This window comes from Corynebacterium sp. MSK074 (assembly GCF_030229735.1).
GTDB lineage: Bacteria > Actinomycetota > Actinomycetes > Mycobacteriales > Mycobacteriaceae > Corynebacterium.
The window spans coordinates 1-229,308 of the sequence record NZ_JASPIX010000002.1 but is presented as its reverse complement, the minus strand read 5'-3'; the positions used below and the strand labels follow the sequence as shown (position 1 = coordinate 229,308).

General features: G+C 59.9%; 213 protein-coding genes, 3 tRNA genes and 3 pseudogenes (1 of these 219 only partly in view). 103 read left to right on the top strand and 116 right to left on the bottom strand.

The window, feature by feature from the left end; all coding sequences use genetic code 11:
* The 3 genes in view from putP to QP965_RS03095 are tightly spaced (at most 44 nt apart) and all read left to right on the top strand, a layout consistent with a single transcriptional unit that may run on beyond the window.
* A protein-coding gene (gene putP, locus QP965_RS03105; RefSeq protein WP_284844035.1) for a sodium/proline symporter PutP crosses the window boundary here: on the top strand, positions 1-1,087 show its 3' portion. Its footprint begins 479 nt before the window's first position; 1,087 of the gene's 1,566 nt are visible here — the last part of the coding sequence; its start codon lies beyond the left edge, outside the window; the stop codon is at positions 1,085-1,087.
* Between the two features lie 37 nt (positions 1,088-1,124).
* The gene (locus QP965_RS03100) at positions 1,125-1,703 is read left to right on the top strand and encodes an HNH endonuclease family protein (protein WP_284767505.1); all 579 of its coding nucleotides are present in this window, start codon (positions 1,125-1,127) and stop codon (positions 1,701-1,703) included.
* A gap of 44 nt (positions 1,704-1,747) precedes the next feature.
* Positions 1,748-2,197: a DUF2269 domain-containing protein gene (locus QP965_RS03095; protein ID WP_239277928.1), complete on the top strand. Its 450-nt coding sequence runs from the start codon at positions 1,748-1,750 to the stop codon at positions 2,195-2,197.
* Positions 2,198-2,217: 20 nt separating this feature from the next.
* On the opposite strand, the gene QP965_RS03090 is transcribed toward QP965_RS03095, so the two are convergent.
* Together QP965_RS03090 and QP965_RS03085 are read right to left on the bottom strand one after the other, a co-directional pair.
* The gene (locus tag QP965_RS03090; RefSeq protein WP_284844036.1) at positions 2,218-3,444 is read right to left on the bottom strand and encodes an HNH endonuclease signature motif containing protein; all 1,227 of its coding nucleotides are present in this window, start codon (positions 3,442-3,444) and stop codon (positions 2,218-2,220) included.
* A gap of 148 nt (positions 3,445-3,592) precedes the next feature.
* Complete coding sequence (locus tag QP965_RS03085) at positions 3,593-5,452, bottom strand: DEAD/DEAH box helicase (protein WP_284844037.1); 1,860 nt, start codon at positions 5,450-5,452, stop codon at positions 3,593-3,595.
* Between the two features lie 373 nt (positions 5,453-5,825).
* Here QP965_RS03085 and QP965_RS03080 point away from each other — a divergent pair, with 373 nt between their 5' ends.
* The gene (locus QP965_RS03080) at positions 5,826-6,440 is read left to right on the top strand and encodes a hypothetical protein (protein ID WP_284844038.1); all 615 of its coding nucleotides are present in this window, start codon (positions 5,826-5,828) and stop codon (positions 6,438-6,440) included.
* On the opposite strand, the gene hutI is transcribed toward QP965_RS03080, so the two are convergent.
* The gene (gene hutI / locus QP965_RS03075; protein ID WP_284844039.1) at positions 6,437-7,606 is read right to left on the bottom strand and encodes an imidazolonepropionase; all 1,170 of its coding nucleotides are present in this window, start codon (positions 7,604-7,606) and stop codon (positions 6,437-6,439) included. The two genes, QP965_RS03080 and hutI, sit on opposite strands and share 4 nt — an antisense overlap.
* The gene (gene hutU / locus QP965_RS03070; RefSeq protein ID WP_284596961.1) at positions 7,607-9,283 is read right to left on the bottom strand and encodes a urocanate hydratase; all 1,677 of its coding nucleotides are present in this window, start codon (positions 9,281-9,283) and stop codon (positions 7,607-7,609) included.
* Positions 9,284-9,471: 188 nt separating this feature from the next.
* Between hutU and QP965_RS03065 the strand changes: the two genes are divergently transcribed.
* Complete coding sequence (locus tag QP965_RS03065) at positions 9,472-10,257, top strand: SGNH/GDSL hydrolase family protein (protein ID WP_284836446.1); 786 nt, start codon at positions 9,472-9,474, stop codon at positions 10,255-10,257.
* Here QP965_RS03065 and QP965_RS03060 read toward each other — a convergent pair.
* The 3 genes from QP965_RS03060 to QP965_RS03050 all read right to left on the bottom strand — a co-directional run bounded on the left by QP965_RS03060 (position 10,240) and on the right by QP965_RS03050 (position 13,314).
* The gene (locus QP965_RS03060) at positions 10,240-10,902 is read right to left on the bottom strand and encodes a flavin reductase family protein (RefSeq protein ID WP_239277922.1); all 663 of its coding nucleotides are present in this window, start codon (positions 10,900-10,902) and stop codon (positions 10,240-10,242) included. The two genes, QP965_RS03065 and QP965_RS03060, sit on opposite strands and share 18 nt — an antisense overlap.
* A 1-nt stretch (position 10,903) precedes the next feature.
* Positions 10,904-12,457: a histidine ammonia-lyase gene (gene hutH / locus QP965_RS03055; RefSeq protein ID WP_239277920.1), complete on the bottom strand. Its 1,554-nt coding sequence runs from the start codon at positions 12,455-12,457 to the stop codon at positions 10,904-10,906.
* A 104-nt stretch (positions 12,458-12,561) separates the two neighbouring features.
* Positions 12,562-13,314, bottom strand: coding sequence for an IclR family transcriptional regulator (locus tag QP965_RS03050; protein ID WP_239277919.1), 753 nt, complete (start codon positions 13,312-13,314; stop codon positions 12,562-12,564).
* 199 nt (positions 13,315-13,513) lie between these two features.
* Between QP965_RS03050 and QP965_RS03045 the strand changes: the two genes are divergently transcribed.
* The 4 genes from QP965_RS03045 to hutG are packed head-to-tail and all read left to right on the top strand — an operon-like array spanning position 13,514 to position 18,169.
* Positions 13,514-14,680, top strand: a complete 1,167-nt coding sequence (locus QP965_RS03045; RefSeq protein WP_284791843.1) for an acyl-CoA dehydrogenase family protein — start codon at positions 13,514-13,516, stop codon at positions 14,678-14,680.
* Positions 14,681-14,705: 25 nt separating this feature from the next.
* Positions 14,706-15,854 carry a CaiB/BaiF CoA transferase family protein gene (locus QP965_RS03040; protein WP_284844040.1) on the top strand — a complete coding sequence of 383 codons (1,149 nt, stop codon included), beginning with the start codon at positions 14,706-14,708 and terminating at the stop codon, positions 15,852-15,854.
* A gap of 18 nt (positions 15,855-15,872) precedes the next feature.
* Complete coding sequence (locus QP965_RS03035) at positions 15,873-17,213, top strand: YjiH family protein (protein WP_284844041.1); 1,341 nt, start codon at positions 15,873-15,875, stop codon at positions 17,211-17,213.
* Between the two features lie 23 nt (positions 17,214-17,236).
* Positions 17,237-18,169, top strand: coding sequence for a formimidoylglutamase (hutG, locus tag QP965_RS03030; RefSeq protein ID WP_284844042.1), 933 nt, complete (start codon positions 17,237-17,239; stop codon positions 18,167-18,169).
* 37 nt (positions 18,170-18,206) lie between these two features.
* Here the strand turns inward: hutG and QP965_RS03025 are convergent, their stop codons facing one another.
* Positions 18,207-18,644 carry a hypothetical protein gene (locus QP965_RS03025; RefSeq protein WP_284844043.1) on the bottom strand — a complete coding sequence of 146 codons (438 nt, stop codon included), beginning with the start codon at positions 18,642-18,644 and terminating at the stop codon, positions 18,207-18,209.
* Positions 18,645-18,742: 98 nt separating this feature from the next.
* Positions 18,743-20,089: a YjiH family protein gene (locus QP965_RS03020; protein ID WP_284844044.1), complete on the bottom strand. Its 1,347-nt coding sequence runs from the start codon at positions 20,087-20,089 to the stop codon at positions 18,743-18,745.
* A 133-nt stretch (positions 20,090-20,222) separates the two neighbouring features.
* On the opposite strand from QP965_RS03020, the gene QP965_RS03015 reads away from it, so the two are divergent.
* Positions 20,223-20,618, top strand: a complete 396-nt coding sequence (locus QP965_RS03015; protein WP_284836440.1) for a (deoxy)nucleoside triphosphate pyrophosphohydrolase — start codon at positions 20,223-20,225, stop codon at positions 20,616-20,618.
* Here the strand turns inward: QP965_RS03015 and QP965_RS03010 are convergent.
* Positions 20,605-20,949: a hypothetical protein gene (locus QP965_RS03010; protein ID WP_284844045.1), complete on the bottom strand. Its 345-nt coding sequence runs from the start codon at positions 20,947-20,949 to the stop codon at positions 20,605-20,607. The two genes, QP965_RS03015 and QP965_RS03010, sit on opposite strands and share 14 nt — an antisense overlap.
* Before the next feature lie 224 nt (positions 20,950-21,173).
* Here QP965_RS03010 and QP965_RS03005 point away from each other — a divergent pair, with 224 nt between their 5' ends.
* Positions 21,174-24,296, top strand: coding sequence for a DEAD/DEAH box helicase (locus tag QP965_RS03005; RefSeq protein WP_284844046.1), 3,123 nt, complete (start codon positions 21,174-21,176; stop codon positions 24,294-24,296).
* A gap of 93 nt (positions 24,297-24,389) precedes the next feature.
* Entirely contained in the window at positions 24,390-25,682 is a 1,293-nt protein-coding gene (locus QP965_RS03000) for an Nramp family divalent metal transporter (RefSeq protein WP_284836438.1), read from the top strand.
* Positions 25,683-25,696: 14 nt separating this feature from the next.
* Here the strand turns inward: QP965_RS03000 and QP965_RS02995 are convergent, their stop codons facing one another.
* A complete protein-coding gene (locus tag QP965_RS02995; protein WP_005323494.1) occupies positions 25,697-26,938 on the bottom strand; it encodes an MFS transporter in 1,242 nt (413 codons plus the stop codon).
* 112 nt (positions 26,939-27,050) lie between these two features.
* Here QP965_RS02995 and QP965_RS02990 point away from each other — a divergent pair, with 112 nt between their 5' ends.
* Complete coding sequence (locus tag QP965_RS02990; protein WP_239191617.1) at positions 27,051-27,569, top strand: hypothetical protein; 519 nt, start codon at positions 27,051-27,053, stop codon at positions 27,567-27,569.
* Here the strand turns inward: QP965_RS02990 and QP965_RS02985 are convergent.
* The 3 genes from QP965_RS02985 to QP965_RS02975 form a co-directional block, all read right to left on the bottom strand.
* Complete coding sequence (locus tag QP965_RS02985) at positions 27,566-28,408, bottom strand: hypothetical protein (protein WP_284844047.1); 843 nt, start codon at positions 28,406-28,408, stop codon at positions 27,566-27,568. The genes QP965_RS02990 and QP965_RS02985 overlap by 4 nt on opposite strands.
* 174 nt (positions 28,409-28,582) lie before the next feature.
* Complete coding sequence (locus QP965_RS02980; RefSeq protein ID WP_005323497.1) at positions 28,583-29,431, bottom strand: hypothetical protein; 849 nt, start codon at positions 29,429-29,431, stop codon at positions 28,583-28,585.
* An 81-nt stretch (positions 29,432-29,512) separates the two neighbouring features.
* Positions 29,513-31,216: a carboxylesterase/lipase family protein gene (locus tag QP965_RS02975; RefSeq protein ID WP_284844048.1), complete on the bottom strand. Its 1,704-nt coding sequence runs from the start codon at positions 31,214-31,216 to the stop codon at positions 29,513-29,515.
* A gap of 117 nt (positions 31,217-31,333) precedes the next feature.
* Between QP965_RS02975 and QP965_RS02970 the strand changes: the two genes are divergently transcribed.
* Positions 31,334-32,068 (top strand): hypothetical protein, encoded by a 735-nt coding sequence (locus tag QP965_RS02970; protein WP_005323499.1) that lies wholly within the window; start codon positions 31,334-31,336, stop codon positions 32,066-32,068.
* Between the two features lie 177 nt (positions 32,069-32,245).
* Positions 32,246-35,968, top strand: coding sequence for a multifunctional oxoglutarate decarboxylase/oxoglutarate dehydrogenase thiamine pyrophosphate-binding subunit/dihydrolipoyllysine-residue succinyltransferase subunit (locus QP965_RS02965; protein WP_502869236.1), 3,723 nt, complete (start codon positions 32,246-32,248; stop codon positions 35,966-35,968).
* 453 nt (positions 35,969-36,421) lie between these two features.
* Here the strand turns inward: QP965_RS02965 and QP965_RS02960 are convergent, their stop codons facing one another.
* The gene (locus QP965_RS02960; RefSeq protein ID WP_284844050.1) at positions 36,422-37,162 is read right to left on the bottom strand and encodes a hypothetical protein; all 741 of its coding nucleotides are present in this window, start codon (positions 37,160-37,162) and stop codon (positions 36,422-36,424) included.
* A 105-nt stretch (positions 37,163-37,267) separates the two neighbouring features.
* On the opposite strand from QP965_RS02960, the gene QP965_RS02955 reads away from it, so the two are divergent.
* Entirely contained in the window at positions 37,268-38,398 is a 1,131-nt protein-coding gene (locus QP965_RS02955; RefSeq protein WP_040425048.1) for an Mrp/NBP35 family ATP-binding protein, read from the top strand.
* 4 nt (positions 38,399-38,402) lie between these two features.
* On the opposite strand, the gene QP965_RS02950 is transcribed toward QP965_RS02955, so the two are convergent.
* From QP965_RS02950 to sigE, 3 genes are all read right to left on the bottom strand, one after another.
* Entirely contained in the window at positions 38,403-38,957 is a 555-nt protein-coding gene (locus QP965_RS02950; protein WP_284844051.1) for a twin-arginine translocase TatA/TatE family subunit, read from the bottom strand.
* A 23-nt stretch (positions 38,958-38,980) separates the two neighbouring features.
* A complete protein-coding gene (locus QP965_RS02945) occupies positions 38,981-39,430 on the bottom strand; it encodes an anti-sigma factor family protein (RefSeq protein ID WP_284844052.1) in 450 nt (149 codons plus the stop codon).
* A 100-nt stretch (positions 39,431-39,530) separates the two neighbouring features.
* Positions 39,531-40,160 (bottom strand): RNA polymerase sigma factor SigE, encoded by a 630-nt coding sequence (sigE, locus tag QP965_RS02940; RefSeq protein ID WP_284836430.1) that lies wholly within the window; start codon positions 40,158-40,160, stop codon positions 39,531-39,533.
* 151 nt (positions 40,161-40,311) lie between these two features.
* Here sigE and QP965_RS02935 point away from each other — a divergent pair, with 151 nt between their 5' ends.
* Positions 40,312-40,959 (top strand): O-methyltransferase, encoded by a 648-nt coding sequence (locus QP965_RS02935; protein ID WP_284836429.1) that lies wholly within the window; start codon positions 40,312-40,314, stop codon positions 40,957-40,959.
* Here QP965_RS02935 and glgC read toward each other — a convergent pair.
* On the bottom strand, positions 40,956-42,173 hold the full coding sequence (gene glgC, locus QP965_RS02930; RefSeq protein WP_239277895.1) for a glucose-1-phosphate adenylyltransferase: 1,218 nt from the start codon (positions 42,171-42,173) through the stop codon (positions 40,956-40,958). The genes QP965_RS02935 and glgC overlap by 4 nt on opposite strands.
* Positions 42,174-42,282: 109 nt before the next feature.
* Here glgC and glgA point away from each other — a divergent pair, with 109 nt between their 5' ends.
* Positions 42,283-43,437, top strand: a complete 1,155-nt coding sequence (gene glgA, locus QP965_RS02925; protein WP_284844053.1) for a glycogen synthase — start codon at positions 42,283-42,285, stop codon at positions 43,435-43,437.
* 12 nt (positions 43,438-43,449) lie between these two features.
* Positions 43,450-44,892, top strand: a complete 1,443-nt coding sequence (locus tag QP965_RS02920; protein WP_284844054.1) for a GH32 C-terminal domain-containing protein — start codon at positions 43,450-43,452, stop codon at positions 44,890-44,892.
* 340 nt (positions 44,893-45,232) lie between these two features.
* Here the strand turns inward: QP965_RS02920 and QP965_RS02915 are convergent, their stop codons facing one another.
* From QP965_RS02915 to dapE, 7 genes are read right to left on the bottom strand one after another with little or no spacing between them, the layout of a single operon-like run.
* The gene (locus QP965_RS02915; RefSeq protein ID WP_284844055.1) at positions 45,233-46,099 is read right to left on the bottom strand and encodes a methyltransferase domain-containing protein; all 867 of its coding nucleotides are present in this window, start codon (positions 46,097-46,099) and stop codon (positions 45,233-45,235) included.
* A 9-nt stretch (positions 46,100-46,108) separates the two neighbouring features.
* Positions 46,109-46,276 carry a DUF3117 domain-containing protein gene (locus tag QP965_RS02910; protein ID WP_005323535.1) on the bottom strand — a complete coding sequence of 56 codons (168 nt, stop codon included), beginning with the start codon at positions 46,274-46,276 and terminating at the stop codon, positions 46,109-46,111.
* Between the two features lie 12 nt (positions 46,277-46,288).
* Positions 46,289-46,582 (bottom strand): DivIVA domain-containing protein, encoded by a 294-nt coding sequence (locus QP965_RS02905; RefSeq protein ID WP_284813818.1) that lies wholly within the window; start codon positions 46,580-46,582, stop codon positions 46,289-46,291.
* 3 nt (positions 46,583-46,585) lie between these two features.
* The gene (locus QP965_RS02900; RefSeq protein ID WP_284844056.1) at positions 46,586-47,308 is read right to left on the bottom strand and encodes a glucosyl-3-phosphoglycerate synthase; all 723 of its coding nucleotides are present in this window, start codon (positions 47,306-47,308) and stop codon (positions 46,586-46,588) included.
* On the bottom strand, positions 47,305-48,117 hold the full coding sequence (gene folP, locus QP965_RS02895; protein ID WP_284844148.1) for a dihydropteroate synthase: 813 nt from the start codon (positions 48,115-48,117) through the stop codon (positions 47,305-47,307). The genes QP965_RS02900 and folP overlap by 4 nt, the downstream gene beginning before the upstream one ends.
* Positions 48,118-48,131: 14 nt before the next feature.
* The gene (locus QP965_RS02890; protein WP_200435137.1) at positions 48,132-48,896 is read right to left on the bottom strand and encodes an LOG family protein; all 765 of its coding nucleotides are present in this window, start codon (positions 48,894-48,896) and stop codon (positions 48,132-48,134) included.
* Between the two features lie 3 nt (positions 48,897-48,899).
* Positions 48,900-49,988 carry a succinyl-diaminopimelate desuccinylase gene (dapE, locus tag QP965_RS02885; RefSeq protein ID WP_284844057.1) on the bottom strand — a complete coding sequence of 363 codons (1,089 nt, stop codon included), beginning with the start codon at positions 49,986-49,988 and terminating at the stop codon, positions 48,900-48,902.
* A gap of 89 nt (positions 49,989-50,077) precedes the next feature.
* Here dapE and QP965_RS02880 point away from each other — a divergent pair, with 89 nt between their 5' ends.
* The 6 genes from QP965_RS02880 (at position 50,078) to QP965_RS02855 (ending at position 55,735) form a co-directional block, all read left to right on the top strand.
* Positions 50,078-51,436: an amino acid permease gene (locus QP965_RS02880; RefSeq protein WP_284813811.1), complete on the top strand. Its 1,359-nt coding sequence runs from the start codon at positions 50,078-50,080 to the stop codon at positions 51,434-51,436.
* 17 nt (positions 51,437-51,453) lie between these two features.
* Positions 51,454-52,425 carry a 2,3,4,5-tetrahydropyridine-2,6-dicarboxylate N-succinyltransferase gene (gene dapD / locus QP965_RS02875; RefSeq protein ID WP_284844058.1) on the top strand — a complete coding sequence of 324 codons (972 nt, stop codon included), beginning with the start codon at positions 51,454-51,456 and terminating at the stop codon, positions 52,423-52,425.
* Positions 52,426-52,524: 99 nt separating this feature from the next.
* Positions 52,525-53,856 (top strand): amino acid permease, encoded by a 1,332-nt coding sequence (locus QP965_RS02870; protein WP_336620580.1) that lies wholly within the window; start codon positions 52,525-52,527, stop codon positions 53,854-53,856.
* Positions 53,857-54,135: 279 nt separating this feature from the next.
* Positions 54,136-54,996, top strand: coding sequence for a DUF559 domain-containing protein (locus tag QP965_RS02865; RefSeq protein WP_284844059.1), 861 nt, complete (start codon positions 54,136-54,138; stop codon positions 54,994-54,996).
* A gap of 54 nt (positions 54,997-55,050) precedes the next feature.
* Complete coding sequence (locus QP965_RS02860) at positions 55,051-55,260, top strand: helix-turn-helix transcriptional regulator (RefSeq protein ID WP_049377975.1); 210 nt, start codon at positions 55,051-55,053, stop codon at positions 55,258-55,260.
* Entirely contained in the window at positions 55,253-55,735 is a 483-nt protein-coding gene (locus QP965_RS02855) for a transcriptional regulator (RefSeq protein ID WP_284844060.1), read from the top strand. Before QP965_RS02860 ends, QP965_RS02855 begins: the two co-directional genes overlap by 8 nt.
* Before the next feature lie 198 nt (positions 55,736-55,933).
* Here the strand turns inward: QP965_RS02855 and QP965_RS02850 are convergent, their stop codons facing one another.
* From QP965_RS02850 to QP965_RS02820, 7 genes are read right to left on the bottom strand one after another with little or no spacing between them, the layout of a single operon-like run.
* Complete coding sequence (locus tag QP965_RS02850) at positions 55,934-56,497, bottom strand: GtrA family protein (protein WP_239277884.1); 564 nt, start codon at positions 56,495-56,497, stop codon at positions 55,934-55,936.
* 30 nt (positions 56,498-56,527) lie between these two features.
* Positions 56,528-57,403 carry a pseudouridine synthase gene (locus QP965_RS02845; protein ID WP_284844061.1) on the bottom strand — a complete coding sequence of 292 codons (876 nt, stop codon included), beginning with the start codon at positions 57,401-57,403 and terminating at the stop codon, positions 56,528-56,530.
* Positions 57,360-58,448: a succinyldiaminopimelate transaminase gene (gene dapC / locus QP965_RS02840; protein ID WP_284844062.1), complete on the bottom strand. Its 1,089-nt coding sequence runs from the start codon at positions 58,446-58,448 to the stop codon at positions 57,360-57,362. The genes QP965_RS02845 and dapC overlap by 44 nt, the downstream gene beginning before the upstream one ends.
* Before the next feature lie 3 nt (positions 58,449-58,451).
* Complete coding sequence (fdxA, locus tag QP965_RS02835; protein ID WP_005327491.1) at positions 58,452-58,775, bottom strand: ferredoxin; 324 nt, start codon at positions 58,773-58,775, stop codon at positions 58,452-58,454.
* A gap of 53 nt (positions 58,776-58,828) precedes the next feature.
* Positions 58,829-59,206 (bottom strand): hypothetical protein, encoded by a 378-nt coding sequence (locus QP965_RS02830; RefSeq protein ID WP_284844063.1) that lies wholly within the window; start codon positions 59,204-59,206, stop codon positions 58,829-58,831.
* On the bottom strand, positions 59,206-60,075 hold the full coding sequence (locus tag QP965_RS02825) for a PIG-L family deacetylase (RefSeq protein ID WP_225747162.1): 870 nt from the start codon (positions 60,073-60,075) through the stop codon (positions 59,206-59,208). Before QP965_RS02825 ends, QP965_RS02830 begins: the two co-directional genes overlap by 1 nt.
* On the bottom strand, positions 60,065-61,696 hold the full coding sequence (locus tag QP965_RS02820; protein WP_284844064.1) for an ABC transporter family substrate-binding protein: 1,632 nt from the start codon (positions 61,694-61,696) through the stop codon (positions 60,065-60,067). Before QP965_RS02820 ends, QP965_RS02825 begins: the two co-directional genes overlap by 11 nt.
* An 89-nt stretch (positions 61,697-61,785) precedes the next feature.
* Between QP965_RS02820 and QP965_RS02815 the strand changes: the two genes are divergently transcribed.
* The gene (locus QP965_RS02815) at positions 61,786-62,448 is read left to right on the top strand and encodes a GOLPH3/VPS74 family protein (protein ID WP_284813797.1); all 663 of its coding nucleotides are present in this window, start codon (positions 61,786-61,788) and stop codon (positions 62,446-62,448) included.
* 11 nt (positions 62,449-62,459) lie between these two features.
* Here the strand turns inward: QP965_RS02815 and typA are convergent, their stop codons facing one another.
* Complete coding sequence (typA, locus tag QP965_RS02810) at positions 62,460-64,370, bottom strand: translational GTPase TypA (protein WP_284766354.1); 1,911 nt, start codon at positions 64,368-64,370, stop codon at positions 62,460-62,462.
* 273 nt (positions 64,371-64,643) lie between these two features.
* Here typA and QP965_RS02805 point away from each other — a divergent pair, with 273 nt between their 5' ends.
* The 3 genes from QP965_RS02805 to QP965_RS02795 are packed head-to-tail and all read left to right on the top strand — an operon-like array spanning position 64,644 to position 66,860.
* A complete protein-coding gene (locus QP965_RS02805) occupies positions 64,644-65,372 on the top strand; it encodes an Rv1157c family protein (RefSeq protein ID WP_284836417.1) in 729 nt (242 codons plus the stop codon).
* Positions 65,373-65,909 carry a ribonuclease FAU-1 family protein gene (locus QP965_RS02800; RefSeq protein ID WP_284821916.1) on the top strand — a complete coding sequence of 179 codons (537 nt, stop codon included), beginning with the start codon at positions 65,373-65,375 and terminating at the stop codon, positions 65,907-65,909.
* A gap of 3 nt (positions 65,910-65,912) precedes the next feature.
* Positions 65,913-66,860, top strand: coding sequence for a DUF808 domain-containing protein (locus QP965_RS02795; RefSeq protein WP_284844065.1), 948 nt, complete (start codon positions 65,913-65,915; stop codon positions 66,858-66,860).
* Between the two features lie 28 nt (positions 66,861-66,888).
* On the opposite strand, the gene zupT is transcribed toward QP965_RS02795, so the two are convergent.
* Together zupT and QP965_RS02785 are read right to left on the bottom strand one after the other, a co-directional pair.
* On the bottom strand, positions 66,889-67,686 hold the full coding sequence (gene zupT / locus QP965_RS02790) for a zinc transporter ZupT (protein WP_049377962.1): 798 nt from the start codon (positions 67,684-67,686) through the stop codon (positions 66,889-66,891).
* Positions 67,687-67,720: 34 nt separating this feature from the next.
* Entirely contained in the window at positions 67,721-69,658 is a 1,938-nt protein-coding gene (locus QP965_RS02785) for a BCCT family transporter (RefSeq protein WP_284852683.1), read from the bottom strand.
* A gap of 194 nt (positions 69,659-69,852) precedes the next feature.
* Between QP965_RS02785 and QP965_RS02780 the strand changes: the two genes are divergently transcribed.
* Positions 69,853-70,938, top strand: coding sequence for a hypothetical protein (locus QP965_RS02780; protein WP_284844067.1), 1,086 nt, complete (start codon positions 69,853-69,855; stop codon positions 70,936-70,938).
* A 27-nt stretch (positions 70,939-70,965) separates the two neighbouring features.
* Here QP965_RS02780 and selB read toward each other — a convergent pair whose 3' ends face one another.
* The 3 genes from selB to QP965_RS02765 form a co-directional block, all read right to left on the bottom strand.
* Positions 70,966-72,738 carry a selenocysteine-specific translation elongation factor gene (selB, locus tag QP965_RS02775; protein WP_225747169.1) on the bottom strand — a complete coding sequence of 591 codons (1,773 nt, stop codon included), beginning with the start codon at positions 72,736-72,738 and terminating at the stop codon, positions 70,966-70,968.
* Positions 72,739-74,055 (bottom strand): L-seryl-tRNA(Sec) selenium transferase, encoded by a 1,317-nt coding sequence (gene selA / locus QP965_RS02770; RefSeq protein WP_284844068.1) that lies wholly within the window; start codon positions 74,053-74,055, stop codon positions 72,739-72,741.
* Between the two features lie 25 nt (positions 74,056-74,080).
* Positions 74,081-74,175 (bottom strand) — tRNA-Sec (locus QP965_RS02765).
* A 171-nt stretch (positions 74,176-74,346) separates the two neighbouring features.
* Between QP965_RS02765 and selD the strand changes: the two genes are divergently transcribed.
* The gene (selD, locus tag QP965_RS02760) at positions 74,347-75,330 is read left to right on the top strand and encodes a selenide, water dikinase SelD (protein ID WP_284844069.1); all 984 of its coding nucleotides are present in this window, start codon (positions 74,347-74,349) and stop codon (positions 75,328-75,330) included.
* Between the two features lies 1 nt (position 75,331).
* Entirely contained in the window at positions 75,332-75,922 is a 591-nt protein-coding gene (locus QP965_RS02755; protein WP_284844070.1) for a hypothetical protein, read from the top strand.
* Here QP965_RS02755 and nrfD read toward each other — a convergent pair.
* The 5 genes from nrfD to QP965_RS02730 form a co-directional block, all read right to left on the bottom strand.
* Entirely contained in the window at positions 75,919-77,034 is a 1,116-nt protein-coding gene (gene nrfD, locus QP965_RS02750) for an NrfD/PsrC family molybdoenzyme membrane anchor subunit (RefSeq protein ID WP_284844071.1), read from the bottom strand. The two genes, QP965_RS02755 and nrfD, sit on opposite strands and share 4 nt — an antisense overlap.
* Entirely contained in the window at positions 77,031-78,089 is a 1,059-nt protein-coding gene (locus QP965_RS02745) for a 4Fe-4S dicluster domain-containing protein (RefSeq protein WP_284767589.1), read from the bottom strand. Before QP965_RS02745 ends, nrfD begins: the two co-directional genes overlap by 4 nt.
* Entirely contained in the window at positions 78,090-81,356 is a 3,267-nt protein-coding gene (fdnG, locus tag QP965_RS02740) for a formate dehydrogenase-N subunit alpha (RefSeq protein ID WP_284844072.1), read from the bottom strand.
* 47 nt (positions 81,357-81,403) lie between these two features.
* Complete coding sequence (locus tag QP965_RS02735) at positions 81,404-81,991, bottom strand: pyroglutamyl-peptidase I (protein WP_284810626.1); 588 nt, start codon at positions 81,989-81,991, stop codon at positions 81,404-81,406.
* A gap of 104 nt (positions 81,992-82,095) precedes the next feature.
* The gene (locus QP965_RS02730; protein WP_284813779.1) at positions 82,096-83,166 is read right to left on the bottom strand and encodes a thermonuclease family protein; all 1,071 of its coding nucleotides are present in this window, start codon (positions 83,164-83,166) and stop codon (positions 82,096-82,098) included.
* 281 nt (positions 83,167-83,447) lie between these two features.
* Here QP965_RS02730 and QP965_RS02725 point away from each other — a divergent pair, with 281 nt between their 5' ends.
* Positions 83,448-84,809, top strand: coding sequence for a dicarboxylate/amino acid:cation symporter (locus tag QP965_RS02725; RefSeq protein WP_284766368.1), 1,362 nt, complete (start codon positions 83,448-83,450; stop codon positions 84,807-84,809).
* Positions 84,810-84,877: 68 nt separating this feature from the next.
* On the opposite strand, the gene QP965_RS02720 is transcribed toward QP965_RS02725, so the two are convergent.
* The 4 genes from QP965_RS02720 to ychF form a co-directional block, all read right to left on the bottom strand.
* A complete protein-coding gene (locus QP965_RS02720) occupies positions 84,878-85,807 on the bottom strand; it encodes a PRC and DUF2382 domain-containing protein (protein ID WP_284844073.1) in 930 nt (309 codons plus the stop codon).
* Between the two features lie 514 nt (positions 85,808-86,321).
* On the bottom strand, positions 86,322-87,233 hold the full coding sequence (locus tag QP965_RS02715) for a cation diffusion facilitator family transporter (RefSeq protein ID WP_284844074.1): 912 nt from the start codon (positions 87,231-87,233) through the stop codon (positions 86,322-86,324).
* Between the two features lie 228 nt (positions 87,234-87,461).
* Positions 87,462-87,995 (bottom strand): type 1 glutamine amidotransferase domain-containing protein, encoded by a 534-nt coding sequence (locus QP965_RS02710; RefSeq protein ID WP_284844075.1) that lies wholly within the window; start codon positions 87,993-87,995, stop codon positions 87,462-87,464.
* A gap of 130 nt (positions 87,996-88,125) precedes the next feature.
* The gene (gene ychF, locus QP965_RS02705; RefSeq protein WP_225747179.1) at positions 88,126-89,211 is read right to left on the bottom strand and encodes a redox-regulated ATPase YchF; all 1,086 of its coding nucleotides are present in this window, start codon (positions 89,209-89,211) and stop codon (positions 88,126-88,128) included.
* Between the two features lie 47 nt (positions 89,212-89,258).
* Here ychF and QP965_RS02700 point away from each other — a divergent pair, with 47 nt between their 5' ends.
* The 3 genes from QP965_RS02700 (at position 89,259) to QP965_RS02690 (ending at position 92,701) form a co-directional block, all read left to right on the top strand.
* On the top strand, positions 89,259-90,728 hold the full coding sequence (locus QP965_RS02700) for an AI-2E family transporter (protein ID WP_284844076.1): 1,470 nt from the start codon (positions 89,259-89,261) through the stop codon (positions 90,726-90,728).
* A gap of 36 nt (positions 90,729-90,764) precedes the next feature.
* Entirely contained in the window at positions 90,765-91,835 is a 1,071-nt protein-coding gene (locus QP965_RS02695; protein WP_250409696.1) for a DNA recombination protein RmuC, read from the top strand.
* A gap of 62 nt (positions 91,836-91,897) precedes the next feature.
* Complete coding sequence (locus QP965_RS02690) at positions 91,898-92,701, top strand: DUF6542 domain-containing protein (protein ID WP_284844077.1); 804 nt, start codon at positions 91,898-91,900, stop codon at positions 92,699-92,701.
* A gap of 65 nt (positions 92,702-92,766) precedes the next feature.
* Here QP965_RS02690 and QP965_RS02685 read toward each other — a convergent pair whose 3' ends face one another.
* Positions 92,767-93,717 carry a 4-hydroxy-3-methylbut-2-enyl diphosphate reductase gene (locus tag QP965_RS02685; protein WP_239277857.1) on the bottom strand — a complete coding sequence of 317 codons (951 nt, stop codon included), beginning with the start codon at positions 93,715-93,717 and terminating at the stop codon, positions 92,767-92,769.
* A 141-nt stretch (positions 93,718-93,858) separates the two neighbouring features.
* Between QP965_RS02685 and xseA the strand changes: the two genes are divergently transcribed.
* From xseA to QP965_RS02670, 3 genes are read left to right on the top strand one after another with little or no spacing between them, the layout of a single operon-like run.
* The gene (gene xseA / locus QP965_RS02680; RefSeq protein ID WP_284844078.1) at positions 93,859-95,100 is read left to right on the top strand and encodes an exodeoxyribonuclease VII large subunit; all 1,242 of its coding nucleotides are present in this window, start codon (positions 93,859-93,861) and stop codon (positions 95,098-95,100) included.
* A 21-nt stretch (positions 95,101-95,121) separates the two neighbouring features.
* Positions 95,122-95,391: an exodeoxyribonuclease VII small subunit gene (locus QP965_RS02675; RefSeq protein ID WP_005327444.1), complete on the top strand. Its 270-nt coding sequence runs from the start codon at positions 95,122-95,124 to the stop codon at positions 95,389-95,391.
* A complete protein-coding gene (locus QP965_RS02670) occupies positions 95,391-95,759 on the top strand; it encodes a hypothetical protein (RefSeq protein ID WP_239277854.1) in 369 nt (122 codons plus the stop codon). Before QP965_RS02675 ends, QP965_RS02670 begins: the two co-directional genes overlap by 1 nt.
* On the opposite strand, the gene QP965_RS02665 is transcribed toward QP965_RS02670, so the two are convergent.
* Positions 95,743-96,312 (bottom strand): DUF4245 domain-containing protein, encoded by a 570-nt coding sequence (locus tag QP965_RS02665; protein ID WP_239277853.1) that lies wholly within the window; start codon positions 96,310-96,312, stop codon positions 95,743-95,745. The genes QP965_RS02670 and QP965_RS02665 overlap by 17 nt on opposite strands.
* Before the next feature lie 188 nt (positions 96,313-96,500).
* On the opposite strand from QP965_RS02665, the gene glpX reads away from it, so the two are divergent.
* From glpX to QP965_RS02640, 5 genes are all read left to right on the top strand, one after another.
* Positions 96,501-97,514 (top strand): class II fructose-bisphosphatase, encoded by a 1,014-nt coding sequence (gene glpX, locus QP965_RS02660; RefSeq protein ID WP_239277852.1) that lies wholly within the window; start codon positions 96,501-96,503, stop codon positions 97,512-97,514.
* Positions 97,515-97,599: 85 nt separating this feature from the next.
* Complete coding sequence (locus QP965_RS02655) at positions 97,600-99,000, top strand: class II fumarate hydratase (protein WP_284844079.1); 1,401 nt, start codon at positions 97,600-97,602, stop codon at positions 98,998-99,000.
* 174 nt (positions 99,001-99,174) lie between these two features.
* Positions 99,175-99,798, top strand: a complete 624-nt coding sequence (locus QP965_RS02650) for a TetR/AcrR family transcriptional regulator (RefSeq protein ID WP_284844080.1) — start codon at positions 99,175-99,177, stop codon at positions 99,796-99,798.
* The gene (locus tag QP965_RS02645) at positions 99,792-101,360 is read left to right on the top strand and encodes an MDR family MFS transporter (RefSeq protein WP_284844081.1); all 1,569 of its coding nucleotides are present in this window, start codon (positions 99,792-99,794) and stop codon (positions 101,358-101,360) included. Before QP965_RS02650 ends, QP965_RS02645 begins: the two co-directional genes overlap by 7 nt.
* Positions 101,360-101,569 (top strand): hypothetical protein, encoded by a 210-nt coding sequence (locus tag QP965_RS02640; protein ID WP_284844082.1) that lies wholly within the window; start codon positions 101,360-101,362, stop codon positions 101,567-101,569. Before QP965_RS02645 ends, QP965_RS02640 begins: the two co-directional genes overlap by 1 nt.
* A 152-nt stretch (positions 101,570-101,721) precedes the next feature.
* On the opposite strand, the gene QP965_RS02635 is transcribed toward QP965_RS02640, so the two are convergent.
* From QP965_RS02635 to QP965_RS02620, 4 genes are all read right to left on the bottom strand, one after another.
* Positions 101,722-102,291, bottom strand: a complete 570-nt coding sequence (locus QP965_RS02635) for a GNAT family N-acetyltransferase (RefSeq protein ID WP_049378460.1) — start codon at positions 102,289-102,291, stop codon at positions 101,722-101,724.
* 78 nt (positions 102,292-102,369) lie between these two features.
* Positions 102,370-103,734 (bottom strand): RNA 5'-3' helicase PhoH2, encoded by a 1,365-nt coding sequence (gene phoH2, locus QP965_RS02630; RefSeq protein ID WP_225747193.1) that lies wholly within the window; start codon positions 103,732-103,734, stop codon positions 102,370-102,372.
* Positions 103,735-103,918: 184 nt separating this feature from the next.
* Entirely contained in the window at positions 103,919-104,554 is a 636-nt protein-coding gene (locus tag QP965_RS02625) for an LGFP repeat-containing protein (protein WP_239277847.1), read from the bottom strand.
* A gap of 146 nt (positions 104,555-104,700) precedes the next feature.
* Positions 104,701-105,375 (bottom strand): LysR family transcriptional regulator substrate-binding protein, encoded by a 675-nt coding sequence (locus QP965_RS02620; RefSeq protein ID WP_239277846.1) that lies wholly within the window; start codon positions 105,373-105,375, stop codon positions 104,701-104,703.
* A gap of 71 nt (positions 105,376-105,446) precedes the next feature.
* Here QP965_RS02620 and QP965_RS02615 point away from each other — a divergent pair, with 71 nt between their 5' ends.
* Positions 105,447-105,776, top strand: a complete 330-nt coding sequence (locus tag QP965_RS02615; protein ID WP_023021891.1) for a DUF5997 family protein — start codon at positions 105,447-105,449, stop codon at positions 105,774-105,776.
* Here QP965_RS02615 and glyA read toward each other — a convergent pair.
* Entirely contained in the window at positions 105,773-107,056 is a 1,284-nt protein-coding gene (glyA, locus tag QP965_RS02610) for a serine hydroxymethyltransferase (RefSeq protein WP_236882514.1), read from the bottom strand. The genes QP965_RS02615 and glyA overlap by 4 nt on opposite strands.
* Before the next feature lie 118 nt (positions 107,057-107,174).
* On the opposite strand from glyA, the gene coaA reads away from it, so the two are divergent.
* A complete protein-coding gene (gene coaA / locus QP965_RS02605; protein ID WP_239277844.1) occupies positions 107,175-108,101 on the top strand; it encodes a type I pantothenate kinase in 927 nt (308 codons plus the stop codon).
* 3 nt (positions 108,102-108,104) lie between these two features.
* On the opposite strand, the gene QP965_RS02600 is transcribed toward coaA, so the two are convergent.
* From QP965_RS02600 to mca, 3 genes are read right to left on the bottom strand one after another with little or no spacing between them, the layout of a single operon-like run.
* On the bottom strand, positions 108,105-108,881 hold the full coding sequence (locus QP965_RS02600; RefSeq protein WP_284766380.1) for an isoprenyl transferase: 777 nt from the start codon (positions 108,879-108,881) through the stop codon (positions 108,105-108,107).
* A gap of 12 nt (positions 108,882-108,893) precedes the next feature.
* Complete coding sequence (locus QP965_RS02595) at positions 108,894-109,205, bottom strand: hypothetical protein (RefSeq protein ID WP_204609642.1); 312 nt, start codon at positions 109,203-109,205, stop codon at positions 108,894-108,896.
* A 3-nt stretch (positions 109,206-109,208) separates the two neighbouring features.
* The gene (mca, locus tag QP965_RS02590; RefSeq protein ID WP_284844083.1) at positions 109,209-110,099 is read right to left on the bottom strand and encodes a mycothiol conjugate amidase Mca; all 891 of its coding nucleotides are present in this window, start codon (positions 110,097-110,099) and stop codon (positions 109,209-109,211) included.
* Between the two features lie 95 nt (positions 110,100-110,194).
* Between mca and QP965_RS02585 the strand changes: the two genes are divergently transcribed.
* The 3 genes from QP965_RS02585 (at position 110,195) to QP965_RS02575 (ending at position 111,627) form a co-directional block, all read left to right on the top strand.
* Positions 110,195-110,665, top strand: a complete 471-nt coding sequence (locus tag QP965_RS02585) for a DUF4307 domain-containing protein (RefSeq protein WP_239277841.1) — start codon at positions 110,195-110,197, stop codon at positions 110,663-110,665.
* A 120-nt stretch (positions 110,666-110,785) separates the two neighbouring features.
* Entirely contained in the window at positions 110,786-111,307 is a 522-nt protein-coding gene (greA, locus tag QP965_RS02580; RefSeq protein WP_005323614.1) for a transcription elongation factor GreA, read from the top strand.
* Positions 111,308-111,348: 41 nt separating this feature from the next.
* Positions 111,349-111,627, top strand: coding sequence for a thiamine biosynthesis protein X (locus tag QP965_RS02575; RefSeq protein WP_239277840.1), 279 nt, complete (start codon positions 111,349-111,351; stop codon positions 111,625-111,627).
* A gap of 44 nt (positions 111,628-111,671) precedes the next feature.
* On the opposite strand, the gene QP965_RS02570 is transcribed toward QP965_RS02575, so the two are convergent.
* The 7 genes from QP965_RS02570 to QP965_RS02540 form a co-directional block, all read right to left on the bottom strand.
* Entirely contained in the window at positions 111,672-113,591 is a 1,920-nt protein-coding gene (locus QP965_RS02570) for a hypothetical protein (RefSeq protein WP_350309232.1), read from the bottom strand.
* A complete protein-coding gene (locus tag QP965_RS02565; RefSeq protein ID WP_284844084.1) occupies positions 113,552-114,271 on the bottom strand; it encodes a DUF3558 family protein in 720 nt (239 codons plus the stop codon). Before QP965_RS02565 ends, QP965_RS02570 begins: the two co-directional genes overlap by 40 nt.
* A gap of 364 nt (positions 114,272-114,635) precedes the next feature.
* Positions 114,636-115,406 (bottom strand): Bax inhibitor-1/YccA family protein, encoded by a 771-nt coding sequence (locus QP965_RS02560; RefSeq protein ID WP_284844085.1) that lies wholly within the window; start codon positions 115,404-115,406, stop codon positions 114,636-114,638.
* Positions 115,407-115,595: 189 nt separating this feature from the next.
* A tRNA-Leu gene (locus QP965_RS02555) sits at positions 115,596-115,672 on the bottom strand.
* Between the two features lie 40 nt (positions 115,673-115,712).
* Complete coding sequence (locus QP965_RS02550) at positions 115,713-116,678, bottom strand: Ppx/GppA phosphatase family protein (RefSeq protein ID WP_284844086.1); 966 nt, start codon at positions 116,676-116,678, stop codon at positions 115,713-115,715.
* 10 nt (positions 116,679-116,688) lie between these two features.
* Positions 116,689-117,237, bottom strand: coding sequence for a DUF501 domain-containing protein (locus tag QP965_RS02545; protein ID WP_284844087.1), 549 nt, complete (start codon positions 117,235-117,237; stop codon positions 116,689-116,691).
* Positions 117,238-117,245: 8 nt separating this feature from the next.
* A complete protein-coding gene (locus QP965_RS02540) occupies positions 117,246-117,806 on the bottom strand; it encodes an FtsB family cell division protein (RefSeq protein ID WP_150850942.1) in 561 nt (186 codons plus the stop codon).
* A gap of 98 nt (positions 117,807-117,904) precedes the next feature.
* On the opposite strand from QP965_RS02540, the gene QP965_RS02535 reads away from it, so the two are divergent.
* The 3 genes from QP965_RS02535 (at position 117,905) to QP965_RS02525 (ending at position 120,348) form a co-directional block, all read left to right on the top strand.
* Entirely contained in the window at positions 117,905-118,435 is a 531-nt protein-coding gene (locus QP965_RS02535) for a ribonuclease (protein WP_284767619.1), read from the top strand.
* Between the two features lie 35 nt (positions 118,436-118,470).
* The gene (locus QP965_RS02530) at positions 118,471-119,055 is read left to right on the top strand and encodes a hypothetical protein (RefSeq protein WP_284844088.1); all 585 of its coding nucleotides are present in this window, start codon (positions 118,471-118,473) and stop codon (positions 119,053-119,055) included.
* A gap of 117 nt (positions 119,056-119,172) precedes the next feature.
* A complete protein-coding gene (locus tag QP965_RS02525) occupies positions 119,173-120,348 on the top strand; it encodes an HNH endonuclease signature motif containing protein (RefSeq protein WP_284844089.1) in 1,176 nt (391 codons plus the stop codon).
* On the opposite strand, the gene eno is transcribed toward QP965_RS02525, so the two are convergent.
* From eno to QP965_RS02510, 3 genes are all read right to left on the bottom strand, one after another.
* A complete protein-coding gene (gene eno, locus QP965_RS02520; protein WP_284766904.1) occupies positions 120,338-121,615 on the bottom strand; it encodes a phosphopyruvate hydratase in 1,278 nt (425 codons plus the stop codon). The genes QP965_RS02525 and eno overlap by 11 nt on opposite strands.
* Before the next feature lie 90 nt (positions 121,616-121,705).
* Complete coding sequence (locus QP965_RS02515; RefSeq protein ID WP_239277828.1) at positions 121,706-122,467, bottom strand: lytic transglycosylase domain-containing protein; 762 nt, start codon at positions 122,465-122,467, stop codon at positions 121,706-121,708.
* An 11-nt stretch (positions 122,468-122,478) separates the two neighbouring features.
* Positions 122,479-123,066 carry a MazG nucleotide pyrophosphohydrolase domain-containing protein gene (locus tag QP965_RS02510; protein WP_284844090.1) on the bottom strand — a complete coding sequence of 196 codons (588 nt, stop codon included), beginning with the start codon at positions 123,064-123,066 and terminating at the stop codon, positions 122,479-122,481.
* A gap of 57 nt (positions 123,067-123,123) precedes the next feature.
* On the opposite strand from QP965_RS02510, the gene QP965_RS02505 reads away from it, so the two are divergent.
* Entirely contained in the window at positions 123,124-124,599 is a 1,476-nt protein-coding gene (locus QP965_RS02505; protein WP_284844091.1) for an amino acid permease, read from the top strand.
* Here the strand turns inward: QP965_RS02505 and mfd are convergent, their stop codons facing one another.
* The 3 genes from mfd to QP965_RS02490 all read right to left on the bottom strand — a co-directional run bounded on the left by mfd (position 124,600) and on the right by QP965_RS02490 (position 129,720).
* The gene (gene mfd / locus QP965_RS02500) at positions 124,600-128,238 is read right to left on the bottom strand and encodes a transcription-repair coupling factor (protein ID WP_284844092.1); all 3,639 of its coding nucleotides are present in this window, start codon (positions 128,236-128,238) and stop codon (positions 124,600-124,602) included.
* On the bottom strand, positions 128,239-128,844 hold the full coding sequence (locus QP965_RS02495) for a TetR/AcrR family transcriptional regulator (RefSeq protein ID WP_239277823.1): 606 nt from the start codon (positions 128,842-128,844) through the stop codon (positions 128,239-128,241).
* Between the two features lie 159 nt (positions 128,845-129,003).
* On the bottom strand, positions 129,004-129,720 hold the full coding sequence (locus QP965_RS02490; RefSeq protein ID WP_225747260.1) for a trimeric intracellular cation channel family protein: 717 nt from the start codon (positions 129,718-129,720) through the stop codon (positions 129,004-129,006).
* 122 nt (positions 129,721-129,842) lie between these two features.
* On the opposite strand from QP965_RS02490, the gene QP965_RS02485 reads away from it, so the two are divergent.
* From QP965_RS02485 to QP965_RS02435, 11 genes are all read left to right on the top strand, one after another.
* A complete protein-coding gene (locus tag QP965_RS02485) occupies positions 129,843-131,039 on the top strand; it encodes an MFS transporter (RefSeq protein ID WP_284814622.1) in 1,197 nt (398 codons plus the stop codon).
* A gap of 67 nt (positions 131,040-131,106) precedes the next feature.
* Positions 131,107-132,552 carry a bifunctional UDP-N-acetylglucosamine diphosphorylase/glucosamine-1-phosphate N-acetyltransferase GlmU gene (glmU, locus tag QP965_RS02480; protein ID WP_284844093.1) on the top strand — a complete coding sequence of 482 codons (1,446 nt, stop codon included), beginning with the start codon at positions 131,107-131,109 and terminating at the stop codon, positions 132,550-132,552.
* 15 nt (positions 132,553-132,567) lie between these two features.
* Complete coding sequence (locus QP965_RS02475) at positions 132,568-133,542, top strand: ribose-phosphate diphosphokinase (protein ID WP_239277820.1); 975 nt, start codon at positions 132,568-132,570, stop codon at positions 133,540-133,542.
* A 242-nt stretch (positions 133,543-133,784) separates the two neighbouring features.
* On the top strand, positions 133,785-134,435 hold the full coding sequence (locus QP965_RS02470; RefSeq protein WP_284767628.1) for a 50S ribosomal protein L25/general stress protein Ctc: 651 nt from the start codon (positions 133,785-133,787) through the stop codon (positions 134,433-134,435).
* 91 nt (positions 134,436-134,526) lie between these two features.
* Positions 134,527-135,057, top strand: a complete 531-nt coding sequence (gene pth, locus QP965_RS02465; protein WP_284844094.1) for an aminoacyl-tRNA hydrolase — start codon at positions 134,527-134,529, stop codon at positions 135,055-135,057.
* A gap of 5 nt (positions 135,058-135,062) precedes the next feature.
* On the top strand, positions 135,063-135,923 hold the full coding sequence (locus QP965_RS02460; RefSeq protein WP_284844095.1) for a fumarylacetoacetate hydrolase family protein: 861 nt from the start codon (positions 135,063-135,065) through the stop codon (positions 135,921-135,923).
* A 76-nt stretch (positions 135,924-135,999) separates the two neighbouring features.
* Positions 136,000-136,887, top strand: a complete 888-nt coding sequence (ppk2, locus tag QP965_RS02455) for a polyphosphate kinase 2 (RefSeq protein ID WP_284821648.1) — start codon at positions 136,000-136,002, stop codon at positions 136,885-136,887.
* Between the two features lie 29 nt (positions 136,888-136,916).
* Complete coding sequence (locus QP965_RS02450) at positions 136,917-138,095, top strand: sensor histidine kinase (protein ID WP_284844096.1); 1,179 nt, start codon at positions 136,917-136,919, stop codon at positions 138,093-138,095.
* Positions 138,088-138,747, top strand: coding sequence for a response regulator transcription factor (locus QP965_RS02445; protein ID WP_284844097.1), 660 nt, complete (start codon positions 138,088-138,090; stop codon positions 138,745-138,747). The genes QP965_RS02450 and QP965_RS02445 overlap by 8 nt, the downstream gene beginning before the upstream one ends.
* Positions 138,748-138,833: 86 nt before the next feature.
* Positions 138,834-139,547 carry an ATP-binding cassette domain-containing protein gene (locus QP965_RS02440; RefSeq protein WP_284844098.1) on the top strand — a complete coding sequence of 238 codons (714 nt, stop codon included), beginning with the start codon at positions 138,834-138,836 and terminating at the stop codon, positions 139,545-139,547.
* Positions 139,540-141,030 carry an ABC-2 family transporter permease gene (locus QP965_RS02435; protein ID WP_284767635.1) on the top strand — a complete coding sequence of 497 codons (1,491 nt, stop codon included), beginning with the start codon at positions 139,540-139,542 and terminating at the stop codon, positions 141,028-141,030. The genes QP965_RS02440 and QP965_RS02435 overlap by 8 nt, the downstream gene beginning before the upstream one ends.
* A 140-nt stretch (positions 141,031-141,170) precedes the next feature.
* Here the strand turns inward: QP965_RS02435 and QP965_RS02430 are convergent, their stop codons facing one another.
* Together QP965_RS02430 and QP965_RS02425 are read right to left on the bottom strand one after the other, a co-directional pair.
* The gene (locus tag QP965_RS02430; protein WP_502869239.1) at positions 141,171-142,625 is read right to left on the bottom strand and encodes a glyceraldehyde-3-phosphate dehydrogenase; all 1,455 of its coding nucleotides are present in this window, start codon (positions 142,623-142,625) and stop codon (positions 141,171-141,173) included.
* Between the two features lie 64 nt (positions 142,626-142,689).
* The gene (locus tag QP965_RS02425; protein ID WP_284767636.1) at positions 142,690-143,673 is read right to left on the bottom strand and encodes a nitronate monooxygenase; all 984 of its coding nucleotides are present in this window, start codon (positions 143,671-143,673) and stop codon (positions 142,690-142,692) included.
* A gap of 34 nt (positions 143,674-143,707) precedes the next feature.
* On the opposite strand from QP965_RS02425, the gene pth (QP965_RS02420) reads away from it, so the two are divergent.
* Positions 143,708-144,355 (top strand): aminoacyl-tRNA hydrolase, encoded by a 648-nt coding sequence (gene pth, locus QP965_RS02420; RefSeq protein ID WP_239277809.1) that lies wholly within the window; start codon positions 143,708-143,710, stop codon positions 144,353-144,355.
* Here pth (QP965_RS02420) and QP965_RS02415 read toward each other — a convergent pair.
* Positions 144,352-145,044 carry a potassium channel family protein gene (locus QP965_RS02415; protein WP_239277808.1) on the bottom strand — a complete coding sequence of 231 codons (693 nt, stop codon included), beginning with the start codon at positions 145,042-145,044 and terminating at the stop codon, positions 144,352-144,354. The genes pth (QP965_RS02420) and QP965_RS02415 overlap by 4 nt on opposite strands.
* Positions 145,037-146,389, bottom strand: coding sequence for a TrkH family potassium uptake protein (locus QP965_RS02410; RefSeq protein WP_284767640.1), 1,353 nt, complete (start codon positions 146,387-146,389; stop codon positions 145,037-145,039). The genes QP965_RS02415 and QP965_RS02410 overlap by 8 nt, the downstream gene beginning before the upstream one ends.
* Before the next feature lie 80 nt (positions 146,390-146,469).
* Here QP965_RS02410 and QP965_RS02405 point away from each other — a divergent pair, with 80 nt between their 5' ends.
* Together QP965_RS02405 and QP965_RS02400 are read left to right on the top strand one after the other, a co-directional pair.
* On the top strand, positions 146,470-147,306 hold the full coding sequence (locus QP965_RS02405) for an SDR family NAD(P)-dependent oxidoreductase (RefSeq protein WP_284844100.1): 837 nt from the start codon (positions 146,470-146,472) through the stop codon (positions 147,304-147,306).
* Positions 147,307-147,330: 24 nt separating this feature from the next.
* Positions 147,331-148,965 (top strand): peptide chain release factor 3, encoded by a 1,635-nt coding sequence (locus QP965_RS02400; protein WP_239227990.1) that lies wholly within the window; start codon positions 147,331-147,333, stop codon positions 148,963-148,965.
* 72 nt (positions 148,966-149,037) lie between these two features.
* Here the strand turns inward: QP965_RS02400 and QP965_RS02395 are convergent, their stop codons facing one another.
* Entirely contained in the window at positions 149,038-150,603 is a 1,566-nt protein-coding gene (locus QP965_RS02395) for an aspartate-alanine antiporter-like transporter (RefSeq protein WP_284844101.1), read from the bottom strand.
* A 153-nt stretch (positions 150,604-150,756) separates the two neighbouring features.
* The gene (locus QP965_RS02390) at positions 150,757-151,626 is read right to left on the bottom strand and encodes a patatin-like phospholipase family protein (RefSeq protein WP_179386257.1); all 870 of its coding nucleotides are present in this window, start codon (positions 151,624-151,626) and stop codon (positions 150,757-150,759) included.
* Between the two features lie 25 nt (positions 151,627-151,651).
* On the opposite strand from QP965_RS02390, the gene QP965_RS02385 reads away from it, so the two are divergent.
* Positions 151,652-151,993, top strand: a complete 342-nt coding sequence (locus QP965_RS02385) for a hypothetical protein (protein ID WP_236587068.1) — start codon at positions 151,652-151,654, stop codon at positions 151,991-151,993.
* 197 nt (positions 151,994-152,190) lie between these two features.
* On the opposite strand, the pseudogene QP965_RS02380 reads toward QP965_RS02385, so the two are convergent.
* From QP965_RS02380 to QP965_RS11575, 3 genes and pseudogenes are all read right to left on the bottom strand, one after another.
* Positions 152,191-152,670: pseudogene (locus QP965_RS02380) on the bottom strand (gluconokinase).
* Between the two features lie 93 nt (positions 152,671-152,763).
* Positions 152,764-153,150, bottom strand: coding sequence for a hypothetical protein (locus QP965_RS02375; protein WP_284844102.1), 387 nt, complete (start codon positions 153,148-153,150; stop codon positions 152,764-152,766).
* A gap of 231 nt (positions 153,151-153,381) precedes the next feature.
* Positions 153,382-154,320, bottom strand: a pseudogene (locus QP965_RS11575) (IS1634 family transposase); the annotation flags it as partial.
* A gap of 141 nt (positions 154,321-154,461) precedes the next feature.
* On the opposite strand from QP965_RS11575, the gene QP965_RS02365 reads away from it, so the two are divergent.
* Positions 154,462-154,839, top strand: coding sequence for a hypothetical protein (locus tag QP965_RS02365; protein WP_284844104.1), 378 nt, complete (start codon positions 154,462-154,464; stop codon positions 154,837-154,839).
* A 19-nt stretch (positions 154,840-154,858) separates the two neighbouring features.
* A complete protein-coding gene (locus QP965_RS02360; RefSeq protein WP_284844105.1) occupies positions 154,859-155,398 on the top strand; it encodes a gamma carbonic anhydrase family protein in 540 nt (179 codons plus the stop codon).
* Here QP965_RS02360 and QP965_RS02355 read toward each other — a convergent pair.
* Positions 155,395-156,048 (bottom strand): hypothetical protein, encoded by a 654-nt coding sequence (locus QP965_RS02355; protein ID WP_284767650.1) that lies wholly within the window; start codon positions 156,046-156,048, stop codon positions 155,395-155,397. The genes QP965_RS02360 and QP965_RS02355 overlap by 4 nt on opposite strands.
* Before the next feature lie 232 nt (positions 156,049-156,280).
* Between QP965_RS02355 and QP965_RS02350 the strand changes: the two genes are divergently transcribed.
* From QP965_RS02350 to QP965_RS02330, 5 genes are all read left to right on the top strand, one after another.
* Positions 156,281-158,659, top strand: a complete 2,379-nt coding sequence (locus tag QP965_RS02350; protein WP_284767652.1) for an MMPL family transporter — start codon at positions 156,281-156,283, stop codon at positions 158,657-158,659.
* A complete protein-coding gene (locus QP965_RS02345) occupies positions 158,652-159,251 on the top strand; it encodes a TetR/AcrR family transcriptional regulator (RefSeq protein WP_284844106.1) in 600 nt (199 codons plus the stop codon). Before QP965_RS02350 ends, QP965_RS02345 begins: the two co-directional genes overlap by 8 nt.
* A 123-nt stretch (positions 159,252-159,374) precedes the next feature.
* Entirely contained in the window at positions 159,375-160,577 is a 1,203-nt protein-coding gene (locus tag QP965_RS02340; RefSeq protein ID WP_284767654.1) for an NAD-dependent epimerase/dehydratase family protein, read from the top strand.
* A gap of 17 nt (positions 160,578-160,594) precedes the next feature.
* Positions 160,595-161,743, top strand: coding sequence for a glycosyltransferase family 4 protein (locus tag QP965_RS02335; protein WP_284844107.1), 1,149 nt, complete (start codon positions 160,595-160,597; stop codon positions 161,741-161,743).
* A complete protein-coding gene (locus QP965_RS02330; protein ID WP_284844108.1) occupies positions 161,740-162,918 on the top strand; it encodes a DUF6882 domain-containing protein in 1,179 nt (392 codons plus the stop codon). Before QP965_RS02335 ends, QP965_RS02330 begins: the two co-directional genes overlap by 4 nt.
* Here QP965_RS02330 and QP965_RS02325 read toward each other — a convergent pair.
* Complete coding sequence (locus QP965_RS02325; RefSeq protein WP_284844109.1) at positions 162,895-163,938, bottom strand: 3-hydroxyisobutyryl-CoA hydrolase; 1,044 nt, start codon at positions 163,936-163,938, stop codon at positions 162,895-162,897. The genes QP965_RS02330 and QP965_RS02325 overlap by 24 nt on opposite strands.
* A 24-nt stretch (positions 163,939-163,962) precedes the next feature.
* On the opposite strand from QP965_RS02325, the gene QP965_RS02320 reads away from it, so the two are divergent.
* Both QP965_RS02320 and QP965_RS02315 read left to right on the top strand, forming a co-directional pair.
* Positions 163,963-164,805 carry an HAD family hydrolase gene (locus QP965_RS02320; protein ID WP_284844110.1) on the top strand — a complete coding sequence of 281 codons (843 nt, stop codon included), beginning with the start codon at positions 163,963-163,965 and terminating at the stop codon, positions 164,803-164,805.
* A 120-nt stretch (positions 164,806-164,925) separates the two neighbouring features.
* Positions 164,926-168,678, top strand: a complete 3,753-nt coding sequence (locus QP965_RS02315) for an acyltransferase family protein (protein ID WP_284844111.1) — start codon at positions 164,926-164,928, stop codon at positions 168,676-168,678.
* Between the two features lie 190 nt (positions 168,679-168,868).
* Here QP965_RS02315 and QP965_RS02310 read toward each other — a convergent pair whose 3' ends face one another.
* On the bottom strand, positions 168,869-169,192 hold the full coding sequence (locus QP965_RS02310) for a putative quinol monooxygenase (protein ID WP_005323747.1): 324 nt from the start codon (positions 169,190-169,192) through the stop codon (positions 168,869-168,871).
* Between the two features lie 88 nt (positions 169,193-169,280).
* Positions 169,281-169,871, bottom strand: a complete 591-nt coding sequence (locus QP965_RS02305; RefSeq protein ID WP_284844112.1) for a hypothetical protein — start codon at positions 169,869-169,871, stop codon at positions 169,281-169,283.
* A 163-nt stretch (positions 169,872-170,034) separates the two neighbouring features.
* Between QP965_RS02305 and QP965_RS02300 the strand changes: the two are divergent.
* Positions 170,035-170,774, top strand: a pseudogene (locus QP965_RS02300) (AEC family transporter); the annotation flags it as partial.
* Between the two features lie 14 nt (positions 170,775-170,788).
* On the opposite strand, the gene QP965_RS02295 reads toward QP965_RS02300, so the two are convergent.
* Complete coding sequence (locus QP965_RS02295) at positions 170,789-172,522, bottom strand: alpha/beta-hydrolase family protein (RefSeq protein ID WP_284844113.1); 1,734 nt, start codon at positions 172,520-172,522, stop codon at positions 170,789-170,791.
* Positions 172,489-174,297: an ABC-F family ATP-binding cassette domain-containing protein gene (locus QP965_RS02290; protein ID WP_284844114.1), complete on the bottom strand. Its 1,809-nt coding sequence runs from the start codon at positions 174,295-174,297 to the stop codon at positions 172,489-172,491. The genes QP965_RS02295 and QP965_RS02290 overlap by 34 nt, the downstream gene beginning before the upstream one ends.
* Before the next feature lie 92 nt (positions 174,298-174,389).
* Between QP965_RS02290 and QP965_RS02285 the strand changes: the two genes are divergently transcribed.
* Together QP965_RS02285 and QP965_RS02280 are read left to right on the top strand one after the other, a co-directional pair.
* The gene (locus QP965_RS02285; protein WP_284844115.1) at positions 174,390-174,674 is read left to right on the top strand and encodes a hypothetical protein; all 285 of its coding nucleotides are present in this window, start codon (positions 174,390-174,392) and stop codon (positions 174,672-174,674) included.
* Between the two features lie 34 nt (positions 174,675-174,708).
* Positions 174,709-175,728, top strand: coding sequence for a hypothetical protein (locus tag QP965_RS02280; protein ID WP_284844116.1), 1,020 nt, complete (start codon positions 174,709-174,711; stop codon positions 175,726-175,728).
* Here the strand turns inward: QP965_RS02280 and QP965_RS02275 are convergent, their stop codons facing one another.
* From QP965_RS02275 to QP965_RS02260, 4 genes are all read right to left on the bottom strand, one after another.
* Positions 175,729-176,709 (bottom strand): 4-(cytidine 5'-diphospho)-2-C-methyl-D-erythritol kinase, encoded by a 981-nt coding sequence (locus tag QP965_RS02275; RefSeq protein WP_204609749.1) that lies wholly within the window; start codon positions 176,707-176,709, stop codon positions 175,729-175,731.
* Complete coding sequence (gene rsmA / locus QP965_RS02270; protein WP_284844117.1) at positions 176,710-177,570, bottom strand: 16S rRNA (adenine(1518)-N(6)/adenine(1519)-N(6))-dimethyltransferase RsmA; 861 nt, start codon at positions 177,568-177,570, stop codon at positions 176,710-176,712.
* A gap of 72 nt (positions 177,571-177,642) precedes the next feature.
* A complete protein-coding gene (locus QP965_RS02265; protein ID WP_284766866.1) occupies positions 177,643-178,824 on the bottom strand; it encodes a resuscitation-promoting factor in 1,182 nt (393 codons plus the stop codon).
* Positions 178,825-179,109: 285 nt separating this feature from the next.
* Positions 179,110-179,964, bottom strand: a complete 855-nt coding sequence (locus QP965_RS02260) for a TatD family hydrolase (RefSeq protein WP_284844118.1) — start codon at positions 179,962-179,964, stop codon at positions 179,110-179,112.
* On the opposite strand from QP965_RS02260, the gene QP965_RS02255 reads away from it, so the two are divergent.
* Both QP965_RS02255 and QP965_RS02250 read left to right on the top strand, forming a co-directional pair.
* Positions 179,963-180,457 carry a GNAT family N-acetyltransferase gene (locus QP965_RS02255; protein ID WP_284844119.1) on the top strand — a complete coding sequence of 165 codons (495 nt, stop codon included), beginning with the start codon at positions 179,963-179,965 and terminating at the stop codon, positions 180,455-180,457. The two genes, QP965_RS02260 and QP965_RS02255, sit on opposite strands and share 2 nt — an antisense overlap.
* Positions 180,458-180,467: 10 nt before the next feature.
* On the top strand, positions 180,468-180,968 hold the full coding sequence (locus QP965_RS02250) for a GNAT family N-acetyltransferase (protein WP_284766863.1): 501 nt from the start codon (positions 180,468-180,470) through the stop codon (positions 180,966-180,968).
* Between the two features lie 124 nt (positions 180,969-181,092).
* Here the strand turns inward: QP965_RS02250 and metG are convergent, their stop codons facing one another.
* The 3 genes from metG to rsmI all read right to left on the bottom strand — a co-directional run bounded on the left by metG (position 181,093) and on the right by rsmI (position 186,036).
* The gene (gene metG, locus QP965_RS02245) at positions 181,093-182,925 is read right to left on the bottom strand and encodes a methionine--tRNA ligase (protein WP_284767683.1); all 1,833 of its coding nucleotides are present in this window, start codon (positions 182,923-182,925) and stop codon (positions 181,093-181,095) included.
* 152 nt (positions 182,926-183,077) lie between these two features.
* Positions 183,078-184,934, bottom strand: coding sequence for a BCCT family transporter (locus tag QP965_RS02240; protein ID WP_284767685.1), 1,857 nt, complete (start codon positions 184,932-184,934; stop codon positions 183,078-183,080).
* Positions 184,935-185,181: 247 nt separating this feature from the next.
* On the bottom strand, positions 185,182-186,036 hold the full coding sequence (gene rsmI, locus QP965_RS02235) for a 16S rRNA (cytidine(1402)-2'-O)-methyltransferase (RefSeq protein ID WP_284766860.1): 855 nt from the start codon (positions 186,034-186,036) through the stop codon (positions 185,182-185,184).
* A 24-nt stretch (positions 186,037-186,060) separates the two neighbouring features.
* On the opposite strand from rsmI, the gene pmt reads away from it, so the two are divergent.
* Positions 186,061-187,680, top strand: a complete 1,620-nt coding sequence (pmt, locus tag QP965_RS02230) for a protein O-mannosyltransferase (RefSeq protein WP_198492750.1) — start codon at positions 186,061-186,063, stop codon at positions 187,678-187,680.
* 17 nt (positions 187,681-187,697) lie between these two features.
* Here the strand turns inward: pmt and QP965_RS02225 are convergent, their stop codons facing one another.
* Positions 187,698-188,399 carry a zf-HC2 domain-containing protein gene (locus tag QP965_RS02225; RefSeq protein ID WP_198492749.1) on the bottom strand — a complete coding sequence of 234 codons (702 nt, stop codon included), beginning with the start codon at positions 188,397-188,399 and terminating at the stop codon, positions 187,698-187,700.
* Positions 188,386-188,799, bottom strand: a complete 414-nt coding sequence (locus tag QP965_RS02220; protein ID WP_049379053.1) for a DoxX family protein — start codon at positions 188,797-188,799, stop codon at positions 188,386-188,388. Before QP965_RS02220 ends, QP965_RS02225 begins: the two co-directional genes overlap by 14 nt.
* Positions 188,800-188,956: 157 nt before the next feature.
* On the opposite strand from QP965_RS02220, the gene QP965_RS02215 reads away from it, so the two are divergent.
* Positions 188,957-189,673: a DNA-3-methyladenine glycosylase I gene (locus tag QP965_RS02215; protein ID WP_239277777.1), complete on the top strand. Its 717-nt coding sequence runs from the start codon at positions 188,957-188,959 to the stop codon at positions 189,671-189,673.
* A gap of 14 nt (positions 189,674-189,687) precedes the next feature.
* Here the strand turns inward: QP965_RS02215 and sepX are convergent, their stop codons facing one another.
* The 4 genes from sepX to QP965_RS02195 form a co-directional block, all read right to left on the bottom strand.
* On the bottom strand, positions 189,688-191,085 hold the full coding sequence (gene sepX, locus QP965_RS02210; RefSeq protein WP_284844120.1) for a divisome protein SepX/GlpR: 1,398 nt from the start codon (positions 191,083-191,085) through the stop codon (positions 189,688-189,690).
* Between the two features lie 143 nt (positions 191,086-191,228).
* A complete protein-coding gene (locus tag QP965_RS02205) occupies positions 191,229-191,939 on the bottom strand; it encodes a GNAT family N-acetyltransferase (protein WP_284844121.1) in 711 nt (236 codons plus the stop codon).
* Positions 191,939-193,249, bottom strand: a complete 1,311-nt coding sequence (gene glp, locus QP965_RS02200) for a molybdotransferase-like divisome protein Glp (RefSeq protein ID WP_284844122.1) — start codon at positions 193,247-193,249, stop codon at positions 191,939-191,941. Before glp ends, QP965_RS02205 begins: the two co-directional genes overlap by 1 nt.
* Positions 193,250-193,304: 55 nt before the next feature.
* On the bottom strand, positions 193,305-194,231 hold the full coding sequence (locus QP965_RS02195; RefSeq protein WP_239279244.1) for a UTP--glucose-1-phosphate uridylyltransferase: 927 nt from the start codon (positions 194,229-194,231) through the stop codon (positions 193,305-193,307).
* 67 nt (positions 194,232-194,298) lie between these two features.
* Between QP965_RS02195 and QP965_RS02190 the strand changes: the two genes are divergently transcribed.
* The 3 genes from QP965_RS02190 (at position 194,299) to mscL (ending at position 196,227) form a co-directional block, all read left to right on the top strand.
* Positions 194,299-194,874: a 5-formyltetrahydrofolate cyclo-ligase gene (locus tag QP965_RS02190; RefSeq protein WP_284844123.1), complete on the top strand. Its 576-nt coding sequence runs from the start codon at positions 194,299-194,301 to the stop codon at positions 194,872-194,874.
* Between the two features lie 48 nt (positions 194,875-194,922).
* Positions 194,923-195,624, top strand: a complete 702-nt coding sequence (locus tag QP965_RS02185; protein WP_284844124.1) for an SAF domain-containing protein — start codon at positions 194,923-194,925, stop codon at positions 195,622-195,624.
* Positions 195,625-195,735: 111 nt separating this feature from the next.
* Positions 195,736-196,227, top strand: a complete 492-nt coding sequence (gene mscL / locus QP965_RS02180; protein ID WP_284844150.1) for a large conductance mechanosensitive channel protein MscL — start codon at positions 195,736-195,738, stop codon at positions 196,225-196,227.
* Positions 196,228-196,337: 110 nt separating this feature from the next.
* Here the strand turns inward: mscL and QP965_RS02175 are convergent, their stop codons facing one another.
* The 7 genes from QP965_RS02175 to QP965_RS02145 all read right to left on the bottom strand — a co-directional run bounded on the left by QP965_RS02175 (position 196,338) and on the right by QP965_RS02145 (position 201,721).
* The gene (locus tag QP965_RS02175; RefSeq protein ID WP_284844125.1) at positions 196,338-196,556 is read right to left on the bottom strand and encodes a hypothetical protein; all 219 of its coding nucleotides are present in this window, start codon (positions 196,554-196,556) and stop codon (positions 196,338-196,340) included.
* A gap of 16 nt (positions 196,557-196,572) precedes the next feature.
* Complete coding sequence (locus QP965_RS02170; RefSeq protein WP_284844126.1) at positions 196,573-197,181, bottom strand: MogA/MoaB family molybdenum cofactor biosynthesis protein; 609 nt, start codon at positions 197,179-197,181, stop codon at positions 196,573-196,575.
* 85 nt (positions 197,182-197,266) lie between these two features.
* Entirely contained in the window at positions 197,267-198,733 is a 1,467-nt protein-coding gene (locus tag QP965_RS02165; RefSeq protein ID WP_284844127.1) for a S1C family serine protease, read from the bottom strand.
* Between the two features lie 109 nt (positions 198,734-198,842).
* Complete coding sequence (locus QP965_RS02160; protein WP_284844128.1) at positions 198,843-200,402, bottom strand: HAMP domain-containing sensor histidine kinase; 1,560 nt, start codon at positions 200,400-200,402, stop codon at positions 198,843-198,845.
* Positions 200,399-201,097 carry a response regulator transcription factor gene (locus tag QP965_RS02155; RefSeq protein ID WP_284844129.1) on the bottom strand — a complete coding sequence of 233 codons (699 nt, stop codon included), beginning with the start codon at positions 201,095-201,097 and terminating at the stop codon, positions 200,399-200,401. The genes QP965_RS02160 and QP965_RS02155 overlap by 4 nt, the downstream gene beginning before the upstream one ends.
* A 165-nt stretch (positions 201,098-201,262) precedes the next feature.
* Positions 201,263-201,436: a 50S ribosomal protein L32 gene (gene rpmF, locus QP965_RS02150; protein ID WP_005279913.1), complete on the bottom strand. Its 174-nt coding sequence runs from the start codon at positions 201,434-201,436 to the stop codon at positions 201,263-201,265.
* Positions 201,437-201,451: 15 nt separating this feature from the next.
* Entirely contained in the window at positions 201,452-201,721 is a 270-nt protein-coding gene (locus tag QP965_RS02145; RefSeq protein ID WP_005323793.1) for a type B 50S ribosomal protein L31, read from the bottom strand.
* 473 nt (positions 201,722-202,194) lie between these two features.
* Between QP965_RS02145 and rpmB the strand changes: the two genes are divergently transcribed.
* The 6 genes from rpmB (at position 202,195) to QP965_RS02115 (ending at position 205,014) form a co-directional block, all read left to right on the top strand.
* Entirely contained in the window at positions 202,195-202,431 is a 237-nt protein-coding gene (gene rpmB, locus QP965_RS02140) for a 50S ribosomal protein L28 (protein ID WP_005279911.1), read from the top strand.
* A 2-nt stretch (positions 202,432-202,433) separates the two neighbouring features.
* Positions 202,434-202,598 (top strand): 50S ribosomal protein L33, encoded by a 165-nt coding sequence (gene rpmG / locus QP965_RS02135; protein WP_005279910.1) that lies wholly within the window; start codon positions 202,434-202,436, stop codon positions 202,596-202,598.
* A 3-nt stretch (positions 202,599-202,601) separates the two neighbouring features.
* Positions 202,602-202,907: a 30S ribosomal protein S14 gene (gene rpsN, locus QP965_RS02130; protein WP_005279906.1), complete on the top strand. Its 306-nt coding sequence runs from the start codon at positions 202,602-202,604 to the stop codon at positions 202,905-202,907.
* Positions 202,908-202,922: 15 nt separating this feature from the next.
* Positions 202,923-203,177 (top strand): 30S ribosomal protein S18, encoded by a 255-nt coding sequence (gene rpsR, locus QP965_RS02125; RefSeq protein ID WP_005279904.1) that lies wholly within the window; start codon positions 202,923-202,925, stop codon positions 203,175-203,177.
* Positions 203,178-203,415: 238 nt separating this feature from the next.
* On the top strand, positions 203,416-204,195 hold the full coding sequence (locus QP965_RS02120; RefSeq protein WP_284844130.1) for a putative nucleotidyltransferase substrate binding domain-containing protein: 780 nt from the start codon (positions 203,416-203,418) through the stop codon (positions 204,193-204,195).
* Between the two features lie 102 nt (positions 204,196-204,297).
* Positions 204,298-205,014 (top strand): TetR/AcrR family transcriptional regulator, encoded by a 717-nt coding sequence (locus QP965_RS02115; protein WP_204609795.1) that lies wholly within the window; start codon positions 204,298-204,300, stop codon positions 205,012-205,014.
* Positions 205,015-205,030: 16 nt separating this feature from the next.
* On the opposite strand, the gene QP965_RS02110 is transcribed toward QP965_RS02115, so the two are convergent.
* From QP965_RS02110 to QP965_RS02090, 5 genes are read right to left on the bottom strand one after another with little or no spacing between them, the layout of a single operon-like run.
* On the bottom strand, positions 205,031-205,663 hold the full coding sequence (locus tag QP965_RS02110) for a hypothetical protein (RefSeq protein ID WP_239279234.1): 633 nt from the start codon (positions 205,661-205,663) through the stop codon (positions 205,031-205,033).
* Positions 205,664-205,687: 24 nt separating this feature from the next.
* Positions 205,688-206,620, bottom strand: coding sequence for a hypothetical protein (locus QP965_RS02105; protein WP_284844131.1), 933 nt, complete (start codon positions 206,618-206,620; stop codon positions 205,688-205,690).
* A 15-nt stretch (positions 206,621-206,635) separates the two neighbouring features.
* A complete protein-coding gene (gene purH / locus QP965_RS02100) occupies positions 206,636-208,168 on the bottom strand; it encodes a bifunctional phosphoribosylaminoimidazolecarboxamide formyltransferase/IMP cyclohydrolase (protein ID WP_284814555.1) in 1,533 nt (510 codons plus the stop codon).
* Between the two features lie 27 nt (positions 208,169-208,195).
* A complete protein-coding gene (gene purN, locus QP965_RS02095) occupies positions 208,196-208,816 on the bottom strand; it encodes a phosphoribosylglycinamide formyltransferase (RefSeq protein ID WP_284814554.1) in 621 nt (206 codons plus the stop codon).
* 10 nt (positions 208,817-208,826) lie between these two features.
* Complete coding sequence (locus QP965_RS02090) at positions 208,827-210,518, bottom strand: cell division protein PerM (protein WP_284844132.1); 1,692 nt, start codon at positions 210,516-210,518, stop codon at positions 208,827-208,829.
* Positions 210,519-210,949: 431 nt separating this feature from the next.
* Here QP965_RS02090 and QP965_RS02085 point away from each other — a divergent pair, with 431 nt between their 5' ends.
* Both QP965_RS02085 and QP965_RS02080 read left to right on the top strand, forming a co-directional pair.
* Entirely contained in the window at positions 210,950-211,699 is a 750-nt protein-coding gene (locus QP965_RS02085) for a M23 family metallopeptidase (RefSeq protein ID WP_284844133.1), read from the top strand.
* A 645-nt stretch (positions 211,700-212,344) separates the two neighbouring features.
* Positions 212,345-213,103: a M23 family metallopeptidase gene (locus QP965_RS02080; RefSeq protein ID WP_284844134.1), complete on the top strand. Its 759-nt coding sequence runs from the start codon at positions 212,345-212,347 to the stop codon at positions 213,101-213,103.
* On the opposite strand, the gene pcrA is transcribed toward QP965_RS02080, so the two are convergent.
* A complete protein-coding gene (gene pcrA / locus QP965_RS02075) occupies positions 213,100-215,613 on the bottom strand; it encodes a DNA helicase PcrA (RefSeq protein ID WP_284844135.1) in 2,514 nt (837 codons plus the stop codon). The genes QP965_RS02080 and pcrA overlap by 4 nt on opposite strands.
* A 97-nt stretch (positions 215,614-215,710) precedes the next feature.
* On the opposite strand from pcrA, the gene QP965_RS02070 reads away from it, so the two are divergent.
* From QP965_RS02070 to pgi, 3 genes are all read left to right on the top strand, one after another.
* A complete protein-coding gene (locus QP965_RS02070) occupies positions 215,711-216,034 on the top strand; it encodes a chorismate mutase (protein WP_239279227.1) in 324 nt (107 codons plus the stop codon).
* A 47-nt stretch (positions 216,035-216,081) separates the two neighbouring features.
* Entirely contained in the window at positions 216,082-217,428 is a 1,347-nt protein-coding gene (locus QP965_RS02065) for a Na+/H+ antiporter family protein (RefSeq protein ID WP_284844136.1), read from the top strand.
* A gap of 86 nt (positions 217,429-217,514) precedes the next feature.
* Positions 217,515-219,152: a glucose-6-phosphate isomerase gene (pgi, locus tag QP965_RS02060; protein WP_284844137.1), complete on the top strand. Its 1,638-nt coding sequence runs from the start codon at positions 217,515-217,517 to the stop codon at positions 219,150-219,152.
* 166 nt (positions 219,153-219,318) lie between these two features.
* Here the strand turns inward: pgi and QP965_RS02055 are convergent, their stop codons facing one another.
* From QP965_RS02055 to QP965_RS02045, 3 genes are read right to left on the bottom strand one after another with little or no spacing between them, the layout of a single operon-like run.
* Positions 219,319-219,732 carry a YccF domain-containing protein gene (locus QP965_RS02055; RefSeq protein WP_284844138.1) on the bottom strand — a complete coding sequence of 138 codons (414 nt, stop codon included), beginning with the start codon at positions 219,730-219,732 and terminating at the stop codon, positions 219,319-219,321.
* Between the two features lie 18 nt (positions 219,733-219,750).
* A complete protein-coding gene (locus QP965_RS02050; RefSeq protein ID WP_284844139.1) occupies positions 219,751-220,569 on the bottom strand; it encodes a DNA-formamidopyrimidine glycosylase family protein in 819 nt (272 codons plus the stop codon).
* 18 nt (positions 220,570-220,587) lie between these two features.
* Positions 220,588-225,387, bottom strand: coding sequence for an ATP-dependent helicase (locus QP965_RS02045; protein ID WP_284844140.1), 4,800 nt, complete (start codon positions 225,385-225,387; stop codon positions 220,588-220,590).
* A gap of 35 nt (positions 225,388-225,422) precedes the next feature.
* On the opposite strand from QP965_RS02045, the gene QP965_RS02040 reads away from it, so the two are divergent.
* From QP965_RS02040 to QP965_RS02020, 5 genes are all read left to right on the top strand, one after another.
* Positions 225,423-226,181: a 3'(2'),5'-bisphosphate nucleotidase CysQ gene (locus tag QP965_RS02040; protein WP_284844141.1), complete on the top strand. Its 759-nt coding sequence runs from the start codon at positions 225,423-225,425 to the stop codon at positions 226,179-226,181.
* Positions 226,144-226,989, top strand: a complete 846-nt coding sequence (locus QP965_RS02035) for a thymidylate synthase (RefSeq protein ID WP_284844142.1) — start codon at positions 226,144-226,146, stop codon at positions 226,987-226,989. Before QP965_RS02040 ends, QP965_RS02035 begins: the two co-directional genes overlap by 38 nt.
* Positions 226,989-227,519 carry a dihydrofolate reductase gene (locus QP965_RS02030; protein ID WP_284844143.1) on the top strand — a complete coding sequence of 177 codons (531 nt, stop codon included), beginning with the start codon at positions 226,989-226,991 and terminating at the stop codon, positions 227,517-227,519. Before QP965_RS02035 ends, QP965_RS02030 begins: the two co-directional genes overlap by 1 nt.
* Entirely contained in the window at positions 227,519-227,800 is a 282-nt protein-coding gene (locus QP965_RS02025) for a glutaredoxin domain-containing protein (protein ID WP_284844144.1), read from the top strand. The genes QP965_RS02030 and QP965_RS02025 overlap by 1 nt, the downstream gene beginning before the upstream one ends.
* Before the next feature lie 70 nt (positions 227,801-227,870).
* Positions 227,871-227,943: transfer RNA gene (locus tag QP965_RS02020), tRNA-Arg, on the top strand.
* Between the two features lie 26 nt (positions 227,944-227,969).
* Here the strand turns inward: QP965_RS02020 and QP965_RS02015 are convergent.
* Entirely contained in the window at positions 227,970-229,154 is a 1,185-nt protein-coding gene (locus QP965_RS02015; RefSeq protein ID WP_284844151.1) for an IS481 family transposase, read from the bottom strand.
* Positions 229,155-229,308 lie beyond the last annotated feature (154 nt).

Genomic DNA, 229,308 nt, shown 5'->3' with positions numbered 1-229,308 from the left:
CCTCACCGGCATGCTCGTTATCGCCGCGGTGACCATCTTCTACACCTTCGTCGGTGGCTTCTTGGCGGTGTCCTACACGGACGTCGTCCAGGGCGTGCTTATGTTCGTCGCCCTGATGATCGTGCCGATTATGGCAATCGTCTCTCTCAGCGATCCTGCTTCCATCTTCTCTTTCGCAAGCAATAATGCCTACGGCACCGATGGCGTAGTGGAAAATGACAACTACTTCTCCATGTTCGCGGGCGTTTCCGCTGGCGTTATCATCGGCAACCTTGCCTGGGGCCTGGGCTACTTTGGCCAGCCGCACATCATCGTGCGTTTCATGGCGCTGCGCAAGCCTTCCGACGCCCGCCAGGGCCGCTTCTACGGCGTCACCTGGATGGGCCTATCCGTCATCGGCGCTATCTTCGTCGCCCTATCCGGTACCGTTTACTTCACCCAGACCGGCCACAGCATCACCGACCAGGAGAACTTCGAAACCATCTTCCTGGATATGGCGCAAGCCATGATGCACCCACTGCCCGCAGGCTTCGTCCTGACCGCGGTTCTGGCCGCCATTATGTCCACCATGTCGTCCCAGATGCTCGTCGTCTCTACTTCCCTCATCGAGGACCTCTTCCTCATCTTTGCTAAGAAGAAGCCAGGCGAGCAGGTCCTCATTAATCTCTCCCGCACCGCCATCGTCGCCATCGCGGTCATCGCCGCCCTGCTGGCAATCAACCCATCTGACTCCATTTTGGGTCTGGTTGGCTTCGCTTGGGCAGGCTTTGGTTCTGCCTTCGGCCCGATCATCTTGCTCTCCCTGTACTGGAAGCGCCTCAACTCCGCCGGTGCCATTGCAGGCATGCTTACCGGTGCAATCGTTGCTATTGGCTGGGGCATGTCTCCGCTTTCCGACGTCCTCTACGAAATCGTCCCAGGCTTCTTCCTGGCCCTCATCGTGGCGGTTATTGTCTCCAAGCTCACGAAGGAGCCTAAGCCAGAGGTTGTTGCCGAATTCGAAGAGTCCACCAAGCTGGCCAAGCTCGTGGAAAATGACTCCAACCTCGACTTCGAGGAAGCCGCAGAAAAGGTCACCGATAAATAGTCGGAACCACCCTGCGCTCCGCGCAGTCCAATAGGACATGAAGTCCTATTACTTGGCCGCGCTATCATGCATTACCGTTCTCATCGGCGCATGGTATGCGTGGCCTTTTCCACGTTTTGATGTTGCCACTCTCCCAGCTCGCCCCGAGGCCACCGGCTACGACCGCGAAGACTTCGGCATCTGGCAGCCCCACGGCGCCTGCACCACCCGCGAGGTCATTCTAGAAAGCCAATCAAGCGATCCCCTCCACGCCTGCCACGCCCGCAGCGGGACTCTTTATGACCCCTATAGTGGCACCACCATTCCCGCTACCTCTCCCATTGAGATCGACCATATCTTTCCCCTCTCCGCGGCCTATGACCTTGGCGCTTCCGAGTGGGACCGCGAAACCAAGGTCCGCTTTGGCAACGACCCGCTCAATCTCGTAGCTACCAGCCGTGAGCTCAACCAAGAAAAGTCAGACTCCCTCCCTGCGGATTGGCTTCCTCCCGCCAACCGCTGCGGTTATTCCCGGCGCCTCGCCGACATCGCTCGAAAGTACTCCCTTCCCCTGCCTTCCAAGGACGTGCGGGTTATGCAAAGGCAATGTCGGTTAGCCGTACTCACCGGGAATTGATTAGGGTTGACGTGGCAACTTTCCGCGATTGAAGGGTTCTTTCAATGACTTCTTTCCTTGTATTCCTCCACGTGGCCGCAGCCATTCTCTTGATCGGCCCAGTATGCGTATCCACCTCCAGCTTCCAGACCCAAATGGCCAAGGCGGCACAAGGCGACCACGCGGCGCTCGGTTCCGCTCGCGCCCTGTATAACATCACCAATACCTACGGCTACATCTCTGCCATCGTGCCTATCCTCGGCCTCGGCGTATTCCTGTCCGATATTGACGCTTACAAGTCCGCGGTCAATTTCCACATCGCCATCTTGGTTGCCATCGTCGCATGGTGCCTGCTCTTCTTCGTCATTCTGCCAAAGCAGAAGAAGGCAATGGCCGCCCTCGAGTCCACTGAATCCTTCGACTACGCGGCAGCAAAGAAGCCGCTGTCCGCATTCGGCGGCGTGTTCAACCTGCTGTGGATTGTCTGCCTTATCCTGATGTACGTCAACTTCTAAGTGGCCTTTTAGAGAGCCATTTACTCCTCTGGGACAGTATCTTCACTGTCCCCTTTCTCGTTTTTGAGCTCCTCCTTCAACTTTTGTGCTTCCTCGTGCGCATTTTGCCGACGCCGCTGCGTCGCCTGTGCCACAGTCTGCGCCCATCTCCGATTCTTCGGCGCGAGCGGTCCGCTGGCTTCGTCATAGACCCAAGTCGAGTCTTCAAAGAGCCAGACGACGTCCCCGCTAATCGGGTCTTTGATATAAAACGCCCGCCCATCAGTCTTAATGTTGTGGTGATGTTGACACAGGCAGGTCAAGTTCGCCGCCGAAGTAGGTCCTCCGTCAGCGAAATCATGCCGATGGTCCATCTGGGAAGCCATCGCCGGCCGCGTACATCCGGGCCACCGGCAGGTTCCATCGAGCCCTTCCACAAAGGCGCGAATATGCGGCGGAGTTACATAGTTTCCGCTTTCATCCTCCGCTGCTGCATCCATGTCGCGGACGGTCGTGGCCCGCGATTGCATGTCATCGGCAACCTCCGGTGAAACCCACCCCAAGCTTTGGACGAAGGCCGGAGCATCCGGCAGATCGCAGCGGTACATATTGAGCACCACCTTCGCCTTGGCTTCGGCCTCGCCGGTGAGCAACTCGACCGCAGCCTGAGCCAAGGAAATGTCCTTCTCCGTGGCCACACCGCGAATATTTCGGTCGATGATTTCGGCAGTCTCTAAGCCCACATCGAGGCACACTGCGGCCCACTCCCCGCCCGTAGGCTCGAGGTGATAGGACTCCTTGCGCCGCGGGTCGCGTGCGGCGATGGTGGGATCAAGGCGGACAATGAGCTCCCGCAGCTTTCGCCGCAGGTTGCGATGGGACGGTAATTTTTGGTTGGGACGTTTGGGGGTGAGGTAGGTGGTTAATTCGGCGTCGATAAGCAGGCATTGTTCGGTGCCAATCTCGCCCAACTTGGACAGCGTCTGGTCGATGGTAATTAAGCGGTCTAAATCTAAGTGGTAGTGCTCTTCCTGCCGGGCTTTAAGGCGCGGCAGCTCCTGTAATCGCTCAAAGGCGAAAATGATATTTCTAATTCGGGACTGCCGCGTTCCGGTGAGATCTGACAGTGATTGGCTAATTATTTCGATATCATCATCCGGGTCTGGATGCAGGCGCTTCCAGAGGAGGTATTCGGCCTTGCGGATGTCTGTTGCTGCTTGTGAGGTGGAATTTGCTGGATTGGTATTGGCAAAGTAGGGCGCATTCATGGACTTCCCCCGCAGAAGTTTCTCTAGAACATGTTTGCGCTTTCAGTATACAAAACCCCTCCGACACACTACCCCCGTTTATAGTAAAACCGCAGGTCAAAAGGCACGAAAAAATGGGCCTCCGAAAAGGCCCATTCAGTCGAAAATGCTAGTCTCGCCAGCGTCCACCGCGCTTGCGTCCGCCGCCGTGGTCACGGCGTGGCGGGCGGCCGGTGTCCTTTTGAATCTTGATCAGCTGGCCGGAAATACGGGTATCCTTCAGGCGGTCCAGCACTGCCGGGTCAAGGTTCTTTGGCAGGTCAACCAGGGTATGGCCCACCGCGATGGTGATGCGGCCGAAGTCCTTGGCCGACAATCCGCCTTCATTGGCGATGGCACCCACGATAGCTCCCGGGCGCACATTTTGCCGCTTGCCGACGTCCAGTCGGTACGTCTCAAAGTCTCCGTCCGGCCGCTTGGGGCCGCGGCCCTTGCCGCCGCCCTTGAAATCACGCTTGCGATCGTCGCGGCGTTCGCGGTCGCGCTTCGGCTTGGGAAGCGGCTTGTCTTCCATCAGGAAGTTCTTGCCGCCCTGCAGCATGACGGCGAGGGCTGCGGCAATGTCATCCATGGCCGCGTTATTGTCCTCGGAGTATTTGCGCACCAAGGTGCGGAAGAAATCCGCCTGCTTATTGTCCATGGAGTTGGTAATGGACTGCGCAAACTTTTCCTTGCGCTTTTCATTGACCTCATCGACGGACGGCAGGTCCATCTCTTCCAGGCGGGCGTTGGTCACGCGCTCGATGGAGCGCAACATGCGGCGCTCGCGCGGGGTGACGAACAGGATGGCTTCGCCGGAGCGGCCCGCGCGGCCGGTGCGGCCGATGCGGTGCACGTAGGACTCGGTATCGTTCGGGATATCGAAGTTGACCACGTGCGTGATGCGCTCGACGTCGAGGCCACGGGCGGCGACGTCGGTAGCCACGAGGATGTCTAGGCGGCCATCCTTGAGCTGATCGACGGTACGCTCACGCTGCGCCTGTGCAATATCGCCGTTGATGGCGGCGGCGCTGAAACCGCGGTCACGCAGGGTCTGGGCTACCTCTTCGGTCTCGTGCTTGGTGCGGCAGAAGACGATGATGGCGTCGTAATTGATGACCTCAAGGATGCGGGTGAAGGCATCCATCTTTGCGCGGTGCGGGATAAGGAGGAAGCGCTGCGTGATGTTGTCATTGGTGCGGCGCTCGGACTTCACCGTGACCTCGGCGGGGTTGTCGAGGTACTGCTTAGAAAGGCGCCGGATAGCGTTCGGCATGGTGGCCGAGAAAAGCGCCACCTGCTTGCGGTCCGGGGTGTCTTCCAGGATGCGCTCGACGTCTTCTTGGAAGCCCATGTTCAGCATCTCATCGGCCTCATCGAGGACGAGGAACTGCAACTGGGACAGGTCCAGCGAGCCCTTCTCCAGGTGGTCGATGACGCGACCCGGGGTGCCCACGATGACCTGCGCACCGCGGCGCAGACCGGATAGCTGAATGCCATAGGCTTGGCCGCCGTAGATAGGCAGCACCTCGACACCCTTGAGAGACTCGGCGAAGGACTGGAAGGAGTCCGCCACCTGCAGGGCCAGCTCGCGGGTTGGGGCGAGCACGAGTGCCTGCGGATGACGGGCCTTGGTGTCAATCTGCGACAGAACCGGCAGCGCGAAGGCTGCGGTTTTGCCGGTACCGGTCTGGGCAAGGCCAACTACGTCGCGGCCTTCCATCAAGATCGGGATGGTTTCTTCCTGAATGGGGGAAGGCTTGGTGAAGCCTACTTTCGCAACGGCCTCCAGAATTTTCTCTGGCAGGCCAAGATGCGCGAACCCCTGGGAGTTGTCGTTGGCTGAATCTTCGGACTCAGCGCCGGTGTCCTCAGAAGTATTCGCAGCCCTGGTGTCCTTGGTGACACCTTGCGAGTTGTCCTGAGATTCCGACTTATTAAAATCTTCCGGCTCGTTGACGCCGCCGGTGGCGTTATCGGTAATGCTCATTGCTTCACCAACCCTACGCGATTGCAGCCACAAACTCCATTGCGCAGCTCCTCGGCTTTCCTAGCCCAGATTTCCTGCAATGTTCGAAGCAGTTCGAAAACACCGAAGCGTGGCGTCGCGTCCTTCTTCTAAGGTGCAGTTCATGTCTCATCCACGCCCACGGTTCCTTTACGACCAAGCACGTATCCGTGCCAAGCTAAGTTCGTATCCAGGGTTCAGCACGGAACTGGACCCTCCGGTAGATCTTTATCTGTCCTCGCTGTCTACGGGCCTGATCTACCCCACTAGGCGCAGCCGTCGGCCACAGCATGGCGAGTTTGTACACATTACAGACCGCCGCTTTCACCTAAACCCCGTTTTTCGCATAACTAAGGTGGAGGACAATTTTGAGTTTTATGTGGTGGAGCTAGATCCAGTGCGCTTTCACCGCACTGAATACGCCGCACGTCCTAAGCTTCTTAGCCTTGGCAGCGTGGTGGACAACGAGAAAACTACTTACTTTCCGGTGGAGTTTGATTTCGCATCTCGTGCCAAGTTTGTGACTTTTAGTGCTGTCGATAAGCCTAAGGTAGGCCGCCTATACTCCTGCTTTACTTCACGGCCTCGGCACCCTTTATGCCTGCGCATAGAATCCACGGAGGACAACAATGGGCTGGTGCGCGCCCAGGTGAGCGAGCTCTATAGCGACTTTGAGCGCGGAGAAAGAAAAGGACCGCGAAAGGACTACGGCCCCGATAACCTCCCCTACCGGCCACCGGCTATCACCCGCACGGACGTAGAGATAGAGCTAGGGCGCTTCCGTCGCCTCTACGACCCAGAGTCATGGACTGTTCATGGTGCACAAGACGAAGAAACCCTCTTTATGGTAGAAGATCCGGATGGATCGCGGGCGGTCTTTATCGGCAAAAAAGACGCGTGGCTGCATATGACAAAAGAAAAAGGCCGCCGACTATATCAGATAGCGGCGACCTTTCTAGAGGAGCGCTAGGCTCCGGCGATAAAGGCGCGATAGCTCAGTGGCATGCCTGGGCGGTAGGCCAGGTGCACGGCGCTGGGTGCGTCGAGCACGTGCAGGTCCGCGGCGGCGCCCTCCACGATCGTGCCCTTAGCGGGGCGGCCCTGCGGGTCGAGGCCGTTGCCCACGTTGTGGCGGCGCAGGGCGGTCGCTCCGCCGGTGGTGGCGGCGTGGATGGCCTCATCGACGGAGAGGTGTTGCTGCAGGACCGCGGTGGTCACGCAGTAATTCATCGAGGAGGTATAGGACGTGCCGGGGTTGAGGTTGGAGGCGATGGCGAGGGTAGCGCCGGCGTCGAGAAGCGTGCGGCCCGGGGCGAGCGGTTCGCGGGTGGACAGGTCGCATGCCGGCAGCATGGTGGCCACGGTATCGGAATTGGCCAGCAGCTCCACGTCCTCGTCGGTTAGGTGATTGACGTGATCCACGGACGCTGCGCCGAGCTCCACGGCTAGGGCAACGCCTGGCCCCTCGCCCAGCTGGTTGCCGTGCACGCGCAGGCCGAGGCCCAACTTCTTACCGGCCTCCAGCACGCGGCGGGATTGTTCCTCGTTGAAGGCGCCGCGCTCGCAGAAGACGTCGATCCACTGCACGTAGGGAGCAACGCCCTCGAGCATGGGGCCAACGACCTCGTCGAGGTACTCCTCTGCGTCCGCTCCCGGCGGGACCAGGTGCGCGCCCAAGAAGGTCACGTCATCGACGTGGCGGGAGGCTACCTTGGCGGCCTCCACCTCGGACTCGGTATTGAGGCCGTAGCCGGTCTTGGTCTCAAAGGTGGTGGTGCCTCCGCGGCGGCCGGCGGCCACGCGGTCCGCCACCAGCTTGTCTAGGCGGTCGGTGCCGGCCTGACGGGTAGCGTCCATGGTCACGGCGATGCCGCCTGCTTCATAGGAACCGCCGGAGATGCGGGCCTCGAATTCGGCGGAGCGGTCACCGTCAAAGACCATGTGGGTGTGCGAATCTACCCAGCCGGGCAGGACGGCGCGGCCGCCCAAGTCCACCTTTTCGTCGGCCGCCGGCGCCTCGGAGGCTGGGCCGACCCAGGCGATGGTGCCGGATTGGGCGATAATGGCGGCGTCGTTAAGCGTGCCACGCTCGCTGACCGTACGGAGTTCTGAAATGCCGGTAAAAAGTGTGCTCATCTAGTCCCTTGCCTTGAATTCCATCGGAATGCGGACGCCGCGCTCGTCGGCGACCTCCTTTGCGCGAGTGTAGCCGGAATCGACGTGGCGGATAACGCCCATGCCCGGGTCATTGGTGAGCACCGCGCGCAGCTTGGCCGCGGCGAGCTCGGTGCCGTCTGCAACGGTGACCTGGCCGGCGTGGATGGAGCGGCCCATGCCCACGCCTCCGCCGTGGTGGAGGGAAACCCAGGTAGCGCCGGAAGATACGGCGGTCATCGCATTGAGCAGCGGCCAGTCAGCCACGGCATCGGTGCCATCGAGCATGGCCTCGGTTTCGCGGTACGGGGAGGCCACGGAGCCAGAATCCAGGTGATCACGGCCGATGACGATCGGCGCCTTGATCTTGCCCTCGCGCACTAGGTCATTAAAGAGCAGGCCGGCCTTGTGGCGTTCGTTGTAGCCCAGCCAGCAAATGCGAGCCGGCAGGCCCTCGAATTCGACGTATTCTTCGGCGGCGTCGAGCCAGTTGTGCAGGTGCTCGTTGTCCGGGAAGAGCTCCTTGAGCGCCTGGTCGGTGACCTTGATGTCCTCCGGGTCGCCGGAAAGCGCGGCCCAGCGGAAGGGGCCCAGGCCCTCGCAGAAGAGCGGGCGAATATAGGCCGGAACGAAGCCCGGGAACTCGAAGGCGCGCTGGTAGCCGGCCTTGCGGGCCTCATCGCGGATCGAGTTGCCGTAGTCGAAGACCTCGGCACCCTCATCCTGGAACTCGACCATGGCCTGGACCTGGGCGGCCATGGACTCGCGAGCCTTCTTGGTAAAGGTGGTCGGATCCGCCTTGGCCTCGTTGTGCCAGTCTTCCATGGTGATTTCAGAAGGCAGGTAGGACAGCGGGTCATGTGCGGAGGTCTGGTCCGTGACGATATCTACGGTAAATTCCCCGGCGCGCTGGCGGCGCAGGATCTCCGGAAAGACTTCAGCGGCGTTGCCCACGAGGCCGACGGACAGGGCCTTCTTGTTTTCCTTGGCATCCAGGACCAGCTTCAGGGCCTCGTCGAGGTCGGTGACAACCTCATCTAGGTAGCGCTTGTGCTGACGACGCTTCAGGCGGGTCTCGTCCACGTCCACGATAAGGCAGGCGCCGCCGTTGAGGGTGACGGACAGCGGCTGTGCGCCGCCCATGCCGCCGCAGCCACCGGTCAGGGTAAAGGTGCCAGCCAGGCTGCCACCGAAACGCTTCTTCGCCACGGCCGCAAAGGTCTCGAAAGTGCCCTGCAGGATGCCCTGGGTGGCGATGTAGATCCACGAGCCGGCCGTCATCTGGCCGTACATCATGAGGCCTTCATCCTCGAGCTTGCGGAAGTGCTCCCAGTTAGCCCAGTCTCCCACGAGGTTGGAGTTAGCGATGAGCACGCGCGGTGCCCACTCGTTGGTCTTCCAAATGCCCACCGGCTTGCCGGACTGCACCAGCAGGGTCTCATCGGACTCGAGGTCCTTGAGGGATTCAACGATGGCGTCGAAGGCTTCCCAGCTGCGTGCTGCGCGGCCGGTGCCGCCATAGACCACGAGGTCCTCGGGGCGCTCGGCAACCTCCGGGTCGAGGTTATTCATGAGCATGCGCAGGGGCGCTTCGGTCTGCCAGGACTTGGCGGACAGTTCGGTTCCGCGCGGCGCGCGTACTTCGCGTGGTTGAGACATGGCTTCCTTTCGTCGTGCTTTTCTGACGCCTTCCCAAGCCCCCTAGGCCGGTGTCCCGGGGCTGTCCCCGAGGACTTGTTCAGCGTCACATGCCACAAGGTACTGTGACCTAGCCCTATGTACCATGCCACACAAACCCGAACTGTCTCGTATATGAGACACCCGCGGAATGATCTACGATGGCCTGCATGCGTCGGTTCATCCCCCTCCTTTCCGTGGCCCTCCTCGCCGCTTGTTCCACCCCCGCCGAGGAACCGCAGCCACCCCACTATGTAGCGCTGGGAGATTCCTATGCGGCCATGGGCTCGACCACGCTGCCACTAGATCCGCCCAATACCTGCGTGCGCGCACAGGATTCCTACCCCGAGCTCGCGGCCAAGGAGATGGGCGCAGAGCTCACCAATGTCGCCTGCCAGGGCGCTAGCACCCTCGACGTGCTTTCCTCGGCCGGCGAGCACCCCGCCCAGGTGGACGCCCTACGCGAGGACACCGACCTGGTGAGCCTATCCATCGGCGGCAATGACGCCAGCTTCGTGCGCCTTACCCAGTGCGCCACGGACGATATCTGCCAGGCGCAATCCGGCGCGCAGATTGACCTGGAAATCCGCGATCTGCCCCGCCGGCTGGACAAGGTTTACGAGGAGATTCGCCGCCGCTCCCCTAATGCGAAGATCCTCGCCACCGGCTACCTTCCGCTGATAAAGCGCGGGGAGACCTGCCCCTACATAGAAAAAATCCCGGCCAGTGACCGGGAATGGTTGGCAGGCTCCATCGAGCGCATCAACCAGGCGGTGCGCGAGGCCGCCGAGCGCAATGGGGCTACTTACGTGCTTGCCGACGCCGCCCTAGACCACACCGCCTGCTCCCCCTCGCCGTGGGTGGATTTTACGGGCAAGGACACCAATTCCTTCCCCATGCACCCCACCCACGCGGGCCAGCAGGCCATGGCCAAGGAGCTACGCGCTGCCCTCTAGCCCGGCGCGCGCGGCGTCATCGGAACCGGGAACGCGCATCTCGAACCGCTCTGTGACCACGGTGTAGTCAAAGTAACCCATGCGCGCAATGGGCTTAATCTTGAGGATATCGAGCTTGCCGTCCTCATCGATGACGGATTCATCGATGTGAATGGTCTTGACATCCGCCACCACAAGGTCGATGGTGCCCACCTTGGAATTGCCGGGCACCCGCAAGGAGGTCTTGTACTGACACTCGAACTTCACTGGCGATTCCTTCACCATGGGAATGCGGTGGTTGTCCGCGTATTCCTTGGTCACGGAAAGGCGATCCCATTCGCTTTCGCCGTAATCCAGTACTTGGGCGGATTTATTGACCTCTTCACGCAGGTCATAGGTAGCCATATTCCATACGAACCAGCCGGTTTCCTCGGCATTGAGGACCGTGTCCTTGCGGCGGCCATCCGGGTACTGGTTAGCCGAGAACATCACCATAGGTGGATCGAAGGTGAGGTTTTGCCACTGGCTGTAGGGGGCGATATTTTCGCGCCCTTGGCCGTCGACGCTAGAGAGCCAACCAATGGGCCTTGGAACCGTGCTCGCCTTAAAGGGCGAAAATGGCAAGGGGTTAGGTTCGGTCTGTGGATGCCAAGAAATGGTCGACATATTAACCACGCAGCTTTCCAGTAGCGTCCTCGACGGCGTCGATAAGAGCGCCCTCCTTGACTAGGCGTACAGTCTCCTCGATTTCCGGGGACAGGTATCGGTCTACGCCGGGGCCTTCGACAGTCTCGCGCAACTTCTCAATCACCGCGCCGGTGCCCTTGGCCGGGGTGCCCTCGCGCATGTCGATGGCGCGGGCGGCAGTGAGGATCTCTACGGCGAGCACCCGCTGCAGGCCATCGACAGCCTTGCGCAGCTTGCGGGCAGCGGACCAGCCCATGGACACGTGGTCTTCCTGCATGGCCGAAGACGGAATGGAATCAGCCGAGGAGGGGTTAGCCAGGTGCTTCATCTCACTGACGATGCCAGCCTGGGCGTACTGCGCGATCATGTGGCCGGAGTCCACACCGGGGTCATCAGCAAGGAAAGCATTCAACCCGCGGTTGCGCGCTGGGTCCAAGAAGCGGTCGGTGCGGCGCTCGGAAATGGACGCCAAGTCCGCGGTGACGATAGCGAGGAAATCGAGCGCATAGGCCACCGGTGCACCGTGGAAATTGCCATTAGAGACCACGCGGCCGTCCTTGGTCACCACCGGGTTATCCACCGCGGCGGCGAGCTCGCGCTCCGCCACCTGGACGGTGTGGGCCAGGGTATCGCGGAACCCGCCGGCAACCTGCGGGGCGCAGCGCACGGAGTAAGCATCCTGCACCTGGTTCTTCTTGAACTCCTCAAGCGCGGCCTCCAGGATCTCCGAGCCTTCAGCCACCTGGAGGATATTCGCTGCGGCATCGGCCTGGCCTGGGTGCGGGCGCAACTGCTGCAGGTCATCGGCAAAGACCACGAGGGTGCCGAGCAGTCCTTCCACGGTCATGGCGGTGGCAATATCGGCGGTCTTGGCTGCCGCGCGTAGATCCGTAATGGCCAGGCAGAGCTGGCCGAGCATGCCATCGGTGCCGTTAATAAGCGCGAGGCCTTCCTTCTCGCGCAGCTGCAGCGGTTCAATGCCGGCCGCGGCCAGGGCGTCGCCCGCATCCTTGAGCTCGCCGTTGACACGCACCTCGCCCTCGCCCAGCAGGGCCAGCGCGCAGTGAGCCAGCGGCGCCAAGTCGCCAGAGCAGCCGAGCGAGCCGTACTCGCGCACCACCGGAACGATGCCAGCGTTCAGCGCCTTGGCATAGGTTTCTACCACCACAGGGCGCACGCCGGTGCGACCGGTACACAGGGTGGACAGGCGCAGCAGCATCAGTGCACGGATAACTTCTTCTTCCACCTCCGGGCCAGTTCCCGCAGCATGCGAGCGGACCAGGGAAAGCTGCAGCTGGGCGCGCATTTCCTCTGGAATGTGGCGGCGGGCAAGTGCACCAAAGCCGGTGGAAATGCCATAGACCGGGGTGGGATCCTGCGCTAGTTCTTCCACGCGCTCACGGGTCGCGGCTACCTCTTCGAGAGCCTCGGGCGCAATCTCCACCTTCGCCCCATAGCGGGCAACAGCAACGACGTCTTCGATGCTCAGCGCACCAACGTTGACGGTCACGGTGGATGGGTAGGCGTTAGGCATGACAATCTCCTTGTTCTGGATCAATAGCTAAAAATGTGTCGCGCGACAGCCCAACGCGATAGATGTATGCTACATCATATTTTTGCCATGTGAGGATGGGAAACCTAACCGGCGGACTTTTTGCCATAGATACGGCGAGAAAGATCCTTAGCCAATATCGTTAGGCGGTCCACCACCACCCCCTCTTTCGCTAGGTTTTCCTCGTTTATGGAAAAGGTCACGGCCAGTGACGCGGAAGGGCGTCTGAGGTGATCCATAACGGCTACCGCGACCGTTGCTTGCCCTTTAGAAATTTCTTCCCTTTCCTCTGCCCACCCACGAGCACGAAAGACATCCACCTGCTTCTTATAGGGAGAGAAATAGGCAGATGCCCCCTTATCGGAAAAGGCGGCACGCACCTCACTGTCTGACTGGTAGGCCATCATAATCTTTCCGGAAGCAGTCTTATACGCAGGCAAGCGCACCCCCTTATCCGTCACCAAGGAAACGGCCCCCGGTGCTCGCACCTCTTGCAAATAGACAATCTCTGATCCAGACATGCGCGCAACGTGGCCCGAGCCGGCCACCACCGTTGCTATATCGCGCAGTTGATTAGTGGCTAGTCGTACGAGTGGCTGTTGCGTGGAATATGCCGAAGCCATGGCGTATGCAGCAAGCCCAAGACCGTAAGTTTGGTTTTCCTCGATGTGGACTACAAAGCCAGACTCCACCATTTCATTAAGCAGGTGATAGGTAGACGAGCGCGGTAGATCCAGCTCAGAACGGATACGACTGGCAGAAATGGGGACGTCAATAGTAGAAAGCAACCGCAAAATAGCGAGCACGTTTCTTGCCGCTGGGACCTGAGATTTAGCCACTGTCACCCATCCTCCGCTACCAATAACTGTTACTACACAGAAATAACTTACTTTTTAACAGTCTCACATACAAGACTTTCCACACGGTTCAGCTAGTGCTCCGTCTTGCCGCACTCCGTAACCTATCCCCCACAGAGTGTCACAGATTACATTCTGAAACCAATTGTGTGTCAGATTACCTATGAGATTGGAGGACCCTATGACTGGCCGCTACCCGGACGGAGACTTCTATGGATTTGAAAAGGACCTTCCCGCCGAGGAGCTAGAGATACTCCACAAGGTGCGCGAATGGACCCACGAGAAGGTTCGCCCTATCGCCACCGACTACTGGAACCGTTCGGAATTCCCCCATGAATTACTCCCCTCGATTCAAGACCTCGACATCATCAGCCTCGTACGCCACCAAGGCCGCTCCCACCTATTAGCTGGGCTCGTCACGGCAGAAATCCATCGCGCTGATGCCTCGGTTGGCACCTTCTTTAGCGGCCAGGATGGGCTGTTTACCGGTTCAATCGAGCTACTAGCCTCCGAAGAACAGAAAAAGCGTTGGCTCCCAGATATCTATGCGGTGAAAAAGACCGGCGTCTTCGCAATCACCGAGCCAGATGCTGGCTCCGATGTCGCCCAAGACATGTCCACCACCGCCAGGAAGGTCGATGGCGGATGGATCCTCAACGGCGCCAAGCGTTGGATCGGCAACGCTACATGGTCTGACTACGTCATCATCTGGGCTCGCGACCCAGAGGACAACCATGTCAAAGGATTCCTGGTGGATACCTCCTGGGAAGGCTACAAGGCCACCCTCATGGAAAACCGCATCGCGCTTCGCGCCGTCCAAAATGCTGATATCACGCTAAACGACGTCTTTGTTCCAGACGATTACAAACTGGCTCATGCCAATACCTTCAAAGACACCAACAAGGTATTAAAGTCCGCCCGCTCCACGGTGGGCTGGCAAGCAGTGGGACTACAAATGGGTGTGCTCGATACCGCCTTGGAATACACCGCTAATCGCAACCAATTTGGAAAACCACTGGCCAGCTTCCAAATAAACCAGTCCAAGCTATCCACCATCCTGGGCAATCTCATCGCCTCCGAGTCCATGATGGCAGCCCTATCGCGGTTGGAGGCTCGCGGAGAGACCCGTGGTGAACACTCTGCTCTAGCAAAGGCACACGTATCCAAGCTGATGCGCGAATCGGCTGCTCTTGGCCGAGAGCTGCTTGGCGGAAACGGCATCATTTCTGACTACACCGCCGCCAAGCACTTCTGTGATGCTGAGGCCATCTACTCCTACGAGGGCACTTTCGATATCAACCAACTGGTCGCGGCTCGATCCATTACAGGCCTTTCCGCTTTTGTCTAAACCACCTTCCCGAAAGGAGTTCCCTATGGTCACCACCGGACACCCACACTCCCTCGAAGGCCTGCGCGTACTGGATATGTCACGCGTACTGGCAGGTCCCTTTTGCTCAATGATTCTGGCTGACCTAGGGGCCGAGGTCATCAAGATCGAAACGCCTTGGGGCGATGATTCACGCAACTTTGGCCCAGACTTCAATGGTGATTCCGCCTATTACCGGCTGTTCAACCGATCCAAAAAGGGCATCACCCTAAACCTGAAAGAGGATTCGGATCTGGCTACTCTACGCGAGCTAGTCAAACGCGCAGACGTCCTCGTAGAAAACTTCCGCCCGGGAGTAATGGAAAAGCTGGGCATTTCTCCCGAATCCCTCATGGAGCTCAACCCGCAGCTCATCGTCACCAGTATTAGCGGTTTTGGTCAAACCGGATCGATGAGCAAGGCACCAGCCTACGATCTCGTCGCGCAAGCTATGAGCGGCATCATGTCCATTACCGGCTGGCCGGGAGGGCGCCCAACCCGCGTAGGAATCAGTCTGGGAGATCTAATCCCCGGACTCTACGGCGCCATTGGCACACTCGGCGCCTTGCAAGAGCGCCACCGAACCGGCTGCGGGCAGCACGTGGACGTCGCTATGTTTGACTCCCTTGTCTCCATTCTAGAGTCGGTGGCCATGCGCGACCTCTACGAGGACGAGGTACCTACGGCCGTCGGCAGCGACCATGCCATGACGGTTCCCTTCAGTACTTACCGTGTAGACGATGGCGAGGTGGTCATTGCCATCTTGAATGAGAAGCTCTTCGGCTGCCTCACGCGTGCCTTGGGCTTGGAGTACATGGTCGATGACCCGCGATATCACTCCAACGCCGCTCGCAAGGAGCGCCGCGAAGAGGTCCGTTCCATCATCGAGGACGCCCTGCGGGGCAAGACCGTCGAGCAAGCGCTCGCGCTGTTCCAGGAGCACGGAGTCCCCACTGCGCCGGTGCATTCCGTCGATGAGGCCTTGCACGGAGAAGTTGGCACCGAGCGCGACGTGCTTTTCACCGAATCCGATGGGTTCACCACCTTAAGCTCTCCTCTGCGCTTGACCGGCTCCCGCTCACCAGAGCCAGCTCCGCAGCTAGGCGAGCATAACTCCCTTATCCCCGAGTGGCTTGCTGAGCCGGCCCGCGGATGATTCTGAAATGGAGACACCATGACTGACACCAAGAATCCCCGTGCTGAAATCGCCACCCCTCCGGTGAAAAACACCTGGCGGTTCTTTGTCTATAGCGGGCTCGGCATTTTTGCATTCTTCGTTCCCTTCCCTATTGGGGAAGAAAACACCATCTTGCTGGATCACTTAGTGGGCTGGATTTCTGATTCCCTGGGCACTGGCTCGAAGTATGTAGTACTGCTGCTTATCATCGCCGGCGCCGTCACGCCCTTTATCACCGGAGGGTGGAAGACTTCTGCAGCCCGCGCGGTCTTTTCATTTCTGAATATCTTGGCAGTTGTCATCACGGTCATGCTGGTGTTCGACTTTGGTCCGGATTTTATTTTTAGAGAAGACCTTGGCCGCTTCCTCCTCAATAAGCTGGTCATTCCCGTTGGCCTTTTAATCCCAGTGGGTGCTATTTTCCTCGCGCTGCTCGTCGGTTTCGGCCTCATGGAGTACATGGGCGTATGGGTCCAGCCCATCATGCGTCCTCTCTATAAGACACCGGGCCGCTCTGCTATCGATGCAGTGGCCTCCTTCGTGGGCAGCTACTCGCTGGGGCTACTCGTAACTAACCGCGTCTATAAAGCCGGTGGATATACCGGCAAGGAAGCTGCCATTATCGCAGCCGGCTTTTCTACCGCCTCCGCCACATTCATGGTGGTCATTGCCCGCGCCCTTGACCTCATGAGTGTGTGGGGTATGTATTTCGGAGCCACCCTCATCGTCACCTTCCTGGTGACAATAATCATGGTGCGCATTCCACCCATCGCTACCATCCCAGAAGACTACTACCCCGGCGCGGAACCCAACCCGGAATCCGAGGTCGATGACAGCCGTGCGCACGCTGCCTGGGAAGAAGCTAAGACAGTTCTCCGTGATTCGCCACCGCTCTGGAAGGTACTTTGGCACAACTTTCGCGATGGCTTGCTCATGACCATGCAGGTTCTACCAGGCATCATGTCCGTAGGTTTCCTTGGCTTGGTAGTCGCCTTCTACACCCCGTTCTTTACTTATTTTGGCTACCTGTTCTACCCAGTGCTGTGGATTTTGGGAGTACCGGATCCGGGCCTTGGCTCCGAAGCACTTGCCATTGGCCTATCTGAGCTCTTCCTGCCAGCCACCTTGGTTGCCGGCGCGGAGTCCGATGTCCTAAGGCTTATTATCGCCATGGTGTCAGTCTCCCAGGTATTCTTCTTCTCCTCTATGGTGCCTTCCGTGCTGGCCACGGACATTCCACTGAGCATTAAGAACATCATCATAATCTGGTTCGAGCGCGTCATATTGTCCACCGTCATCGCCGCACCGTTTGCCTACGGCATCGCTGCGCTGATGTAATTCCCCGCCTAACATCGATAACCATGAACACCGAAAAAGCTGAACTTTTCACCCCCGCCCCCGAATGGTCCGGCCGCTCCGATGGCCCTGGCCCAGAACATGCCCGTTGGCATAGCGTTATCAATCAGTCCACCGACTCCCCCGCCCCGGTAACCCTCCTGGGCTTTGCCTCCGATGAGGGTGTGTTGCGCAATGGCGGCCGCCAAGGTGCAGCCGCAGGCCCGGCCGCGCTGCGTTCCGCGCTGGGTTCCTTGGCGGTGCACCATGCGCATGCGCTTGCCGACGCCGGCACGATCACCACCCAAGCCGACGACCTCGACGGCGCCCACGATGCGCTCTCCGATAAGGTGCAGGAACTCGTCGAAGCCGGCACCCTCCCCATCATTCTGGGCGGCGGTCACGAAACAGCTTTCGGCTCACACCGCGGCCTTTACCGTGCGGTGGGCGCCACCAAGATCATCAACCTAGACGCCCACTTCGATCTGCGCCGCGCCGATCAAGCCACCTCCGGCACCCCGTTCAAGCAGATTTCAGAGCTCACCGATGACTTCGACTACACCGTGCTGGGCATCTCCCTCCCCAATAACACCGCGGTGCTTTTCGACGAAGCCGAGTCCCTCGGCGTGGCCATCACCCTAGACGAAGAGCTGGTCAACCTCTCCCCAGCCGAGTGCGGCGAGCTTGCCGCCCGTGCTACCGAGGGCAAGGACAAGGTCCACCTGTCCATCGACCTCGACGTCCTGCCAGCATCCACCGCGCCGGGCGTATCCGCACCGGCGTCGCTGGGCGTCAGTTATGAGCGCATCCGCGCCATGGCCGTGGCTATTGCGCAAACGGGCAAGCTGGCCCTGGTGGACGTCGTCGAACTCAACCCCACCTTTGACATAGATAACCGCACCGCCAAGGCAGCGGCGCGGCTTATCGACGACATCGTAACGGCCCACCTCACTAGCTAAACCCCAACGGCGTTTGGTTTTACCTGGGCCGTGCAGTTTAACGGGTAGCTTTCTTACTCATCCAACGTTGGACTCCCCACCACATAGCGGGAGTAAAGGCGACGGCGATGAGCCAGTAGACAAGCCAGAAGCTACCCGCTAAGCCAGTCACTACAATGCCTATGAGCAGCAAAAGCGCTGCGCCAATACTAGCGACGACGCACTGTTTGAGACTACGTCGGTCGTCCTTAGGGCCGTTGTGGTGGCTGGCGCCAGAAACTTTCTGGTCTACGAATTGAATAATGTCTTTGCCAAAGACAACTGAAAAGGCAATATAAAAGGCCGCGAAACCGTGCATAAACTGCGCCGTACCACCTTGGCTCAGGCTCACATAGAAAAATACTAAGAGCAGCAGGTCGATAATTGGGGTCGCGGCCATAAGTATCAAGCCGAGTTTGCGCAGATTAAACACATAGCGCAAGAGGCAGCCAGCCACTAAGCACAGCCAAAAAGCTACCTCAGCTGCGATAGTGGCTATAAGCATCATTTCCCTCCAGCGATATCGATCCTCTTACCCGTCTTGGGTTCAACTTATCAAAACAGCAGGTGGGCAATCGGCGTGGCGATAAGAATGGTCAGCGCCACGCGCTCGAACCAGATGATGACCAGGTGGGTCAGCTTCACCGGGATCTTGGTTGCCAGGATGCACGGCACCAGCGCGGAGAAGAAAATGATGGCGGAGACTGCTACTACGCCGATGACGAACTTGAGCACCATGCTGTCGCTATCTGCCACTGCGGTGGCGGGCAGGAACATCTCCGCAATACCCATGGCCGCGCCCTTGCCGGCCTGGACCGGCTCCGGCAGCTGCACTACCCACGCGAATGGATAAAACAGGTAGCCAATCCACTCGAAGATGGGCGTAAAGCGCGCAAGCAGTAGGCCAATAAGGCCCACCGACATGATGGAAGGTACGATGGCCGCCGCCATGCGGACACCATCACGCAAGTTCTCCCAAATTGCTGCGGGCAGGGATGGCGCGCGCTGTAGCGCCAACATCGCCTCGCGCCACGCATTTTTCACTCGCGAGCCCTCTATCGACTTCTCCGGATCCGGTTTTACGCCCTCGCAATACTCATCAGGAATGGTGCGCAGCGGCGGAATACGCACCGTAATGGCCGTCACCAAGAAGGTCACTATCAGCGTGACCGCAAAGTAGGTGCCCCAAATGTTCATCAGGTCTAGCTGCTTGGCGACGATCACCATAAAGGCCGCAGAGACCGTCGAAAACCCGGTGGCAATAATCGCTGCTTCCCTACCGGTATAGCCACCTTTTTGATAAACGCGGTCCGTGACCAAAATACCCAGCGAATACGAGCCCACGAACGAGGCCACCGCATCAATCGCGGAGCGCCCCGGTGTCTTCCACACCGGCTGCATGATTGGCTGCATGAGCACACCGACAAATTCCAGCAGGCCAAAGCCAATCAAAAATGCCAAGAAAGCACCGCCAATCGGCACGATGAGGCCCACCGGAATCGCAATGGAGTTCCAGAGGAACGGCACCAGGTCTTCATCGCCCAGGACCCACGGCAGCGCATCGATGACCATAAGGAAGGAGACCACCGCGCCCACAATGTTGAGCACCGCAAAGACCGCCTGCAATACGCTTTCCTTAAACGCCCCAGTGGTAAAGCTGCGCACCGTGCCATAGACAGCAAGGGCAAAGATAATCCACGGCACCAGCGCCGGAATCCCCTCGCGCACCATGGTGACCATGTGGTCCAAAGGAATGGAACGCTTATCCTGGTACGTCACCGGCAGGAAGAATACGAACGCGCCGATGGCGCTATATAAAAAGAGTTTCCACCGTCCCCCAGGCTGCGGGATTTCCCCGTCGTGGCTCTGGTGCGAGGTGTAGACAGATTCGGTAGAAGTCACAGTAAAACCGTCCCCTCAAGCTTGCATACAAAAATCAAGCCCGCGTGACAGCCTTACGCGAACATTGGGGATATGTTATCTAAGTAACAGCTCACTGTCTAGATGTTTCCGAGATCCAAGGCACAATGGAGTCATGTCTAACCCCATTCGCGTCGTTGGCGCCGTCTTCCACGACGGCGAGCGGTTCCTCGCCTGCCGCAAGAAACCAGGCAAGCCCCTAGAAGGCCATTGGGAATTTCCGGGTGGAAAGATCGAGCCTGGCGAAACTCCTGAGCAAGCTCTAGCGCGAGAAATTCGCGAGGAGCTCAACCTCATCGCCGAGGTCGGCCAGAAAGTGACGACAACAACCTATGAGTACGATTTTGCGACCATTGAGCTAACCACTTTCTACTGCACGCTTGTCGACGGCGACCTACGCCTGACCGACCATGACGATACAAGATGGGTTACCTCCGCAGAGGCCGCGCATCTGACGTGGGCCCCCGCTGATATCCCGGCAGTAGAAGCTATTACTTCTAGTCACAGCTAAGAAAAGAAAGATTCTTCCTTTCGTATTTGCCTTCTGCCAGCATGCGGCGGATATCCTCTGCTAAACGCACTACCAATTGCGGGTCGGATTCCGCTAATGCTGCGATTTCCTGCGTTGCCTTCCCTCCGTTTGTCGTTTGTCCTTCATAGGAGGGTGGCGCCGAGTAAAGATCAAAATATTTCCGGCTCACGCCATTGACATTCCTAAATTTAGGACCTGGCTGGAACTCGGCTCCATACATGACTCCCCTGGCCAGAAGATTGGAAACCCGAGATATTTCCTCCTTAGGTCCTGAAGCCGGCCATCCTAAACGGATTCCGATTTCAGCCACCAAAAGAATCTCATCTCGTAGCCACTTTGGACTTCTCAATCCATTCTCCAATCAAAAGGGATAAAAATTTAGACTGCAGGGATTGCACTTCTTAATCGAGTTCAAAGTCTCTGAGGAATGCAAACAATGAAGATCACTTTAGGACAACACCGTCTGGAGAAAATTAATTCGCCAATCCTTGAATCAGCCAATTTGCATTCCGAAGCCTTTAAAATTTGGTCATTATGAGTACTAACCCCGACTCTTCCCTACCTTTCGGCGTTTACGAGACCCCTATTACGGCCCGAATCCGTGAACGCATGAACGAAACGTTAAGCCAACATCCTGCTGCAGGATTCGGTATTGGAAGAAGCTCCGACGAAGAAGCTCATGGCCGCTATACCTCGGCGGTTTCACACCACATTGGTTCACTTCTAGAACGACGGCTATACGCTTTGAAGTCACCCGAAGATCGGATTGCCCTAATCAATAACATCGCGCTTCTACTGGGCGAAGATGAGGAAATTGATTCCGAGGAACTCCTCTTCGCCGTATATAACTCCGGATTGGCGGAACCTCCCCTGCTCCCGGATGTTTCGCTCACCAAGAGTGCACTATTCACCAATGCCCAGGGAGAATCTAGTTTAACCAGCGAAATCGAGAGAGAAATCAAAACTGCTGATTCGGTTGATCTGCTCTGTGCGTTCATCAAGAACTCCGGCATCAGCGTTCTTGATAGACAACTCGAGTACCTTCGCGATAACGAGATCCCTTTCCGTCTACTCACTTCTACCTACTGCGGTGCGTCCGACGCAGCCGCACTCAAGCGATTGGTTGAGAAGTATCAGGCCGATGTAAAGATTTGCTATGAGCATAAATCGACTCGCCTTCATGCCAAAGCTTGGCTATTCCGCCGAAAATCCGGATTCGATACTGCCTTTATCGGCAGTTCCAACCTTTCACGATCTGCTCTCGTCGATGGTTGGGAGTGGAATGTCCGCGGGTCTAACACTGCGACTCCGGAAGTAATCGATAAGTTCATCAAGACATTCGATAGCTACTGGCACGACAGCCATTTCAAGACCTTCGAGCCAAATCGCGACATGGAGAGACTCGAGCGGTCTCTCCGCGTTGCCAAGGGTGGTGAGGCCTCCGGAGCACTTCGTCAACTGGAGCTATCTGGACTAGAGGTGACGCCTTATCCCTACCAAGAAGAGATGCTCGAGGCTCTACGGTCAGAACGAGAAGTAAAAGATAGGCATCGGAACCTACTGGTTGCTGCGACAGGAACAGGAAAAACGGTAGTTGCCGCATTGGACTACCGAAACCTATGCGAACAATGGAAGCGACGTCCTCGGTTGCTTTTCGTTGCACACCGAAAGGAAATTCTTCAACAAGCCCGTCGTACATTCCAGGAAGTGCTCAAAGACGCGGACTTTGGTGAGCTACTAGTCGACGGCGCTGAGCCCCGCCGATGGGACTATGTTTTCGCCAGCGTGCAATCTCTCAGTGCTTCTCGTTTACAAAAGCTAAATTCAGAGCATTTTGATGTCGTAGTAATCGACGAGTTCCATCACGCACAGGCCCCCACCTATAGAGCACTTTTGGACCACTTTCAGCCACAAGAGCTCTTGGGTTTAACAGCAACACCAGAACGTGGTGATGGCGAAAACGTCCAGAAATACTTTGACTATCGCGTAGCTCATGAACTGCGTTTGTGGGACGCATTGCGTCTACAGCTTCTAGTCCCCATGCATTACTACGGGATTGCCGATGGAACGGATCTTTCCTCATTGACATGGAGCCGAGGAAAAAAGGACTACAACACCGAAGAGCTCTCCGAGTTCTACATCAAAGCGGGAGAAAAGCGCACCCGCTTCATTGTTAACGAGCTAAACCGACGCATCTTCGATCTCTCAGATATGAAGGCTATCGGGTTTTGCGTCACGATTGCTCACGCAGAATATATGGCGCGCCAATTCCAGCAATTTGGCATCCCAGCGCGAGCGGTCACAAGCGATCTCACCGCCACCGAGCGTGCTCAGGCCATTAAAGATCTGGAGACTGGCGACGTCAAAGTCCTGTTCTCAGTAGATATATTTAATGAGGGCGTTGATATCCCTGCTGTAAACACCCTTCTTTTGCTCCGCCCGACACAAAGCCCTGTGGTCTTTCTACAACAACTGGGTCGCGGTCTTCGTCTATCTCCAGGCAAGGACTCCTGCGTCATTCTCGATTTCATTGGCCAGCAGCATGTCGATTTTGATTTTGAGAGAAAGTTCCATGCCTTAACCAGAAAACGCGGCAAGCGCTTGGTTGAAGAAATTGAACAGGGCTTTCCCACCGTCCCACCGGGTTCGCATATTCAATTCGATCAATCGACGACCGAGCAGGTTCTCCGAAACGTCAAGAAGGTCTCACGAAATTCCTTACGCAAAGTGCGGGCATTGCTCTCGGAAATTCGAACCACAAATCTCAAAGAGTTCCTTGAGGATTCTAACCTGCAACTAGAGGATATCTACCGCCCGTCGAAATATTCGTGGACACGGCTTCTTCGAGAAGAAGGCCTACTAGAGCAAAACGCCGATGAGACCGAATCATTTCTACTTAACCGAATTCGAGTCTTCCTTCACGTCAACGATCCACACCGAATCGATGCCTATCTGCGCATCCTTTCCACCCCAAGTCTTCACTACGCCGACATGGAGCCATCCGACCAGGCCTTCACCCGAATGCTCGTACTCGGATTCTGGGCAAACTCAAATTCTCCGCACCCTGGTTCCTATGACGCGGCCCTGACGATTTTGCGCCAATACCCACAAGTTGCTTGGGAGTTGAAACAGGTTATGCAACTGAGCAGTGACTCCTCGCGTATCGTTCCACAGCATAGCGATAGTTCAGTTTTGGAAACGCATGCGGATTACTCGTTGGCCGAGCTTATTGGCGCTTTAGAGTCAGGAAGCCTTCAGCAGCTTGTAAACCTGCCACGCGAAGGTGTGAAATATTTTCCCGATATCAACACTGATCTTTTCTTGGTGACGTTCCAAAAGGACGAACAAGTTAGTGCCTCCACGAACTACCGAGACTATCCAATATCACCCGATCTCTTGCACTGGGAATCTCAATCAACAACGACTTTGAAATCAAAGGCGGCTAGGCGATATATCGGCCATCAGGAACGTGATGGGAAAATCCTCATTGCCTCGCGCTTTACCAAGAAAAACGAAGTAGGGACAGCGAGCGCATATACCTACCTCGGTGCAGTGGATTATGTTTCCCACCATGGAGAAAAGCCGATTCAGTTTGAGTGGAAGCTCCAAAGGTCGATGCCCAAGGCTCTCTATACTGCGGGAAGAACGGTGGCTTAAATCTCCGCTCGGGGAATTGAATTTCTCGTTTTCCTGATACTAGGCAGCACTCTCCCTATAGTGATTAGAAACACAATGAATCGAGAGGGTGCTATGAACCAGACCAGCGAATCGAGTTCCGCCCGGCCTGCAGGGGGCAAGCACGACACAGAATCAACCGACCAGACAAGAGTGAAATGGACCCTGATCGGTCCGGGGCTAGTTGCGGCAGCGACGGGTGTCGGCGCAGCCGACCTAGTTGCCACCATGATTGCCGGTCAACGCTATGGCTACGCTCTCCTGTGGGCGGTCATTATCGGAACAATAATGAAAATTGTGCTGGTCGAAGGTGTCGGGCGGTATAGCCTTGCTACCGGAAACACCATGTTCCATGGCTGGCGCGAGTTGGGACGGTGGACTTCCTGGTATTTTGCCCCTTATATCGTTATTTGGGGCCTTGTCTACGGTGCCGCATCGATGTCCGGCGCTGGCCTCGCCCTCAGCGCTCTTTTCCCAGGTACCAGCCTAGAAATGTGGGCAATTTTTGCCGGAATAACCTGCTTCACTCTAACTTGGCTTGGGCGGTATCAGCTTTTTGAGAAGCTATCAGCCATCTTGGTCGGAATCATGTTTGTCACCGTGGTGGGTATCGCAGCCATTACGGCCCCGAACCTTCCCGAAGTCATCGGTGGTTTGGTACCACAGATTCCAGATGGCTCCTTCGTCTATGTGTTGTCCATCGCTGGCGGAGTCGGCGGCACAATTACGCTTGCCGCTTATGGCTACTGGCTGAGAGAAAAGGAATGGTACACGCCAAAATGGATGCAAGTTATGCGCATGGACAATGCGGTGGCTTACGCTGTTACCGGAATTTTTGTCTTGGCCACACTCGCACTGGGTGCCGAACTACTCTACAGCGCCAACGTCGCGGTCTCCGATAATGATCAGGGGCTCGTTGATATGGCAGACGTTCTCGAGGACCGCTACGGAACGTTCATGTCTAAGTTGTTCATCGTCGGGTTCTTCTCCGCCGCGTTCTCTTCCTGCCTTGGTGTTTGGAACGGTGTATCCCTGATGTTTGCCGACTACATAGGTCACCTCAAAAAGATCCCGCAAGGCGATCCCCGAACCAGTACTGGTGGAAAGTACTACCGCGCTTACCTCATCTGGTTAACCTTCCCACCAATGCTGCTTTTGCTCCTTGGAAAGCCAACCGGCCTTATCATCGCCTACGGAGTCCTGGGCGCTTTGTTTATGCCGTTCTTAGGCCTTACGCTTTTGGTGCTGCTGAATACCAAACACACCCCAAAGCAATGGAGAAACGGTTGGATCGTCAACACGTTGATGGCGGTAATCTCCGTTGCCTTCGTTTATCTATGCGTTTCCCAATTGGCTGAAATTCTCTAGCCGAGAATAAGTGCCTACTTCCCCTGCGGCACTCGCTTCGGCTTGTTCCCCACCCCGGCGTGCGGGTCGCGGCCGAATGCCCAGGCAATGATGCCGATGAAGGCGATGGCACCGCAGACGGTGAAGGCGAGGGGGAAGCCGGAGGCGTCGGCAAGCAGGCCAATGAGCATGGGGCCCAAGATTTGGCCGAAGTCTCCGGCCATCTGGAAGGTGGATAGCACCTTGCCGCCGGAGCGGTCATTTCCCACAATGTCTCCCACCGCGGCCTGTTGGGAGGGGTTGATAAGCCCGGAAGAGGCGCCGGCGAAGGCGGAGACGAGCAAGAGGAACCACACGCTGGTGGCCATGCCCATAAGCACCATGAAGATGGCGGAGCCAACGAGGCCGATGAGGATAAGTGGTTTGCGGCCGTGGATATCGGACCACTTGCCGGAGAACTGCAACACGATAGCGTTGCCGGCCGCAAAGACTGCAAGCGCCAGGCCGGAGGCGGCCGCGCCATTGTGGAAGATGGAAGCGGCAAAAAGCGGCAGGACAGATACGCGCACGCCCATGTTGATCCAGCTATGGGCGAAGTTGGAGGTCAGCACCGCGCGATAGGCGGTATCGCCCCAGGCCTCCTGCAGGCGCATGGGTGGCAGCTTATCCTTGCTGGCTTGTTTGTGGTTGACGCGGGGCATTTGCCACCAGACGACGAACGCGGCCAGCGCCACGCCCACGCCGTAGATGAAAAATGGCCAGCGGAACCCCAGGAAGGACAAGCTGGCACCAAGAACGGGGCCGGCGACGTTACCGAGCAGGAAGGCAGTGGCGTAGGTGGCAGAGCACTTGCCGCGAATCGTCGGCGGGGACATGCGCACGATCAGACCCATGGCGGAGACGGTGAACATGGTCGAGCCAATGCCGGCTAGGGCGCGCAGGGCCACGATGTGCCAATAGCTTTGGGCGATGGAGACTAGGCCCGTGGTCACCGCGACGGTCATGAGCCCGATGAGATAAACGCGGCGCGAGCCGACGCGATCCACAAGCGTGCCGGACATGGGCGCGAAGATAAGGCGCGAAGCGGCGAAGATGGAGACCACAAGGCCCGCGGCAGCCATGGAGACATCGAAGCTCACCACGAACTGCGGAAGCAGCGGGGCGATGAGGCCATAGCCCAAAGCGATAATAAAGGCGGCGGTAACCATGACCCAGATTTCGCGCGGAATCTTGGGCGCTTCCTCGTGTTCTACTTCCCCACTGCGTGTATTCATCATATCGGCTGCAACTCTAATCCTTGGTGTCAGGGAAAGCCATTTGCGGTTTATGTTCGAACAAACGTTTGTTTGTGGTGGGGTTGTGTCCGCGTTGGGTTCTAGTGTGATGGCCATGCACAACGTACAAAAGAAGTTTCCCCAGCCCACCGCAATGAACCTACCCCAGTCCGCTTCCGAGATTGCGGCGGACTTGCTCTACCACGAATATGACACCATCAATTCCATCGCTGCCATCATGCACCATCCGCGCTCCCTGGCGCGCCCCACTCCCACCTGGCGCCCACCGATAAAGCAACTGCCGACGCCCGCCGGTGGACCGGGCGGAGAGTATTGCATGAGCATTACCCGCCACCGCGTGGGTGCGCGCGTGAAGGCCCGCGTGCGCGGCTTTGGGCAAGACCGCATTCCTGCCTATCTGATCACCATCCGCATTACCGAGAACTTTGGTCAGCCGGTAGATCCGGCCGTGGCCGAGGGCTGGGTGCGCACGCTCGTGCCGGCAGAGATGGTAGGTGCAGTCCACGAGGTCTCCCGTGGCCCGAATGCCACTTATGTGTGGCTCGTGGATAGCTCCTATCAGCCGGTCCACTCCCCCGAGTCGCTCTTCGCCGGCTTCAGCCAAGCCGCCTAGGCGGTCGCGCGCTGTTGTGTTGACTGCGCAGATGCGTCTGACTCTGCATGCGGGTCAGGCGCGTGGAGCACCTTCCTCATCACCTCGTGGTTGAAGGTCACCGTGTAGTGCCGGGCAATTACCTTTGGCATAAAGCGCAGGACCAAGCAGGCGATGAGGACGGTAAAGACCTTATCCAAAATGTCCGAGGTAAGGCCCTGCAAGATGATGGCCAGGCGCTCGTCTTGGAAAATCATCTCGTAGAACTTGGTGAGGTTTTGTGGCCCCTTGCGTGGGTGACCACTGAAGGAAAAGATGAGTACGTACACGCTCATCACGCCGGAGCCGATGCCTATTCCGAGGCCGGAGAAAATGATCCAGGACAGCTTGTTGAATACCCCGCGGCGAGCCAGCAGGCCTACTGCGGCACCGATTAAGATACCTACGGGCGCAAAGGCGAGATTATAGGCAAAGTACGCTCCGCCCAATACGGTGGTGGTAAGCCCCGTGGCCATGCCGAGCACGGGACCGGCGATGATGGCGACGATGGCGGTGCCGACAGCATCGAAGAACATCGGCACCTGCGTGCGCACCGTCAACGAGCCCAACAGCAGGTTGATGGAGGCGCCGAAGATCGGATACAGGAGGATGCAGTTAGGCACCAGCCCATGCTGCGAGGTATATAGCAGCACCGCGGCCGCTAGGAGGAGAACCCAGACGCTGGCGGTCAGGTAGGACTCGAAAGTCATATTTACCGTGGAGTACACCCCAAAGACGGTGCAAAACCACGCGGCAAGCGAGAGTGCCACGGCTACTACAACAAGGACGTAGCGCCACGTGGTATCGCGGGTCATCGCCATGGTCTTCTCCTCCTCACAGAGCTAGGTTTAGGGCGGATTTCCAGCTGCAGGCTGGGGACGCCCTAAAGCCTAATTGGCGGCGCGCGAAAGTAGCAACACAAAAGGGCCCCTAAAACGGGAAAGGCCCAGCCCGGCCGCGGAAGGCGGCGGGGCTGGGCTATGGGGAGGCGGGGATTATTTTTCGTCGGCTGCGGGGGCGGCGGATTCGTCGTCCAGGTCGGCATCGTCGCCGTCGAAGAAGTCCTCGTCTTCGTCCTCGTCGTCTTCGCCGAAGATGTCGTAGACGTCAGGTTCTTCGTAGTCTTCGTCATCGAAGGAAACGAGCTGTGCTTCCCAGTCCAGGGCCTGCTCGGAGACGAGGCCTAGGACATCAAAGAGGCGATCGAAGTCGGTGTAGGTGCCAAGCTCAAGGGCCTCGGCGGGAACCTCCACGATGGGAACGTCATCAAACTCGGCGTTATCAAAGAGGGCGAGGCGGTCAGCCTCGTCGAGGTCCTCATCCTCTTCGTCCACTTCCCACGCGAGGGCGACTGCCTCATCCTCCATGTCATCGAGATCGTCTTCGTCGAAGTCGAAGGCAAGGAAGCGCACGATGGCGGACGGGACGCCGTCGATGGTTTCCACGAGCACGCGCAGCTCCGAGTCGTTGGCCACTTCAGCCACGACGAGGTGCGGGTTGAGCTCATCTTGGGCAAATTCTAGTTCCGCGATGCGCTCATCGGTGCCTTCCAGCAGGTCCCGCAGGACGGTGACCACCTGGTCGGTAGCGATGTGGCGGGACACCGCCTCCACGGCATCATCTACAGAGAAGGCGACGGAGACGAGGACTGCCTCGAATTCCTCATCGTCTTCATCAACATCCGCCGCGGCAATGTAGACGTTCGCGGCGGGAAGAAGCGGATCGATTTCAATAAATTGGATTTCCAGATCAGAGGTGATTGGAACGAACATGACGTCATCGTTGACGCGGGACTCGATGCCCTCGGCATCCAATGCAGAAGCAATATCTTCGAAAAAGCTCATGGTGGTTTAAAATCCATCCTTCGGAAGCAGAGGTTCCCACGGTAGGCAAGCCGCCGCCCGCGGTCACTGTGGAGTCTACCGTTATTCCCACCCGGATGGTTGGAAGCCCAAGGATCTCACCAGCTCCGGGCGCCCACTTCCCCACTCCAACATATGGTATCCCTCCCAGGCTTGCCGCTTGAGCTCGTGCGGCGCGTGCTCAATATAGGCCTCGGCATCGAAGATCATGGTGGCGCGCTGAGTGGACCCGTAGCGCGGCCAGCTCATCTCCGGGCGGCCGCCATGGATGAAGGCAGACCAGTGTTGCTGCATGGTGGCGGTAAGTTCTTCCATCTCCGCACGCGAGCCCCAATTGGTAAGGAAAGACGCGCGCGAGGAGTAAGGGTCACCGAAGACATTGCCCAGCTCCATCGAATGCATGGCTCCTAGGCCCAGCCACTTGAGCACGGCAGAGGCGAAGTCGAAGCGATACATCCACGTTGGTGCCGCCTGCGCATGCGCGGTGGCGATGCGGGTGGAGGGTGCCCAAAAGAGGGCGTCGGCAAGCAGGTGCGCAAAGTCCTCCCGGGCCACCGCGCCGTCATAGGCGGCGACGACTTCGGGGGCGTGCTGGGGATCGAAGGAAGCCAGGAGGCGCAAGGCGGCGCGCTCGCGGGAGCTTTGACGCTGGAAGAGGAATTTACCAAAGCTAGCCTCGTCCGAGTTCGTGCCGATGAGCAGCGGAACCTGGTGCTGGTGCCCATTTTCAAAGGCAGCTATGGGGTGTTCCGGAATGAGCTCATCATCCACCGTGGGCGCGTAGCAGGAATTGAGGTGAATGAGCTCGCCGGCCCGCCACATCATGGATTGGCCCGAGCGCACCAGATCGGCAAAGTTTTCCTGGCGCAGGTCCTCCACCGAGGTGCGCCGGGGCAAGGCCATGCGGTGGACCAGCTCGCGCGCCCACAAGGTGGACTGGGCGCGGGAATGGATCATCGCAATCGGCGGGGACTGGGCGATGGCGCGGTGAAAGAGTCCCTCCGCGGCCGGGCTCGTCATGAGGGTGAGAACCGCCGCGCCCCCGGCCGATTCCCCCATGAGGGTGACGGATTCAGGATCGCCGCCAAAGGCCGCAATATTGTCGCGCACCCACTGCAACGCCAGGATCTGATCGGCCACCGCCGGGTTAGCACTGCAGTCCCCACCCAGGCTGCGCAGATCCAAATAGCCCAGGGAGTTGAGGCGGAAGTTAATGGATACGTAGACCACCTCCATGCGGGTAGCCAGCTCAAAGCCGCGGAGCATGAGCATGTGCGACGAGCCCATGATGAAGCTGCCTCCGTGCAGGTAGACCACCACAGGAAGCTTCTCTTCGGTGCGCGGGCGCACGATGTCGAGGTGCAGGCAGTCCTCGGAGCCGATAATGCGATCAGTCCAGGAGTACGTGGGCTGCGGGGCCGGTGGGCCGAATTGGCTGCAATCGCGCACGCCATCCCAAGCCGGTGCAGGCTGCGGGGCGCGGAAGCGGTTGTCCCCGGCGGTGGTATCGCCAAAGGGGATGCCGCGCCAGGTGAGCACCGGACCGGCGCTAATGGGGCGATCGGTGCGCAGGTCCTCCTCTATAACGCCGCGCACCCACCCGGAGGTAGTGCGCACGGTGAGCTCATCTGCCAGGGCGTTTTGGGCCTCTTCGTGCGCGCGGCGGGCGCGTTCGTGAGCCTGCTCCGCTTTCAGGCGCGCCGCCGCGAAGGATTCCTCCAGAGGGAAACCCCCGGAATCGCGGTTGTTCTCGTGCGGCGTAACCATACCCACTAGCTTAGGTCGCTTGCACGCCCTCGGCGATCTCATTACGGCGCAGCGGCGCATAAATAGAGCCTTTACTATGCTGGGCGCAGATAAGTTTTAGCAAAAGAGAAGGAAAAAATGGGGCTATTTACTAAAGACAAAAAGGACAACTCCGCCGAGGTCGATACCGTCGATACCTATGACATCGATCCGGAAGATACCAACCGCTTTACCTCCGCGCTCCTCAATTCCCTGGACCGCGCAGTGGCCGTGCAGTCCGGCGTCATCATCAAGTACGTCGAGAACTTAAAGAAGCGTAATAAGGACGCGAGCCCGCAGCAGCTACAGGAGCTCATTGACAAGCACTTCCTTAATATCACCTCCGGCACGGGTGCGGCCGCGGGCGCTTCCGCTGCCATCCCAGGTGTTGGCTTGGTAACCGGCGCAGCTACCATCGCCGGCGAATCCGTGGTCTTTTTGGAGGCGACCGCGTGGTACATCTTGGCTTCGGCCTACCTGCATGGCGATGACATCAAGTCCCCCGAGCGCCGCCGCGCCCTTGTACTTTTGGTGCTGACCGGTTCGAAGGGCTCCGCTTTGGTGGATACCTTTGTGGGTGATCTCAATAGCGTGGCGGGCATGCGCTCGGCCGCTAGCCTGTCCCGTTTCTCCGGCCCGACGCTGTCTGGAATCAACGGCCGCCTGACCAAGCTTTTTACCAAGCAGATCACCAAGCGCCTGGAGTGGGCGTGGATCAGCAAGCTCATGCCCATGGGCATCGGCGCCGTGCTCGGCACTACCGCCAACCGCAAGCTGGCCAAGCAGGTCATCGAGCACGCCAGCGAGCAGCTTTCTCCCCTCACCCAAGCCTAGGGGTAGCCGGGAACCGATAAGTGGGGCAATTGATACCCCTAACATAGTGAGTTTAGGGGTATGACCCGTATCATGTAGGCAGACTCTTTGGCGAGTGACGCATGCGCTCGTGCAAAGGCCGCACTAAAGTCGAATAAACGACCATTTTAAAGCAGAGAAATGAGGCGAATACCTGCCGTGAGCACATCGAATATCTTCGGCCCCAATGCGTGGCTGATAGACGAGCAGTTCCAGCAGTACTCCAAGGACCCTAGCTCCGTAGATAAGGAGTGGCGCGACTACTTCGAAGCAAACGGCGCGCCCAAGTCTGAGGCACCTGCCAAGGAAGCCCCGAAGAAGCCGTCTAAGCCTGCCGCGAAGAAGACTGAGGGTACGACTACCGCCCGCAAGCAGGAGGCCCGCGAGACCAACGTGGATAAGTCCGTGGCCAAGGCGCAGGAAAAGTCCGCTAAGGCCAAGCAGTCCGTGAAGAAGTCCGAGTCCCCGCTCGACCGCATCGAAGACTACAAGGGCGGCGAGGAGCACCAGCTCAAGGGCATGTTCAAGGCCATTGCGAAGAACATGGAGGAATCCCTGGAGATTCCTACCGCTACCACCGTGCGCGATATGCCGGTCAAGCTCATGTGGGAAAACCGCTCCATGATCAATGACCACCTCAAGCGCACTCGCGGTGGCAAGATCTCCTTTACCCACATCATCGGCTACGCCATGGTTAAGGCCGTACAGCTGCACCCTGACATGAACGTGCGCTACGAGGAAAAGGATGGCAAGCCTTATGTCATCCAGCCGGAGCACATTAACCTGGGTCTGGCCATTGACCTGCCGCAGAAGGATGGCTCCCGCGCGTTGGTCGTCGCCGCCATCAAGGAGTGCGAGACCAAGTCCTTCTCCGAGTTTGTTGAGGCCTACGAGGACATCGTTACCCGTTCTCGCAAGAACAAGCTCACCATGGATGACTTCTCTGGTGTGACCATTAACCTCACCAACCCAGGCGGCATCGGCACCCGCCACTCCATCGCCCGCCTGACTAAGGGCGCCGGCTCCATCATCGGCGTGGGCTCTATGGATTACCCGGCCGAGTTCGCTGGCGCTTCCGCGGACCGCTTGGCAGACCTGGGCGTCGGCCGCCTGGTTACCCTGACCTCCACCTATGACCACCGCGTCATCCAGGGTGCAGAGTCCGGCGAGTTCTTGCGCACCATTGGCCAGCTGCTTGTCGACGGCGCCTTTTGGGACGACCTCTTCTCCTCCATGGGCGTGCCTTATGAGCCGTTCCGTTGGGCACAGGACGTGCCGAACTCCGGCGTGGACAAGAACACCCGCGTCATGCAGCTCATCGAGTCCTACCGCTCCCGCGGCCACCTGCTGGCCGATACCAACCCGCTGGGCTGGGTACAGCCGGGCCTGCCTAACCCGGACCACCGCGACCTCGACATCGCGACCCACGGCCTGACCATTTGGGATCTGGACCGCACCTTCAACGTCGGTGGCTTTGGTGGCAAGGAGCAGATGACCCTGCGCGAGGTGCTGTCCCGCCTGCGCGCCGCCTACACCTTGAAGGTCGGCTCCGAATACACCCACATCCTGGACCGCGATGAGCGCGGCTGGCTGCAGGACCGCCTGGAGGCGGGCATGCCGAAGCCGACCAACGCGGAGCAGAAGTACATCCTGCAGAAGGTCAATGCCGCAGAAGCATTCGAGAACTTCCTGCAGACCAAGTACGTGGGCCAGAAGCGCTTCTCCCTCGAGGGCGCCGAGACCCTCATCCCGCTGCTGGATTCCATCATTGATACCGCCGCCGGCCAGGATCTGGACGAGGTCGTCATCGGCATGCCGCACCGCGGCCGCCTGAACGTTTTGTTCAATATCGTGGGCAAGCCGCTGGCCGATATCTTCGGCGAGTTCGACGGCAACTACAAGGGCGGCCAGCTCGGCGGCTCCGGTGACGTGAAGTACCACCTGGGCTCCGAGGGCCACCACCTGCAGATGTTTGGCGATGGCGAAATCAAGGTCACCCTCGCCGCCAACCCATCCCACCTTGAGGCCGTGGATCCGGTCATGGAGGGCATCGCCCGCGCTAAGCAGGACATCTTGGACAAGGGCCCAGAGGGCCACACCGTTGTTCCGGTCATGCTCCATGGCGATGCCTCCTTCACCGGCCTGGGCATTGTTCAGGAGACCATCAACCTGTCCCAGCTGCGCGGTTATACCAACGGCGGCACCGTCCACATCGTGGTCAACAACCAGGTGGGCTTCACCACCACCCCGGACTCCGGTCGCTCCACCCACTACGCCACCGACCTGGCCAAGGGCTTCGACTGCCCGGTCTTCCACGTCAACGGCGACGACCCAGAGGCAGTTGTCTGGGTTGGTCAGATGGCAGCCGAGTACCGCCGCCAGTTTGGCAAGGACGTCTTCATTGATCTCATGGTCTACCGCCTGCGCGGTCACAACGAGGCCGATGACCCGTCCATGACTCAGCCGGAGCTCTACTCCGTCATCGACGAGCACAAGGCAGTGCGCGAGCACTACACCAACGACCTCATCGGCCGTGGTGACCTTTCCGCTGAGGACGCCGAGGCTGCCGCACGCGACTTCCACGACCAGATGGAATCCGTCTTTGCTGAGCACAAGGAAGCCGGCAAGGCCCGCCCGAAGGAGCAGACCGGCATCACCTCCTCCCAGGAGCTCACCCGCGGCCTGGATACCTCCATCACCGCCGAGGAACTCGCCGAGCTGGGTGCCGCTTATGGCAACCCACCAGAGGACTTCGAGTACCACAAGCGCGTGGGCAAGGTAGCCAAGGAGCGCGAGAAGTCCTCCCGTGAGGGCGGCATCGACTGGGGCTGGGGCGAGCTCATCGCCTTCGGTTCCCTGGCCGGTGAGGGCAAGGTTGTCCGCCTGGCTGGTGAGGATTCCCGTCGCGGCACCTTCACCCAGCGCCACGCCGTCACCTTCGACCCGCGCAACGGCAACGAGTACAACCCGATGCACGCGGTCGCCACCTCCAAGGGCAACGGCGGCAAGTTCATGGTTTACAACTCCGCTCTGACCGAGTACGCCGGCATGGGCTTCGAATACGGCTACACCGTGGGCAACCCAGACGCCCTCGTGGCCTGGGAGGCACAGTTCGGTGACTTCGCGAACGGCGCCCAGACCATCATCGACGAGTACATCTCCTCCGGTGAGGCCAAGTGGGGCCAGCTGTCCAGCCTGGTACTCCTCCTGCCACACGGCTACGAGGGCCAGGGCCCGGACCACTCCTCCGCCCGCATCGAGCGCTACCTGCAGCTGTGCGCTGAGGGTTCCATGACCGTGGCTCAGCCTTCCACCCCGGCTAACCACTTCCACCTGCTGCGCCGTCAGGCCCTCGGTGAGATGAAGCGCCCGCTGGTCGTCTTCACCCCGAAGTCCATGCTGCGCAACAAGGCGGCCACCTCTGCTGTGGAAGACTTCACCGAGGTCAAGCGCTTCCAGTCCGTTATCAATGACCCGAACTACGTCGACATCGACGGCAATAAGGTCGGCGATACCGACAAGGTCAAGACCATCATGCTGGTCTCCGGCAAGTTGTACTGGGATCTGGAAAAGAAGCGCGAGGCCGACGGCCGCGATGACATCGCCATCGTCCGCGTGGAGATGCTCCACCCGATTCCGTTCAACCGCCTGCGCGAGGCATTCGAGGCTTACCCGAATGCCACCCAGGTCCGCTTCGTTCAGGACGAGCCGGCCAACCAGGGCCCATGGCCGTTCTACAACGAGCACCTGCGCACCCTGATTCCGGATATGCCGGAGCTGGTTCGCGTTTCCCGCCGCGCACAGTCCTCGACTGCCACCGGTAACGCCAAGGTGCACCAGATTGAGCAGAAGAACCTGCTGGAAGAGGCCTTCGACATCTAGTCGCCTCTACCCCGTTTAAACCCCAGTGAGGACCTCCTCACTGGGGTTTATTCATGCCGACACCAGCATTAGTAAAGCTTCTGTTCTTGCTTCTGCCGGACCACTCCCTCGGCGTTCTTGCCCTCTCACGTCTTTTCTCATCTCCGATTCCTTCGCGCTCACCAGCGGAACACTATTGTCTTGGCGGTCGCTTTCCCATGAGCGCCAAGGGAGCGGGTTAAGAATTAGCGCGCTTACTCGATATGTCCAATCGTGACACGTATGCATGTCGCTCAAACCAGGCTGCAATGAAAAAGCACTAGCGTCGGTATTCACGAGCCCAGAATGGTTCCATATCGAGTCACACGTGTCCTTGATCCTGTGGAGGTGTTGGTCTGCCGGTTGCTAACCATCTGGAACTCCAAGTCGTCAACAAGCCCCGGGAACTCACACAAATCTGCCAACGATCAATCATTAAGAACCAGTGAGATTCGACCCGCCGGAAGAATCGGAGTCGCCTTCTTCATGGGCGATGTCGCCACCGGAGGAATTCATCCAGGAGCGTACGACCTTCTCCGCGCTGGAGTCGTCGTTTTCTACCTCTTCGACCATGTCAGAGAGGTCTTTTTGGGTAATGAACTTAGTCAGCGAGGCCACGGCCTGGCGCTCTTCACGGTCGAAAAGATCGTCTTGATAGAGCACCACGAAATTTTCTGGCAACTCGGGCTCGGCGTCCTCGCAGCCGCTGGCACCGGAAGGCTCGACCGTGGAGGTATCCGTGGGCAAGCTCGACATGAGCGCAATGTGGGTGCGGGCCAGGTAGTCCTCGCCGCCGGGCTCGGAGGCTTTCTGTGCCTTTTTGTAATCCTTAGAAATCGCCCGCGCCTCACCGGGATTGAGGATATTAAGGAACGCGCCGGTGCAGCCCACATAGAAATTGCCGCCCGGGTTCATGGAACGCCCACCCTTGGTCTCTTGGAAGATGTCTTCCTTCACAATGGACGCCTCGCGGCCCTGCCCCATCAGCTCCTGGCGGAAGATTTCCGCAAGGACAAGCTGGTCGGTCTCATTGGTATCCACCAAAATGCCAATGGGCTCGCTCTGGGGACTCTCGGCAAAGGGGTTGGTATCGAACTGGGAAGAGCAGCCGGAAAGCAGCGTTGCGGACAGCACCACACCGACAATGGCGCGGGCGGGACGGGCAAAGCTGCGCATAGCGATACTCTTCTCCTTTTAGTTAGCGGCGCGTGAGCGTCTAGCTGATTCTACACCGAGGGTGTGTTTACCTCCTGTTGCGGCGTGACTAAGATGGCAAGAGTTATGTCTAGCGTTATTACTGAATCCGCCGTACGCGAGGCACTCTCCCGCGTCGAAGACCCCGAAATCGGCCGCCCCATCACCGAACTCAACATGGTGAAGTCCGTTACCGTCACCGGTAATGACGTGGCCGTGGAAATCTACCTCACCATCGCTGGCTGCCCCATGAAATCCACCATCGAGTCCAATACCCGCGCTGCGGTAGAGGATATCGAGGGCGTTGGAAACGTCACGGTGACGATGGAAGCCATGAGCGACGAGCAGCGCCGCGAGCTGAAGAAGAAGCTGCGCGGTGGCCAAGCCGAGCCGGAAATCCCATTTGCAAAGCCAGATTCTACCACTCGCGTTTTCGCGGTGGCCTCCGGTAAGGGCGGCGTGGGCAAGTCCTCCATGACCGTCAACCTTGCCGCGGCATTGGTCCAGAAGGGCCTCAAGGTTGGCATCGTGGACGCCGATATTTACGGCCACTCCGTACCCAACCTGCTGGGCTGCACCGACGGCCCCACCGTGCTCGATGATGAGATGCTGCTGCCGCCGATTTCTCATGGCATTAAGCACATTTCCATCGGTCAGTTTGTGGAGGGTAATGCCCCGGTAGTCTGGCGCGGCCCCATGCTCCACCGCGCGCTACAGCAATTCCTGGCTGACGTTTTCTGGGGCGACCTCGACGTGCTGCTCTTGGATCTGCCTCCGGGCACTGGCGACGTCGCCTTGTCCGTAGCCCAGCTCATCCCGAATGCGGAGCTACTCATTGTCACCACCCCGCAGGCCGCGGCGGCCGAGGTGGCAGAGCGCGCCGGATCCATCTCCCAGCAGACCCGCCAGCGCGTGGCCGGCGTAATTGAAAACATGGGCGCCATGGTGATGCCGGATGGCTCCACCATGGATGTCTTTGGCTCTGGCGGCGGACAGATTGTGGCCGATCGCCTAGGCGTCATCTTGGGCCATGAGGTGCCACTGCTGGCCTCCGTGCCGTTGGATCCCACCCTGCGCAGCGGTGGCGATGCCGGCACGCCGATTGTTCTCGATTCTCCCGAGTCCCCTGCCGCCCAACAGATCCAGGCGGTGGCCGATAAGCTGGCCATCCGCTCCGATTCCCTGGTGGGCAAGAACCTCAACTTGGGCGTGAACTAACGCCTTAGGTTACATCGCCCCACAAGCCGCCGCCGGTGGATTCTTCCCCACCGCGTGGCGGCTTTTTCTCGGGCGCGGGCTGCTCCGTCGGCTGGGGAGCTTGGGGGCGTTGCTGCGGCTGGGGCTCTGGCTGCGGCTGCTCAGCGTAGATCTGGGAGTAGTCGAAGCTCGGGCGCTGCTGCTGCGGTTGAGACTGCGGCTGCTCCTCCGGCTCCTGTGGAGCGGTAGCGGTCTTGACGTTTTCTGCCATTTTCTTGGGGTTGAAATCGTCCCAAGCGGAATCGTCGCCGTCGAAAAGCGCCTTGGTAATAGCGCCTTTCGGGCCGAGGCGCGTCCACTGGGCTGCTTGGGTGAGCGGGCCGCGGATATCATCGAATTCCGAGGTAATCGAGCCCATCTCGCCGTTGAGCTCTGCCTTAGCGTTATTGATGGCCTTGCGCGCCGCGTAAATGGCCGCGCGCACATCCTTAATCACCTCGGGCATGCGCTCCGGGCCGATGACGATGATGCCCAAAACCACGATGACGAAAATCTCGGGCCAACCAATGGAAGAAAACACGGTTAAATACTAGTCCCTCACTCTTAGCCGCGCTGATTGTGCTTGATTGCGCGAACCATCATCTCCACCTTGTCCAAGAAATCCTGCTGCGGCCGGTGCACGGGCGTTGCCGCATCCGGCCCGGGCGCAACCTCTTCGGTGGCAATGCCCGCGAGCTTTGCCAGCAGGGATTGCGGCGCCTTGACCTTAGCGGAATCCGCGCAGTGGCGAACCCACTCTGAGGCATGGCGCTGCTGGTGCACATCCGCGCGGCACTCGGCGCAGTGCACCAAGTGGATGCGCACGCGGTGCATGAATTTCGGTTCCATCTCCCCATCTACGAAGGCAACGACAGCCTCAGGGCCAAGGTGCCCGATGGTATCGCTGCGCCGCGCCTTGGCTTTCGCCTTATCGCGGGCCTTGGCCTGGGCGGCATCGAATCCGCCGTGCACGCTCAGCGTGGACACGGGCCGGCGTCCTCGCAGCGAGTCCATCGACACCCTCCTCCACTAGTTGCTTGGCCTTCAGTGACACGGAAAGTCCCCGCCGGCAGCGGGGACTATGCAGTTTCTTTAGAGTTTAGCGCGCGATGGTTTAACGCGTGCGCAGCAGCATGCGGGTTTCCGCATTGGTTTGTGCTTCCTTTTCGAGTGCCGCACGCAGCTGCGAGCGACCACGGTGGATGCGAGAGCGCACCGTACCCATCTTGACGCCTAGGGTTTCTGCAATTTCGTCATAGCTCATGCCAACCACATCACACAGCACCACGGCCACGCGGAAATCGGGAGCCAGACCATCGAGCGCAGACTGCAGCGCCGGGTCCAAGTTGGCCACAGTATAGGCCTGCTCCGGGGTCATATCCGTGCCGGGCACGCGCTCATAATCCTCCGGCAGGGCCTCCATGCGGATCTTGGAGCGGTGGCGAACCATATCCAAGAAGAGGTTGGTGGTAATGCGGTGCAGCCAGCCTTCAAACGTACCGGCCTGGTATTTATCCAGGGAGCGGAAGACGCGCATGAAGGTTTCCTGGGTGAGATCCTCTGCATCGTGCTGATTACCAGAGAGTCGGTACGCCAAGCGATAAACGCCATCGGCGTGTTCGGCCACGAGATCACCCCAAGCGGGCATGTCGGCTTCGCCGGCATCGAACGCCGCGGTACCGGTCAACGCCGCCTCAGGGGTGGCGGGCTGAAGGGATTCGGCATCGCGCTTCGTTGTTGTCATGCATGTCATCTTTCTATACTTCAAAGTGAAACTCCAGCCACAGTGCTGATAATTTCCTGTGAGTCCGTCACATTATCCCCACCTACCACAACCTTGCTGGCTAGGCGCGTTTTTGCCACATCGACGGACACTTTTCCCTAAGGTTTATTACGTGACTACTACCGCATATGAAGCACTGCGTTCTTATATCGAGACCACCAGCGAGCCTTCGGCGGCCCTGCGTGGCGCGCGCGACCACGCCGATGAGTACGGTCTGCCCGTTCCTGATGAATCAACGGGCCAGCTGCTCGCCACGCTGACGGCCGCCTCGTCCAGCTCTACCGAACGCCCCCAGTCCGTGGCGATCACCCCAGCCGCCAATGTGGTAGGCCTCTACCTGCTTGCCGGCATGCCCGATAATGGCATTTTGACCTGCATCGACCCCGAGGCTGAGCACCAGCGTAGCGCCAAGACCGCCTTCCGCGAGGCGGGCTATCCACCTTCACGCGGCCGCTTCCTGCCGTCTCGCCCACTCGAGGTCATGGGCCGCTTGGCTAATGATGCCTACCAGGTCATCTACGCCGACGTCGCCGCGCTCGAGCTCCCCGCCATCATCAAGGCCGCGTGGCCATTGCTGCACCAAGGCGGCACCCTGGTCTTGGCTAATTCTTTGCTCGATGGCACGCTTGCCGACGTCTCCCGGACCGACCGCGACACCGCCGCCGCCCGCGAAGCAGACGAGTACCTGCGCGAGCTCGAGGGCGCGAACGTCACCCGCTTGCCGTTGGGGTCCGGGCTCACCCTCGTAACGAAACTCTAGACCTTCTGGTTTTTGCCGACGACAACCACGCCGCCGTCAGAAACCTTGAAGCGCTCCTCATCACGCTCGCGGTCCACGCCGATAATTGCGCCATCGCTGACGACGACGTTCTTATCGAGGATCGCGCGGCGCACCACCGCACCACGGCCGATGCGCACGCCCGGCAAGATGACCGATCCTTCGACCGTGGCGCCATCGGCCACGTGGACATCAGACGCCAGCACGGAATTGCGCACCGTGCCGCCAGAGACGATGCAGCCCGGCGCCACCATCGAAGACTGCGCGATGCCATTTTGCACGAACTTCGCCGGAGGGAAATTGGAGTCATCCGTGGAGTGAATCGGCCAATTCCGGTTATAGAGGTTAAAGATCGGATGCACCGAAATCATGTCCATGTGCGCTTCATAGAAGGAATCAATGGTTCCCACGTCGCGCCAGTAGCCATGATCGCGCTCGGTAGACCCCGGCACCTCATTGGCCATGAAGTCATAGACATGCGCCTGCCCACGCTCCACAAAGTACGGGATAATATCGCCGCCCATATCGTGGGCCGAGTCCTCGTTCTTTTCGTCCTCCAAGAGGGCGTCAATAAGCGCCTGCGCCGTAAAGACATAGTTGCCCATCGAGGCATAGCTCATATTCGGATCATCCGGCGTAGCCGGTGGGTCCGCAGGCTTTTCCACGAACTCCGTGATGGTTCCCATGCCATCGGCCTGGATGCATCCGAACGCCGTTGCCTCCGAGCGCGGCACGCGAATGCCGGCCACCGAGCAATCCAGCCCCGTGGCAATGTGCTCTTCTACCATCTGCGCCGGATCCATGCGATAGACATGGTCTGCGCCGAAGACGATGACGTAGTCCGGATTCTCGTCATAGATGAGGTTAAGCGACTGCACAATGGCATCCGCGGAGCCGTTGTACCACCGCTTGCCGCGGCGCTGCTGGGCAGGCACCGAGGCAATGTACTGCGGCGTCGGCCCTGCTAAGTTCCACGCCTGGGAAATGTGGCGGTCCAGGGAGTGGGACTTGTACTGGGTCAGCACCGCAATCTTGAGGAAACCGGCGTTGACCAGATTGGACAGGACAAAGTCAATGAGGCGGTAGGAACCGCCAAAAGGCACGGCGGGTTTAGCGCGGTCTTCGGTCAGGGGAAAAAGACGCTTTCCCTCGCCGCCGGCGAGGACGATGGCTAGGACATTTGGCAGGCTTCTCACGTTTCCAAACCTAACCGCAAATCCCACATTTCGCAGCAGATATATGCACATTTCTACCCCCATCCCGTATTTCTGCACGCGGCACCAGAGATACGTATTCTGGGTGGGCATGAGAGCCGGAATCTTTTCCAAAGAATACCCGCCGGAAATCTACGGCGGGGCCGGAGTTCACGTAGCTGAACTCACCCGTTTTATGCGCGATATCATCGATGTCTCCGTGCACTGCATGGGCTCCCCGCGCGAAGAAGAAGACGTATTTGTCCACGGCGTGGACCCCGCACTTGAGGGTGCTAATGGCGCGCTTAAGACTTTGTCCACTGGGCTTCGCATGGCCGATGCCGCCTCCGATATCGACATCGCCCATTCCCACACGTGGTACACGGGTCTTGCCGGCCACCTCTCCGCCCAGCTCTACGATATTCCGCATGTGGTCACCGCCCACTCGCTGGAGCCGCACCGCCCGTGGAAGCGCGAGCAGCTCGGCGGCGGCTATGACGTTTCCTCGTGGTCCGAGAAGAACGCCATGGAATATGCCGACGCCGTCATCGCCGTCTCCGCCGGCATGAAGGACTCCATCCTTGATGCTTACCCACGGATCGACGCCTCCAAGGTCCACGTTGTCCTCAACGGCATCGACACCGAGCTGTGGCAGCCACGAGAGGGAGATGTGTTGGACAAGCTGGGCGTCGATAAGCAACGCCCCATCGTTGCCTTCGTCGGCCGCATTACCCGGCAAAAAGGCGTGAAGCACCTGTTGCAGGCGGCGCAGAAATTCGACCCGGATATCCAGCTGGTGCTGTGTGCCGGCGCGCCCGATACGCCCGAAATCGCGGCGGAGACCGAGGCGCTGGTGGATGAGCTGCGCGCCCAGCGCGATGGTATTTTCTGGGTCAAGGACATGCTCCCGCGCAACGAGGTCCAGCAGATTTACTCCGGTGCGGATGTGTTTGTTTGCCCGTCCATCTACGAGCCGCTCGGCATCGTCAACCTGGAAGCTATGGCCTGCGGCACGGCCGTTGTCGCCTCCAACGTAGGCGGCATTCCGGAGGTTGTGGTCGATGGCGAGACCGGTGTGCTGGTGCCATACGACGCCGCCGCTACCGCCGCCTTCGAAGCCGACCTCGCCGCCGCCGTCGATGACCTCGCCGTCGATAAAGAGCGCGCCGCCGATTTCGGCCGCGCCGGCCGCGAGCGCGCCATTCGCGATTTCTCTTGGGCTACCATTGCCGCCCAGACCGTCGATATCTACCGCAGCTTGATTTAAGGAAGGATAGCCGTGACAACTCACCGCCCCGAACTGCATTTTGTCCCCGAAGACGGCGTCCTCGACGCCCCCGCTGGTATCCTGCGCGACGGCGATACCTGGCACCTGTTCTACCAGTACCGCCCCACCGCAGACTCCCCTGCCCGCTGGGGACACACCTACTCCGAAGAGTCTCCCTTTGACTGGTTGGACTGCGACGATGTCCTCGCCCCCGTCGGCGGCGAGCTCTCCCTGCGCGCAGGTTCCGTAGCCCAAGGCCCGGACGATATCCATCTCTACTTCACCTCCGTGACCGCCGCCGGAATCGCCGTTCACCTCGCCCGCTACGCTGACGTGGACGAGATCTGCGAGGTCTCCGACGACCCTCAAGCGCTCGACCCCAATGTTGTTCGTTTTGGCGAGGTCGTAGGCAATACCCGCAACTTTGATCACTTCCGCTCCCCCTGCGTGGTGCCCGATTGGGCCTCCGAGGACCGCGATGACGGCCACGACGGCTGGCTCATGCTCGCGCTCACCGGCCACTCCGACGCCCCGGTTCCCGTCATCCTCGAATCCACCGACGGCGTGTCTTGGCGCCTGCGCGGCGGCCTCAAGTTCGACGGCGACCCTGGCTTCCTCGAAGGCGAGGTCCCCGTTACCTCGCCCATCCCGCCGGTTGTCTCCCCGCGCCTGGTTCGCCTGCGCGATGAGGTTGACGGCAATATCTACGACGTCCTCTTCGTCACCCTAGAGCGCGGCGGCCGCGACGTCTCCGGCTACCTCGTCGGCCGGCTGGAGGGCACCACCTTTACCGTGGTCTCCGGCTTCCGCCGCGTGGACTTCGGCCACGATTTCTCCCGCCCGCGCAGTACCAACACCACTACCGGCACTCTCACCCCAGAGCAGCGCTACGAGCGCGCCGTCATCGTCGGCCTCCTCAACGGCAACGGCCGCGGCGACGACGCCACCGCGCACGCCTCCTGGGAGGCCGAAGGCTGGGCCAATGCTCTGTCCCTGCCTCGCCGGGTCACCCTCGAAGGCGGCGTCCTCTACCAAGCACCCGCCCCCGGTTTGCCCGATGCCGTCAAGCTCTCCGATTACGCCCGTTCCTGGACCGGCGTTATGGAGGTCCCTTCCGGTTCCTGCGTAACGGTCACGCTTCTCGACGGCGCCGGTGACCCCGCCGCCACCATCTGCCACTCCGGCGATGACATCAGTCTCGATCGCTCCATGAACAAGGCCTTCGACCACTGTTTCGCTGATTCCAAACCCGCCACCGCCACGCTTGCCGAAGGCGACTCCGATACCCTCACCATCATCCAAGACGGCTCCACCGTTGAGGTATTCGTCGACGGCGGCCTCATCGCGATGGCCTCCCGCGTCTACTTCGAAGGTGGCTGCTCCGGCCTGCAAGTCGAGACCTCCGGCGATGCCGTCATCGAGCAGGACTGGCAGCGCTCCGGCTCCAAGCTTTAATCCTCCTGGCTCGCCCCTCCTCACCCAACCCGTCTCTCTCCGTCCCTCCCCCCGCCCTTCGCGCTCACCGGCGCGGCCGCCCACCGCGGTTCCGCCTCTCCTGGTGAGCGGCAAGAGCGGGGATTTCGTTTTCAATCCACATCGCTGGGCTGCGTCTCCCCTAGCTCCCTCACACGCGTCCTTCGCGCTCACGGGGAGAAGCTGGGGCGTCGGAAAGCGTGTGCCGGTGAGCGGCAAGGGGGAAACCTCCCCTCGCGCTCACTGGGGAGACGAAAAGAACCGCCCCACGCGCTTCCGGTGAGCGCGAAGGGCGGTGGAGGTGGCTGTGGCCGGCCGGGAGCTAGACGGCGCGGAGGCGATCCAAGCGGGCGCGGGCGGTGACCGTGAGCGTCGGGGGCAGTGCGGCCATGCGCTCGGCGAGTTCGCCGGCGCTGATGTGGCGCGCGGACGGGCTCATGCCGACCTGAGCGGCGACGGAGGCCTTATCAAGCTCGATGGGGAACGAGATATCCACCGGGTCGGCCGCCTGCTCGAGAAAGCCCTCGGCCTGCTCATACATGCGCTCCACCTTGCCTTCTTCCACGCCAAGGATGCCGAGCGGCTCGCGCAGCTCATCCAGGTGTCCGGCGCCCGGGGTCAAGACGATGACCTGGCCACCCGGGGCGAGCACGCGTTGGAACTCGGCTGGATTGCGCGGGGCAAAGACGACGGAGATTGCGTTGACGGACTCATCCCGGATGGGCAGGCGCTCCCACACATCGGCCACGACGGCGCCGACGCGCGAGTGGCACTTAGCCAAGTGCTTCGCGGCGTGCGGGGAAATGTCGAGGCCGACGCCGCGGGCCTCCGCGATGGAGTCCAGAGTATGCGCCAGGTAGTAGCCGGTGCCGGCACCCACCTCGAGGAGGGAGGCGGGCGTGGACTCGGCCAGGGAGGCGGAATCCAGTGCGTCCTGGACGGCCCCGGTTACCGCCTCGACGAAGGGCGCGAAGTGGCCCATGGCCAAATAGGTCTCGCGGGCGTTGACCATATCCATGTCATCGCCCTTGTGCTTGAGTCCGGCGCCGGCGGCCAAGGTGACATAGCCCTGCTTGGCCACATCATAAGAGTGGCCGGATTCCGAAACGAGGCGAGAGAAATCATCGGCACCAGAAAGCGCGGTGCCATCGTTGGGATCGGCCAGAATGTCGACGATATGAGAAAGCATGTACCTAGACTAGCTAGAAACCTCGGTCAACAGGGAACCGAGCTCGGCGGCTTCGTCCTTGCTCAGCTCGATGACGATGCGACCGCCGCCATCCGAGGGGATGCGCATGACAATTTTGCGGGACTCCTCTACTGCTTCCATTTCTCCGCCCGTGGTGCGCGGCTTCATTGCTGCCATAGTGAGTCTCCTTTAGTTAACTTCTTTTCTTTCCAGCTTAGACCTTTTCTGCGCGGAAGATAGTTGTTCCTCCAATTGCGTGAGGAGATCGTCCACCTGATCCTGGCGGTATCCACGGGGAACTACCTCGAATTTCACCTGGTCAAGGCGGCCTTCGCGGAGTGCGGCGCGGTTATTTTCGCGCACCTTCTGCGGCTCGTCGAGCGGGTGCATGACCTCGCCGCGGCCAAAAATGGAGCCCCATACCCAGGTGCCGATGACGGTCAGGGCGATAAGGACTAGGAGGAGCATAATCCAAGACAGCATGGCTTAAACCTTACCTTTTAGCGGCGGGCGTTGAGCAACGGGCGCGATGACCCCGGCGCGGGCGAGCAGCGTGCGCGCGACTACCTCGGCCATCGGCGCCAGCTCGTGCAGCGGCCGGTTGCGGTGTACCCGCGTGCCCAGGTCTACCTGTGCGATTGTGCCCCGCTTGCCGACGTCCACCATTAGCCCCGCTTCCACCCCATAGCCCTCCACGAAGGGCAGTTCTAGGGCGGTGGCGCGGCGCAGGGCGTATTCGCCTCCGAGGGGTTGATCGATGTGAGCGAGCTCGGGAAAGAACTGCTTGATGAGCGGCTTGGCGGTCAATTCGGTCACGCGGCCACCGCCGGTGGGCTGGCCGTTGAGGCTGCGGCGGTAGCGGGCTTTGACCATCTCCACCGCTGGGTCGGCGAAGGGCGCGGCCAGGGCCGAGACCATGCCGGGTGCGGCGGATTCAAGGTCGGCGTCGACAAAGACGACGATGTCTCCCTTCGCTGCGGCAACCCCGCGCCAGAGGGATTCGCCCTTCCCGGGGCGCGGTTCCTCTGGAAGGATATCGCGCCAATTGCGCACGTCCGCTCCGGCGGCGGCAGCGCGGGAGGCGGTGGCGTCGGTGGAGTCGGCGTCGATGACGAGCACCTCAAACGGTTCATCGGCGAGGCAGGCGCGCACGACGTCCGCGACAGTGCCCTCCTCGTTGAGCGCTGGAATGATAACGGAGACGTTCATGCAAGGCCTCGCGTGGTTACTAGCGGGGCGACCTCGCCTTGGATGGCGGCGGTCATGCGTATGACATCGGCGGTCTCGGCCACCTCGTGCACGCGAAAGGCGGCCACGCCGCGGGCCGCGGACCACGCGGTGGCGGCCAGGGTGCCGGCCACGCGCTCTCCTACTCCGCGGTCGAGCGTCTCGCCCACGAAGTCCTTATTGGATAGCGCCATAAGCACCGGCCATCCGGTGGCCACGACCTCGTCGATGCGCCGCAGGAGCTCGAGCCCATGGAAGGTGTTCTTGCCAAAGTCATGCGTCGGATCGATGAAGGTCATATCCTCCGGGCAGCCGAGGGAGGCGGCGCGCTCGGCCAGTTGGGTGGTTTCCGCGATCACATCGGCCACCACGTCGTCGAAGTGGACGCGATGCGGCCGGGTGCGCGGGGTGATGCCGCCGGTGTGCGAACACACATAGCCCACACGGTGGTGGCCGGCGACCTCGATGAGCTCGGGGTCCCAACCGGCCCAGGTGTCATTGACCAGGCCGGCGCCGGCTGCGATGGCGGCCTCGGCCACCTCGCTGCGCCAGGTATCGACGGAGATGAGCACATCCGGGTGGCGCTCGTGCACCTTCTCGATGGTCGGCACCACGCGGTCGATTTCCTCCGTCGCGTCCACGGCCTTGCCGGGGCCAGCCTTCACGCCGCCGATATCGACGATCGATGCACCGGCAGCGATCACCTCATCACAACGGCGCAGCGCCGGGTCAAGGTCAAAAGTTGCGCCCTTGTCATAGAAGGAATCCGGGGTGCGATTGACAATCGCCATCACACGCGCGAGGCTCAACGCGGCTCCCTGATGCGCTTATCGCTCATGACTTGGTGGCGTTGGATGATGTGGGAGAGGGCCTCATCGGGGTCGTCGGTAAGCAGGAAAAGCTCCCGGTCGCCCTCGTTAATATAGCCATTGGCCGCGAGCGTGTTGTCCATCCATTCCAGCAGGCCGGACCAATACTCGGTGCCCATGAGCACGATGGGGTAATTGGTCACCTTTCCGGTCTGCACCATGCACATGACCTCGAAGAACTCATCCATCGTGCCCATGCCGCCTGGCAGGCAGATGAAGGCCTGCGAGTATTTCAAGAACATCGTCTTGCGGGCAAAGAAGTAGCGGAAATTCAGGCCCAGGTCCACATACTCGTTAAGGCCCTGCTCGTGGGGCAGCTCGATGCCCAGGCCCACGGAGAGCCCGCCGGCCTCGTGGGCGCCGCGATTGGCTGCCTCCATGATGCCGGGGCCGCCGCCGGTGATGACGGCATAGGAGTGCTCGGCCAGCTTGCGGCCGACCTCGACGCCCAACTGGTAGCTCGCATCCTCCGGCGTGGTGCGTGCGGAGCCGAAGACGGTAACGGCCTTCGGCAGCTTGGAGAGCGCATCGAAGCCAGCGACGAATTCGCCTTGGATGCGCAGGACGCGCCACGGATCGGCATGCTGCCACTCATGGTCCGCGCCGGACTCCAAGAGCCGTTGGTCAAAGGTGGAGGCCTGCTCGCCTTCGGTGCGCAGCAGCATCGGGCCACGCAGGGTGCGCATCTGCTCAGGGGTCATGGTCTATCCCTTCAGGTAGTTCAAGAGGGCGGTGGATACTTCGGTGATCTGCGCGGTGGGGACCTGCTCGTCCTTCTTGTGCGCGAACCCGGGGTCGCCGGCGCCAAAGTTTACGGCCGGGGTGCCCATTTCGGAGAAGCGGGCGACGTCGGTCCAGCCGTACTTGGCGCGGACGTTGCCCCCGACGGCGTCGATAAGAGCCTTGGCCGCTGGCTGGCCCAAGCCAGGCTGGGCGGCGGGGGCGATGTCATCGATTTCGATGGTGACATCTTCTTCTTCGCCGATGATGGACTTCATGTACTCCAGCGCCTCGTCGCTCGTGCGGTCCGGCGCGAAGCGGAAGTTTACAAACATCCACGCCTCATCCGGCAGCGTATTGGTGGCCACGCCGGACTCGAGGTGGACGATGTTGAGGCCCTCGCGGTAGGTGCAGCCATCGATGGTGACATCGCGGGACTCATAGGCGGCGATGCGGCTCATGATGGGCGCGAGCTTGTGTGCTGCGTTGGATCCGAGCCACGCGCGGGCCGAGTGCGCGCGGGTGCCGTGGGCGGTAACGCGCAGGCGGATGGAGCCCTGACAGCCGGCCTCCACCATGGCACCGGAGGGCTCGCCCAGCAGCGCGAAGTCGCCCTCGAGCCACTCCGGGTGGTCTTTTTGCAGGTGGCCCAAACCATTAAATTCAGTAGCCACCTCTTCCCCCTCGTAGGCGATGACGGTGAGGTCATGCTTTAGCTCGTTCGCTTCGTGCAGCTGGGCAAAAGCATTGAGGTAGACGGCCATGCCGGACTTCATGTCCACAGTGCCACAGCCCCACATAATCTCCACCCCGTCTTCAGAGGTTTCCATGTGATGCGGTACATTTTCTGCCAACGGAACGGTATCGATGTGGCCGGCGAGCACCACGCGGGAATCTAGTCCGCGGTTCGTGCGGGCACACACGGTATTGCCGTAGCGGGCAACCTCGACGTCCAAACCGCGCAGCGCCTCTTCGATGGCGTCTGCGATGGCCTCCTCATGGTGGGAGGGGCTCGGAATATCCACGAGCGCCTTGGTCAGTTCGATGGGGTCTGCATATAGATCTAAAGTCACAAAGCGCCATGCTAGCGCTCCGCGCAGCTCACCGCATTGTGTAAAGTTCACTTCACTGCAAATAATTCGTCCTCCCTAAGGTGATAACAATGGCCGAAGCCACTCAATTGAAATCCCGTCATCTCACGATGATGGGTCTTGGCTCTGCCGTAGGCGCCGGTCTTTTCCTCGGCGTCGGCCTCGGCATCCAGATTTCCGGCACCTCCGTGCTCATCTCCTATGCCGTGGCCGGCGCGCTCATCGCACTGGTGATGTGGATGCTTGGTGAAATGGCCGCCGCCCGCCCCTCTTTGGGGTCGTTTTCTACCTACGCCGGCCAGGCCTTCGGTCACTGGGCGCGCTTTACCATGGGGTGGATTTACTGGTTCATGCTGATCATGGTCATGGGTGCCGAAATCACCGGCGCGGCCGCCATCATTTCCAACTGGTTCGATATTGCCCCGTGGATTCCAGCGTTTATTGCTGTGGCCTTCTTCGCGGTGGTCAATTTCGCGGCCGTGGGCGGTTTTGGTGAGTTCGAGTTCTGGTTCGCCATCATCAAGGTCGGAGTCATCGTCGCTTTCCTCGTCATCGGCGCACTTATGGCGCTGGGCATCCTGCCGGGCATGGATGTCTCCTTGGCCGGTAGCAACTTCACCGATAATTTCCTGCCCAATGGCATGCCTGGATTCGCCGCCGGATTGCTGGCCGTCGCCTTTGCCTTTGGCGGCATCGAACTGGTGACCATCGCGGCGGCCGAGTCCGAGGATCCGGCGCACAACGTCGCCACCGCGGTGCGCGCCATCATCGTGCGCATCATGATTTTCTACATCGGCTCCATCGTGGTGATCACCATGGCACTGCCGTTTAGCTCCATCCAGGACGCCGATGTCGCGGCCGATTCGCCCTTCACCCTGGTGCTAGCGGCCGCCAAGATTCCCTTCGCGGCCGGCTTCATGGAGGCGATCATCGCTCTAGCGCTGCTATCTGCCTTCAACGCGCAGATTTACGCCACCTCCCGCTTGGTCTTTGATATGGCCAAGGACCACTGCGCCCCGGGATTCTTCCTCAAGCAAAACCGCGCCGGCTCCCCCATCAACGCAGTCATGTTGTCCATGGTCTTCGCCTTCGCTTCGGTGGGCCTGCAGTTCTGGAACCCGCCGGGGCTTCTGGCATTCCTCTTCAACGCGGTCGGAGGGTGCTTGCTAGTCATCTGGGCCTTCATCGTCGCGTCCTTTATCAAGTTGCACCCCGTGCTGCGCAAGAACGGCGAGCTGACCGAGATCCACGTACCCGGCTTCCCCTGGCTTCCGTGGGTTACGGCCGCCGCCCTGGCCGGACTGACCCTGCTGATGCTCTTTGATCCGGCCGCGCGCAACCAGGTCATCTCGGTGCTCATCCTGGCCGCGGTGCTCGTCATCTTGTCTTTCGTGCTTCCCACCGGCCAGCGCGCGGGGGCGCGGAAGTAGTTGCTAAGCTAGCGGGCATGACTTCTGCATCCGCACGTGGCCTAGCAACCATTACCCATGACGGCACCGTCTTGGACGTATGGTTCCCGGCCGTATACACCGATAAGAACGTAGAGACCACCGAGACCAAGCGCTTGGAGGAGGTTCCCCAGCAGTTCTCCGCGCTGGCGGGCCCGGACGAGGAGCGTGGCGTGGCCCGTGTTGCCGTTGAGACCTCCATCAAGGATCTGGATGACGTCCCCGTCGATACCTACGATGCTTACCTGCGCCTGCACCTCCTCTCCCACCGCGCCGTCAAGCCGCACGGCCTGAATATGGATGGCATCTTCGGCCACCTCAATAATGTGGTCTGGACCAACTACGGCCCCTGTGCGGTTTCCGATTTCCAGATGGTGCGCGGCCGCCTCGCTTCCCGTGGCCCGGTCGTTGTTTACTCCGTGGACAAGTTCCCCCGCATGGTGGACTACGTTGTGCCGTCCGGCGTCCGCATTGGTGACGCAGACCGCGTTCGCTTGGGCGCCCACCTGGCTGAGGGCACCACCGTCATGCACGAGGGCTTCGTCAACTTCAACGCCGGCACCCTGGGCGCCTCCATGGTGGAAGGCCGCATCTCCGCGGGCGTCGTCGTGGGCGATGGCTCCGATATCGGCGGCGGCGCGTCCATCATGGGCACCCTATCCGGCGGCGGCAAGGAGGTCATTTCCATTGGCGAGCGGTGCCTCCTCGGCGCCAACTCCGGCATTGGCATTTCGCTTGGCGACGACGCCGTGGTCGAAGCCGGCCTCTACGTCACCGCCGGCACCAAGGTAGCCGTCTTTGGCAAGGTCGCGGAAGCACTGGGCGTCGGCAATGGCGAGAACGTCAAGGGTTCTCAGCTCTCCGGCGCCTCCGGCATGCTGCTGCGCCGCAACTCCGTCTCCGGTGCGGTTGAGGCCGTGGAGTGGAAGTCCGAGGCCGTCGCGCTTAACGACGAGCTGCACAAGAATTAACACCCCCGATTCCTATAGCCCAATCGGGCAAAATAAGATGGAGGGGTGACTGATAACTCCTCCACCCTCGGTTCTGGCCTGAAGGTCCGCCACCTGACGATGATGGGGCTAGGCTCCACCATCGGTGCCGGACTTTTCTTGGGCACCGGCGTCGGCATTTCCGCCGCCGGCCCCGCCGTGCTCCTCGCCTACGTCATCGCTGGCTTTCTGGCCATTTTGGTGATGCAGATGCTGGGCGAGATGGGCACCGTTATCCCCGCCTCCGGCTCCTTTTCCGAATACGCCGAACACGGCATCGGCCGCTGGGCGGGCTTTACCCAGGGCTGGATCTATTGGCTAGCCACCGTCGCCGTGCTCGGCGCCGAAATCACCGGCGCGGCCGGCTTCATTGGCTCTTGGTTCAACGTCTCGCCGTGGATCCCCGCCGCCATGTGCGTGGTCCTCTTCGGCGTCGTCAACCTGCTGCGCGTGCGCAGCTTCGGCGAATTCGAGTACTGGTTCGCCCTCATCAAGGTCGTTGTCATCGTGGCCTTCCTCATCATCGGCGCGCTGCTCATCCTGGGTCTCCTGCCCGGCCATTCCTTCATCGGCACCTCCGTCTTCCTAGAGGACGGCTTTATGCCCAACGGTCTCGGCGGCGTCGCGGCCGGCCTGCTCGCAGTAGCCTTCGCCTTCGGCGGCATCGAGGTGGTGGCCATCGCTTCTGCCGAATCCGAAGACCCCGAAAAATCCCTAGTCAACGCCGTGCGCTCCACCATCTTGCGCATTTCCGTGTTCTACCTGGGCTCCGTCCTCGTCATCACGTTCCTCCTGCCCTATTCCATCCTGGGCGGCGCCTCCACGGCCGCAGAATCGCCCTTCACCATGGTTCTCGAGCGCGCCGGCATCCCGGGCGCGGCCGGCATCATGGAAGTCGTCATCGTCCTCGCGCTACTGTCCGCCTTCAACTCGCAGATTTACGCCTCTTCCCGCATGATGCATTCGCTTGCCTCCCGCGGCGAGGCCCCGCGCATCTTCACCACCACCAATAAGGACGGCGTTCCCACTACCGCCATCGGCCTGTCCGTCCTCCTCTCGGCCGTCATGGTGGTGCTCAACTACGCCGATACCGGCTGGCTGCTCACCTTTATGCTCAACGCCGCCGGCGCCTCCCTGCTCATCGTCTGGGTCTTCATCGCCGTCAGCCAACTGCGCCTGCGCCGCCAGCTCGAGGCCCTCCATCCCCTCCCCATCCGCATGTGGGCCTTCCCCTACCTCACCTGGTTCGCCCTCGCCCTCTTTGCGGCCATCGCGGTGCTCATGCTTACCGACGCCACCGCCCGCACCCAACTCCTCTCCGCCGCGACCATGTTCGTGGTGCTCGCCATCGCCGGTGTCATCAATTCCAAGGTTCGCGGCATCAACCCGACCTCGACGCTGCCCCTCACCTAGCCCCTCGGCCACTCCCCGCCCTTCGCGCTCACCGGCGCGAGGCTGGGTCTCTCTTTTCGCCCCCTCGTGAGCGCCAAGGGCGAGCTTTCCCACGCCCCTCCCGCCGCGCTCACGGGGAGCACAAATCAGGGCAGCCCGGGGCCGCCGGTGAGCGCGAAGGGCAGTTATCCACAGCCATCCGGACCACGCAGCGGAAAATCGCCCCCGAACCCCGGGTTATCCACAGGATGCTGCGACGCGCATAGCTCCAGCCCAACACGACCGCTTAGGTTAAGTCCCATGGGGGAATGGACTACCGCGGAACTGCGCGGGCAAGGTTTGAGCAAGGACGCGATTCGTCGCAAGGTGCGCGATGGGAAGCTCTATCGCGTGCATCGGGGGATCTATACCGATGAATGGACGCCCTGGGCGGTGGCGCGGACGCTGGCGCATGGGCTCAGCCGCATCCATTTCACGGGAAAGACAGCGCAGGAGATTTACCTCGGCCGGCAGCTGTCGTTTCCTCTGGAAGCGGAGGGACCGCGCACTTTGAAGGGGAAGAACTTTCGCGTTTCACACTCGCGGCTTCGGGCTACACACAAGGTCAACGGCCTTCCGGTGGTGCAACCGTTGTGGGCCGCGCGCAAGATTTCGCGGGCCTGCAGGCCTCTTTTGGAAGAACACTACCGGGGAAAGCACGGACCCGGCCGTCTAGAAAAGGACCGTCGGCGAATGCGGCGCGTCCCGAGGTCCCTAAAGGAGACGATTCGGCACGCAGCGATTGGAGCGGATAGCCCACCGGAGCGCACTTTAAGCAGAAAGCTGCGCACTGAAGGAATTCTCCCAGAACACAATGCTCTCATTGCGGGGTACCGCTTTGATCTCAGGATTGGAAGGCTTCTTGTGGAAGTCGATGGCTGGGAATACCACAAACACAGCGTGGCCTTTCAAGCCGACCGCTCCAAACAAAACGCGGCCGTCGCCCACGGATATACGGTTTTGCGCTTTACTGCCGATGACATCAACTACCACCTCAGCGAAGCCATACTTCTCATCAAAGCGACTCTTGACGTGCTAAAAGGCCGCAACCCTGAGCTTCCGACCTCAGCAACTCAGCCTTATTGGAAGTGGCATCTGTGTGTGAGACATTTGCCCCAATGACAACTATCCTTTACACTAAGGCATGTAAGAACGACAAACAGTAAAGGAGTCCAGATGGCAGACCACCCCAACATGGTCCGCAAATGGCGCCGCTGGCTCGAATTATCACAAGCCGAACTCGCTGAAAAAGCCGGCGTCTCCCGCCAGACCATCGCCAATATCGAACGGGGCAATTACTCCCCTTCCGTGCACCTCGCACTGGACATTTGCCACGAACTAGGTAAATCCGTCGAAGAAATCTTTGGAGCTGAACAACATGATTAACGCCATTGCCAACTACTCCCTCAATGAAATCGAGCGCACGACTCGCGATGAATTCGAACGCGACACGCTCTACAAAGCCTGCGCAATTGGCATCACCCTCATCTCATTCCTCGAGCTCGCCGTCGCCGCAATCCTCGCCTGGGTCCTCCCCGGCCAAATGAGTATGCTGTGCTTCCTCGCGCTCATACCATCCATCATCGGCAATACGATCGGCACCGCGTGGATGCGCCAACGCGTCGCCACCCCACCGGTGGGCCGCGACTGGACGGCAATGGCCGTCTACTTCATCCCGCTCATTGCCATGTTCACCGGCATAGCCTATAACGCCTACGCGCCTGCCGACGGTCACAGCCCCGCCTCTTACCTCCTCGGTACCGCCGTCGGTGCTATCACCGCCCTCATCCTCACCCCCTTTATTCGTCGCCGCCAGCACCGCCGCGACCAGGCTCGCCTGGATGCCGAGCTCGAAGACTAATCCCCCTCCCACCCCTTCCCTTCACCCGCCCTTCGCGCTCACCGCGGACGGCGGGTTCTCTCGTTTTCACCCCCGCCGTGAGCGCGACGGTAGGTTCCTCCCCTTTGCCGCTCACCGAGAGCAAGAAAAAGCCCCACCACCGTGCGCTGGTGAGCGCGAAGGGCGATGGGGTGGGGCGAAGCTTGACAGAGGGCCAGGCTAGGCAGGCTCGGTTTCGTGAATAACCTGCGGCGTCTTCGGCTTCGAGCGGAAGGTCCACAGCTTATTCAAAATGAAATTGATCGGCATGGCAACAATGATGGAAATTGCCGATGCCCAGTACACCTTTGTACGCAGACCGGTTGAATCATCCAGAATGTCTGAGGGCAAATGCAGCGGCGAAGTCGGGTTCATCAACAATGTCGCCACGACTTGGCTTACGAAGAAAGCTCCAACGCCAGCGAGCAGGAATGGGAAGAAGCCACGCAGCCAGGACACTTTCGTGACTGAGCGGAAGGTCCACATTCGGTTGAGTTGGTAGTTCCAAGTGTTCGCGACCAAGAAGGCAATAGTCAGGAACACGTGATACCAGCGGATATGAAAAACGGAACCAAAGAGGTTGATAAATGGATCGTCCGCATCAATGCCGCCGGACCACCAAGTAATCTTTCTGCACAAGTAAACTACGAAAAGATTGACAACGGTACCGGAACCGCCGACGATGCCGAATTTGAGAAACTGCCCAAAATTGGACACAAAGCGCGCGACGCTGAGGTCTGCCATGGGCCGCCTTTCTAGCCAGTGATTTAATAACTACTCGATTGTAGTTCTTAAGGCCTGGGAACTGAAAAATTGACGCTCGGAATGTGATAGAGGATCTATAAAAGTTATAGCCTCGTGGAGCAGGGCGAGCGGGGTTCGAAAGTCATAGAGGTCGAGCTCGCGCGGGGTGGGATAGGTATCGTCGCCAAGCAGCGGGTGGCCGAGGTGATTGAGCAGCACCCGCAGCTGGTGGGTATGTCCGGTGCGCGGCCACATGGTCACCTCCCGGCCGGCGGCGCGCACATACGTGGAGGTGGGCGCGCCTTCGGGGGCCACGAGCACCTGGCGCGACCCGCGGGGCTTGTGCATGCGCAGGGCAATTTCCCGGTCCACGAAAAGCGGCTGCTTGACGATGCCCCGATACCCCTTCACCGCACTCCCCTCCAGGAAGATGCGCTGGTAAGCGGCGCGGGTTTCGGGATTGCGGGAGCAGATAACGAGGCCAGCGGTCAGGCGATCTAGGCGGTGCAGGGGTACGATGTCGTCTTCGCCAAAATCCACGCGCAGGCGGGTTTGCAAAGTTTCGCGCTGGAGTCGGCCGTTGGTGGTCGTGGGGAGGAAGTGCGGCTTATCGGCCACGATGAGGTCGCGGTCGACGTGGACCACGGAGTAGTCGAAAGGAATCGGGCGCTCCGGAGGAACGGAGGGGTGGTACCAAGCGGGCACGGGGTGCGGGAGCGCGGCGCCGGGCGGCAGCACGGTGCCGGGCGAAAAGGGAGAGTCGCCGGCACGGGCGGCGAAGTACTCCCCTTCCTCGGGCACGCGGCCGCGCAGGACCGTTTTGCGCGGCGAAATGCCCGCGCGGCTGGGAGGCCTGCCGGAATTAGGCACCGGCGAGGCGGTCGACGGCGGCATCGATGCGCTCATCGGTGCCATTGAGGCCGATGCGCACGTGCTTCTCGCCGGCCGGGCCGTAAAAGTCACCCGGGGCCGCGAGGATGCCCCGCTCAGCAAGCCAGTCGATGGTATCGCGGCAATTCTCGCCGCGGGTGGCCCACAGGTACATGCCGGCATCGGAGTGATCGATGGTAAAGCCGGCGTCGACAAGCGCGTGCATGAGCACCGCACGGCGGGAAGCGTAGCGGTTGCGCTGGAGCGCCTCGGTGTCGTCGTCGTTTAGCGCGGCGACCATGGCGGCCTGGATGGGACCTGGAACGATGAGGCCGGCGTGCTTGCGCAGCTGGAGCAGCTCGGCGATGAGCTCGTTATCGCCCGCGAAGAAGCCGGCGCGGTAGGAGGCCATATTCGCGGTCTTAGACAACGAATGCATGGCGATGAGCCCGGTGTTATCTCCATCGGTCACGCGCGGATCAAGGATGGATACCGGCGGATTATCGTCGTTCCACCCCAGGCTCATATAGCACTCATCGGAGGCGATGATGGCGCCGGTCTCCCGCGCCCACGCCACGATGCGGCGCAGTTCCTCCACGCTGAGGACGCGGCCGGTGGGATTGGACGGCGAGTTCAAAAAGACCAGGGAGGCATCCTGGAAATCGGAATCCGCGCGCAGCGGCGTGGCGCCGGCGAGCAGGGCGCCCACCTCGTAGGTGGGATAGGCCACCGACGGGAAGGCCACGGTCTCGCCGCGCATGCCCAGAAGCGTGGGCAGCCAAGCGATGGCCTCTTTGGTGCCGACCACCGGTAGGACGCGGTCTACCTGCATGTTATAGCGGCGGGTGAGCGCGGCGGCGATGGCCTCGCGCAGCTCCGGGGTGCCGGCGGTCTGCGGGTAACCAGAGTTCTGCGCGGCTGCGGTCAACGCAAGCTGCACGCCTGGGGATACAGGGTCAACGGGGTTGCCCACCGAGAGGTCAACGATTCCACCCGGGTGGGCCTGGGCTTTCTTCTTGGCGCCAGCCAGCGAATCCCAGGGGAAGTCTGGAAGCGTCTTTCCTAGCGGTGTGCGTGCCATGTCTTACTCCTGATTCTGTGGCGGAAGCGCGGCAATCATCGGGACGTCAAAGTCCTGTGGGCCGAGGGCCGCCGCGCCGCCTGGGGAGCCCAGGTCATCGAAGAAGGCTGCGTTGGCGTCGTTGTAGTCCAGCCACTCATCGGGAACGTCATCCTCGTAGAAGATGGCCTCGACCGGGCAAGCTGGCTCGCAGGCGCCGCAGTCCACGCACTCATCCGGGTGGATGTAGAGCATGCGCTTGCCCTCGTAGATGCAGTCAACAGGGCATTCCTCAACGCAGCCGCGGTCCATTACGTCAACGCAAGGCTGTGCGATCGTATAAGTCATGGAGATTCCTTGAAGCTTCCTGATTTCTCGGATTTGGGGTGATTAATAGTATGTCACTTCTGCTTGAAAAATGGCCAAACGCCCCCGCCTATCCCGGCCAAAAGCAGGAGCAGGCTGAGAATATTATTGGCCAAGAGCATGTCTCCTGTCATCGGTACGAGGAGCATGAAGGCGAAAAAGCCCAGGCACCAGACGATGAGCGGGATGGCGCCGACCGCCGGCGCGGGACTCCATAGCCGGGCAGTGCGGGTAAGCACGGAATTAAACCACCACGCAAGCAGGATGGTGATGGGAAAGGCCACGCTCGCCCCATTGGATAGCGGAATTCGCGCGGTGAGGTAGATGACCTCGAGGAAGACCGATAGCAACGCGCCGATGGCCAGCCACACTAGGCCGGTGACCTGCTCGCTGCGACTAAAATCCGTGCGCATTACAGGCCGCCCAGCAGGTCATCGGCCGGCTCACCCTGTCCCAGCTGGAAGTACTCGGCGCGCAGCAGGGGCATGACCAGCAGATTGGATAGTCCATAGGCCCCGGGCACCTGCTCGGGTTCGTGCAGCGCGGCCACGGCGGCCTCGGGGTTGGTGCGGGTGGTGGAGCCATCGGCCACCCAGATTTGGGAGGCGTGGGCGCGCATGGCGCAGCGCTTGGCGTCAAGGGCGGCGTCGGAAAGAGCGACGGTGACATCGGCGCCCTCGTTGGTGAAATTGTCTAGGTACTCCTGGCTGGGCTTGGTCCACCCGGCCGGCGCATCCAGGGTGTCCAAGCCGGCATAGTTGGCGGCGCGTTCAAAAATGCCGTACCAAATGCGCGTGCTTGGCGCAGCCGCCTTCATCACCGCCTCATGCACCGCAATGTGGTCCGGGTGCCCGTAGCCGCCATCGGGCCCGTAGGTGAGGATGGCGTGGGGCTGGATGGCTTCGAGCTCGTCGCTGAGAAACTCGGCGGCCTCCTCGATGCGATTGACCAACGCACGGGGGTTATCGTGCGAGGGAGAACCCGCCATGCCAGAGTCGCGGAAATGCCCGAATCCGCCCAATTGAACTCCCTTGACGCCCAGCGCATCGAGGGCATTGGCCAATTCGCGGGCGCGGAAACCGCCGAGCTGATCATGATCGGCCAGGCCTTGGTAAGGCTCGCCGATGACCTCGCCATCCTCGCCCAAGGTAAGCGTAATGACGGAAACTTCGGCGCCGCGTGCGGCTAGAGTGGCCAGGGTGCCACCCATAAAGAGGGTTTCATCATCCGGGTGGGCGTGCACTGCCACCACGCGGTAGCCGGTTAAGTCCTTAGTCTTCATCTATCCTCCAGCGGGGCGCGGTGATAAGACCCTCGTCCCAATCATCAATGCTCTGGCCGGGGCCTACAATACCCTGCCCGAGCGCGTGGATACGCGTCTCATCCACCAAAGGCACGTAGAGGGCCTCCTTAGAGTTCACATCTCGAATGCGTCCGAGCGCTTCCTTCGGGCTCATGGCGCCGGACAAAATCTCCTCGCGAATCTCATCCGCGTTCTCCGGACAGATTCCGGACAGGTCGCCGGCGAGCGGCTGTTTGTCATCGCAGCTGAAGATATTCGCCGCGGACACCGAGTTCAGGGAGATATCCTCCCAGGTCACTACCGCATCCACCTCGCCTTCGGGCAGGAGCTTGGAGGTGATCGTGGTCAGGCGCTCGGACACCACCTCGGCAGCGATCCCGTGGGCTTCGAGGACGTCATAAAGCGTATTGGCCGCGGCCAAGGCGGTGGGGCTGGTGGGGTCTACCGCAAAGCGAATCGGCTTCTTACTAGCGCGGGTGCGCAGCGCAGTGAGATCCGCGTCCTTACTTATAGGGTTATTCCCCGGTTCAAGGTTGGATGCGCGGCCGGTGGCCAAGCGCGCGACCTGGTCCGTATCAATCAGCGAGGCCAATCCGCGGCGCGCTGCCCTTTCTTCTAATGATCCATCCGCGGTGGACATATGCAGGCGCAGTTGGCGCGGGCGGGTCAGTGCTTTATCGGAAACATGCCCTAAAAGGCCCAGTGCCTCCTGCGAGGTTTGATCCGGGGTGAAGTCCGCGAACCCAATCTGCCCAGAGCGCAGCATATTAAGCGCCTGGGTGCTATCGCGCACCTCGCGCAGCTGAATGACGTCCACCTGGGCCGGATTAGCGCCCCAGAAGCGGTCGTTTCGGTTCAAGGTAATAACTCCGCGGCTGCGGTCCACGCTATCGACGAGGAAGCGCCCGGCCGATGCCGGAATCTTATCGGCTAAAGCAGAGCCAAAATTATCGTCCTGCAGCAGGTGGGAAGGCAACAAATTGTGGAAAAGCAAGTGCCAATCTTTCACCTTCTGGGAAAAGTCCACGGTTACTACGCGGCCGCCATCGGAGGTATTGACGGCCGATATGGCGTGGTAGCCGGCGGGATCGCGCACACCGGCGGTGGTGGTCATCTGCTTCCACAGGTAGCTAAAGTCCGCGCCGGAAATGGGGGTGCCATCGGACCATTGTGCGGGCGAGGCAATGACGTAGCGCACCCGCTGCGCCACGCCCTTAGGCGCGGTGACCTCAGAGGCGGATTCGAGGATATCGGCATCCCTTTGCCCATCGTGGAACGCCGAGGGCAGCACCAGTTCTGCAATCTGGTCGACCAGCTCGGAATTATTGGCCACCAGGTGCGGGTTCAATCCCGCGCGCAAGGGGTCCACGCCCACCGAGATGGTCGGTCGCTTGTCGGAGTCAGCATCCTGCGGCTGCTCTTCGTCCGGGGTAGCCGTGGTGGTGGTCTGTTCTTCTTGCAGCGCGGAGGAATTTTCCTCCACCACCGGTGGTGGGCCGGGGTTAGCCGCGCAGGCGCTAAGTATTGCAAGGCTGGCGGTGCTGAGTACCGCTGCGATTGCCGACGCCGCGCGCCTTGGTGAAGCCGGATTCTTTTTCATCGCGGACTACTTTAGTCCCTCCACCCCGCCGAAACGAAGATTTTTGGCGCTAGACTTGGCCACAGACCGCAACTATTAAGGAGACCCCAATGCTCATCTGCCAAGAAATGTTTCTTCTACTGACCAAGGACAACGGCAAGAAGGAAGACTGGGTGTCCAATAATGAGGCCGCTCTGCGCGCCACCGTACTCGCGGACCTGCTACTGGGCGGGCACGTAGAGCTCGGTGAGAAAAAGAAGGTAGAGACTACTCCACAGCGCCCGGAGCACCCCGTGTTGGCTTGGGCTTGGGAAGAGCTGCAGCAGCACAAGGCCACCAGGATGCAGAGCCTGTTGGAGGCTTCGTGGTTTACCCCGCGGGAAATCATCGCCTTGGATTTCCACGCGAATGGACAGCTCGATGTGGAAAAGGCCAAGTGGTGGCAGATTAGCGGCGACCGCTACATCATGACGGACCTGGAGCTGGAAAAGGAACTGCGCGAACGGTTGGTTGCAGTCCTGGAGGCGCAGCGACCAGCCACGGTCAATGACGTCATCATCCTGGATATCCTCCGCGAGGTCAGCGGCGCCTATACCCTGCTGAAAAACGACGCGGAGGGAATGAAGCGCCGCGAGATGCGGGCACGCATTCAGGAGATCAAAGAAGAGGTCGAGTACGACAAAACCGCCTCCTCTGCGGTCAAGGCCGTAGTTGAGGAGGCGGCAGCGGTTGCGGCGATGGTGGCCACGACAGCGGCAATCACCACCACCTAGGGTGCGGCTTTTTACTTATTCATCTGCTTCGCGCGAGCAGCAGCACGCTTGCGGTCGGTAGCGGAAAGCTCCACCTTGCGCACGCGCAGAACGTCCGGGGCGACCTCGACGCACTCGTCGTTGCCACAGAACTCCAGCGCCTCTTCCAGGGAAAGGGTGTGTGCCTTAGCAAGGGTGACCGTGGCATCCGCGGTGGCGGAGCGCATATTGGTCAGCTTCTTTTCCTTGGTGATGTTGATGTCAATATCCTCATCGCGGTTATTGGCACCAACGACCATGCCCTCATAAGCCTCGGCGCCCGGCTCGACGAAGAAGTTGCCGCGGTCAGCCAGCTGCATCAGCGCGTACTGGGTGATCTGGCCGGTGCGGTCAGCCACCAGGGAACCGGTTGGGCGGGACTTGATCTCGCCGGCCCAGACATCCAGGCCGTCAGAAATGGAGTTTGCGATGCCGGCACCGCGGGTCTCCGTCATGAACTGGGTGCGGAAGCCGATGAGGCCGCGGGCAGGAACACGGAAGATCATGCGTACCCAGTCGCCCTCGCGCACGTCCATGGCCTGCATCTGGCCCTTGCGGGAGGCCAGCAGCTGGGTGATAGCACCCTGGTGCTCGGACGGGGCGTCAATGGTGAGGATCTCGTATGGCTCGTAGGTCTTGCCGTCGATTTCCTTGGTCACAACCTGCGGCTTGCCGATGGTCAGCTCAAAGCCCTCGCGACGCATGGACTCGATGAGCACGGACAGCGCCATCTCGCCACGGCCCTGGACCTCCCAAGCATCGGGACGCTCGGTAGGCAGCACGCGCAGGGAAACGTTACCGATAAGTTCCTGCTCCAGACGGGCCTTGACCATACGTGCGGTGAGCTTATCGCCGCCGCCCTGGCCTGCCATCGGGGAGGTATTAACGCCGATGGTCATGGAGATGGCCGGCTCGTCCACGGTGATGCGCGGCAGGGCCTCAGGGTGCTCCGGATCGGCGATGGTGTCACCAATCATGACGTCAGAAATGCCGGAGATCGCCACGATGTCTCCGGCGATGGCTTCCTCGGCCGGCTGACGCTCGAAGCCGACGGTGCGCAGCAGCTCGGCGACCTTCACGGTCTTGGTGTGCTGGTTGCCATCCTCGTCGTAATGGATCCAGGCCACCTGCTGGCCCTTCTTAATGCGGCCGGCGTAGATACGCAGCAGCGCGATACGGCCTAGGAAGTCGGAGGCGTCCAGGTTGGTCACGTGCGCCTGCAGTGGGGCGTCGACGGTAGCGGAAGGCTCTGGGAGGACGTTATAGATGACGTCGAAAAGCGGCTGCAGATCCTCGCCCTCAGGGACGTTGCCATCGCCTGGGTTTTCGGTGGAGGCAACGCCAGCACGGCCGGAAGCGTAGAGAACCGGCAGGTCCAGCAGCTCCTCGGCGGCAGCCGCAGCTTCCTCGTCCTCTAGACCGGCGGCGATTTCCAGCAGCAGATCCTGGGACTCGGAGACAACCTCGTCGATGCGGGCATCCGGTCGGTCAGTCTTGTTCACGCAGATGATAACCGGCAGCTTGGCTTCCAGTGCCTTGGTGAGCACGAAGCGGGTCTGCGGCAGCGGGCCCTCGGAGGCATCAACGAGCAAGACGACGCCATCCACCATGGAAATACCGCGCTCAACCTCGCCACCGAAGTCGGCGTGGCCCGGGGTGTCGATGACGTTAATGATCAGGTCCTGGCCGTCCTTGCCCAGGCCCTTGCGGTGAATAGCCGTGTTCTTGGCCAGAATGGTAATGCCGCGCTCGCGCTCCTGATCATTGGAGTCCATGACGCGGTCCGTGTGTTCACCGTGGTCACCAAAGGCGCCAGACTGCTCCAGCATGCCGTTGACCAGGGTGGTCTTGCCATGGTCAACGTGCGCGACGATGGCAACATTACGGAACTCGGTATTACTCACTAGTGGGGTTCTCCTTCGGAGGATCTACAGCGCTTGCGCGCGCGAAATTGATCTTGAACGAGCTCCCACGATACCCCCTTAAAGGGCCAAGTGCAGCATTGGGGATGGCTTTACCCCGTAACGCACCGTATGGGACGGGCGAAAAATCTTATAGATTGCCAATGCACTTGACACTCCCCCAGCCATCACTATCGTTACTGTAGGTAATATTGTTACAAATGTGACAACTGGGGTTTAACCCCTTCCCGAGACCGCACCCAAGGAATTGATAACGTGAGCCACGCCCGCACCACTTGGCGCCTGTCCGGCCGTACCGGTTATATCGCCGCTGCCACGGCCGCGCTCATTGGCCTCGCCTCCCCCCTCGTCGCCCCAGCGCAGGCTTCCGCACCGGATCTTTCTTCCTTGGTGCAGCAGGCATCCTCGCATAGCCCGCTGGACGAGCTCGGCCGTCCCAACCAGGAAACCCAAGACCGCATCCGCGCTTTTGCAGCACAACCGTGGATTCCCGAGGATGTTCGCAACGCCATCTTGTCGGGCCTCGCGTTCTTCGCCGGCGGCGGCGATGGCAAGGGCGGCGTAGCCATGCCGGAGGGCAATAACCCGAACTTCCGCCAGTTCTACTGGCCCACAGTTTCCGCACACTGCATTGGCGGCACCAGCGATGCCATGGGCTCGGCCATCGCTGTTCCTGGCCCCACCGAAATGCCAGCACCGGGAGCAAAGCCTGGCGAAACCGTCTTCCTCTTCACCGCCCTCGGCACCCCACCGGCCGCACGCGAACAAGGCGGGATGAACGTGCAGTGGTTCAACCTTGACACCCTGCGCAGCGGCGTCACCCCACTGAATAACAACGGCATCAATCAAGACGGCCCTACCACCTTGTCCGGCACCGCCCAGACTGGCAAGGGCACCGTCATCGCGCTGCTTTCTGGCGGCGTGAACACCCAGGAATCCCGCTGCAATTTTGCCCCCACCGCCGCCTTCCTTGAGGTGAAGTAGATGCCGGTGGATCTCCATCCGGTCAAGCGCGAGACCTTTAATACCGCCGAGTACACCAATACCGACCCCAAGGGTTTCCTGCGCGAGGTTGACACGTACACCGAGACGGATTTCGGCCTCTACATGGCTCGCGGCGCCGATCACCCGCGCTTTGGCTACCTGGAATCGTGGCTGCTGCCCGATCTCAACCTGCGCGCCAATATCTTCCATTTCCGCCCTGGTGTAGACGTCCACCAGGACTTTTATATTGATGTGGCCGAAATCCAGCGCGATGGCGCGGTGTGGACCACCCGCGACCTTTATGTGGATCTGGTTGCCACGCGCGGCGAGCCCATTTCCGTGCTCGATATTGATGAACTCTCTGCCGCTACCTCCGCCGGCTTGATTTCCGCCGAGGACGCCGAGAAGGCGATCGACACCACACTTGCCGCGGTCGAGGGCATTACTCGCAGCGGTGATGATGCGATGGCTTGGCTGGCGCATCAGGGGATACACTTAACGTGGTCCGATAACATCACCTTAACCCCAGAAGGATAATTTATGGCCGGTGGCCTTTTTGCCCTGCTTGACGACGTCGCCCTGATCGCCCGCTCCGCTGCCTCTAGCGTTGACGATGTGGCCGCCCTTGCGGGTAAGACCTCCGTGAAGGCCGCAGGTGTGGTAGTCGACGATGCTGCCGTAACCCCACAATACGTGGAGGGAATTAAGCCGCAGCGCGAGCTGCCGATGATCTGGCGCATTACCAAGGGCTCGCTCATCAATAAGCTCGTTATCATCTTGCCCATCGCCATGATCCTCTCCTGGATTGCGCCGTGGGCGCTCACCCCCATCCTGATGTGCGGCGGTACTTTCTTGTGCTTTGAAGGTGCGGAGAAGATCTTGCACCACGTTCTCCCCCACCGGGAAAAGGAGACCGAGTCAGTCCAGGAAAAGGGCGCCGATGCCGAGGACAGCCTAGTTAAGTCTGCTATCACCACCGACCTCATCTTGTCTGCTGAGATCATGGTCATTTCCTTGAATGAAGTCATCAACGAGCCATTCTGGATGCGCCTCGGTGCCCTCATCTTCGTCGGCATCATGCTGACCCTGGGTGTCTACGGCGCCGTTGGCCTCTTGGTCAAGATGGATGATATCGGCTTAGCCCTCAATAAGCGCCACAATGGCAACTCCACCATCGGCACCGCTCTGGTCAAGGGCATGCCGATCGTACTCGATATCATCGGCGTCATCGGTACCGCCGCTATGCTGTGGGTCGGCGGCCATATCGTGGTCAAGGGCCTGCACGAATTCGGTATGGATCAGCCACACGAGTTCATTGCCTCCGTGACCGAAAATATTTCCAACGGTGCCCTGGCGTGGCTGGCAGATACCGGTATCTCCATGGTCTGCGGCCTGGTGCTTGGCGTAGTCGTTGCCACCATCGTGATGGCGGTCAAGGCCTCCTTTGGCAAGACCTCGGCCACCTCCGCCCAGCCGGCGGAGGCTTAAAACGCCGTAGCCCGGCTGCATAGCCGGGCTACATAAATAGCATCAGCGAAACCGCCATCACGGCCATGCCGGCAATCAAGCCGTAGATAGCGTGATGGTGCTCGCCGGTCTCCTCAGCGGTGGGCAATAGCTCATCCAGCGAGATGAAGACCATAATGCCGGCGATGGCGGCGAAGCTAATGCCCATCGTCGCCGGCCCAATAACCGGCAAGAGAAGGCCGAAGCCGATGAGCGCGCCGAGCGGCTCGGCCAGGCCAGACAAGGTGGCCCACCAAAAGGCCTTCTTGCGGGAGCCAGTGGCCTCGCGCAGCGGAACAGCCACCGCAATGCCTTCCGGGATATTGTGAATGGCGATGGCCACCGCCACCGGCACCGCAACTTCCTTAGAATCCAGGCCGGATAGGAAGGTGGCAAACCCCTCGGGGAAATTGTGCAGGCCCAGCGCGCAGGCGGTAAATACGCCGGTTTTCATTAGCTTTTTGCGGCGGGCTTCTTCGGCCGTGGTGGCCGGCTCATGGGGGTTAATCTCCTCCGGCACGAGCCGGTCAATGATGGCGATGACGGCGATGCCAGCAAAGAACGCCCCGACGGCGGCCCAGGTGCCGGTGGTTTCCTCGCCGAGGGCGTCGGAAAGCTGCGCAATGCCTTCCGGCAGGATCTCCATAAAGGAGACATACAGCATCACGCCGGCCGAAAGCCCCAGTGCAGCGGCCATAAAAGCCGGCCCCGGCTGGCGCCTTCCCACCGCCAAAGCGCCGCCAATCGAGGTCGATAGACCCGACAGCAGCACCAAGGCGAAGGCAAAGGCAAAGGTACTAAAAGTCATAGCTGGCACCCTACCAGCCAATAATTGTCAAGTATTAATTTTCTTCCTTATCTTCCGGTACCGGAGAGATGAACTCGCCATTCTTGATAGATGGATCGTTGTCCACATACTCGCCTGCCTCATAGTCATAGCCCACGGCGCGGCCCTCTTCGTCCGTGCGCGCGTACCAATCGGTCACCTCTGCTGCAGTGGAGTTAAAGTGCGCGCCCGTTGCGTAGTCGCCGTCCGTCGGCTCGATAGACAGGGCAAAGTTATCGCCATAATCGCGCACGCCGCGCACGATCGCATTAGAGACAGCTTCGTCCTCGTAGAAATGACGGATGGAGGCAGGATCATGGCGCAGCTCGCGCACCAACGCGATGCACATGAGCACGATGATGACCGCGAAAGGCAGGGCCGTCACCGTAATAAGATTCTGCAGGCCCTGCAGCGCATTACGGCCACCGGCAAGCAAAATGACCACGGCAATGCCAGCCATACATACCACCCAAAAGACCGTTACTGCCGGGTTGGGCTTGGGGTTGCCGCGCTGGGTGAGCTGCGAGTTCACAATGGATGCGGAGTCAGCCGTGGTAATGAAGAAGACCACCAGCATGACGATGACGATGGGCGCCATCCACTCCGCTCCTGGGAAGTGATCCAAGACCTTGAAAAAGATGTCTTCTGCCGCCGGCATGGAATCAATGGTGCCATCTGGGGCGATATCGCCATCGCGGCGCTGCAGCCAAATGGTGGTGCCGCCCAGGATGGTAAAAGCGGCAACAATGATAGCCGAGGGAATAAGCAACACACCGAGCACGAACTGGCGGATGGTTCGCCCGCGGGAAATCTTGGCTACGAAGACGCCCACGAATGGCGACCAGGATACCCACCAAGCCCAGTAGAAGGTGGTCCAGGAGGACAGGAAGGCCACCATGTCTTCCCCCTCGCCCATGTTGGCCGAGAGCATCTGTGGCATTTCATCGAGATATTCAATCACTACGGCCGGCAACATATTGGCCAAGAAGGCGGTCGGCCCCACGACGAAGAAGAACAAGGCCAGCGCCATGGCCAGCACCAGGTTGATATTGGAGAGCCACCGAATGCCCTTGGCCACGCCGGAGACGGCCGAGAAGATCGTTCCGATGGACAGCACTACGATGATTACCAGCGCCGCGGTGTTGCCGGTGGTAGACCAGCCGCTGACCAATTCCACGCCGCGACCGATCTGTAGCGCACCGATGCCCAGCGTGGCGGCGGTGCCGAAGAGAGTGGCAATAATGGCTAAGCCATCGATGATGCGCGCGGGCAGGGAATCAGAGGAGCGATTGCCAAAGAGCGGCATCAGGATGGAGCTCATCAGCGGCACACGGCCGCGGCGGAAGGACACGTAGGCCACGCATAGACCCACGATGGCATAAATCGCCCAGGCATTAAAGCCCCAGTGCATGGCGGCCTGCGCCATGGCCCCCAGCACCGCTTCATCGCTCGCGGCCTCATAGGCACCAGGGCGCGGCGAAAGGTAGTAGCTCAGTGGCTCGAAGGGGCCGAAGAAGATAATGCCGATGCCAATGCCGGCACCAAAGAGCATCGCGGCCCAGCTCACCGTGGAAAATTCCGGCTTCTCCCCATCTAGCCCGAGAGAGATTTTGCCATACTTTGAAAAAGCCAAGATGATGAGCAAAAACATCAGGAACGTCGCCAGGGCGGTAAAGATCCAGCCCAAGTTACGCATCACCCAATCGAGCGCTGTCGAAGAAGCATCGAAGACCTGCTCGGGCGCAATCACACCCCAGATTACGAAGGCGACGACCAGTCCGCCGACCACAAAGAGGATCGGTTTATCCACGCCATACTTGACCTTCTGGTCCTCAATGGAGACGCCCGGCACCAGCGCAGGGTGGATATTATGCGGGTACATAATGTCCTTTAAGATGCGCTTGGCATTGCGGGTGCGCTTTTTGCTTTCCTCCGAATTATTCACCCCACGCACAGGGCGGGATGAGGAAGACGGTGAAGAAGAGATGGTTCTACTCCTATTCTGTTTTCCGGGTTTCACTTTTAAGAGAGCTGTCTATACGTTAATAAAAACCCGCAGGATATAAAGCTGGCGTCAGCCCTATCCCCCATATGCGTAAAATGAGCTACGCATTGTTTACCGGCCTTTAACCTTGGGAGTGACTTTCTATGGCGCTTTACCCGCTCGCGACTAGTTACTTCGGTGTGGAGCATGTTGCGGTCCTCGAGCATCCAGTGCTCGGCACCGCGTTGAGCATCCCCGGCGTGGCAGAGCACGCTGCGCTTGTCGACGTCTCCCTAGAACCCGATACCTACACCAACGGCTGGCGCGTTCGCTCGGACTTCGGCTTCTTGGGGTTTCTGGACGAGGTCGAGGCGGCGGAGTATCCCGCCTTGGAGCGTTTAAAGGCCTCCTCCGCACAGCCGCAGACGATCGCCACCGTGGAAGTAGTAGACGGCGAGGTTGAGGTTGCCGTGTCACTGGGCCTGTGGCCGTGGATGGTGCCGGTCAACGACCAAACGCAAGGAACCGCACTGCTCTCCGGTGGGCAAGGCGTGCTCATCGATGCCGCCGCCGGCGACCTATCGCCCGCCCAGCTGGAGAGCATGGGCACGCAGCAATTCTTCGTCACGCTGGAAGACCTTGCCGGCACCGCAGTGGCCACCTGCGACGATATGGTGCTCGGCCCCATCGGCGACATTCCTGCGTTCCCCGGCCTGCGCGCCGCTTTCGCCGCGGCCAGCGGCTCTGGAGCGGGGCTTTCCGCCCGCGCCTACGCGAGCCACGGCATGCTTGCCGTCGATATCCCCGCCGATGAGGCTACCCCCGCAGAGCTCTTCTCCCCCGCCGTTCCGCCACTGCGCGTGCCCGCGCCTCAGCCGGCGATCCCCGCCAATGCGCCCGTCGCCGCGCCCGCACAGCCCGAGGTCTGGGAGCACACGCTCTCCGCCGAGGCCATCGTGACGGCGCTGCCCACCGGCTCACGCCGCCCGAAAGGGCCACAGGCCCAGCCGCCTGCACCCGCTGAGCCAGATGCGCCAGCTCAGCAGCACAATGAGCGATCACAACAACCGCAGGCCAGCGCCAAGCTGGCGGAGTTGGTCTCCTCCATCCCGGGCGATCAGAATTTCAGCTGGCGTGCGCTGCCGGTAGCCGAAGAACCGGGCCGCTTTTCCTCCGAATCCGCGCGCGTGCGGGCCCGGCGCGTAGCCCGCGAAACCTCCCACCACCGCGGGGGCAATCACCGCAAATAGGTGCGATGCTCAGCCACAGAGGCCACGCTAGCGCAATGTGCGTTGGCCCCCGTCGCCGCGGCGGGTAATCCGCTGGGCGTCGAGGTATTCCAGCAGCGGGATGGCTACCCGCCGCGTGGTACCTAGCGCCTGGCGGGCAGCCGAGAGAGTAAAGGGTTGTTCCAGTCCGGCAAGGCGCCGGCGCGCCTCCTCAGGAGCTGAGGGCAAGAGCACGATTCCCTGCTTGAGGCGCAGGAGGCGCCCGGCGCGCTCGGCGGCGGCAAGCTCCTTGGGCCCCAGGCCTAGCTCCGTGAGGTCATCTGCTTCGGGTGCCGCAAACGGTTCTGCCTTGAGTCTTTCCTCAATGGCAGCGACCCCGCGCTCCGCCGCGCCGAGGTCCGCCCGCTGCCCAGGAAGGCGCAGCACTCCCTCACTGCTTTCCGCCTTCGCAGCGGCGATGGCAAGGCCCAGCAAGCCTTCTTCTTGCAGGCCGAGGGCGTCCATGGCCGCCTTGCGGGGCATTCCCGGCGCTAGGGGATGGGCGGCGGTGTGGGCATGCAGGGCGTCGGTAAGCGTGTGCTTCCACCGCGTAACTTGGGAGGCGGCAATCCACCAGTCGCGGAAAGCAATAATGCCTTGCGGCGGCGCTGCGGTAGTAAAGCCATCGCGGGCTAGGTCATCCACCCGGGCGAAGCCGACCCGGCGCAGGTAGGAGGCAGGATCACGGAATGAGCCCTGGGCACTGAGCTCCTTTGCGCGGCGGCGGGCGGCTCCGCGCCGGTTAAGCTCTGGCGGGCGCAGGTCTACTGCCTCTACGCCGGCGACGACGTGCCGGCCGCCAGGGCTGCGCACTACGAAGCGATCAAGGAGCCGCAGCGGCAGCGGGTGCGCCAGGCTGATGCGCGCGAAATCGGCAGACAGGGGACGCAGGTGGGCCTCTACCCCGGCGGTACCGGTGTGCACGACGAGGTTATCGGGCAGCCCGTCGAGCTCCGCGCCAAAGGTGCGGCGGACATCGAGGTGGTCCACCAAGCGCCACGCACTCGGGGTAAGCAGCACGTCGCCGCGGTGGATATCGGTGGCATCCGCCCCACGCAGGTTGACGGCCGCGCGAGTGACGGGGCCGAGTGAATCCTGCGCGCGATTTTCACTATGCAGGCCGCGGACTTCCACGTCCCTTTCCCCACCAGCCGTGGCTATCTTAAGGCTATCGCCTACGCGCAGAGTGCCCGCGGCGAGCGTTCCGGTAACCACGGTGCCCGCGCCTTTCACGCTAAAGGCGCGGTCCACCCACAGGCGCACGGGTGCCTGTGCATCGGGAACGGGCACAGCGGCCAGGACCTCATCGAGCGCCTGCCGCAGCGCCGCAATGCCGTCGCCGGTAGGAGCGGATACGGGGATAATGGGGGCGTCGGCAAGCGGGGTGCCGGCCAGCTGCGTTCGGATTTCTGCGGTGCGGTCCACGGTGGCGCGATCGCTGCGAGTGAGCGCAATAATGCCGTGCTCTACTCCCAGCGCACGCAAGGCATCGCGGTGGTCGGTGGACTGGGCCTGCCATCCCTCATCGGCCGCAACCACAAAGAGGACCACCGGGGCTGGGCCCACGCCAGCGAGCATATTGCCTAAGAATTTTTCATGGCCGGGCACATCTACGAAAGCCACATCCGCGCCAGAAGGCAGCGTAGTCCAGGCAAATCCCAAATCAATGGTGAGCCCGCGGCGCTGTTCTTCCTCCCACCGGTCCGGGTCCATCTCCGTAAGTGCACGCACCAGGGTGGACTTGCCGTGGTCCACATGGCCGGCAGTAGCGACGACGTACACCTAGCTCACCGCCTTAATAGCGGCAATAACTGCGGCGTCGTGGTCGACAGGAACGCAGCGAATATCCACCAAGCAGCGGCCCTGATGCACGCGACCTACCACGGGCGGGTCCTGGCGGCGCAGCGCGTCCGCATAGCGCTCGGGCAGGCTCACCGCGAAGCCGGGCAGCGGGTATTCGGGCGCCCCGCCACCGCCCACGCGGCCATCATGAGACACCACTTCTGCCCCGACTGCCTGTGCAATGGCTTCCGTGCGCTCGCGGTGTGTCTGGGGATCGAGGTGGAGGGCGTCCTGCACCGCATTCGAGGGCGTCGAAATGGCCGCCTCCAACGCGTTGAGGCGCAGCTTATCTATGCGCACCGCACGCGCCAGCGGGTGCTTCTTCACCGCAGCAATCGCCTCCTTGGTACCGAGTAAGATTCCTGCCTGCGGACCGCCAAGCAGCTTATCGCCGGAGGCTATGACGATATCGGCGCCGGCGCGCAGCTGGGCCTGGATATCTGGTTCTTCTGGCAGCGCCGGGTCATGGGTGAGCAGGCCGGAGCCCAAGTCCACGATGAGTCGCGTATCGTGCTCCACCGCTAGGCGGTGCAGTTCTTCTACCCCGACTGCGGAGGTAAAGCCCTCGATGCGGAAATTAGAAGGGTGCACCTTCAAAATAGCGCCGATGTTATCGCCCAGCGCGCGCTCGTAGTCGGCCAGGTGCGTGCGGTTAGTCGCCCCAATTTCTTTAAGGCGCGTGGCCGTGGACTCGATGAGCTCCGGCAGGCGGAAGCCAGCTCCTATCTCAATGAGCTCGCCGCGCGAGATGATGACCTCTTTGCCGGGAGCGAGCGCGGCGGTGGCCAGGAGCAAGGCGCTGGCGCCGTTATTGACCACTAAGGCATCTTCTGCACCGGGGCAGGCCGCGAGCAGCGCGGCCGTGGCGCCGGCACCGCGATTTTTTGATCTCTTGCCCGAGTCCAGGTCCATTTCCACATCCGTATAGGAGGCAGCGGCGTGCAGGGCCTCTACCGCGGCGCTGGGAAGCGGGGCACGCCCTAAGTTCGTATGAATGATAACTCCGGTGGCGTTAATGACCGGCCGCAAGGAATGCGCATTCTTTTGTTCCAGGCGCTGCGCAATTTCTGCGGGTATCTCGCTAACAGGCAGCTGACCGCGGCGCGCTCGGGCGACTGCGCCCTGGAGTATCGCGCGGATGGTGTGCTCGGCTAGGCGCTGGCGCGCGGATTCTACTTCCGGCAGCTGGAGCAGCTCGTCCATGCGGGGAATATCCCTGCGGGGATCCGGGCTGGCAGCAGGCGTGGGCGTGGGCACTGTGGCATTCCTCCTTGCGCGCGGGTGGCGGAGACGGACAGGAATCGAACCTGCCAGACCGAGATGCTCGGCCTCACCGGTTTTGAAGACCGGGGCGCCCACCAGGACACGTACGCCTCCGTATGCTCACCTTACACGGGCATTCCTCGGTACCGAGACACCTACCAGACGCTACATTCACCACGGTGCGCCACGGTGGCTCCTGCGGCGCCCGAGGAGATTCCTTTCCTGCGCACTATTCCCCCGTTAATACGCAGCAAGAAGCTCCCGTAGAACTAGTAAAATAGCCGTATGACCGAAGATATTAAACTCACCTCTTTCGCGGCCGGTGGCGGCTGCGCCTGCAAGATTCCCGCTGGACAGTTGGAATCCGCCGTCGAAGGCCTCATTGGTAAGGCCGACCCCAACGTGCTGGTCGGCTTGGACGATGGCGACGACGCCGCGGCCGTAAAGATTCAAGATGGTCTGGCGGTCATCTCCACCGCGGACTTTTTTACGCCCATGCTCAATGATCCCTATGACTGGGGACGGGTGGCCGCGGCCAATGCGCTGTCTGATGTCTATGCCATGGGTGGCACCCCAGTTACCGCCATCAACCTCGTGGGCTGGCCCAATGAGAAGCTTGGTCTGGATGTGCTGCGCGAGGTCCTGCGCGGCGGCATGGATATAGCCACCGAGGCCGGCATCTCCGTTACCGGTGGCCATTCCATCACCGCGCCCGAACCGCTGTACGGCATGGCAGCTACCGGCATCGTGGCCCCCGACAAGCTCATGCGCAATGACGCCGCCGAGCCCGGCCTGCCCATCACCCTGACCAAGCCCATTGGCGTGGGCATCCTCAACAACAAGCACAAGGCCACCGGCGAAGTCTCCCAGGCCGCGGTCGATTCCATGACCACCTTGAACCGTGAGGCCGCCCGCGCCGCGGTGGAGGCGGGCGTGCGTGCCGCCACGGACGTCACCGGCTTCGGGTTGCTCGGCCACCTGTACAAGATGTGCCGAGCCTCCGGCATCGCCGCGGAGCTCGACTTTTCCGCCGTGCCCACCATCGAAGGCGCAAAGGAGGCGCTGGCGGAGGGCTTCATCCCCGGCGGCTCTCGCCGCAATCTCGACTGGGTGCGCCCACACCTCGATTCCTCTTTGAGCGAGGAAGAGCTAGTGCTGCTTGCCGACGCCCAAACTTCCGGCGGCCTCCTCCTCATCGGCGAGGTTCCTGGCTACCCCATCATCGGCCACACCACCGAGCGCACCGGCGATGCGTTCATTAAGGCTTAAAATGCGCCGACGCCTCCCCGCTTTCCTCGCCCTCGCCTCCACCGCCCTTGCCACAGCAGGGCTGGTGGGGTGCTCGTCCGAGGGGGCATCGCCAAGCGGATGCTCCCCTGTTGATAGTGCCGCGGTGCGCGAGGCCCTGCCAGATTCGCTCGGCAAGTCGAAGCTCGACCCACACTCCACCGACAAGGATGAACATTCCTTCTCAGTGCTCTACCGTGCACAGGATAAGGAGCAGGTCAGCCTGCTGGGGACGAAGTATGAGGCCGAAGGCTCACCCGTCTGCCCCGATGACCCCGATGAGGCGGCGCAGCGCTACTTAGAGCTGCTACACGACGACCTCGATGCCAAAAACGCCGCCCAACAGCGCCCCGCCAATGAGTACTCCCCCTTCGAGTTCACCGCCGCTGACAGGCGCTTTTATTGCTCCGCCTGGCCGGTCGAAGATTCAGTGTCGACCACCTGCGTCACCACCGTGGGCGATGTGGCGCTGAACTACTACCTCCACCGTGATGGCCGCGACTCCGCAGCCGAGCAACAACGCATGGAAGACATCGGCTCGGAGCTCGCCCCCGCCCTGCAGGACCTGGACTAGTCCGGGCTCACCACATCGTGGTCGAGCCCCTGCTCGCGCCGGCGCTTCTCCGCCCGGCGCTTCTGCGGCCCGATGGTGGTCTCCGGGTTCTTCACCGCTTCCAAGCCGGCGTTGAGCATGCCAAAGCGCGTGCACGCCGAGCCTGCCAAGAGCGATAGCCCAGCAACCACCGAGACTGCCCGCGACTTCGTCACCGCAGCCACTGCACTACCGACACCGCCAGCCGCGATGAAGTATTCCGAGGCCTTCATCAACGCGCCCGGCCTGCCCTCGTGCAGCGCCTCGCGCGGCTCCGGCTCCATGCCTTCCTCCAGCACCTTGGTCGCCACCAGATCGCTGGCTGCCGCGGCCATACCCAACACACGGGCCGGTCCCGCGTGCTCGACCGGAGTGGTCACCATAGCCAGGCCTGACGACGCCGCGCCCGCCGAGGAAACGAAGACATACGGCAGGTGCTTTTTCATGTCATTCCACACCGGGTTCGAGGTATTGGACAGCAATACCGCGGTATAGCCCGCGAGCGGGCCGCCAAGCACGCCGGCGACCGCGCCCGCCGGCCCGGCCGATTGCTTCAGCGCCGTACGCACAAACTTCGGCAGCGGCAGCTTGTGGCCAGTCGCCGCATCCACTTCCGCGGCGGCAGGCAGCGCGGCCGCGCTGGCAAAGCCCGACAAAATCCACGAGCCTATGGACATTGGCGAGGTCACCTTGAAGACACGGAACATGTTCAGGGCGCGCTCCGGGCGACCCAAATCCAGAATCAAAAAGACCGATCCCACGGCCGCCGCGCCAAAGGCAGAGATCCGCGTGGTGCGACGCAGCGGCGCATTGCCCACGGCCTGTGCACCAGCGGCCAAGAGTCCCGAGCCACCGCTCACACCGCCCAGAAAGAAGTAGGCGCCGATGGGCCATTCCCACGGCGGTGCCTTCACCACTGGGCGGCCATAGTAAGACGAGAACTCGAAGTCTTGCGCCATGCGCTCCTCTTTGGAGCCGTCCTGCGCGCCGGCGCCCGGCCGCTTCCGCTTCTTCTTCGGCTTTGTACCGTCGAACTTCCGGTAGCGATTGCGGCGCTCCGGCTGCGGTGGACGGTATTCATCAAAGTTGCTCATTTGCGTCCCCCAATCAGGAAGGAACCGGCCACGGCCAACGCCATGCCGCCGATAGCCTTGGCTGCGGTCTTATACATCTGCGGCAAATCGGCCGTCGGCACGCGCGGATCCGGCGGCAAACCGTAGACCTCAGGTGAATCCAAAAGCAGGAAGATGGAGCCGGTTCCGCCCACGCCATCGTCCTGGTTGGCACCGTAAAGGCGGGCCTCGGTAAGCCCTTGCTCGTGCAATACGCGCACGCGTTCCTTGGCTGCGGCCACCATCTCCTCGTACGGGCCGAACTGAATGGAATCAGTAGGACAGGTCTTAGAACATGCTGGCTGTTCGCCCTGCTTCAGGCGGTCGTAGCACATGGTGCACTTTTGGGCGACGCCCAAGTTCTTAATCGGCATTGACTCGCCTGGTGTATGGTCCGGCCCTTGTGGGGCAAGCTGCTTAAGCTTTTTCAACACGTTCACGCCGGCATGGGAATTATCCACGTAGTCCACCGTGGCCGTCTTGTCATACTTCAGCGCCACACCGCCGTCATCGCGGCGCTCGATGACGCCAAACGGGCAGCCGGCCACGCAAGTGCCGCAGCCATTGCACACATCATCCTGGACCACCACAGTGCCAAACTCGGTGCGGAACAGCGCGCCCGTAGGACACACGTCCAAGCAACCCGCATGCGTGCAGTGCTTACACACATCCGAGGACATGAGCCACCGGAACGTATCCGTATCCGGCGGGGTGGTATCAACCTCTGGGTCCTGCGCCCCTACCGAAGGCATGCCCAAGGAAATGAGATTCTTTCCCTCCTCGCGGGCCTGCTCGATGCGGTCATTGTTTTGCTCCACAAAGGCCACGTGCCGCCAGGTATTTGCACCCAGTGCGCCGGTGTTGTCATAGGAATCACCCGTGACGTCATAGCCTTCTACCGGGTTGCGGTTCCACTCCTTGCACGCCACCTCGCAGGCCTTACACCCGATACACACGGAAGTGTCGGTGAAAAAGGCCATGCGGCGGTACTTGTCGTAGCCATGCCGGCTCGCGTTTTCGGTCAGCAGATTTGTCATTTACTTACCTTCTTCGCTTTCCTCGCCCTTCTCGCCGTGCTCATCCGCGTCCGCGGGCTGCTGCGGCTCTGGGTTATAGGTGAAGGAATCATCCACGGTGAGCAGATCATTACCGGAATCCAGGTTCAGGTGCGCGCGCTTCTGATACTCCTTGAGCATCTCCACACGGGCCTCGCCGCGCGGGCGACGCCCCGGCTGGATATCGCAGGCGCCGATCTTGGAATTCTGGATGAAAACGTTCGGCTCCAACGTAAGGCCCAGCAGATCATTGGCGCCATCGCCTGCAACTGCCGTGGAATCGGACTCGCCATAGTGATACGGCAAGCCGATCTGGTGGAACTCCTCACCATTGATCTTCATCATCTGCATGCGATCAGTGACCAAGACCTGTGCCTCAATCACGCCGCGCGGCGAGACGATGGTGGCCCACTTACCGTTTTCCAAGCCGCGCTTTTCTGCCAAGGCCTTATCAACCTCGCAGAAAAGGCCCGGCTGCAACTCCGCCAGGTACGGCAGACGGCGCGACATCGCACCCGAGGTATACATCTCGGTGAGGCGATAGGTGGAAAAGACGAACGGGAACACCTCCGAGCCCGGCTCGCCTGGCTCTGGGCGCGACAAGTTGTCTGGGCGTTTAATGGTCAGGCGCGTCGGCGATTGCTGTTGCTTGTACAGCACATTGTGCACCGGAGACTCGTGCGGCTCATAGTGGGTGGGCAATGGGCCGTCGGAAAGCCCCGACGGCGCAAACAGCCAACCGCGGCCATCCGCCTGCATGATGAAGGCATCGGTGCCGTCGAGGGCGTCCGGGCCCACGGCGTCGACCGGAGCCTTGTAGTCCGGGGCCTTGGTAGCCGGGAAGTCCGGCACGTCATCGCCAACCCATTTACCCTGGTCAGCGTCCCACCACACATACTTCTTGCGCTCCGACCACGGAGTGCCGTCCGGCTTCGCCGAAGCACGGTTGTAGAGCAGGCGGCGGTTGGCCGGCCATACCCAACCCCACTCCGGAGCTACCTCGTTTTGCTCCGAACCCGGAACCTTGCGCGCGGACTGATTAATGCCGTCCTTAAACACGCCGGTATAGATCCAGCAGCCACCCGAGGTACTGCCATCGTTTTTCATCTCCACGAAGGCAGGCAAAAGCTCGCCCTTCTTCGGCCCCTCTAGGTAGTAGCCGTTGATCTCCTTGAGGATATCCTCAGAATTCGGCTCGCCTTCCTCGGTTTCCACATAGTCCCACGTGACCTTCTGCAGAGGAATATCTCGCGGATCAGTGGAATCGTGCAGGCGCTCCTTGATCTTCTTGCCTAGTTGGTAGAAGAACCACAGGTCACTCTTGGCCTCGCCCGGCGGCGGCGCTGCTTGGAAGCGCCACTGCAGCATGCGCTGCGTCTGAGTAAAGGTGCCCGCCTTTTCCACGTGGGTTGCCGCTGGCATCAAGAAAACCTCGGTGCCGATATCTTCGGTCTTGAGCTCGCCGTTTTTAATCTCCGGCGAATCCTTCCAGAAGGAGGCGGTCTCAATCTCCTGGAAATCGCGTACGACCAGCCACTTCAGCGCGGCCAAACCGCGGCGCTGCATTCCGCCGTTGGACTGCGCCACGGCCGGATTCTGGCCGAAGACAAAATAGCCTTCCACCTGCTCATCCAGCATTGCCATAAGCGTTTCATAGGTCGAATGCGCGCCAGAGATGCGCGGCATGAGGTCATAGCCCCAACCATTGTCCTTGGTTGCCGCATCGCCCCAATAGGACTTCATCAGCGAGACTGCATAGTTCTCACCAATCTGCCAAAAGCCCTTTTGCGACTCATTACGGATTCCATCGACAAACTCTGGCCAGCTTTGCTTATCGACGCTCGGCATGGGCAAATACCCCGGCAACGAGTGGAACAACGTCGGGATATCGGTAGATCCCTGAATCGAGGCGTGACCGCGCAGCGCCATAATGCCCGATCCAGGACGGCCCACATTACCGGTCAGCAGCTGCAAAATAGCTGCGGTACGGATGAACTGCGCACCCAAGGTGTGCTGGGTAAAGCCCAACGCATAAGCAAAGCAGGTAGTGCGCTCCGGCGTAGAGTTCTGCGCTATCGACTCGGCTAGATAGAAGAAATCCTCCTGCGCAATACCGCAGGTCTCCTCCACTACCTCAGGCGTATAGCGCGCGTAATGCCGCTTGAGAATCTGGAAGACGGAATTCGGATGCTCCAGCGATTCATCGCGTTCTACATTCCACGACGCACCCTCCGGCTTTTGCACGTACTGCCACGAATCCGTGACGTACTTTCCAGTTTCCGGATCATAGCCGGAGAACAAACCATCCAAGTCCTCGGTGTCCTGATAGTCCTCCGAGATGATCATCGGTGCATTGGTATACGCCACCACATAATCATGGAAATACAGCTCATTTTCCAGCAGGTAATTAATAACCGCACCCAAAAGCACCACGTCCGTGCCGCCGCGAATGCCAATGTGGCGATTCGCAAAGGCAGACGTGCGCGTATAACGCGGATCCACGTGAATGATGCGTGCACCACGCTTCTTGGCTTCCACCACCCACTGGAATCCCACTGGGTGGCACTCGGCCATATTAGAACCCTCAATGACGATGCAGTCCGCATTCGCCATATCCTGCAGCGGTTGGGTTGCGCCGCCGCGGCCAAACGAAGTTCCTAGACTAGGAACAGTGGCGGAGTGTCATATGCGTGCCTGGTTCTCGAGCTGAATCGCACCAGCGGCGGTAAACAGCTTCTTAATGAGGTAATTTTCCTCATTATCCAAGGTCGCACCGCCCAAACCGGCGATACCCATCGTGCGGTTGAGCGCACGACCTTCATCGTCCACATCCTGCCAACCGTTCCGGCGGGCTTCCAAGAAACGATCCGCAATCATCTCCATCGCGGTATCTTCATCAAGATCCTGCCACTCCGTCGAGTGCGGCGCACGATACTTAATCTTGGTAAGGCGCGTAGCGGAGTTAATCAACTGCTCCGACGCAGATCCCTTCGGGCACAGGCGCCCACGAGAAATGGGCGAATCCGGATCGCCCTCCACCTGGATGACGCGGTCATCTTTGACATACACGCGCTGCGAACAACCGACCGCACAGTACGGGCACACCGACTGCACCACGCGGTCTGCTTCCACGGTGCGCCCATGCTTATCTTTGCTCTTTTGAGACTGCGTATTGACGTCCCTTCCGAAGGGATCGCCACTGCGCAGCTGGCGCACAACCGGCCAGTTGAGAGGGCTAAAGCGAGACATATCCCTAAATCTATATTTAGCTGAGCCAAAAAGCTACAAAGGCTACCCTAACTAGCTTGCACCGCCCAGAGTGCCCGCTTAACCCCCTCGACGATGTCCGCTAGCTCCATCATGGGCTTATCCGTTTTCTCCTGCTCTGTTATATACGGCACATGGACAAATCCCGCGCTCACCCTCGTCCCCTCGAAGTGATGCAGGAGGCCATAGAGCAGCTGGTTACATACGAAAGTCCCGGCCGTATTCGACAATCGCGCCGGACTATCCCCCACCGCCGCGACCATTTCCTTTACCGGCAGCGTAGAGAAATAGGCCGTCGGGCCGCCTTCCACAACCGGTACATCCACCGGCTGATAACCCGCATTATCAGGAATATCGGCATCCATCACGTTGATCGCGACCCGCTCCGGGGTGATATGTGCCCGCCCGCCGGCCTGGCCCAAACATACAATGGCTTCGACCTCCGAATCCTCCGCGACCTCAATCGCCCGACGCAGCGATTCTCCGAATTTCGTCGGGATCACCAGCTTGACGAGCTCCGCGTCTCCAATGTGATCCGGTAGTTGCTGAAGAGCTCGTTCTGTGGGGTTTATGCTCTCTCCGCCGAAGGCGTCAAATGCGGTTACGAGGATTTTCATGCTGCCAGTATTCCAGATCCCCGGCCCCTCCCTTCCCTCACGCTCACCGGGAAGGGTGATCCAAGCACTCGGGAACCTGCCTGTGAGCGCGAACGACGGGGTTCCTAACCGATCTGTTGCTTGGTAGTGCAGTCGATCTTCGCGTATGAACGTCCATTCTTATCTACTGACGTCATGGCATAGTTTCCGCCATAAGCTCGGCACCCGGTGTAGTTATCGACCACCGGCACCGGCTGAGGTGCGGGCTGCTGCTCGGGGGCTTGATAGCCAGCCACCTCGTCAAGCGTTGGCTGCTCCGCTACCTCTACTTCAGGCGCGTCGTGCTCCTGCTGGCGAATCTCTTCCTGCCGCTGCTCTGCACGACGGCGTTCTTCTTCCTGGCGCTCCTTCTCGCGCTTCTCTTCCTCCTCCAATTTCTCGAGCTCTTCGCGGGCTTGCTTCTCCTTCCCTTCAAGCTCGCGTTCCTTCTTCGAGGCAATCTCCTTGGGAGCATCCGGATATGCCGCCTTCTGGAAGGTGCTTCGAGCATCTTTGCGGTGAGTCAGAGCCGCTAATCCGGCCTTCGCTGCTGCTGACTTGTCCAGTACATCCTCGTAGCCTGCACTATCAGCTTCCCCGGAAGCTACAAATGCTGCCGCCGCAGCTTCTGCGCTGCTAAGCGCCTCGGCCATGTCCTCATCGCTGGAAACCTTGCACTCGTCCGAGACCCCAAAGATCCCTTCGCCAGCGTCTTTAGGGCCGCGTTCGGCATTGTGCACTTCGTCGTAAAACTTGTCGTTTCCGCCAAATACAACCGCCGTGGCTAGCCCTTCGGCCGCGACATCCGCGTTAATGAAGTCATCGTCAATAAAGACACCGGCAAGAGTGCGGCCGTACTTGTCGGTCCGCTCGGAGTCATATTCCAACCGAACCTCCGTCCCCTTTGGCAACCGTCCTTCCAAGTACCGCTTGGCTTCCTCCGCGAGGCACTCACTCGGTTCGCCGTTATGGCCGATTTCAGGCGTATCAATATTAAGTAGACGGACGCGGGTATTTTCGCCGTCGAGGTCGACGTCAATGGTGTCACCATCGATCACTCGATTGACCACCACAGTATCTTCATCACCACCGCCTAAAGCTACGGAAGCTACTGCGCCAACTGCAAAAATGCCAACGAGGGGTTTAACCCAGCCCATAAATGTTCCTCCTGAGAAAGATAGAGAGAATAGCTACTTAAAGTTAGCAATGGGAGACATGTGACAGCTCAAGCTCCCCTCCCTTCGCGCTCACCAGCGCCCTAAAACCAGCGCAAAAACACCTTTCCGTGAGCGCGAAAGGTGAGGTTTCGGCCACGGCAGATAACTCGCACTTTGTACCTACAGACGTAGAAGGAATAAGCTGAGCGATGTTGAAGTTGAACAGGACAGTATCTGAAAAATAGTCCGATCTGTCCATTTTTATTTTCAAAGGAATCTTTATGTCTCAACAAGAATCTTCGCGCTCCAAGCTTCCCGGCTGGGCCACGGGATTCGGTGCTCAGGTCATCGCGGGCCTCATCATCGGCCTTATCCTGGGCTTCATTGCTTCCGGCATGGATACCGACCCAGACAACCCGGGCTGGTTGACTACCCTGCTCACGGGAGTCGGCAACGCCTACGTCCAGCTGCTCAAGGTGATGATCCCGCCACTCATCTTCGCTGCAGTTGTTACCTCCGTCGCTAATCTGCGCAAGGTAGCCAACGCCGCTTCCCTGGCAGTTTCCACGCTTGTATGGTTTGCCATTACCGCATTCTTCTCCGTCTTGACGGGCATCATCGTCGCCGTCGTGATGAAGCCGGGCATCGGCACAAGCATCGATGCTGCCACCGCGCAGGATCCTTCCCACGTCGGTTCATGGACCGCGTTCTTTGAGCAGCTTCTGCCCCAGAACTTCGTAGGCCTTTCTGCCTCGCTTTCCGACGGCGAAGTATCCCTCAGCTTTGGCGCCCTCCAGCTCCTTGTCATCTCGCTGGCCATTGGTATCGCCGCTGTCAAGACCGGCAAGTCTGCTGAGCCTTTCCTGCGTTTTACCGAGTCCTTCCTGAAGGTCATTCAGGTCATCCTCTGGTGGATTATCCGCCTTGCCCCGATTGGCACCGCGGCCCTCATCGGTAAGGCCGTAGCCACCTACGGCTGGGATGCACTGGGCTCGCTGGGCAAGTTCGTCCTAGCCATGTACGTAGGCATGGGCCTGGTATTTTCCGTGGTCTACCCGGCTGTGCTGAAGTTCAATAAGATCCCGGTCATCGGCTTCTTCAAGCGCGTGTGGCCGGTGACCTCGCTGGGCTTTGTTACCCGTTCTTCGATGGGCGTCATGCCAGCTACCGAGCGTTTCAGCGAAAAGGCTATGGGCGTTCCGTCCGAGTACGCTTCCTTTGCCATTCCGCTAGGAGCAACCACCAAGATGGATGGCTGCGCTTCCGTATACCCAGCCATCGCCGCCATCTTCGTCTCCCAGTTCTACGGCATTGACCTTGACTTCACCCAGTACCTGCTCATCATCTTTGTGTCCGTTATCGGTTCCGCCGCTACCGCAGGCACCACCGGCGCAACGGTGATGCTCACCCTGACGCTTTCTACGCTCGGCCTGCCACTGGCCGGTGTTGGTCTCCTGCTTGCCATCGAGCCAATCATTGACATGGGCCGTACCGCACTCAACGTCACCGGACAGGTGCTGTGCGCCACCATCGTGGCTAAGCGCGCCGGCATCCAGGACAAAGCAACCTGGGATGCTGCCGAGAACGGCGTCAAGCACATTATGGATTCTGACTCGGCCGAGACCATCGGAGTCAAGGCTTAAACCAGTCTCCTAAAAGGCAAAAAGAAACGCCCGCAAGGTAATCCTTGCGGGCGTTTAGCTATGCGCTTTTACTTCTTGAGGCCGTCAACACCATCGGTGTCGATCTGCTCCTTGCGCAGCTCCTCAGTGTGAGTCTCGGTGTCGCGAACGGTGTCCTTCTTCAGGTTGATCTTCTCAACCGGAACGGTCTCCTTGTTCACGTCTACGCGCTCCTCGTGCAGGGTGACGGAAGCTTCCTCGGAGTCACCGGAGATAGCGCCGTTGTAGTTCTTTGCATCCTCAGCGTTGATCGGAGTGCGCTCGACGCGAACCTCTTCGCGCTCAACCGGAACCTCGACGGTCTCGGTGTCGGTCACAACGTACTTGCGCAGGCGAGCCTCACCGGTAGCCACGCGCTCCTTGTTGACGTTGAGCTGCTCCTCGGAACGGATGAGCTCGCCATCGTTGTTGGTGCGTGCAGCCGCAGCGTTGTCAGCTACGCCAGCCTTTCGCTCGGTAGCAGCGGCGTCGGTGGTGTGGGTGGCTGTCTTCTTCTCGTCAGCGTGTGCACCGGCAACGCCTGCACCTGCAACACCTGCGCCAGCACCAGCAGCGCCAGCACCTGCGGTCAGGTTGTGATCCTTGTCAGCGCCAGCCTGAACGTCGCGCTTGGAGTCAAGGTTGGAATCCTTGTAGTCGGTTACGTCGTGTGCGCTTTCCAGACCGTAGTGCTTGAAGATATCGGACTGTGCCTCAGGGGTCAGCGGCTTATCGGAGTCGAACTCCGGAGCATCCTTGATGCGATCCTTGGAGAAGCCCAGCTTCAGGTCATCGCCGGAGAAGTCGTGCCCACGCAGCGGAACCAGGCTGGAGTTCATGCCGAACAGGCCGTGGTTAACCTCAACGAAAGTAGGCTGGCCGGACTGGTCATCAACGAATACCTCGTTAACATCGCCCAGCTTCTCGCCGTTATTGTCGTATGCGGTTGCGTTAAAGAGGTCCTTAATGTTCTTACCCATTGTCAGTAAATCCTTTCTGCTATTGGTATAGCTATCTTCAAGCAAACAAAAGGACATTTTCTAACCCCAACACGTGGAGTGTGGGGGTGAAAATCTCCAATTGATTGCTGTGACAACCACCATACGGAGAATTCAAAATTTTTCGACCGGCAGAGAAAATTTTTCTGAATTTTGTTCACCGAAATCCGTCTTAATGCAGCTCAGAACAGTTGGTAACGGTTCTATAACATTGGAAACCCTGCACCATAAGCACCCGAACCACGAAAACCGAGTGTCGATTCTCTCGCCCACAGCGCTTTACATGCACCCCTTCACGATCTCCAAATCGTCCACTGTTCACCACACCCCCAAAATGCGGTGACAGCTACCCCACAGGATTCTCTAAAGAGGGGGTACTTTTTCTCCGAGTATCCACAGGCGGTATACAGGCCCGTACACCCGAACGGGCCTACACACATATTGGTCTAGTACGCATACACCACAGTGGTCGGCAGAAAACTAAGAAGACTAAGTCTTAGCGGAATAGGTACGGGCGTCGATTTTCCAAGCCAGCCGGTTCCACGTGAATGAACGCACTGCAGCCTGGGTAAAGCTCGTCGAGGGCAATCTCCACTGCGTCTGCAACCTCGTGGGAGTGCATGACGCTCCACTCCCCTGGCACCTCCATGGTCAGGTACACCAGCCGCTGGCGGCCAGACGCAACGGTGCGGCGATCCGTGAAGGTTACTGAGTGTTCCCTCTCCAGCCGAGCTAGGAGTTGCCGAATGTGCTGGCGCTCGTCGTCGGGAAGCGCCTCAGAAAGCAGGCTACTCATCGAATCGCGCAGGAGGCTATAGCCCGTCCACAAGATATTGATGCCCACTGCAAGCGCTACTACAGGATCCAGCCACCACCAACCAGTAAGGAATACCGCGGCGATGCCGACAAGGACGCCGAGGGAAGTCCAGACGTCGGTAAGCAAATGGTGCCCATCCGCCTCCAAGGTGGCGGAACGGTAGCGCTTACCTGCATGTATGAGCGCGATGCCCACCGCGCCGTTGAGCACGGACGAAAGGGTTGACAACGCCAAGCCCCAGCCCGGCTCTTCAATCGGCTGCGGAACAAAGAAGCGTTGGATCGCCGTGTACACGATCATGCCGGCCGCAATAAAAATCATTGCGCCCTCTACCAAGGCGGAGACATACTCGGCTTTGCCGTGGCCAAACTGGTGGTTATCGTCGGCCGGCTTAGAGGCAATCCGGAGGGCATAAAAGCCGGCGACGGCCGCGACGAGATTCACGAGGGATTCGAAGGCATCAGAGAGGAAGCCCACCGAGCCGGTAAACCAAGCGGCCAAGGCCTTGAGGATGATGGTAGCCACAGCGGCGGCGATGGATAGCTGCATGAAGCGCTCAAGAATGCGCTGCTCTGAGCCTATGGAGGACATAGTCACTTCTCCCTTCGGTTCGGTTGCGGACCGAAGGTCTCGTTCACGGCCGCGGGCACTGCGGGCGCTGGCTGGCCGGGCTAAACGCCAGTATGTCGACCAGTCATCTCGGAATTAACCGAGGGAACTACTCCCCTTCTGGAAATCCTAACTTTATAGGGCATGTGACACCGACGCAAGATCGAAAAAAAGCCACGGGAAACTCCCGTGGCTTAAATTCGTGAAGCTTTAGTGCTGGCCCTCTGCAAACTCTTCTACCAGCTTGGCGTTAAAGGCTGGCAGGTCATCTGGAGTGCGGGACGAGACCAAGCCCTGGTCGCAGTGGACTTCCTCATCTACCCAGGTGGCACCTGCATTGCGCAAGTCGGTCTGCAGGGACGGGAAGGACGTCAGGGTGCGGCCCTTGAGGGCGTCAGCATCAGCCAGGATCCAAGCACCGTGGCAGATGGCGCCGAGCGGTAGATCCTTGCTCATGTGGTTGCGCACGATTTCTACTGCGGCCTTGTCCAAGCGGATGAGGTCAGCATTATCGGTACCGCCAGGAAGAATGATGCCATCGAAAGACTCGCCAGTGGAGTCAGCGGTAGCGGCGTCAACGGAAATCTCCGTACCCTTCTTGCCGGTAATAGTGCCGGCCTCTGGGGCGAGGACACGCACGATAGCGCCTGCGTTCTTCACGGCCTCCAACGGGGAGGTCAGCTCAGAGTCTTCGAAGCCATCGGTAGCGATGATGGCAATGGTCTTATTATCTAGTTCAGCCATGTTGCAGCCTGCTTTGTTCGAGTACGCCGCCCACGGTAACGCGGAAGTTTCGTCTTCGCTACCTTCTCTTGCGCGCGAGTGGGCGGCGCCTTCTCCCTCTGACAAAGGGCCGGTTCCAAGCGGTGTGGAATTAGCCGCCGATCTTAAAGTCGCACACGTCGCCGTCCTGCATGATGTAGTCCTTACCCTCTTGACGGACCTTGCCATGCGCACGAGCCTCAGCCATGGAGCCGGCGTCTACCAGGTCATCGAAGGAAACGATCTCGGCCTTAATGAACTTCTTCTCAAAGTCGGTGTGGATGACTCCAGCTGCCTGCGGTGCGGCAGAGCCCTGTTTAATGGTCCACGCACGGGCCTCCTTCTCACCGGCGGTGAGGTAGGTCTGCAGACCCAAGGTGGCAAAACCTGCCTTAGCCAGGGTAGCTAAGCCCGGCTCATCTTGGCCTACGGCCTCGAGCAGTTCGCGGGCTTCGTCTTCTTCTAGCTCGAGCAGCTCGGTTTCGGTCTGCGCATCGAGGAATACAGCCTCGGCTGGGGCGACGAGCTGGCGGAGTTCTTCCTTCTTAGCGTCGTCGGTAAGCACTGCTTCATCCGAATTGAAGACATAGAGGAAGGGCTTAGCCGTCATCAGGTGCAGATCGCGCACGAGTGCGAGGTCAATCTCGCCCTCCTTCGCCGCGGCGAAGAGGGTGCGATCATCTTCCAGAATCTCCTGGGCCTTCTTGGTTGCCTCCACCTCGGCGGCCAAATCCTTGTTCTTGCGCGCATCCTTTTCCAGGCGCGGCAGGGCCTTTTCGATGGTCTGGAGGTCCGCGAGAATGAGCTCGGTATTAATAACGGAGATATCGTTGCGCGGGTCCACCTTGCCATCAACGTGAATAACATTGTCATCAGAGAAGGCGCGCACCACCTGGCAAATAGCGTCTGCCTCGCGGATATTGGCTAGGAACGCGTTGCCCATACCTTCACCCTGGGAAGCGCCGGAGACGATGCCGGCGATGTCCACGAAGGACACGGTGGCAGGAAGGATGCGCTCAGAGTTAAACATCTCCGCCAGTTGGGTCAAGCGGGAATCCGGCAGCTCCACCAGGCCCACATTGGGCTCGATGGTGGCAAACGGGTAGTTCGCCGCCAGGATCTCGGAACGGGTCAGGGCATTAAACAAAGTGGACTTGCCCACATTGGGCAGGCCGACGATTCCTAGTGTAAGACTCACGGGGCCAATCCTAACGCACCCGCCTTCTTTTAAGGCAAGATGGTGGGGTGAATTCTGATAACCAACCGCTGCCCGATGACCCCCAAACGGGCTTGGGCGATAAGTTTGATGAAAGCTTTGACACCAGCAAGCTGGAGGATGTATCCCCACATCCACCAGGCGATCAGGTTGACCGCTCGGTCATCGCCGGCGAGGTGATTAAGTCCGCATCCCTATGGGCCGTTCGGCTGCTCATCATCTGCGTTTTCCTCTACGCCCTCTACCGTTTGCTGGGCAACTTCTGGCAGGGGCTTTTGCCGGTACTTTTGGCCCTTATTATTTGCACCGTTCTGGCACCAGTAGCGAAGAAACTGCGCGATATTGGCCTTCCCGCTGCGTTGGCGGCCGCCGTAACCATATTGGTTTCCTTCACGGCTGTCGGCGGCCTCATCGCGTTTGTTGCCCCAGATTTCATGCGGCAATCCCGTTCACTGTATTTGCAGACGGTCTCCGGCATCCAAAGCCTGCAACTCTGGGCCCAGGGCCCACCGCTTAACCTCGATAGCGATGACATGAGTAGCTACATTGACGAGGCGGCGTCCTGGCTGCAGCAACGTGCCGGCGCCATCGCAGGCTCGGTCTTTACCGGCATCGGCACGGCCACATCAATCCTGGTCACCCTCTTTATTGTGCTGGTGCTGACCTTCTTCTTCCTGAAGGACGGCACTAAGTTCCTTCCCTGGCTGCGCGATGCCACGGGCAAGCGCGCCGGCTGGCACCTTACTGAGCTACTTACCCGCGCGTGGGCGACACTGGGCGGCTTCATTCGCGCGCAGGCAGTTGTCTCGCTTGTCGACGCCGTCTTTATCGGCGTCGGCCTCGCCCTTATCGGCGTTCCGCTGGCCATGGCTTTGGCGATCATCACCTTTATCGCGGGTTTTATCCCCTTCGTCGGCGCGATCGTGGCCGGCGCCCTCTCCGTCACCATCGCGTTGGTCTCCCTTGGCGTAACCAAGGCTCTGCTCGTCCTCGGCCTGGTGTTGCTGGTCCAGCAGTTGGAAGGCAATGTTCTCTCGCCTTGGCTGCAGTCCAAGGCTATGGACCTGCACCCGGTTATCGTCCTAGTTTCCGTAACGGTAGGCTCAGCTCTCTTTGGCCTGATAGGTGGCTTCCTCGCGGTTCCGACGGCCGCTATGTTTGCGGTGGCCTACCGCTACGGCCAAGACATGATGAAGCTGCAGTCGGGTGAAAAGTCCGCCGCGGATCTGGACTTTTCTACCGTTGCTGGTTATCTCATCGGCCGTTACACCGAAGACCAAGGGCGTTATAAGCGCGAAGCATGGCTCAAGATGCCGGACTATGCAGCCCCAGAAGGCGCGTTTGCCGACGTCTCTGCGGACGGCGATTCCTATTCCCTCGACGCCGCCCTCAACGTGGAGTCCACTCCCAAAGAACATGAAAAGCCCGGCATGCGCGCAAACCTGCGCCGCGCCCGCGACGCCTTCGAAGGCCTTTTGAACGGAGATTCGAAAAAATAGTGGGCCGTGTCGGCAACGCGTGCCATGCTGGAAGCCATGACTTCCACTTTGCCCGTGCTGCTACTTTTTATCGGCCTCATCCTCGGCGCGGTAATGGGCTGGTTAGCCCATTCTTACTCCGCTACGCGCTCCGCGCCGAGCGCCGAGCACCGCGCGCTGCAAGACTCGCAGCGCCGCCAAGCCGAACTCCAACCGCTAGAAAAGGCCATGGACCGCTTGGGATTTCAGCTCCAAGAAATTGAGGAAGACCGCACCGCGCTGCTCGCCTCCCTCTCCAGCCAGGTGCAGGCGGTGACCCGCACCTCTTCCCGCCTGACCGAACGCACCGACAAACTAGTGACCGCTTTGCGCTCACCCAATGTGCGTGGCCGTTGGGGCGAGGTGCAATTGGAGCGCGTGGTTGAGCTCGGCGGTATGACCAAACATGTGGACTTTGATTGCCAGGTCTCCGCCCCATTGGGCGGGCGCATCGTACGCCCTGACATGCTCATCCATTTGGCCGGTGGCCGCCACATCATCGTCGATGCCAAGGTTCCTTTTACCTCTTACCTTGACGCCCTGGAAACCGATGACCCGGAAGAGCACGCCGGCTTCCTCCGCCGCCACGCGCATTTAATGCGCGGCCACGTCCAAGCACTATCGCAGAAGGACTATATTGAGGCGTTTCAACCAACGCCCGAGTTCGTTATCCTCTTTGTTCCCGCAGACCCCTTCCTTGATGCCGCATTATCGGTAGACCCGGAACTTATCGAGTACGCCTTTGAACGCAATGTAGTGATCGCCACCCCCAGCTCGCTTTTTGCCCTCCTGCGCACGGTGGCCATGGGGTGGCACCAGGAAGACATTTCCACCAAGGCTAAGGAGGTCCAGCGCTTGGGGCGCGAACTGTATACACGCCTGAATACGCTTTCTGATCACTACGGCAAGGTGGGCCATAACCTGGAGAAAGCAGTCGAGGCTTATAACGCCACGCTTTCCTCGCTCGATTCCCGCGTGGGCGTCACCGCCCGCAAACTGCATGAGATGGATATCCCGGGCCGCACGGATCGCACCCCGCGGGAGCCCTTGCCTATTGATACCTGGCCGCGCGGGAATTCGGAACTATAAATCCGCCGCTTTCGTGCGTGGAAATAGCCATGGGCCGGCGGCAACCGGTAGGATCTTCCGACGTGTCACAAGCCAAGCAAAGAAAGTCCTCCGCCGCCCAAAGCTCCGGCCTCCCCAGCATCTCGCTGGGCAAGGGTCTTGGGCTGCTCGCGGCAATCTTGCTCACGGGCGCGTTGATTTCCATCCTCATGGGTACCATCGGGTGGGCTTACCTCGCGTTCCTCGTCATCGGCTCACTGCTGGTGGCGCTCATCGTAGAAGAACGGGGGCTCTTCCTCACCGTGGCTTCTATCCCCATTGTGTATGCCATAACGGTGGTCCTGGCCGGTTTCTTTATCACCAAGGCCAACTTGCCAGAGGGCGCATCGGCGTTTTCCAAGACGGCGATCGTCACCGCGGCTTTCCCCCTTGTCCAGAGGTTCCTGTGGCTCCTCATTGCCCTGGTGGGCGCGGCAATCATCGCCTGGCTGCGCTGGGCACGCTACCGCAAGACGGCCAAGCGCACCGCCGAAATGGAAACCGCTTCCCGCCGAGCCGACGCCGACCAAGACCGACGCAACCGCGAGGAGCGCCTATCGGTTGCAGACTTGATGGCGCGCGATAAACCGGCAAAGAACTCCAAGCAGTCTCAAGTCGCTCCGCAGCGCGCCCGCGCCTCGCACACGTTGAAGAAATCACGCCCCGCGCCCAAGGATCGCCTACGTGGTCGCGACCGTGAAGAGCGTCGCCGAATACAACAAGAGGAACGCAACAATCCACTGCGCCCGGATCCTGCCCGGCGCGCTGGCGATTCGGTTCCGGCGTCTCAGAAAGAGAAGGAACAGCCCAAGCAAGGTTGGGACGATAACCTCTACGACGAGGATTAAAGCACAAAGAAAGGCCCGTTTCCGGGCCTTTCTTTAGTTTTAACTGCCGTATAGGCCAAGGCTACTTAGGTGCGTGCTGGGCGCAGGTCGCGCGGTAGGGCGAAGGTAATCGTCTCGGTAGAAGTCGTTACCTGCTCTACGTCGCTATAACCACGCTCGTCCAGGAACTCCAGTACTTCGCGTACCAGCAACTCAGGTACCGAAGCACCACACGTTACGCCGACCGTCTGGACGCCTTCCAGCCAGGCTTCGTCGATTTCCTTGGCAAAATCCACGAGGTGGGAAGTTTTGGCGCCTGCCTCGAGCGCCACCTCAACCAAGCGCACCGAGTTGGAGGAGTTCTTAGAGCCCACCACAATCATCAGATCGCACTGTGGGGCGATGGCTTTGACGGATTCTTGGCGGTTTTGGGTGGCGTAGCAAATATCGTCTGAAGGCGGGTTCTCCAGGTGCGGGAAGCGCTCGCGCAGCTTATTGACGATGGTGATGGTCTCATCCACCGATAGCGTGGTCTGGGACAGCCAAATAAGCTTCTCATCCTGCAGGAACTCTGGCAGCTTGGCGACGCCCTCGACGCCATCCACGAGGTGGGTGACCTCAGGAGCTTCGCCGGCGGTGCCTTCCACTTCTTCGTGGCCTTCGTGGCCAACCAAGAGGATGTGGTAGCCATCGCGCTGGAAGCGCTGGGCTTCCTTGTGCACCTTGGTTACCAATGGGCAGGTGGCGTCCAAAGTAAGCTGCTTGCGCTGCGTTGCCTCTGCGCGCACGGCTGGGGAAATGCCGTGGGCGGAGAAGACTAGGTGGGCACCTTCTGGAGCCTCAGAGGCCTCGTCGACGAAGATGACGCCGCGTTCTGCCAGAGACTCTACGACGTAACGGTTGTGCACGATTTGTTTGCGTACATAAATGGGCGCGCCGTACTTTTCCAGCGCCTTTTCTACGGTCTCGACCGCGCGGTCCACGCCCGCGCAGTATCCGCGCGGGGCCGCGAGAAGTACATTTTTACCATCAGTCATGGCTCCCAGAGTATCGAAACACTACGCAAAACAATAGCGGGGCCTAACGTCACCTTTCTGGCCACCCCGAGCGGGACAATCAACTGCGCTGGCCCCTAAACTAGACGGAAGAACACGGCAGACTGAAGAAAGGGAGGCTGTGTGAATCAACCGGCAAATACACCGGATACTCCCTGGCCCGTTGGCAAGGTCAATGACCAAGTCAAGGGCTGGATCGAGCGCCTGGGTTACCTGTGGGTAGAGGGTCAGTTGACCCAAATCAACTTCAAGCCCACCTGGAAGCTGTCCTACCTCACGCTGCGTGACGTACAGCAGGAAAAGTCCGTGCAGTTAACCTGCCCATCATCGATGCTGCAGTCATTGTCAGCACCGCTGAAGGACGGCGACCGCGTCATTGTCCACGGTAAGCCTGCCTTTTACGCTGGACGCGGATCCTTTTCGCTATGGACCACCGAAATTCGCCATGTGGGCATTGGCGATCTGCTTGCTCGCATTGAAAAGCTGCGCCAACAGCTATCTGCTGAAGGCCTTTTCGATCCCGCACGCAAGCGACCGCTCCCCTACCTGCCACACAAAATTGGGCTGATTACCGGCCGTGGTTCTGCTGCAGAGCGGGATGTGATGGCGGTAGCCCATGACCGCTGGCCAGCAGTGCAGTTCCGCGTCCTCAATACTGCGGTTCAGGGTGCGAATACGGTACCTGAGGTTATCGATGCGCTCCAGCAACTTGATGCGGATCCTGAAGTCGACGTCATCATCATCGCCCGTGGCGGCGGCTCCGTGGAAGATCTGCTGCCCTTCTCGGAAGAAGCACTGCAACGCGCAGTAGCTGCGGCAGGCACCCCAGTAGTCTCTGCCATTGGTCACGAGCCGGATAGCCCAGTGCTCGATAACGTCGCCGACCTGCGCGCTGCTACGCCTACCGACGCCGCAAAGCGCGTCGTACCCTCTGTGGCAGAGGAGCGCGCCATCGTCGCAGAGGCTCGCTCTCGCATGGCGGCCGCGCTGCGCGGCTGGGTGGAAAGGGAACGGCGCGGCCTCGACAACATTCGTTCCCGGCCTGTCATGGCAGACCCGATGACCCCTATCCGTGCGCGCCGCGAAGAGGTGGAGCGTACCCGCGCTACCATGCGGCGAGAAATTGAAATCATGGTGGAGCGAGAAACCCGCCACGTGGAATCGCTGCGCGCCCGCGTATCAGCATTGGGACCGTCGGCGACTCTCGCCCGCGGGTACTCCATTGTCCAGGTAGTACCCAAGGACGGTTCCGGGCCCGAGGTCGTCACCTCTTATAAGCAATCCCCGCCTGGCGCTCAACTGCGCATTCGGGTGGGCGATGGATCTATTACCGCAGTTTCTATGGCCTCCCAGGCCGCCGATTAATCACGAGACGAGGAGAAAATCATGTCCGATGACACCATTGGTACCGGCCAGCCAGGCCAGGATGCTTTTACCCCAGTAGAAGAATTGAGCTATGAGCAAGCTCGCGATGAGCTCATTGAAACCGTCAAGATTCTCGAGCTTGGGCAGATGGGCTTGGATGAGTCGCTAAAGTATTGGGAGCGCGGCGAGGCCCTTGCCCGTGCGTGCGAGGCGCACCTCGACGGCGCGGCGAAGCGTGTGGAAGACGCGCTCGATAAGGCCGAGGACGCAGACGCTGAAGGAGACGAGTAGTGCAGATTTATGGGTATCCAGGCGAGCGCGTGGACTTTGTATCGAAATCCGCGGCCGCCGGTTCCATCATGGCGGGAGATTCCCGAGAATTCGTAGAAGAATTCTTCGGTCCTGCACACACCCGCGACGATAATGAGGTGAGCTACTTCTCCCAATCCGTGGTGCTGCGCTTTACGGACGACAAAGTACGCGAGATTGCCATTTATCCGCAGCGCTCGCAGCGTGAGCACATCGATGTCTTTGCAGGAAAAACACGCCTCAGCGGCCTGGATTCGCAGGCCCTAGCTGAAGTTATTGCCCAGTCCGGCGACGGTCTTAGCGCCACCGCCGCGGAAGAAGGCTTAGGCGAGGTTATTTTCCGGCTATAGGTGCGGCGTCGATAAACGCAGCGGTAGCCGCCTCAAAGTCACTGTCGTTCGCGGCGCCGGAGATGATGAGGCGGGCATCGCCCAAATCCGTAACCCACAGGCGGCGCACGGAATCATCGTCGCTTTCTAGCACCCGCACTTGGTGCCCCTTGACCTCGCGGGCGGATTCAATGCCGCGGTAGTTGGCGTCGTAGGCCTCGCCCGCTTTATCGGCCGCGACCTGCGTCTGCGTAGATTCCACAAACCCTTGGTCAGCGGTCACCCAGCTGACCACGGTGGCGTTCTCGCCGCCCATATCTACGCGGCGGGCAGCATTGGCCTCCCAGCCCTCTGGCATTTCGGGATTGCGAATTGCACCGACCCCTGCGCGGGCTTGGGTGTCTAGGAAGGTTTGTTCATCCACTTCCTGCACCGCGCCCTGCTGGGTTTCGGAGTTAATTGAGCACAGGCCGGTCGCTCCCACGGCGAGCAGCATCATAATCACCACGACTGCGAGGGACAGGGAGATGTCCTTCGCGCCTTCAAAAATCTTTGGTCTTTCTTCTGCAGCCACGCGCCTTAGTATCGCACGGCCTGCTTTCAAAAAGCCACACGGCCCCTTTTGCCCCGAAAGATCTGTCAATCCCCCACAAATGGGGCGCAAAATCGAACCCATTAGAGCAAAAAAGTGCGAGAATGGAAAGGTAGAGCATCAAGGGGAACACCCCTCGATGAGAAAACTATGGAAGGCAACCACTACACATGTCCGAAAATACGTCTTATCTTCCTGACCGCAACCTGGCAATGGAACTGGTTCGTGTCACCGAGGCAGCAGCACTCGCTTCCGGCCGTTGGGTAGGCCGCGGCCAGAAGAATGAGGGCGATGGCGCGGCGGTCGACGCCATGCGCAAGCTCATCAATTCCGTAGCGATGAACGGCGTCGTTGTCATTGGTGAGGGCGAAAAGGATGAGGCCCCCATGCTCTTTAACGGCGAAGAGGTAGGCACCGGCGAGGGTGCCGCCATGGATATCGCCGTAGACCCGGTCGACGGTACCCGTTTGATGGCAGAAGGCCGTCCCAACGCTATCTCCGTCATTGCGGCTGCCGAACGCGGGACCATGTATGACCCTTCCGCAGTCTTCTACATGGAAAAAATTGCCGTTGGCCCCGAGGCAGTTGGCGCTATCGACATCAACGAGTCCGTGGAATGGAATATCCAGTCCGTGGCAAAGGCAAAGAATATTCGCCCCTCCGATCTGACCGTGGTGGTCCTTGACCGTCCTCGTCACGAACAGCTCATCTCTGAAATTCGCGCCGCAGGCGCCAAGGTGCGCCTCATCATGGATGGTGACGTAGCCGGCGCCATCGCCACCTGCCAGGATTCGAACTCCATCGACATGATGATGGGCATCGGCGGCACCCCGGAGGGCATCATCACCGCCTGCGCGATGCGCTGCATGGGCGGCGAGATCCAGGGCAAGCTGTGGCCGAAGGATGAAGAGGAAGCAGAAAAGGCCCGCGCCGCCGGCCATGATTTGGACCGCGTCCTCAAGACCAATGATCTAGTCTCCTCTGAAAACTGCTACTTCGCCGCCACCGGCGTGACCAATGGTGACATGCTGCGCGGCGTTTCCTACCGCAATTCCGGCGCTACTACCCGCTCGTTGGTCATGCGCTCCAAGTCCGGCACCATCCGCTATATCGACTCCATCCACAAGCTGTCCAAGCTGCAGGAGTATTCCGTCGTGGACTACGACACGCCAACCAAGAAGTAGGGTTCACCCCCGAAGGCGGCCCTTCTTTTGGTTCTCCGCCATACTGGAAAGCACACACTACCCAATTAACTGAGGTGATCTTCACATGACTGAATACCGCATCGAACATGACACCATGGGCGAAGTTAAGGTTCCTGCAGATGCCCTGTGGCGTGCACAGACCCAGCGCGCAGTGGACAACTTCCCTATCTCTGGCCGTGGCCTGGAAAATGCGCAGATTCGCGCCCTTGGCCTGCTTAAGGCAGCCTGCGCCCAGGTAAATAAGGATTCCGGCAAGCTGGACGCGGACAAGGCCGATGCCATCATTGCTGCCGCCACCGAAATCGCCGAGGGCAAGCATAACGACGCCTTCCCAATCGACGTATTCCAGACCGGTTCCGGTACCTCGTCCAATATGAATACCAATGAGGTTATTGCCTCCTTGGCGCATAACAATGGCGTGGAAATTCACCCAAATGACCACGTGAATATGGGCCAGTCCTCTAATGACACCTTCCCCACCGCCACGCACGTAGCTGCTACGGAAGCTGCCGTCAATGACCTCATCCCGGGCCTGAAGGTCCTCCACGAATCCTTGACCAAGAAAGCCAAGGAATTCGCCGACGTGGTCAAGGCCGGCCGCACCCACCTGATGGATGCCACCCCGGTTACCCTGGGCCAGGAATTCGGCGGCTACGCCCGCCAGATCGAGCTGGGCATCGAACGCATTGAGGCCACCCTGCCGCGCTTGGGTGAGCTGGCCATCGGCGGCACCGCCACAGGTACCGGCCTGAATACCTCCGCTGACTTCGGCGCGAAGGTCACCGAGGAGCTAAAGAAGCTCACCGGCGTGAAGGAACTGAAGGAAGCAGAAAACCACTTCGAGGCACAGGCTGCCCGCGATGGCTTGGTGGAATTCTCCGGCGCCATGCGCTCGATTGCTGTATCCCTCAATAAGATTGCCAATGACCTGCGCATGATGGGCTCCGGCCCGTTGACCGGCCTGGCCGAGATTCACCTGCAGGACCTGCAGCCGGGTTCCTCCATCATGCCGGGTAAGGTCAACCCGGTTATCCCAGAGGCCGTCACCATGGTGGCGGGCCAGGTGGTTGGCAACGACGCAGCCGTAGCCTTCGGCGGTGCTCAGGGCCACTTCGAGCTCAACGTCTTCATCCCGATGATGGCGCGCAACGTACTCGAGTCCGCTCGCCTGCTGGCTAATGCTTCCCGCGTCTTCGCCGATAAGTGCATCGATCACATCGAGGCCAACGAGGAGCGCATGAAGCACTTTGCGGAGTCGTCCACCTCCATCGTGACCCCGCTCAACTCTGCCATCGGCTACGAGAACGCAGCCAAGGCGGCAAAGCACGCCCTGCACGAGAAGATCACCGTCCGCCAGGCCGTTATTGACTTGGGCTTCGTCGACGGCGAAAACCTCACCGAGGAGGAGCTGGATAAGCGCCTCAACGTGTTGAGCATGACTAACCGCGACCGCGATAACTTCTAAGTAGTCGCCGCACCGCTTCCCCGCCCGGGCAGGACTCGGGCGGGGTTTCGCATGCCTGGGGTAAGGGGGGCGTCGGCAAGCGCTATGGCATAGCACACATTAGGGGAAACGCACCTCTAAAATCACCACTTTTGCACTTGGTGCAAGTTTGCACCGAGTGTAAAGTTGCATGGCGTGCAAGAAGAATTATCCCTACGCGAGCAGAAGCGCCTCGAGACGCGCCTGCGCATTGAGGATGCCGCCACAAAGCTGGTGGATGAACAATCCTTTAGCGCGGTCACGATTGAGAGGATTTGCGAAGTAGCCGGTATTTCTCGGCGCACCTTCTTCAATTATTTCGACTCCAAAGAATCCGCCGTACTAGGTGCTCCAAGCACCGAGTTTACGGAGGAGATGCGGGAGTTCTTCCTCACTGAGCCAACAACCAGCATGGTAGGACTCGTCCTCCAGTTGGTCAGGCAACACATGGAAAGCCACCACATCAACCCGACCATCCGGGACCGCCGCAAACGCATCTCGAATGATCCGGATGCGGCCGCGGCGGCAATAAGCCGGAAGCGGGCAAAATCCATTGAGCTTATCGATCTCATTGAAGAACGCCTCACCACAGAACCGGAGCTTCGCGTCCTCGATAACTGCCCCGCAAGTACCGAGGCGATGCTCATCGCCGGCCTCGTCCGCGAGGCACTTTGGCTCGCGATGGCATCCCCCGATGCGGATTGCAGCAAGGACCTCCACGCGCGACTCGATACCTCCCTCACGCTAATAACAGATTTTATGAAAGGAATGCGATGGTAGATACGGCTACTAAGGCCCCCTCGCAGGGCCAATCCCGAGCCGATAACCTCGGGCTTATCTTCTCGGCTTTGATGCTCACCATGCTGATGAGCTCTTTGGGCCAAATGATCTTCTCTTCTGCTCTTCCAACCATCGTTGGTGAGCTTGGCGGCGTCGACCACATGAGCTGGGTCATCTCCGCCTTCCTTGTCACCATGACCATCGCCATGCCTATTTCCGGCAAGCTGGGTGACATGCTGGGCCGCAAGTGGCTCTACATAGGCGGTATCGCCACCTTCGTCGTGGGCTCCACCCTCGGCGGCTTTGCAGATTCCATGACGCTGCTGATCATCGCCCGCGCTGTGCAAGGCTTTGGCGCAGGTTTCATGATGATTTCCTCCCAGTCCATCATCGCCGAGGTCACCTCCTCCCGTGAGCGCGGCAAGTTCATGGGCATCATGGGCGGTGTCTTTGGCCTGTCCTCGGTTCTCGGCCCCGTCCTCGGCGGCTGGTTCACCGACGGCCCAGGCTGGCGCTGGGGCATGTGGATGAACATTCCGCTGGGTATCCTCGCCATCATCGTGTGCACCCTAGTGCTGCACCTGCGCGTGGGCGATGCCGATATGAAGCGCTTTGACTGGCTTGGCGCCACCTTCATCGCCATCACCACCGCTTCCCTTATCCTCATGACCACCTGGGGCGGCACCGAGTACGAGTGGGGCTCCTCCATGATCCTCACCCTGGGTGCCATCACCATCATCGGCGCCATTATCACCGTCCTAGTAGAGCTGCGCGCCAAGGAACCGCTCATCCCGGTTCGCCTATTCAAGAACCGCAACATGGCCCTGACCACCCTCTCCGGCGTGGTACTTGGCCTGGCAATGTTCGGTGTTCTGGGTTACATGCCAACCTACCTGCAGATGGTGCACACCCTGACCCCAACCAAGGCGGGTCTCATGATGATTCCGATGATGGTGGGCCTTATCGGCACCTCCACCGGCGTGGGCTTCATTATCGCCCGTACCGGCCATTACAAGGTCTACCCCATCATCGGTCTGGCGATTACTGCCGGTGCCCTATTCTGGATGTCCCACCTCTCCGTGGAGACTTCTCTAACGCAGCTGGGCTGCGAATTCCTCGTCTTCGGCATCGGTCTGGGCATGGTTATCCAGGTCCTCGTGCTCATCGTCCAGAACTCCTTCCCCCTGTCCCAGGTGGGTACGGCTACCGCGGCGAATAACTTCTTCCGCCAGATCGGTTCCGCACTGGGTGCGTCCCTGGTTGGCTCCATGTTCATCCACAATATGAAGGATGAGATGGCCACCCGCATGCCTGAAGCTTTCCAGCAGATGGGACCGGAGGGTGCCGCCTACGCGGAGAAGTTTGGCGATGCCAATGGCGGTGCCAATAGCCTCACCCCGGATTTGGTTGCCTCCTTCCCTCAGCCCATCGAGGAAGCAATCCTCAACTCCTATAATGATGGCCTGACCCCGGTCATCGCCCTGATGGTTCCGCTGGTTATCGTCGCCCTCATCCTCCTCCTGCCACTGCGCGAGGAGCGTTTGAAGGAAACGATTGACTAGTGTCACTTTCACCTGCAGAAGTACAGGCCACAAGCCGAGAGCTGCACGCCTTGCGCGATGCACTCCCGCTTGCCGACACCCCCATTGAATCCGCCCTCGGCTATGCCCCCGGCGGCCTTCACGCGGCGTTGGAAATCCAGTCCGGTCCCATCGAGGCGTGGCGCAAGCCCGCGCGCACTGTACCCCGATCCCGCGCTTTAGCCGCTTGAGCGAGGAAATGCGCTCACAAGCTCAGCGTTGGTTTGGCACCTGGGACGTTCCTGCAGTGTAGCGTTTCCCTCGTTCTAAGGCCTCAGCAAAAAGCCCCTGCCATCGTTACCACGAGTGTGGTTCGAGCAGGGGCTTGTATGCGCTGGGGAAGCTACCGCTTCTTTTCCTCCGGCTTGGGCAAAAGCAGCTCATATACGTCGGTATCGCGCCACTGGCCCGCAAGCTCGCCGTAGGTCATCTTCGCCATATGCGAGTAGGTGCCTACTTTCACGAAGCCACGCGACTTGTGCAGCCCCGCAGAACCTGCATTTTCAGGGAAAATCCATGAGTGGATGGCCCACTTGTGCAGGTCCTGGCACACCTCGATCAGGCGGTCTAGAAGTGCGCCGCCAATGCCGCGTCCTTGTGCCTCGGCTCCTAGGTAGATGGAGTCCTCCACCACTCCGTGGAAGACGGTGCGGGTAGATACCGGTGCCGCGGAAACCCACCCTAAGACCTTAGAATCATCATCTGCTTCAACGGCCACATGCACCGAAGGCATGATCTTGCCAGCCTTGAATTCTTCAAAGGTCAGGGATCGGGTCTCATAGGTAGCGTGCCCAGTATTGAGCCCCTGTTCATAGATCTCTCGCATCTGCGGGTAGTCCGCCGCGGTAAAGGGGCGGATGCGGAAATCTTTCTTCTTGTCGTCCGAAGACGTCTGCTTAGCGTTCTCGCTCATATACAACATTATTACTGGGCTAGGCCCAGCTTCGCCACGCTGTACACATAAAGATCGCCAAACGCGAACGAAATCGAACTAGTTGCCGCCTTCCAACAGGTCAGTGACGAGCTCCGCAATGGCAGAGCGCTCAGAACGCTGCAGCGTAATATGCGCAAAAAGCTCATGTCCCTTGAGCTTTTCAATCACTGCTTGGACTCCGTCGTGCCGGCCCACACGAAGGTTATCGCGCTGCGCCACATCGTGAGTAAGAACTACTCGCGAGCCCTTCCCCAACCGAGAAAGCACGGTAAGCAAGACGTTTCGCTCCAAGGACTGCGCCTCATCCACGATGACAAAAGCATCATGCAGCGAACGACCGCGAATATGCGTCAGGGGCAAGACCTCGATGAGGCCGCGCTCGTGCACTTCTTCCATGACGTTGTCAGACACCAAGCCCTCCAAGGTGTCATAGACCGCCTGCGCCCACGGGTTCATCTTGTCCGATTCAGTGCCCGGTAAGTATCCCAGCGACTGCCCGCCAACCGCATACATCGGGCGAAAGACCACAATGCGCCGGTGCTCCCCGCGCTCGAGCACCGCCTCCAAACCGGCGCAAAGCGCAAGTGCCGACTTGCCGGTGCCGGCGCGGCCACCGATAGAGACAATTCCTACGTTTGGGTCCATCAGCAAATCCAAAGCGATACGCTGCTCCGCGGAGCGTCCCTGAAGGCCAAAGGCATTGATATCACCACGTACGAGCTCGACCACGCCATCAGCGCTCATGCGACCCAGCGCGGATTGCGCACCCGCCGCCAAGGTCAAGCCGCAGTGCACCGGCAGATCCTCCACGGCGGTACCCTTGTCAGTTTCGACGCCGTCTAGCATGACTTCCCCATCACGATAGAGGGCATCGATGACATCCGAGCTGGTTTGCACCGTCGCCAGTCCGGTATAGCCGGTCAAGACTACGTCCTGGGCGTGATACTCATCCGCTTGCACGCCTACCGCACCGGCCTTTACACGCAGCGGCACGTCCTTCGTGACCAGCACGGTGTCCTTCCCTTCGTGCGCAAGGTTGAGAGCGCACGCCAAGATGCGGTGGTCGCCTTCTGGCCCGCGGAACGCGGTAGGCAGCAAGGATTGGTCTTGATGGTTCAATTCCACGCGCAGGGTGCCGCCATCCACGTTGACGGGAACCGGCTGGTCTAAGGCCTCATAGGTAGCGCGCAGCTCCTCCAAAAAGCGAAGAGCTTGGCGGGCGAACCAGCCAAGCTCCGGGTGATGACGTTTTCCTTCTAGTTCAGAAATAACTACAACGGGAAGGACCACATCGTGTTCTGCAAATTTGCGCAGGGCCCAAGGGTCAGACAGCAAGACCGAAGTATCCACTACATAGGTCTTGGTAGCGACGGTGTTAGCAGTAGCGGCAAGCGGAGTAGAAAGTACAGAGGGACGAGACATGATGGCAGGGTTCTCCCTTAGTGTGCGGTAGATCAGACTTCTTCCGAATCACCCCGAATCCCCGGGGTTGCCACCCAAAGTAGGCACCGAAGGTTGAAATTACATGGGTGCAAGATGAACATTAAGAAAACGAAAAATCCCTCCGCAGCACATGCTGCAGAGGGAGGAGCTCTAAAGGAGCTTTTTACTTCTCTACGGAAGAGGTGAACTTGCCGCTCTCGTCCTGGATCCAGGAGATTACGCCATCGTCGAACTGCTGGGTCCAGCCCTTGCCCTGAGCAGCCTTTTCCTCAGCAGCCTTAGGCAGGCCTACCTCAGAGTCCAGGCCGCCCTGCTCCTTCCAGGTTTCAGCAATCTTGCCGACGATAGGCTGAGCGCCCTCATCGTCGTCGAAGGTCAGCAGGTTGCCGTTATCGAAGTTAGCGAGGAACTCATCATCGTCACCCTGCTCGATGCTCTTTACGTCGCCCCACTCAGCCTTCTTCTCTTCAATAGCGGAAGCGAAATCAGCCGGAACGTCTACGTCACCGTTAGCGGTAGCGATGGACTTGGTAGCGCCGTCCTTGTCGTCGGCGTCATCCTTGTCGTCGGCGTCGTCGGAAGCGTCCGCATCGTCGGCGTCATCCTTGTCGTCCGCGTCATCATTGGAAGTAGCCTCAGCAGCAGCGGAGCCAGCAGCGTCGGTAGCGTCTGCTGCTACGGAGCCGGCGGAATCCTTAGCATCGTTAGCTGCGTCCTCGGCATCGGAGCACGCTACGAGAGCAACGGACAGGGTTGCGGCTGCAAAACCACCTGCGATGCGACGGGTCATCTTCTGCATTACTGCATCATCCTTTCATCAAGAAAGTAAGTTAATTCTAAATTTATTGTTAAATCGCCCTTCATGACGAACGACGCCCACCGTAACGACGACTCCCAGCTGGTGCCACCCACCCGGACAGGAAGTAGACAGCAAACAGTAAAGGGCTACTTACGTTTGCGCTGCTTAGGGGCCTTCTTTTTCTTTTGTAACGAATTGTTAACGTTTCTCCTCGCCTGCTTCGCCTTCGCCTTTTCCCTGGCGCTGCGCCTCGGCTTCTCTTGGCGGGAGGAACGCGCCGTGCGGCCCTTAGCGACGCCCACGAAGTCCTGAATTGCCTCCCCGTCATCGTCCTTGCGCCACACCAATGCAATCTCCGTCACCGGCACGGACTCGTCCTTAAGGCTCAACGGCACCACCTGCTTTTTGCTCAGGACCTTCAACAGGGGCCGCGGCGCAATCGCGATACCCACATTGGCCGCCACTACCTGCAGAGCGTCGCGGACTGCGGGGACATCGACAAGCCCGGAATCGGCGAGGCGGTAGTTGAGGTGTTCATCGGCGACGTCGGCAAGCGCAAGCTCCTCGCCCACCTCCGCATAGACTGAGTCTTTGGGAACGGCAATGCCAGGAGCCTCTTTATAAAGTCGCACCACATGAAAGGTTTCATCCACCCGCGCATCCGGCAAGCGCGCAAGGGCTAGGTCCACCTCGCCGGCTACCAGCGGGGCTAGCGCATCGTCCGCATCAACGGTGTACAAGCCACCATGAGCAGTATTTTCCTCGAATCGGCGGAACCACTTTCCAGGTTCTGTACCGGTGGCAAAAGCTAAGCGCAGCATAGAGGACAGTCTACTGAAAGTGCTACGGTAAAAGCGTGACTGAAGAACAAAAGCAACCATCCGGCACCGCCATGCGTGCCCAAACCGCGGCGAAGAAGCTAGGCATCTACCTGCCCGCCGCGCCGGACGAGTTCCAAAATAGTGCCATTAGCCACGAAGAGCTGCGCGAATTGCAGCATAACCCACCCGAGTGGCTACAAACCTTGCGCCGCGAAGGCCCCCATCCCCGCCCCGAGGTTGCCCATAAGCTGGGCATCTCTGTTACCGCGCTCAAGAAGAACGATATGGATAAGCCGCTGACCACAGCGGAAATCAATCAGCTCCTCCAAGAGCAGCCGGAATGGCTCCAGCAGGCCCGCGCCACCATGGCGCAGGCCCGTGGCCATGAGGTGAAGGACTAGACCAGCTTCCAGTCCTCGAGGCCCTCATACAGCGGGTAGTGCTGGGCAATCTTGTCCACACGAGCACGCAGGGCCTCTACATCGGCATTCTTGCCCTGCACCAGAGCAGTACCGATAATATCTGCAACCTCGGTGAAAGCTTCGGCATCGAGGCCGCGGGTTGCTAGCGCAGAAGTACCAATGCGCAGGCCGGAGGTGACCATCGGCGGACGCGGGTCATTCGGTACAGCATTGCGGTTAACGGTAATGCCTACCTCGTGCAGCAGATCCTCTGCCTGCTGTCCATCCAATTCGGAATTGCGCAGGTCTGCCAAGACCAAGTGCACATCGGTGCCGCCGGTCAGCACGTCCACGCCAGCCGCCTTGGCATCTTCTGCGGTAAGGCGCTCTGCCAGAATGCGAGCACCCTCCAAGGTGCGCTCCTGGCGCTCCTTGAATTCCTCGGTAGCGGCAATCTTCATAGCAATGGCCTTGGCAGCGACCACGTGCATCAGCGGTCCGCCCTGCTGGCCCGGGAAGACGTTGGAATTGATCTTCTTGGCATAATCCTGCTTGGCCAAAATCATGCCGGAGCGCGGACCACCCAGGGTCTTATGCACGGTGGTGGACACGATATCCGCGTGAGGCACTGGGCTCGGGTGCAGGCCAGCAGCAACGAGGCCAGCAAAGTGGGCCATATCTACCCACAGGTAAGCGCCGACCTCATCAGCAATTTCACGGAAGGCCGCGAAATCCATGGTTCGCGGGTAGGCAGACCAGCCGCCGATAATGACCTTCGGCTTTTCCTTCAGCGCCTGCTCGCGCAGCTTATCCATGTCCACACGCATGGTCTCTGGATCCACCTCGTAGGCGGCGACATCATAAAGCTTGCCAGAGAAGTTCAACTTCATGCCGTGGGTAAGGTGGCCGCCGTGAGCCAGGGACAGGCCCAAAATCTTGTCGCCAGGCTCAGCAATGGTGGAAAGCACCGCGGCGTTCGCCTGCGCACCCGAGTGCGGCTGAACGTTGGCGAATTCCGCACCAAAGAGTTCCTTAGCGCGGTTGCGGGCTAGGTCCTCCACGACGTCGACATGCTCGCAGCCGCCGTAGTAGCGGCGACCCGGGTAGCCCTCGGCGTACTTGTTAGTGAGCACGGAGCCCTGTGCCTGGAGCACGGCGCGAGGCACAAAGTTCTCAGAAGCGATCATTTCCAGGGTTTCGCGCTGGCGGGAAATCTCTCCCTGAATTGCGCCGAATACATCCGGATCGAGGTCGCGGAGGTCAGAGGTAAAAGAAGCCATAAAGGTGTGGTCCCCTTCTCAAAATCATGCGGTATGGGCTGCTGCATATCTTATCGTGCCATGCACCCTTAGGGGGCATACTTTTACCCACGGATTATGCAAGTGCGACAATAGAGCCATGGCGCGCACATTGGATTCGAGTCCCTACCTAGATTTTGACCGCGAGACCTGGCGTGAACTGCGTAAATCCATGCCTCAGGTGCTCACGGAAACCGAGGTGGAGAAACTTCGCGGCCTAGGAGACCGCATCGACCTAGACGAGGTAGCTGATGTCTACCTCCCCCTCTCCCGTCTCATCCATATGCAAGTCATGGCACGCCAGCAGCTCACCACGGCTACCGAATCCTTCTTAGGCAATCCTCCGACGCACGTTCCCTTTGTCATCGGTGTGGCCGGTTCTGTGGCAGTGGGAAAATCCACCACCGCCCGTCTCCTTCAGGTGCTGCTGCAACGCTGGGAGTCCCACCCCAAGGTGGCCCTCGTTACTACCGACGGCTTCCTCTTCCCCACCAAGACTCTCAAGGAACGCGGCCTCATGCAGCGCAAGGGATTTCCGGAATCCTATGACCGGCGCGCACTCCTCCGCTTTGTCACGGACGTAAAATCAGGAAAGCCATTTGTCAAGGCACCGCTTTATTCCCACATCACCTATGACATTGTGGACGGTGAGTACCAAGAAGTTCACCAGCCCGACATCCTCATCCTGGAAGGGCTCAACGTGCTACAAACGAGCCCCACGTTGACCGTGGCGGACCTCTTTGATTTCTCGGTCTATGTTGATGCCCGCACCGACGATATCGAGCAGTGGTATATCGACCGCTTCCTTACTCTGCGCCACACCGCTTTCCGGGAGCCCAACGCCCACTTCTCTGCCTTTGCAGACATGAACGATGAGGAAGCCCGCGCCCAAGCCCGCGAAATTTGGCAGTCCATTAACCTGCCGAACTTGGTGGAGAATATCCTGCCCACCCGTGTGCGAGCCTCTCTCGTGCTCAAAAAGGGCTCGCATCACCTGGTAGAACAGGTGCGAATGCGCAAGCTCTAGAGCCTATTTGCCAAAGCGGCGCGAACGTTGGGAATAATCCCGCAAGGCGCGAAGGAAGTCCACCTTGCGGAATGCTGGCCAGTAAGTATCCGTGAACCAGATTTCGGAGTACGCGGCCTGCCACAGGAGAAAGCCCGACAGGCGTTGTTCACCAGAGGTACGGATCACCAAATCCGGGTCCGGAAGTCCCTTGGTATACAGGTGCTCCCCAATGGATTCTGCGGTGACGCGGTCCGCCATCTCCGCTGCGGTAGTTCCCTTCTCTGCTTCCGCACGCACCAAGTTCTGCACGGCGTCCACAATTTCTTGGCGCCCGCCATAGCCCACCGCCACATTGACGATGACACCCGTATTGTCCTCGGTTTCCGCCGCCGCCGTCACCATGCGCTGGCGAACATCATCCGGGAGTAGATCGAGGTGGCCGACCAAGCGCACCTGGCAGCCGACGTCGTTATGGGATAAGTGCGTGACCACGTCCGAGATGATGTCAAAGAGCAGCTCTACTTCCTGCTCGCTGCGTTTCAGGTTCTCCGTGGACAGCAAATAAATGGTGACCACTTCGATATCGGTATCGCGGCACCACGAAATCATCTCTCCGATTTTCTTCGCGCCTTGGCGGTGACCATGGCTGATATCGGTAAACCCAGCCTCACGCGCCCACCGGCGATTGCCATCGGCCATGATGGCGATGTGCTTAGGCTGCGGCTTGCCCTTGATCAGGCGCGCCAGACGCGCTTCATAAGCTGGGTAGGCCAGCTGCTTGAGAGAACTCACGCTCATCAGTCTATCCGCCTAGAAAATGGACTTCTTGCGGTTATCGTAAATGCCGGCTTCCTTCATCGCCTCATCCACGGCTTCCTCATCGAACGGATCGATTCCGTGATCCTCCGCAAACATCATGCGACGGCGAAAGCGTGAGTAACGGCGATGGAAATTCCATCCCGCAAACAACACCGCAACTCCCATAAGCGCCAAGATCAGTAGACCGATGGGCGAAGCTTTGCCAAATTCAGGGCCCATTGGGCCGCCTTCGGCGCCCTCGGTTCCTTGGGCGAGTACAAATACGTCATGTGCGGCAAGCACGAAAGAGCCATACATGCTCATGTCTTAGGCCTCCTCTTCCTCTTTGATGCCGGCAAAAAGGTCATTTTCTGGCAGGGAGGTAGAAACGCGAGTCTTCGCCAGCTCAAACTCCTCGGTGGGCCAAAGGCGCTGCTGTACCTCCACCGACGTCGCCAAGAAGGCACCCGCCGGGTCGATCTGCGTAGCGTGCGCCCGCAAAGCCTCCTCGCGATTGCTGAAGTAATCCGCGCATTCCACCTGGGTGGTTACACGCGCCATGATATCGCCAAAAGTGGTATCCCAGCGCGCCAGCATCGGCCCATAGGGGCTGGTATTCCCCTCTTCTAACAGCAAATCATGGAACATCTTCATGCGCTGGTAGACGAAGCCGTGCGAGTAGTAGAGCTTCAGCGGCTCCCACGGCTTACCTAGCTCTGGGTGGTACTCGGCATCGCCCGCCTTCTCCCACGCGATCATGGAAGCTCGGTGCACCATTAGGTGGTCTGGGTGCGGGTAGCCACCATTTTCGTCATAGGTAACAATGACGTGTGGACGAAATTCGCGGATAACCTGGACGTATTCCTGCGCAACGGTGTCCTCCCCCAGCAACGCAAAACAGCCCTCCGGCAGCAATTCCTCCATAGTCTTGCCTTCAACCGGGTCCGGCAATCCGGAATCAACGTGGCCCAGCCAGCGATGTTGTACGCCCAGCGCCCGCGCAGCGTTAGCCATCTCTTCCCGGCGCACCTCGCCCATCTTTTCCTTGATTCCCGGGCGATCCATGGCGGGGTTAATCACATCGCCGCGCTCGCCGCCGGTACAAGTCAGCACCAAAACCTCATTGCCTTCTGCGGCATAGCGCGCGGTGGTTGCAGCACCCTTAGATGATTCATCGTCTGGGTGCGCGTGGATAGCTAGTAGGCGAAAATCGCTCACTGAAAATCCATCCCCTTATTAATCTAGGTTCTTTGAACAGATGATTATCCTAGTAGATAATTGGAAAACAGTGGTCCTCGGCTAGAGTGGAAGCTATGACTTCCGCCGGAAAATCTCGCTCAGCCGCTCGCTACGGCTCCCGCGGCTCCTCTGAAAAGAACTCTGGTAGCTGGACTAATAGGGCGCTGGTGCTCATCTTTGTCGCCATTTTTATCGCGCTTATTTTCTTCGGATTCCGGTACTTCCAGGAAAAGGAGCGCGTGAACGCACAGGTGTCCATCGTGACCCAGGAGGTTTTGAGCGATGATTCCACCCGCGTCTGGGTCGATGTCACCCGCAATCACACCGATGAAGATGCTTATTGCATTGTCCAGGCATTTGACTACTCCAAGTCCGAAGTGGGCCGCCGCGAATTCCCTGTTCCCGCGGGCGGAAACGAAACCCAGCGCATCGCTGTCGACGTTCCGACCAACGCTCGTGCCGTAGCCGGCGGGGCCTATGGTTGTTCCGGCAATATCCCCGAATACTTAGATATGGATAACCCTGACTACGCGGAAAGCCGCTAGCCGCGTGTGCTAGGATTTGTAGCGCCTAGAACTGGGCATATGCCCGGTTCCATTTTTACTTATAGCCCCAGGGATTAGCAGGGGCTTTGACCACAATTCCTATCTACGGAAGGTTGCAGAATGGCTGAGCAGCAAAAGCAGTACATCACCCCAGAGACCAAGGCAAAGCTCGAGGCCGAGCTGCAGGAGCTCATCGACCACCGCCCAGTAGTCGCGGCTGAGATCAACGAGCGCCGTGAGGAAGGCGACCTCAAAGAGAACGCCGGTTACGACGCCGCACGTGAGATGCAGGACCAGGAAGAGGCCCGCATTAAGCAGATTTCTGAGGTTCTTGCGAATGCCACCACCGAGCGCGGTGCTGTTCAGGAGGGCGTCGCCCACACCGGTTCCGTAGTTCACGTTTACTACAATGGTGACAAGGACGATAAGGAGACCTTCCTCATCGGTACCCGCGCCGCTGCTTCCGATAACAAGGACCTAGAAACCTATTCCGAGCAGTCCCCGCTGGGCGCTGCCATCCTTGGCGCACAAGAGGGCGAGACCCGCGAGTACACCGCTCCGAATGGCAAGACCATTTCGGTCACCATCGAATCCGCAGCGCCGTATGATTCTGCTAAGGCCGCTGCTCCACGCGAGTCCTAAACTTTTAACCACATACCACTCTGGAGAAAGAGCACATCCCCATGAAGAAGTTCTCCCGTTTCGCCGCCGCTGGCCTGGTCTTCACCGCTGGCCTCTCCCTCGCTGCTTGCCACCCACCTAACCAGCAGGATTCTGATTCCAAGGTAGAAAATGGCTCCACCTTCACCGGTGAGGCCCCGATGCAGAAGGATGCTGAGACCAGCTCTTCCGCACCCGAGACCGTTATTGAAGAGGAAGCACCTGTAGTCGAGTCCGGTGTTCCAGAAGAGCCAGCACAGCCTCACTTGAACGGCACCGCCACCGAACTGCCACAGCAGTAATATGGCTTGAAGGGCCGAGGGATTTCCTCGGCCCCTTTTTTATGCTATTTTTCTGGGTCCACTTCCCGCACCCAATCTCCGATGACACCGGGTACGACAGCGGGCGGCTCCCCCAGCAGGTCGCGCTTATTCGGGTCCCTTTCGACCTGCGTGGTCACGGACTTTACGCGCTTTTTCTCACTGTCTTTGCCTCCGCGCATCCCCATCATTGGACCATAGGCTCGCGCCCCGCCGGTTGAGCGGCCTGTATTGCCACCGCGCGCTGCCACAGCACTTTCACTGCCGCCTGTTCCAAGACCAAGGCCGCCACCCACGCCGGGCCGCATGCCCGCACCAGCACCGCTGCCAAGACCAGCGCGCATGCCCGAACCGCCACCGATTGCATTGCTATGGCCAGCGCGCACGCCCGAACCGACACCGGCGTAGGGCGCTCCGGCTCCTCGCCCAAAGTTCTGGCCCGACTGCGCTCCTCTTCCGGCACGCGCAATATCGGCGTTGCCACTTACATTTCCTGCAGCGGATCCAATTCCGCCTCGTAGCGACTGACCGCCAAGTACGCCGCGGCCTGCGTCCCCGGGACGTCCGGCTGCCATCATCGGCGCCATCCCAGTATTGGGGGACTGCACTGTAGCTGTCGGCGCCATCGCACCGCTGTTATTAAGCGCGCCTGAATGTGCTCCTGTGGCAACCGGGTGCGCTGTACCACCAGGAACCTGCCCCATCGCCCCGTTCGACGCAGTTACTCCCGGCATGGATGCACCTTGGGTGGACACTTCATTTCCGCCGATGGCTACCTGGTCTCCCAGGCCAAGCTTTTCCAGCGCATTCCTGCCGCTAGTATGCATCTGCTGGTGAAAATCATTAATTTCTTGTGGGCTCATCCCCACCGCTTCTAGCCCGTCCACATTGCCATTGACGACGTCGAAGTTCCCCGGCCCCAAATCACCTCGCGCTATCGCTTCCGCAATCTTCTTTGGCCATACCACGGCATCGGTGGTGTAGCGCTGCCCATCACCGTCAACTCCGGAAAGGCCCGCGTCGACACCGCCGCCTCCCGACGCCGGCGATTGTTCCATCAAAGCGTGCTGGTACGGCATTGCCTCTACCGCGAAGCGCTGCAAGTCAGGTTGCAATGCGGCCAATGCGGCCTTTTCCGCAATTTCGCGCTCGACCGGTTCTGGAATGGCCATCACTTCCATCGCCATGGCCATCGCAGTAGGCTGCATGCCCATCAGCTTGGCGTGAAATCCGGTTAGCTTCTCCCCCATTACCTTGGCATTTGCCACAAAGTGGCTTCCCGACGCCGCCACTTCCCGAATCTTTGCCGCCGCCCTCGACGTGGCTTCGCTGTCGTTCTCGCCTTCCAAAGACCCGGCTGCTTCCTGTAACCCGCTAACGATATCGTCAACTTCCGACGCCAACGAGCTCCACCGTGCATTCGCCTCCGACACATTCCATATCTGCGTCGACATGAGGTCCGTAGCCAGCTTCACAATGTCTGTACCGACATTCACCACCGGCATGGAAAACCCAAATGGGCTGTACCCCGGCTCCGGCTGGTTCATTATCGGCATCGACTCAATGCCAATATCCCCACCCGCATCCGCGATCTCCATGCCGCGACTATTTGCGTCTTCCTGCGCCTGAAACCCTCGGGCTTCCCTACCCAGGCTATCTTGTAGCCAATCCAACTGTTCCGAAAAGGCCTTCAACGAAGACCTTGCAGAGCCTGGATCAGTTTCGAGAACTCGTTGGTGAACGGATCCCACATGGTCAATTCCAACAACGGGAGAAAAACCAGCATCAAGAGGCGAATATGCGCGACCTCCAGATAGTGCAATTTCCTCCTTCAGGTTTTCCGTTTTCATAGCAGTAGCCATGATGTTGTCCGGTCGCAATTCCATAATTCCCCCGATGTATATTCTTAGTAAAATTTGTCTAGCAGTTTTTTGGCCTGTGAACATTTAGCTTCGTAGTCATCGTCAGGTCGTTTCCCAGAATGACTAACTTTTAGGATTCCACGTGAAGTAGAAACGCCGACAGTACAGAACATATCCCCGAACAATTCACTTTCGATCTGCACTATCGGCACACTGTGTCCCACACCGTCAGATAGGGAGGCTATTTGTACTTCTGCGCCATCAAATGACTGCCTAGAAGTAGTCAATCCAATGACAGCTCCTCCAGTTCCTTCGACACTGTCGAAAGCACAAAAGGAAAACCCCGATTGCTTTCCAGAATCCTCAATCTGTTCACCGAGTCCGAAGGTCCGAAGATGCTCGCGAGGAATCTCCGTACACGGATCAAAAAGCTCGAAGCTCGGGTCTGCCGGATCGAACTCCCCCAGTGGCGGTAGGACGCCGGAAGTGTCTTCCGACCCCGTGGCGCCGGCCTCCCCCGGTTGGCCGGTGCCACCCGCATTCTTCTCGCCATTGGTGTGTGCCGATTCCCCCTGATTGCCTTCCGCATCATCCCCCGGGTCCCCGTTGGTTCCCCCTGCACCGTCGGCCGAACTGATGCCGCCAGCCTCGTCCACCTTGGTGGTTTCCTCTGACGCGCTCCTCGTACCGATGTCCGCAACGCAGCTACTCAGCATAACGGTGCTGCTGACCATCAACGTTGCTACGGTGACCTGACGCTTCACAACAATCCTTCGCGCACTCACTTCCTGACGAGAGGAACAAGAATAGTGAAACAGAGAACTTTTCACTTCATACTTCCCGTTCCGGTACACAGCATGCATGAGACCCCAAGAATTTTCTACGCAACCACAAAGGTTAACGGCAATTTAACAAAATTATTTGTCCCATATGTCACATCCATAACGCCCAAAAGGCAAAGTTTCCTGCTCATTAGCTGTATCACCTCTGTGAGTGGTTTTGTAGACCAAACGAAGGTTAAACCCGCACTTTATCCCCCAGTACTACCCCAGAAATTACACGTTTGTAAGCGATTCTCGGCAACAAAAAAGGCCCGCACCGAAGTGCGGGCCAATACAAAAGGGTCAGTTAGTCTCGCTGGAAATAGCTCAGCAGACGGAGAATCTCAGTGTAGAGCCAGACCAAGGTAACTGCGAGGCCGAGAGCCACGCCCCAAGCGTTCTTAGAGGGAGCACCGGCGCGGATCATGCGGTCAGCCTGATCAAAGTCAGTCAGGAAGGACAGAGCACCAAGAACGATGCAGACGAGCGAGAAGATGATGGCAATCGGGCCGCCATCACGCAGTGGGTTGAAGTCAAAGAAAATCGCGCCCAAAAAGTTAACCAGGGCCATGACAGCAACGCCAGCAATCAAGCCGAAAAGGATCTTGGTGAACTTCGGAGTCACCTTCACTGCGCCAGTCTTGTACACAATCAGCATGCCAATGAATACACCAATCGTGCCGACAATCGCTTGGCCAATGATGGCCATGCCGCCTTCGCCCTGGAAGCTGACGTTGGCGAACATCAAGGAGAATCCACCGACAAATAGGCCTTCAAATACGGCATAAATCAGGGTGACTGCAGCAGAACCCCACTTCTTGCCAAAAGAGGCAACGAGCACGGTAATGAAGCCACCGATACCACCGACCAGGGTCAAGGCCATGGCGATACCTGGGCTTACCAGCATTCCCAGGGCGAAGTTGATGACTGCGGCGACGATGATAACGCCGAGGGTAATGCCCGTCTTGGTCACTACGTCATCCACGGTCATGGGACGGGTAGATACGTCCGCGTAACCAGAATTTTGGCGGCTACTATTTTCGGTCAGAGAACTCATTACCGGATTGCTTGAACGCACGGTTGTCCTTTCTAAGAGAGGTACAAATTAGCTATCTCACCCCATTCAACGAGACACCACCCCATAAAGTTCCATATTCTTTCCATTTAGCTAGAAGTTTTGTGGGTAGCTTCCGCAAAAAGTCTGTGGAGACCTGTTGACGAGAAAAGTCTCGAGACATCGTTTGGGAAGGTGTCTCGAGACTTCACATGGTGCCCCCAGTGGGACTCGAACCCACACTGAATCGATTTTAAGTCGACTGCCTCTGCCGATTGGGCTATGGGGGCAAGGGCAAGGAATATTTTAGGCCACCTCACCCTCCGGGAGTTAACGAGGGGTACCCTCCGCAGCCAGACCAGCGATAATGCCGTCGAGAATGTCCTTTTCACTGATGAAAAAGCTGCGTGCATCGCAATTTCGCTCGATAAGCTGCATGATGCCTTCGACGGCTACCGCCCCACCACCAATGACGTCGGCACGGCCGGGGTGAATGACGGGGTTGAGGGCGCGGACGTCGGAAGGCAGGCTAATAAGCTGCTGCAAAAGTACGCGCAGGGCATCGAAGCGGAGTTCAGACCCGTGAATGGCATCGGCGTCGTAGCGCTCAAGGCCCTGAGCCAATGCAGAAAGAGTGGTGAAAGTGCCTGCGCAGCCGACGATGGTACGGGCCTTAGAAATAGGTACTATCTTCTCCACTTCTGCCGTTCGCTCGCCGACGTACTCGGAAGCGATCTCAATCTCCGACTCGGTAGGCGGATCTGTTCGCATAATGCGCTCGGTTAGCCTGACGCACCCCATGCGAGCCGAGTGGGTGCCCAAGATATCGCCATCGGCCGTGCCTACGACGAACTCGGTCGAACCGCCGCCCAGATCGATGACACAGAATGGCCCGCGGTCTGGCTCCACATCGGCCACGGCGCCGTTAAAGGACAACAGAGCCTCTTCCTCGCCCGAGACGACCTCGGCCTGTGCGCCAGGCTGAATTTGGCCGAGCAACTCAGCGGTCATGTCGAAGAATTCCTGTTGGTTCTTGGCATCGCGAGTAGCGGAGGTAGCAACCATCCGCACGCGGGTGACCCTCTCAAACTTCATCTGGCGTACGTAGCCTTCCAAGGCCACGCGGGCGCGGTCTAGGGCCGCAGGGGCGATTTCGCCAGTGGCATCGACCCCCTCTCCCAGGCGGATGATTTCCATGGTGCGGGTAATATCGCGGACCTTGCCGTCATCCTGAATCTCAGAGATGAGCAAGCGAATCGAATTGGTACCGCAATCAATCGCAGCAACGCGAGTCATAGCAGCCCTCCTACTCCGCGTTAGAGAAGTCGAACTGGGCTAGGTCAATTCCCAGATGTTCTACGGTGGGCCAGTCCTGCGGGATGGCAGTGCCTCGAAGCTTGCCATGGTCGGCGGCCATGGCCACCGCTTCTGTTCCCAACCGGAAGTGCTGCGGGCCTTCAGCTAGCGCGTATGCGATGAGCACATGCAGACACTTCACCCGATCGGGCATGCCGCCACCGGAGAAATCGGTGCCAAGGTCTTCGATGTCATTGCGCTTGGCCAAGAAGTATTCGTGGGCACGCTGATAGTCGGCAGCCAATTCCTCGTCCTCACCCAAGCGGGCTTCCATCCACTTCATCACGTGGGCGACCTCCAAGCGTGAGGCTTCGGCCGTAAGCCGTGGATCGGTGAGGTAGTAGAGGGTGGGGAATGGGGTGCCGTCGGCAAGCTTGGGCGCCGTCTTAATTACCGCGGGCTGCCCATCCGGCGTGCGATAAGAAACCTCGAGGACCCCGCGCGGGGTGCGGCCCAATTGCTCAGTTACTACAGCGATATCTGCATCAGTGACGGTCATGCGGACAATTATCGCACATCCGGGTTTTCTTCCGGCGCCGGCTCGATCGGAAGATGATTTACCTGCTCGGATGGAGCTTCCTCCTCAGGGGGCTCGGCTACGGAATCCCACAAAACTTCGTACCATTCGCGGGAATCTTCTTCCTTCTGACCATCTGTAGTGAGCTGGTCATCCGGCTTAATCTGCGGGTCAATGATGCGGTAGGCGGTCTCGCCCTCATCGACGACCCCGAATCGGCGCCGCGCCTCCTGCTTGATGTACTCATCGGACTTATATCTATCAATCTTCTCCAGCAAAGCAGCCTTCTCATCCTGCTTGGCGGCGATTGACTCATTGAGGCGGGCAATTTCGGACCGGCCATGGTAGTAATTGCGCAGCGGAATAGCGATGGCAAACAAAACCACAAGCACGATGGCAACGATCACGCCCACTCCGGCAATACTCATCCGGTCCGGCTTCTGTTTCTGCTTCAGTTGTGCACGCTGAGCTTTGCGGATATCCGCAGCACGCGAGGCCACCGGAACCCTAGTGCGGCTCCGGTTTCGCTGCGTCTTCTTTTCGCGTGCCATAGGTCTTTAATCCTAGCGTCGTCACTCCTGTAACAGGGACGTGGCACGCGCAATTTGGATACACTAAAAGAAATTCTCCCTCCCAGGAAGGAAGTTTCATGTCCCTCAAGCGCATCCTCCCCGTTCTCACCGCAACCCTATTCCTCGCCAGCTGCAGCCCCTCCGCCCAAGACGGCGAATATCCCGTCTACGGTGATGGCTACGACCTGAACACCACCGACGGCATGACCGAGTACCTCAAGGAGTATAAGACCCTGCCGGACGATTACATCAACCATGATGCTGACGAGCTCGAGGGAGACGATCAGCCCGAGACCTTTGAAACCAACGCGGACTCCGTCAAGAAGGCCGGCGAAGCTACCTGCGAGAATGATGAATTGCTCGACATCTCAAAGGAGTATTTCCGAGGCAACACCGACAAATTTGGGGAAGCTGTTATGTCATCAGTCAGCGGCTCTGATGGTAAATACAGTGATGTTTTTGAAGCACTGAACATCCCCGATGACGCACCAGACAATGACAAGATCATGGCTGCAGCGATGTCCCCACTCGGTGCCGTAATGTCTTGCGGCGATGAATTCAGCGATGAGGAACTGGAAGAGGTCGCTGAGGCCATCCATTCCAGCTAGAACCTCGAATCATATTCCCCACTTAAGGAATAGCTATGCCCCTCAAGCGTCTCCTCCTTCTAGCCGCCGTAGGCACCCTACTTACCGGGTGCAGCTCGACCGACCACAAAGAAGAAGCCACCAGCGAAGCGGAATCCCCCACTAGCGAAATCCCTACCAGCAGCGAAACCCCCACCACCACAAGCAGAAAACACGACCTCAATACCAAAAGCGGCTTCATTTACCATATAAAAGAACACGGCACCATCCCGGACTTTTACCTAGACGTGTTCGGCGCTGGGGCTTCCGAAGAGGACGACGGCCCTACAAGCTACGAGGTCAATGCCACGACCCTGAAGAAGGCTGGTGCTGTTGCCTGCGAAAACGATCAGATCCTGGACGACGCCAAGTATTTGCTAACCCATGGCGACAGCGCATTTGAAGAACTCGTCCCTGATCTTGAAGAGTTCGATAGGAAATACGCTCCCGTCTACGAAAAGCTTGAAATGTCAGCGGCTTCTCCCGTCCCAGACAAGCTATTTACCATGTACATGGCTGGAGTGGGATCCCTCGCCACCTGCGGTGACAAATATGACGATAAGGAGCTCGAAGCAGTAGCTGACAACGTTTTCAGTTACTAACCCCCGGAGTTTTCGCACACTCTTTCGTTTTACCCCTTGCACACGTCGGAAAGGCGACTTATACTAGGGGCGTAAATTCGATTGGGTGTGCGATTTATTCCAGAGGGGGAGCTTACCGTGACAGCCAGCGACGCACCGCCAAAGAAAGCTTATTTTTCTACCAATAACCTCGACGATACGGTTTGCGTTTTGGGCATGCTCCAACGCGTTCAATCCTGGCAGCTATACCAATCCGTGCTTCCACGATTAGAAGACGATGTCGAATGCACTACCACTGCTTTAGCTAAGCGGGTGGGCTTGAGCTACTGGCGCGTTTTATCCGCACTGCGCTCTCACCTGCGCATGCGAGAATTGCCGTTAACCACGGCGGTACAGACCGAGCATTGGATTCTTGACCTCCCGCGGCTGCACGTTATTGATGCCGAGCTCGCCCCGCTTGGCGACGACGCCGAGGGCATCCAACTAATCGATGCCGCCCTTGCAGACTTCCTCACCCCAAAGGAACCTGCCCAACATGTCCCCACGGAATCTGAGATCCGTAGATTCTTGCGCGACTACATCGACGGAATTCTCAAGCCAGATATTGAGAAGGAAATCGAGCACTCCGTTTCCATTTCTTATTCCAAAGGCCAAGCCACCATCACCCTGAAAACGGATAAAGCAACCGCCAGTGCTATTTCACGGCACATCGATAAAGCAGCGCGAAAGAAGAACATCACCAAGCCAGAGGCTTTAGAAGCGCTGATCTTTAATCGCACCCAGACAAAAGTAGTTATCAATACCTATGCAGCAGGTGACGATGCTTCTCGCGTGTACATACCCTCGGCGGGATGGTGCGTTCTTACGGAGCATTTAAGCACTTACTCTATGACTCGCGAGCTGTGCCCAGAAGAAACATCCTCCTACGTTCCCACCGAACAAATCAGGACATGGGTTCACGGTCGCGATGCCACGTGTCGTTGGCCGGGGTGCTCCATGCCGGCGCATTACTGCCAGCTTGATCATCGAGTGGAGTATGCCGACGGCGGACCGACGAGCGTCGATAATCTCGTCACTCTCTGTCAGCACCACCACAACGTGAAGACCGATGGTAGGGCACGCTACATCATGGATCCCATCACTGGGGACGTTGCGTGGCTCTTTTCGGACGGCACCTTCGAAATTGACCGTGCCCAAGGGCCTTTAGCGCCGCGAACCGTGAATTGGAAGCAAACCTGGCAACAATACCTAGACATGCGAAAGCGCCCCCGCGGCAATGCGAGGGCGCTACGAAAGGAGGTGATTAAGCCTTAAAGCGCGGGAAAGCGGAGCGGCCGGCGTAGACTGCGCCGTCGCCAAGCTCCTGCTCGATGCGCAGCAGCTGGTTGTACTTAGCTACGCGCTCGGAACGAGCCGGTGCACCGGTCTTGATCTGGCCGCAGTTCAGAGCGACAGCCAAGTCTGCAATGGTGGTGTCCTCGGTCTCACCGGAGCGGTGGGACATCATGGTGCGGTAACCATTGCGGTGAGCCAGCTCGACAGCATCGAAGGTCTCGGTCAGGGTACCGATCTGGTTGACCTTAACCAGCAGGGCGTTGGCAGCCTTCTTCTCAATGCCCTCCTGCAGACGAGCAGGGTTGGTGACGAAGAAGTCATCGCCAACGATCTGCACCTTCTCGCCAATTGCGGCGGTCAGGGCGGTGTAGCCTTCCCAGTCATCTTCCTGCAGCGGATCCTCGATGGAGACGATCGGGTACTCGTCGATGAGGCCCTCATAGACCTTGGACATTTCTTCAGCGGTGTGCTCGCCGCCCTCGAAGTGGTACTTGCCGTCCTTGAAGAACTCGGAGGAAGCAACGTCGAGTGCGAGTGCTACATCCTTGCCTGGCTCGAAGCCGGCCTTCTTGATGGCGTCCACGATGACGTCGAGAGCAGCCTTGGTGGAGTCAACGGACGGAGCGAAGCCGCCCTCGTCGCCCAGACCGGTGGACAGACCCTTGTCCTTCAGCACTGCCTTCAATGCGTGGTAGACCTCGGCGCCCATGCGAAGAGCCTCGGCGAAGGACTCCGCACCAATCGGAGCGATCATGAATTCCTGGACGTCAACGCCGGAGTCAGCGTGTGCGCCGCCGTTGAGAATGTTCATCATCGGCACTGGCAGTACGTGAGCATTCGGGCCGCCGATGTAGCGGTACAGAGGCAGTGCAGCGGACTCTGCAGCGGCCTTGGCTGCGGCGATGGAAACACCCAAGATAGCGTTAGCGCCGAGCTCGGACTTGTTATCGGTACCGTCCAGCTTAATCAGTGCCTGGTCAATGAGGCGCTGGTCGTCAGCTTCGAAGCCAGCAATTTCGTCGGCAATCTTCTCGTTGATGTTCTCAACAGCCTTCAGAACACCCTTACCCTGGTAGCGCTCGCCACCGTCGCGCAGCTCGTGAGCCTCGTGCACACCGGTAGAAGCACCGGAAGGAACGCCGGCAACACCGCGGGCGCCGTCATCAAGGAAGACCTCGGCCTCGACGGTTGGGTTGCCACGGGAATCAAGAATTTCGCGGGCGAAAGTGTGGATGATATCGGCCATGCTGTTTTTCACTCCTCGTAAATAAATTCGCTCTGGACCAGCCGGCCCAGCTACGTTCTCAATTGTTGCAGAAAACTTTGCTGTGTGACACTACTTGGCACTTTGCGGAACCGAGTAGGCATTGGCGGCACGTGCAACTTTATGCAAATACTCGCTGGACTGGTTGTAATTTAGGACTGCTTCCTCCCACTGTTCTGGGTTAGAGAGATCTCTATCACCAAAGCATAGAAGTCCGGCGGCGCCGACTGCGGCGTCGTCAATTTGATTGGGATCTGCCTTCCCATCGCCGTTAGCATCAGCGCCCACCGATTCCCATGTAGTCGGGATAAATTGCATTGGGCCAACGGCACGGTCATATTCGGAATCCCCATCGATTTTGCCGTTATCGGTATCTGGGGTGTGCGCCGTATTGTTTAGTCCATCGAGGGCGATGCCGTTGATGGGTGGCTGGGGGTAGCCGGCGTCGTCAAGCTTGGAGGGCTTAAACCAATTGCCGTTGTAGGTGCCGTGGCGGGTCTCCACGTAGCCTAGGCCGGCAAGGGTATTCCACCGCAGATGGCAATTCGGCCATTTTTGCTGCGCAATGAGTTCGGCGTTGCCATAAGCACGCAGGGCGGCCGGTGGAATACCAGTCTGCTCAGCTAGGTCAGAGGCCCAGTAGGTGAGCTTATCCGCGGTGCGGCCGGGGGCGTTGACGTCAATGTGCGCGACCTCTTTGCCCTCAACGGGTGGAATGTTCTCCGGTACGGGCTCCTGGGAAGTGCCGTGCCCCGTCAACAGCCATGCCACCAGCGCGATGATCACGGCTACGGCCACCCCGCAGCCCCCGAATATCTGCAGCAGCCTCTTCATGAGAAGTCATCCTACATTCCCTTGCCTTCGCGCCACAGCCTCTCTTGCGTGTCAACGTCGACAATCTCCGTGGTGCCATCAAAGAGGTATGGGGCGCGGACGCGCATTTTGGTGAGGAAGCTCTGGGCGACGTCGTCAAGCGAAAAGGTGGAGATTTCCGCATGGAAGAGTACTTGGAGGAAGACATCGCCCAATTCCTTCAGCATCTCGCTTTCCGGTTCGCGGTTACGCACGGCCGCGGCGAATTCGGCGGACTCCTCCTCAAGATAGGGCAAGAGCGAGGTGTGGGTTTGCTCGCGCTCCCACTCCCCGATGCGCCGCGCCGTGGCCATGGTCTGGCGCGCCTGCATGATGGGATCCGCGAGGGATTCGGCGCGAATGACAGGCTCGCCGGTAGCAAGGCGGGCGCGAGTTTCCGGATCGTGTTCGTCGGTGCTTACCAAGGTGCCGGTGGCGTCCTCGCCTACCAGCAGATCGGAAAAATTCCACCGTACGGACACGGGTACCTCACCCGTGAAGTGGACAGGGCCACGCAGCTTCCCGTGCGCCTGCATGGGGATCATGGTGGGCCAGCGTTCATCGAGCAACAGCACAGTCATGTGCACAAAGTCTAGCCCGAGTTCCCATAATGGGGCTATTCAAGGTATTTTAGGCCAATGACCTCCAGCCAGAATAGATCCCACTCCGTGACGTTGTGGACCCTCGTCGCGCTGATTATCGGTTCCACCGTGGGCGCGGGCATTTTCTCGCTGCCCCAAAACATTGCCTCCGTTGCCGGCCCAGGCGCGATGCTTATTGGCTGGCTGGTAGCGGGCATCGGCATGCTGTCTGTGGCGTTTGTTTTTCAAATTCTGGCCCGCCGCAAGCCGCACCTTGATTCTGGCGTTTATTCCTACGTGCGTGCCGGCCTCGGCGATTTTATTGGTTTTACCTCCGGCTGGGGCTATTGGCTGGGCTCCGTTATGGCACAGGTGGGCTATGCCACCCTCTTTTTCAATACCTTGGGCCATTACCTGCCGCTTTTCGACGCCGACCATTACTGGACCTCCGCCATCGCCGTCTCCCTCCTATCCTGGGGCATTTTTGCGGTACTTGCCCGCGGCATCAAGCAGGCCGCGTTCATGAACCTCATCACCACGATTGCCAAGATTGTGCCCATTCTGGCCTTTGTGGTGCTCATTGCGTTCCTCGGGTTCAGCTGGGATAAATTCACCTTGGATTTCTGGGGACGCGCGTCTGAGGCCAGCGTCTTTGAGCAGGTCCAGGGAATCATGCTCTTTACCGTGTGGGTCTTCATTGGCGTGGAGGGCGCATCCGTTTATTCCAAGCAGGCTTCTAAGCGCACCGACGTCGGCCGCGCGACCGTCATCGGTTTTTTCTCCGTGCTGGCGCTGCTGGTTTCCGTGTCTACCCTGAGCTTTGGCGTGATGACCAAAGAAGAACTGGCCGCGCTGCCAGATAATTCCATGGCATCCGTGCTCACCGAGGTCATCGGCCCCTGGGGCGGCGCGCTGGTGTCTATTGGACTGTGCTTGTCGGTTTTGGGTGCCTATGTCTCCTGGCAGATGTTGTGCGCCGAGCCCATCGTGATGATGGCCATCGACGGCCTCATTCCCCGCCGCATCGGAACCATCAACGTGGCAGGTGCGCCGTGGGTAGCGCAGCTTATTTCCACGATGGCCATCCAGCTATTCATCATCGTCTTCTACCTCAACGAGGCGTCTTATAACGCCATGGTGCAGCTGGCAACCATCATGTACTTGCTGCCCTATATCTTCTCTTCCCTGTACCTATTGCTCTTGGCACTGCGGGGCAAGGGGCTGTCTCACCCGCAGGCGGGTATCAAGTTCGACCTTTCCGGACCAGAGGTGAGCCGCAAGGAAAATCGCAAGCACTTGGTCATTTCTTTGCTCGCGTTTATCTACTCCCTGTGGCTGATTTATGCGGCCGACCTCGTCTACGTCCTACTCGGCGCATTGGCCGTAGTGCCGGGACTTATTCCGTATGTCGGCACCCGGCTGTGGAAGAAGGAACGCATCTTCAATACCTTCGAGTGGTGCGTGGTGGCCATTGTCCTGGCCGGTGCCGCCACCGCCATTTGGGGCTTGAGCACCGGCTGGCTCACCCTCTAGCTACTCCCCTACGCTGACCACGTTCGAGGTGGGCTGGGCGCCGCTGACGTTGATGGAGTCGACGTCGAAAAGCGCGCTCAAGAAGTCCGCCGCCCACTGAATAAGCTCGGTATCGCGCAGCTTCGGCGAGGTGACATTGCGGCCTGCCTTGGGGAACGGCACGTTGATTGCCTTCGCCGCCGCACGGAAGCTGGAGCCCGGGTATAGGCGCTTGAGACGCACCTGCTTGGAATCCGGCAGCTCCACTGGGTGGAACTTGACGCGGGTGCCCTGCACGGTGATATCGGAAATGCCGGCGCGGCGCGCCTGGTGGCGCAGGCGGGCAACGGACAGCAGGCGCAACACCTCCTGTGGCAGTGGGCCGAAGCGGTCTTCCATTTCCTCGATAACGGCCTTGAGATCATCGTCATTCTGCGAAGCCGCAAGCTTGCGATAGACCTCCAGGCGCAGGCGCTCGGAGTCGATATAGCCTTCCGGAATATGCGCATCCACGGGGAGATCGATGCGGATTTCCTTCGGGCCCTCATCGGTAACGGTGGGGGCTTCGCCGCGGGCGAGCGATTTGAAGGTCTCGACCGCCTCGCCAACGAGCCGCACGTAGAGATCGAAGCCCACACCGGCAATGTGGCCGGACTGTTGGGCACCGAGCACGTTACCGGCACCGCGCATCTCCAAGTCCTTCATGGCTACGGCCATGCCAGCACCAAGGTCATTGTTTTGAGCGATAGTTGCCAGGCGGTCATAGGAGGTTTCCGTGAGCGTAGCTCCCTTGGGGTACAGGAAGTAGGCATAGCCGCGCTCGCGGGAGCGGCCCACGCGCCCGCGCAGCTGGTGCAACTGGGACAGGCCCATATGGTGGGCGTTTTCCACAATGAGGGTATTCGCGTTAGCGATATCCAGGCCAGTTTCCACGATGGTGGTACATACCAAAACGTCATACTCGCGGTCCCAGAACCCTTGGACGGTCTGTTCGAGCACCTCCTCGTTCATCTGTCCATGCGCGACGACGACGCGGGCCTCCGGTACCAGGTCACGCAGCTCGCGGGCCTTCTTTTCGATATCAGAGACTTTGTTGTGGATGAAAAAGGTTTGACCATCGCGCAGCAGCTCGCGGCGGATGGCCGCGGCTACCTGCTTGTCCTCGTAAGCGCCAACGTAGGTCAGCACCGGGTGGCGGTCTTCCGGCGGAGTCAAGATGGTGGACATCTCGCGGATGCCAGCCATGGACATCTCCAAGGTGCGCGGGATAGGTGTTGCGGACATGGTGAGCACATCCACGCTGGCCTTAAGCGCCTTGATGTGTTCCTTGTGCTCCACGCCGAAGCGCTGCTCCTCGTCCACGACGATGAGGCCGAGGTTCTTCCAGTGCACACCGGTCTGGAGGAGGCGGTGGGTGCCGACGACGATATCGACGCTGCCATCGGCCAGGCCCTTGAAGATGTTCTTGGCTTCCTTCTGTGAGGTAAAGCGCGAAAGCACCTCAATCTTGACGGGGAATCCGGTCATGCGCTCGCTGAAGGTATCAAAGTGCTGCTGCGCCAGCAGCGTGGTGGGCACGAGGACGGCAACCTGCATACCGTCTTGCACGGCCTTGAAGGCGGCGCGGATGGCCACCTCGGTCTTGCCGTAGCCCACATCGCCGACGACCACGCGGTCCATCGGCACCGTGGACTCCATATCGTGCTTGACGGCATCGATAGCCAGCATCTGGTCTTCGGTTTCGACGAAGGGGAAATTATCCTCCATCTCCGCCTGCCACGGATTATCCGGGGAGAACTGGTGCCCCGGCGCAGCCTGGCGCTTAGCGTAGAGCTCGACGAGCTCGCCGGCGATTTCGCGCACGGCGGCGCGCGCCTTCTTCTTGGTGTTCTTCCAGTCGGAACCGCCCATCTTGGACAGGTGAGGCGATTCGCCACCGGTGTACTTGCTGAGGAGATCCAGCGAGTCCATGGGGACCCAGAGCTGATCGGCGGGCTGACCACGCTTGGAGGGCGCGTACTCGAGCACGATGTATTCGCGGCGGCTGGTTTCATCGCCGGACTGGATGGTGCGCTCGGCCATCTTGAGGAACTTGCCGATGCCGTGAGTTTCGTGCACCACAAAATCGCCTTGCTTGAGCGCGAGCGGATCGACCTTATTGCGGCGTTTGGCGGGCCGGCGCTTTGCTTCGGCGATATCGCCTACGCGGTTACCGGTCAGGTCCGTCTCGGTCACAACGACCAGTGGGAGGGCCTCGGCATCCTTAGGCTTTTTCACCTTGGGAAATACCAGGCCGGCGTGGCTTAGTGCTTGGTAGAGGGTGACTTCACCGGCGGTGGGTTCCCAGCCAGGGGTAGCTACCTTGGTGCGGATACCCTTTTCTGCAAAGCGATCCACCATGCGCTTGATGGCACCTTGAGCCGGCGCGATGAAGGCTGCCCGGCCGCCGGCGTTGGTGTGCGCGAGGAGCTGGGCCATCATGGCGTCGATTTCTTCGATGTTGCCGCGCGGGGTGGGCCCTGGTTCGAATTCGAGCGGGAGGGTCTCCTCTTCTGGGGCGGCGAGCATTCCCGGTGGGGAGAAAGTCCACAAAGGCAGGCCGGACTCGCTAATGGAGACCTCGAGCGACTCATAGGAGCGGTAGCTGGATGCCTCGGTATCGAGTCCTTCGGTAGCCAGCGGGCCATCGGCCCCCATGGCCGCGGCCTCCCAGCCGGCGGCGAGGAACTCCGCATCGGTCTTTTCTAGATCTGCCACGCGGCGGCGAATTTTTTCCGGGCCGACCATCACCACGTGGGTGGTGGGGCGCAGAATTTCGGGGAGGGTGATCATGGGGGCGTCGGAAAGCGCGGGCAGGAGCGCCTCCATACCTTCGGCAGGGATGTGCTCGCTTACCTTGGTCAAAAGCTCCACCAAGGCGGGATTGCCGGGGTGCTTAACGGCGAGATCGGCCGCGCGCTTGGCAATGGCCTCCGTAATAGGCAACTCGCGGGCCGGGAAAATGTCTACACGGCCCACCTCGATTTCCGGAATGGTGCGCTGGTCAGCTACGGAGAATTGGCGGATATCGGTAATTTCATCGCCCCAAAACTCCACGCGGACCGGATAGTCCAGCGTAGTGGGGAAAATATCGATAATGCCACCGCGCGTAGCGTACTCGCCGCGCTTAGCCACCATGTCTACGTGCTTGTAGGCGCGGAATTCAAGCTCGCGGACCACCTCATCAAAGTCATATTCTTGATCTTCTTCAAGGTGGACGGGAGCTCGGCCTTCTACCTCTTTGAGGATGGGTTGGGATAAGCCGCGGGCAGCGGTGACGATGACCTGCAGGCTATCGAGGTTGTGCAAAACCTCGGCGCGGCGGCCGATGATGTCTACGCCGGGGCTTAGGCGCTCGTGCGGCAGGGTCTCCCAGGCGGGGAACATGGCTACCTTCTCCCCCAGCATCGCCGTAAGCTCCGCCGTGAGGTCCTCAGCCTCGCGGCTCGTAGCGGTTACCACGAGCACTGGGGCATGATGAGCCAAGGTACCCAAGGCCCACGGCCGGGACTGATCCAAGCCTGTGATGTGGAGGTCTTCGCCCACATGAGAAATCATGCCCTTGAGCTTGGGATCTGAGGCCGCTACCTTAAGCAGGCCGGCCAGCATTGGGGTCGCCATCTATTTGCCTCCTAGCTTGGGCTTTACTTCCATACCGGACAAACCATTCCAGCATAGATTGACAATATGTGTGGCGACGACTTCCTTGTCCGGGGTGCGCTCATCCAGCCACCATTGCGCGGTGGTCGATACCATTCCCACCAGCGCTTGGCCGTAAATATCCGCCAAATCTGGGTCAATGCCACGGTGCTCGAATGCTTCTCGCAGGATATAGGAAACCTGACCCACCGCGGAATTCAACAGCGTGGAGAAGCTGCGTTCATCGCCGGGCTTGGCATCGCGCACCAGGATGAGAAAACCATCTGTTTCTTCCTCAACATAGGTCAAAATGGCCATGACGGCCTGCTCGATGCGCTCGCGCCAGCTTCCAGTCTCCAAGGAGTCAGTAATGACTTTTTCCAGTGCCAGCATCTCGCGGTCCACGACCACCGCGTAGAGGCCTTCTTTACCCCCGAAGTGCTCATAGACTACGGGTTTGGACACCCCGGCGCGTGCCGCAATTTCTTCGACGCTGGTTCCTTCAAACCCTAGTTCAGCGAATGCGGCGCGTCCGATGGAAATGAGTTGTTCGCGGCGTTCCCGGCCGGTCATCCTTTGTCGAGCCATGCCCTCTACCCTATCCTTTGCCCCGCAATTTGTGATTTACCCGGGGGCGTCAGGTACGCTATGCCTACAGCTTTTGCTGTGGTTCCCCATGGTGTAATCGGCAACACTACGGTTTTTGGTACCGTCATTCTAGGTTCGAGTCCTGGTGGGGAAGCTTTTTTAGTTTTTCTTCCTGCCGCGTCGAAAGCCTTTCAGCTCGGCCTTCTTCGCAATCGCCGCCACTTGGGCGGCGGTGTAATTAACGGGGGCTACACCGGCACGGGGCAGGACCCAGCCGCGCCAATAGGACACGATGGCCATGCCACTGCCGACGATCGGTGCGACCACCATGCCGAGAGCAAACTGTCCGTAATCGGCAAAGGTAACCATGACGATGCCGGTGAGGATAGAGGGCACGGCATACAGGGGGCTGCCGCCAAAGATGGACGGGATTTCCCCGGAGGCAATATCGCGGACCATTCCCCCGCCCACTGCGGTAAGCACGCCCAGGAAGACACAGGGAATAAGTGGCATGCCGTGGGTGAGCGCCTTAACGCAGCCGGTGGTGGACCACACGCCGAGGATGATGGCATCGCCGTGTTCGCGGAATAGCTCCCACGCCTTGCCCTTGAGATCAATGAGGAATGCGATGAGTGCACCGCAGCAAGCAAGGCCGAGATACCACGGGTCTGAGATCGCTGCCGCTGCTCCATCCCCGATGAGCATGTCACGGATCATGCCACCGGCCAACCCAGAAAAGAGGGCGAGGAACACGAAGCCCACAATGTCGAATTCACGGCGGCGGGCAAGGGTGCCACCAATGATGCCATTCAAAACCACGCCGAGAAGATCGAAGGCTTGGTACAGCGAATTGATGAGGGGATCGACATCGTGCATGATTCTTAGGCCTCCTGCCGCGCGGGTAGAATTTCGGCGTGACTGCGGCCGTGTTTTACTCTCCGGCGTGTCAGCATGGCTCTTATTTAACCAACTCGTTTCTCTGAAAGATCGCATTTCTCATGTCTAAATCCAATGCCCGGTATTTCATCTGGTCCAATGGCCTGCAAAATTTGGGCGATCAGATTGTTGCTGCCAAGACGGTGCTGCCCGCGCTCTTTAGTGCGGCCGGAGTGCCTGCGTTCTTTACCGGTCTGCTCACCCCTATCCGCGAGTCCGGTTCGATGCTGCCGCAGGCGGCGCTGACCCCGTGGGTGACTACGCATAGGGCCCGCAAGCGCCTGTGGATTATCGGTTCTTTGGGCCAAGCAGTATCCGCCGCGGTCATCGCGCTCGCGGCATTTTTTACCCGCGGGGCAATCCTAGGCATCATTGTGCTGCTGGCGCTGGCCGCGCTCTCGCTTTTCCGCGCGCTGTGCTCGATTGCGGGCAAGGACGTGCAGGCGCGCACCATTTCCAAGGGCGCGCGCGGCCAGGTGACCGGTAGCGCGGCAGCCCTCGGTGGCGGTGCTACTTTGCTGACCGGCATTATCCTCTACTTTTTGGGCGAGCTCAGCATTCCCATGATGGGCACGGTCCTCGCCATTGGTGCGACCACGTGGGCCATTGCCGCGTGGGTCTTTTCGGGCGTGGATGAGCCGGTGCCAGAGGAAACCGAAGGGGGCATCGATAAGCAGTGGTGGCGCGATACCTGGCAGCTTTTTACTAGCGACGGCCAATTTCGCAACTTCGTCATCGTCCGCGCGCTCTTGCTCGTGTCGGCGCTATCTACCTCTTTTATTGTGCTGCTCAGCAGCAACCTTTCCGGGCTCTACGGATTTGTGCTTGCTTCAGGCCTAGCCTCCCTGGTGGGCGGGCGCATCTCCGGGGTGTATTCGGATAAGTCCTCTAAAAACACCATGGCCGTGGGCGCGGCCGTGGCTTCCGTCGTGCTGGTGCTTTTGGTCGCCAGCTCGCACTGGGCACCGGATGCGGTCAATGCCTGGGTCATGCCGATTGGTTTCTTTGCTGTGAACTTGGCGCACACGGCCATTCGCGTGGCGCGAAAGACCTACGTGGTGGATATGGCCGGCGGCGATAAGCGCACCCAGTATGTAGGTGCGGCCAATACGATGATGGGCATTATCCTCCTCATCGTCGGTGGCATTTCCTCCGTGGTGGCACTGGCCGGCCCCGAGGCAGCGCTGCTTTTCCTTGCCCTCATTGGTTTCCTCGGCGTGTGGCGCGCCCGCGGCCTGAAAGAGGTTTCTCACACATAAATCGCACTTGGGCTATAGGATGTAGTCCGGATAAGAATCAGACTCGACCCCAGGAGTTCAATAACCCGTGGTAGCAACAACCTCGTGTGCTGTCGTCGTCCTTGCGGCTGGCGCCGGCACCCGCATGAAGTCCACCAAGCAGAAGACCTTGCATGAGATTGGCGGGCGCACCTTGCTCGGCCACGCTCTGCACGCTGCGGCCGGGATCAACCCGGAGCGCATCGTGACGGTGGTGGGCCACCAGCGCGATCAGGTCTCCCCCGCCGTGGATGCCATCGCCCAGGAGCTGGACTGCGAGGTACTCCAGGCGGTGCAGGAGGAGCAGCTGGGTACCGGTCATGCCGTGGCCTGCGGCTTGGAGCCGATTCCGGACTTCGAGGGAACTGTCATTGTCACCAACGGCGATGTCCCACTGCTTACCCCAGAGACCATCGAGGGCCTGCGCGCCACCCACACCGAGCAGGGCAACGCGGTCACTGTGCTCTCGATGCGCCTCGATGACCCGACCGGTTACGGCCGCATCATTCGCGCTGAGGATGGCAGCGTGTCTGCCATCGTGGAGCAAAAGGATGCCACCGAAGAACAGCGCCAGGTCAATGAGGTCAATTCCGGCGTTTTCGCCTTTGATGGGCGCGTGCTTGCCGATGCCCTCCAGAAGCTCGACTCCAATAACGCCCAAGGCGAGCTGTATATCACCGATGTGCTTGAGATTGCCCGTACCGCGGGGCACGGCGTCGGCGCGCACGTAGCAGCAGATCCGGCCGAACTCGCGGGCGTCAATGACCGCGTGCAGCTTGCCGCTGCCGGCCGTGAGCTCAACCGCCGCATGGTAGAAAAGGCGATGCGCGGAGGGGCCACCATCGTGGATCCGGAAACCACCTGGATTGGTGTCAACGTCACCGTGGGCTCCGATGTCATTATTCACCCAGGCACGCAGCTGTGGGGCACTACCAGCATCGCCGATAACGCCGAGATCGGCCCCGACACCACCTTGACCAATATGCAGGTGGGCGAGGGCGCTTCTGTCGTGCGCACCCATGGCAGCGATTCCGTCATTGGTACCAACGCTAAGGTCGGCCCGTTTACCTATATCCGCCCGAAGACCGTGGTGGGCGAGGACGGAAAGCTCGGCGGCTTCGTAGAGGCAAAGAACGCCCAGATTGGCCGCGGCTCCAAGGTTCCGCACCTGACCTATATCGGCGATGCCACCGTGGGCGAGCAGTCCAATATCGGTGCCTCCTCCGTCTTTGTGAACTACGACGGCGTGAACAAGCACCACACCACCATCGGCAGCCACGTGCGCACCGGTTCTGACACAATGTTTATCGCTCCGGTCAATGTCGGTGATGGCGCATACTCCGGTGCGGGTACAGTAATTAAAGACGATGTTCCTGCGGGAGCACTCGCAGTCTCCGGTGGCAAACAGCGCAACATCGAGGGCTGGGTTCAAAAGAAGCGTCCGGGTACTCCCGCGGCTGAGGCCGCAGCCCGTGCGCAGGACAACGAAAAGTAAGGGGCATATTCTCCCATGACTGGCAAGGTAACTGGTAGCAGCAAGAACATGAAACTCTTCTCTGGGCGTGCACACCCAGAGTTGGCGGAGGCTGTGGCTAAGGAGCTCAAGACTGATCTGGTTCCTACCACCGCCCGCGACTTCGCCAACGGCGAAATCTTCATTCGCTTTGAAGAGTCCGTGCGTGGTGCCGACTGCTTCGTAATGCAGTCTCACACTCAGCCGCTCAACAAGTGGCTAATGGAGCAGCTCATCATGATCGATGCTTTGAAGCGCGGCTCCGCTAAGCGCATCACCGCCATCCTGCCCTTCTACCCATATGCACGCCAGGACAAGAAGCACCTGGGCCGCGAGCCAATTTCCGCCCGCCTGGTGGCAGACCTTCTGCAGACTGCTGGTGCGGACCGCATCGTGTCCGTGGACCTGCACACCGATCAGATCCAGGGCTTCTTCGATGGCCCGGTCGATCACATGCACGCTCAGCCCATCCTGACCGATTACATCAAGTCCAAGTACGCCACCGATAACATCACCGTGGTCTCCCCGGATGCTGGCCGCGTGAAGGTGGCAGAAAAGTGGGCCCACGACTTGGGCGATGCCCCGCTGGCCTTCGTGCACAAGACCCGCTCCAACACTGAGGCTAATAAGACGGTATCCAACCGCGTGGTCGGCGATGTAGAGGGCAAGGACTGCGTGCTTCTCGACGACATGATTGACACCGGTGGCACCATCGCCGGCGCCGTGCGCGTTCTGAAGGACGCCGGTGCGAAGAAGGTCATCATCGCCTGCACCCACGGCGTTTTCTCTGACCCAGCCCGCGAGCGCCTGTCCGAGTGCGGCGCGGAGGAAGTTATCACCACCGATACCCTCCCGCAGTCCACCGAGGGCTGGTCCAACCTCACGGTGCTGTCCATTGCACCGCTATTGGCACAGACCATCCACGAGATCTTTGAGAATGGTTCCGTGACCACCCTTTTCGACCGCGCCTAAGCGCAGGGCCGCCGAGATTTCCCTCGGCGGCTTTTGATTTGCTTCTGGTGCACGTGCTAATCTAACTCAGTCTCGGCGAGGGCGACCTCAGGATGAGGAAGCCGTTATCGACGCGATTGAAGTTAGAGCATGTTGCTTTTTATATACGCCTGCGATGACTCGTCCAAGACGTCCATCGGCAGGCTTTCGTCGTTTTTGTCGCGTTGGCCGCGCCGCACTACTTTAACTAAGGAGAATGAAGCATGGCACAGCGCCCAGTAATTAAGGCTGAAGCACGTACCGAATTTGGCAAGGGTGTCGCACGCCGCCTGCGCCGCGAGTGGAAGGTTCCAGGCGTCATCTACGGTTCCCACCAGGAGCCGGTCCACTTCGCAGTTCCGCTGCTGGACATCCAGTCCCTCGTCCGCAACAACGGCGTCAACGCCGTTCTGGAGCTGGAGATTGACGGCGAGCAGTACCTGACCATGGTTAAGCACGTTGACCAGAACGTCCTGACCTTCGACATCGACCACGTTGACCTGCTGGCTATTAAGCGCGGCGAGAAGGTTGAGGTTGAGGTTCCGCTGACCCTGACCGGCGAGCCGGCCCCAGGCACCATGCACATCCAGGATGCTGACGTACTGCTGGTTGAGGCAGACGTACTGAACATTCCGGAGGAGATCGAGGTTTCCATCGAGGGCCTCGAGGACGGCGCAGTTGTCACCGCTGCCGACCTCACCATGCCGGAAGACACCACCCTGGTGGCAGAGGAAGACACCGTTATCGTCTCCATCTCCCTGCCTGAGGTTGATGAGGAGCTCGAGGAAGCAGCCGAGGCTGCTGAGGAAGGCGGCGCTGACGCTGGCGCCGAGTCCGTCGACGAGGGCGCAGAGTCCTCCGACTCCGAGGAGTAATCCCCTCCCCTTCACACGCAAGGCCGCCGTGAGATTCGCTTCTCACGGCGGCCTTGCCGTTTTTCTCTCGGCCTATGAGACAATTGAGCGCGTGACTCCACTTCTCGTAGTAGGCCTTGGCAACCCCGGCCCCAAGTACGCAGGCACCCGGCACAATATCGGCTTCGATGTGGCAGACGAACTTGCAGGAGAGCTCATGAGCAGCTTTTCGGTACACAAAAAGACCAACACCGAAGTCGCTGAGGGCATAGCTGACGGCCGCAAGATTATCTGTGCAAAGCCACGGTCCTTTATGAACCTTTCCGGCGGTCCGATCAAGGCTTTGGCCCAATACTTTCATCTCTCTGCCGCTGACATCATCGTTATCCACGATGAGCTAGAACTCGATTTCGGCACCATTAAGCTCCGCAAAGGTGGCGGCGACCATGGCCACAATGGGTTGCGTTCAACCACAAAGTCCCTAGGCACCAAAGACTATCAGCGCCTTTCGGTAGGAATCGGGCGCCCACCGGGGCGCATGGACCCGGCGTCGTTTGTGCTTAAGCCTTGGGCAAAGCAGGAAAAGGCAGAAATCCCCATCCTTTGCGCCGACGCGGTCGAGGAGGTCTTGCGCGTAGGATAGTCGCCATGAAATTGGCTACCCTACGCACTGGCTTTGGCACTTCCGCTATCCGCATCGACGACGATAACGTGGGTGTTGAATTGGATTATGAAGACGTCGGCCAGCTACTGCGCAGCGAAGATTGGCGCAAAGCCGCCCAGCTTTCCGGCGAGCCCGTGGTCTTTAACCACGCTGATTTGGAGGCCGTCGTACCAACTCCCGGCAAAGTGATCTGCGTTGGACTCAATTACGCCAAGCACATTCGCGAGATGGGACGCGAATTCCCCGAACATCCCACCTTGTTCATCAAGTTCGCCGATGCCCTCACCGGCCCCTATGATGATGTCTTCATTCCCGAATATGGCACACAGAAGCTGGATTATGAAGGTGAATTGGCGGTCATCATCGGCGAGCGCGCCCACCGCGTCAACCGCGACGAGGCCCTAGATTATGTGGCCGGCTACGCCATCATGAATGACTACACGCTGCGTGACTTCCAACGCCAGACTAGCCAGTTCCATGCCGGTAAATCCTTTTATCGCACCGCCGGCTTCGGTCCTTGGCTTACCACCGCGGATGAGTGGTCACCGGGGTCCGGAGCTGTCCTCACCACGACCGTAGACGGTGAGGAAAGGCAGCGCGATAATACCGATGACCTCATCTTTTCCGTAGCTGAGCTCATCGAATTCTGCTCACAGCTCTATCCGCTCAATCCGGGCGACGTCATCGTTACCGGCACGCCGGAGGGCGTGGGCTTTGCCCGCACCCCGCAGCAATTTATCGAGGACGGTCAGAACGTCACCATCGCCATCGAAGGCTTGGGGCATATTTCCAATACCACCCGCTATGGCGAACCCGGCTGCGGCCCCGGCTGTACTTGTTCCTAAGCTGTGCCCAGGTTCTCACTCCAAAGTGGGCGGTCCCGTTTTCATCCCAGCCGCTTGCGCCGGTTAAGCTGGATTAATGAGCACAAAAAGCAGTAAAGCCCCTAAGAAACTCAACAAGAAGGCCTACGAAAAGGAGCTCGAACGCCTCCAAGCAGAGCTCGTGGACATGCAGCAGTGGGTCGTTGAAACCGGCGCCCGCGTAGTCATCATCATGGAGGGCCGCGACGCCGCCGGCAAGGGCTCCGCGATTAAGCGCATCACCCAGTACCTCAACCCGCGCACCTGCCGCATCGAGGCGCTGCCCGCTCCCAACTCTCGCGAACAGGGCCAGTGGTACTTCCAGCGCTACGTGGAAAAGCTTCCCACCAAGGGCGAAATCGTCATCTTTGACCGCTCCTGGTACAACCGCGCCGGTGTCGAGCGCGTCATGGGCTTTTGCACCGATCAGGAATATGTCCGCTTCCTGCACCAAGCACCCACCTTTGAGCAGATGCTGGTCGAAGACGGAATCATGCTGCGCAAGTACTGGTTCTCTGTTTCTGATGAAGAGCAGATTAAGCGCTTTGAATCCCGCCGCAACGATCCGCTGCGCCGTTGGAAGCTCTCCCCTATGGATCTGCAGTCCATTACCCGCTGGGAGGACTACTCCCGTGCCAAGGATGCGATGTTCATCCACACCGATACCCCAACTGCGCCGTGGTACACCGTGGAATCAGAAGACAAGAAGCGCTCCCGTATTAACGTCATTTCGCACCTTCTGAGCACCATTCCGTACGAGAAGCTCGAGCACGAGATGCCGGAAATTCCGCAGCGCCCGGATTCCGATGGCGAAACCTATGAACGCCCTGCCCGCGAAGAGTTCCGCTACGTGCCAGACGTCGCTGCAAAGCTAGAGCGCAAGTCCGAACAGAAGACAGCGAAGAAGACGTCCAAGAAGGGCAAGAAGAAGGATAAGAAGAAGTAGCAGCACCGGCTGTATTACTATCTTCATTCATGAGCACTGACACCGTCGCGCAAGCGCGTTTAGGAGATAAAATCCTCACTGCGGTGGCGGTGCTCATTGCGCTGTTTTATGTGATTTCTGCCGCGAAGAATCCCAGCATAATTGAGATTATTCAGGCAGGTCTATCGTTGCTATTCCTGCCATTTATGTGGGTCTGGCGGAGCCGTCCCGTGCTCAGTGCCACGGGCTTTATTGTGCTGCTCGCGGCATGGGCCGTGGCTTGGATGAGCCAGCTGCCCACCAATCTAGGGCTTACCCCCTGGGCCCTGACTGCACCCATGGCGGTGTATGCCACCTCCCGCTATGTCACGCACCGCGTTATTCCCCGCACGGTACTGGCGCTGGCGATTCTTGGCTCCTTCATCTCGCCATTCATGTGGCGCATTGATCCGGAGTCATTCCTGCTGCACTACCAGCTAGACCGGCGCTTCTTGGCCATGCTGGTGGTGCACTGGGCTGCTTTGGGCACTACCTACTTCGCCGCCGCACGCTACTTCGACTTGGCACGCCAGCGCGAGCGCCTAGCCCAAAAGCGTTTCCACCAAGCCCAAGAGGAAGAGCGATTGCTCATCGCACGAGAGTTGCATGATGTTCTGGCCCATTCCCTAACTTTGATAAAGGTTCAGGCGAATGCTGGAATCATTGCCGGGCGATCAGACGCTAAAGCTGCCGAGGAAGCGCTGGCCAGCATTCGCGATGGTGCAGATTCTGCGTTGGAAGAGGTACGCGGCATCGTCACGGCACTGCGCAGCACTGGTCCCACCACACTGAAGCCAACCACGCAGCTAGAGCACATCGAGGGAATCATCGATGGCTTCCGCACGGCAGGCTTGGACATTTCGGCCCGCCTGCCGCAAAATTGCGAAGTTCCAGCACTCACGCAGTTGGCACTGGTGCGCATCATTTCTGAAGGCCTAACTAATGCGTTGCGGCATCAAGGAGCCGGTACACGGGTGGAAGTAGAGCTAGTGCTAGCCGACGTCGCCCAGATCGCCCTTAAATCTACCAACCCCTCCCCAACTGCCAGCCAAGTGCCCGGCAGCGGTGTGGGTCTTGTTGGCATTGCAGAACGCGCTCACGCTTTGGGTGGAAATCTAGAAACCCGGGGCGATGCCAAAAAGTTCATCGTGCGCGCCGAACTACCGTTGCAGAAGGAAAGCCGTGTCTAAGATTCGTGTCCTGCTCGCCGATGACCAAGCGATGCTTGTTGCCGCATTGTCTACCATCCTTAACGCACAGGATGATATTGAGGTCGTGGCCACCGCCAATACCGGCTCAGATGCCGTCACCGCGGCGATGAGCCACCGCATTGATGTAGCCATCCTGGATATCCGAATGCCGGGAATGGACGGTATCGCCGCGGCCCAAGCAATCCTTTCTCGCGTCCCTGACTGCCGCGTCATCATGCTCACCACGTTTAATGAAGACGATTTGGTGGCTCAATCTATCGCCGCTGGCGCACATGGATTTCTGCTCAAAGATGCCGATCCGGAGGTGCTGGCGGGGGCTGTCCGGGACGTCGCCAAGGGCGCATCGGTACTGGCTGCTCAGGTAACTGGACCGGTCCTGGAGACCTACCGCACCGCCCTTACCCGTGGACAATTGAGCGCGCAGGAACGCCAAGGGCTTAGCCTGGTTACCCGGCGCGAGATGGAGGTACTTTCGCTCATCGCCCGCGGGGCCACGAATTCTGAAATCGCCGCCGAGATGGTCATCGCTGACACGACGGTAAAGACACATGTCTCGGCGCTACTTTCCAAGCTTGCCGCACGCGACCGAGTGGCGCTAGTTTTGCTGGCTCAGCGCGCTGGAATTGCCTAGTCTCCTACTACGGTAGGAGATGTTCGCTGCAAAGTCCGTCTTGTGGGCGGAAGATATTCGCGTCCCAGCGCGCGAGACTACGCAGTATGAATTATGAAGTCTCCTTTGAACACGTCTCCAAGTCTTTTGGGCCTCACATGGTTTTGCGCGACGTAGATTTTCGCATCGCGCCTGGTCGCGTCCACGCCTTATTGGGACGCAATGGCGCCGGAAAATCTACGCTCTTTTCGATCTTTTTAGGCCTGCTCTCCGCCGATTCCGGGATGGTTAAAGTAGATGGCGTTCCCTGGTCTCGTGAAGTCCTCGACCACGTTGGTGCCTCCGTCAACGGCCCTGCCTTTTACGCGCATCTCTCTGCTGCAGCCAATCTTCGCGTACATACTAGATTGCTCGGGCTGCCGGAGGCTGAGGTCGACCGCGTGCTCTCCATCGCCGGTCTCAGCGAAGTTGGTTCCAAAAAGGCAAAGTCTTTTTCTACCGGTATGAAGGCACGCCTCGCCTTGGCCCAGGCTCTCCTAGGCGATCCAGAAATCCTTGTGCTGGATGAACCACAAAATGGCCTTGATCCGCAAGGCATTGTAGAACTGCGGCACCTCTTGCAAAAGCTTGCTTCTGTCGGCCACACCGTAATCGTGAGCTCACATCAGCTCGGCGAGATTGTCCATCTAGCCCAAGACATCACCATCCTTGCTGAGGGTTCCATTCGCTATTCCGGCGCACTGGAGAACTTGGCTCCTAGTGGTCAACTTGAAGCAGAATTTTTCCGCCTGACGTCTCCGGATGGTGAGCGCCATGTTTAAGCGCTACCTTTCCGCCGAGCTCCTGCGCAGCCGCGGTAGCGCGCTGCAATGGCTCCCGCTCCTAGCCATACCGCTCGTGGTGATGACCGTACTATTTTCCTCCTTTGCTTCTTCCGCGAAGGACGCTACTGGCGTCTTAGGATGGCAGTCCATGTTCATCACGGGCATGTATGCACCTCTCATTGCGCTTTTTGCCACTATTCCCGAACACCGAGAGGCCCGTACCCGGAGCGGCGGTACGCTGTGGCGGAAAGTCAATCCTCACTATGAACAGGCATCCCGCTTTCTTGTCATACTCGCCAGCCTTGCGGCCTTCCATCTCCTGAATTTCGGAGTTTCCTGGGCAGTGGTCGCACTTCAAGGACGAGCGAACCATCAACTGCTACTAGTAGCTGGAGTCTATTCCTTCCTGGGCGCCATCGGTATCGCCGGTCTCGCTGCAGCGAGTGCACGTCGTTGTGGTCTTGCCGCCGCGCTCGTTGCAGGTATTGTCTGGCAGGTAGTTAGTGTTTTACCGAGCATTGTCGAAGGCAATGCGTGGTGGGCTTTCCCGCCAGCATGGCCGCTGCGGCTATTACTTCCTGCACTGCGCATTCATCAGAATTCCGTTCCTCTCGATCCGGGAGATCCGCTGCTGCATGAAAGTCCATTGCCCGCTGCGGTGCTATGTCTCCTATTGGCGGTAGTCGGTGCCTGCGCCGCAATCCTTACTCCTCGCCGCATACGACCTCTTTCTCTGCTCCGCCGCGCGGAGGCACCTGCTACTACTGCCGCACCAACTACCGCTGCTGGAACTTGGACCCCCGCAGTTATACCTCGTGCCGCCGCTCGTTCCCGGCTTTTGGGCGCGGTGCGCGGACTTCATCGTGCCGCTTTGAGCCCCGCACTCATCGCCTGCCTAGCTTTAACCGCACTGGCTCTGGTTTTCCTCTCCGCTATCTACTCGCCTAGCTATGTAGAAGGGTTCTTCCTCTTCTTATTGCTACCGGTAGGTGCGGGGATCCTTCCCGTGATGGTGTGGCCCCTTCTCGCGCCCTCGTGGCCTCTCAGTTATATTGAGTCGCGCTATAGCCCAATCGCACTCCTTTTGTGGCTACTTGGCACTGTTGTGCTCGTGTGTTCTGCCGCATCGCTCGCGATGGTCTGCTCTGGTGGTTCTGCCACGGCCGCAGCAGCACAGTTGCCTCTGGCTGTGGGGGTGGGCTTTGCCATCACAGTAGTTTCCCTAGTTATCGTGCTGCTTTTCGGTATTTTGAGCGCGCTCGCCTTCACTATCGTAGGCACGATAGTCTCCGTAACCCTCGGCGGTGATGTACTAGCCAAGACCTTCTTGTGGCTCCTTGCCTTTCCAGTGTGGCCGATGAATGCCGATTCTCCTGGACGCTACACCGTCGCGGCGCTTTTGACGTTGTTGATTGCTGTCGCTGGTTCATGGGCATCCACACGGTTACTACGGACTACTGCTCTGCGGCCCACAGGGTAGAAACGCTACAAAGCAGCCACGATATCCGGCACTTCGGTCCGTTTTGAGTCAACAACGCGGCCGCAATATCGGCCCAGCACCGGGACACAAGGATAAAACGGCAAAAGCCCGCGGAAACCGCGGGCTAGAGCTAGGTGAACTTAGAGCTCAGAAGGAGATACGCGCTTCGGCAGAACAACCGGGCGGGTGTGCGCCAGCTCTTCTACGATGCGTACTACCTGGTTGGAGTAGCCATACTCGTTGTCGTACCACACGTAGAGCACCAGGTGCTTGCCGGAGGCGATGGTAGCAACGCCGTCGACAATGCCGGCGTGGGTATTGCCGATGAAGTCAGAGGAAACAACCTCTGGGGAGGCAATGTAGGAAATCTGCTGGCGCAGGTCCGAGTGCAGGGAAACGTTGCGGAGGAAGTCGTTGACCTCATCGCGCTCTACTTCCTTGGACAGCTCGAGGTTGAGCACGGCCATGGACACGTCCGGGGTAGGAACGCGGATGGCGTTGCCGGTGAGCTTGCCCTCAAATTCCGGCAGAGCCTTAGCCACAGCCTTGGCTGCGCCGGTAGCGGTAAGCACCATGTTCAGGCCTGCAGCGCGGCCGCGACGATCGCCCTTGTGGTAGTTATCGATGAGGTTCTGGTCATTGGTGAATGAGTGCGCGGTCTCCACGTGGCCGTGGTTTACACCGTAGCGGTCGTTGATGACCTTGAGAACAGGGGTAATGCCGTTGGTGGTGCAGGATGCAGCGGAGAGAATCTGATCCTCATCGCTGATGTTGTCGTTATTGATGCCGTAGACGATGTTCTTGATATCGCCCTTGCCCGGTGCGGTCAGCAGCACGCGGGAGATGCCCTTGGCCTTGAGGTGCTGAGACAGACCCTCGCGGTCGCGCCATGCGCCAGTGTTGTCCACCAAGATGGCATTATTGATGCCATAGGAGGTGTAATCGATCTCGGCGGGATCATTGGCATAGATCATCTGGATCTTGGTGCCGTTAGCCCAGATAGCCTCGTTTTCCTCGTCGACAGAGATGGTGCCGTTGAAAGCACCGTGGACGGAATCGCGGCGCAGCAAGGAAGCGCGCTTGAGGATGTCACCATCGCCCTTCTTGCGCAGGACGATGCCGCGCAGGCGAACGCCACCGTATGCTGCCTCGCGGGCGACGAGCAGGCGGGCCAGCAGGCGTCCGATGCGGCCGAAGCCGTAAAGGACGACGTCGGTGGTCTCTAGGTCAACGCCAGCACCGACGATCTCGCACAGCTCGCCTTCCAAGTACATGCGGAGGTTTTCCTCGTTGGATTCCTCCCACCCGAGGACCAAGCGGCCGAGGTCGACGCTTGCGGCGCCCAGATTCATGTCTGCCAATTCCACCAGGATAGGCAGGGTCTCCGCCGTGGACAGGTGGCGCTGCGCAATGCGGCGGCCGTAGCGATGAGACTTGATGATGTCGATATCGGTCTGTCCCACCAGTGGGCGGCCGAAGATGGTGGTGACAACGTTATTGTTGCGGTGCAGCTGGTGGATGAGCGGAATCATCTGCTGCGCCAGCTCGAGGCGCTCGTTCCAATCATCATGGCCAACATGTGCGTTCGCAGTCACGTAATTCATTCCTTTTCTGTCACGGGGGTGGCATTAAATCTTCAAACATAAATATTAGCGCTTACTAGTGTGGGTTTTGGCATAGATCGTTCAGGATGTTGGCCACAGTACCCCCGTTAATTTTTGCCACGTCGGTACCTACGAGGCAGTAAGCTACGGCATCATCGTGCTGCGCACGGCGTTCCTTAAGCACAGGGTTCAAGAGCGGATAAACCGGTGGAAGGTTGGGGTGACTGCGGGTGTACTGAGTTTCTAGTCCACGAGCAAAGCGGCCCGAGAAAGCACGGGTAGACACGGTTTGCCCACCACGGCGCAGTAGCTGCCGGTTGTAGTCACTCGTTCCTGCCTCTTCGGTGAGCAAGAATGCGGAACCACAGGAACATGCGGCGACGCCATCCCAGGACATAGCGGTGGCTATATCGTCTGCGGTGCGCAGGCCGCCGGCGGCAATGAGGGGAACTTCTGGGGCTGCGGTATGCACGTCGGACACCAATTCCTCCAAGTCCCGGGAATCGGGTGTCGCGGCTAAGTCCCAGGTTCCGCGATGGCCGCCGGCGGCTGGGCCTTGGACGCAGAGCACGTCGACGCCCCGACGTGTGGCGGCGGTTGCCTCCGCAGAAGTGGTGACGGTGGTCCAGGCCTCTGCGCCCGCGGCGTGGATTCGCTCTATCTGTTCGGGTGTGAAGGTGCCAAACATAGACCACACCACGCGGGCACCGCCGCGCAACGCTAGGTCCAGCTTCTCTTCAAAGCCAAAGGAGTAATCGGGATCAGGCAGTGGCTGGTTTTCTGCTTGCGCCAGCTCGCGTGCGGCGGCACGTTGCACCCCGGAAAGCGGCTGTTGTGGGCAAAAGAGGTTTACCCCAAACGGAATGCCGGTGCACTGGTCAATCTGTGTGCGGGCAGTGTCTATGCTGGCAGAGCCCACACCTAAGGTGCCAAAAGAACCGGCGGCATGGGCGGCGCGCACTAGTTCCGGGGTGGTGGGACCGCCGGCCATGGGCGCGGGGATTACGCTACGGGAAAGGGAGCTTATAACCTGACTCATAGCACCCACCTTACTGAGAGAGGAAGCTAGTGCAGTGGCACCTTTAGGAGATTTTTTCGCGCGGTTCTTTGGCTCGAAGAATAAACCCACACCAGGCCTCAATCCGGACGAGCTAGAGGCGGAGTGGCTTATTGTGGGCCTGGGCAATCCCGGCGCGAAGTATGCCGCTACCCGCCACAATGTGGGCTATATGGCCATCGATGATCTGCTAGCCGCAAGCGGAGACGTGCTGGAGCCGGTTCGTGGGATGGATGTGCAGGTCGCGCCACTTAGCTGGGCGGGACAGAAAGTACTTGCCGTGCGTTCGGGCACGTTTATGAATCTTTCTGGCGATCCAGTAGCGCCGCTGGCACAGAAGCTAGGCATCGCCCCAGATCACGTCATTGTTCTCCATGATGAGCTGGACCTTCCGGCCAATAAGATCCGGATCAAGCAGGGTGGAAATGAAAACGGGCACAACGGCCTCAAGTCGCTCACCGAGCGCTTGGGCACCCGCGACTATCTGCGCGTGCGCATTGGCATTGCCCGGCCGCCCAAGGGTTCGTCCATTCCGGATTACGTACTGGGCCCCGTGGATGCGGGCGCTGGCTTTGATGACGCCATCGCCACCGCGGCCGAGGCCGCCCGCCTCATCGTGACGGACGGGCTAGGCAAGGCCCAGAACCAGATCCACTCGCGCTAGCACTGGGAAAATTTTTCTAGTGCCTTGGGGCTGCCGGCGGCGACGATGAAATCGGTGGGGGTGAGCTCGGTGGCGTCGGCAAGCGGGGCCCACTCCCCTTCCGCGCGGCGCACAGAGACCAATTGCACGCGGTGCGTGCGCCAGATGGCAGAAAGGTCGAGCGGCCGGCCCACCAATGAGCTAGGAACGGCCATCTGGGTCACGCCATAATCGGTGGCAATCTCCGCAAAATCACGGAAACGCCCGCCCAAAAGGTAAGCCACGCGGCGGCCGGTATCACGCTCTGGCCGGATGACATGGTGGGTGCCAATCTGGCTGAGAATACGCGCGTGTGCCTCCGAATCAGCCTTGGCCCAGATGTCTTTGACCCCCAACTCCACCAGATTGGACGCGGTGAGGATGGAATCTTCCAAGTGGGAGCCGATGGCGACGATGACGCGCTCGACCTCCTCCACGCCCAGCTGGCGCAAGGCCTCTGGGTCGGTGGTATCGGCCGCAATGGTCTCGGTGAGGTAAGGTGCTTCTTCGCGCACGCGCTTTTCGCTGGAGTCGATGCCGAGGACCTCAACCCCATTGGCCATCAGCTCATGAGCAAGCGAGGAGCCAAATCGGCCTAGTCCAATAACGACGACGGGTGGAATATCGATGCCGGCGCGGGTGCGTCCCAGCGCCTTGAGAATATTAGCCAAGGAACGGCCTTTCTTCGGGGAAGCTATAGCGCCGGCTGACGGATTTCGCCGCCAGCGCTGCTACCAAGGTGGTTGGGCCAACGCGGCCCAGGTACATGATGAGGCACAGCACTATCTGCGAGGGCGCAGACAGGCTTGCGGTAATTCCGGTGGACAAGCCCACCGTAGCGAAAGCAGAAAGAACTTCGAAGGAGACTTGATCACCGCTAAACTCCGGATCAAAAAAGCGCAGCGCCGCCACGCCCAACGTGACCACCATGACGCCGGCAAAGCTCAGGGCTAGGGCCTGGCGAGTCACCGATCGCGGAAGGCTGCGGTGGCCAATGGTGGTGGTTTCCCGGCCCGAAAACTCCGCGGCCATGGCAGCCAAGAGCACGCAGGCGGTGGTGACTTTAATACCGCCGGCCGTACCGGCCGAGCCACCACCGATGAACATCAAAATGTCGGTGCCCATCAGCGTAATGGGGTGTGCCTGCCCATAATCAATGGCGTTAAAGCCCGCCGTGCGCGGAGAAGCGCTGGCAAAGAAAGAGTTGAGCAACTTATCCCCCAGCGACATCGAGGACAAAAGCCCGGTCCACTCCATGCACGCGAAGAAGACGCCACCGGCGAGCAAAAGCACGGTCGTGGCCGCTAGGGTCATGCGGGCGGTAATGGAAATGCGATGGACCACATGGCGATCGCGGCGTACCAAGCGCACCAGCTCCGCCCACACCGGAAAACCTAAACCGCCACCGATTAAGGCGGCGGCCAACGGCAGCAAAATCCAGGCATCAGAAACAAAGGGCACCAGGTTATCGCTATTGGTACTGAAGCCGGCATTGTTAAATGCAGATACCGCATGGAAGATGCCTTCCCACACCGCGCGCGGAAAGGAGTACCCATAGCCAATCATCAAGCGTGCGGCCACAATGATGGCGATGATGGTCTCAGCCACCGCGGTAAAGACGAAGGTAAAAATCAGCGTCTTGCGGATACCACCGGGGGCGATGGGGCGCCCCTCATAGGCACCGGTTTTGCGAGCCTTAAAGCTAATCCGGCCGGTAAATAGCAGGCCAGATAGCGAGGCGAGCGACATGATGCCTAGGCCGCCAAGTTGAATCAGCGCCAAGATGACGACCTGGCCAGCTGGGCTCCAGAAGCTACCGGTATCCACCACGATAAGCCCGGTCAGCGATACCGCAGACGTGGCGGTAAAAAGGGCAGACAGGAAGGAAGCGCGGGCGGTGCCGGCCTCTGCGAACGGCAGCATGAGCAAAACCGTTCCCACCAGAATCAGCAAGAGGAAGCCAGCCGCGGTCAATCGCGCCGGGCCCCACTGCCGTATGGAAAGCAAGTGTTTCACCAGCGGAAGTATAGACCTGCTTAAGGCGCAGGGAAACTGCTGGCCGGTGCTGCCCTCGGTGGGCGGTTAGGATTGGTGCTATGACTTCGCCAAATAGCACTGCCAAGACCATTGTGATTACCGGCGCATCCGGCGGATTGGGCGCCGCGGCTGCTCGTCAGTTGCACCGCACCCGGCCACAAGACAACCTGGTTATCGTCGGCCGCAATCCGGAAAAGACCCGCGCGGTGGCCGAGGAAGTCGACGGCCAGTACTTCCTGGCGGATTTTGAATCCCTGGGCCAAGTTCGCCGCTTGGCACAGGACTTGGAGGGCCTGGAGCATATCCACGCCTTGGGCAATAATGCCGGCGGCATTTTTGACGGCCCGTCTACCACCGCCGATGGATTTGAGCGCACCTGGCAGGTCAACGTGGTGGCACCCTTCCTGTTGACCTCGCTGCTACAGGACAAGCTGCGCGCGGATAACGCAAACGTGGTCCAGACGGCTTCGCTAGCTAATTTCCTCATGTCCAACTTTGACCTGAACGATCCCAATACGCTGGAGCACTTCAGCCCCGAGCGTGCCTACGGCAACGCCAAGCTGGGCGATATCCTGTTCACCCGTTATCTCGACGCCCACGGGCTTTCCGCGGTGTCCTTCCACCCTGGCGTGCTTGCCACTGACTTTTCCAAGTCCTCTACCGGCATGATGTCCAAGATGTATTCCGGGCTGATTGGCAAGACCTTTGGCAAGCCTGCCGAAGGCGGCGATAACCTCGCCTACTTTTTGACCGGCACCGAGGGAATCCACTTTGAATCCGGCGAATACTACAACGACAAGCGCAAACCTGGCCTGCAGCGCCCCATTGCGAAGAAGCTGTCGGTGGCTCGCCGCGTCTTTGATGATTTGGGGCGCCGCCTCAATGTGGAGTGGTAGCGCGAAACCACTAGACTATGCCGCATGAGTTCTGTCGTTTCTGAGGCCTCGCGCCGCCGCACGTTTGCCGTTATCGCCCACCCGGATGCTGGTAAGTCCACGCTGACGGAGGCGCTGGCGCTGCACGCACACGTTATTAATGAGGCCGGCGCGGTCCACGGCAAGGGCAACCGCAAGTCCACCGTGTCTGACTGGATGGATATGGAAAAGGACCGCGGTATTTCCGTGGCTTCCTCAGCGCTGCAGTTCGAGTATGCGCCGGAGGGCCACGAGGGCGAGCCCTACATGATCAACCTGGTTGATACCCCGGGCCACGCGGACTTCTCGGAGGATACCTACCGCGTGCTCACCGCGGTGGATGCGGCAGTCATGCTTATCGACGCCGCCAAGGGCCTCGAGCCCCAGACTCTTAAGCTCTTCCGCGTGTGCAAGGCCCGCGGCCTGCCTATCGTTACCGTCATCAATAAGTGGGACCGCGTGGGCCGCGAGCCCTTGGAGCTTGTCGACGAAATCGTCAACGAAATCCAGTTGCAGCCCACTCCCCTGTACTGGCCGGTGGGCATCGCCGGTGACTTCCGCGGCCTGGCGCATATCAACGATGACGGCGAGGCCGATGAGTATATCCACTTCATCCGCACCGCTGGTGGTTCCACTATCGCCCCGGAGGAACACTTCGATCCGGATGCCGCCGGTGAGAAGGAAGAAGACGTGTGGGAGACCGCGGTCGAGGAAGCCGAGCTGCTTGCCGCCGATGGTGCCCTGCATGACCAGGAGCTATTTGAGCAGTGTGTAACCTCCCCACTCATCTTTGCTTCTGCGATGCTGAACTTTGGCGTGCACCAGATTTTGGATACCCTATGCGCCATCGCCCCGGCTCCGCACTCACGCGACTCCGATCCGAAGGCAGTTGAGGCTGCCACCAGCGCCATTGATGAGGTCCGCGAGGTTAGCGATGATTTCTCTGGCGTCGTCTTCAAGGTCCAGGCGGGTATGGACCAAAAGCACCGCGATAATCTCGCCTTTATGCGCGTGGTCTCCGGTGAATTCGAGCGCGGCATGCAAGTCAACCATGCCCAGTCCGGCCGCAGCTTTTCCACCAAGTACGCCCTGACTGTCTTTGGTCGCACGCGCGATACCGTGGACACCGCCTATCCGGGCGATATCGTGGGTTTGGTCAACGCTGGCTCGCTTGCCCCTGGTGACACCATCTATTCCGGCAAGAAGGTGCAATTCAAGCCCATGCCGCAGTTCGCGCCGGAGGCCTTCCGCATTCTGCGCGCGAAGTCGCTGGGCAAGTACAAGGCCTTCCGCAAGGGACTGGAGCAACTGGCGGCCGAAGGCGTGGTCCAGATCCTCAAGAACGAGGCGCGTGGCGATGCCTCCCCTGTCATGGCAGCGGTGGGCCCCATGCAGTTCGAGGTCATGCAGGCCCGCATGGAGTTCGAATACAACGTGGAAACCGTCACCGAGCCTATCCCCTATTCCGTGGCTCGCCGCACCGATGCCGAATCCGCCCCAGAGCTCGGCCGTCAGCGTGGCGTGGAAATCTTTACCCGCCAAGATGGCGAGCTCATCGCGCTCTTTGGCGATAAGTGGAAGCTCGCCTTCATTGAGAAGGAACACCCAGAGCTCACTATGGAAACCCTCGTGGCGGATTAGAAACCACACAGGTCCACATAGCAGAGAAAAAGGCCGCTTCCCGTTCTGGGAAGCGGCCTTTTCCGTTGAGTGTTAAACCATCAACATCACAGGGACAACGGCAATCTTGACCACCTGCCCCACCACAATGGTGGCCGCATAACCGGTCATGATGCGCGAGTCGGAGCTAACCCCCGTGGCGTAGTTGACCACGGCCGGCTGGGCGAAGATGCCAGAGAGTCCGCCAGAGGTACGGGTTTCGGACTGACCTATGAAGCGATTCGCTACAGCGAATAGGATCGAAACCACCACTGTGACAATGGCGGCGAGGATCATGCACTTCAGGCCCATCCAGGAGAAGGCGGTGGACAGGAATGCCTCGCCGGAAGATAGGCCGACAGAAGCAAGGAAGATGACTAGACCCCACTGCTGGAACGCAGTATTGATGGAGGCCGGCACCTGCCATGGGATGCGGCGGGTCCGGTGCAGCGCACCGAGGATAAGGCCGGTAATCAGCGGGCCAAGCGCAAAGCCCAGCTCGAAGGAAGCGCCACCCGGCATCGGAACCACGACCTGGCCCAGCAGGTAACCCAGGAAGAGGCCACCGCCCAACGCTACCCAGTTCAGCTCGGAGTAGGACTTAATTGAGTCACCGAAGTAATCCTTGATGTCGCCCAAGCGGTCAAACTTCACGATGAGCTCGAGGATATCGCCGGAAGCCAGGTGAGTTTCATTATTGGCCAAGAATTCCTCATCGCCGCGCTGCACGCGCACGATGCGACCGCCATAGCGGGAGAACAGGTTGAGCTCCTCAACGGTGCGGCCGGCAATATCTTGGTTAGAAATAGCCACGGTTTCGATGACCAGGCGCTTATCCACGAACGGAGTTTGCGGCTGACGCTTGCCCAGCATTTGGGTCAGTTCACGGGCCTTGGCCTTGGTGACCATCACGCGCAGAATATCACCTTTGCGCAGTTCGGGGCGATCGCCGGCAACACGGACCTTATTACCGCGGCGAATGGTAGCGATAACAAAGTGATCCTTGAACTGCTCTTCCAAGTCGTCGTAGTTCACGTCTTTGGTAACGCGAATGGTGCGGGAGCGGAAGATCTTGGAGGCCGAATTGTCCTTATCGTGCTTGGCGGGCCAATTCTGCTTGAGCAGGAATGCCACGACCAAAATGGCCACCGCCACGCCCACGGGATAGCCCAGCGAGTAGCCCACGGCGGGTAGCTCTTCACCGGTTTGTTGCTGGGCAACTGCCAGCGACGGCGTCGAGGTCGTGGCGCCGGCGAATACACCAACGGAAGCCAGGGTATCCAGCCCCAGCATGCCGCCAAAGAGGAGGGCTGCGCCCGCGGCCACCACAATCGCAATGGCCGCCGTGAGCATGTGCTTCATCTGCTTGGAAAAGCCCTTGAAGAAGCGCTCACCGGCGGACAGGCCCTGCATATAAATAAAGAGTCCCAATCCCAGCTCTTGCAGGGAGCTTAAGATGTCTTTATCTAGATCAATAAATGAGCCGAAGGCCAAGCCCATAAACAGCGTGCCCGCCGCGCCAAAGCGCAGCGGACCGAAGGGGATCATGCCAAATAGCGTGCCGAGCAGCACTATGAAAAAGATGCTCAGCCATATATTTCCATCAAAAATTGCTAACACGCTGGAATATTTTAGGCATCTTCCCTCAAAGTGCCACGTGAAAGGCACATTCTTTAACGACCACCAATGGCATCGCTACTGCTTAAGCCCTTTTCGTCAGGGGCCACCCACCCCCCAGCAGCGGCACATCTCACAGGAAACTCCCATAGTGAACTAATCGAGGAGGAATTCCTTCCACCGTGGCCACTCCGTGTAGGTCTGGGCTTTCCCCGCCTGATAGTTCGCCCGCAGCTTGTGCACGTTGCGTTCGGTAGAGGTCACCTGCATATCGTCCGGGAAAAATAATTGCGCCTTACCTTGGCGCTCCAATTCCAAAAGCCGGTCTTTGGCCGCGTTATAGAGGGCGGGGCGGGCTATGAGGGCGTCGGCAATAGCGGGGTATCTGCGGAAGATGCGGCGGACGAAGGCTGGGCGCGCCACCTCAGGGCGCACATACCCGCGCGGCTTAGTGCCGATAAACAGGAACTTCTCGTATCCGGCCTCTTCTGCTTGCGCAATGGTAATGCCACCGGAAGAGCCCAAAGCACCGTCCACGTACGGCGCGCCGTCGATAAATCGCATCGGCATAATCAGCGGCAGCGTGGAGGAAGCGCGCACGCGCACGAAGAGATCTTCCGGGGTGTGGATGTCCTCGCGCGTCCAATAAACAGACTCGCCGGTATCGGCGCGCGCTGCAGCAAGCACCATATCGGCCGGATGCTCACGGTAAGCCTGCCAATCAAAGGGCAAATCCTTGTCCGCGGCGCGCTCATAAATGTACTCGGCATTGAAATACCCGCTACCACGCACCAGCGAACCCACTCCGCCGAAGCTGGGGCTTTGAGCAAAGTCCGTAAAAGACTCTTCGGCGCGGCGGGCATCGCGCGACAAGTAATTAACGGTATGCGATGCCCCGGCGGAGACGCCGCCTACCCAGCCAAAGTCCACGCCCTCTTCGATGAGCTTGACCATGCAGGCGGCCGTATAGGAATTGCGCATGCCGCCGCCTTCAATAACGAGTGCGGTGTTGCTGGCGTCAATCATGGTGCCCCATACTACGCTGGGCCCAATGAAGCGTATTTTCCGGCAATTGCTCGCGGACGAAGAAGGCACCTTCGATATCGAAACCGGCCAGCAGCCCCGCACCGGGTTCGCCTATAACCCCACCGGGAAGGCGCTGCTGCGGGTGACGGAGCCTACCCCGGCCGCGGTGAGCAAAGCCTTGGCCTTAGCCAAGGAACACGGCGCGCGGTATCTCGGCACATGGCGCCAGCCGGATGGTCCGCTCGTCTTCCTGGCCACGGCCGTAACCCACGATGAGTCCGTGGCCCGCGAGCGCGTTGCCGCCACCGGCCAACGTGCGTACTTCGACTTGGAGCGCTGCCGCACCATCACCGTGAGCGCTCACTAGACTGGGCTCCCATGGGATTAAAAGATGCACTTGCCCGGCTGACGGGCGCGCAGTCCCCGCACCTGGCGCGCCCCGATTCCGCCTGACTTAGGCCATTTCAGTGCGGAATAATCCCACCCCACCGCCAAATACCACCAGGTAGCAGTGTCAAGAGAAACGTTACTCACCCACACATGACCTAAGTCGGGAAGCGCCAGCTAACCCCGTAAGTATTCGGCCGCCGCGGCGGCAATTTCCTCTGGGGCCTCACTGACATCCAGCACAATGCCCGCTTCCCCCGGCTGCAGTTCCTCGAGTGTCTCGAATTACGAGTCCAGAAGGACGACCGGCATGAAGTGCCCAGAGCGCTGACTCATGCGCTCCTTGAGCAGCTCATAAGAGCCGTGCAGGCCCACAAAGATCGTATCGATGATGTCGCGGTGGTAGCGCCTGAGCGCGGAGCAGCCCACAATGGCACCGGCGTCCTGGTCCGCGAGAAAGCGACCTAAGGACTCGAGCCAGGGCTTGCGGTCGGCGTCGTCAAGGGCCTGCACCGAGGCCATCTTCTAGATGTTCGCCGCCGGATGCATATCGTCCTCATCCCGAAAAGGCAGGCCGGTGCGCTGCGCCAGCAACTCCCCGACCGTGGACTTACCGCAGCTCGAGACTCCCTTGATCACCACATGCTTGCGCATCATCCCTCCTTGCAGCATCCCACCAAATCGTATGCCTGACGCAGCGCGATTCAACGCAACATGACGCAACCACCGTGCGGCTCGATAAAGCGCGGTTTAACCCAGCGGTGCGTACATGAGGTTCGCGCGCTGCACCTCGCCGCGTGTGGTCGGGTCAAAGGTGGCGCACAGGGCAGCCGCCACGTAGCGCACGCCACCCTCCGGAGCAGAGGAGCCGACCCGCTCGGCGCAGTTCTGCAGGGCCGGCAGGCCGATGTCGTCGCCCGGCGAAGTCATAGAGAAGAAGGACGCGGCCATCATGGTGTCACCATCGGCACGCACATACTCGGAAGAGCCCTTGATGGCCTGCCAGGCAATCGCGCCAACGGGGTCGGTACGGAATTGGTCCCGCTCAGTCTGGGTCAACTCGGCGTTGGCGGCGGGTACGGACAAAGATGCAACGAGGAGCGCAGCGCTTGCTGCGAGGAAAGAAGACTTTTTCATAGCAATATTGTATCCCCCGTGCATTGGGGTTGTCCTGGTATTCCTTCGCTATTGTCCAGAGGAACCGCTTATTGCGCGAAGGATGGAAGCGCGCAGCTGGCGTATCTCAGTGGACCCCACGCGGCAGCACCCCCAGCAGGCTAGCACCGGCAGCCACGAGATCCGTTACGGCCTCAGCCAGGCTGGCCGCGCCAACGGGGGCTGGCTGCCAATCATGGGCGCCGTTGTCCCAGCCGAGGCTTGTGTCCAGATCTCGCCGTGGGCGTAGTCTTCACCGGGGTCTTCCCGCCGCCAGGTTTCAATCACCTCAGGAACGGTGGAGGTTTCACCGACAAAATGTAGTGCAGACCTGCATCGATGAGTGCTTGCTTGTTCGCCGCTGAAACCATGCCCGCATCAGCAACGACGGTAACCTCGTCGAGCTGGTAGGCATCTTAGAACCGTGTGATCATCGGTAGCATCGTGTGGGTTTATACCGAGTTGCCAGCAAACGCGCCCACATGCAGTGGAAACCCGGTGGCATCAGTAAGCAGCCCGACAAGGTTTTGTGGCTCCACACGGCGTTCTTTGGAAAATAGGGGTTTGCGAAGCTCATCAGGAGTATCGGCTTCAAAGTACAAGATGGTCACGTCGTACAAGATAAATGCGCCTGGCTCAATACCTGCATGATGGGCCAACGCTTGGGTTTGTATCTCCCCGAACGATTCGGTGGCGAAGGAGGAAAGACGCCTCTGGATGGTGCGGTAGCTTGCGCTGGTGATGCCAACCTCAGCAAGAGTCTCGATGAAATCCAGCTTTGATCTGGGATGGATGATCCGGGCACGCACCAGAACACGAAGCACCGGATCTTCGCCGCTTGCTGCAGCAAGGCCTAACTCGTTGAAACACGCATCAATACAGTCCAGCAAGTATCCAGCCCGCTGACCAGCTACCGACAGCTGGCTGGAAACGCTGCCGGTAGCCGGTGGTGTGTGTAACCTCGCCGAAGTCCACTGCGTGTTGGTCACCATCGACGATGCGTTGAGCCTCAGCCCGCAAAAGCGCAAGCTCATACCCTGAATGCGCTGAGCCGATATGCTTTATCCTTTTCGCACCTTTGCGTTCAGAGAAAACCACCTGCACCGCTATCGCTCCTGAGGCAGTCTTGACGGTGCGAATATAAGGACTCACCAAAATCAGACTACTGAACACCCCGGAACTACCCACTTAGTGCAGAAAAATCCCACCCCACAAACAAAACCACCAGGTAACAGTGTCAAGAGTGACGTTACTCACCCGCCCATGACCTAAGTCAGGTTAGACTAAGGGCTTATGGGATTAAAAGACGCCCTCGCCCGACTTACCGGCGCGCAGCCCCCGCGCTTAGCTCACCCCGATTTCACCGCCCCCACCGCACGGGTAGAAAAACTGGAAATCCACACCGCTGGCTCGCTTATCATTGTGGTCACTAATCAGCCCGGCGCGGAAGTGCTCTGCGAGTTAGCCCGCGCCCGCGAGTCAGCTACATTGGCCTCTCCCACCACGACGGTGCATTTTCCCGCCGCGAAAAAGGAAGCCTTGCCCATCAAAGATCCCCGGCGAGGCTGGGTCATTCCGCTTACGCCCGCGCTTGCCGAAGCCCTCGTAGACCACCTCCCCTACCCCGGCGACTATGAACTCTCCCCCGCCCTAGCCGTGGTGGTCGAATAGTTGCCTTGAAAGGACTGACATGCTGCTTTTGCCCTGTGCTGGAAAGAAGCCGCGCATCCATCGCAGTGCGTGGATTGCCCCTAATGCCACCATCATTGGCAATGTAGAAATCGGCCCGGACTCCTCCGTTTTTTATGGCAGTGTGCTGCGCGGCGACGTGGGCGCAATTCGCATTGGCGCTAGGTGCAATATCCAGGACAATTGCGTCTTCCACGTAGAAGAGGACACGCCGTGCGTACTAGAAGATGATGTAACGGTGGGACACATGGCGATGGTCCATGCCGCGCATGTGGAGGCCGGTTCCCTGGTGGGAATGTCCTCTTCGCTGCTCTCGCGCTGCACTATTGGTGCCGGCTCGCTCATCGCGGCAGGCGCCGTGGTGCTGGAAGGAACCACCATTGCGCCGCGGAGCCTTGCCGCCGGCGTGCCAGCGAAGGTACGTCGCGAGCTCAGCCCGGAAGAGTCACAGGCCTTCATTGCGCATGCTGCCCGCTACGTGGACTGCGCGCGCAGCCAATCCGATGTGGCTTTGAGCCTGGATGAGGTCACCTTTGATTAAAGGGAAAGCACGCCCATAAGGATGAGGAAGACCGCCACGAGGTAGCCGCCGAAGAGCGCCACCTGGGTGCTATTGGCGCGCGCCGCGGCAAAAAGACGGCCGGCGGCCGATTCGGGATGGGCGCGCACCACCGCAATAAAAAGGCCACAGATAGTGGGCAGGGACAAAGCCAGGCTGGCGTACCACACCAAGCCCCCGTACTGAGCGGCCGGAGCGATATCTTCGGTAGCCAGGTGCATGAGCCCGTAATAAAACGGCACCGAGGTCAGCGATTGCACCACGCCCATAATGAAACCGATGATCGCGGTAAGCAGCGATGGAGTACGCAACGGCTCAAGTAGTCGATTTACTAAGGCATTGGGCTGGCCTTGAGAGCGCCACGAGCCGAACCCCACCGCGATGCCGACTGCGACAAGTACCCAGCCGGCAATAGGCGAGCTCAAAATGGCCTCAATCTGGTCTTTTACTCCTAACAAAACAAACATCACCACGGCCGCCGCGGCGAGGACTCCAATCCAGTCTCCTACCACCACTAATGTGGCAATGCGTCGATACTTGCCGCGGGGCAAGATGATGCCAATGGCCACGAGGATCCCAATGAGTAACGCATTGACGGAATCCAAGAGGGCAAAACTAACGGCGTGGAGCATGCCGGTCAGTCTACCGCCCCATGCCGCCATCGCCGATACGCCCGAGGGAACAAGACCTATATCTCACGAGCAGCTTCCTATGGTCCACCGCACATGTCTTTGCACACATTCCGCAATTTTGCGTACACTATGCAATGTTTCGCACGGGGTGCAAATTTCTCCCCGCGGATTCCATAGTCACTGTCACCCGCGCGCAGGCCATTGCACGCATACTGCACAAGAAAGCATATTTATGTCTAAAATCCTCTACCGGCTAGGTAGCTGGTCCTACCGCAAGGTGTGGCCCTTCCTCGCCTTTTGGCTCATCGTCTTGGTGGCCATGGCAGGACTTACCGCCGGCTTTGCCAAGGCCCCCAACCCTAATTTCTCCATGCCGGAGATGGACTCCACCACCACCCAAGACAAGATGATGGAGCGCTTCGGCCAAGATACCGATGCCATGAGTGCACCCGAAGGCACCGTGGTCATCCAAGCTCCAGAGGGAAAGAACCTCGCCGATAAGCAGGTAGCCGGCGAGGTAGATGACCTCCTTGGCGAGCTCAAGGACACCGGCGCTCTCAAGGACCAGGACAAACTGGTCAGCCCGGTGATGGCTGCAGCCGGTATGGAAAAGCAAATGGGCGAAAAGATGAAGGCCCAGCACATGCCAGACGAGCAGATTCAAAAGAACCTGCAGCAGCTCTCCCCTCTGAGCGAGGATAAGTCCACCGGTACCGTCACCATCACCTTTGATGCGGAAACCGTCATGGACATCCCAGAAGAGGACATGACCAGGGTCACGGACGTACTCAATAAGTACGACGAGGGCGACCTCACGGTGAAGTACCAAGGCAACGCCTTTAGCTCCGCCGGCCAAGAGATGGGTGGCAGCGCCGAGATTATCGGCCTCATCGTCGCCGCAATCGTGCTGCTCATTACCTTTGGATCCTTCGTAGCCGCTGGCATGCCGCTCATCTCCGCCATTATCGGCGTGGGCATCGGCATCCTCGGCGTGCAGGTATCCACAGTCTTTACGGATACCGTCTCCGATATGACCCCGACGTTGGCCTCCATGATTGGCCTGGCCGTCGGCATCGATTACGCGCTGTTTATTGTCAACCGCTTCCGCAACGAGCTCATCACCTCCTCTGGCCTCAACGATCTTTCGCCAAAGGAACTGGCCCAAGAGCTCAAGAAGATGGATAAGGCCACCCGTGCCCACGCCATGGGCATGGCGCTTGGCACCGCGGGTGGTTCCGTTGTCTTCGCCGGCACCACCGTGGTCATCGCCTTGGCCGCGCTGACCATTATCGGCATCCCGTTCCTGGGCACCATGGCCATCGCTGCTGCGGCTACGGTCATCATCGCCGTATTGGTTGCCAATACCTTCATCCCCGCCCTGCTGGGACTCTTGGGCACCAAGATCTTCGCCGGCCGCGTGCCTGGCCCCAAGGTTCCAGACCCAGAAGACGAAAAGCCCACCATGGGTCTGCGCTGGGTTCGCCGCGTGCGTGCCCACCCGTGGCTGCACCTTATCGCGGGCGTCGTTGTGCTGGGCATCCTGGCCGTACCATTTGCCCAGCTGCGCCTGGCCATGCCCACCGATGGCACCGCAAAGCCCGGCACCCCGCAGCGCGAGGCCTATGAGATCACGGCAGACGCCTTTGGCCCTGGCCGCAATGCGCCGATGATCGCGTTCGTTGATGTGGCCGACGTCCCTGAGCAGGACCGCATGCCGGCCTTTCAGGAACTGCTGCAAGAATTCAATGACAACGACGGCGTAGAAAACGCCCAGATCGTGCAGACCACTGACAACGGTGATGCTGCGCAGATCATGATCACGCCTACCACCGGCGCAACCGATGAGGAAACCACCGAAACCCTTAACCACTTGCGCGATTACCAGGGTGAGTTTGAAAAGACCGGCGGTTCCTACGGCATTACCGGTATCACCCCGATCTTCGATGACATTTCTGAGCGCCTCAATAACGTGCTTATCCCATACGTAGCCATCGTGCTGGGCCTGGCCTTCATCGTCTTGATGCTGGTCTTCCGCTCCATTTGGGTACCGCTCATCGCTGCTGCTGGATTCGCGCTTTCGATGGCTGCCACCTTCGGCATCACCGTGGCCATTTGGCAAGAAGGCATGTTCGGCATCGTCGACGACCCACAGCCGCTGCTTTCCTTCCTGCCCATCATGCTCATCGGCCTTACCTTCGGCCTGGCCATGGACTACCAAGTCTTCTTGGTGACCCGCATGCGTGAGGGATTTGTCAATGGCAAGACGGCCGGCAACGCCACCTCGAATGGCTTTAAGCACGGCGCGCGCGTGGTCACCGCCGCGGCCCTCATTATGGTTTCCGTCTTTGCCGCCTTCATCTTGATGGACGAGCCGTTCATTAAGACCATGGGCTTTGCCCTGGCTGCGGGCGTGCTTATCGACGCCTTCGTAGTCCGCATGATGATCATCCCCGCTACCATGTTTGTGCTGGATAAAAAGGCATGGTGGTTCCCGCGCTGGTTGGATAAGATCACCCCTAATATGGACATTGAAGGCGAAGCCCTGCACTCCGACCGCGAGGAACTCCTGCGCACCCAACGAGAGAAGGTAGGCGAAGCACACCGTGACTAGTCTGCGCGAAGAAAAGAAGCGAGCTACGCGTCAGGCCATGGCCGATGCGGCAGCGCGCCTCGTCCTCGACGGCGGTGCCGAAGCCGCCACGGTATCAGGCATCACCGCGACCGTCGGGGTCTCCCCGCGCACCTTTCACAACTACTTTTCCTCGGTGGCCGATGCGCTGCTGTACTTCACGGCTGACGTACTGGAATCTTTCGCTGCGGATATCCCCTCCGTGTGCCCTGGCAAGAGCGTTACCGCCGTCTTAGAGGCAGCGCTGCTCGAATCCTTGGAAGACGAAGAAGAGGAACTGCGGTCCCTCCATACGCTCTACCGCATTGGTGAGGCCCTGGATAGCCTCAGCCACACCCCCGAAGAAAGGCGGCGTTTCGAGCGCGTATCTGACACCATCATTTCCGCGTTCCAGCAGCGCGGTACTGACTACTCAGACTATGAGCTAAGCGTCGTCCTCAATGCGTGCGCCGGCGGCAGCCTCGCCTTCCGGCAGGAACTCGATCGTCGCCAAGCGGCGGGAGAAAGCATCAGCCTGGCTGATAAGAAGAAGCTGGCTAAGACCACTTTTTCCGTCCTGCGCGCCCTCGACTAGGCGCTAGCGCGCTACACCATAGGTTCATTCACTGTTAACCCTGCATGGCCCAAATATACGGGCTATGCAGGGTAAAATTTTCCCTTAGCCTCAGCACGACTACTAGCTCTGGAGAATGACACAGTGAAGATAGCGATTCTTGGTGGCGATGGCTTTTGTGGATGGCCCGCTTGCCTATTCCTTTCGGATCAAGGCCATGAGGTCGCCATCGTTGATAACCTCTCCCGGCGCGCCATTGATGCGGAACTAGGCGCCGAATCCCTCACCCCTATCGCTTCCATTGAGGAACGCCTGGCGGCGTGGAAAGAGGTCAGTGGGAAAGACATTTCCTTCGCCAACATCGATATCGCCCAGGATTACGCCGGGCTCGTGGAGTTCCTCCGTTCCTTCGCTCCGGATGCCGTCGTGCATTTCGCGGAGCAGCGCGCCGCACCCTACTCCATGAAAAGTCCCACCACCAAGCTCTACACGGTGGATAACAACATCAATGCCACCCATAACCTTTTAGCTGCAGTTGTAGAAACCGGCCTCGATATTCACGTCGTTCACCTAGGAACCATGGGAGTCTACGGTTACGGCACTGCCGGTATGCAGATCCCTGAGGGTTACCTGGACATCAAGGTAGCCGTACCGGAGAAAGGTGAGGTAGAAGAGTCCATCCTCTACCCTTCCAATCCGGGCTCGATTTACCACATGACCAAGGTTCTGGATCAGCATCTTTTTGCCTACTACGCCAAAAATGATGAGCTGCGCATCACCGACCTGCATCAGGGCATTGTCTGGGGCACCCACACCGCCCAGACCCAGAGGGATGATCGCCTGATTAATCGCTTTGATTATGACGGCGACTACGGAACGGTTCTGAATCGCTTCCTCGTGCAGGCCGGCATCGGCTATCCGCTGACGGTACATGGAACCGGTGGCCAAACCCGCGCCTTCATCCACATTCAAGACATGGTGCGCTGCGTCGAGCTCGCCCTGGAAAATCCACCATCGCGCGGTGACCGCGTAAAGATCCTTAACCAAATGACCCAAACCCACCGTGTGCGTGACTTGGCGGAACTCATCGCTGATATCTCTGGCGCCGAAGTAGCCTATGTTCCCAATCCACGCAAAGAGTCGGCTGAGAACGAGTTGCACGTATCCAATGACACCTTTCTGGGGCTCGGCCTTAATCCCACCATGCTGTCTGAAGGCCTACTCCACGAGGTCGAAGAGGTTGCTAAGAAGTACGCGGACCGCGTTGACCGCAGCAAGATTCCGGCTCAGTCTGTGTGGACCGCACAACAGGCAGCGGGCGTTCCTGTCACCACGCAGCAGAAATAGACAGTGATTTGCCTACTATGCGCATTGCCATTGTTACCGAAGTTTTCTTGCCCAAAATTGATGGGGTGGTCACCCGCCTGACCAATACGCTGGACCAGCTCGCGGAGCTCGGGCATGAGGTACATATCTTTGCCACCGGCACTCCGCCAGAAACTTATGCGGGTTTCCCGGTTACCCGCATCCCCAGCCACTCACTGTGGGTCTATCCGGAAATTCACTTTGGATTACCAAGCCTCCGGTTCTTCCGCGCCATCCGCGACTTTGATCCGGATGTCATTCATGCCGTCAATCCCATTTGGACCGCGGCACTCGGAGTTTTTGCCGCCGAGCGCGATGCCGTACCGCTGGTTGCTAGCTTTCACACCAATGTGCCGGAATACACCGAGGCCCTTGGCATTGGTTGGCTGCGTCCGATTACGCAGAAGGCCATTACGTTTCTCCATAATCGGGCTGCTATCAATCTCTGCACCTCCGGCCCCATGGTGGATAAGGCACGCAACATGGGCATCCATACCGTGCGGCTGTGGCCTAAGGCCGTTGATACGCAGTCCTATCGCCCTGACAACTATGACGTCCAGATGCGCTCGCGCTTAACCGGCGGGCGCCCAGAGGCCCCGTTGGTTACGTATATCGGCCGTATTTCGCACGAAAAGGATGTGGCGCGGCTCAACGAGGTCATGCGCCAGGTGCGCACGCGCGTGCCGGCCGCGCGCCTCGCCCTCATCGGCGCCGGTCCCGCGCTAGAGGAGTTGCGTGCCCAGTTTGATTCGGCCACCACTGTGTTTACCGGCTATCTTTCTGGAGCAGAGCTGCAGGCAGCCTTCGCGGTCGGCGATGTATTCGCCTTCCCCTCCGCCACGGAAACGCTGGGTTTGGTTGCTTTAGAGTCCTTTGCTTCCGGGGTGCCGGTGGTCGGCACCAATGCCGGCGGGATCCCCTTTGTTATCGAGCATGGAAAGACCGGGCTGCTGGTAGATGAGGAAGCCACGAATGAGCAGTGGGCTAGCGCCCTGTGCTCTTTGTTGGAGGATCCGCAGGCGCGCCAACGCATGGGGCGCGCCGCGCGCGAAGAAGCGGAGCGCTACTCTTGGCGGGAATCAACCAAGGCTTTGGTAGCCGCCTATGAGTATGCCTGCCGGCACCCGTATCATCGTGAGCAACCATGAATGCTTACCACTCCATTGAACGTGCCGCGGCCGACGCCCGCTTTATCCGTGCCGGAATTAACGCTGCCTTTCGTGAACGCATCGGGAAGGCGACCGACGTGGAATTCAATTTCCTCGGCCCCTCGGCTGGCGATAGCGAAGGAAGCTATGCCACCGACCAGCTCGTGGAGGTACGGGTAAGCTCCGCGCAACACGTGGCAGATTTTCGTGGCGTGCGCCTCGCCGTCATCGCCGCAGACACCTGGCACTGGACTACCGCTGCGACCGAGCACTTTGCTGACCTGCCACAGACAGGCTCGGCCACCGCAGACATTGACCGCATGGTTGCTTATGCCTCCCTCATCGTGGGAAATATGCCGGTGCTGCGCGCCCAGCAGGGCGAGCACGTGGCCATCGTTGCGGTAGATTTCCATCCCTACCTGGACTTTCGCCAGACCTTGCTGCGCGGTCTCCAACACAGCAACGCGGACATGGATGAGAAAGGGCCGGTCCTCGCACTCGCCCGCTACCTAGACATGGATTCCACCGCGGAAGAGCCTTACCTGCATTTTTCTGATGGCACCACGGTGCGTTTTGAACAGCCAAGCCCCGAGGTACACAAGATTTCCAGCATCACCCCGGGCTTGGCGGCCGCGCGCGTCTTGGAGGACGCCTTTTACTTAAGCACCGAAAACCAGATGTTTTTCCAGGGCAACTTCCCAGATGCCACGGTAGAACTCGATGTGGATAAGGCCACCGCCACGGTGTCTTATTGCGGCGGGCAGATTGCGGCCAACGCGGTGCTTATCGCGACCATTTCGGACGAGGAGTTCACGTGGGCCTGGGCAGATCCGGTGTTTAAAGACACCGCGGCGGCGCGGTTGGCAAGAAACCTAGCGCGCTTTGGCATCGACGAGGCCGTGCCCGAACTGGTGCGCCCGCACCTTCCGCTTCCGCTGGCGCGCGAGCACCAGCTACCGCACCTAGCTTTGCCCATTTTGGGGATCTGGACGCTGGCGGGCACTACGCTTGCCGACGCCCGCGTGGGCCTCGTCCTCCTCGATGCCCCACAGCTCCACCTCCCTGAGCCGACCCCAGCCGCCACCAAAGCGACGTTGGCGGTGCCCCCTCCCACATGGATCAACGCCGATCGCGCCCGCGCCGCCTATGGATCATTTCGCGGGGTGGAGGTGTAGGGCGCTGCGGAGGGCGTCCACGTCGACGTCGGCAAGCGCGGCAGGCTCAAATGCCGCATCGTTGGTTTTATCCACCAAAACCGCTCGCACGCCCTCGGCAAAGTCCCCACGCCGATACATATAGGCGCCCAGGTTGGTCTCCATATCTAGGGCCTCGCGGATGCTGCTGCACTCCTGCTCGGCGCGGAAGAGCTCCATGGCCGCCACGATGGAGGTGGGGCACGCGTGCGCGGTCAGCTTTTCTACCTGTTGTTTCAGTTCTGGGTACTTTTCCAGGGCCGCAGAAATGTCTTGCCAGGTGTTGTGGGAAAAGGCGTCCTCGATGGCGTCGATAAGCTCGGCCAAGGCAGCCTCGCCGCTAGGTGCGGTGGCATGCTGGGCTAGCGCCGTGGCTAGTCCATGCTCGATAACCGCACTAGCAAAGGCTTCGCCGTCCGCCACATAGTGGGTGGCCAGCCCGCTCCACACAAGGTCTGCGGCATACATGCGGTAGCCGGTAATCCCCCAGAACTTCGCCAACTCGGCCGAGGCCTTCCCGCGCGTTCCCACCGCACGCTGGGCGGCATAGGCCATGCCTACGTCCGTGACATAGCCAATATTCATCTCTGGCATGGAGGCAAAGGTTTTCTCCGTAACCACGCGGTGGGACCCATGGGCGGAAATGCCCAGACCTCCTCCCATAGCGATGCCATCGATGAGCGCCACGATGGGCTTGGGATACTCCGCGATATCACCGTTCAACGTGTATTCGGTGGCGAAGAAGGCATCCACCTCATCCACTTTGCCTTCCTTGACCGCATCGCGGGCATAGCGAACATCGCCGCCGGCGCAATATGCCTTGGGGCTAGTCGAGGTAAACAGCACCTGTTCCACCTCATCGTTGGCGCGCCACTGCGCCAGCGACTCCGCAATGAGGTGGATCATTTCCGGGGTGAGGGAATTGAGAGCCTTGGGGCGGTTGAGTTCAATGACTCCGGTATGGTTACGGATTGAGGAAACGATAGGTGCAGCAGTAGTCATAGCCCCTAGTGTGACACAGAACGCATGCACCTATCCACCATAAGCCAATTCACAGATAGGTTCGGAATTTTGCTCCCACAGCTCATCGCCCTGGATATGGACGGCACCCTACTGGACGACAACGGCCAGCTTCCACCAGATTTCGCCGCGATCAGCACCCGTGCCCACCAGCTCGGCGTCACCCTAGTACCCGCCTCGGGCCGCCAGCTCGCCACCCTGCAAGAGATGTTTCCGCACGAGGACACCTTCATCGCCGAAAACGGATCCGTGGTCGTCCACGATAATCGCGTCATTAGCGCCACTACCCTGCCCAGCGCAGCCGTGCGGGCCGCCATGGCCGCACTCCAGTCTGTCGAAACCCCGCATACCGTAGTGCTGTGCACGCCGGATACCGCCTATGTACACAAAGGCGCCGATGCACAGGCCCGTGCTGAGATTGCCAAGTACTACAGGTCAGTGGAATGGGTAGATGACCTCGATGCACTACTGGATGCGGACATCATCAAAATCGCCGCTTACTGCGCCGACGGCAGCGAAAAGCACCTACACCAGCCCCTTCTTGCGGCCGTACCGGAACACAATATCGCCATTTCTGGCGCCGTATGGCTCGATGTCATGGCCGCTGGCGTCAATAAGGGCGTAGCACTACAAACCATGGCCGAGCTCCTCTCGGTTCCTATGCCTCGTACCGCAGCTTTTGGCGATTTCCTCAATGACTACGAGCTCCTCCGCGAGGCAGGCACCGCCATCGCAATGGAAAATGCGCACCCAAAGTTGAAGGAAATCGCCGATCACATCGCCCCACCCAATACCGAATATGGGGTCATGACAGTTCTGCGTCAGCTTTTTGACAGCGAAGAGTCTTAGACTCGAATTTTCGCCTCCGCCCCGCGCGCCGCACCGCTACTCCCCTGCATGAGGAGAAGTGCTGGTGCGCAGGCTAAAATAGTCCGTTTAGAAAATATACGTAGTGCTTTGGGAGTTTTTGTGAAGCAAATTTTGCGCTCACTGCTGGGGAAGAAGAAACCTGGGCGTTCGAACGAACCACGCACACCGGTCTATCAGCCAGTACCGCCCAAAGCTGGCTCTACCAGTGCGCCCCAGACCCCTAAAAACAAGGATTCCGCGCGCCAGAACTCGACCAACACCGAATCCACCACGGGTGCCCAATCCACCGAGCCGAAGGGCAAGCCCCAGGACCGCACCGCTAAGGACGGCGAGTCCAAGAACCAAGCTAAACAGGCACCTGCGCGCAAGCCCACCCCGGCAAAGGCTGCACAGGCTTCCGAATCCAAGCCTGCTGCTGCGAAGCCGAAAAGTGCGAAGCCTGCCGCCAAGCCCGCGGCTAAGGACACTACTCAGCCCAGCACTGAAAAATCCCAGGCAAGCAAGGCCACTTCCGCAAAACCGCAGCAGGCTAAGTCCGCCTCGCCATCGCCTGCAGCCAAGGCGCCAATGACCAAGCCTGCAGCCCAAGGTTCTGCCACCAAGCCATCCACCACACAGCAAAGCAAGGCAGAATCCTCCCCCAAAACAGCTGTTAAAAAGCAACAAGACTCGCCTGCTCAGGACAAGAAGCCACAGCGCAAAGCACACGAACCGGTTCAGCGACCACGCCGCGGCGCAAGCTTTAGCACCACGCCGCCTAAGTCCTCCCCAAAGACTCCGTCTACCCGCAGTACTTCCCCGAAGCCGGCCGCGAAGCCTGACACCCAACCCTCTCAGAAAGGCGCGGTAAAGCCCGCACCTCAGACTCAACCCACTACCCAGAAGCCGAAGCAGACGCCCAAGCCGTCCTCTTCTTCCAGCGCGAAGAAGGCTTCCCCGCAACCGGCAAAGCCGCAGAAATCCCAGCCGGCTAAATCCAAGCCGGCCACCGGCCAGCAGCAAGCGCAGAACCCACGTTCCCCCAAGCGCGTGCCGGCAAAATCGGCAAAGCAGCAACCGCAGCCGCAACCTACGCCGAAGAAGAACGCGCAGCCGTCGAAGCCCTCGCAACCGTCCAAGGGCCAAGGATCAGCACGTACTCCCGGCTCTGCAAAGCAGAAGGCTGCCCCACAGGTCTCGACTCCTAGCGCTCCAGCGCCAAAGAAGGGCACCTCTGCCCCCAAGCCGAAGGTGGCTGCGCCAAAGACTGCATCTAAACCTTCCCAGGAGAAAGCTGGGGCGGCGCAAAGCCAGACTGCTTACAATGGAAACAAGGTAGTCCAGCCGAAATCGCAGCAAGGCGCACCCGCTAAGGGCAAACTGCCCAAGCAACAGGCACAGAAACAACAGCCACAGCCGAAGGCAAAGGAGGCGACGCCTCAAGACAATGCCAAGGAGGTAACCAAGCGCCGCCCGCAGGTTAAGCCCTCCGATATCAGTCGCGGATTGGCGCGTAAATCGCAGCAGGTGGGCACTCCAACCCCGGCCCAGCAAAAGCCGTCGCGAGCCGCTCAAAAGCCCAAGGCAAAGCAACAGCCTGGTTCGCCCCAGCCGAAGAAGGCCGAGCCTCAAGCCGCTCCGAAGACGAAGCCTGCAAAGGCAGACAAGTCCGCTGCGACAGGCGCCGTAGCCGCTGGAGCGGGTACGGCCGCCGCCGCTGCCGCCGCTGAGAAAAAGCGGGAGAAGGCACAGCCGTCGAAGGAGCAACATCCAGCCCCTGAAAAGCCACAGGCAAAGGCGGCACCGCGCCAGCCACAACAAGCTGCGCAAAAGCCAGCATCACAGAAAGCCTCGATCACGCAGGTAGATACTAAGTCTAAGTATCCGCTACAAAAGCAGGCCAAGGACCCTGAAGCGCTGGCTACGCCGCCAGAGAGCAAGGTAGTTAAGAAGAAGCGCCACGCCCGCCTGCGCCAGGTCAAGGGGCTGGATGGACTGCGCGGCCTCGCAGTTATTGCCGTGGTGCTGTACCACTTCTTCCCTTCCCTGCTTCCCGGTGGTTACTTGGGCGTTGACCTCTTCTTCGTCCTCTCCGGATTCCTCATCACCTCGTTGCTGGTGCGCGAATTCCGTACCTCCGGCACAATCAGCTTGAAGGACTTCTGGGTGCGTCGATTCCGGCGCATCCTCCCAGCAGCTGTATCCGTCCTGGTCATGTGTACCGCTTTGGTGGCATGGATAGGCGGGGACCTAGCGGTCGGCTTGCGCCAGCAGTTCTTGGGTACTCTATTCTTTGTCAATAACTGGACCCAGATCGCCACCTCCCAGTCCTACTTTGCGGACAATGAGATTCAGGTCTTTGCCCACTATTGGTCGTTGGCCGTGGAGGAGCAGTTCTATGTCTTCTGGCCGCTTCTTATTACCGGCGTTTTCCTGATTTCTCGCCGCAAGCCGCGCCGGCTTCCTATCCTCGTAGCCGCAGTCTTAGCTATCGGTTCCGCCGTGGCCATGGCGCTCATCTACGTGCCGGGTGAAGACCCGACGCGAGTCTACTACGGCACCGATACCCATGCTTTTGGCCTGCTCACAGGCGCCGTGCTGTCTTTGCTGATGACCTCTACCAAGTCCGACCCGCAGGCGGATTCGTGGGCAGCGGCAGGCAAAGCCGAATCACGCATCGCCGGAATCATCGGCACTGTGGCGCTCATCGGCTACGGTGTCCAGCTATTCCTCATGCCGGATGACGCGGAGATCACCTACCGGGGTGGGCTCTTCCTCACTAGCGTGCTTGGCGTCCTGATGGTGTGGGGCGTGGTTCGCGAATACGGCCCGATGACCCCGCTCTTTAGGACCAAGGTCATGCGCTGGTTTGGCCAGCGATCCTTCTCGCTGTATCTCTGGCACTGGCCGGTCATCATGATGCTCAAGGCGCTTTTCGAGGGCAACCAGAACTCCGATAAATCGTGGATCCTGGGCCTTGTAGCCGTGCCTATTTCGCTGCTCCTGTCCGAGATTTCCTATCAGTTCATTGAGAATCCGTTCCGCCGCGGCGGCTATAAGAAGACATGGAAGACCTACTGGTCCTCCCGCCCAGGATTTAGCGAATTGCGCGATGGCTTTGGCAAGACCATGTGGCCGGTAGTCCCATTCCTGGTCATTGCCTCTGTAGCCGGCGTAGTCTACGGCGTTGTCAATTCCAGCGATAAGACCGAGTTGGAACAGCAGCTCGAGCAGCTCCAGCAGCAGAACCTGAGCAGCAACAATGCCCCGGCGCAGCCGAACAACACTGCCCCACAGCCGCCTGCTGCGGACAACGACGATAAGGCTGCCACGAAAGATAAGAAGACCCGCCCGATGCCGCAGGGCAAAGACATCACCGCTGTCGGAGACTCAGTGATGCTGGCTTCTAGTGGCGCCCTCAAGCAGCGCTTCCCGCAGATTTACGTCGATGCAGAGGTATCCCGCCACTACACTGCGGGTATCCAGGTTCTGCAGCAGCTCAAGGATTCTGGTCAGCTGCGCGATACCGTTTTCCTCGGGTTTGGTACTAACGGCCCTGCCTTCCCGGACCAAATTAAGGAAGCGCTGGACATCATCGGCGAGGACCACACCGTTGTCATGGCTGTTCCCTATGGTGACCGCGAATGGATGGCCCAATCCCAACAGGATGTCCTCGACGCCGCCAAGGAATACGACAACGTATATATCGCTGACTGGTGCGGACATGCACAGAGCAACCCGGAGATCCTCTACTCCGATGGCGTCCACCCGATGCCGGAACGCACCGGCGAGTACTCGGATGCCTTCTACGATGCTCTAAAGCAGTACTCGAATGGCGACAAGACTGTGTCCTCTCAGTGCGTGCCGCAGTAAAGCACAGGCCGGCGCGGGGCGGGGCGTCGGAAAACGCCTAGTTCCCTCCCCTCCCGCCCTTCGCGCTCACCGGAAGGTGTGCTCCGCTAGCAGCAGCATCCGCTGTGAGCGCGAAGGACGCTGGTGCGCCTAGGCATAGATAAAGCTCGCCCCCTACATCACGGTAGAGGGCGAGCTTTATTCGTTGGGATTAATCGACGGAGAATTCACCCATCTTGTCCCAACCGGTGCGGCCTTCGATATGAACGTTAATGATGTCCGGGGTTTCCACGAGGTACTTCGGGAATTCCTCGCAGGAGCGCTGGAAGTGCTCGCTCTGGACGTGCTCTACGTCCTTGCCGTCTGCGTAAGACTCCAGCAGCAGGAAGCGCTGGCGGTCTTCTGGATCGCGGAACCACTTGAAGTCGATGCAGCCCGGCTCTGCATTGCAGGCCTCGGTGTACCAATTGATTTCATCGAGGAAGGTTTCTGCGTATTCGGGCTTAACGTGGAACTGTACGTTGATCAAAATCATGCCCCGATCCTACCGGCACCTTGCAGCCTCGTCATCGCTGCAGATAGAGGCCACGAATGCGGTGAAATCGGGACTAGTGGAATGCAGTTTAGTTGAGGAAGAACTCCGCAACGTAGATGTAGGTTCCGTCATAAGCAGTTGCTACACCAAAGCCGTGTGGGGAACCAGCATTGACTGGTACATCGCGGTTAAACCAGTTCAGACGGTCTTGTGCCTGCTGCTCGGTGAGACGGTGAACAGAACCCTGGCCTTCGTCCTTGTGATTCAGGCCGTGGGCTACCCCGCCCTTGTAGTCAAGCTTGCCGGCGGCACCCTGGTTGGCCCATTCCTGGGCGATGGCGGCCGCGTGGGCGTCCTTGCGGTGCCCAGCCTTCTCGAGGTGGGCGGTGGTGGCGGCCCCCAACTCACCAGCGACCTTGGGCGCGTGGCCCGCTGGTTTGGCCAGGAATTCTGGCAGCGAGATATTGTACTTCTCGGCCAGCTCATAGGCCTGCGGAGGCAAGGTGAGGCGGAAATCCTTCACAGCGGCGAAAGGATCAGAAGAAAGCTGCTGAGCTTGCGAAGAAGCCTGCTGAATCTGCGGCGGCAAGGCCGGCTGAGCAGAGGCCACGGTGGAAGTACCAGTAAGGACAAGAGCGGTGGACAGGACGGCTACGGTTGCACGGTGAGAAAGCTTCATGCCCTCCACCGTGCCATAGGTGGCCGGCAGTCTGGAAGGAGTTTCCGTGCTGCGCAGGTAATTCGATACAACTTTGTTATGCTCCCTGTGGTTTTGAGGGAATACGGATGGTGAGACTATATCCTCACCGCGCTTTTGGAGTACTGCGAAAGGTTATTGACTGCTGCTGGACGTATTGACCGCGTTCGCGATTATTTTCGTAGTCATCGACGTCGGGTTTGTGCTGGCTCACAGGGGTGTTATCGGCAGGGCGAGGCGTGCTTGCAATTCAATCGCACGGCCTTCTGGGCGGCTACTCCGGCACTCATCTTTTCCAGCGTGGCAACATCCAATACCTCCGCGTTTGCATCCCCAGTGGTGGCCGTGATCGCTGCGGCGGCGAGCTCCTACAGCTCGGTCAATATTGGCCTGCCCATTGCCACCTATGCCATTGGTGATGCCACCTACGTCATCCCAGCATTGGTTCTCCAGATGGCGGTGCTCTCCCCGTTTATCATCGCGGGTCTCAATGCGCAGGGCACGAGCCTGCGATCGATATGGAACTCCGTGCTCGCAGGGATTACCGCGCCTGTGGTGTTGGCTGCGGTGGCGGGATTTATTGTCTCCGCGGCGCAGTGGCAGGTACCGGATGTGGTGATGAAACCGCTGGAGATATTGGGTGGCGCTTCTATTCCTATGATCCTGATGAGCTTTGGTGCCTCGTTAAAGGGCGACGGGCTGCTGGAGGAGGACCGTCTGCCCACCCTTACCGCGACGGTATTGAAGTTGGTGGGCATGCCCGCTTTCACGCTGGCCGTGGGCGCAGCGCTGGGGCTAAACGGCGTGGAGTTATATGCGGCATTGATTCTGGCTGCCTTGCCTACGGCACAGAATGTGTATAACAATGCCGCCACCTATGAGGTTTGGCTAAAGCGCACTTAGTATATGCCGACGTCGAGCGCGGCAAATTGGCGTTGCAGCTCATCGGGGTCAATGGCTCCTGCCACGTCTGGACCAGCGATGGCGGCAAAGCCGTCGAGCACCGATGCACCGTAGTTATGACCGTGCCCATCGGGTACGTCCTTTGCGCCGGGCAGATCGGCGGCAACTTGGAGGGAAGAGATGAGGGGCATCCACTGCATTACGCGCTCGGCAGAATACGGTGTCCGCTCGCGCATCCAATCCGGCTCCTTAAAGGCCATCTGTGGCGACCACCAGGCCACCGGGTCCGAGGGGTGTTGGATATAGAGCATGCGGGTGCGTCCCCACTCCTCTTCTGGCACCGTGCCCCATTGGCGCACCTGCGCGTCATCGTTGGCAAAGCGCACGACGAGGCCGCCGGCGTATTCGGGAGTTATCTCAGAAGAGCCAGGGTCGCGGCGCTCCACAAACTGGGTGCGCAGGCGATTAAAGTGCGGCGGCCCCGTCAATAGGATGCCGTCGACGGAATTGGCGATATCACGCACCCCGGAAAAGGCCGCCTCAATGCCCGTGGTTCCTAAGGATTCGCCGTACAGGTAGAGCTTCGGGCGCTTGTCCTCTGGCAGCCCGTTCCACCAGTCCACGATAGGGTTGATGAACTCCTGCCCGGCGCGTTCTACCTGACCACCGCCGGACAGGAAATGCAGCGCCGAGGGCATGGCGGAGTATTGGGCGGCCGCGATGGCGGTGTCGCCGCCGTAGAGCAGCTCGAAGGCTTGGGCGGAATAGGAAGACACCCACCCGGTTCCGGTAGTCATAATAAGCAGCAGCGCCTTGCGGTCTTGGGCGTGGGTGCGCTCGAGTTCGTCGATAAGCAGCTGCGCTCGCTCCTCATTGGAGGCGCGATTGCCCAGGCCGGCATAGGCGCGAATGGGTTCTTTAGCCGGCTTTCCGGTAACCTCTTCCAATTCCGCGCGGTGCGCACCGGAGGAGAGGAAACGCGAGCCTTGTAGTCCCACCCCATTCCAGTCCACGCGGGAGTCTGGGGATCCACTGCGCTCAGCAGACGTGGGACGCTGCGTTGCAGGATCGGGCTCGGCATTTTGGGCGGTAAAGATTCTCTCCCCCACACCCACAATGGCGCCGGGGATAAGGTTTTCCACGGTATACGTGCCCACCAGTGCCACGATGATTACCGCACCCACAACGCGGTAGGCGGCGCGGAAGCGCTGGGGAAAGTGGCTGGAAAGCCAGCGCACGCAAAAGCGCAGCAGGCGCAGGAGGAAAAGAAAGGCGGTAAATACCGCCAGTGCCAGCGGAACCACCAGCACATAGCTGGCAATGGTGGGCGCCGGTGCGGACAGGGCGTCTGCGAGTTGGCGTTGCCACCGCACGGCAAAGACCGCAAAGCCTATCATCCAGACCACAAAAGCGGCGGTGGCGATGCGGGAGGCTAGGCGGTAGCGCCGAGCTGGCCACGTGGCGGCATCGAGCCAGGCATGCCGAGGCGCCACATAGCGCACCACCAGCCGGTACCACACGAGCTTGAGGGCGATGCCCAGCGTATAGCCGAGTCCTGCGGCGATGCCGGAGACGAGCCCTTGGTAGAGCCAATCGCGCGGCAGAATGGATGGGGTAAGCCCCAGGGTAAAAAGCGCTGCGGCGCCGATAATGCCCCACAGGTCGAGGTAGCTGACAATATCGGCGATGCGGGCTTCTACCCTTCGAGCTTCTCCCCCAACTCCAGCCATTCTATCTCCAGTTCCTCGTAGGCGCTGCGGTTTTCCTTTAAGTCTCCGTCCAATTCGGTCAAGGCCTGGGTATCAACCTTTTCCGCGGCGGTGGCCATCTTCTCATTAATCTGCGCGGACGCCTTTTCCAGCTTGTGCATCTTGCGCTCGAGGGCGTTCATCTTCTTGGTGATTTCGCGCTCTTGCTGGGACGAGAGCTTCTTTTCTGGTTTCGGTGCAGCGTTGTCTGCCTTCTTTTCTCCCAGGTTGAGCACACCGGAGCTCTGCTGCGCCTCAAGTGCGGCGCGCTTGCGCAGGTACTCGTCGATGCCGCCGGGAAGGTTGGTGAGCTTGCCATCGCCAAAGAGCGCGTAGGTGTTATCCGCGATGCGCTCAATGAGGTAGCGATCGTGCGAAATGACCACCATGGTGCCTGGCCAGGAGTCCAGGAGGGACTCCAGTTCCTGCAGGGTATCGATATCGAGATCGTTGGTGGGCTCGTCCAGCAACAACACATTGGGCTCGGCCATCAGTACGCGGGTCAGCTGCAAGCGGCGGCGCTCGCCACCAGAAAGGTCACCTACCGGGGTGCGCTGACGCTTGGCGGAAAATCCCAGGCGCTCGGCCAGCTGGGAGGCGGAAAGCTCCTTTTTACCGAGCTGGACATAGGTGGCGACGTCCTCGACGGCGTCGATAAGCCGGCGCTGCGGGTCTAAGTCATCGAGTTCCTGGCGCAGCCAACCGAGGCGCACGGTTTGGCCCTCGATGCGCTTGCCTGCTGCCAGCTCGTACTCGCCGGCCAAGGTGCGCAGCAAAGTGGTCTTGCCAGAGCCATTAACGCCCACCAAACCAATGCGTTCGCCGGGGGCTAGGCGCCAGGTGAGGTGGTCCACCAAGGTGCGACCGTCCGGGGACTGCACGGTGGCATCCTCTAGCTCGATAACCACGCGGCCTTGGCGCTGCTTGGAAAAGGCCATGAGCTCGACCTTATTGCGCGGCTCCGGCACGTCCGCGATCAGCGCCTCGGCAGCTTCAATGCGGTAGCGCGGCTTGGAGGTCCGCGCCGGTGCGCCGCGGCGCAGCCAGGCCAGCTCCTTGCGGGCGAGGTTCTTGCGGCGCTGTTCCATGGCATCGGCCTGGCGGGCACGCTCGGCGCGGGCAAAGGTCCAATCGTTGTAGCCGCCCTCGTAAGTATCGACCACGCCATCGTGTACCTCCCAGGTCCACGTGGCCACGGTATCGAGGAACCAGCGATCGTGAGTAACCACGACCACGGCCAGATTGCGCTTGAGCAGGTGGTCCGCGAGCCATTGCACGCCTTCCACGTCGAGGTGGTTGGTCGGCTCATCGAGCACCACGAGGTCCAAATCCTGCACCAGCGCGGCGGCCAGGTTCACGCGGCGGCGCTCGCCACCGGAGAGCGAACCCACCGGAGTATCGAGCCCAAGATCTACAATGCCCAGCCCGCCTAAGACATCGCGCACCTTGGCATTGGAGGCCCACTCATAGGTCTCCAATTCCAGCGGCTCAATAATCACTTGCGCGATGGTCAGCTCATCGGGCAAGTCAAAGCGCTGGGTAACCACAGCCATGCGCAAATCAGAGGTATGGGATACGCGGCCGGCGTCGGGCGGCTCGATGCCGGTGAGCACCTCCAGCAGGGTGGTTTTGCCACCGCCATTAACGCCGACGATGCCGATGCGATCGCCGCTTTGCACACCTAGGGATACCCCGTCTAGGAGGGTTTTTAATCCATAAGTTTTGCTGACTTGCTCGAGGTTAATCAGGTTTGCCATAACGAGTGTCCATCTTAATACCTCCCTGCACATACCCCCGCATTTCTCCAACCTATTGCTATTGATTTTCACGTCCAATAGTGTGCCTATGTATGAAGCATTACACACTTTCCCTCTGCGCGGTGCTCTCTGCCGCGGCAGTAGCCATTACCTCCTGTTCCGCCCCCACCGAAGAGGAAAAGGACTCCCTGCACTCCCACGACCACGCGCATAGCGAGGAGGACCACGCTCACGAGCACGACCATGAGCATGAGCACGGCCATGACCACGCCGGGCACTCGCACGAAGGTTTCGAAGCCGAGGAGGGCGAGACCGAGGTAGCCCAGCTGCCCCCCCCGCATTGTCATTTCCCACGCGGAGGGTCTGCGAGCTTATGACGCCAAGACCGGCAAGGTAATCGGCGAGGACAAAATGAATGCCTTCCTGCGCCTGAGCGATGCCGGCGACGACCGCCACGTCATGGTCACCAAAGGCGATAGCTTCCTCACCTACGACACCGGGCGCATCACCAAGGGCCACGGCGATCACAACCACTACTACACCGCTGAGCCTTCGCTTGGCGACGCCACTATTAACGCACCCCATGCCGGCCACGTGGTCCACCACGACGGCTTTACCGCACTGTTTTCAGATGGCGATGGCGTAGCACGGATTTACAAGACCGAAGACATTGGCAATGACGATGCCCAGCCGGTCAATACCGTAGACACCGGCGCCGCACACCACGGCGTGGCTGTACCGCTGAAGGATGGCTCGGTAGTTATCACCAAGGGAACCGAGGACGAGCGCCACACTATCCAGCATCTGGATAAGGAGGGCAAGGTCCTTACTGAAACCACCGAGTGCCCTGGCGTGCACGGCGAGGCCGCCGCTGGAAACGGCAATATCTTCTTCGGCTGCGAGGACGGCCCTGTAATCTTCGATGGCACAAAGTTCCACAAGGTGGACGCCTCCGCCTATGCCGGCGCAGGCGGCTACCAGCGCTCGGGCAATGCTGCCGGTTCGGAGGAATCCGATGTCATTCTGGCCGATAATAAGACCGACGAGGATGCAGAACTCGAGCGCCCCACCTCCGTGACCCTGGTGGATACTAAGGACTTTTCCGCGAAGAAGGTTGACCTCGATGCTTCCTATTGGTTCCGCTCCCTGGCCCGCGGCCCGCTGGGCGAGGCACTGGTGCTCACTACCGACGGCAAACTCAACATCATCGACCCCGAATCCGGGGAAATCACCTCGCAGATCGATGCCATCTCCAAGTGGAAGGAAAATAAGGAATGGCAGCAGCCAGGGCCCATCCTGCAGGCTGCCGATGGCTACGCCTTTATTACCGACGCCCAAAAGAAGCAGCTCGTGGTCATCGACCTCCTCCAAGAAAAGGAAGTCAACCGTTTCGACCTCGACATTGAGCCCACCGAGATGACGGTGCTCTAGCTACAGCACCACGGCGCCGCTGGCGGGTCCATGGGTAGCCACACCCTTGGTTCCGGGAATCTCTACCGTCACTTGGGAGACCACTTCCCTAGCCTCCTCTGCCCCAGCACAGAGGAAGGCACAGGTCGGACCACTGCCGGAGACAATGCCCGCGAGGGCTCCGGCGGCCACACCCGCCTCCAGCGTCTTACGCAGATCCGGGCGCAGGGAAAGCGCCGCCGGCTGCAGGTCATTATGCAAGTGCTCTGCCACCCGGTGCGGGTCGCCTGAGATGAGCGCCTGCGATACCGCCGCGGTATCCATGTGCGGCGCGCCGCCGCGACCCTTTTCTCGCATTTCATCCAGCTTGTGAAAGACCTGCGGGGTAGATAACCCGCGGTCCGAGGCGATGAGCGCCCAATGGTAGGTACCGCGCGCCATCATCGGGGTAAGCTGCTCGCCGCGCCCCGTACCGAGCGCGGTGCCACCCAACAGGGTAAAGGGAACATCCGAGCCCAACGCCGCGCCTAGCGCGTCCAGAATCGGCTCACCTACCGAGTCGATGTTGTAGTAGCCGCCATAGCAGCGCTCGGCTAAGCGCAGCGCGGCGGCCGCATCAGCAGAGCCGCCCGCCATGCCTCCGGCGGTAGGGATGGCTTTGTGGATTTCCAGCGCTACCTCCGGCAGCGCCTTCGGCCCATGGGTGGTGTATAGGTACTGCATGATGCGGTTAACCGCGGTCCACGCCAAGTTTGTATAGTCCTCTGGCACACCCTGTGCATGAGGGCCCGTAACCTTTAAGCCTTGAATGCGCGGCTTATCCACCTCGGGATTTCCCAAGTCCGTGAGCGTCACGGTGTCATGCAGCTCCAAAGACTGAAAGACACTGGCAAGCTCATGGAACCCATCCTCGCGCGGTTCCTCCACGCCGAGGTGAATATTGACCTTGGAGTGAGCGCGCGCGGTATAGACGAATGGTTCGTTATCTAACGGTGCACTCATTTAGATTCCTGCCAATCGTACGAAGTCCTCTACGGCAAGCTTTTCACCGCGCTGCTTCGGATCGATATCCGCCGCTCGCAGCGCTTCCTCGGCCGCGGCACCCGAACCAAAGTGGCCAGACAATGCCGCGCGGAGGGTCTTGCGGCGTTGGGTAAAGGCGGCGTCGATAACCGGCCAGACATTAGCCCGCGACTCATCGGTGATCGGCCAGGGAGCATCTTCAAAGACATCGATGCGCACCAGCCCGGATTCAATATTGGGCGCGGGCCAAAAGACGTTCTTGCCAATCGTGCCTGCCTTGGAGACCTTGCCATAAAAGCCCGCCTTGACCGAGGGCACGCCATAAACCTTGCTGCCCGGCTGGGCGGCGAGACGGTCCGCCACCTCCAGCTGGACCATCACCAGCACGCGACGAATGGAGGGAAATGTCTCCAACAAATGCAGCAGAACCGGCACAGCGACGTTATACGGGAGGTTGGCCACGAGGGCAGTCGGCTCCGTGACATCAGAATCCGTCACGCGCAGTGCGTCCTTTTCCACTACGCGCAGGCGCTGCGCATACCCAGGGGCGCGCTCTACCACGGTATCGGGCAGCTGCGCCGCCAGGCGGGAATCAATCTCCACCGCGGTCACGTCCCCCACGGCCTCAACCAAGCCAAGGGTCAGCGAACCCAATCCGGGGCCCACCTCGAGGACGCGATCTGTAGGCTCCAGCTCCGCCGCAGCGACGATGCGCCGGATGGTATTCGGGTCATGCAGGAAATTCTGCCCCAGCTTCTTGGTGGGCACGATGTCGAGCTTCTCCGCGAGGGCGCGGATCTCAACGGGACCCAAAAGCGCGGCGCCGGTGGAATTAGTCATGCCTTCTAACTTAGTAGAAGAGACAAAAAAGCCGCACACCACAGTGGGTGTGCGGCCAAGAAGCGCTGCGGTTTAGCGCAGGCCCAGCTTGGAAGTACATGCCGGCCATGCGCCCCAGCCTTGCGCTGCCTGCACCTTTTCTGCCACGGCAATCTGCTGCTCGCGGGAAGCCTGCCATGCCTCCGGTGCGTACTCAGTACCGCCGAATGCTGCCCAGGTGGATGGGGTGAACTGCAGGCCACCGGAGAAGCCGTTGCCGGTATTAATAGCCCAGTTACCGGTGGCCTCACACTGTGCAATGGAATCCCATACGGAGCCATCGGCCACCGCCGGAGCAGCAGCACCGGAGTTGCCACCCTCCTCCGGCTTTTCCTCCTCGGCCTTCTTGGTGCCGCGGGCGATGGTGGCAGCCTTAGGCTCGACGGTCACCTTTTCCTTGATGACGTCATTGGATTCCTTAGCGCCATCCTTCATTACCAGCTTGTGGGTAATAACGCGCTTGCCCTTAACGCCTTCCTCGCGGACCTCTTCGGTGCCCTCTTCCAGCTCCGGGTCATCGACGAAGTTGGGCTCGGCGTCAAACTCTTCTTCCGAGTCATAAACGGTGGTAGAAACCTGGTCCACCTTGATGGACATGCCCTCGGTAACCTTGGTCTCCTTGGACGGGAAGACGCGGTCATCGTCATCAACGTCGATATTGCGGGCCTTGAGAACGTCCTCAACGGTCTTAGCGGCAATCTTGGTGTAGGTTACCTTGCCGCCATCATTAATCTTGACGATCTTCGGGGACACAACCTCCAGGTCCATACCCTCTTCCAGCTGGGCGTCCTCGTCCACGTCGGCATCGCCAGACTTCACAGAAGCACCCTTGACCACGCCGTTGAGGTTACCCAGCAGGTCAGAAACGGTGAGGTCGGTGGTGGACAACTGCTGCTGCACACCATCGATGGTCACGGCTACTGGCTTAGCGGTGCGCACGGAGATCTCATCGCCATCGCCCACGGACTCGGACGGGGCTGGGGAGACGATGTCCTCCTCGCTCACCTGCACGCCGGCTGCCTCCAGCGCGCCGTCGACATCCTTGGCAAAGGTAGCCAACTCCACCTTGTCACCGTTGATGTCCACGGTGACGTCCTTTTGTGCCGCAACGGCTACCACGCCGCCGACGGCCAGGGTGCCCAATACGCCACCCGTTGCCAGACGCAGTGGCAGCGAGCGGGAGTTATTGAGGCGCTTGATCTGATGAGGTGACATGCTGAATGAATCTCCGGTAGTGCAGGTTTCAACAATTACAAGAGTTTAGGTCAGCAAAGAAGTCCACGCAGGCAATTCCCTTGCTGAGATCCGCTGCTGCCGCACCGAGGGTGGCGCTGCACGACCTTAGAACCTAAACGAACGATTAATAACGATACGATAACAGCAAGATAAAGTCGAGGACTAATCCACCACACGCCTCACTGGGCACACAACCGCCACACCAAGCACCCCCGCCACCGTTGACCTGCGGGTTTTATTTTTGTGAAAACCGTCACCTAGGCGTTAGCGCAGGCTGTAAACGCGATCAAAAGTATCGTTTACCTCCGCCGCTAGCGCCTGCACCGTCTGGTGGCGAACGCGAGCGATGCATTCATATGCGTGCCCAATAAGAGCCGGTTCATTGCGCTGGCCCCGGTAGGGCTCTGGCGTCATATATGGCGCATCGGTTTCCACCAGAAGCTGGCCGGCCGGCGCCTTCGCTGCCGCCTGCCGCAGCTCGGCATTGCGCTTGAAGGTGACGTTTCCGGCAAAGGACAATACGTAGCCGCGCTCCAAGGCTTCCTCGGCCACCTTCAGCGGCGAGGAAAAGCAGTGCAGCATAACGGTGTCGGGTGAGGGGGCGTCGGCAAGAATGCGCAGCAAGTCCGCATCCGCCTCGCGGTTGTGAATCATCAGCGTCTTGCCATGGCGCACCGCAAGGTCAATATGCCAGCGCAGGGATTCCTCCTGCTGGGCCATGGTCGCGGTGGTCTCCGGCTCGTGGTGGACCCAATAGGCATCGAGGCCGGTCTCTCCCACTGCGACGCAGCGCGGATCCGCCACCATCTCCTCCAGCGCCACCTTGGTGGGCGCATCCAACTCATTGGCGCGCACCGGGTGGATGGCACAGGCGGCATAGACATCCGGAAAGGAATGTGCAGTAGCCAGCGCCGCTGCCGATTCGCGGCGGTCATCGCCCACCGTCACCATGCGGCTAATACCGGCGGTACGCGCGCGATTGACCAGCACCTCATCGGTGTCCTTGTGAGAAAACAGATGCGTATGCGCATCGATGAGGCCGCTTAGGCCCGGTGCTGGAACGGGAGTGGGACGTCGCTTCTTTTTAGCCATGTAGGCAATTGTAATATTGGCTGCCATGCTGATCAGACCTGCTGGCCTTGCGGATGTGCCCGCTATGACCGAGACCCTCAACTGGGCCATCGAACACACCGACGTCATTTTCCGCGCGAGCCCCGCCAGCATTGCAGAGCGCGAGGCCTACCTGCGCCACATCTGGGAAGAGGGCTGCCCGTGTCTCATCGCGGAGTCCGATACTGGCACCTACCTGGGGTGGGCGCTCTACCATCCTTACCGCGATCCGCAGGTGTGGACGGGCTGTTATGAGACCACCGTTTATCTCTCCCCCGCCGCTCAGGGCCAGGGAGTGGGCACTGCGTTGCTTGGCGCCTTGGTAGATGCGGCCCGCGCCGATGATAAGGTCCATTCCTTGCTCGCCCTCATCGTTTCCACCAATGTTGCATCGCTTAAGTTGCATGAAAAGTTCGGGTTTGAAAACGTGGGTACTCTTAAAGAGGTTTGCTACAAGTTCGATCACTGGTTGAGCCTCACCCACCTACAACTTCTGGTGTAAAGGAATTTCTATGCATATCCGTCCTGCTGAGCTTGCCGACGCCCCCGCACTCACCGCAATCTACAACGCCGGCTCCGCAGCGAAACCCGCCGCTAACTTGGTCACGTGGCAAGAAGATGTCTCTGACCGCGAAGAGTGGCTCAAGGAGATGTTTCAGGCCGGCTCGCCGGTCTTCGTAGCCGTGCACGATGATGAAGTCATTGGCTGGGCGGCCTACTTCCAGTTCGTGACCCCCGCCATCTATTACGGCACCGTGGAAGACTCCGTCTACATTGCCCCCTCCGCTCAGGGCAAGGGCGTGGGCTCCGAGCTTCTCGACGCCCTCATGGACTTCGCCGCCGACGATGCCTATGTGCAGACGATGATCACCTATATCGTTGATACCAACGAGGGTTCTATTGCCCTGCACAAGAAGTTCGGCTTCACCGAGACCGGCCGCATGCCAAATATCCATACCAAGGATGGCGTCCGCCTTGGCTTGGTGCACCTCCAGCGCGATTTCGAGCGCTAAACCACCCTTCCCAGCAAGGATTCGGGTATTTCGTGCTCCTTTTCTTGACCGGAATGCAAAAATGGCCGCGTTATGCCCTTTTCTTTGTTGAAAAGAGACAATAACGCGGCCGTTTTAGGTGCTGTTACTTAGTAACAGGCGCCCACTCTGGGCCTGTCTCGCCCAACTCTGGGTCGAGCTTTGAGATGAGCGGCTTCGGCTTGGCCAAGGCGGTGCCCGGCTCTACCTGGATGCGCTCCCACTTTGCCTGCTGCTGGGTGTAGTCACCCATGATGACCGGATACTCGTGGCCCTCTGGCGGCAAGCCAGCACCAACGAGCTCTACCGGGATATCGTCCTTGACATCATGGACCTCCGGCTGGGCTGCCCACACACCGCTGCGGCCCAAGGTTTCATGGACCTTCTGCGCGGTAAACGGCAGGTACGGCGTGAGCATGACATTGCAGTCAGAAACCACCTGGAGGGCAGTCCACAGCACGGTAGCTAGGCGCTCGCGCTGGGTCTCATCCTTAGCCAACTTCCATGGCTCTTGGTCTGCAATATAAGCGTTGGCTTCGCCGACGACGTGCATGATAGCGGTAATCGCCTGCTTGAACTTGGACTGTTCCAGCAAAGAACCGGCGGTCTCGAAAGTCTCTTCCGCCAGCTGCAGGATTTTCTTATCCTTTTCTTCCAGCGCTGCTGGTGCTGGAACCTCACCGAAATTCTTAAACGCCATAGAAACGGTGCGGTTGACCAGGTTGCCCCAGCCATTGGCCAGCTCATTATTGATACGGCGGACGAATTCATCCCAGGTAAAGTCCGTGTCATTGTTTTCCGGACCGGCCACGGCGATGAAGTAACGCAGGGCATCTGGGCCAAACTCCGCCAAGAAATCCTTGACATAGATGACAACGCCCTTGGACGAGGAGAACTTGGAACCAGACATGGTCAAGTACTCAGAGGAGACAATTTCCGTTGGCAAATTCAGCTCGCCGTACTGGTGAAGCTCACCGCCCTTGTTGCCCTTGCCTGCATAGCCCAAAAGCTCGGCCGGCCAGATCTGGGAGTGGAAGGTGATGTTGTCCTTGCCCTGGAAGTAATAGTGGCGGGCCTCCGGGTTCTGCCAGAAGTCCTTCCAGGCTTCAGGCTGACCAGTGCGGTATGCCCACTCGATAGAGGAAGACAGGTAACCGATGACCGCATCGAACCACACGTAGAGCTTCTTGGCGTTATTGTCCTGCCAGCCCTCAACGGGGATCGGAATGCCCCAGTCAATATCGCGCGTCATGGTGCGCGGGCGCATATCCTCCAACAGGTTTAGGGAGAACTTCAGGACGTTCGGGCGCCAGTCCTCACGGGTGGACAGCCACTTTTGCAGCTCATCCTTGATGGAGGGCAGATCCAGTAGAAAGTGCTCGGTTTCAATGAACTTTGGGGTCTCGCCGTTGATCTTGGATACGGGGTTGATCAGGTCCACCGGGTCGAGCTGGTTTCCACACTCATCGCACTGGTCACCGCGGGCGCCATCCGCGCCGCAGATGGGGCAGGTGCCCTCAATATAGCGGTCCGGCAGGGTGCGCCCGGTAGACGGCGAAATAGCACCCTGGGTGGTCTCTTTGAGCATGTAGCCATTGGCATACAGGCCCTTGAAGAGTTCCTGTACCACGGAGTAGTGGTTACGGGTGGTGGTCCGAGTAAAGAGATCGTAGGACAGGCCGAGGTTGGCTAGGTCAGTGACGATCTGGCGGTTGTAGCGGTCTGCCAGCTCGCGAACGGACACGCCTTCTTTGTCCGCTTGAACCAATAGCGGAGTGCCGTGCTCGTCCGTACCGGAGACCATGAGTACGTTGCGGCCACGCATTCGCTGGAAACGTGCAAAGACGTCAGAAGGAACACCAAAGCCGGCCACATGGCCGATGTGGCGCGGGCCGTTGGCATAGGGCCAGGCAACATTTACTACTACAGACTCAGTCATGGGTTCTACTGTATCGAAGCCAGCTCGTGCCCACACGATTAGGGCAGACATTTACTCCGCAGGTGAACCGCATTTTCAGAACAAAGCGCCCACCGCTTCCCCACTGCTGAGGAAACGATGGGCGCTATGAAAGCAACCGCAAAGGACGCGAATTACTTGCGCTTCATCGGGTGCTTGAGACGCTCGTTGCGGCGCTTCTTAAGTACCTGCGTGCGCTGGTATTCGCGGTGCAGGCGGCGCTCGCGGGCCATCTTGCGCTGGAACTGCTGTGCCTCGCGGTACTCGAGGTAAATGACATCCTCGCTCAGAGCCTTGTAGATGGCGAACATCAGGCCAACGACAATGAACAGGAACGGCAGTGCAGCGACGATGGTGACGTTTTGCAGGTTAGACAGCGCGTCTTCATTAGCCAAGAGCAGGGTCAGGCCTACCAAGGCAGTCAGTGCGCCCCATGCCGCGGATAGCCACGGCTTAGCGGTAGAAGCACCATTTTGGGACATAGAGCCCATAACCGTGGACGCGGAGTCTGCAGAGGTGACGAAGAAGGTAGCCAGAAGGACCGCTGCAACAATACCGGCAACGAAGCCGCCGGGCATGGACTGCAGGAGATTAAACAGCTCTTCCTCAGCCGACTCGCCGGTAATGGATTCACCGTTTTGCTCCATGTGGATAGCAGTGCCGCCGAAGATAGCGAACCACAGGGTGGATACGCCGGCTGGGATGAGCAGGACGCCCAGGCAGAACTCGCGGACGGAACGGCCACGGGAGATGCGCGCCAGGAACATGCCCACGAATGGGGACCAGGAAACCCACCATGCCCAGTAGAAGATGGTGTAGCCGGACAGCCACTCACCGGCGGTGCCGTTTTCGGACTCGGCGGTGCGGCCGATCATCTCGGTGAAGTAGTTGAGGTAATTACCAATGGAGCCAGGAATCTGGTTCAGGATGGTAACGGTCGGGCCCAAAATGAACACGAAGATCGCCAACACTGCGGCAAGGACCATATTCGCATTGGAAATGTACTGAATGCCCTTGCCCACACCGGACATCGCGGACAGAAGGAATGCGAGGGTAAGGACCAGCACGATGCCGATAACCACGGAATTGGTGGGGTTATCGATGATTCCGGATGCCTTCAGGCCGGCCTGAATCTGCAGGGCACCCAGGCCCAGGGAGCAGGCGGTACCGAAGACGGTGGCGAAGATGGACAGGACATCGATGAACTTGCCCACCGCACCGTTAGCGTTACGCTCGCCGATGAGCGGCACGAAGGCCTGGCTTAATAGCTGCTTGCGGCCAATGCGGAAGGTGGAGTACGCGATGGCCAAGCCAACGATGGCGTAGACCGCCCAGGGATGCAGCGTCCAGTGGAACATGGCATAGGCCATGGACGAACCCACGTTGCCAGTGCCCTCGCCCGGGGTGCCGTCACGGTAGTTGGCCAACGGCTCGGAAGCGCCGTAGAACATCAGGCCAATGCCCATGCCGGCGGCGAACATCATGGCAATCCACGATGGGGTGGAAAATTCCGGCTCCTCATTAATGTGGCCCAACTTGATGGAGCCGAACTTGGAGGCGGCAATAAAGACAACGAACACCACGAAGACGGTGCCGAAGAGGATATAGGCCCAACCGAAGTTATCCACGACCCAGGTCAGGGCCGAAGAGGAGAAGTTGGCAAAGTTATCCGGGGCGGCCAGGCCCCACACGACGATCGCGGCAATCAGTACGCCGGCAATGCCGACGATGGACCAATCGATTGGCATATTGTCACGATCGGCTGCGATTTCCACCTCAGGATCGTCATAGCGCTCCGGGTGGAAACCATCGGAGTGAATCATATCCTGAAGCTGGCCGGTGGCAGATTGTGCGTCCAGCTGTTCGTCTACAGTCTGATAATTCTCAATAGGCTGCCCGCTCGAAGAAGCAGAGGCCGGCTGCGCCTGGGCGCCGACCGGTTCCTTTCCTTCTTCTGGCGCGCCTGTGCCCATGTTTTCCGAGTTTGTCATGAGCTATACAGTGGTGCGGAACTACTCAATTATCAAACGAAGCACGTAGAAACTTCGCTGCTCAACACCGTTTCCCAGGGATTTTCCACGATAATTTGAAAGGATTTTACGCTTCGTTTCCCCATGTAAATACCGCTTTAAGTCGCCCACACGCCCGAGCACTATAACAATTCAATTACAAAGCCCCCGTTAGTGAAGCCATCTACGCGCGCTACGGGGTGTGACGTAATCGAATAGGCGGTAGGGACTAGTCCTTGCGGGCTGCTAAAGCGGCATCATAAAGCTCGCGATTAGAGACCTCGGTGCCTTTGGCGACCTGCTTGCACGCGTCCTTCAGCCGCATCCCTGCCTCCGCTAGCTCGAGCGCCTTGGGCACCAAGTCCGCGGCGGTAGCGGCAGCGGCCGTACCGCCCTCGATCACCACGGTGATCTCTCCCCGAGCGCCGTCTACTGCCCACTCGGCAAGCTCGCCCAAATTCCCGCGGCGGATTTCCTCATAGGTCTTGGTCAGTTCCCTGCACACCGCGGCCGGGCGGTCGGCGCCGAGAATTTCCGCTGCTTCGGCCAGGGTTTCGGCCACGCGGTGAGGAGATTCGAAGAATACAATGGCTCGCTTTTCGTTGCGCAGTGATTCCAGCCAGGCCTTGCGGGGACCGGGCTTGCGAGGAGGAAAGGCGTCGAAAAGGAAGTGCCCCACGCCCAGGCCCGAAAGCGCCAGGGCCGTCGGCACTGCGGACGGGCCGGGAAAACAGGTCACAGGAATATCGCGCTCGGCCGCCGCGGCCACAAGAGACAGGCCTGGATCAGAAATAATCGGCATGCCGGCATCGGTGACGACGAGAACGGTGCCTGACGCGGCGGCGTCGATAAGCTGCTGAGCTCGGTCCTTTTCATTGTGATCAAAATTGGACACCACCCGCCCGGAAATCTCGATCCCTAAGGCCTGGGCCAGATTACGCACGCGCCGCGTATCTTCGGCCGCGATGACGTCCGCATGCTGCAAGGCATGCATTAAACGCGCGGAGGCATCTCCTACGTTTCCCAGCGGCGTGGCGGCGAGAATTACCCCGCGCGGTAGTGGATCCAGACCTAAAACAGACATACCTCTAGCATTCCATACTCTCTAATGCGCGGTCGCGCTACGTTGTCGCCTAGACTCAACCAAGTGACTATTGCTACCGCTGCCCCATCGCGCACCACGCACGACACCGTGGCCCCGCCAGCACCCCGCGCCTATCAGTGGGGCAAGGCTGACTGGATAAGCACTAGCGTCGTCGGCGTCCTTGCGCTCATTACCCGTTTTGTCGGACTTACTGCGCCCGTTTCCAAGGGCACGCCCGTCTTTGATGAAAAGCACTATGTTCCCCAAGCCTGGGACATGGTGCGAAGCTGGGATAACCTTTTTATCGGCGGCATTGAAACCAACCCCGGCTACGGGCTGGTGGTTCACCCACCGCTGGGCAAGCAGATCGTGGCACTTGCCGAATGGATCTTTGGTTATTCCCCTCTGGGCTGGCGTTTTATGACGGCCCTCTTCGGTGCAGCCACCGTGCTCTTGACGATGTCCCTGGCCCGCCGAGTCTCTTTATCCTGGCAGGTGGCAACCCTAGCTGGCCTCATCGCCGTATTTGATGGCGTGCTCTTGGTCTCCTCCAAGTTCGGCATGCTGGATATCTTCCAAGTCTTTTTCGTTGTAGCCGCCGCCTGGGCGCTCGCCCGCGATCATAATCAGATGCGTGAGCGCCTCCACAACGCGTTTTTGAAGGGCGGGATGGGCTCTTCCGCCTTTGGCCCGCGCTTTGGATTCCGCTGGTGGCGCCTCCTCGCAGGTGTCTGCCTTGGTCTTTCCCTGGGCGTGAAGTGGTCCGGCCTGTACTTCATCATGTTCTTTGGTCTGATGTCCGTCTTTAGCGACCTTGCCTTGCGCAAGCGCTATGGGGTACGCCGCTATATCCTCGGCACCCTGGTGCGCGATACCCCTGCTGCCTTGGCCTCCCTCGTGCTCGTGCCGGTACTGCTCTACGCCTGGACCTGGCGGGCTTGGTTTGCCTCCGAAACCGCCGTGTACCGCCATGCCAAGGTGGATGGCACCATCGAGGATGGATCGTGGCTGCTGAACCTGCCTGATTCCTTGGCCGGCTGGTTCTACTATCACTCCTCTGTCTTGGAATTCCATGCCAGCCTAACCTCTTCCGGCGGCCACCATCACCCGTGGGATTCCAAGCCCTGGGCTTGGCTCGTGGCCGCCCGCCCCATCTTGTACTACTCCTCCACCGACCTGCAGTGCGGTGATGGCAGTAACGAATGTCGCAAGATGCTCTACCTCTTTGGCACCCCAGCCATCTGGTGGCTGGTCATCCCGGCCGTATTGTGGGGCCTGTGGTCGCTCATTATTCGCCGCAACCGCGCTTTCCTTATCCCCTTGGTGGGCTTTGCGGCAGGCTTCTTGCCCTGGCTCGCGGCCTTTGACCGCCAAATGTACTTCTTCTACGCCACGGCTTTTATCCCCTTTGTCATCGTGCTTATTGCGTTAGCTTTAGGCCAGCTCATCGGGCATGGCAGGCCTGTGCGGTGGGGATGGCTGAAGAACTTGGCCGGCGGCCCCGTACGTTGGGGTACCATCGCCGCCGTGTTCTACCTAGCCCTGGTAGTGGCAATGTTCTTCTACTTCTCCCCCATTTTGTACGGCTACAAGATTCCAGATTCCTGGTACCACTCCATGATGTGGCTGCCGAGCTGGACCTAACCTGGCCAGAGCGGAGTTTATTGCGGCTGCGCGTTGAGGGACTTCCACCACGCGCGCACCAGGTAGCCCTTTTCCGCCGCCCAGGCCCACGCCAGGCTAAGAGTCGCAAGCGCAGTGGCGATAAGGAAATACACCTGCTCAATGGTTACGGTACCCAGCGCTATATCGCGCATGCCAAAGCCGAAGAGGAAGGCAAACATCGTGGCCGATACCGGAAGCAGTCCGGTGACCGCCGCGGGGCGCCAGGCGCTGAAGAAAAGACCACAGGCCATGCCAAAGCGCACTGCCGCGCCCTCCATCAGCAGGTTGGCTCGCTCCGGATCCGCAGTGGGATCTAGAACTCTTCCTTCCGCACCCAACGGTACGAGCCCGGAGGCGTGCACGATGAGCACCACTGCCCAGATTGCAAAGATGGCCCCCATAAGAACCATGGCGGCGCGCGCGACCGTCAGGTTAGCTTGGCGCGCGCTCGAGGTACGTCGCCATTCCGGCTCCACGCCGGCCAAGATGACATCAGAAAGATCCGTGGGCGGAGCCATGCCGGAATCCACGGGCTCCACAAAGCTCAATGAACGCGATAGCGCGGCCGCCTTATCGCGGAAAGCGCGGCATTCGGCGCAGCTTTCCAGGTGAGTATCAATAACGTCCTGGGGCAGATCGGAGTGCTCTCCATCCATGTGCGCGGAGATTGCCGCCTGAACCTGGCTATGCGTCAACATTGCTGAGCACCCCATCCATGCTGGCTCTACCGGAGCCAAAAATTACGATCATCAGCAGGGATAACAGCAATACCAGTGGGTATTCGATTCCGCCGTCGGCAGCAAAAAGCCCATGGCCCAGGTGCACGAAATACAGGGCACACCCCATAAGCAATGCGAGTGCCCCGGCGACAAAGGTGGTGAGCAGACCAACGACGAGGAATGCACCGCCGGCCATCTCTCCTATGGCGGCGATATAGCCGGAAAGCTGTGGCTGTGGCACCCCTAAGGCGGAAAACTGCCCCACGGTTTCATCCATGCCGGTCATAAACATCTTGTCCACGCCGTGTGCGATAAAGATTAATCCGAGGACCGCTCGAAAAATAAGCAGTGCGGCATCGCGTACGGCAGGTCTATTCATGCTGAACAGATTACCCTGAACCCCTCGCCCGATGCGAAGGCAATGGACTACACCTATACTCCTGGGAAATTCGCCCTTTGGCGGGGGGAAGGAAAAGACCACGGCCGCGCGGGCTGTTTCAATGGGAACCACGCACAAAAGATAAAAGGAGAACACCATGAGCGAACCAACTACGCAGTCCGAAGAGCGCACCACCTTGGTCTATGACGATGATGGCCTGGGCCGCCCGCCTTGGGCGATGTCCTCGCCAATGCTGAAGGAGTATTACGACACCGAATGGGGCCTGCCCATTTTCGATGAAGCTGGACTCTACGAGCGCTTGAGCCTCGAGTCTTTCCAGTCCGGCCTGTCCTGGGCTGTGGTGCTCAAGAAGCGCGAGGCGTTTCGCGCGGCCTTTTGTAACTTCGATCCGGACAAGGTCGCCCAATTCGGCGAGGCAGACGTGGAGCGTTTGCTTGGCGACGCCTCCATTATCCGCAACGAAACCAAAATCCGCGCCGCGATTAATAACGCCAAGGCGACCATCGCTCTGCGCGAGGAAGGCGGGCTGGCAGAGTTCATTTGGGCCTACCAACCTCCGGAGAACCTCTACCCCACAGTGATGGAAGATATTCCGAAAAAGAGCTACGAGTCCAAGCTCATGTCCCGCGAGCTTAAGAAGAAGGGCTTTCGCTTCGTTGGACCGGTTACCTGTTTCGCCCTCATGGAGGCCATCGGCATGATTGACACGCACCTTATCGGCTCCCATCGCCGCGGTACCTCCGGGGTGTGGCTGGAGAGCGGCGTGCCGAATTATGGCCTAGCGCAGGAATACAACGCGCTCGCGAACTCGCAGACAACGAGCGCTGACGAGCTTCACGGCGCTGCTAGCTAGTCCGCTACGCGCGCTTATCCAGCGCGGCGGGCCGCTAGGTCATCGCGACGGCCATAACCATCGGGCCCGGCGTGCGGGCCGTCAAAGTCGCCGTCCTCACCATCGCTATAGCTCAGCGGAAGGTGCACGAAGTCCGGGCTTTCATCGTCGATTTCCACAACCACGGCACCTGGGCGGCGCAGATTACGCGGAATCTTCAGCTCTTCATCCTCGGCGTTGCGCACGCCCAAGCGGGCGCGGCGCAGGTGGCGCACGCGGCGGCGCATTAGTGCCTGTTCCTGGCGTACCTGGGAGCGAAGGGCGATCAAGTAGGCCACGGTGAGCACGCCAGCGACGGCAGCCAACCACCAAGTCCAGCCACCGACCACGATGCCGAGGGCTACCGTGAGTACCACAGCCACGGCCAGCCCCAGCAGAGTGCGCTGACGGCGCTGGTAGCGCGTTGCAGACTTTTCCTTTTCCGCTACCGGATCCCAGCCACCGCGGCCCAAACGACGCTGGGCAAACTCGACCTCGTCCTCGGACAGGTCGGTATCCATGCCGGCATCGTCTGCTTCGGCGGTCTCAGCGAGTTCTTCAGCTCCCTCGGTATCCACCGTTTCTGCAGATGCAGGCTCGGCATCATCCGCGCTGGCAGAATTTGCGGAGTCGCTTTCACTGTCCTCGGCCTTGTCTACGGCTCCCGGATACATGAGGTCTACCGGCGAGGTATAGGTTTCGTCATAGGCATAAGCATCGCTCGCCACGCTAGAGACAGCTGGGGCGCTAAAGACCTCAGCCTCGGCGGCGGCAACATCGGAGGCTTTGTCCTTAGTGGACTCGTCCGCGGCGTCGTCCTCGTCCTCCAGGAGCACGTCATCGACATCGTCCGCCTCTGCGGTGCTGGCTTCCTTGTCCGCATCAGCCTGCTGGGAGACAGGAACCGCAGCTGCCTGTGGCTCGACTGCAGTCTCGTCTTCTTCTGCAATCGCTTCTTCCACCAATTCACCATCGATGGTTTCTGCCTGTTGCGTGGATTCTTCACCAGCGGTGGAGGCGGATGCTGCAGTAAACGCACGGCTACCGCTACCGAAGGGCTGGGACTTGGCCCGGCGTGCGGCACCGGCAATAGTTACGGAGCGCGACGAGGACTTGGTGGCCTTACTATCGGATTCACTGTCGGCAGCGTCTGCGGCCTCGACGACTTCGTAGTCCGCCTCGTTCTCATCGTCACGACGGTGGACGTCGCCGGCGCGCAGGCGCGGACGACGCCGGCCGGCGACCTTGCCGGAATCTCCTTCAAAGAGGACCCGGGTATCTTCAAAGGCCTCACCGGTATGGCTCATTGGGCGATTATTCCTACCCAATAGCCACGGTGCGAGCACGAAGAGCCACACCACGATGATCGCGATAATCGGCACAGCTGTCGACACGAAAAGGACCTTCCCCTTGAATACAGATGATTACTCCACCTTAAACGGTGAAACCGCACCGTAGCACCCCAAATTCGCACAAATTACAATGTTGTGACTTATGTGAAAATTGAGGTCGGATTCCCAGCGATTGGGACGCTATTTCACGCCAGTCGTCCAGCTTGACGCAGGCGCTCCACCGCCGTAGAGGCAAAGTCTTCTTTCACCAACGCCACGTAGTGGTGGTCCTGCCACGCGCCGTCGATATGCAGATTGCGCCGCAAATACCCTTCATGCCGGAACCCGTTGACGGCCAAGACGCGACCCGAGGCCGGGTTGTGCTCCAGATAGGTAGCGGTCACGCGGTGCAAACCCACCCGCCCAAAGGCATGGTCCACCCCCAAAGCGGTGGCGGCCGTAGCCACCCCGGCGCCGTGAACCGCGGAATAGACCCAGTAGCCAATCCAGCAATCGCGAATGCTGCCATGCTGAATATTTCCCAGGGTTACCTGCCCTGCGAATTTCCCCTCCACCTCAATGACGAGCGGGACCACCAGCGCCTCACGCGCGGCGGTGCGCAGGTACATCAGGTGATTCCACCACGCCTGCTGGCTATGCGCCTCCGCCCACGGTGCGGCTTGGGTCGGCTCAACCGGGCGGAGGAAACTTTCATCGTCGATGCGCTGACGCCGCCACTCATGGCCGTCGGAACGCAGCAGGGGGCGCAAGCGCATCCGCGCCCCCGAGGGAAAGACAGACGAGGAGGGAAGCTGGACAAAAGGAGTAGATTCCGGCCACCCCGGATGCATGTCATCGGTGGGGCCGGTAGCAGGATGGCGGAACCTATCCGCCGCGTTGCCGAAAGGATCGAGCATTAGCTGCGCTGGGTCAAAAACAACACATCAACCACATCGCCTGGGCGGATTTCCGTGACCTCTTCCGGCACGCGAATCATGGCGTTGGCCTCTGAAAGGCCGGCCAAGAGGTGTGCCGGGGCCCCTGCGGCACCGCCGAGGCCTTCCACCAAGTAGTCCGCGGTTTCGGCATCGCGCATCAGACGAGCACGGATGAAGCCGCGCCGGCCAGGACGAGAATCGATGTGGTTTAACGCGCGGGCACGCACCACGCGACGGTGCGCATTGCGCTTGCCCAGCGCCAAGCGGATGAGCGGGCGGATATACACCTCAAAGACCACAAGCGCGGACACCGGATTGGACGGCAGCAAGAAGGTAGGAATGCGCTCCTCGCCCACCAGTCCAAAGCCCTGAACGGAGCCGGGATGCATGGCCACGCGGGAGGTATCGACATCACCAAGGTCGTCGAGGATCTCGCGGATAGCCTCGGCACCAGCGCCGCCCACTGCGCCGGAGATTACCAGCACCTCGCTGCGGGCAATGTGCTTTTCCAAGGCTTCGCGGATGCGGCGCGGCTCGCCCTCGGCAATGCCTACACGGTGCACCTCCGCCCCGGCTTCACGGGCCGCGGCAGCTAAGGAATAAGAGTTCACGTCAAAAACCTGGCCCAGTGCCGGTTCTTGATCCAAGTCAACCAACTCGCGGCCAAAGGAAATGATGGTAATACGCGGCCGCGGATACACCAGCACCTTTGAGCGGCCCACCGCGGCTAGAAGGCCAATCTGGGCAGGCCCCAAGACGGTGCCGGAAGATACGGCGACATCGCCAGGCTGAATATCGTCGCCCACTCGGCGCACAAAGTCACCAGAACGCACCGGGCGGTGGGCGGTAACGCGCTTGCGGCCGCGGTCAGTCCACTCGAGGGGAAGGACGGCGTCGGCAAGCGTGGGCAAAGGCGCACCCGTATATACGCGCACCGCTTGCTTAGGTTGCAGGCGCAGCGGCTGCTTGGAGCCGGCCGGAACCTCGCCCACCACGGGCAAGGAACGCTCTACCTCCGGCTGCGGGGAATCCGCATCCTCTTCACCCTCTGCGGACTGTTCGTCCTGGTCCTTGTGGCGGCGCACCCGCAGGCCCCGCTCGCCTCCAATATCCACGGCGCGCACCGCGTAACCATCGATCGCCGCCTGCGGGAAGCCTGGCAGGGGCTGGTTAGCCTGTACCTGCTCGGCGCACATCAAACCCAGCGCGTTGGAAATACCGATGCGCACCGGCTCCGGCGTCGTCGCCGCATCCGTTACCAGCGCCAACTGGTCATCAACTGAACGCATAAGGTCTATGCCCGCCCTTTCTTCGCTTCCACGTCCTTGGCCACCGGGAAAATCCCTAGGCTAGGCCGTGCTCGTCCTCATACTCGGCCATGATTTGCTTAATCGCTTTATACAGCGTGGGACCATACTTTTCATCGCGCAGGCCAAAGTCCACGTTGGCGGGGATATAGCCGCCGGGATTGCCCAAATCATGGCGCTTTCCTTGGTGGACTACCACGTGGACGGGCTCGCCTTCCTCAATGAGGAGCTCGATGGCGTCAGTAAGCTGCAGCTCGCCGCCCTTGCCCGGCTTAATGCGGCGCAGGGCATCAAAGATCTTGCGGTCCAAAAGGTAGCGGCCGGTGGCCACGAGGTTAGAAGGAGCATCCTCTACTGCCGGCTTTTCCACCATGCCCACGACCTTCTTCACGCCAGGGGCATCGGTATCCTCCACGTCGAAGACGCCGTAGTTGTAGGTCTGCTCGCGCGGGACCTCGAAGGCGCACAGCACGCTGCCGCCCAATGCCGCGCGCACACGCGCCATATCCGCCATGACGGTGGCGGGCAAGACAATGTCATCAGGGAGCATGACGGCGAAGGAATCCTCGTCTTCCTCAAGCACCTCTTCGGCAAGGCCCACCGCGTGGCCCAATCCCAGCGGCTTTTCCTGCTCCACCGCAACGGGGTGAATGATCTGGTTGGCGCGCTTGACCTTGGCCACCTGTTCGTCCTTGCCGCGAGATTCGAGGGTCTCTACCAGCTCGGGGAAAGCCTCGAAGTGGCGCATGACTTCTTGCTTATCGGGCGCGGTAATCACCGCAAGGCGGCGCGCGCCGACAGACGCTGCCTCCTCTGCAATGAGTTCGATGCCGGGAGTATCAACAACGGGCAGCAGTTCCTTTGGAACCGTCTTGGTGGCGGGCAAAAATCGGGTGCCCATACCTGCCGCTGGAACTACAACCGTGGTGATTCCGCGGGCGGAATCTTCGCGTTCTATAGCCATGCACAATAGCGTACAACGCCACATTATTTTCCCGTGCACCGCTACGCCGTGGGGTTATGATTTATTTATGACCTCTTCCATCACCGCCAAAAACGAGCTGCGCGCCCGCTTGGTCCAGGCCCGCCGCCAACTTTCCTCCGAGGACCACGATGCTTTTACCGCCGCCGTGCGCAAGCATCTCGAATCCGAGCTCACCGAGTCCATGACCGTGGCCGCCTACTGGCCCTTGGGCTCTGAGCCCGGTGGTGCGGACTTTGTGCCGTGGCTCAAGGAGCATGTCTCCCGCGTCCTCCTGCCAATCTCCGGCGAAAATGGCACGTTGACTTTTGCCGAATACCGCGGCAAGGAAGCTATGCACACCAGCCCACTGGGGTTGAATGAGCCCCAGGGCCCAAGCTTTGATAGCAGCGTGCTGGCTGAGTGTGATCTAGTGCTCGCCCCCGCCATGGCGGTGGATGCCAAGGGCAACCGCATGGGCAAGGGCGGCGGCTACTATGACCGCGCGCTAGAGCCGCTTCCCCACGGCAAGCCGCCGGTTTTCGCCATGGTCTACCCCTCCGAGTTTGTAGACGAGCTGCCTACCGAGGATCATGACCGCAAGGTTGATGCCGCCGTCACCGCAGAGGGCATTACCCGCTTCTAGTTTTCAGGGTGCGGGAACCATGCGCGGTTTCGGCCAGTCTAAAAGAGTATGCCCACTTCGCGTATACCCCGTCTCTTTTCCACCCTTCGTACTCCTGGCCACCGCCGCGGCGTTGTAGTGCGCCGCGCCATTGCGGTGGCCCTTCTTATTGCCGCACTGGCTTCGGCTCTTTCGGCGGCCAAGGAGTTACCGCGCGTGCCCGTCTTTAGCCGCGATCTGCCGGCAGGGGCGGAGCTGGCGCTTGCCGACGTCGACCTAGCCCGCCTTCCTGCCTCCTCCATCCCCGATTCGGCGGTAGCTGTTGAGCCAGAAGAACTTACTGGCCGCGTGATAACCGCCGCAGCCGGCAAGGGCGAAGTGATTACCGATGCTCGCCTTTTGGGAGAAGACCTCGTCTCCAGCTTGGTTAGCGGCTCCGACGCCGCGGCTGCACGGATGATCCCGGTGAAGCTCGCCGAGCCAGATATCATCCCCCACCTACACCATGGCGATACCGTGGACGTGGTGACCGCCGTCGATGCTGCATCCGCCCCGGCCGAAGAGGGGTCGGTCTCTGCAACGCCCACCGCGCGCGTTATCGCCACCGGCGGGCGAGTGGTATCGACCTCCAGCGCCGAGGGCGAGGCCTCTTCCTCTACTGTTTTGCTCGCACTGCCCCATGACCACGCCAATGATGTAGCCGCGGCGTCGCTAAGCCAACCACTCACGGTGGTCATTGTTGGTGACCGCGCTCACCCGCAACAACGCTAGACCACTTCAGCCACAACAGTTGTGGTTGGTTAACAGCTGCACTAAAGTTTCGCCATGTCCATGGTTTCTAACTACCCTTAGTTATTCCCAGAAAGGTTTGTGCATATCACCATGCTCAAGGGTTTCAAAGACTTCATTATGCGTGGCAACGTCATCGAACTTGCCACCGCGGTCATCATCGGCTCCGCCTTCACCGCAATCGTCACCGCCGTTACTGACTCGATCATCCAGCCGATCATCAATTCCCTTGGCTCCGCTGAGGTGGACGGATTGGGCTTCCAAATCACCGACAACAAAAACACCCTTGTTGACTTCGGCGCAGTAATCACTGCAGCGATTAACTTCCTCATCATCGCCGCCGTGGTCTACTTCCTCATCGTCATGCCGATCAACAAGCTCACCGAGGCTGCGAAGCGCCGCCAAGGCGTAGACCCTGAGGCTCCGGCACCAACCTCCGAGGAACTGCTTGCGGAAATCCGCGACCTGCTCGAGGCCCAAAACGTCTCCGATAAGGACATCGCAGGAACCGGCATTGACGGTTCCGCCCACGGCGCTACCGACGCCGATAACGGTTCCACCGGCGGCGGCCGTCACCAGGCCTAGTTCCCTTCGCTGCATATACAGCGCAGAGCCCGCGGTTTCACTTCTTCGGAAGCGAAACCGCGGGCTTTTATGTACCGCTATGGCTCCAGACCTGCATCCTGCCTTAGGCACTAGCCGCCGTAGTGTGGGGGCTGATTCTCTCGGTAGAACTGTTCATCGCGCTGGCCGGACTCCCCCTCTACCGCCACCGAATCCGCGTCATCGACGGTAACGATTCTCTCCTCATCGGCACCATCGACAGCGTGTGCGCCGGGCTTATCAGCACTACGGTCATAGTCGGCAGCAGCAGATTGGCGAAATACTCGCCGGCGATTTCTCCGCGACGTCATAGAAAATACCCTGCGCCTACTGGACGCTCGATTGCTGCAGCTGGTCAATCAGGTGGTGCACCAGAGGCGCCAAGGTAGCCATACCATCGCGGACGGCAGCGCGGGAGGAGGCAAGGTTGACCACTACGGTCGAGCCCGAAACACCCGATAGACCGCGGGACGTACAGGCATCCACCGCGCCACAGGCTTGGCCAGAAGAACGCAGCGCCTGCGCCACACCCGGAACCATCTTGTCGATGACAGACCGAGTAGCCTCCGGAGTCTTATCGCGCGGGCCCACGCCGGTGCCGCCGACGGTGAGGACCACGTCCACGCCACCGACCACAGCGGTCTCAATGGCCTGGCGGATCTTGGATTTCTTGGAACGCACCACGATGGCGCCATCAACGCGGAAATTGGCCTCCGCGAGCAGCTCACTTACCAGCTGCGAAGTGCTATCGGATTGCTCACCGGGATGATCGGTGACAATAACGATGAGCCCACGGCGCGGGGCGGCAAGGCTATCCTCCTGCTCGCTCGCCAACAGGAAGGCATCATCGGGTTCGGCAACATCCATCAAGGAATCGCGCTTATTCGCGCCGTCAGGCTGCGCGGAGTCGGTCACATCGTGCTGCGAATCTGGCATTTTTCTCCTTAAGTTAAGGCAATACAGCCTTGTGGCGGGGTGAGGTACGGCGCATTCAGCACCTAATGAGGTCTTGCACAGTAATTTACTCGCCCGAGAGGGTTACCTCTACCTGACGAGATTCATCCGAGTCTTCGCGGGTAACTTCCAAGGTCACCGTCGCGCCAAAATCTTGGGATCGCGCCGCCGCGATGAGCGCATCAGCGTTTTCAATCAGGCGGTCGTTGACGCGGGTGACAATGTCGCCATCCTTCAAGCCCGCCTTATCTGCTGGACCGCCCGGCTCTACCTCGGCGATGCGGGCACCATTGCCGTCGTCGCGCGCTAGCACCTTCACTCCAAGGGTTGGGTGGGAAACTTTGCCGTCATTGATGAGCTCATCTGCCATGCGCTTGGCAAAGTTGGATGGAATTGCAAAGCCCAAGCCAATGGAGCCGCCCTCGCCGGAGGAGTTATTAGACAGCGAAGCAATCATGGAGTTCATGCCCACGATATTGCCGTCTCGATCCACCAACGGGCCGCCGGAGTTGCCAGGGTTAACTGCAGCATCGGTCTGAATGGCGTCAATCAATGAGGACTCGCCACCCTCCTGGGATGCGCGCACGGGACGGTTCTTTGCCGATACGATGCCGGAGGTCACGGTAGCGTTCAGGCCCAAAGGAGAACCCACGGCCACCACCTCTTGACCCACGGCAACGGAATCGGAGTCGCCGAACTGCAAGAAGGGCAAGTCCTTGACGTCCTTGATTTTCACGATGGCCACGTCCGTATTCGCATCCGAGGCCACCACGTCAGCTTCATGCTTGCTGCCGTCATTCATGGTCACCTGCATCATGCCACCCTGCTCAGCACCGGCAACCACGTGGTGGTTGGTCAGTACATAACCATCTGGGGAGATGACAGAACCGGAGCCTTCAGCCCCACCAGTTCGAGTCATCGTCTGGATAGAAACCACCGCCGGCAAAACCTTAGAGGCAACTTCTTCAACGGAACCCTGCTCCGGTTCCTTACCGGTGCTATTGTTGGCCGGCTCAGCCTTGAGGGCTTCATTGACTACAGAGGTATCGTTATTGCCTCCCCCGGAACTCATGCCGACCACAGCACCGGCAATCGAGCCTGCGGCGATGGCGGCAACGGCCGCCAGAGCGGTGGCGGCGCCCAAGCCAATTTTCTTCTTTTGCTCCGGCTGCGGAGGCAGCGGAGTGACCATCGGGCCTTCCTGCCACTGACCGCTAAAGCTTTGTGTTTGTGGGGCATCCGGATAGGGCCCCAGCGAACCTAGCGTTCGCGGGTCAGTGCCTTCAGCACCGCCGCGCGGTTGGTTCCAGCCTTGCGAATAGGAGCCGGTCTCTTGTGCCTGCGCGCCAGCGCCGCTGTGAAGACCAAATCCGTCACTGTAGGGGCCAGCGTTGCCAGCCACGGCATCTTGCTGGTTGGTTTCTCCAAAGTTCGGACCACCCTGAACCGGCTCGGCCCTACCCGGACCTTCCTGGGACGCTCCCTCCGGGGAGTTTCCATCAAAGCCGCGGTAATCGTCATTCCTCATGTTCATGAGAAAACTATGCCTCACTTCGCTTGGTCAAGACTGATACTGATCTGCCAACCTACTAGGAATTCCTGAAAGGTTGCTGTATTACCTCACCAGTATAAACGCTTATACGCTAGCCCTGATTGAACCAGCGCTGCGCAAAGATTTCACCGCGGTCGCTCGGGTCTTCCTTACCACCCGACAGCCCCTCATGCGGATCTGCCAAACCGTCCACGAAAACCTCACCCGACACAGGCTTGCCCGGCAAGATGACTTCCATGCGGGTACCACCATCATTAGACTCGCGGATCTTGATGGTGCCATCGTGACGTTCAATCACCGATTTCACAATGGCCAGGCCCAAGCCTGAGCCCGGCATGGAGCGCGCTTCTGCCGAACGGTAGAAGCGCTCAAAGACCTTCTCCCTCTCCTCCGGTGCAATGCCAGGCCCGGAGTCATCAAAGCGCAGGCGCACCTCGTGGGTGGATAGCTGCTCCATAGACACGCGCACCGTGCCAGTAGCCGGCGACCACTTAGCCGCATTATCCATAAGATTAAGCGTGGCACGGCCCAATGCGAAGGGGTCGCCGTCCAGCTCCCACGGGATAAAGCGCACCAAGAACTCCACATCGGGACGGCGGCGGCGCGCACGCTCCAGCGAAGCCATCATGACTTCACAAAGGTCCACCGGCTCCGGTTCGCGCTCATTGCCGTCCTCACGCGCCAAATCAACGAGGTCTCCAATCAAGGTGGAGAGCTCATTCATCTGGGACATGACGTCATCTTCGAGGTCCTTGCGGTCCTCATCGCTCATACCAAAGCCACCACCGGCGCGGTTGAGCATCATCAAAAGCTCAATATTGGTACGCATAGAGGTCAGCGGGGTCTTCAGCTCGTGTCCGGCATCGGCTACGAATTGAGACTGCTGCGAACGGGATTCCTGCAGTGCCTCCAGCATCTGGTTAAAGGAGGTGGTCAACTGCGCCATCTCGTCGTTATTAGAGACCTCAATAGGACGCAGGTCGTTGGTCTGCGTCACGTAATCCACCGCTCGCTTCAACCGGGCGATGGGTTGCATACCGGTTTTGGACACGATGAGGCCTGCAAAAATGGCGAGCAAGATGCCAAGGCCAACGATAATCAGAAGCACCGTGCCCAAGATGGCTATGAGCCCTTGCGTAGGAGCGAGAGACTGAGCGACGACCACGGTAGAACCGAGATCATGGCGCTTGGCCAACACCCGCTCGCCACCGACGGTACGCACGGAAGTTTCCGTGTAATCCTCCGTCCGGTGGAAGTCCCCGCCCACAGGAATGGTGTCGCCGTAGGAAAAGCTCATGGAGGGCGGCGATAGGGCTACGCGGGTGCCGGGGTTATAGGACTTAAAGTCCTCGATTTCCTGATCCACGTTATCCATGAACCGCGGGTCTTGGCTTTGCCGCAACAAGACATCGGCCTTGGCCTCCAAGCGGTCATCGACGGAGGCAGTAAGGGACATAGAAACAACCCAATACGTTGCCAACGTCATCAAGGCAACGGCTACGGCCACCACAAGGCCAGTAACAGTAGCAAGGCGCCACCGCAGTGGCGCCCGTGAAGCCCAACTCCCCTGACGATCAGAGAACTCGGTAAGAGGGGTGGCCTGTACTTTCCCGGAAGCCACCGCAGGGGAAGCGGGCTTCCTTAAAATCACGGATTAGACTCCCTCAAGACATAACCCACGCCACGGACGGTGTGGATGAGGCGAGCATCGCCCTCGCCCTCGGTCTTCTTACGCAGGTAGCCGATATAGACCTCGAGAGCATTGCCGGAGGTAGGGAAATCATAACCCCAAACTTCTTCCAAGATCTTGCTGCGAGAGAGAACCTTGCGGGGATTTTCCATCAGCAATTGCAGCAGCGCGAACTCGGTACGGGTCAAGGAAATGGCGCGGCCCCCGCGGCTGACTTCGCGAGTATCAGCGTCGAGTTCAAGGTCCTCGAAGCTCAGCTTGCTTTCCACTGGGGTTTCAGCCGCGATGGAATCTGCGGAGGCGCGGCGCACCAAGGAGCGCACACGGGCCAAGAGCTCCTCCAAAGCGAACGGCTTTGGCAGGTAGTCATCAGCGCCGGCATCGAGGCCAGCCACTCGGTCCGAAACACCATCGCGCGCAGTTAGAACGAGGATCGGACGGTCCCAACCCTCACTGCGCAGGCTGCGGCACACCTCAAGGCCATCCATGTTGGGCATCATGACGTCCAGAATAAGCAATTCGGGATTCTCAGCGCGTACCGTCTCCACGGCCTCCAAGCCGTCGTTAGCGGTCAGCACTTCGTAGCCGTTAAAGCGTAAGGAACGGCGTAGCGATTCGCGGACGGCTTGTTCATCATCCACCACAAGGATTTTCATAGTCCTAATTATTACTTATGGCAGTCAACTTCATGAAGTTAAGGGAAATATTTACCCCCACAGTCCCCCAAATACGGCTAAAACATGCTTATAGAACGCTTCTAAAGCTAAAAATCCCCGCCCAGCCCTCTAATCGAGAGCGGACGGGGAGATTAAAGAGCGAGCTTAGAACTGCTCTACGTCAACCAAGCCCAGCTTGGCAGCCTTAACCAGGCGGCGCGGGATACGGACGGTCTGGCCGTCGATGGTGACTTCCTGGAGGGCTACATTGTCAGCCTTCCACTGGGAACGGCGTGCGTGGGTGTTCGCACGGGACTTCTTAAACTTAGGAGTTGCCATTTTCTACTCTCCTCCTTACGCGTTCTTCTTCTTGCGGCGTGCCATGCCACCGAAGCGCTGGTTGAAGCGCTCGACGCGGCCGGCGGTATCCATAACGCGCTGTGCACCAGTCCAGAACGGGTGGGACTCAGCGGTAACGTCAACGACGATCAGTGGGTACTCGTTGCCGTCTTCCCACTCAACGGTGCGGTCGGAGGAAGCGGTGGACTTGGTCAAAAAGGAGTGACCGGTACCAGCATCACGGAAGACTACCGGGTGGTAATCCGGGTGAATATCTTTCTTCATATATATTCCCTCAGGGTTGGACTACGGGTCGGTTCCACACCCTTAGCGTGGATCGTGCCCGAGTTGGGACGTACAAATTTCACTCTGTTAACCGCGCGCCGCGCGGCACGGGTCAACAACCTGAATTATCCTACAGTCAACTAACCCATATACGAAATCCCAAACCAGCGGCAACCACTCATTTCACTCCCGTTTCTTGCGCCACGCTTAACGGTGCCCCACAGGCAAACACCACCCCAGCACGGCAAACGTCCCACCTGCCACAGCAAGATAGCGATTAGGTAATTCGCGTCCGAGGCTGTAAGATTTTCCCTTGCTGTTGTCAAAATATACGTTTTACGCCCCGTCTACTGGTGTTTGACGATGGCGCCGCACCCGCTCACACCTCACTTTTGAGCACTGCCACCCTCACACGGCAGTCGGCGCTTCATTGTCTATAGCCATGATGTGGGCGGCTAGGAGAAAGAAGACCCATGTCGGCTATTTGCCAGGTAACGGGCCGCAAGCCGGAATTCGGCAAGCAGGTCTCGCACTCGCACCGCCGCACTTCGCGCCGTTGGAACCCCAACGTGCAGCGTCGTCGCTACTACCTGCCCTCTGAGGGCCGTACCATCACCCTGAATGTTTCCACGAAGGGCATGAAGATCATCGACCGCGATGGCATCGAGTCCGTTGTGGCTAAGATTCGCGCACGTGGGGAGAAGATTTAAGTATGGCACGTAACGATATCCGCCCAATCATCAAGCTTAAGTCCACTGCGGGCACCGGTTACACCTACGTGACCCGTAAGAACAAGCGCAACAACCCGGATCGCATCACCTTGAAGAAGTTCGATCCGATTGCCCGCAAGCACGTCGAATTCCGCGAGGAGCGATAATCAATGGCTAAGAAGTCCAAGATCGCTAAGAACGAGCAGCGCAAGGAAATCGTCGCCCGCTACGCGGAGCGTCGCGCTGAGCTCAAGAAGATCATCAAGAACCCGAACACCCCGGATGAGGAGCGCCTGGAGGCTCAGTTCGAGCTGAACCGCCAGCCTCGTGACGCTTCCCCAGCCCGCGTACGTAACCGTGACGCTGCCGATGGCCGCCCACGCGGTTACCTCCGCAAGTTCGGCCTGTCCCGTGTCCGTATGCGCGGCATGGCTCACCGTGGTGAGCTGCCGGGCGTTCGTAAGTCCAGCTGGTAAAGGGGTAATTGCACAATGGCTAATAAGCGCAATAACCAAAAGAAGTTCCGTATGGAGCAGAGCCGTCGCCCAAAGAAGAACCCTTTGAAGGCTGAGGGCATCGAGAAGGTGGACTACAAGGACACCAAGACTCTGCGTCTGTTCATCTCGGATCGTCACAAGATCCGTTCCCGTCGCGTCACCGGTCTGACCCCGCAGCAGCAGCGTCAGGTTGCTACCGCCGTCAAGAACGCACGCGAAATGGCTCTCCTGCCGTTCACCACCCGCTAAACAGTAGCTGGGTATCAACAGCGCACTTTTGCCGCTGGCAAGTGTGACACGGTAAAAGAACCATAAGCTTTCGCCGCCTCCCTCCTCGAGGGCAGGCGGCGAAAGTCGTTTTAGCCCCCTATCCCTCCTCGTGGCCCACATGCACGGCTTACCAGGCTGAGGTGTTAGATTGAAAACATTCGTGTACCCCGCAGCCGGCGGGGTACACTGGCCCCGCACTAGTGAAAGGCAGTGAGCAATGGCCCTGCACCAATCCCTACTCGATCTCTCCGAGCTCGCCCCGCACTGCCAATCTCGCGCTACGGCCCGCGGACTGCTCGCAGAGGCCCAAGATATCTTGCGCAACGCGGTCGCCCACCAGGACAATGAGATTGAATTGGCCCACTGGTATTCCCGGCTGATTACGGATATTGTTCGCTCCCCGGGGGTCAACTCCCCGGTCCGCCTTAGCGGCGCTGCCGCCCGTGGCGACCAGTTGCCCTCCATGCCCGTGGTGTGGATGGGTGAAGATGCCGATCTGCAAGAGGTCTTCGCTGATGTCGGTCTCCAGGCTCACGTAGCCGCCGATTCCATCGCCGCGCGAGTCGACGCCGGCCTGCCCCTTGGAAACGGCGGGGAACAATCGCTACTGGCAGAAGCCTTGGGCCAGCGCCCTCCTGCCCTAAAGATGGTCGATGGCCTGCCGGACCGCGATACAGCGGTGGATATTAAAGTCACACTGCTCTCCCCCATCGCGGCAATCGCACGCTGGGCAGCGCCGGGGCCGCGCCCCACGGTGGATCGCTTAGCGATCGGCGTGGAACGCGATCTGCTTAGCGCTGCTGATGCAGAGGCTTTGGACCTAGCGTGGCGCACTGGCTATGCGTTAGAGTTGCGCCGTTGGTACGAGGGCGTTAGTGATCACTCGGCAACATTGCGCGATCTCCCGCCGTTAGACCGCACTGCTTATGGCTCCGCGTGCCGCATTGTCTCGGCGGCGTTTGAGTCTATTGCCCGTCGGACGGAAGAATATAAATAGTCTCTACGGTGCGGATTCGGAAGCAGTACCTAGTCGGGCATAAGATTGTACAGTTGATTATTAGAAGTGATTTCTCTTTTGCGAAAGGAGGCGTCCCACCGCATGGCAGGCAATGTCGGTAGGCCGCGTAAACATAGCCCGCGGCGCAGGGGCAATAGCGCCCGAGAGGAGATCCTGGACGCCTCCTCCGAGCTTTTCACTACTCAGGGTTTTGCTACCACGTCCACGCACCAGATCGCAGACGCGGTGGGCATCCGTCAGGCGTCGCTGTACTACCACTTCCCGTCCAAGACGGAGATTTTCCTGACGCTGCTCAATTCCACCATCGAGCCCTCCTTGGAGTTGGCCGATGAGTTGGCAGGTACCGACGCGGCCCCAGCACAGCGCCTGTGGTCTTTGGTCGCCGCAGAATCGCGTCTGCTGCTCACCAGTGGCTGGAACGTAGGCCGCCTGTATCAGCTGCCGGTGGCTAATTCTTCGGAGTTCTCCGAGTATCACGAGTCCCGCGACCGCCTGCAGAATCATTTCCGCTCCACCGCCGCCGCCATTGTGGGCGAGGATGACCCCCGCGTGGAGCTGCCCTTCCACATCGCGCTGTCCGTTATTGAAATGCGCCCCAATAACGGCACCCCTCCGTTCGACGCTTCCCAGTCGGTTCCGGAGACTGCCGCCATGCTTGCCGACGCCGCCTTGGCCGTCCTCGGTGCCTCCGTCCCCGACAATGCCGAGGAAACTACCCTCGAGCTACTGAAAAATCGCAACGACTCCATCTCTGCGGCCGCTGCCGCAGCGGCCGACCGCAAAAAGAAGTCGCGCTAGGCCCTCGTTTTCCGCGTTAGCGCTGCCACGACTCCGTGAATTCGCCCGTGGCGGCCAATCCACCGCCCTCGCGCACGCTCACTGCGCTCGGGGTCACCACTATGATCGACGGATCCGCATTGACGTAGTAGTTATTGCCGTCTTGGGTAACGTCGCTCGTCTGGAACTGGCCATCAAACATCGACGAGCGATAGATCTTGTCGCCACCTCCGGTCTCGCAAATGATGACCCTGCCGTCGGGACCAGCCCCAGCGAACAAGGCACGCTCAAAGCGCTGACAGTTGGCGTAGCCGCCGTCGAGCCATCCGTACTCGTTAAAATCAGAAATGTAGTTTCCCACACCCGTCTTCTGACCCCCACCGGTGGAAGACGGGGCCTCCTGCTTTTCCGTCTGCGTGACCGTAACTACCGGCGGTTCCTCAGGGGCTTCCTCTTGCTTGGTTACAGTCTCTTGCGCGGCCGTGGATTCCTCGGCGTTTTCCTCTTCTCTGTCGGAGTTATTGACCGTGGTCATTCCGCTGCCCTTCCCTTTGAAGCTCGGGGCAGCGTCGTCCGTGGAGTCACTGCAACCGCTCAGCGCGAGGCTGGCGGCCACGAGCGGGACGAAGCCTGCGGCAATGAGCGAACGGAGGCTTAAGCGAGAAGTCATGAGTTTTCCTTTCTACTGACGGGCTTAGCAGGCAGGGCTGGACCACTGGGTATCGGCCTGCGCTAGGGCTTCGGCCATGGAGGTAAGCACCGTTTGGGTGGAGGCGTACTGGCCATCAGGAGATGAGGCAATCAGTGCCACGGCGACGTCGTGCCCGCCCAGCTGCACGATGCCCATCTGCCGCACATCGTAGGAACCGGCCGGGCTCGGGCCCCAGCCGCCCTTCATAAAGGTGCCCGGCAGGGTGCGCAGGCCGTAGGCTTGGGCGGGATCGGCGACACCCATGGCGTTGATAATCGGCTGGGCTCCCTCAACGCAGCGCACCCCGGCCATGAACTTTGCTTGGTTACCCACGCTCCACATGGTTTGGCCAAAGGCCGTAAATTCCGGGCGGGTGACCTGGGATTGGACTTGGGTGGCGACATCGCCCGCCTCCGCGATGACGCTTTGCGTGGCCTGCGCGGCTGCGGTCCCCTCCCCTAGCCCCGCCCACGCGGTCTTGGCAGCCTCGTTATCGGAGTAGGTGATTGCAGAGGACACTAGCTGGCTATCGGCAGCACCCACTCGATTCGCCGCGATGAGCACCGGCACCTTGGAGGTTGACCACGCGGCTTCGGGAGCGGTGCGCCCCGCTTCAATGGTGGTGGTGCCATCGGAGACCGCAATGCCCACGTTTCCATGTTCTGCCACGATGCGGTCAAGCACGGCTTGAACGTCACCGGCGGGTGCCGCGGCCGATGGCTCCGAGGAAGAGGCAGGCGGTGCCGCGGATGAGGCCGCGGGTGCTGCGGACGTGGTCTCTTTTCCGTAGAGGGGATCTGCCGTGCCGCGTGCCTCGGTATTGACGAAGGTAGGAGAATTATTCGCCGCGTCCTCGTCGCCGCAAGCGCTGAGGGTGAGCGCGCAGGCGATAAGGGCAGCTGCCGGGCCCCAGGCCCGGCGGATAGGGAATGTCATGGCATTTAGCTTAGGCTAGTGCGCGAAGTGGCGGGTACCGGTCAGGTACAAAGTAACGCCGGCTTCCTTCGCTGCCGCGATGACTTCTTCGTCGCGGATGGAGCCGCCGGGCTGAACAACGGCCTTAACGCCGGCGTCGAGAAGCACCTGCAAACCATCGGCAAACGGGAAAAAGGCGTCGGAAGCGGCGAAGGAGCCCTCGGTGCGGTTGGCACCATCGGCCAAGGTGTTAGCGCGCTCGACAGCCAGCTTGGCGGAGTCAACGCGGTTGACCTGGCCCATGCCTACGCCCACGGTGGCATTGTCCTTGGCCAGCAAGATGGCATTGGACTTCACCGCGCGCACGGCGCGCCATGCGAATTCGAGCTCAGCCAAGTCGGACTCGTTGAGGGCCTCGCCCGCAGCCAGGGTCCAGTTGGCCGGGTTATCGCCCTCGGCCTGGTAGGTGTCTGGCTCTTGGGTGAGCACGCCGCCGGAGATGTACTTGCGCTCCTCGTGCTGGTCTTCGTGCTCTGCCTGCAGCACGCGCAGGTTCTTCTTGGCCTTGAGCACCTCGATGGCGCCGTCCTCATAGGAAGGAGCGACGATGACCTCGGTAAAGATCTCCTTGACCTGCTCGGCCATCTCTACGGTGACCTCACGGTTGACGGCAATCACGCCACCGAAGGCGGACATTGGGTCGCACGCGTGCGCCGCACGGTGGGCGGCGGCGATGGACTCCTCGGACACGGCAATGCCGCATGGGTTGGTGTGCTTGATAATCGCAACGCAGGGGCGCTCGTGGTCCCAGGCGGCGCGCCACGCGGCATCCGCATCCTGGTAGTTGTTGTAGCTCATCTCCTTGCCATTGAACTGGGTGGCATTGGCAAGGCCCTTGGAACCGATGCGGGTGACAGTCGCCGCCTGGTGAGAGTTCTCGCCGTAGCGCAGCGGGGTGGTTTGGCCCTCCTCGCTGAGCTGATCCACGAACCACGCGGAGACGGCCGCATCATAATCCGCGGTGTGCAGGAAGGCGTCGCGCGCCAAGCCGCGGCGCTGCTCCAGGGTAAAGCCACCGTTGTTCACGGCCTCCACTGCCTCACCGTAGCGGGAAGGGTCTACCACAACGGCGACGGACGGGTGGTTCTTGGCGGCCGCACGCACCATGGATGGGCCGCCGATATCAATCTGTTCCACGCAGCCATCAAAGTCCGCGCCCGAGGCCACGGTCTCGCGGAAGGGATACAGGTTGACCACGACGAGCTGGAAAGGCTCTACCTCGAGCTCGGAGAGCTGGTTGAGGTGGTCGTCCTTGCGGGTATCGGCCAGGATTCCGGCGTGCACGCGCGGGTGCAGCGTCTTGACGCGGCCTTCCAAGCACTCCGGGAAGCCGGTGAGCTTTTCTACCGGGGTGACCTCGATGCCTAGGTCCGCGATCTTCTTCGCGGTGGAGCCGGTGGAGACGATTTCCACGCCTGCCTTATCGAGGGCGCGGGCTAGATCCTCCAGCCCGGTCTTGTCGTACACGCTGATAAGGGCGCGCTTTACCTGCTTGCGGTCTTCGCTCATGAGGAGGATTAAGCCTTTCGAAAAGTCTTAGTCTGCGAGTTGAATAGTTAGTTTCTCGTCGTGGACGTTAGCTGCACGCAGCACCTCCACGATGAGATCGCGCTCTACTTGTTTAATGCGTTCATGGAGGGTGGACTCGTCATCGTCCGCGTCAATGACAACGGGGCGCTGCGCGATAATGGAGCCGGTATCCACGCCCGCGTCCACAAAGTGGACGGTAGAGCCAGTGATCTTCACGCCATAATCTAGGGCGTCGCGCACCGCGTGCGCTCCCTTGAAGGCAGGCAGCAGCGCCGGGTGGGTATTGATAGTGCGGCCTTCGAAGCGGTCCAAGAATTCCTGGCCCAGGATCTTCATAAAGCCCGCAGAAACAACAACGTCTGGCTGCGCAGCATCTACTGCGTCAACCAGACGTTGATTCCATTCGGCGCGATCCGTACCCAGCGCCACGACCTCGGTTTCAATCCCGTGGCCCTGTGCGCGCGCAATACCGTGGCATTCCTTATCCGCCACCACCTTCACTACCTGGTAATGCCCGGCCTGGGCATCCACAATGGCTTGTAGCAGGGAACCCGTTCCAGAAACGAGCACCACCACTCGGAGGCGTTCAGGGTCAGCGGTATAGCGCGGAGGCATCGGTGAAGTCACGCGCTATAGCCTAGCCCCTCTCCCCCTCCTCGGGGGAATCTTCGCCCGCAGAGTCCTGCTCACTCTCCCCCATTTGGTCCTTGAACTGTTGGCTCAGCGGCTTGGCGACGCCCCTTTCATTGCCCTCCTCAGCCTCATCCTGCTGCTCTGCTGTTTCTTCGGCTGGAGTGTCCTCTTCTTTCTGCTCTTCTTCCGGTTCCTCTGCGGCCTCGCCAGGTGCGGAATCCTGGGGCTCGTCCTCGACTACCTCGGCATCAACGATTTCCGGATCGGTGATGGGCTCGCGCTCCGGTTCGGCGGGGGCGTCGTCAGTTTCGGCGGTGTCTGCATCGGTCACCTCGGTAGTGGTGGCATCAGCAGCGGGCTCATCGGCATACTCATCGGCGGTGTCCACACCAGGTACTGTGCGGGCCGCGCGCCAGGCCACGAAGGCGAAGCCTGCGGCAACGGCACAACCAACGACAGCCATCCACAGGGCGGTAAGGCCTGCGGCAGTCCACAGCTGCGGGCCGGTCGCGCCGTAGTAGCCAAGGTCACCGCTGACAAGGTAGCAGGCAACCAGCATGAGTACTGCGGAGGCCACCGTAGCTACGAGGACGTCTTGAAAGCTCGGATGTTTCTTGTACAAAGAGTAGATTGCAGCGCCGAGGGGGACGATCAATAGCACCACAGCCCAGCTGGGCGCGGAGGCAGGAATGCCGCCGGTAATGGGCAGCGGTGGCAGCGGCACGAGGTGGGCGCTAAAGAGGCTTACCGAGCCTTCGCCTACGGAGAACTCCGAGCCCACCAATACCGCCGCGGTGCTCACGATGGCATTGGGAATGTAGAGCACGCTCAGCAGCACGAGTCCGGCAATGCCTAAGCCGGAGATCGTAGGATAGTCATTCATCATCTCGCCCTGGCGGGAGATGTTGACCAGGAATACCACCGCAAAGACTGCGGCTGCGCCAATGGCAAGGTAGGCGAGGTAGCGAAGGGCGATCTGAGTGGCGTCGACAAGCGGGCGCGGCACTCCATAACGCTTGGCCAACGCCCGCCACAAGCGCCACCCCATACCGGCCGCCATGGCGGCCAGGTGCAGAACAATAACGCGCAGCAACGCCTGCGCCAGATTAGGCGGGGAAACGTCATAGACCTTGCCCGCATCCCACAGCATCAGCCAGGCGATGATGGTAAATACCACCGGCACGCCAAGCACGCAGGCCAAAAGAGTAAGCAAGTCCTTGACGCTAACCTTGTGTTTTACCGCGCTGCGCACCCGAACCGCCACCACCGCGGCAAGGATGAGCGCTGGCAAGGCCGGCAAGAAGGAAATATGCACATCAGCCGCAGAGACCGGGGCGAGGTTAAAGACCATCCAGGCCTCCGCCACGATGGTGTACCACCACGCCATGGGAGAGCCGGTGAGCATGAGACCGCCAAGCGCGATGGCCATAATGATAAGGACAATAACCACGTTGGGCACTGCCGCCGTAATGAGCATGCGGCGAATGCGCCCGGCTTTGGTCAACGGCGCGGGAGTACGGCGTGCCTTGGCCTTGGAGCCGGCCTTGCGAGCGACGCGCTGCGCCGATCCAGAGGACTGGCGTGACCCACTGGGATGAGGCGCGCGTGGGGTGCGCTGCGCGCGCACCGTACGGCCCCGCGCCTGGCTACGCGGGCGGGGCGTTGACCGAGATTGGGGGCTGGTGTTTTTGTTCATCGGCGTCCACTTTGCCACCTTCCGGAAGTGAAATCGGGGTGGCGCGACGAGACGCTCGCAAAATCACCGGCGGAAACCCCTGTACCTGGGCTATACAAATATATAAGGAGTATAAAATCTACCCTGGTTTCACACCCTTAACTCTGGCGGTAATACTATTGAAGGCAAAGGCCGCTAGTTTTGCGTGACGCACGCGGAGCTCGCGTGGGATCTTTATCGCACTAACATTATTCTGAGTGCCATATGTTGCCTGCTCGTGGACAATTTCCCCGAGAGGGGCCTGAAAGTTTCTTAATTTGGGTTGCTGTTATCTTTTCGAGACGCTACTGTTACATCTCGTTGGTAACAAGAAGGTCACAATCTCGTAACTAACTCGGTGGGGATGTAACACCCGTTCTGCGCAGATTGTGAAAATGACGAAAGAAGACCTAATGCGAAGCAAAGTTCAGCGTGGCGCCGGCCGCCATCGCAAGATTGTCACCTCGCAGACCGCGAAGGGCCGCATTGCCGTAATGACGGTTGCGGCAGGTGCAGTTTCCACGGCCGGCGTTGGTGGCGCAGCCGCCGCAAACATTCAGTCCGATGACGCGGCCACCACCAAGACGCAGTCCGTTGACTTCGAGCTCGCCTCTGACTCCACCCAAGTTGAGGATGCTGCTGCGGCTCCGGTTGATACCACCCCACAGATCCTCAACGTGGCTGAGGCTAAGCCAGTTACTGATCTGACCGATCAACTCAACAAGGCCATTCAGGCCTCTGAAGAGCGCGCCGCTGCCGACGAGGCTGCTCGCGCCCCGTCCGTAGCTCGCCCTGCCGAAGGCGCATTCACATCCCCATTCGCTATGCGCTGGGGCACCTTCCACAAGGGCGTCGACATCGCCAACTCTCCCGGCACCCCAATCCTTGCCGTCATGGATGGTACGGTCATCGACTCCGGTCCAGCTTCCGGCTTTGGCCAGTGGATCCGCATCATGCACGACGACGGCACCATGACCGTTTATGGTCACATGCAAACTCTTGACGTTGCCGTTGGCGAACATGTGCATGCCGGCCAGAAGATTGCCGGCATGGGCTCGATGGGCTTTTCCACCGGCTCCCACCTCCACTTCGAAGTTCACCCGAACGGTGGAGAGGCAATCGATCCGCAGCCTTGGCTGGCTGAGCGCGGCATCGATATCTAAAGAGCCGCACACCCCAATACCTTCTTGTTGAGCGCTGCAGAGAACTTCTCTGCAGCGCTTTGTCATGCCCACAGATACTCTCCCCTCACCTAGTACACTCGCCCGGAAGATGGGATTACATCAACTGCGCCCCAAACCGCCCCAAGGGCGCACTACACTGCCCTTGGCGCCGCCTGAGGACTCCGCTGCCATTAGTCGCCAGCTAGACCCTCGCCACGGCCCCACAAGGGCGCCAGAAGCATATTCAGGCAAGTCCAGCGCGCAGACTTGTCGCAGGTGAGTGAATATTTTCAGCTTTCAGCCGCCGATACCGCACGAGACTGCGGCCCCAAGCCATGAGCGCCACCCCCAAGGTCCACCCCCAGACCCTAAACCAGTACTTTACAGACGCCACTCTAATCACATGCGTAACACGCGCAACAAGCTGGCATGTTCGAAAGATTTCGAAATATTTCCGCCGCTACCAGCGTTTTTTAAGATTGCGCGGGCCATTCGAGCGGGCTACCTTTTAACTCGTTGCCACGAGCGATTACGAGCGCAAGCATTTCGGCTTTCGGCGTGTCGCGGTTGGCAGTTCAAAGACGCCATCCTCTCTAGGATTTGGGCGCCCCAAGACCATGCACAGCCATGAAAAGGACTTTAACTATGAAGCGCATGAACCGCGCACGCAAGAACGTGGCGCTGAGCATCGTTACGCTTGGCACCGTACTTGCTACCGGCACCACCGCTTTTGCTGCAGAGCCAGTGGCTAGCGTGGACGTATCGGACGGCTCCTCCGAGCCCACCGCTACCAATGTAGATAACGCCGGCGTGGTCGACGCCCTTGTTGGCCTGGCCACCACCACCGTAGGCGTATTGAACGGCGAGGCTACTCCGCAGGTAGATGGAAACGAATCCGGCGGCGTCAATATCGTCCTAGACCCGGGCACTGTACCGGGCCTGAAGGAAGCTTTCGCACCGCAGGGGAATCACTCCGGACTCACCACGAAGCGCGGCAAGGACTCCGCGGGCAATACCGTGGTCTTTCCTACCTCCGGCACGCTTACTTCTGGCTTCGGCCCGCGCTGGGGCACGATGCACAACGGCATCGACGTTGCGAACTCCGTGGGTACCCCGATTCTGGCGGTCATGGACGGCACCGTCATCAACTCCGGCCCAGCACAGGGCTTTGGCAATTGGATCCGCATCCAGCACGATGACGGCACCATCTCCGTCTACGGCCACATGCCGGCAGACCAGCTCAAGGTAAATGTGGGCGAGCGCGTGACCGCGGGTCAGGAAATCGCCGGCATTGGCAACGAGGGCCACTCCACTGGCCCGCACCTCCACTTTGAGATTCACCCAGGTGGAGGAGCACCCGTTGACCCAGTTTCCTGGTTCAACGAGCGCGGCATTTCGGTCTAGAGCTTTTCCATCGGCACCCCGCCGATGAGCATCAGCCGGACCTTACCGGAAGAACCAAAGTCCACGGTGACCGTGGCACGCTTACCGGAGCCGGACGTTTCGATGACGGTACCGAGCCCGTATTTGGCGTGATTGACACGGTCACCCACGGCTAGGTTGAGGTTATTGTTCTTAGGCATCGAGGTCGCCGCCGGCTTGCTGGTGCGCTGCGATGGGGAAGACGCAGCGCGCTGGCCACCGCGGGACCCGCCTCTGCCCCACCCGGACCAGTCGCGGCCGTAGGAACGACCATATTGGTAGTCGTCCTCGCCCCACGCGCCGGTTAAGGAACTATCGGAGTCTTCGCGCCGCCAGTTGATGAGGTCTTCTGGGACCTCGCCGAGGAAGCGGCTGGCGGGATTAGTCACCGGATTGCCCCACGCCGAGCGCAAAATGGCGCGGGTAAGATACAACTGCTCGCGAGCGCGGGTAATGCCCACATAGGCGAGGCGGCGCTCCTCGCTTAGTTCCTTCGGGTCACCCAGTGAGCGCATATGCGGGAATTGGCCATCCTCCCAGCCGGTCAAAAAGACTACGGGGAACTCAAGGCCCTTGGCGGTGTGCAGAGTCATCATGGTGACCACACCGGTCTCGGAATCTGGAATCTGGTCAGCATCGGCCACCAGCGACACCTTTTCCAAGAATGCCTGCAGCGAACCGGGCGCAGCTTCGCCCTCCTCTACTAGCTCGGAGGGGTCCACTGCATCCGCACCGGATGCAGCAAGCTGGTTGGCCGCCTCCGAGGTGAATTCGCGCGCCACCGATACCAACTCGTTGAGGTTATCTAGGCGCGCACCGTCCTGCGGGTCATTCGAATTTTCCAATTCCGCCTTGTATCCCGTGGCATCCAAAATGGCGGAAAGCAGCTCGCCCAAATCCGGTTGGCCGGTAACCTCATCGCGCATGGACGGGATCTGATTGCGGATACCCTCCATCATGTCGTTGAATTTGGTGACTGCGTTAATAGCCCGGGTACCCAGGCCAGGGACGTCGCCCCGGGGGACATCGGCAAGCGCCTTGCCAAAGCTAATGCCGTGGTTTTCCGCATGGAGGGCAATATGCCCCTGCGCCTTGTCACCAATGGCACGCTTAGGCACGTTGATAATGCGGCGCAGGCTTACCGTATCGTCCGGGTTATCCAAGATGCGCAGGTAGGCCACCATATCGCGGATCTCGCGCCGCTCATAAAAGCGCGTGCCACCGACCACCTTGTACGGAATACCGGAACGAATAAAGATATCTTCCAGCGCACGAGAGGCGTTATTGGTGCGGTACATGACCGCGATATCGGAATAGCTGCGGCCCTTATCCGCCAAGGAGTCGATTTCAGAGGCGATGAACCGCGCCTCATCATGCTCATTATCGGCAACATAGCCTACGATCTGCTCGCCCTCACCGTGGGCGGTCCACAGGTTCTTCTCGCGGCGGTTCTCATTCTTGGCAATAACAGCATTGGCCGCATTGAGAATGGTCTGCGTGGAGCGATAGTTCTGTTCCAGCAAGATGGTGTGCGCCTGCGGGTAGTCGCGCTCGAATTCTTGAATATTGCGGATGGTGGCCCCGCGGAAGGCATAAATGGACTGGTCCGAATCGCCCACTACGCACAGCTCGGGGGCATCGGGGCCGAGCTCTCCCCTGCCCACGAGCGCGGCAACTAGGGCGTATTGGGCGTGGTTGGTGTCCTGGTACTCGTCGATAAGTACGTGCTTGAAGCGCCGGCGATAAAAGTCCACCACCTGCTGGTGCTGGGTGAAAATCCGCACCACCTCACCGATGAGATCATCAAAGTCCACGGCATTGGCCGCGCGCAGGCGGCGCTGGTATTCGGCATAGACCTGGGCCACGGTGGTCTCAAACGGGTTCTTGGTCTGCTGCGCCTTTTCCAGTGCGGATTCGGGCCCAATGAGTTCGTTTTTGTGGTTAGAAATCTGATTGGCCAGCACGCGCGGGGTGTACTTCTTCAGATCCAGCTGCAAGTCCTTAGCAATCATGGACAATAGCCGGCGGGCATCATCGCCATCATAAATGGTGAAGTTGGTATTAAGACCCGGCACCAGCTGGGCGTTTTGGCGCAGGATGCGCACGCAGATGGAGTGGAAGGTAGATACCCACATGCGCTCGGCCACGGGGCCTACCAGCCCGCCCACGCGCTCCTTCATTTCCGCGGCGGCCTTATTAGTAAAGGTAATGGCGAGGATCTCCCACGGATTTACCCCGCGATGGCGCATGAGATAGGCAATGCGGCGGGTAAGCACGGCAGTCTTGCCGGAACCAGCGCCGGCCACGATGAGCAGCGGGCTGCCCGAGTGGGTAACGGCCTCTAGTTGCTGTGGATTGAGGCCCTCGGTCAAGGCATCGGGGGATTCGGGCTGCGGGTTCGATGCGCGCGGTGCACCGAAGCCGCCAAAGGGGCTTGGCGTGGGTGCGCCGCCGGTGGACGGGGAAGGGCTAAAAGGAGAGTTTTCGTTCATAATGCCTTCCAACCTACTAGCCCCACCGGACACGCCCCGTTTCCGCCGTGCGAGCTGCTATTTCCTTTTGCGCGGGCGGGTGGCACAATATGGTCTTATGACCGCAGAAGAAAACAAAGACATCGTCGATAACGGCTTGGACATCCGCACCCCTTCGGGAACGGATGATCCCCTTTCTGATGCGGAGATCCAACAGTATCGCGAAGAAATCAACCGCATGGACCGCATCATCTTGGATGCTGCCAAACGCCGCACGGAAGTCTCCCAGGCCATTGGCCGCACCCGCATGAACTCCGGCGGTACCCGCCTGGTCCACACCCGCGAGATCGCCATTTTGAATCAGTTCCGCGATGAACTTGGGGAAGAAGGCCCCACCATCGCCTCGGCGCTACTGCGGATGGGCCGCGGCCGCCTGGGTTAGCCGAATTATTACGACCCAGCCGATACTATGCAGTACCCTGAATTAGCATGAATGCAGTTCTCGTCGCCGTCATAGTCATGCTCGTGCTCGCCCTCCTGCGCGTGCATGTGGTGGTAGCGCTCTTCCTAGGAGCCATCGTCGGCGGGCTCCTGTCCGGCATGGGGCTTGATGCCACCATGGTCGCCTTCCAAGACGGCCTGGGCGGCGGCGCCAAGATTGCCCTAAGCTATGCCCTCTTGGGCGCTTTCGCCATGGGCGTAGCCTCGGCCGGGCTGCCACAGGTCCTGGCCAATTTCCTCATCCGCAAGCTCGGCGGCAGCGGCGAAGCAGACCCTAAGACCGCCCTGGCCACCAAGTGGATCCTCATCCTCGGGCTCATCGCCATGTCCGTGATGAGCCAGAACCTCATCCCGGTCCACATCGCCTTCATTCCGCTCATCATCCCGCCGCTACTTACAGTGATGAATAAGCTGCGCTTGGACCGCCGGCTGATTACTACCTGCCTGACCTTCGGCCTTATCACCACCTACATGTTCATTCCGGTGGGCTTTGGCTCCATCTACTTAAATGACATCCTGCTTTTTAATATCCAGCAGGCAGGGTTGGATACCTCGGATATCAATATCATGCAGGTTATGGGTGTGCCGGCGCTCGGCATGCTCGCAGGCCTACTCATCGCCATCTTCTTTAGTTACCGCAAGCCGCGTGACTATAAGGACCTACCCATCGCCGCTGCGGAGCACCAAGAGACCCCTTCTACCTATAAGGTCTGGGTTTCCGTCGTGGCCATCATTGCCACCTTTGCGGTGCAAATTGTCATGCAGACGCTCGATTTCGAATCCGATGGCCTCATGGTGGGTGCGCTTACCGGCCTGGGTATTTTGCTGCTTACCGGCGCGGTGGATTGGAAGCACGCCGATGACGTTTTCACCAATGGCATGAAGATGATGGCGCTCATCGGCTTCATCATGATCACCGCCCAAGGCTTTGCCTCGGTCATGACGGCCACCAACGAGGTCGGCCCACTGGTGGATGCCACCGCTAACCTCTTTGGCACCAATAAGGTCCTTTCCGCCGGTGCCATGCTGGTGGTGGGCTTGGTAGTCACCATGGGCATCGGCTCGTCTTTTTCCACCCTGCCCATCATTTCCGTCATTTACGTGCCGCTGTGCATGTCGCTAGGCTTTAGCCCCGCGGCCACCGTTGCGCTCATTGGCACGGCAGGCGCGCTTGGCGACGCCGGCTCTCCCGCCTCCGATTCCACCCTCGGCCCCACCGCGGGCTTGGGTGCGGATGGCCAGCACGACCACATCCGCGACTCGGTCATTCCCACCTTCATCCACTTCAATATCCCACTGCTTATCGCCGGTTGGGTAGGCGCACTCATCCTCTAAGACGGCCCGACGCGGTGGCGCTTTCTGGACTACGGTGGGAGGGGTACACGTTGCCAATGCGCTAGTTGCCAGAAAGGCCTACCACCATGGATATCACCGCATCTGCCCAGTGGAGCGAGCTCGCGAAGGTATATGAGGACAAGAAGGACCTCAACCTCCGCGAGCTTTTTGCCGCCGATGCAGACCGCGCCCGCAACTTCACCTTCGACGCCGCCGGGCTGCACGTCGATCTGTCGAAGAACCTGATCGACGGGGACATCGTCAAGCAGCTGGTTGAGGTAGCCAAGGCCGCCGACCTTGAGGCCCGCCGCGATGCCATGTTCGCCGGCGAGCACATCAATAACACCGAGGATCGCGCCGTGCTGCATACCGCACTGCGCATCCCGGTCGAAGATGACTTGAGCGTTGACGGCCAGGATGTTGCCGCCGATGTCCACGAGGTCTTAGGCCGCATGCGTGACTTCGCCACCGCGCTGCGCTCCGGCGCTTGGCTGGGGCACACCGGCCACACCATCAAAAAGGTGGTCAATATCGGCATCGGCGGCTCCGACCTCGGCCCGGCCATGGCGGCCAAGGCATTGCGTTCCTACGAGGTCGCTGGCATCTCCGCAGAGTTCGTTTCCAACGTGGACCCCGCCGATATGGCCGCCACCCTCGATGGCATGGATGCAGAATCCACCCTATTTATCATCGCCTCCAAGACCTTTACCACCCAGGAGACGCTGACCAACGCACACGCCGCGCGCCGCTGGCTCATCGAGCAATTCGATGGCGATGAATCCGCCGTGGCCAAGCACTTTGTCGCTGTATCTACCAACGCGGAAAAGGTAGCCGAGTTCGGCATCGACACCGAGAACATGTTCCCGTTCTGGAACTGGGTCGGCGGCCGCTACTCCGTGGATTGCGCCATCGGCTTGTCCCTCATGTGCACCATCGGCCCAATGGACTTCATGCGCTTCCTCGAGGGCTTCCACGCCATGGACGAGCACTTCCGCACCGCGCCACTGGAAGAAAATGTCCCGGCGCTCATGGGGCTCTTGGGGGTCTGGTACTCCAACTTCTTCGGCGCCCAGACTCACGCCGTGCTGCCCTATTCGCAGGACCTCGGCCGTTTCCCGGCCTACCTGCAGCAGCTGACCATGGAATCCAACGGTAAGTCCGTGCGCCGCGACGGCACCGCGGTCACCGTCCCGTCCACCGGAGAAATCTACTGGGGCGAGCCAGGCACCAATGGCCAACACGCCTTCTTCCAGCTCATGCACCAAGGCACCCGCCTCATCCCGGCGGACTTTATTGGGTTTGCCCGCCCGAAGCAGGACTTCCCCACCGCCGATGGCTCCGGCTCCATGCATGACCTGCTCATGGGCAACTTCTTTGCGCAAACCAAGGTGCTGGCCTTTGGCAAGACCGCAGAAGAAATCGCAGCCGAAGGCGTTGACGAGGCCGTCGTGCCGCACAAGGTCATGCCGGGCAACCGCCCGACCACCACCATCCTGGCTGAGGAGCTCACCCCGCAGACCCTCGGCGCACTCATCGCGCTCTACGAGCACATCGTGTTCACCCAGGGCGTTATCTGGGATATCAACTCCTTTGACCAGTGGGGCGTGGAGCTGGGCAAACAGCAGGCTAATGATCTGGCTCCGGCCGTCTCCGGCGCTGCCACCGCCGACTCCGGCGACCAGTCCACCGACGAGCTCATCGGTTGGTATCGCTCCAACCGCTAAAGGCCCACTTTTAGCCGCGTTATCCCCTCCCACCCACTCGGCGGAGCGGATAACGCGGCTGCTTTATGGCCTCTTTCGGCCCCCGCGATGCAAAACAAGCACGTTCTGCCCAAAATCAGCGCGACATTGGGCGAAACGTGCTTGTTTTGTCAGTGGTCCGCGGAGTTTAGAGCTTGACCATCGGCTCCCAGCCGAAGGGGATGTCCTCCGAGCTCACAATCCGGCGGCCGAAGGGGAAGCAGGTCACCGGAATCATCTTCAGGTTGGCCAGCGCGGCCGGGATGCCAACGATGGTCACTACCTGTGCCGCGGCGGTGGTGACGTGGCCAATGGCCAGCCATAGGCCGGCGACCACGAACCAGACGATGTTGGAGAAGGTGGACATGGAGCCGCTGCCCTTTACCGGCTGCACCACCGAGCGGCCGAATGGCCACAGGGCGAAATTAGCCATGCGGAACGAGGCCACGCCCGCTGGAATGGTGACGATAAAGATACAGGCGATAATGCCAAAGAGGAAGTAGGCCAAGGCTAGGAGGAACCCGCCGGTGATGAACCAAATGATATTGAGAAGGGTACGCATAGCCCCCACCCTAGCGGCCTACGCCGAGAGGTGAAGCGGCTGGCAGTGCGGGCACCACCAGATGATGCGCTCGAGTTCGCCTTCGTCGCCGCCTTGGTCCACGCCGCCGAGCGCGCCCTTGGTAATGAACGTGCCACAGCGGCGGCAGCGCTTGCGATTGCGCCCGAAGACATAGGTGGTCTCCCCAGCGCGGCGCACGCCGGTGGTCACGCGCACCGGGGAGGTGCGATTGGCCCACATGATGCGCCGGGAAATATCGAGGATGCGGGCGGTATCGACCTCGGCCACCGGCGTGGCGGGATGCACGCCGGCCAAGAAACACGCCTCGGCGCGGTATTCATTGCCGATGCCCGCGATGACCTTCTGATCGAGCAGCGCCGCGCCGATGGCGCGCTGCGGCCGGGAGTTGAGCCGGCGCAGGGCCTCCTCGCGATCCCAGTCGGGGTCGAGGATATCCGGACCGAGGTGCGCGATGCGCTGGTGGTAGTGGTCGGCGGGATAGATGTCCACGAAGCCAAGTTGGTGGCCGACGACCTCGATATCGCGCGGGGAATTGGCCAGCTGCAGCACGATGCGGGCGGTGTGTCCGGGCTTGCGCCAGCGATCGCCTGCGTAGTGAATGGCCCAGGTGCCCTCCATCTTGAGGTGGGTGTGCACGATGGTCTGGTCGAATTGCATGAATAGGTGCTTGCCATAGGGCCAGACGCGCTCGCACACCATGCCATCGAGGTGAACGGTGGCGTAGCGCGGCAGGCGGACGGAGCAGCCGGTGACCTCGCGGCCGGCCATAAACTGCAGTCGGTTGGATAGCTGCAGGACGGAATCGCCTTCGGGCATAACACCTCCTATGGATCTTTAGCGGCGGTACCCGCCGCGCGGGCGGAAACCACCATTATTGCGCGGAGCCGGCGGTGGATCATCAAAGCTGAGTTCTTCGATGGCCTCGGTGGCCCGGCGGCCTGCGCGCGGGGTGCGCGGAGCGGCGGCGCGAGCAGAGATGCGCACGCCCTTCGGCGTAATCCCGGCGCCGGCTTCGCGCAGGTGAGCCGCCACATCGGTTTTATGGATGGGGCTACCATTGCACTTTTCGACGACCAACGGGGACAACACTCCCCTCGCCATCATGTCCGTGAGCGCCGAAACTAAGCGGGGATAGACCTCGGCCGAGTCGATGCCGTCGGGCAGCGACTCAATGAAGGTGGTGAGGGTTTTGCCGCCGCGGGTGAGGTGGGCGATGGGTAGGCCGTCGATAAGCACTACCAAAGCGCCGGCCGAGCGGGTGGGGCCGCCTGTGGCCTTGCCGTCGGCGTCGTCGCGCTGCGGCCAGGGCAGGGCCGCACCGTACGGGTTGGCCGGGTCGCAGGCGGCGAGGACATAAGTCTCGGGCTCGGTGGTGCCAGAAGGCCAACCGGTCACGTCCGGGGAATCGGCCAGCCCACGCAGGCGGTCGATAATAGCGGGCGTGGAAAATTGGGCGGCGCCGAGCCCGTCGATGACGTAGCCGCGCATGGCTTTGCCGGATTCCTCGAAGCCGGAGAGCACCTTATAGGCCAGCGCGAAACCGCCGAGCACATCCTCGGCCACGACGGAGCCGCGGGTGAGCACGCCGTAGCGATCGAGCCAGGCCTCGCCGTGGGCGACGGACCGGGAGGTGGCATCGGTGGCGGCAGGGACCGCAAGCGACCACCGGCCCATGACATCGGGCGGGGTCCCCGCGCCCGCGGCGTTCTGCGCTTGGGCGAAGGAGGTGCGCCCCATGCGCAGGCGGGAGCGGGTTGGCCGGCGCTTCGAGCGGTGCGCGGTGTGGCCTGAGCGCGAGCCACCGGATGACAGCCGGGTGCGAATAGGCGCAAAGGAATCGGGGCTTACCAAGCCCATCTCCACTAACCCCCAGAGGGCCTCGCGGATTTCCTCGGTGGTGCCGGGGGCCTCGGCGGCGATATCGGCAAAGAGGAAGCCACCGCCGCGGCCGAGGACATCGAGGATGGCGCGCTGCAGCATGCTGACCCCCTCGGCATCGGTTTCCGGGGCGAGCTGGGCGGCATAGTCCGAGGGCAGCAACATGATCCAGGGGTCGGCCGCACCGGCCTTGCCGGCGCCTAGGATGAGCACCTCACCATTGGAGGTGAGCTCATCGAGCATGGTGGGAGAATAATCGCCCACGCGGGCGGGCAGGATGAGCGATTCCCACGCGGAGGCGGGCAGGCGCACCCCGGCGAGCTGCTCGATGACGGAAAAGACACCATCGGCACCGCGCAGGGCCGGGCGCTTTCCGGCCGGTGCGATGCTATGCCACTCCGGCAAGAAACGGGCGAAGGTAGCTCCCGAGACCGGCTCGGTAGCAGCCCTAGCTGCGGCGAGCGAGCGCGAGCGAATCGTCTTCAGCACCGCGGCGGCGCAGTACTCTTGCTCCTCCACTCCCTGGCGGTAGCGGCCTTCTACTACCCCATCGAGCGCGCCAAGGACGGTGTGCGCGGCGGAAACAGATATGCCGAAGGCTTCGGTGAGATCGCGCAGCACAAACGGTCCGCGGGTGCGCGCCCAGCGCGAGACCAGCTGCGGTAAGGCATCGGAAATGGTGGCCACCTGGGCGGGGATGCCGGGAGGAATGGGGATGCCGAGGGCGTCGCGAAGCAGGGGTGCGTCCTGGGCCTGGGCTAGGTGCTCGCGCCCGCCAATGCGCACGCGCATAATCCGAGTGCCCAGCTGGTCCAGGGCGGATAACGGGACGTCGGTGTGCTCGCCCAGCTCGTCGACGGGAATCGGCCCCAGCACGCGCAGCACGTCCGCCACCTCCTCGGTGGTGCGAGCCCGGCGCGAGGGATCGGTGCGCTGAAGCTGGGCGTGGACCTCGGCGATGATCTCCGGATCGAGCAGCTCGCGCAGCTCCACCGTACCGAGGAGCTTGGCTAGAAGCGCTGGATCGAGGGCCAAGGCGGCCGCGCGCTTTTCCGCCAACGGGGAATCGCCCTCGTACATAAACGCGCCGGTGTAGTTAAACAGCAGCGAGGAGGCAAAGGGCGAAGGCTGCTCGGTGGTGACCTCCGCGATGCGGATGCGGCGATGGCCGAGCTCCCGCATGACTTCCGTAAGCGCAGGAACGTCGTAGACGTCCTGGACACACTCGCGCACCGTCTCCAAGATGATGGGAAAGGACGGGTACTTGCGAGCGACGTCCAAAAGCTGCTCGGCACGCTGGCGCTGCTGCCACAGCGGCGCGCGCTTGCCGGGATTGCGCCTGGGCAAAAGCAGCGCGCGGGCCGCGCACTCGCGGAAGCGGGAGGCAAAGAGCGCAGAATTGCCCACTTGCTCGGCCACGATATCGGCAATCTCATCCGCGTCGAAGGCAAAAATGGCTCCATCGGGCTCGGATTCGGCTTCCGGTAGGCGCAGCACAATGCCGTCATCACCAGCCACAGCCTGCGGATCCATGCCGGTGCGCTCGCCTACCCTGGCCCCCACCGCAAGTGCCCACGCAGAGTTGACCGGCCGGCCAAACGGGGTATGCAGTACCACGCGCCAATCGCCTAGCTCATCGCGGAAGCGCTCAAGCACCAAAGTCTTTTCATCCGGGATAACACCGGTGGCCTCGTTCTGCTCCTGTAGGTAGGCCACGATATTGGAGCGCGCATTATCGTCGGCATCCGCAATTGTCTCCGGCGAGCTAAAAACCTCGCGGCGGTACTCACCCAGTGCCTTGCCCAACTCATAGGGGCGACCCGCACCATCGCCATTCCAAAATGGCAGGCGGCCGGTATGCCCCGGCGCGGGGGTGACCAGCACCTGGTCGCGCGTGATGTCCTCGATGCGCCAACTGGTCGCGCCCAGGGTGAAAACATCGCCCACCCGGGACTCGTAGACCATCTCTTCATCCAGCTCGCCTACCCGGCGCGGCGTGCCACCGGAGCCCTCGCCGGCGCCGGTATAGAGGAATACGCCAAACATGCCTCTATCCGGAATCGTGCCGCCGCTGGTCACGGCCACGCGCTGGGCGCCGGGCCGCGCGGTCATCACCCCCGTCACGCGGTCATAGACCACGCGAGGTTTCAGCTCCGCAAAGTCTGTGGACGGGTACACGCCACTGACCAGGTCCAGCACGGAGTCATAGACCTCGCGCGCCAGGTCGCGGTAGGGCCAGGCCCGGCGGACCATCTCGTACCACTCATCGGCATCGAGCCCATCGTCCCCGGCCGCGGCCACGGCCGCCACCGTCTGCTGTGCCAGCACGTCCAGCGGGTTGCGCGGGGTATGCATCTTCTCAATGAGCCCGGCGCGCATGCGCGCTACCGTCAGCGTGGACTGCACCAGATCCGCGCGATGCTTGGGATAAAAGGAGCCGTGCGATACCGCGCCCACAAAGTGCCCGGCGCGACCCACTCGCTGCAGGCCGGAGGCCACAGAGGGCGGCGATTCCACCTGCACCACCAGCTCCACGGCACCCATATCGATGCCCAGCTCCAGCGAGCTCGTGGCCACCACGGCCTTAAGGGTGCCCTCCTTCAGCATGGTCTCGGTCATCGCGCGCTCGTCCTTGGACACCGAGCCGTGGTGGGCGCGCGCGATAACCGCCGGGGCCTTGCCGGCGACGTCGACCTGCTTCATCAGCTGGGCCGGGTCGCGCCGAGTCTCCGGCGAGAGCGATTCCGGATCGTGCTCGGCCGCATAGAGCTCATTGAGCCGGCTGGTCAGCCGCTCGGCGGTGCGGCGGGAATTGACGAATACCAACGTGGAGCGGTGCGCCATGATCTCCGCATAGAGGTCATCTTCGATATACGGCCAGATGGACTTGGCCGTGGGCAGCGCGGATTCATCCACGGAGGGCGCGCTAATCCCGATGGCATCATCCACTGTCACCTCCCCGATGGTGGAGCCTTGCTCCGGCGTGGGGAGATCGGACATATCCTCCACGGGCACGTGCACGTCCAGCTGCCACTTCTTTTCTGCGGCTGGGGCCACGATCTCTACCGGCCGGTTGCCACCCAAGAAATTCGATACCGCAGATAGCGGCCGCACAGTGGCAGAAAGCCCGATGCGTTGGAAGTCCCCTGCCACCTGCTGCAGGCGCTCCAAGGTCAGCGCTAGGTGCACGCCGCGCTTGGTGCCGGCCAAGGCATGGATCTCATCGATGATGACGGTATCCACCGTCTTCAAAATCCCCGCCGCTTTGGAGGTCAGCATCAAATAGGCCGACTCCGGGGTGGTGATCAAGATATCCGGCGGCTTGCGCACCTGGCGTGCACGCTCGGCAGACGGTGTATCGCCCGAGCGCACGCCTACCGAAATATCCGGTACGTCCAGCCCAAGGTTCTCCGCGGTGCGCGCAATGCCGGTCAGCGGGGCGCGCAGGTTATTTTCCACGTCCACGCCCAGCGCCTTGAGCGGCGAGATATACAGCACCTTCACCCCGGCAGCGGATCCGGTAGTCCCCGAGCCCACCGGCAGAGCTAGCTGGCCCTCGCGCTCGACCAAATTATTCAGCGCCCACAAGAACGCGGCGAGCGTCTTACCGGAGCCGGTAGGAGCCACCACAAGGGCATGCTCACCGCGGGAAATCTTCTCCCAGGCCTGCGCCTGCACGGCGGTAGGAGCAGCAAATACATCCTTAAACCACTGCGCTACTTGGGGCCGGAAGCGGTCGAGGATGTTTTCTGGCATGCCCACACTCTAGTCCGCGTTGTAATGTGGGCACCATGACCGTCGAGATTTCTGATTCCCGCCTGACCAATTCCCTCGCCCAGGGCTGCGGCGAGATCCTTAAGGGTGTGCGCAACGGGGGCCTGCTGCGGGGCCTTTCGCTTGGCGACGCCGGCGATGAGGCCGCCCAAGAATGGATCGCTCGCGTCCTCGAGCAGCACCGTCCCCAGGACGGCATGCTCTCTGAGGAAGCCTCCGATGACCTTGCCCGCTTGAAGAAGGACCGCGTATGGATCGTGGACCCGCTCGACGGCACCAAAGAATTTGCCACCGGCCGCCAGGACTGGGCCGTGCACATTGCCCTAGTAGAAAACGGTATCCCCATCCACGCAGCGGTGGGTCTGCCGGATCTCGGCGTTACTTTTAAGTCCTCGGATGTCCGGGCGGTCACCGGCCCACTGTCTAAGAAGTTCGTTGTCTCCCGCAATCGCCCGCCCAAGGTAGCCGACTACATTGCGGAGAAAATGGGCTATGAAATCGTGGGCGTCGGCTCCGCGGGTGCCAAGGCCATGCACGTGCTGCTGGGCGATTATGACGGTTATATCCACGCCGGCGGCCAGTACGAGTGGGATCAGGCTGCCCCGGTGGGCGTCGCCCAGGCGGCCGGCCTGCACTGCTGCCGCCTGGATGGCTCCGAAATCCGCTTCAATAATGAGGACACCTTCATCCCGGATATCCTCATCTGCCGCCCAGAGCTCAAGGATGAGATCTTGGAGCATGCCCAGGCCTTTGCCGCGGAGCACGGCGGAGTCTAAACTAGTGCGCATGATTGAGACCCCGTACGAGGATCTGCTGAAAAAGGTCCTAGAGACCGGCACGCCCAAAGGCGATCGCACCGGCACCGGAACGCGCTCCATCTTTGGTGCGCAGCTGCGCTATAACCTGGCCGAGTCTTTCCCGCTGCTGACCACCAAGAAGGTCTATTTCCACGCGGTATTGGGCGAGCTTTTATGGTTCCTCAAGGGCGAATCCAATATTAAATTCCTGCAGGACAATAAGGTCCGCATCTGGAATGAGTGGGCGGATGACAATGGTGAACTGGGCCCAGTCTACGGCGTGCAGTGGCGCTCCTGGCCCACCCCGGACGGCCAGCACATTGATCAAATCCAGCAGGCGCTCGACACCCTGAATAACAATCCGGACTCGCGCCGCAACTTGGTCTCTGCATGGAACGTCGCGGAGCTGGACAAGATGGCGCTGATGCCCTGCCACCTGCTCTTCCAGCTCTACGTGGCCGATGGCACCTTGTCCATGCAGGTCTATCAACGCTCGGCCGATATGTTCCTCGGCGTGCCCTTTAATATCGCTTCTTACGCGGCGCTGACCCATATGTTTGCGCAGCAGGCTGGGCTCAAGGTGGGCGAGCTCATCTGGACCGGTGGCGATTGCCATATCTATAACGACCACGTGGAGCAGGTCAAAGAGCAGCTCTCCCGCGAGCCGCGCCCGTACCCGCAGCTCAACCTGCACAAGGCGGAAGACATGTTCTCCTATGACTTCGCCGATTTTGAGATTGAAGGCTACGACCCCCACCCCACCATCAAGGCGCAGGTGTCCGTCTAATGTTGGGCGCAATCTGGGCACAGTCCCTCGATGGAATCATTGGCGATGGCGAGCAAATGCCCTGGCACGTGCCGGAAGACCTCAAGCACTTTAAGGACGTGACCATGGGCGCGCCGGTCATCATGGGCCGGAAGACCTGGGAGTCACTCAATCCTAAATTCCGCCCCCTTCCCGGCCGGGAGAATTACGTGCTCTCCTCCCGCACGCCTGGCCAATGGTCCGCCGGCGCCCAGGTCATCACCGCTATGCCCCCGCTTTCCGACGCCTGGGTCCTCGGCGGCGGCCAAATCTACTCCGCCACCTTGGACCAGGTGGACCGCATTGAGGTCACCCTCATGGGCGTCAATATCGGAAGCACCTACGGCGAAAATTCCATCTACGCCCCCGAAATCCCCGAGGAATTCGGCCTCGCCCACAGCACCGACTGGCTCACCTCCGACAAGGGCCATCTGGAGCTACCCGACCAAGAAGCCAGCGATCTCCCCATCAAATACCGCTTTTTAACCTACGACCGAAAGGATGCAGCCTAATGTCTGTTGCTACCCCAGAAACCAACTCCGACGTCACCATCTTCTACGCCGACTGGTGCCCATTCTGCGCCAAGCTCATTAAAAACCTGGACCGCACCGAAACCCCCTACGCGCTTGTCGACGTCGAGGGTGACAACGCCGAAGACATCAACGCCTGGATCGAATCCGTCAACGACGGCAACCGCATCATCCCCACCGTCCTCTACTCCGACGGCACCCACGAGACCAACCCACCAGCCTCCTCCGTGCGCAATAAGCAGAAGGAATTGGCCGAAAGCTAACCCACGCCCCAGCCATTTCGGGGCACTCCTGCCCCACTGCTATGATTAGCCAAGTTGCACACGCAACCCCGCCCCAGTAGCTCAGGGGATAGAGCACGGCTCTCCTAAAGCCGGTGTCGGTGGTTCGAATCCACTCTGGGGCACTGTGTGAAGTCTCGAGACATCGTTCCTATGGTGTCTCGAGATTTTTCGTTTTTGTTGTGCCCTGGGTGGCGGTGATTTCGTTGTCTTTTTGGTTGTAGTAGACCTTTTCGGCTTCCATCGTGTAGGCGGCTATTTGTTCCCCGGTTGCAGCTATTTTGATGGTGACGTGTTCGTCTTTGCATGTCATGGTGATGGGTTGTCCTGTCCATCGGCGCCCGATGTATAAGCGGCGTAGTTTTCCGCGCCACCGCAGTGTAGTTTTGCCGTTTTTGCCTACTTTGTCTGTACGTAAGCGAAATTCATGTGCGTGCTTGATAGATGCGGGTCTAGCTTTAGGCAGTGCGGTGTAGGCTTCGGCTGGGGTGTAGCGGTGTAGCGCTCTGTGTGGGCGTTTGTAGTTGTAGTATTCGATGATTTCGGTTAGCTGTTTATTGAGTTCTTCGATGCTTTTAGCTGTGGCTTTGTTTGCAAGGGCTACTTTGAGTGTGTGATGGAAGCGCTCTACTTTCCCTTGGGTTTGGGGATGGTACGGCTTTCCGTTCTTTTGGATAATTCCTAGGTCTACTAGGAGTTGTTCGAAGCCGTTGCGGGTAGGTTTATTGCGGTCACAGTTGGTGGTGAAGGCTCTACCATTGTCGGTGAGGGTTGATTGTGGATATCCGTGACGTTTTCCTGCGTGGATGAAGCTTTCTAGGACATTTTCTACTGTGGCGTGTGCGTAGGCGTAGCAGGAAATGATGAACCTTGAGTGGTCATCGAGGATGGTTAAGATAGCGACTTTTCTATGGCCAGTTATTGTCCAGTCGCTGTAGTCCATTTGCCAGGTTTCATTGGGCTGGTCTGCTTGAAACCGTATCCATGAGCTGCGGGGACGCTTTTGTGGTTGTGGGGTTATACGTCCGTTGTTGGCCAGTACTCGGTGAATGGTTGATGGTGCAGGGGCAGGATTGATGCCTTCGCGTTGCAAGTGCCACGCAATAGTGTGTGCTCCTGCGTTTGTGCCTTGTTCTATGAGTTCTTGTCGCAGCTTTAAAATTTGGTCAACCACCGTGGGGGCTAGGGCTCGGGGATTGGTGTGTGGGCGCTTGGACCGGGGTTCTAAGGCTTCTATTCCGCCGTTTTGGTAGCGGCGCTGAAGGGTTCGGATCCATCTGGTGCTGATGTTGAAGTGCTCGGCTGTTTCAGCTTGAGACATGCCGGTAGCAAGCATTGTTTCAATGATGATTTTAGGGGCGGGTTTCGAGTTGTTCTCCACTTCTTCAGCATGGCGGAACTATGTCTCGAGACGAGCGTGTCAAGTTGTTTGTGTGTGGGGCTGGGTTTATAGGTATTTGTCGAAGCGGTCGGGGTAGGCCACGGCCATT

What these genes read in the sequence shown, in the direction of transcription:
- QP965_RS03100 (WP_284767505.1), top strand. Translation starts at nt 1,125, where the DNA reads ATGAAGTCCTATTACTTGGCCGCGCTATCATGCATTACCGTTCTCATC.
- QP965_RS03095 (WP_239277928.1), top strand. Translation starts at nt 1,748, where the DNA reads ATGACTTCTTTCCTTGTATTCCTCCACGTGGCCGCAGCCATTCTCTTG.
- QP965_RS03090 (WP_284844036.1), bottom strand. Translation starts at nt 3,444, where the DNA reads ATGAATGCGCCCTACTTTGCCAATACCAATCCAGCAAATTCCACCTCA.
- QP965_RS03085 (WP_284844037.1), bottom strand. Translation starts at nt 5,452, where the DNA reads ATGAGCATTACCGATAACGCCACCGGCGGCGTCAACGAGCCGGAAGAT.
- hutI (WP_284844039.1), bottom strand. Translation starts at nt 7,606, where the DNA reads ATGAGCACACTTTTTACCGGCATTTCAGAACTCCGTACGGTCAGCGAG.
- hutU (WP_284596961.1), bottom strand. Translation starts at nt 9,283, where the DNA reads ATGTCTCAACCACGCGAAGTACGCGCGCCGCGCGGAACCGAACTGTCC.
- QP965_RS03065 (WP_284836446.1), top strand. Translation starts at nt 9,472, where the DNA reads ATGCGTCGGTTCATCCCCCTCCTTTCCGTGGCCCTCCTCGCCGCTTGT.
- QP965_RS03060 (WP_239277922.1), bottom strand. Translation starts at nt 10,902, where the DNA reads ATGTCGACCATTTCTTGGCATCCACAGACCGAACCTAACCCCTTGCCA.
- hutH (WP_239277920.1), bottom strand. Translation starts at nt 12,457, where the DNA reads ATGCCTAACGCCTACCCATCCACCGTGACCGTCAACGTTGGTGCGCTG.
- QP965_RS03045 (WP_284791843.1), top strand. Translation starts at nt 13,514, where the DNA reads ATGACTGGCCGCTACCCGGACGGAGACTTCTATGGATTTGAAAAGGAC.
- QP965_RS03040 (WP_284844040.1), top strand. Translation starts at nt 14,706, where the DNA reads ATGGTCACCACCGGACACCCACACTCCCTCGAAGGCCTGCGCGTACTG.
- QP965_RS03035 (WP_284844041.1), top strand. Translation starts at nt 15,873, where the DNA reads ATGACTGACACCAAGAATCCCCGTGCTGAAATCGCCACCCCTCCGGTG.
- hutG (WP_284844042.1), top strand. Translation starts at nt 17,237, where the DNA reads ATGAACACCGAAAAAGCTGAACTTTTCACCCCCGCCCCCGAATGGTCC.
- QP965_RS03015 (WP_284836440.1), top strand. Translation starts at nt 20,223, where the DNA reads ATGTCTAACCCCATTCGCGTCGTTGGCGCCGTCTTCCACGACGGCGAG.
- QP965_RS03005 (WP_284844046.1), top strand. Translation starts at nt 21,174, where the DNA reads ATGAGTACTAACCCCGACTCTTCCCTACCTTTCGGCGTTTACGAGACC.
- QP965_RS03000 (WP_284836438.1), top strand. Translation starts at nt 24,390, where the DNA reads ATGAACCAGACCAGCGAATCGAGTTCCGCCCGGCCTGCAGGGGGCAAG.
- QP965_RS02995 (WP_005323494.1), bottom strand. Translation starts at nt 26,938, where the DNA reads ATGATGAATACACGCAGTGGGGAAGTAGAACACGAGGAAGCGCCCAAG.
- QP965_RS02990 (WP_239191617.1), top strand. Translation starts at nt 27,051, where the DNA reads ATGCACAACGTACAAAAGAAGTTTCCCCAGCCCACCGCAATGAACCTA.
- QP965_RS02985 (WP_284844047.1), bottom strand. Translation starts at nt 28,408, where the DNA reads ATGGCGATGACCCGCGATACCACGTGGCGCTACGTCCTTGTTGTAGTA.
- QP965_RS02980 (WP_005323497.1), bottom strand. Translation starts at nt 29,431, where the DNA reads ATGAGCTTTTTCGAAGATATTGCTTCTGCATTGGATGCCGAGGGCATC.
- QP965_RS02975 (WP_284844048.1), bottom strand. Translation starts at nt 31,216, where the DNA reads ATGGTTACGCCGCACGAGAACAACCGCGATTCCGGGGGTTTCCCTCTG.
- QP965_RS02970 (WP_005323499.1), top strand. Translation starts at nt 31,334, where the DNA reads ATGGGGCTATTTACTAAAGACAAAAAGGACAACTCCGCCGAGGTCGAT.
- QP965_RS02960 (WP_284844050.1), bottom strand. Translation starts at nt 37,162, where the DNA reads ATGCGCAGCTTTGCCCGTCCCGCCCGCGCCATTGTCGGTGTGGTGCTG.
- QP965_RS02955 (WP_040425048.1), top strand. Translation starts at nt 37,268, where the DNA reads ATGTCTAGCGTTATTACTGAATCCGCCGTACGCGAGGCACTCTCCCGC.
- QP965_RS02945 (WP_284844052.1), bottom strand. Translation starts at nt 39,430, where the DNA reads ATGGACTCGCTGCGAGGACGCCGGCCCGTGTCCACGCTGAGCGTGCAC.
- sigE (WP_284836430.1), bottom strand. Translation starts at nt 40,160, where the DNA reads ATGACAACAACGAAGCGCGATGCCGAATCCCTTCAGCCCGCCACCCCT.
- glgA (WP_284844053.1), top strand. Translation starts at nt 42,283, where the DNA reads ATGAGAGCCGGAATCTTTTCCAAAGAATACCCGCCGGAAATCTACGGC.
- QP965_RS02915 (WP_284844055.1), bottom strand. Translation starts at nt 46,099, where the DNA reads ATGCTTTCTCATATCGTCGACATTCTGGCCGATCCCAACGATGGCACC.
- QP965_RS02910 (WP_005323535.1), bottom strand. Translation starts at nt 46,276, where the DNA reads ATGGCAGCAATGAAGCCGCGCACCACGGGCGGAGAAATGGAAGCAGTA.
- QP965_RS02905 (WP_284813818.1), bottom strand. Translation starts at nt 46,582, where the DNA reads ATGCTGTCTTGGATTATGCTCCTCCTAGTCCTTATCGCCCTGACCGTC.
- QP965_RS02900 (WP_284844056.1), bottom strand. Translation starts at nt 47,308, where the DNA reads ATGAACGTCTCCGTTATCATTCCAGCGCTCAACGAGGAGGGCACTGTC.
- folP (WP_284844148.1), bottom strand. Translation starts at nt 48,117, where the DNA reads ATGGCGATTGTCAATCGCACCCCGGATTCCTTCTATGACAAGGGCGCA.
- QP965_RS02890 (WP_200435137.1), bottom strand. Translation starts at nt 48,896, where the DNA reads ATGACCCCTGAGCAGATGCGCACCCTGCGTGGCCCGATGCTGCTGCGC.
- QP965_RS02880 (WP_284813811.1), top strand. Translation starts at nt 50,078, where the DNA reads ATGGCCGAAGCCACTCAATTGAAATCCCGTCATCTCACGATGATGGGT.
- dapD (WP_284844058.1), top strand. Translation starts at nt 51,454, where the DNA reads ATGACTTCTGCATCCGCACGTGGCCTAGCAACCATTACCCATGACGGC.
- QP965_RS02870 (WP_336620580.1), top strand. Translation starts at nt 52,525, where the DNA reads ATGATGGGGCTAGGCTCCACCATCGGTGCCGGACTTTTCTTGGGCACC.
- QP965_RS02865 (WP_284844059.1), top strand. Translation starts at nt 54,136, where the DNA reads ATGGGGGAATGGACTACCGCGGAACTGCGCGGGCAAGGTTTGAGCAAG.
- QP965_RS02860 (WP_049377975.1), top strand. Translation starts at nt 55,051, where the DNA reads ATGGCAGACCACCCCAACATGGTCCGCAAATGGCGCCGCTGGCTCGAA.
- QP965_RS02855 (WP_284844060.1), top strand. Translation starts at nt 55,253, where the DNA reads ATGATTAACGCCATTGCCAACTACTCCCTCAATGAAATCGAGCGCACG.
- QP965_RS02850 (WP_239277884.1), bottom strand. Translation starts at nt 56,497, where the DNA reads ATGGCAGACCTCAGCGTCGCGCGCTTTGTGTCCAATTTTGGGCAGTTT.
- QP965_RS02845 (WP_284844061.1), bottom strand. Translation starts at nt 57,403, where the DNA reads ATGAGCGCATCGATGCCGCCGTCGACCGCCTCGCCGGTGCCTAATTCC.
- dapC (WP_284844062.1), bottom strand. Translation starts at nt 58,448, where the DNA reads ATGGCACGCACACCGCTAGGAAAGACGCTTCCAGACTTCCCCTGGGAT.
- fdxA (WP_005327491.1), bottom strand. Translation starts at nt 58,775, where the DNA reads ATGACTTATACGATCGCACAGCCTTGCGTTGACGTAATGGACCGCGGC.
- QP965_RS02830 (WP_284844063.1), bottom strand. Translation starts at nt 59,206, where the DNA reads ATGCGCACGGATTTTAGTCGCAGCGAGCAGGTCACCGGCCTAGTGTGG.
- QP965_RS02825 (WP_225747162.1), bottom strand. Translation starts at nt 60,075, where the DNA reads ATGAAGACTAAGGACTTAACCGGCTACCGCGTGGTGGCAGTGCACGCC.
- QP965_RS02820 (WP_284844064.1), bottom strand. Translation starts at nt 61,696, where the DNA reads ATGAAAAAGAATCCGGCTTCACCAAGGCGCGCGGCGTCGGCAATCGCA.
- QP965_RS02815 (WP_284813797.1), top strand. Translation starts at nt 61,786, where the DNA reads ATGCTCATCTGCCAAGAAATGTTTCTTCTACTGACCAAGGACAACGGC.
- QP965_RS02800 (WP_284821916.1), top strand. Translation starts at nt 65,373, where the DNA reads ATGCCGGTGGATCTCCATCCGGTCAAGCGCGAGACCTTTAATACCGCC.
- QP965_RS02795 (WP_284844065.1), top strand. Translation starts at nt 65,913, where the DNA reads ATGGCCGGTGGCCTTTTTGCCCTGCTTGACGACGTCGCCCTGATCGCC.
- zupT (WP_049377962.1), bottom strand. Translation starts at nt 67,686, where the DNA reads ATGACTTTTAGTACCTTTGCCTTTGCCTTCGCCTTGGTGCTGCTGTCG.
- QP965_RS02780 (WP_284844067.1), top strand. Translation starts at nt 69,853, where the DNA reads ATGGCGCTTTACCCGCTCGCGACTAGTTACTTCGGTGTGGAGCATGTT.
- selD (WP_284844069.1), top strand. Translation starts at nt 74,347, where the DNA reads ATGACCGAAGATATTAAACTCACCTCTTTCGCGGCCGGTGGCGGCTGC.
- QP965_RS02755 (WP_284844070.1), top strand. Translation starts at nt 75,332, where the DNA reads ATGCGCCGACGCCTCCCCGCTTTCCTCGCCCTCGCCTCCACCGCCCTT.
- nrfD (WP_284844071.1), bottom strand. Translation starts at nt 77,034, where the DNA reads ATGAGCAACTTTGATGAATACCGTCCACCGCAGCCGGAGCGCCGCAAT.
- QP965_RS02745 (WP_284767589.1), bottom strand. Translation starts at nt 78,089, where the DNA reads ATGACAAATCTGCTGACCGAAAACGCGAGCCGGCATGGCTACGACAAG.
- QP965_RS02735 (WP_284810626.1), bottom strand. Translation starts at nt 81,991, where the DNA reads ATGAAAATCCTCGTAACCGCATTTGACGCCTTCGGCGGAGAGAGCATA.
- QP965_RS02730 (WP_284813779.1), bottom strand. Translation starts at nt 83,166, where the DNA reads ATGGGCTGGGTTAAACCCCTCGTTGGCATTTTTGCAGTTGGCGCAGTA.
- QP965_RS02725 (WP_284766368.1), top strand. Translation starts at nt 83,448, where the DNA reads ATGTCTCAACAAGAATCTTCGCGCTCCAAGCTTCCCGGCTGGGCCACG.
- QP965_RS02720 (WP_284844073.1), bottom strand. Translation starts at nt 85,807, where the DNA reads ATGGGTAAGAACATTAAGGACCTCTTTAACGCAACCGCATACGACAAT.
- QP965_RS02715 (WP_284844074.1), bottom strand. Translation starts at nt 87,233, where the DNA reads ATGTCCTCCATAGGCTCAGAGCAGCGCATTCTTGAGCGCTTCATGCAG.
- QP965_RS02710 (WP_284844075.1), bottom strand. Translation starts at nt 87,995, where the DNA reads ATGGCTGAACTAGATAATAAGACCATTGCCATCATCGCTACCGATGGC.
- QP965_RS02695 (WP_250409696.1), top strand. Translation starts at nt 90,765, where the DNA reads ATGACTTCCACTTTGCCCGTGCTGCTACTTTTTATCGGCCTCATCCTC.
- QP965_RS02685 (WP_239277857.1), bottom strand. Translation starts at nt 93,717, where the DNA reads ATGACTGATGGTAAAAATGTACTTCTCGCGGCCCCGCGCGGATACTGC.
- QP965_RS02675 (WP_005327444.1), top strand. Translation starts at nt 95,122, where the DNA reads ATGTCCGATGACACCATTGGTACCGGCCAGCCAGGCCAGGATGCTTTT.
- glpX (WP_239277852.1), top strand. Translation starts at nt 96,501, where the DNA reads ATGTCCGAAAATACGTCTTATCTTCCTGACCGCAACCTGGCAATGGAA.
- QP965_RS02655 (WP_284844079.1), top strand. Translation starts at nt 97,600, where the DNA reads ATGACTGAATACCGCATCGAACATGACACCATGGGCGAAGTTAAGGTT.
- QP965_RS02645 (WP_284844081.1), top strand. Translation starts at nt 99,792, where the DNA reads ATGGTAGATACGGCTACTAAGGCCCCCTCGCAGGGCCAATCCCGAGCC.
- QP965_RS02635 (WP_049378460.1), bottom strand. Translation starts at nt 102,291, where the DNA reads ATGAGCGAGAACGCTAAGCAGACGTCTTCGGACGACAAGAAGAAAGAT.
- phoH2 (WP_225747193.1), bottom strand. Translation starts at nt 103,734, where the DNA reads ATGTCTCGTCCCTCTGTACTTTCTACTCCGCTTGCCGCTACTGCTAAC.
- QP965_RS02625 (WP_239277847.1), bottom strand. Translation starts at nt 104,554, where the DNA reads ATGCAGAAGATGACCCGTCGCATCGCAGGTGGTTTTGCAGCCGCAACC.
- QP965_RS02620 (WP_239277846.1), bottom strand. Translation starts at nt 105,375, where the DNA reads ATGCTGCGCTTAGCTTTTGCCACCGGTACAGAACCTGGAAAGTGGTTC.
- QP965_RS02615 (WP_023021891.1), top strand. Translation starts at nt 105,447, where the DNA reads ATGCGTGCCCAAACCGCGGCGAAGAAGCTAGGCATCTACCTGCCCGCC.
- glyA (WP_236882514.1), bottom strand. Translation starts at nt 107,056, where the DNA reads ATGGCTTCTTTTACCTCTGACCTCCGCGACCTCGATCCGGATGTATTC.
- coaA (WP_239277844.1), top strand. Translation starts at nt 107,175, where the DNA reads ATGGCGCGCACATTGGATTCGAGTCCCTACCTAGATTTTGACCGCGAG.
- QP965_RS02600 (WP_284766380.1), bottom strand. Translation starts at nt 108,881, where the DNA reads ATGAGCGTGAGTTCTCTCAAGCAGCTGGCCTACCCAGCTTATGAAGCG.
- QP965_RS02595 (WP_204609642.1), bottom strand. Translation starts at nt 109,205, where the DNA reads ATGAGCATGTATGGCTCTTTCGTGCTTGCCGCACATGACGTATTTGTA.
- QP965_RS02585 (WP_239277841.1), top strand. Translation starts at nt 110,195, where the DNA reads ATGACTTCCGCCGGAAAATCTCGCTCAGCCGCTCGCTACGGCTCCCGC.
- greA (WP_005323614.1), top strand. Translation starts at nt 110,786, where the DNA reads ATGGCTGAGCAGCAAAAGCAGTACATCACCCCAGAGACCAAGGCAAAG.
- QP965_RS02575 (WP_239277840.1), top strand. Translation starts at nt 111,349, where the DNA reads ATGAAGAAGTTCTCCCGTTTCGCCGCCGCTGGCCTGGTCTTCACCGCT.
- QP965_RS02570 (WP_350309232.1), bottom strand. Translation starts at nt 113,591, where the DNA reads ATGTTCACAGGCCAAAAAACTGCTAGACAAATTTTACTAAGAATATAC.
- QP965_RS02550 (WP_284844086.1), bottom strand. Translation starts at nt 116,678, where the DNA reads ATGACTCGCGTTGCTGCGATTGATTGCGGTACCAATTCGATTCGCTTG.
- QP965_RS02545 (WP_284844087.1), bottom strand. Translation starts at nt 117,237, where the DNA reads ATGACCGTCACTGATGCAGATATCGCTGTAGTAACTGAGCAATTGGGC.
- QP965_RS02540 (WP_150850942.1), bottom strand. Translation starts at nt 117,806, where the DNA reads ATGGCACGCGAAAAGAAGACGCAGCGAAACCGGAGCCGCACTAGGGTT.
- QP965_RS02535 (WP_284767619.1), top strand. Translation starts at nt 117,905, where the DNA reads ATGTCCCTCAAGCGCATCCTCCCCGTTCTCACCGCAACCCTATTCCTC.
- QP965_RS02530 (WP_284844088.1), top strand. Translation starts at nt 118,471, where the DNA reads ATGCCCCTCAAGCGTCTCCTCCTTCTAGCCGCCGTAGGCACCCTACTT.
- eno (WP_284766904.1), bottom strand. Translation starts at nt 121,615, where the DNA reads ATGGCCGATATCATCCACACTTTCGCCCGCGAAATTCTTGATTCCCGT.
- QP965_RS02515 (WP_239277828.1), bottom strand. Translation starts at nt 122,467, where the DNA reads ATGAAGAGGCTGCTGCAGATATTCGGGGGCTGCGGGGTGGCCGTAGCC.
- QP965_RS02510 (WP_284844090.1), bottom strand. Translation starts at nt 123,066, where the DNA reads ATGACTGTGCTGTTGCTCGATGAACGCTGGCCCACCATGATCCCCATG.
- QP965_RS02505 (WP_284844091.1), top strand. Translation starts at nt 123,124, where the DNA reads ATGACCTCCAGCCAGAATAGATCCCACTCCGTGACGTTGTGGACCCTC.
- mfd (WP_284844092.1), bottom strand. Translation starts at nt 128,238, where the DNA reads ATGGCGACCCCAATGCTGGCCGGCCTGCTTAAGGTAGCGGCCTCAGAT.
- QP965_RS02495 (WP_239277823.1), bottom strand. Translation starts at nt 128,844, where the DNA reads ATGGCTCGACAAAGGATGACCGGCCGGGAACGCCGCGAACAACTCATT.
- QP965_RS02490 (WP_225747260.1), bottom strand. Translation starts at nt 129,720, where the DNA reads ATGCACGATGTCGATCCCCTCATCAATTCGCTGTACCAAGCCTTCGAT.
- QP965_RS02485 (WP_284814622.1), top strand. Translation starts at nt 129,843, where the DNA reads ATGTCTAAATCCAATGCCCGGTATTTCATCTGGTCCAATGGCCTGCAA.
- QP965_RS02475 (WP_239277820.1), top strand. Translation starts at nt 132,568, where the DNA reads ATGACTGGCAAGGTAACTGGTAGCAGCAAGAACATGAAACTCTTCTCT.
- QP965_RS02470 (WP_284767628.1), top strand. Translation starts at nt 133,785, where the DNA reads ATGGCACAGCGCCCAGTAATTAAGGCTGAAGCACGTACCGAATTTGGC.
- QP965_RS02460 (WP_284844095.1), top strand. Translation starts at nt 135,063, where the DNA reads ATGAAATTGGCTACCCTACGCACTGGCTTTGGCACTTCCGCTATCCGC.
- ppk2 (WP_284821648.1), top strand. Translation starts at nt 136,000, where the DNA reads ATGAGCACAAAAAGCAGTAAAGCCCCTAAGAAACTCAACAAGAAGGCC.
- QP965_RS02450 (WP_284844096.1), top strand. Translation starts at nt 136,917, where the DNA reads ATGAGCACTGACACCGTCGCGCAAGCGCGTTTAGGAGATAAAATCCTC.
- QP965_RS02440 (WP_284844098.1), top strand. Translation starts at nt 138,834, where the DNA reads ATGAATTATGAAGTCTCCTTTGAACACGTCTCCAAGTCTTTTGGGCCT.
- QP965_RS02435 (WP_284767635.1), top strand. Translation starts at nt 139,540, where the DNA reads ATGTTTAAGCGCTACCTTTCCGCCGAGCTCCTGCGCAGCCGCGGTAGC.
- QP965_RS02425 (WP_284767636.1), bottom strand. Translation starts at nt 143,673, where the DNA reads ATGAGTCAGGTTATAAGCTCCCTTTCCCGTAGCGTAATCCCCGCGCCC.
- QP965_RS02405 (WP_284844100.1), top strand. Translation starts at nt 146,470, where the DNA reads ATGACTTCGCCAAATAGCACTGCCAAGACCATTGTGATTACCGGCGCA.
- QP965_RS02400 (WP_239227990.1), top strand. Translation starts at nt 147,331, where the DNA reads ATGAGTTCTGTCGTTTCTGAGGCCTCGCGCCGCCGCACGTTTGCCGTT.
- QP965_RS02390 (WP_179386257.1), bottom strand. Translation starts at nt 151,626, where the DNA reads ATGATTGACGCCAGCAACACCGCACTCGTTATTGAAGGCGGCGGCATG.
- QP965_RS02385 (WP_236587068.1), top strand. Translation starts at nt 151,652, where the DNA reads ATGAAGCGTATTTTCCGGCAATTGCTCGCGGACGAAGAAGGCACCTTC.
- QP965_RS02375 (WP_284844102.1), bottom strand. Translation starts at nt 153,150, where the DNA reads ATGAAAAAGTCTTCTTTCCTCGCAGCAAGCGCTGCGCTCCTCGTTGCA.
- QP965_RS02365 (WP_284844104.1), top strand. Translation starts at nt 154,462, where the DNA reads ATGGGATTAAAAGACGCCCTCGCCCGACTTACCGGCGCGCAGCCCCCG.
- QP965_RS02360 (WP_284844105.1), top strand. Translation starts at nt 154,859, where the DNA reads ATGCTGCTTTTGCCCTGTGCTGGAAAGAAGCCGCGCATCCATCGCAGT.
- QP965_RS02355 (WP_284767650.1), bottom strand. Translation starts at nt 156,048, where the DNA reads ATGCTCCACGCCGTTAGTTTTGCCCTCTTGGATTCCGTCAATGCGTTA.
- QP965_RS02350 (WP_284767652.1), top strand. Translation starts at nt 156,281, where the DNA reads ATGTCTAAAATCCTCTACCGGCTAGGTAGCTGGTCCTACCGCAAGGTG.
- QP965_RS02335 (WP_284844107.1), top strand. Translation starts at nt 160,595, where the DNA reads ATGCGCATTGCCATTGTTACCGAAGTTTTCTTGCCCAAAATTGATGGG.
- QP965_RS02330 (WP_284844108.1), top strand. Translation starts at nt 161,740, where the DNA reads ATGAATGCTTACCACTCCATTGAACGTGCCGCGGCCGACGCCCGCTTT.
- QP965_RS02325 (WP_284844109.1), bottom strand. Translation starts at nt 163,938, where the DNA reads ATGACTACTGCTGCACCTATCGTTTCCTCAATCCGTAACCATACCGGA.
- QP965_RS02320 (WP_284844110.1), top strand. Translation starts at nt 163,963, where the DNA reads ATGCACCTATCCACCATAAGCCAATTCACAGATAGGTTCGGAATTTTG.
- QP965_RS02310 (WP_005323747.1), bottom strand. Translation starts at nt 169,192, where the DNA reads ATGATTTTGATCAACGTACAGTTCCACGTTAAGCCCGAATACGCAGAA.
- QP965_RS02305 (WP_284844112.1), bottom strand. Translation starts at nt 169,871, where the DNA reads ATGAAGCTTTCTCACCGTGCAACCGTAGCCGTCCTGTCCACCGCTCTT.
- QP965_RS02295 (WP_284844113.1), bottom strand. Translation starts at nt 172,522, where the DNA reads ATGGCTGGAGTTGGGGGAGAAGCTCGAAGGGTAGAAGCCCGCATCGCC.
- QP965_RS02290 (WP_284844114.1), bottom strand. Translation starts at nt 174,297, where the DNA reads ATGGCAAACCTGATTAACCTCGAGCAAGTCAGCAAAACTTATGGATTA.
- QP965_RS02285 (WP_284844115.1), top strand. Translation starts at nt 174,390, where the DNA reads ATGAAGCATTACACACTTTCCCTCTGCGCGGTGCTCTCTGCCGCGGCA.
- QP965_RS02280 (WP_284844116.1), top strand. Translation starts at nt 174,709, where the DNA reads ATGAATGCCTTCCTGCGCCTGAGCGATGCCGGCGACGACCGCCACGTC.
- QP965_RS02275 (WP_204609749.1), bottom strand. Translation starts at nt 176,709, where the DNA reads ATGAGTGCACCGTTAGATAACGAACCATTCGTCTATACCGCGCGCGCT.
- rsmA (WP_284844117.1), bottom strand. Translation starts at nt 177,570, where the DNA reads ATGACTAATTCCACCGGCGCCGCGCTTTTGGGTCCCGTTGAGATCCGC.
- QP965_RS02265 (WP_284766866.1), bottom strand. Translation starts at nt 178,824, where the DNA reads ATGTCACCTCATCAGATCAAGCGCCTCAATAACTCCCGCTCGCTGCCA.
- QP965_RS02255 (WP_284844119.1), top strand. Translation starts at nt 179,963, where the DNA reads ATGCTGATCAGACCTGCTGGCCTTGCGGATGTGCCCGCTATGACCGAG.
- QP965_RS02260 (WP_284844118.1), bottom strand. Translation starts at nt 179,964, where the DNA reads ATGGCAGCCAATATTACAATTGCCTACATGGCTAAAAAGAAGCGACGT.
- QP965_RS02250 (WP_284766863.1), top strand. Translation starts at nt 180,468, where the DNA reads ATGCATATCCGTCCTGCTGAGCTTGCCGACGCCCCCGCACTCACCGCA.
- metG (WP_284767683.1), bottom strand. Translation starts at nt 182,925, where the DNA reads ATGACTGAGTCTGTAGTAGTAAATGTTGCCTGGCCCTATGCCAACGGC.
- QP965_RS02240 (WP_284767685.1), bottom strand. Translation starts at nt 184,934, where the DNA reads ATGACAAACTCGGAAAACATGGGCACAGGCGCGCCAGAAGAAGGAAAG.
- rsmI (WP_284766860.1), bottom strand. Translation starts at nt 186,036, where the DNA reads ATGTCTGTTTTAGGTCTGGATCCACTACCGCGCGGGGTAATTCTCGCC.
- pmt (WP_198492750.1), top strand. Translation starts at nt 186,061, where the DNA reads ATGCGCGGTCGCGCTACGTTGTCGCCTAGACTCAACCAAGTGACTATT.
- QP965_RS02225 (WP_198492749.1), bottom strand. Translation starts at nt 188,399, where the DNA reads ATGTTGACGCATAGCCAGGTTCAGGCGGCAATCTCCGCGCACATGGAT.
- QP965_RS02220 (WP_049379053.1), bottom strand. Translation starts at nt 188,799, where the DNA reads ATGAATAGACCTGCCGTACGCGATGCCGCACTGCTTATTTTTCGAGCG.
- QP965_RS02215 (WP_239277777.1), top strand. Translation starts at nt 188,957, where the DNA reads ATGAGCGAACCAACTACGCAGTCCGAAGAGCGCACCACCTTGGTCTAT.
- QP965_RS02205 (WP_284844121.1), bottom strand. Translation starts at nt 191,939, where the DNA reads ATGCTCGATCCTTTCGGCAACGCGGCGGATAGGTTCCGCCATCCTGCT.
- glp (WP_284844122.1), bottom strand. Translation starts at nt 193,249, where the DNA reads ATGCGTTCAGTTGATGACCAGTTGGCGCTGGTAACGGATGCGGCGACG.
- QP965_RS02195 (WP_239279244.1), bottom strand. Translation starts at nt 194,231, where the DNA reads ATGGCTATAGAACGCGAAGATTCCGCCCGCGGAATCACCACGGTTGTA.
- QP965_RS02190 (WP_284844123.1), top strand. Translation starts at nt 194,299, where the DNA reads ATGACCTCTTCCATCACCGCCAAAAACGAGCTGCGCGCCCGCTTGGTC.
- QP965_RS02185 (WP_284844124.1), top strand. Translation starts at nt 194,923, where the DNA reads ATGCCCACTTCGCGTATACCCCGTCTCTTTTCCACCCTTCGTACTCCT.
- mscL (WP_284844150.1), top strand. Translation starts at nt 195,736, where the DNA reads ATGCTCAAGGGTTTCAAAGACTTCATTATGCGTGGCAACGTCATCGAA.
- QP965_RS02175 (WP_284844125.1), bottom strand. Translation starts at nt 196,556, where the DNA reads ATGACGTCGCGGAGAAATCGCCGGCGAGTATTTCGCCAATCTGCTGCT.
- QP965_RS02170 (WP_284844126.1), bottom strand. Translation starts at nt 197,181, where the DNA reads ATGCCAGATTCGCAGCACGATGTGACCGACTCCGCGCAGCCTGACGGC.
- QP965_RS02165 (WP_284844127.1), bottom strand. Translation starts at nt 198,733, where the DNA reads ATGAACATGAGGAATGACGATTACCGCGGCTTTGATGGAAACTCCCCG.
- QP965_RS02155 (WP_284844129.1), bottom strand. Translation starts at nt 201,097, where the DNA reads ATGAAAATCCTTGTGGTGGATGATGAACAAGCCGTCCGCGAATCGCTA.
- rpmF (WP_005279913.1), bottom strand. Translation starts at nt 201,436, where the DNA reads ATGGCAACTCCTAAGTTTAAGAAGTCCCGTGCGAACACCCACGCACGC.
- QP965_RS02145 (WP_005323793.1), bottom strand. Translation starts at nt 201,721, where the DNA reads ATGAAGAAAGATATTCACCCGGATTACCACCCGGTAGTCTTCCGTGAT.
- rpmB (WP_005279911.1), top strand. Translation starts at nt 202,195, where the DNA reads ATGTCGGCTATTTGCCAGGTAACGGGCCGCAAGCCGGAATTCGGCAAG.
- rpmG (WP_005279910.1), top strand. Translation starts at nt 202,434, where the DNA reads ATGGCACGTAACGATATCCGCCCAATCATCAAGCTTAAGTCCACTGCG.
- rpsN (WP_005279906.1), top strand. Translation starts at nt 202,602, where the DNA reads ATGGCTAAGAAGTCCAAGATCGCTAAGAACGAGCAGCGCAAGGAAATC.
- rpsR (WP_005279904.1), top strand. Translation starts at nt 202,923, where the DNA reads ATGGCTAATAAGCGCAATAACCAAAAGAAGTTCCGTATGGAGCAGAGC.
- QP965_RS02120 (WP_284844130.1), top strand. Translation starts at nt 203,416, where the DNA reads ATGGCCCTGCACCAATCCCTACTCGATCTCTCCGAGCTCGCCCCGCAC.
- QP965_RS02115 (WP_204609795.1), top strand. Translation starts at nt 204,298, where the DNA reads ATGGCAGGCAATGTCGGTAGGCCGCGTAAACATAGCCCGCGGCGCAGG.
- QP965_RS02110 (WP_239279234.1), bottom strand. Translation starts at nt 205,663, where the DNA reads ATGACTTCTCGCTTAAGCCTCCGTTCGCTCATTGCCGCAGGCTTCGTC.
- QP965_RS02105 (WP_284844131.1), bottom strand. Translation starts at nt 206,620, where the DNA reads ATGACATTCCCTATCCGCCGGGCCTGGGGCCCGGCAGCTGCCCTTATC.
- purH (WP_284814555.1), bottom strand. Translation starts at nt 208,168, where the DNA reads ATGAGCGAAGACCGCAAGCAGGTAAAGCGCGCCCTTATCAGCGTGTAC.
- QP965_RS02090 (WP_284844132.1), bottom strand. Translation starts at nt 210,518, where the DNA reads ATGAACAAAAACACCAGCCCCCAATCTCGGTCAACGCCCCGCCCGCGT.
- QP965_RS02085 (WP_284844133.1), top strand. Translation starts at nt 210,950, where the DNA reads ATGCGAAGCAAAGTTCAGCGTGGCGCCGGCCGCCATCGCAAGATTGTC.
- QP965_RS02080 (WP_284844134.1), top strand. Translation starts at nt 212,345, where the DNA reads ATGAAGCGCATGAACCGCGCACGCAAGAACGTGGCGCTGAGCATCGTT.
- pcrA (WP_284844135.1), bottom strand. Translation starts at nt 215,613, where the DNA reads ATGAACGAAAACTCTCCTTTTAGCCCTTCCCCGTCCACCGGCGGCGCA.
- QP965_RS02070 (WP_239279227.1), top strand. Translation starts at nt 215,711, where the DNA reads ATGACCGCAGAAGAAAACAAAGACATCGTCGATAACGGCTTGGACATC.
- QP965_RS02065 (WP_284844136.1), top strand. Translation starts at nt 216,082, where the DNA reads ATGAATGCAGTTCTCGTCGCCGTCATAGTCATGCTCGTGCTCGCCCTC.
- pgi (WP_284844137.1), top strand. Translation starts at nt 217,515, where the DNA reads ATGGATATCACCGCATCTGCCCAGTGGAGCGAGCTCGCGAAGGTATAT.
- QP965_RS02055 (WP_284844138.1), bottom strand. Translation starts at nt 219,732, where the DNA reads ATGCGTACCCTTCTCAATATCATTTGGTTCATCACCGGCGGGTTCCTC.
- QP965_RS02050 (WP_284844139.1), bottom strand. Translation starts at nt 220,569, where the DNA reads ATGCCCGAAGGCGATTCCGTCCTGCAGCTATCCAACCGACTGCAGTTT.
- QP965_RS02045 (WP_284844140.1), bottom strand. Translation starts at nt 225,387, where the DNA reads ATGCCAGAAAACATCCTCGACCGCTTCCGGCCCCAAGTAGCGCAGTGG.
- QP965_RS02040 (WP_284844141.1), top strand. Translation starts at nt 225,423, where the DNA reads ATGACCGTCGAGATTTCTGATTCCCGCCTGACCAATTCCCTCGCCCAG.
- QP965_RS02035 (WP_284844142.1), top strand. Translation starts at nt 226,144, where the DNA reads ATGCCCAGGCCTTTGCCGCGGAGCACGGCGGAGTCTAAACTAGTGCGC.
- QP965_RS02030 (WP_284844143.1), top strand. Translation starts at nt 226,989, where the DNA reads ATGTTGGGCGCAATCTGGGCACAGTCCCTCGATGGAATCATTGGCGAT.
- QP965_RS02025 (WP_284844144.1), top strand. Translation starts at nt 227,519, where the DNA reads ATGTCTGTTGCTACCCCAGAAACCAACTCCGACGTCACCATCTTCTAC.
- QP965_RS02015 (WP_284844151.1), bottom strand. Translation starts at nt 229,154, where the DNA reads ATGCTTGCTACCGGCATGTCTCAAGCTGAAACAGCCGAGCACTTCAAC.